The sequence below is a fragment of the Chryseobacterium cheonjiense genome (genome assembly GCF_012927265.1).
In the GTDB taxonomy this organism is placed as follows: Bacteria; Bacteroidota; Bacteroidia; order Flavobacteriales; family Weeksellaceae; genus Chryseobacterium; species Chryseobacterium cheonjiense.
Window position 1 is genome coordinate 57,672 of sequence record NZ_JABBGF010000001.1, and the last position, 230,686, is coordinate 288,357.

Consider the following 230,686-nt stretch of genomic DNA (forward strand, 5'->3'; position numbering starts at 1 on the left):
GGAGGCCCTGTAATTTCTAATAAAGGTTACATCGTTGGAATTGTAACTCAATATGCAAATTCAGCAGAATCTGTGTCCGCTGATAAAGCAGGTTTTAAAGATAATAATTCAATTCCCTTTTATAATGCGATTGCTTCAACGAGTATTATTCAGATTTTATCTGAACTTGATAACTCTTTTCCTATAATATTTGAAAATTATCAATAAAATGCCTAAGCTTATAAGTCTTGGAATAGCGGGAGGAAACTGCAAAGCTAAACTGTTGTTATTCACTCAAACTTTTGCAAAATGCTAGATTTGAGCTTTATTACCATAAATATAATAACACCTATAAAATGCATGTGTTGTTATAATTGATCTCAAAACAATAACTTTACTTTTTATTATATTTACTTTAATTAACTTTTCACTAATTTCTTTTGAAAAATAATCATGAAAATAACAACAGGTATTAATAATTTTGATATTATTTCCTCAGGAACAGTAATCGCGTTTGATGATGAAACTATAAATTTTGATTTTGCTGAAAATTTAAAATATAGACTCAAATTTGTCACAGATGTCGAAGATAAAAGCGACAGGATGGACTTTAAAATACTAGATGAAACCTGTATGTTAATATTATTAATAAATTTTGCAGAAACTCTTGGAGGAGGAAATGCTGAACCGTTACTCTTAGGACATCTTGATGGCCGAAATATATATTTGAACTTTTATGTCTCAATATATGGCAATGATAGGAAAGTTTTGAATTATACGTGGTACCGCAGAGAATCAACAGGCAATGAATAATGTTACTCTACCAAAAGATAAAGAACTTGCAAAGCAGGTGATTGAATCACAAAGTGAAGCTGCTGCTAAAGCAATTGATCAAGGCTGGCTAGGAAAGATTTGGGGGAACTCTTTGAATGCTCCAAATAATATTGCTGGCTTAACAGTAATATGTTTAATCTTAGTAGGTATAATTTATACAATTTCAACTTCTCAGGTCAAAAGCGAAGATTTAAATTTGTCCATAAAAGATTTTTGGGCTATCATAACGCCATTGATAACATTGTCGATAGGTTATTTATTTGGTGATAAACGCGCAAAAAAATAATTCAATTTATTTAGGAAAACTTGAATTTGGTATAAATTATTAGTACTTGTATCCACTTTTATTAAATTGTTTGTTGAATGTTTGGGTGCAATTACTATTACAAGATAATATAATCTCAAAAACGATTTGTAAGTGTTTAATCTTTAAAGCACGGAACTTAATTTTGTTGATTGCATAATTAAATTATGATGAAATGAAAAAATGTATTTGGTGTAGCCGAAATGATAATGATGTAAATTTTAATACCTTAGCACATACTTTTCCTCAATCATTAGGAGGCAAAAACATCTGCCTAAATGTATGCGACTCCTGCAACTTTGAGTTTGGGAAAAAACAAAGCTTTCAGCCATCTGTTGATTTGGCAGTCAAGGAGATCTTTAATCTTTCAAGATTTTTAATTTCAGATAGTAAAAATATTTCTTCTTACAAAAGGTTCAGCTCAGAATATTTTAAAGTGAATCTGCAACGAAGACAGATTAATATCAAAATGAAGTATAAACTTCAAAGCAAATTTCAAGAAAATTTTGCTAGGAGTTTCAAGCGAGGTATATATAAAATATTCTTAGAAGAAAGAGAAAGAATCTGTGGAGATTCTCATTCTGACGAATTTAATTTTATCAGGGAGTTTTCACGATATAATTTAAATGATGTGCCCTTATATTACTTAAGGCCTCGATATCCTATTTTACTTATTGATCAAGAGCAGTTGGATAATCCTAAACTTCACTTTACGGAGTCAGATTTGGAACTACATAGAAAATATAGATTGTATGAGTTTTATTATGGAGGATATAGCTACCTGCTTCATACCAATGCATTTATGCAGGATCTACATATCAATAAATATAATGCAGAAGTCGTGATGAAAAATAAAAATAGTATGATTTTATCAACTTTAGTACAAATTCATAGAATGGAAGATTTAGATTTTAGATATAATCTCTTTAATGATGGATTATAAACTGTATAAATATAAATCTCAAAATTAGATAGAATTTATATCTGAAATGATGCTTAATATTCTACATTAAAAACCATTTATTATTCTTGTTCGCGTCATGAGTTCTATTCCATCCCCTCAATCCCCACCACCTCACTTTCCATCACCTTCGTTCCGCTTTCATTATAAATCTGTTTCACGGTAACTTTTATGCGGTCATGTTGCGGAGTAGGGAAGTCCATCAGTTCGGAAATATTTTTAAAGCCGAAAGCTTTTGCCAGCAACGAAATGTGGCGGGTAGAATATTTATGACGCTGTGTATAGGATTCTACATTATTTACGAAACTTTTTGCTACACACATTTTTAGACTTAACTGCTCTGCGCTAAGTTTCTTGGTTGTACGGATTTTTCTTACATGATTTATAAATTCAAAATCAAATCCGGTAACATCCGGTAATGGCCTGCCCCAGAGACAGGCCGGCTCCGGTATGCTTAAGAAGAGAAAATTTTTTGTATACCTTTCAAAAGGTCAAGATCCTTTGTTTTGCTTTGCGATAAATAAGTTAAAGCGCATCTAATCTGCGTAATCCGCGCAATCCGCGGGATATTGATAAAAATAGGATGAATATTAGAAATCTAACGCTACGATCGCAAAGCAATGTTTTATTGCTTGTTAATTTACGATCGTTACGGCACTCTGTTCAGCGAATGATAGCAACGCATATTCAATTGTTATCTGCTAACTAATTTGATGAAGCGCATTATCTCATCTGTGTAATCTGTGTAATCAGCGGGATATTAAATAAAATAACTGATGAATATTAGAATGATAGCAACGCGTATTCAATTGTTAATCTCTTGAAGCACATGTATCATTTACTAAGTAAAACAGTTTATGCTGAGCCTGCCGAAGCAACTTTGCGAACTTAAAAGCAATGGCTATAAAAAAAATCTTAGCGACTCTTTGCGTTAAAAACTATGATGCTTAATAACGGATAATTAAAAATGATGAAAAAGAAAAAAACCGACTTCGAATCCCGGTTCTGGTCCGGCTCCCGGAAACATTCTGCAACAGGATTGCTGGAGGCATTTTTCCAGTTCAATAACCTGACCGAAGTAAAAGAAAGCCTCACCCTAATGGTACAGTGTTACAGAAGCAAACACGGATCAGGAAAGATCCTGCCGAAGTGTTCCATTTGTATTTGTCGTTGCGGTCGTTGGTTCGTGCCTTTTTTCTGATCTCGAAAAAAGCAAAGAAAGGGAAGTTCAAAGTTCCTCTGGAAAACCTTTCTCAAAACCTGACTTTCCTTTCAGCGGAAGAATGCCAAAATCCGGTGCAGATAATCCGGAGTGCTTTTGCCATCTGCAACTTGCAGGACTTCGATGCGTTTCTGTCGGCGATGGTGTATTTCTCGCTGGGAAGTTCAACGTGTGATGAGGAACAGAGGATCATTATTCCGTATCTCCACCTCATGAAAATGCTGGATGCCGCCTGGCTGATCGTGGAAAGGACTTCAAAATAAACTGTAGATTTTTAACTATAAAGTCACAAAAGCTTTTAACACATGAGTCACATTAGATAAAAGATGAGGCTTTGCGCATATTTTAGAACATAGAAGAAAAATCAAAGATTTTTAAACTTTTGTAACACATAAATATATATAATTCTCTGTGAAAATCTGTGCTAATCTGTATTATAAATTCTCCCACTGATCGCACGGATTTTCAGAGGATGCCGTGGCTTTGGGAGCCTCAGCCACCAGGCCGTTAAATTCATCATGCAAACAAAAAATCAAAGACTTTAAACTTTTGAAAGCTTTTCAGCATCAAGCATTTGACTTCTTTAAGCCACATACATATCTTTTGCCACTTTTGTGGCTTAAAAATTTCCCACGGATCGCACGGATTTCCACAGATAATGCGGTGGCTTCGGGAGCCTCAGCCACCAGACCGTTAAATTTCATTATGCAAATAAAAAAAATCAAAGATTTTTTTAAACTTATGTGTTCTGAAATACGTGAAAAGCTTTAACCTTTTATCTAATGTGACTCATGTGTTAAAATTCTTCTGTGACTTATGCGTTTGCATAATAAAATAAGCGGTCCGGTGGCTGAAGTTCCCATCTTAGGTGGCTGAGGTTCTCGAATTAGGTGGCTGAGGCTCTCGAAGCCATTCTTTTGTTTCAAGACGGAAGCACATCAAAAGATTTCCCGTAAATTTGTAAGACTTGAATTCTCAACTATGAATACCAAACAGGAAAAACTGGAAGCTTTCGGAAGATTATTGGATATTATGGACGATCTGCGGGAAAAATGTCCGTGGGATCAGAAGCAAACGCTGGAATCGCTTCGGCATCTGACGCTGGAGGAAACTTATGAACTTTCGGATGCGATTTTGCAGAATGATTTACAGGAAATCAAAAAAGAGCTGGGCGATGTATTGCTGCATCTGGTTTTTTATGCGAAGATCGGTTCGGAGAAAGAAAGTTTCGATATTGCAGATGTCATTAATTCTTTAAATGAAAAACTGATTTTCCGCCATCCGCATATTTATGGCGATACCGAAGTCAAAGATGAAGAAGAGGTAAAGCAGAACTGGGAAAAACTGAAGTTGAAAGAAGGTAACAAATCAATTCTGGGCGGGGTTCCGAAGAGTTTGCCGAGTATGGTAAAAGCATACAGAATTCAGGACAAAGTGAAAGGAATCGGCTTTGAATTTCACGATGCCGAAGATGCGTGGAAAAAAGTGGATGAAGAGATCCGCGAATTTCACGATGAAACAGACTTAGACAAAAAAGAGCAGGAGCTGGGCGATGTGTTTTTCTCCCTGATCAACTACGCAAGGATTGTAGGCATCAATCCGGATTCTGCATTGGAAAGAACCAATATAAAATTCATTTCAAGATTTCAGAAAATGGAAAACTTAGCTTCGGAAAAAAATCTCAAGCTTGCCGATCTGTCGCTGGAAGAAATGGATGTTCTTTGGGAAGAAGCAAAACAATTGCAGTAAGATGAAAGTACAGAATCCGGCACCTCACAGGTTTCAGTATTTATTGGAATTTAAACAAACCGAACGGAAATGGCATTTCCCTTTTCTCGCGGCGCTGTGCATCGGAAGCTGCCTTTTCATCGGTTATTTTTCCGGAAAGCCTAACTACGGCGCACTTTCCAGTTTGGGAGCGCTTACGATTTTATATTTTACTTCGGCTCCGATTACGCAGAGAATGATTCATCTCGCTGTCTGCGCTTTTGGAATTGTTTTTTCGTTTTCCGTGAGTTCATTTTTCGGATTTAATGCGTATGCAGGAGCCTTGTCACTGGGTTTAGTGTCTTTTTTAGCACATTTTATATCTTCCTACTATAAAATTCCGCCGCCGGGAAATTTTTTCTTCATCATGGTTGCGGCGATGGCCAGTACTTACACCTTTGATCTGGAAATGATTCCCACGAGAGTAGGGCTTGTGGCAATGGGAGCGATATTATCCTGTTCTTTGGCTTTTTTTTACTCGGTTTTTATTGAAAAAAGCAAAGTGGTAGCCGTACCGAGAAGAAGCTTCAATAAAAGAAGATATACCAAGTTTGTAGAAAGTACGATTATCGGTTTCTTTATGGCGCTGACGTTAATTATTGGGCATCTTTTACATTTTAACAATACTTACTGGATTTCCATTGCAGCGGTTGCGATCATTCAGGGCAGAAATTTTGAGCACGTAAGACAAAGAAATATGCACAGGATTTTAGGAACCTTTATCGGAATCGGATTTGCGTGGATTATTCTGTTATTTAACCCGGAAAAGATTGTGATGATCGTTATTATCACAGTATTACAGTTTATTATTGAACTGCTCATTGTAAGGAATTACGGTTTTGCAGTCATTTTTATCACGCCGTTAACGATTCTTCTGGCAGAAACAGCGAGCCCGGTTTATCATCCTGTTGAAGCGCTGATGCAGGCAAGGCTGATCGATACGGTCATTGGCAGCCTCATTGGTCTTGCGGCCGGATTTTTTCTGCATCATCAGCAGATTATTAATAACTTAGAGAAAAATATCAGGTTCTCTTATTTTCAGTTTAAAAAATTAAAAAAATAAATATGTTGCGCGTTCTTGTTTTATCAGCATTCCTTTTGCTCAGCTGCAATCCCAAAGCTCAGGATTCTCAGAAGTCCGCCAATGCGCTTACCGTTGAGTTTTCTTTGCCTAAAAAGCTTAAGGAAGTTTCCGGCATTACTTTATCGAAAGATAAAAAAACAATCTGGGCTATTGAAGACCAGGGCAATAAAAATGTGATTTACGGCCTCGACAGAAAGGGAAACCAGATTGCGGATGTTCTTGTAGAAAATGCCGAGAACCACGACTGGGAGGATATCACAACAGATGTTCAGGGAAATATTTACATCGGTGACTTTGGAAATAATGAAAACGACAGGCGCAATTTATCGATTTTAAAAGTTGACTTAAAAGAGGTTTCCCAAAAATCCACAAACGTTACCCAGACCACAACGTTTCATTATGAAGGACAGAAGGAATTTCCGCCAAAAAAATCCCACTGGCTCTATGACTGTGAAGCTTTCGTAGAAAAAGACGGCTACTTTTACCTCTTCACCAAAAACAGAAGCAAAGGTTTCGACGGGACTTTTCTTGTTTTTCAGATTCCTAATAAAGCCGGTGATTTTGAAGCGAAATTAATTGCAACACTAAAGCTGCAGGGAGGATACAGCGATGCGGCCATTACTTCAGCGGCTATTAACAGCAGAAACCAGGTTGTACTGCTTACTCATAAGAATGTTTATATGCTTTCATCTCTTTTTGATAAAAATTTTAAAACAGCGGTTATTCAAAAAACTCCGTTGAACCATAATTCCCAAAAAGAAGCTATTGTATATCTTGATGATAGAACTGTGCTCATTGCCGATGAAAAGGACGGAAAAGAAGGAGGGAATGTGTATAAGTTTAGCTTAAAATAAGATAATTTTGACGGCAACTGAAATTTCAGTAGTTATATTGTTTTTACTATAAAGACTTCGACAGGCTCAGTCTGATACAGCTACAAAATAACAGGTGGTATTAGGAATGTCATGCTGAGCTTGCCGAAGCATCTTTCTACTCAAAAACAGATCTTATTGTTCAAATTAAAATAAAATAAAAACCGCAGAAATTTCTGCGGTTTTTTATGTAAAATGTACAGCCGTTACATCTAAAAAGTCATTCCCACACCTCCTGAAATCCTTCCGCCATCGGTTCCGTAGAAGTAATTCAGTCTTGCGGAGAACATTTCAACAATGCTCAGCCAGAATCCTGCCCCTACAGACTGATGCCATTTTCTGGAATCTTCATGATCATTCCACACCCTTCCGATATCATAGCCGAGTAAAACTCCCATATTCGCAGGGACAATATTATTTTTCACCCTTCCGAAATCCCATCGGATCTCCGAGTTGTTGGTAAAATACGATTTTCCTGAAAACCGGTCGTTCCGGAATGCTCTCATTCCATTATTACCGCCAATAGCAGCAGCCTGATAGAATTCAAAATTGTTATTGTTAATCCACATTACATTGCTGGAATTGGCAAACACGAAATTCCCTCTGCTGTCTAATCTATGATCTACGGATAAAGTTCCTTTTAAAATTAAAAAATTTCTCTTCGTATCGTTAAGATTGGTTTTCCAGTCTGCATTTACTTTGAACTCCATTCCTAAGGTAGGGAAAGCCGTATTATCCAGGTTTTTATATCCGAACGTATAATTGGCGCCTGCAAACTGCTGGTTGTCAAAAACTTCAGGTCTTACATCAGGAGAAAGATCTACAAAGCGGTCTCCATTGCGCTGAACTTTGTTATTTTCAAAGGTCAGCTGAAACTGGTTGAAGATATTTGTCCAGCTTTTTTTAGAGATAGAAGGGGCAAAATTAATTTTGGAAATTCGGGTCCTGTTGAATTTCCGTTCTGTGTTTTCTTTATCATATTCACTTTCATTGGACAGTCCGAAAAAGTTTTCTGCAAATCGGGGGGTCGTAAAACCTGCATCAAGATTGAAATCCCAGCTTCCGATCGCTTTTTTAAAGATTCCTTTGTAGGCTGCATTGAAGCCACCTGTCGCTGTGTAAAAATTAACTTTCAGGCTGTGTTTCTGGGTATAAGGAGAACGGATAAAATTATTCACCGTATAATTGGCCAGAAAGCCCAGAATTACGCCGTCATCGGGGTTAAAGTCTGCATTGGGATAGCCGGCAAAGAAATTATATTTAGGATGTTTGTAATTGTAGGTATTGATGTCATAATCATCCGAAATATTTTTTGTTGCTCCGTGGGTGTTGTAGGTATTATTCTGCGATTTAAAATCGTAAATTTTCACCTTCTTGCCATCGGCAACATTATAAGTATCATTATTATATCCTCCGATCAGCCTGATATTCATCTTTGGCCTGCCGTCTCCTGAAACTTCATAAACATCATCGTCTTCCAATCCGTAGATCCATAGTTCTTTGGTTTTGGAATCGTCATAGGTTTTTTCAAAAACCAGTTCAGGATTTTCTTTCTTTTTATCTAATTTGTATTGTTTTACATTAACTGAATTTCCCGTTTTGGTAACGACAAATTTATCAGGATTCACCGTTCCTGCCAACGGAACTTTTTTCTGAAGCACATCGTAATATTGTGAAGCGTACGTTTCAAGCTTTATTTTTCTTGCTTTTAGTTTTCTCTGAATATCGGTAATGGTTTCGTCCTGTACTTCTTTTGGTAAATTTCTAAAAGCGTTATCAATATCCTCATCCGTAAGATGTTCCTGGATGTATTTTGCCTGCGCCATCCATTGTTCCTCAGTGGCCCCTTTCAGAAAAACGAGATCAAGAGGATAAGGTTCCATTGCCAGCCATTTTACGCTCTTAATGTCATCTTTAAATGTTTTCATATGGCGGATGGCCGGAATGTTCATGATAATTTTGAAAGCATTTCCGTCGTATTTACTGAAGGCCTGATCTCTATCCCTAGGAATCGGTTTATACACTACTTTATCACCTTCCTGATATTCGGCCCATTTCCATTGGTCGGAATGCCGGTCCCAATCGCCAATCAGCATATCAAAAAGTCTTGCTCTGATGTACAGTTCCTGGTCTACAGAATATTTGTAATTTTTATTAAAATTTTTCAGAACATCATCCGTCGAAACAATATCTTTTGCATTATCCAGTGATGCGAGGGTCTTAGGATCTGAAGAAAAACGTTCTTCAATCATGTACATTTCATCCCCGTAATTGATGTTATATTCTCCCAGTGCTTTTTGCTTCGGGATATAAAATAACCTTGGATTGCTGTGGTAAAGATTCACCTTATCGGCCATATTTCCTACGGCAAAAGGAGTAAAAGGATGGTTAGTTGTATAAAAATCCAGAAGAAATCTTTCAGGGAAAGTATTATTAAGCTCATTTCCAAAAGTACTTTTCTTAAACGCCATATTGTTAAGGAAGCGCACAGCACTTTTTTTAACCCCTCTCATGACAAACTCCTGCCCATCCCGGGATTTCAGTCTTAAGCTGTTCGATTGGTTTCCGCCACCTTCCCGGAAAGGAGTGTAGCCGCCATCCAATGTGGAAATATTAGCTGTAGGTGCTTCAATAGGCATCCCATAGTATTTTCTGTAATGATCTCCCCAGAGCCATCTGTAAAATTTCCTTTTCTGGGTCAGTTTTTCCGGGTATACGGTTGAGGTTACCGTTGAAGGAAAAGAATCAGGGTAGTTGTTTACAAAACTCGCCGGTTTTTCAGTCACCTGGATATGCGAGAGTTGTTCTAAAGAATTATTTTTTGTCGAGAAATATTCTACATCCGAGCTTTTATCTTTTCTGATATTTAATACGGCAAAACCACTTCCTCCGTAGGAAAAGTCGGTTTTTTCTCCGATAGTAGCCGGATCGACCTTAGAACCTGCACCGCTTACAATTTGTCTGATATTGCTGAACTCATGATACTGCAGATTATGATCGTGCCCGGAAACGAAGATGATATTTTCCTTTTCCTGAACAATACTTTTTATCCGGTTGGCAAGATCTGCATAATGCTGGTTGTTAAGGTCTTCCGGACTTGCTCCGGAGGAACTTCTTACCACATTGATAAGGCTTGAAACTACGGGAACCGGAATTTTACTTTTTAAAGGAAATAAATGAGATTTTGCAGAGCTGTATCCTGCGTGTGTTCCACTGCTGATGATGGGGTGATGTAGTGCAACTATGATCCGCTTATCCTGATTTTTATTAATTAAATCTTTAAATTCGGTGAAAAGGTCTTCTCTGGTCTTGATGTCACAGTTTTTATTGATTCCGGGATAGTTGTCCCAGTTCAGCAACGCCCATTCCGAATCGATTACAATTAATTTTATATCTTTCGTAAGGCTGATGTCATCGATAGGGCAGGAATTTTTGGGAAGAAATGCTTTTTTATCGTTTAAATAATTTTTCACGAAATCTTCCTGAGCTTTTAGCCCGTCAAGGCCGCTGTACCAGTCATGGTTTCCGGGAATAACGAGAGTTTTGCCTTTATAGTTTTTTACAATAGAAAGCTGGTCTTCGAGTTTTTGTTTGGCTAATGCGTAATCTTTATCAGACTCTTTCGGCATTCCGTGCGGGTAAATATTATCACCCAGGAAAATCAGCATTGAATTGCTTCCTGCAGCTTCAAGCCTGTCTTTCAGCAAATGTAAAGTATTCTGAGACTGAGGCTCATCGGCATTGCCTGCATCTCCTACAAGAAACAAGGTAAAGTCATTTTCGGATTTTACATCAGAATTATTGACTTCAGATAAGTTTTTACCCTTTTTTACGTTATATGTTGCGCAGGAGTAGAGCACTCCGGCAGACAATACGAACCTAAGAGCAAGAGAAGTGTTTTTTAGATGAGTTTTCAAGTATAAATTCATAAATTTACATTAACAAAATTTCGGTGATGGACATTTTAAAAAAAGCCAAAGATTATGTTGAGACCTTATTCAAAGATAAGCTATCTTCGGTATACTTTTATCATAATTTTATACATACAACATTTACGGTAAATAAAGCTGAGGAGATCCTGAAAAACACGCCTGTTTCTGAAAAAGATCAGGAAAAGGTATTGCTTGCACTTTGGTTTCATGATACTGGATACATAGAATGTGCCAAAGACCACGAAGAAAAGGGTGCAGAGATAGCAAAAAGTTTTCTTCAGAAAGAAAATTATCCTGAAAATGATATTAATGAGATTGTAAAGCTGATTTTAGCTACAAAGATTACCTATGATCCCCAGAATCTTCTGGAAGAAATTGTAAAGGACGCAGACTGCAGCCATTTTGCAAGCCACGATTACAATGATATTTCCGACGCCCTAAGAAAAGAGTGGGAGCTTACCAATGTAAGATGTTTCTCTAATGACGAATGGAATGCGGGCAATCTGGATATGCTGAAAAACCGGCATCAGTTTTATACCGATTATGCAAAAAGCGCCTGGCAGCCGCTAAAGGAAAAAAATATCAAAAAAATTGAAAAGAAATTAGAAAAAGAAGACGGTAAAAAAGACGGCTCAGAAAATAAAAAAGAAAAGGATAAGGATAAGGAAAAAGATCCTAAGCCGGACAGAAGTGTTGATACGCTTTTCAGGGTTACGCTGAGTAATCACACAAGACTGAGTGATATTGCCGACAGCAAGGCCAATATTCTGCTTTCTGTAAATGCCATTATTATTTCGGTTTGTCTTTCGGTATTGGTTCCAAAGCTGGATACCCCGAAAAATTCGCATCTTATTATTCCGAGTTTTATTTTGCTTTTGTCGGCGGTTCTTACCATTATATTTGCCATCTTGTCGACAAAGCCTAATGTCACAAAGACTAAATTCAGTCTTCAGGATGTGGCTGACAGAAAAGTAAACTTACTGTTCTTTGGTAATTTTAACAGAATGCTGTTTGATGATTATCAGAGTGCCATGAATGTTTTGATCAAAGACAGGGATTACATTTATGATTCTATGGTAAAGGATCTGTACTATCTCGGAAAAGTGCTGGACCGAAAATACAGGCTTTTGTCAATCACCTACAAGATTTTTATGGCAGGAATCATAATTTCCGTACTCTCTTTCGGATATGCTTTTTTAAGCCTTTAGAATATACATTTTTTAATGAAAAACTCATCCTGCTTTGGATGAGTTTTTATTTTAAGCCAAGGAAACTCTCAGAGCAAGAAGACCTGTAATTCCCTGGAGATCCTCAACACGTAGAAACTCAACATCGTTTTTAAGAATTTCTTTTTTCTGGAGTTTACCGATGTAATCAAGATATTCTCTCTGATTTTCCATACCAAAATACACGATCGTTATTTTTCCAGGACACGTTATCCTGTCTGAAGAATCTTTTACATGAGCTTTATCCAGACGTTTCTTTATGATTTCGTAATATGAGTTGTAGGCGCCGTCAACGTCAAACCTTTTTTCATCCATCCTGAAACGGATGTCCACTTTTTCATTATATACGAAAATGAGTGAGGCAATATCCAGGCAGATTGGAAGATCCTTCCTGAAATTCTGGAATTCACGTTCCATATTGCATATCGTCTTCAGCTGCCAATATCTAAGCTTATGCACAACCTTTGAGTGATAAGGAAGATCTGGGGCGATATTGCGGCCGATGTACAGATTATGTTCTATTCCATCAGATTTGAACCTTTCATAATAATGCGGGAAGATCTGCTGAGCCTGTGTCTGGGCTTCATCCAGAACATCTGCCAATTTCCTGTTCACTAAAGTTATTGAGTCATCCAGGCTTTTCCTGTTGGCATAAAAAAGATCTGTCTGTGTGAAAACCTGTGCAAAATAATCTTTAATTTTTGCTTTAACCTCACTGGAAGATTTTACTTCTAGCTTGGCCTGCAGGTACGGGTGTATCTCATCTCTCAGCAGTCGCTGGAATCGCTGTTCGCTGTCTGCTTTTATTTCGTTGTTGAGCTCATTTTCGAAAATATCCAGCGCCAGAAGATATTTTTCCGATTCCGAATTGGTTAATGTAAAAATTTCATGAAGACATTCAATCTGCTGGTTAAGATCTTCAAGCATCAGGTTAAAACGCTTTTCAGATGAAGACCGGATATCGGAAAATCCGAAAAGCGGTGTCAGGTTTTTAAATGAAATCTGTTTTAAAGTATATATTTTTTTTGCCAGTGACGCATTGAAATATTTCTCGGCTTCATTCCTGAATTTCCACACCACACTGTCATGAATAGTAGTGTATTCGCGTTGAATGATGGCTTCGATCTGATAATTTTTCTCAAAACTGAATCTGTTTAATGAAAACAGGATCATATCTGAAAAGAACTCCATTTTTTTAAGTTTTAACCCGTTGAAGCTATTGGCTACCGGTGATGTGAATTCCATAATCGCCAGCAGATCATTATCTTTCACAATAGGAATAACCATAAAGCTGTTGATGTTATTATCCCTTAAAATCCCGAAAGACGGCAGCGATTTTATTTCATGATCCAGGTTTTCGATGTTGGAGACCACGATCGGTTTAGAATTGTGGTTTAAATTGGTAAATGTTGTTTTCCTTGTCTCATCATCAAAAGTATTGATCCAGAAATCCAGAATATGATTGGTGAAAAGATTTTCATAGATGGGAAGCTTCTCCAGCCGCTGATCTTTTTTATTGAAAAGCATCAGTCCAAAATTCAGATCGGAAACATCAAAATAGGACTTGAAGATTTCGATGAGGTTTTCATCCGGAGCAAGGTTTTCCGGATCGATACTGATCATACTTGATTTCAGGTCGGACAATGCTACTTCAGAGGTGCAGTCAACCAGAGAGATAATGGTAAAACCCTTCAATACCCAGGATTCTGAAGGGAAGTATCTTTTCCACAGCTTAAAATCATCAAGGTTTTCAAGCAGTATATCCACGACCTCTTCAGAGGGAATCTTTGCATCTTCAGTAGGATATACTTCTGCAAAATCCGCGTTCACGGTAATTTTGTAATGTTTCATGATTCCCTGTCTGTTCGGGATGTCATAATAAAACGGAAGCGAACTTTTGATGTCTCTTTTGTAATAAGTCTGCAGAATAAGACAACAGCAAAATACATAAAATTCGTCGTCATCAATATTCCGGAGCTCTATTTCGAAATCTTTTCCTGCGTCTTTAAGAATATTTTTAAATCTTTCCGTATAGTTGAATGTGATATTGGAAAGCGGGATACTGGCAGCTTTTATTTCATTATTGGTAAGCCCTGTTGGAAACAGATCCGACAGCAGAAGCCTGATCAGTTCTTCGTGTTTTTCCAGCAGTGATACATCCTGAAAGCCGTCTCTCAGTTCCCGAAAGTTTGTGGTTTTATCGATTAATGATTTAGCATAGTTTACCCGGTATTCCAGACGGTCATTATAGCGGATATGCTCAAGCACATCCAAATACTTTTTGAAAGAAATGTAAACCTGAAATGGAGCGTCTTTTTTATAAAGATTTGCCATGAAGTAAAGTTATAAAAAAACCACAACTTTAAGGTTGTGGTTTTATATTTTATGAGGACTTTTTAGAGCCCGAACTGTCTTGCAAAAAGATCAGGGAAAACACCCAAAACAATGATTGAAGCGATCACAAATACAGCAACAATATTGTACGTTATAGTTACTTTCTCTGAAGATTTGAATGTGCTTTCTTTAAAGAAGAACATAGAGATGATTAACCTCAGATAGTAAGCAATAGAGAGTGCAGATCCTAAAACGGCAACCAGTACAAGGAAAACACCGTGATCAGAATTCATAGCCTGGGAAAACAATGCAAATTTACCCATGAAACCTGCTGTTAAAGGAATACCGGCCATAGAAAGCATTGAGATTGCAGCTGCCGTAGCCAATAAAGGCTCAGATTTTGCCAAGCCTCTGAAAGCACCGAAAGAAGTTTCTCTTTTTAGTTTTTCAACATAGATCAGGCACATGAAAACACCTACTGTTGATAATGCATACGCAAACAGATAGAATGCTAAATTATAAGTTGAAAGGCTTGTCATTCCGAAGAACACCAACCCGATATATCCTGCATGGGAAACTGATGAGTAAGCCAGCATTCTTTTTGCATTGGTTTGGGCAAGACCCATAACGTTTGCCAGGAGCAGGGTAATGATCAGGAATACCCCGAAAACATTGATCCACTGTTCCGTAACGCCGCCAAACCCGATCGTCATCAGTCTGAACAGTGCAAAAAATCCTGAGATTTTTACGACACTTGCCATGAAAGCCGTGATTAATGAAGGCGAACCGTAATATACATCGGGACTCCACATATGGAACGGAGCCAATGCCACTTTGAATGCCAATGCACAAAGAATCAATAAGACTCCTAAAATAAACATGCCGTCTTTTGGGTTTGAAACTCCGAAATCCTGAATTTTGTATAAGTCAAAACTTCCTGCGCTTCCATAAATAAAGGCAATCCCAAACAATAAGAAACCTGTTGCGAATGCACCCATCAGGAAATATTTAATGGAAGCTTCATTGGATCTTAAATCGGTTTTATTCGCTCCTGCCATTACGTATAAAGGTATGGAAAGGATCTCAACTCCTAAGAATAATGTTACCAGATTCTGGAATCCGAAAAGGATGATTCCGCCACACAATGCAAAAAGCATCAAAGCGTATAATTCAGACTGGTGGGTTCTGTGATTGCTGAATGCAAAACCTCCCAAAAAGAATAACAATAAGGTGGTTACGATGGATATTTTGGTAAATAATGCAGTATTCGCAGTATAGTCGTACATGTGTCTGTACTGCCCGAAGAATGCCGCTTCCGGCATAAAGCTTACCCATAATGCGATGATTAATCCCAAAATCCCAATGTATCTTGCGAATTTCCCCTGTTCAAAAACTCCTGAAAATAACGCAACAACTGCCGTTAGGAAAACAATAATTAAAACACTCATAATTTATATTCGAGATTTGAAGTTTAAAGTTAAGATCTGTTCTTTTGTCTTTATTCTTCGTCGATCTCCTAGTTTTTTAATTTTTAAATCTTTTAATTTTTAACTGGCCATCGCCGTGTAGATAAACTTCAATGAACTATTCACCAGCTCGATGATCGGTTGTGGGAAAATACCAAATACAATCACGAAAACTGCTAAACTTGCCAATACCGAAAATTCTACAGCAGAAAGATCTTTTGCTGTGCTCAGAACGGCCTCATCGCCGGGACCGAACATTGCTTTTCCGTAAAATCTCAATAAATATACTGCGGCAAGAATCACTGTAAGACCTGCAATTACTGCTGCCAACCCGTTAAAATCATATATCGATTTAAGGAGGATAAATTCCCCGATAAATCCATTGGTTAACGGAACTCCCATTGAACCTAATATAATGATCAGGAACAGCACGGCAAACTTAGGCGCTACTTTTGCAAGGCCTCCCATTTGTCTGATGTCTCTTGATTTGAATCTTTTGTATAAGATATCACAACAGTAGAACAAACCGGCCACGTTGATACCGTGGGCAAAAGTCTGTACCAGAGCACCTTCGGCACCTTCAATATTGAAAGTTCCTCTTAATGTAATGACTGCAGAAGCAAAGATACCTGCTACCATCAATCCTACGTGAGAAAAAGATGAGTATGCGATAATTCTCTTCATATCCGTCTGAATGATGGCAATCAATGCTCCGTGAACAATTCCTACAATGGCAAGAATAATAACGATCTGTCCGGAAATTCCGGCAATCGGAAGTGGTGTGATCGGTAATAAATAACGCATTACCCCATAGATCGCCATTTTAAGCATAATACCCGATAAAAGCATAGAGCCCTGAGTCGGTGAATAAGTATAGGTATCAGGCTGCCATGTGTGTAAAGGGAAAACCGGTAATTTCACTGCAAAAGCAAAGAAAATAAACCAGAATACCACGGTTTGCTGTGTTTCGTTTAATTGTGCATTATACAGATCTGTTAACGCAAAAGACGCAGACTGATTGTATACATAGATCAATCCTGCTAACATGAATAATGACCCAACGAATGTATATACGAAGAATTTTGTAGTAAACTCAAATCTTTTATTTTCCTGGCCCCAAAGTCCGGCAATAAACCAGATCGGAATCAAGGTTACTTCCCAGAAAATGTAGAACAATAATCCGTCCAGCGAAGTGAAAACTCCTACCAACCCGAACTGCATGAGCAGAATAAGACCGTAGAAAGAATTTCTGTAGCTTACATTTTCATTAAAAGAAGATAAAATAATGATTGGCGTTAAAATATTGGTCAGCAATAAAAGAAGCAGGCTCATCCCATCAATACCGAAGTGAAGAGAGCTTTTAATGAATTGTGACCAGGGATAATTGATTTCATGCTGCAGTACACTGTCTACAGTAGGGCCGTAATTAAAATCTGCCGCAATGTAAAAAGTGATGAGCATCTGTACCAATGCAATTCCCAATGCCAAATATTTGCTTGAATTGTTTTTCCATGCAAAAACTAATCCCGAACCTACGAGAGGTAATAGTAATAATGTTAATAACAACTCAGACATTATTATTGTAATAAAAAGTTAACAATTAATATAATTCCCACCGCTAAAGACATAACCAGAATGTAATTCTCTACATTTCCGTTCTGAATACGTTTCATGGCTTTTCCGCTGTCTTCAGCGCCATCACCTACAAAGTCTACAAAACGGTCAAGAATACCATTATCAAACATCTTTCCTCCGCGTCCTAATCCTTCAACAGTTTTTACAATTAATGCATTGTAAAGTTCGTCAATATATAATTTTCTGGCAGACAGTTTTTCCCATCCTGTGTACTGCTCTTCCGGAAGAGCCTGTTTTTTCTTGTTAACATAGGTATTTTTAACAATAAACCATACACAGAAGAACATTAAAACGGTAGCTCCCAAAAGCATCATTTCTGTACCAAAAGGAACGCCGGAAAGCGTTGCTTCCATTTGGTTAAAGCTTTCCTCAGTAAGCACTGGTTTCAGCCATTCCATTAATTTGGCATAATGGCCGTGACCGATGAAGTGAGGAAGATTGATAAGACCGCCTACAACCGAAAGAACAGCTAATACGATCAATGGTATGGTCATATTGGAAGGACTTTCATGAAGGTGATGTTTTTGTTCTTCAGTACCTCTGAACTCTCCGTGGAAAGTTAAATAGTACAATCTGAACATATAGGTTGCAGTAACTGCTGCCAAAATGAATAAAATCACCCAATAAACCGGGTTTTTAGCAAAAGCAGCTACTAAAATTTCGTCTTTGGAAATCATCCCTGATAATAAAGGGAATCCTGAAATAGCCAATGTTCCGATAAGGAAAGTAGCATGGGTAAGAGGAATGTATTTTTTCAGCCCTCCCATGAAACGCATGTCCTGTTCGTTGCTCATCGCGTGGATCACAGAACCTGCACCCAGGAACAGTAATGCTTTGAAGAAAGCGTGCGTCATTACATGGAACATCGCTGTTGTATAAGCTCCCAACCCTAAAGCAATGAACATGAATCCAAGCTGTGAAACGGTGGAGTAGGCCAGTACTTTTTTAATGTCGTTCTGACGCAATGCGTAGAATCCTGCTAACGCTGCCGTTAAGAACCCGATGAATAGAATTCCGTCCTGAACGCTTGGCGCTAGAGTAAATAAGAAGTTGGATCTTACTACGAGATAAATCCCCGCTGTTACCATCGTTGCCGCGTGAATTAGGGCAGAAACAGGAGTTGGCCCAGCCATCGCATCCGGTAACCAGGTGTATAACGGAACCTGAGCAGATTTACCAGTTGCACCGATAAATAAACTCGCCGTAATGAAAATGATTACACTTCCGTCCAATTCAAATTTTCCGGCGTTTTGTTTAATGGTAAGATAATCTACGGCATTCGTCTGGGATGCCAGCATGAAAATTCCGATCAGTAAAGCAAGGTCACCAATTCTGTTCATGATAAACGCTTTTCTTGCTGCTTTACCATATTCTTCATTGGTATACCAGAAGCCGATCAATAAATAGGAACACAATCCTACGCCTTCCCATCCGATAAATAAGATCAGATAGTTGCTTCCCATTACTAAAAGTAACATGGAGAAAATAAACAGGTTCAGATAAGTGAAAAACTTATAGAAACCTTTATCATGGCTCATATATCCGATAGAGTAGAGGTGAATTAAAGAACCGATACCTGTAATGATCATGATCATCATTAATGATAACTGATCAATCTGGAATCCGAAATTAATCTGAACACCGTTTACTCTAAACCATTCAAAAGCTTTTACAATTACAGGCTGGCTTTCGGAGTCGAAATTCATGAAAATACTTACTGCAATGCAGAAAGATGCAAAAACCATTGCTGTAGCCAGGCTACCCACAACAATTTTTGGCAGATTTTTTCCGAATAAACCGTTTATAAGAAAACCTAAAAGTGGTAAAAGTATTATTGCATACACTAAATTTTCCATTCTTATCCTCTTAATTTATTAAATATACTTACATCAACAGAACGGGTATTTCTATACAGCATAGCAATAATTGCCAGACCTACCGCTACTTCCGCAGCAGCAACCACCATAATGAAGAAAACTAAAAGTTGTCCGTCGCCGTTACCTTTGTATGCCGAAAATGCAGCCAATAAAAGGTTTACAGAATTCAGCATAAGCTCTACACAACCCAAAATAACAATAGCATTTTTTCTCAGCAATACTCCCAACACTCCCAAACAGAACAATACTGATGAAAGAATGATGAAATAATTCAGAGGGATGCTTTGTATAAATGTATTTACTTCTCCCATAATTTATAACTCTTTTTTACCGATTAATACCGCACCTACAATACCTGCCAAAATAAGGATGGATGCAAGCTCAAACGGTAAAACATATTCATTAAACAAAAGTCTTCCCAGATTTTTCGTAAGTCCGATGCTGCCATCTATATTTTCAACGGCAATCTGGTTCTGCTGAACTCCTCTGAATACGCCCAAAACGCCAATTAATAAAAGACCTGCCGTAAAAACTCCAACAAATTTTAAAGTATTGTTCTTCTTACTTTCGTCTTGTTTATTAAGGTTAAGCATCATAAGGATATAAAGGAATAATACCATGATCGCTCCGGCATAAACAATAATCTGGATAATCGCAAGGAACTGTGCATTCAGAAGAATGTACATGCCAGCAATAGAAAACATCGTAACAATTAATGACAAAATAGCATACAAAGGATTTCTTGCAAATACAAAATATACCGCACTTGCCACTGCTAAAAACGCCACCAAGAAAAATAAAAACTGATCCATTATTTTACCGCATTTTTTTGTTTCTCGGATTGTCTTTCAGTAATATCAATCCTTTCGTTTATTTTTTCCACCAATTTATCTTTTCCGTAAATGAAAGACCCTCTGTTGGTTTCCACATCTACCAGACGATCTGTAAGATAGATAGCAGATTTTGGGCAGGCTTCTTCACACATACCGCAGAAGATGCATCTCAGCATATTGATTTCATATACCGATGCATATTTTTCTTCTCTGTAAAGATGCTTTTCTTCTTTTGTTCTTTCAGCAGCTGTCATGGTAATAGCCTCTGCAGGACACGCTACTGCACAAAGTCCGCAAGCGGTACATCTTTCTCTGCCTTCCTCGTCTCTTTTCAAAACGTGCTGGCCTCTCCAGATATCTGCTCTCGGCTTTTGTACTTCCGGATACGAATATACTGCGGGTGCACCTTTCAGTACGGTTCTTACAGCATGCTTAAAAGTAATCCCCATTCCCGTAAAAATAGCAGGAAGGTAGATTTTTTCAGCAAGGGTCATTTCTTTGTTGGAAACAACTTTTGATCTGTTCGTAAGTTTCATTTAATTATAGATGTTAGATGTTAGACATTAGATTTAGACTAATCTTGTCTGTTATCTTAATTTTTAATATTCTATTCACACAAACCTTAGGTTTTTAAAACCTATAAGGTTTAGGTACGTTGTATTAATTTCCAAACGCTAAAATTACAGCTCCTGTAATTAATAAGTTTACCAATGCCATCGGTATCAAAGTTTTCCAACCCAAGTGCATTAACTGGTCATATCTGAATCTCGGAAGGGTCCATCTGATCCACATAAAGATCAAAATTCCGATGATTGTTTTAATTAAAAATGCTACAATACTCAAAATCCCGGCTGTGTTTTCACCCCAGTGTTGAGTTACCCATTCAATTCCCGGATAGTTGTACCCTCCGAAAAACAAAACAACCATAAAAGCATTGGAAATGAACATGTTTACATATTCACCAAACATATACAATCCTAATTTCATAGAAGAATATTCTGTAGAATATCCTGTTACCAACTCAGATTCGCACTCCGGTAAATCGAAAGGGTGTCTGTTGGTTTCCGCTAAAGCGGCTACTATGAAAACAAGAAAGGCGATCGGCTGGTAGAAAATATTCCAGTTCAGTCCGGAAACCCAGGGAATGAATCCCCATAATTTTCCATTGGTCTGGCTTTCTGTAATTTCTTTTAAATCTAAACTTCCCGTCATCATAATGATAGAAAGCAGTGCTAATCCCATTGCCAATTCGTAAGAGATCATCTGAGAAGAAGCACGGATGGCACCTAATAATGAATATTTGTTGTTGGAAGCCCAGCCTCCGATCATAATTCCGTAAACTCCGATGGAAGCCATCCCAATGATGAAAAGTACCCCAACATCGATATTAGCTACCTGAAGATCGTAAGAAGTACCGGCAATATTTAAACTTTTACCCCAAGGAATTACTGCTCCTGTGATTAATGATATAAACATTACTAAAGCCGGCCCCAGTACAAAAAGGAATTTTTCTGCATTAGCAGGAGTAAAATCTTCTTTAAAGAAAAATTTTCCTCCGTCGGCAAGAGGCTGCAGTAAACCGAATGGCCCAGCTCTGTTAGGTCCGATTCTGTCTTGCATAATAGAGGCTACTTTTCTTTCAGCCCAGGTAGAGTAGGCTGCAATCGTTAATGAAAGCAGGAAAAGTGCTAATACAAGTATCAATTTAAATGTAAGTAAATCCATTTTTTATTTTAAATGTTTGAAGATGGGAGCTGGAAGCTGGAAGTGTATCACTTTGTGCATCAACTCTTCATCACATTACCAATTTATTTTATTTTTAACGAAATTAAAATTAAACGTAGAAGTGAAAAATTTTACGGTTACAAACCTTCATCTTCCATCTTCAAGCATCAAACTTTTTTATTTTTCGTCTTTTTCACTGATTTCTTTAGCCAACGGATTGTCTAAAACTCTCAGCTCATCTTTAGGCTTTTCGTAGTGATTCAATGAAATTACAGAGTGTCTGTCGATGTGTCTAGGACCTTCGATATTCCAGTCACTCAAATTCTTTCTTTCGAAACGACAGGTATCGCAGATGAATTCTTCCACTTCACCCCACTGATCTTTTCTTGCGGTAACTCTTATAATTTCATCACCTTTCATCCAAACGGTAGCTTTTCCTGAACATTTCTCGCAGTTACAGGTAGCGTTCATTGGTTTTGTAAACCATACTCTGCTGGCAAAACGAGCTGTTCTGTCTGTTAATGCTCCTACCGGGCAAACGTCGATTACGTTTCCGATGAAGTCATTATCCAAAGCTTTATTTAAATACGTTGAAATTTCTGCATGATCTCCTCTGAAAAGGATTCCGTGTTCTCTTTGCCCCGTTAGCTGGTTTGCAGCCAATACACATCTTGCACAAAGGATGCAACGGTCCATATTCAGTTTAATATGTGGGCCAAGATCATCTGCATCATAGGTATTTCTTTCAAACTCAGTTCTTGTTTCGGGGTTTCCGTATTCGTAACCCAGATCCTGAAGGTGGCATTCTCCTGCCTGATCACAAACAGGGCAATCCAGCGGGTGATTTACCAGCAAGAACTCGGTAACTGCTTTTCTTCCTTCCTGAGCTTTTTCCGAAGTAAGATTTTTTACTTCCATACCATCCATTACATTGGTTCTGCAGCTTGCAACCAATTTTGGCATAGGACGGGGATCTGCTTCAGACCCTTTGGAAACTTCCACCAGGCAAGTTCTACATCTTCCTCCACTGGTTTCCAATTTGCTGTAATAGCACATTGCAGGAGGTACAGATTTTCCGCCGATTTGTCTGGCAGCTTCTAAAATAGAAGTTCCAGGCAGCACTTCGGTAGTCTGTCCGTCTATAGTTATTTTGAATTTTTTAACCTCTTCGCTCATATTCTCTGCTTTTCGCTTATGCCTTAGCAATTAAGCTATATTTAATTATACTTCTTTGTATTAAATGTATATCCTATTCCTGCCAGTACTTCTCCGAAAACAAAATCCTGACGGGCTTTATCCGGCTTGTTATTAAGTGTGGTTTTGATGTCCCACATATTGATGTATCCGGCCTTTGCTTCCGCTCTTATCATCCAGTTTTTCCAGAAAACAAGGTTGAGACTTGATCTGAGATCGGTGGCCATACCTGCTACATGAAACCGGTCGCTTCTTTCGTTACCAAAAAGCCTTACGTTACTTTTCGGAAACATTACACCAATTCCTGCTCCGTAAGACCATACCAAATCTATATTTTTTTTATGAATAAGATTTCTGTATTTCTCAAGTCCCAGGTTTTCATAATTAAGTCCGTCTGTATGTTCAAAAGTAAGGAACTTTTCATCGGCTAAATTTACCTGTCCGTTCTGTACCATTGCTGCATATGTAGGATCCGAAATATTTCCTGAAAATCCAACGGTCTGGTCCTGATTCATTACATATTTCATGTGATCAATCCCTAAAACCAAAGCCAGGTTATCTTTAATAAAATATCCAATCCTGAAATTATACTGTGTCACAGTAAACCAGCTTGGATCAAAATATACAATTCCAAATTTTGTGGGTCTGTCTTTTGCAGACACATTATTCAGCTGAAAATCATAACCGTTTCCTGTAAAATGGATGTCAGAATTGCTGAATGCGCCTCTGTTCCAACCGAAGAAAGCAAACATCTGACCTTTTCTGCTGAGAGGTAAAGGCTTCTCTTTCTTTTCGGATTTATAGGATGCAGTTTCCAACTTATACACTTTTTCTATAGTGTCATTTTTTACCTGACCAAAGGCAAAACCTGACATCATCACCCCAATAATTAATACCTTTTTCATTTTTTTAAGCGTTCTTCTCAACCGCAGGAATCGGGTCTGCGTAATGGGCTAATCCGTAATTTTGAGTTAAACACAATTCTGGATTTTTCACATGCCATTCAAATTCATCTCTGAAATGACGTATCGCTGCCGCTACCGGCCAAGCTGCCGCATCCCCCAATGGGCAGATTGTATTCCCTTCTATTTTTCTCTGAATGTCCCAAAGCAAATCGATGTCTTCCATCTTGCCCTGTCCATTTTCAATTTTCTTTAAAATTTTATACATCCATCCCGTACCCTCTCGGCATGGTGTACATTGCCCGCAGCTTTCGTGATTATAGAATCTCGCTAAGGTCATGGTATGTTCTACGATACACTGGTCTTCATCCAATACAATGAATCCTCCTGAACCCATCATGGTTCCGGTAGCAAAACCGCCGTCTGCCAATGATTCATAGTTCATGTATCTCGGTTCTCCGTTTACGGTTTTTAACAATAAATTAGCCGGAACAATTGGCACTGAACTTCCCCCAGGAATACATGCTTTCAGTTTCTTTCCGTCTTTGATCCCGCCGCAATATTCTTCTGAGTAAATGAATTCTTCAACTGTAATGGTCATATCGATTTCATAAACACCAGGCTTATTGATGTTTCCACATGCTGAAATCAATTTAGTACCGGTGGATCTTCCCACTCCTATTTTGGCATATTCGGCTCCTGTAATATCAATAATTGGAACAATTGCCGCAATAGATTCTACGTTGTTTACTACCGTAGGTCTTTCCCAAAGTCCTTTTACAGCAGGGAATGGAGGTTTTAATCTTGGGTTTCCTCTTTTCCCTTCGAGAGACTCAAGCAATGCGGTTTCTTCGCCGCAGATATATGCTCCTGCGCCTCTTTGAACGTAGATTTCAAGATCGAAACCTGTCCCAAGAATATTTTTACCTAAAAATCCTGCTGCTTTCGCTTCTTCAATCGCTTCTTCCAGGATATCGGGAATCCATGAGTATTCTCCACGAATGTAGATATAAGAAGTGTTTGAGCCTAAGCAGTATGATGAGATAAGCATTCCTTCTATCAATAAGTGAGGAAGGAATTCCATTAAATATCTGTCTTTAAAAGTTCCCGGTTCAGATTCATCGGCATTTACCACCAAGTGTCTCGGAACACCCTCCGGTTTTGCTAAAAAACTCCATTTCATACCGGTCGGGAATCCTGCACCACCACGTCCTCTCAGTCCGGAAGCTTTCACTTCTTCCAGGATTTCGTCCGGTGTCATTTTTAAGGCTTTTTCAGCTGCTCCGTATCCTCCTTGTCTGCGGTAGGTATCAAAGTAGCGGATTCCTTCTATATGTGCGTCTTTAAGTAAAAGTTTTTTACTCATTGTTATTTGCTTATTGCAATTGGCTTTTAGCTTCTTGCATTTAATTATTAAAATTTAAATTAATTTAAACCTAAGATTTAAATTTTTATTAGTCTAAAGCGATCTGTCCTTCTCTGCAAAGATCAAGGATTTCGTCTACTTTCTCTATTGTTAAATTTTCATGAAAGAATTTTCCAAGTTGCATCATAGGAGCATATCCACAAGCACCCAGGCATTCGGCTGGTTTTAGGGTAAACATTCCATCTTCAGTGGTCTGCCCGTCTTTGATGTTCAGTTTAGTTCTGATATGATTTAGGATTTTTTCACTTCCCGAAACCATGCAAGGTCCGGTTCTGCAAACTTCCAAAACATATTTACCTACCGGTTTCATATTGAACATTGTATAAAAAGTTGCCACTTCATATACTTCGATAGGTTTTATACTCAATAATTCCGCAACATAATCCATTACTGGAACGTCTAACCATCCTCCGAATTCTTTCTGTGCCAAATGCAGTACAGGAATAAGCGCAGATTTTTGTCTGCCTTCAGGATATCTTGCGATAATTTTATGTACCTGTGCTAAACTTTCCGGTTTAAAAGCTATTGTTTCGCTCATTTTTTATCTAAGATTAAAGAACATAGAAAAAAAGAGAATAGACTCTGATATCATGTTCTAAATTCAATTTATATATTGTGATGAAAGCCTTTTATCTTCCATCTATTTTCCTAAATTTTATTATGCGTCTAATTCTCCCGCAATAATATTCATGCTGCACATCGTTACAATCGCATCAGAAATTACAGAACCTGTAATCATTTCAGGATATGCCTGATAGTAGATGAAACATGGTCTTCTGAAGTGAAGTCTGTAAGGACTTCTTCCGCCATCACTTACCAAATAGAATCCTAACTCTCCGTTTCCGCCTTCTACAGCATGGTATACTTCACCTTTAGGCACATCCGTTTCTCCCATTACGATTTTGAAATGGTAGATCAGTGCTTCCATTTTTTGATAAACATCTGCTTTTTCAGGCAGATAGAAATCAGGAACCTCCGCATGGAACGGACCTTCAGGAAGATTTTCGTATGCTTGCTTGATGATTTTAATTGATTCCCAGATTTCCTGCTGACGAACCATGAATCGGTCGTAGGTGTCTCCGGAAGTTCCCACAGGAATAATGAAGTCGAAATCCTGGTAGGATGAATAAGGCTGCGCAACTCTTACGTCATAATCCACACCTGTTGCACGTAGGTTTGGACCTGTGAACCCATAGCTTAAAGCTCTCTCTGCAGAAATTCCGCCTGCTCCGATGGTTCTGTCCATGAAGATTCTGTTTCTCTCTAATAAAGTACAGAATTCTTTGAATCTTGGTGGGAATGTTTTAAGGAAATCTTTAATTAACTCATGGAATTTTGGAGTGAAGTCTCTTTCAAAGCCTCCGATTCTTCCCATATTGGTGGTCATCCTTGCGCCGCAGATTTGCTCATACATATCATAGATGCGCTCTCTTTCGATGAACATATAGGTAAGGCCGGTAATTGCTCCGGAGTCCATTCCCGTTACACCGTTACAGATCAGATGATCTCCGATTCTTGCAAGTTCCATTAAAATAACACGCATATAATCTACACGTTTCGGAACTTCAACACCGATCAGTTTCTCTACGGTCATGTGCCATCCCAAGTTGTTGATTGGGGCAGAACAGTAATTCATACGGTCAGTAAGGGTAGTGATCTGAGCATAATTCCTTCTTTCGGAAATTTTCTCAAATGCTCTGTGGATATATCCAACGGTTTGTTCTGCGTGAAGAATTCTTTCTCCGTCCATCGTTAAGATGTTCTGAAAAATCCCGTGTGTTGCAGGGTGCGTCGGTCCCAAATTGAGGGTATACAGTTGCCCGTCAATTTGCTCCTTACTTTCGTACTGGTTGAGTATATTGGATAATGAGTTATCTTTCATAATGATTGCTTTTAGCTATTTGCTTCTGGCTTATTGGCTAACTGCCATTGGCCATTCGCTTTTTATCTTCCGAACATTGCATCGTCCTTATCGGTTCTGGTACCATCTTCCAGACGATATTCTTTAAGCATAGGATGGTATCCGAGATCTTCCATATTCAGAATAGGTCTCAGATCCGGATGTCCTTTAAATTTAATTCCGAAGAAATCATAGGTTTCTCTTTCCATCCAGTTGGCTCCCGCATAAAGATCAACTAAGGAATCTACCTCAATATTTTCTCTGGACATGAAAACCTTAAGACGGAGTCTGAAATTCGTCATCATATTGTGGAGGTGATAAACCACTCCAATTTCCTTCTCAGGAAATTCCGGGTAATGGATTCCACAAACATCTGTAAGGAAGTTGATTTCTAATGATGAGTCTTTAAGGTAATGAACTATTTTCTTCAGGTCTTCTTTCTTTACCTCAATCGTCAGCATTCCATAAGGTTCTGAACTTGAAATTACAGATTCCGGAAATTCTCTTGTGATTGCTTCTAATACAAATTCGTTTGTCATTTCCGTTAGTTGCTTATATTGTAAGAATCTAATAGTTTTTGATATTCAGGCATATCTCTTCTTCTGATGCTTTCGCTTTCTGCAAGAGCCTGAACCTGCATTACGCCCTCAATAATCTGTTCCGGTCTCGGAGGGCATCCGGGAACATAAACATCTACAGGGATAATTTTGTCGATCCCCTGTAATACTGAATAGGTATCAAAGATACCGCCGCTGCATGCACATGCACCAACAGACACTACCCATTTCGGTTCTGCCATTTGGGTATAAACTTCTTTAAGCACGGGGCCTAATTTTTTTGATATCGTTCCGCAAACCATCAATAGATCTGCCTGTCTTGGTGAGAAAGAGTTTCTTTCCATACCAAATCTTGAAGCATCATAGGTTGGGTTGAGGGTAGCCATAAACTCGATGCCACAACAAGAGGTTGCAAAAGGCAGCGGCCACAGTGAAAACTTTCTGGCCATCCCGATTACACTGCTCAGTTTCGTTGCGAAAAACCCTTCTCCTTCAAATCCTTCCGGAGCAGGTGCATCTGTTCTTATTATTGGTTTGTTATCTGACATTTTTTTAGATTTAAGATTTTAATTTAGATTTCAATTTACTGTTAATGTTAGTATTAAAGTAAACTGAATTATCTAAAATCGTCATTTAAAATTTCTATTTCTTTTTATTTATCCCAATCTAATGCACCACGTTTCCAGACATAAAAAAATGCCATAAAGAAAATCGCTACGAACATAAGTACAGCTAAGAATCCTTCCATTCCGAATTCTCTGAAGTTTACTGCGTACGGATAAAAAAATACGATTTCAATATCGAATAATACAAACAGTACCGCTGTTAAAAAGTACTTGATTGAAAATGGTGTTCTTGCGTTTCCTTCTACCGGGACTCCACATTCCCAGCTTTGGTTTTTTACAGAATTTCCTTTTTTCTGTTTTGGACCTAAAAAATGTGCGCCAAGCAAAGAAATGGCTACGAAACCTATCGCAACACCTGCTTGTATAAGGATTGGAATATAACTTTCAGGTAAATTCATTTTTGCATTATTATCTCAATTTGCAAATTTAGCGAATAAACAAGAAAGCATGAAATTTATCGACTTAAAAGTGGAATTAAAATCCATTAAACCGGTAATTTAGAATCAATAAAAATTAGCTATTCATGATTGTTTATATTATGTAGATTTTCCCTTTTTTTGTAGGTAAGGTCAATAAATGTTTTACCGTGTTATTATCTGAGATTTTAAAGCATTTTAACAATTTAATATCATCTGTAAAATAATATTGCTAAACGGATGAAATATTAAATAGTAAGCAATATCAGATCTTCTACTTTTTCATCTTTTTAAGAAGCGAAAATGCCATAAACGCGATATAGGCAAAGATAATGCTTGCGAATAGTATATTCACAACGGTATTAGTGCGGTCATCAGGAATCTGAAGGAAAAGATTGTATATAATATATCCGGCAACTAAAACACCAAAAATAATAAGCTGTGGCTTCATAAGATGGAATTAATTTTATAATCTAACAATTATTATCCGTTGGTAATATTCAGGGCGTAGGTACGTCTTCTTTTATGGTTAACGGGATTATAATCCTGCCAAAGCAACTGGACACTTTTGTTTTCTTCCAACTCAGGATTGGTTTCCAGATACTTCACTCCCTTCTTTCTGAAAAGTTTCCAGATTTCCTTAAAAATGATAGATGTTACGCCTCTTCGCTGATAGTCGGGATGAATCCCTATCAAATAAAAATTTGCCCGGTCGTTCTTTTTTCCGGCCTGCAAAAAGTGCCACCAGCCGAAGGGTAAAAGTTTTCCTTTCGATTTCTGCAGTGCCTTTGAATAGGAGGGCATGGTAATGGCGAAGGCAACAAGCTGATTTGCGTCATCAGCAACGCACACAATATAATCCTTGTCGATTAATTTAAAATATTTCTCTTTGTAGGTTTTGCGCTGTTCTTCAGAAATAGGAGTGTAGGTAGATAAATGTTTGTACGTTTCGTCCAAAAGATCAAACATAGGGTCAACATATTCAGTAATCTCTTCTTTTGATCTGAAATTCAAAACCTTAAGTTTGTACTTTTGGGAGATTAGTTCGTTGAATTTGTGTATCTTATCAGGAAGTATTTCCGGGAACTGAAGCTCAAATTCTACCCATTCTTTTTCTTTCTGTAAGCCTAAAGCTTCAAGATGTTTCGGATAATATTCGTGGTTGTAGATTCCGATCATCGTAGCAAGCTTGTCAAAACCCATTGTCAGCATTCCGGCTTTATCAAGATTGGTGAATCCCATCGGGCCTTCTATCTTTTCTATGTTTTTTTCTTTGGCATAATCGATTACAGTATCTATCAATGCTTTTGAAACTTCACGGTCGTGAATAAAATCTATCCATCCGAAGCGTACTTTTCGGATTCCCAGTTCCTTTTCTTCTTTATGATTAATCATTACTGCAATTCTGCCTGCAATTTTATCATCCTTAAAAGCCAAAAACTGTTTCGCTTCGGAATACTGCAACGCAGGATTCTCGGCAGGGTTCCAGATGTTGATTTCATCATTGATAAATGAGGGGACGTAATATGGATTGTTTTTATACAAATCCATTGGAAATCTGACGAATTGCTTTAACTGATCCGTTGTTTTTACTTCAATTACTGAAACTTTAGACATAGTTTTAAAAGGCAAATTAATGAGCAAATATAACCAATTAAATGTTATACTTTGGCACAGTTTTTACATCATTTGGGGTGAAAATATATTGTAAAGTTACTAAAATGATAGGTTATTATATAATCATTGGGATTTCAATGCTTGTAAGCTGGTGGATATCATCGAAGCTAAAGTCGAAATTCGAATATTATTCTAAAGTGCATCTCCGAAACGGGCTTTCCGGTAAGGAGGTGGCAGAAAAAATGCTGAGAGACAACGGTATTAATGATGTTCAGGTAATATCGGTTCCGGGACAATTAACAGACCATTACAACCCGGAAAATAAAACAGTAAATCTTTCCGAAGCAGTGTATATGCAGAGAAATGCAGCGGCCGCGGCAGTAGCTGCACATGAATGCGGGCATGCCGTGCAACACAAAGTGGGCTATTCTATGCTTCAGCTGCGCTCAAAGCTGGTGCCTGTAGTGCAAATCAGCTCTAATCTTATGCAGTTTGTTCTTATTGCCGGGATTATGGTTATGGCTGCTACACAAAGTATTGAGAATCCTACGGGTAATCGTATGGTATTAGCGATAGGAGTAATTATGTTTGCTTTTACCACTCTTTTCGCGTTTGTAACTCTGCCGGTGGAATATGATGCAAGTGAAAGGGCTATGAAATGGCTGAAAGATACAGGTACTGTAACTGCTGAAGAATATGTAGGCGTAAAAGACAGTCTGAAATGGGCAGCCAGAACGTATGTAGTTACCGCGATAGGTTCACTGGCTCAGCTTTTATACTGGGCATCATTGCTTATGGGAGGCAGAAGGGACTAATTATTAATAAAATAAATAAATTATTGCACCTCAGAAATTTTTTCTGAGGTGTTTCTTATATGATAATGAGCTAGATTCACTTGAATTTAATATTTTTGGAAAAAACACATTGATGAAGAGAAAAGATATCAGTTATTTGATACGCGTAATTGCTTTGTTTTGGTTTTTAACTAAAATATGGAGTTATAAAACGTGGGTTACAGAAAGAGTTTATCCAGTAATTCCACCAATTGAAAAATTGGAAAATATTCCCAATTTTTTCCACCATTTTTTATTTAGTTTTTCTCTTTTATGTTTACTGACAGTCTTTTTTTTAAGAATACATCGCTGGTTGCTGATTGCCCTGTTTTTTTCTGAAGTGATAAGCTGCTTATTGGATACTGTAAGATGGCAGCCTTGGGAATATATGTATTTGTGTTTTTTACTTATGGTGATTATCAATTTCTATAAACCTGAAAATATTGTATTATTAAGTCATCTATTCCTGGTCTCGATTTATTTATTTAGTGGGTTGCATAAAATCAACCGTGATTTTCTTTCTGTGGTATGGTTGAATATGTTTTTGATAGATTTTCTAGGGTTGTCAATGGAATTTATTTTAAAATATAAACTATTTTTCATGGGACTGCTGATTCCGGTTATTGAAATCTCTTTAGCACTTTTACTTTTGCTTTCAAATTATAAAAAGACTATCAGTTATCTTTTAATTACGATGCATATAAGCATTTTGATTTTTATCGGTCCGTTTGGTTTACAGTATAATTCAGTTGTCTGGCCATGGAATTTAGCAATAATATTTATAATTCTTGTTATTTATTCTAAACCAATTGAATTTTCTTACAGAACCGTCACGCATAATTTTTATTGGCTGGTTCTTTGGTTCTTAATGCCCGTATTAAGCTTTTTTGACGGCTGGTACCAATACTTCTCTTTTAACTTATATTCAGGAAAGGGTGACCAGATGTATATCTGTTTTTCAGATACCGAAAAAGAATTTCAGCCTTATTTTGAGCACTCTGCTAATCATGTTTGCGGAACGGCATCAGTTGTCAATCTTCAAAACTGGGCATTGCAGGAAATAAAATCTGCACCAATTCCTGAAACTGAAATATATAATAAGATTGCAGTTTATTTAAAGCAAAAATATGGAAACGATAAAGTGAAAGTCATTCTTTATAATCCCAACAGAAAAGTCAAAAAAGAGCTTTAGTCTCAAAATTTATAATCTACAAATTGTATATTTTTAAGGGCTTCAGCGATCGCTTCGCGGTGCTTTAATTTAATTTTGGCGGTAATTGCAGCCTTTTCACGGGAATCAAAATTGACGATTTTTGCGTCGAATTTCGACAGTAAAGTGAAAATGATATTCTGTTGATTAAAATTAAATTGTATTTGAATATCAATTTCCAGTTCCTTTATAATAGTATTGGCTTCCTCTAAGGTCATTTTAGCAGATTCCTTATACGTTTTTACCAGTCCGGAAACCCCTAATTTTGTGCCACCGTAGTATCGTACAACAATAACAATGACATTGGTGATCTCGTTGGCCAAAAGCTGATTGTAAATGGGCAGCCCTGCACTTCCTGACGGCTCTCCGTCGTCATTGGCACGATAATTTTCTCCGCTGAGTCCCATTCTGTATGCATAACAATGATGCGTTGCTTTCGGATGCTCAGCCCGTATTTTTTCTAAGATATTTTTAAGTTCTTCCTCATTATTTATGGGGTAAGCAAATCCTATGAACTTGCTTCCTTTTTCTTTTAATAAAATGTTTTCTACGGGTTTTTCTATCGTTTTATATTCGAACAACATCACAGTCTGCATTAATGTACAAAAATACTAAAAAGAAAATGAGCCTCTTTAAAGGCTCAGATAATAAATATTTATTCAAAATTTATTCAGCGGATTAATCTATGGAACTCTTTAACATGCAAACACGGAACACCTGCCAAATTGGTTCATACACAACGGCCAGCCGCAGCCATCATCTACCCATGGAGCTTTTACGGCTCCGGCAACTTTTTTTAATTCTGCTCTTGTTAAAGGCTTGAATTTTTTTAAATTTTTCATAATAATTTGTTTTTGGTTTTCCTACTTTCTAAGCTTTTTAGATTTCGTTATTGGTAACTAAATTAATTAAATTATTAATATAATTCAAATTATTATGATATTTATTTGTTTTTATAGAATAAAACTGCGTTATCACGTAATTCTTCTGACCTTTCAGGGTCTTTTTCAAACTGCGGTGCCCGGGTTCCGTTTAGAAGTTTCAGATTCTTATTTTCAATAACAATAGCTTCATCCCAAAGATTTTCATTGATAAATTGCTGTAAAGTGAATCTTCCACCTTCTATAATGACCGACTGGATCTGCTCTTTATATAAAGCACTCATCAGTTCGTTCAGAAAATTTTCCTTTTTAATTTTAATAAAATGCAGATTTTCAGTTTTTTCCTCTTTAACAGTATTAAAGATTAGAGTTCTTGCTTCTTTATTATAGATGTTAAAATCCAGCGGAACTTTTAAATTAAAATCAATTAAAATCCTGATCGGATTTTCTCCTTCTACATTTCTTACGGTGAGGGCAGGATTGTCATTAAGTGCTGTTTGTGTACCGACAAGAATCGCGTGTTCATCTGCTCTTAATTGGTGAACAAACTGATTTACCAGAGAGTTTGAGATGGAAACGGGCTGAAAGTCCTTGTCCATAAAACCGTCACCCGATTGGGCCCATTTCAGGATAATGTAGGGTCTTTTCTTTTCATGATAGGTAAAAAATCTTTTATTTAAAGCATTACATTCTCCTTCAAGAATTCCTGAAACGACTTCTATTCCTGCATCCTGAATAATTTTTTTTCCTTTTCCGTTGACTTTGTCGTGAGAATCCATAGCGCCGATCACAACTTTTTTGAATCCTAGTTCTTTTATTTTCAGGGCACACGGCGGCGTTTTTCCGTAATGTGCACAGGGTTCCAATGATACATAAATGGTAGACTCCGGGATAAGCGAGCGGTCTTTAACAGAATTAATAGCATTTATTTCCGCATGGTTTTCTCCTGCTTTTTGGTGATAACCTTCACCGATAATGATATCGTTATGCACAATTACGCTTCCTACCAGCGGATTCGGGTAGGTTTTGCCGAGTGCTTTACCGGCAAGTTCGATACATCTTTTAATATAAAATTCGTCCTGCATGTTTAATGAAAAAAGCGAAGACAAATTACTTTGCTCCGCCTTTTTTAGATTTTAAGTTATATTATTCTCCGGCAATAATGCTGTGAAGATTTTGTTTCAACGTTTCCAAATGAGCTTTTTTCTCTTCAATAGAATCAAAAGTTTCCTTTAAAAGCGGGTTTTCTCTGGAAGGATTTTTGAAGAAAGCAAGGTTATTTTCCAGTTTCACAATTTCAGCTTCGAGATCAGAAATCTGGCTCTTCATCTTTCTTGCTTTATCAGTCAGCTGATTTTCAGATAGGCCTTCTTCTTTGAGTTCAAGTTCGTTGATTTTATTGAGTTTAAGTTTTTCTCTCAATGTTTTATTAAACTCGGTGTTGATTGAAATTTTATCTCTCGGAACTTTACCGATATTGTTCCAGGCGGTTTTTATGGCCTCAATTTTTTCAATGCTGCCTTCTTCATTGGTAACTGTTTTCAGTTCATCAAGAAGTACTTTCTTATTTTTATAATTTTCTTTCCAGTTATCGGTAGAAGCATTGCTTTTTTCCCTGTAGTTGTTGAAAAATGCGTTGCAGGCATCACGGAATTCGTCCCAGATTTTATTGGTCATGCTCTTAGGAACATGTCCTATTTTTTTCCAGTCTTCCTGAAGTTTTTTAAATAAAGGTACGGCAATGTCCCATTCTTCATTATTCTGATTATCTTTTGCTGTCTGAATAAGCTTTAGCTTTTCTTCAAGATTGGCCTGCTGAGAACCTTTTAATGATTTGTAATACGTATTTTTCGTAGTATTGAAGCCTCTTAATGTTGTTTTAAAATCATTCCAGTTCTGATTGGAAAGTTTTCTTGGAACGCTTCCGGTTTTCAGGAATTCCGATCTTAATTCTTCCACTCTTCTGATGGCGTTCTGCCAGTAATTGTGGTTCGGATTTTCAGATGGTTCTGAAAGTTTTTTGATTTCGGCGATAATCTGATTTTTCTTCTCAAGATTTTCGTTTTGCTCTGTTTCAATGGCTGCCGAAAGTTCTGATTTTCTTTCGTGAATTTTATTGGAAATTTCTTTGAATTCTTCCCATGTTTTTTCACGGAATTCTTCGGCTACCGGTTCCGCTTCTTCTTTCCAGAGTTTATGGAGGTACTGGAGCTCATTCAGTGCTTTTTGAATCACAGGCTCCTGTTCAAGCTGCTTTGCACGTTCTATAATGTGCTGTCTTTTTTCAAGATTATGGCTGTATTCCTGTTCAAGAAATTCTTTGTTGAGATCCAGCATCTGATAAAACTGATTCAGGTGATGGAAATAATTATTGTTAAGAATTTTAAACTCAGACTTTGCTACCTGTCCTGCCTTCGACCAGTCTTCTTTGATTTCTCTTATCGATTTGAAAAGATTGGTGCCGGGTTCAGAATTAGTATATAGATTTTTAAGCCTTTCAATAATATTCTGTCGGTGGTCCAGATTTTTCTTCTGCTCTTCTTCCTGACCTTTCTGGTAAGCATCATGTTTTTCCCTGAATATATTCACCAGAGCTGAAAATCTTGCCTGGGAAGGGTGCTCGTAGCTGAAGTTTTCGGGAGCGTTTCCGGCATCAGTATATTCGTGTTTTTTATCTTCCACCTCATCATGGATGTAATGACTTGCTTTTTCTTTAAGCTGATTGAATTTTTTGAAATCCTCACCGGCATTAGGAGCGTTGATGATCTTTTCCATTTCCTTCAACGTATCAGCCAGGGAGAGGTCTACCTCTTCATGTTCTTCATCCTGTTCATGTTCTTCAACTTCAAAGTTTTCATTCTTAGGGGTAACGTCTTCTGAATTTTCTTCCAAAGATTCCGGAGTAAAGTTTTTGTTTTCCTCGTTTTCAGAAAGGTTGTTTTCTGTAGTCATAGCAAATCGTTTATTGTGAGTGGCATTAAAATATATCCTCTAAATATAGAGCAAAAAAGCCAAATATAGTACTAATTTATGTTATTTTTTTTGAAAGTTCCAAATTTCCCAGGCTTTTTCTGCCTGCTGTTCAAGCATATAATATCCATTCACCGTTTTTGCTCCTTTTTCGGAGGCTTTAATAATGAATTGCGTGTAGCTTGGGTTGTAAATTAAATCAATAATCAGGTGTTCTTTTGTGATGCTGCCAAAGGGAAAATCCAGGCAGTCGTCTACATTTGGGAAGGTTCCCACCGGAGTACACTGGATAATGATTTTATGATCTTCAACCGTCTTTTCATCAAGATTATCATAATTAATTTCCGTTTTCCTGGAAACGGTAACGGATGGAATATTATTTTTATCCAGAACATATTTTACAGCTTTTGCCGCTCCGCCGTTTCCTAATATGATTGCCGATTCCTGATGAGGCTTTTTGTGAAGAAGTAATGTTTTTTCAAATCCGAAAGCATCTGTATTGTAACCTATTCTTTTTCCGTTTTCAATTACAACACAATTCACTGCCCCGATTTTTTTTGCTTCATCACTGAGATCATCCAGGTAATCAATGATCTTTTCCTTGTAGGGAATTGTTACATTGAAACCCAGCAGATCAGGATGGGTGAACAAGTCATTCACCTCGTCAATTTCCGTTAAATCAAAAATATTATAAGAATAGCCTTTCAGCATGAGTTTTTGAAATTTGTCTTCAAAGAATTTTTTAGAGAAAGAATAAGAAACGTTTCTCCCGATGAGGCCTAATTTTTTGCTGGAATCCATACTATAAAAATAAAAAAAAGACCGGAAAAAACCGGCCTTTTGAATAAATATTTTTATGAGTTATTCTACTATAAATTTTGTAGAGAAAGAATCTGTTTTAAGGATATAATTTCCTTTAGACAGACCTTTAAGATTGATTTTATTTGTTGTTTTGAAAGGATTTTCAATTGTTTCAATCAATTTTCCTGAAAAATCATAAATCTGAGCTTTTGTAATTTTATTCAGATTTTCTCCTTTTACAAATAATTCATTGTTTTTTACTGGATTTGGGTAAATCATAAAACCTGCTTTATTGCCTGAAGTTTCTGCTGTTCCCAATGTGCTGTAACATGTCCAGCTCAGGTCGTCAATTGCAATTCTGTTATCTGTTACAGGATTTACAATACTGATAACAATATTCCCGCTGATATTGATGTTATTAATCGTAACAGCTGCAGTAGAGGAAGATGTGTAAGGAATTGTGCCTACTACTGTACCGTTAATCAGAACATTTAAACTTCCCGCGCTACCCGAAAATTTCAATTGAGCTTTCACGGTTAAGCTTTCAATTCCACCGGAAATACTAGAGCTTGTAAGGTTTCCGTTTCTTATGGTGATTGCTTTATTTCCTGTTCCGTTAATATTTTGATCTGTTCTTGCATCCGTTGCAGTCCATGTAATATTATTGCTGGTCCAGGTTTGAGTTGTGTAGCTTGAAGCAGCAGCCGGAATATTTGAGAAATCCTCTGTTCCGCAACTTCCGCCTGGCTGTCCTCCTGCAAGAGTTGTTCCTGAAGCCGTGTTGCTTGCCGTAGAAGCATTTCCTGCTGCATCTTTTGCAATCACGTAGAAATTATATGTTGTTGAAGGATTTAATCCTGAAACGGTTGCTGTAGTACCGGTAACGGTTGTATAGAAAGCGCCATCTTTGTAAATGTCATACGCAACAACTCCAATATTATCGGTAGAAGCAGTCCAGCTTAAAGAAATAGTATTTGAAGTAGGATTGCTGGTTGCTAAATTAGTAGGAGCCGTTGGCGCCTGAGTATCAACCGTAGGAGTTCCCCAGATCTGATTTACATATTCCGGATGATCAATATATGGATTCCTGTTTCCCTGATATACATATGAGGCATTGTTTCTTGCAATTTCAGTTGCAGAAACAGGATCTGCTGCATGCCATGCTAATAACTGGTTCAGTTCCCAGGTCTGTAATCCCGGAAAAGCTGAGCCTCCTAACATATTTCCTGTTCCGAAACCTGAAAGCTGAGATTCATATCTAGTTACGAAATATAAGACCATTCTTGCGATATCTCCCTTAAAAGCATCAACAGGTTCAAAAACCGTCCCCGAATATCCGGGAGAAACAGACGCTCCCAGTTTGGATCCGTTTTGAGATGTAAAAGAAGCCGATCCTACTTTTCCGAAAGGAAAGTTTGATCTCATTCCGTTTACTTTTCCATCTGTCGGTCTGATGAAATGAATATCTGAAACCATCGGAGCGTTGCTGTTGAATAAACTTTGAGGAACGATATGCTCCCTGTTGTAACAGTCACCTTCGCTGTTATAATTTCCACATTGCACTCCGGGATAGCTGTACGAGTAAGGATCTGTTCCGTTAGGATTCTCGGAATACATATCTAAAACAGTATTATCGTTTTCCAATCCCGGAATTCCTGCGATATTATCGCGATCCGTTGTTGCATAACCACTATACAGGGCACTATAACCATTGTCTACATGACCGTTGGTAATAATTTGTTTTAGTTTGGTTTTTAAAGCAGCTCCGGAGAGACTTGCCGTTCCGTCATAGTAACCGGTTGGGATCTGAGCAAATGCACTGATGAATGCAAAACTCATTAATAAAGAGAATAAAGTACGTTTCATTTTTAAAAATTGGGGCGTAAAGGTACGAAAAAATGATAGGTTACGATATTAATTTTTAGTAATATACTCCTTGCTTATTTTCGAAAATGCCCATGAAATACCGAAACCGAAGATCGCCGCGGTAAGTGCTACGATAAGATAATTTTTGCCTACTATTTTTACGGGGAAAGGCAGTGTTTCGTTGGCTTTGAAAAATTCGGTGTACTGCTGGAAATAGCATAATGCGGTTCCGAGTATAAGTCCGGAAATAATTCCCAGTACAACAATGAGTATTCCTGTATAGAAATAGATCTGACGCAGATGGCTCAAAGGAAATCCCAATGATACCAAAGATTTCGCCTGCTGCTTTTTATCAAGCTGTAAAATAATGATAGCTCCCGCAAGGTTAAAGGTAGTAATGAAAATAACCAATGCGAAAATCAAATAGATGAAGAGTTTTTCCGTGTTGATCATTTTCCAGAAAGCGGCGTTTTCTTCTTCTTTGGTTTTGATTTCAATATTTTTGCCCAAAGCAGAAAGAAGCTGTTGTTTTACGGAATTGGTATTGTCTGAATTTTTTAACGTAATAACAATTTGATAAGCAGAGTGTTTTGGTAGATCCAATAATTCTTCTGTGAGCTCAATCGGTGAAATAATATAGTTGTCCAGCTGATCTTTTCCGGGGAATACCCCTGTTACCAGGATATCTTTTTTATTGTATATATCCTCTTCTTTGTTAATGATTCCGGTGCCCGGTTTAGGCATAAACAATGTGGCATAATCGGAATTAGAAGATACAGGGATGGAAAGCCTGTTGTCCAGTGAATTTTCCATCAAAACTTCATTGGAATATTTAAAACCCGGGTAAGCTCCGTAGAAAATGTCTTTATCAATAGGATTTACTTTTGTATAAGCAGAATCCACCCCTCTCAGATAGGCAATATCACCTTTTCCGTTGTAGCTGATATAAACTTTTTCCTCAATTACTCTTGAAAAGTGGTTTATTTCTTTATTGTTTTTAAGAACGGAATTTATCTTATCAAAATCTTTCAGTGTTTTCCCCGAAGTACTTTTAATAGTAAGATCTGCGTGGAGATTGGAAATGAGTTCCTGATTGAGGTCTTCAAGTCCTGAAAATACTGAAATAATCACGAACATTGCAGTAACGGCAACCGTCATAGCCCCGACTGCAAGCCACGTAATGAACGTAACAGCCGTACTCCCTTTTTTTGCTAAAAGGTACCGGGATGCTATATAAAATGCAATGTTCTTCAAGGGTTACAGAATAGGATTATCGCCTTCGCCTCTTAATTCTCTGTCTAATTTTTCAACATCATCAAGGGTAGTATCCAAATAAAAGTTAAGATTAGGAATCACACGAACCTGTTTTGCCATTTTCTGGCCGATAAAGTTTCTGTATTGCGCTTTGCTTTCTTCAATCTCCTTCATTACCGCAGAACGGAATTCCTGAGGGAAGATACTGAGATAAATTTTAGCAATCCCCAGATCTGCCGTTACTTTTACATCAGATACCGATACCAAAATACCCTGTCCGCTTTCTGCAGCCTGCTTGCGGAAAAGCTCTGCGAAGTCTTCCTGTATAATCTGTGCTACTTTTCGTTGTCTGTTACTTTCCATAAGTTGTGCAAATTTAGTACTTTTGTTTGAATTGATACTTTGAAAATTTGAACGTTTATCAAATTTACGACATAATTATATAATTTATGAAATTAGAACATATCGGTATTGCCGTAAAATCTTTGGGAGTTTCTGACGAACTTTTTGCCAAACTCTTGGGAAAGGAATCTTATAAAAAAGAATCTGTGGAAAGGGAAGGAGTGGTTACTTCATTTTATGCAGCAGGTGAAAGTAAAATCGAACTTTTGGAAGCGAGTAAGGAAGAAAGCCCGATTTCAAAATTTATTGATAAAAAGGGAGAAGGTATTCACCATCTGGCTTTTGGAGTTGATAATATTCTGCAAGAAGTTGAAAGATTAAAAAAAGAAGGATTTGAATTTATTTCTGAAGAACCAAAGGAAGGTGCTGATAATAAATTAATTGTATTTCTTCATCCTAAATGCACTAATGGAGTCTTGGTAGAACTTTGTCAAGAAAAGCAATAAAAAATTTTGTAGTGCCGGAAATTTTGTTATTTTTGCAGTCACAAAATCAACCAATTTTGCGGTCCTATAGCTCAGTTGGTTAGAGCACCTGACTCATAATCAGGTGGTCCCTGGTTCGAGCCCAGGTGGGACCACTTTTTAAATCAAGCACTTACAATCTGTAGGTGCTTTTGTTTTGTAATGGGTCAAGGTACAGGTCAAGTTTAAAGGTAAACACAAGTAAACTTAACAATCTTTATTTAACTACGGAAATAATGCCCGTTACTTTCAAAATAATCAAACATTATGCTTCTGGCGGTTGCTTCCCAATCAATCACAACCCAATTTGGAATACTAAACGTATCATCTTCATATAAGTATTGTACAAAATCTTCATCACCCGAAAATTCACCGTAATAAAAATTGTTTACATATTCGTATAGGCTTTGGAAGTCCATTTTCCCGAGATTATCTAAACACGCTTCGTAAACCTCTACATCATGCCCTGAATCATTAATTTGTTCCAGAACATCGTATATATCTTTTGATATATGGCACTCACTCAATAGTCCTAGTTTTTCCAGAATCGGACATTCATAGTCCTGAAACATAAATTCGGGGTCGGCTTCATCAGAATGAAGTTCATACATCGCTGTAAGTAATTCGTCGTAATCGGAATAGTCCGAAAGGTTTAACCATTTACCGTAAAGGCTTCCGTTGTTATACTTGGCATACGTGCCACAATAGATACTAGCAGTATCAAGACAATTTTGTAAATTTGTCATGTTGATAAGTTTTAAGTTGCATTTAAAATTTATTGATTCGCCTAGCAGTACGCCAATACTTCTAGGCATTTTTTTTGTAAAAAGTCGCTCACAAAAGCGTTATAAATATACAACAAAAAGCCGATAAATACAAGTGTTTACAGCAGTTTTTAACCAAAATATCAACGTCTGTTAAAAACTTTTTAACCAGTCGGAGCGCAGGAAAAGTAAAACAAGTCTGAGAAAAACAGAATCCTATCATAGGGGGTATGCCGAAAAAAACTCTCTAACGGGGCACGAAATCCGTATAGTAGGTACACAGCCGATACCTATACAAAAATTTTGAAACTCGGCATAGATATACTTTATAACATATTGCTAATTTTTTCCATGTGATTTTAAATTGTATTTTAGCAAAAAACATTTAATCATGAGTTCTGATATTATTGAAAGTCCCATTTCCAATATAACAAATCTAAAAAACAGAGTAAATAAGTTGTATGTACCTAAAACAAAATCTCTGTTACCCTTATTTGAGGTTATCAGTAATAGTATTCACGCTATTCTTGAAAAAAGAATTTTAGATAAAACTTTTGAAGGAGAAATAAATATTAATCTAATAAGAACGGGTTCTCCAGATGCATTAAAGCAATTAGATGATTTAGATAAATATCCTATAAAATCATTTGAAATTATTGACAATGGTATTGGATTTAATAATGAAAATCTAAACTCATTTAAAGAATTTGATTCCGAAAAAAAAGCAAAAATTGGAGGAAAAGGAATAGGCAGATTAGTTTGTTTGAAATTATTTTCAAAATTAATATTTGATAGTATTTATATAGAAAACAATAAATTCTATGAAAGAAGTTTTGAATATAAAAAAAATTCAAAAGAAGGGTTTGATAAATATTCAGAAAAAGAAGTTTTCGGAAATTTAAAAACAGGCACAAAGGTAATCCTAAATGATTTTGAAGAAGAATATCAATTAAAAGCACCTAGAGATATTTTTGATATCTCCAGACAGATTATTACACATTTCCAATTAAATTTTATTGAAAAAATAGCGCCTAAAATAACCGTTACAAACCAAAATGGAAATGAAATTATTCTGAATAACCTCTTCTCTCGTGAATTTGAATCTGAAATTCTAGATGATACCTTTTATATAGGGGAATCAGAGTTTAAAGTATACATCACCAAATCATATAATGCACTTAGCCACAAAATTCTTTACTGTGCTCACGAACGAGCTGTCAAAGATGAAGGTTTGTCAAAATATATTGAAGATTTAAGATTTGCTATTGAAGATAATACAGACAAAAACAAAAGCTACCATTTTCAAGTATTTGTTTTAGGTGATTTTTTAAATCAACATGTCAACGAGGAAAGAACTAATTTTCATTTTTCTGATGATGATATTGATGATGATGATGAAATAACTCTTGCAAAAATAAGAAGACACACAATAGAAAAAATAGAATCTCTTTTAGAGGATTTTTTAAGCAGAACTAGAAAAGAAAAAATCGAACAATATCTACCAATTATTCAAAAGGAATTTCCAAATTATAGCAGTGTTATTGAATACAACAGAGAAAAGGTTGAAAAAATTCCTCAAGGATTAACACCACATGAATTAGATGTAAAGTTGTATGAAATCGAAAGTGAATGGAAAGTAGATGTTAAAAAGGAAGGCAAAAAACTTTTAGAAGATAAAAAAGACATAACTAAGCTAGAAGATTATAACTTTTTATATGAAAAATTTTGGTCAGAATTTAATGAAATTGGCAAAACTGACTTGGCAAGGTATGTAGTTCATAGAAGGTCTGTTATTGATTTACTTGACAGATTAATTGAATGGGATGAGAATCAAGATTTTTACAATGAAGATATTATCCATAGTTTATTTTTCCCTATTAAGGAGGATAAAAAAAGTGTGATTCATGACAAACAAAATTTGTGGTTACTAGATGAAAGACTAACCTTTAATAACTTATTGGCATCCGATAAAACATTTAAACAAGTACAGGAATTAAATTCAAATTCTGGAGATAGAATTGATTTAATCATAAAACAAGAAGAAGTGTTTGATAAAGCAACATTATTTTCAGAGGATAAGAATCCTCAAGAATGTTTTACTATTATTGAATTTAAAAAACCTTATCGAAATGATTATCAACATGGTGATGTTAAAAAAGACCCAGTGAAACAGGTTAGAAAATACATGAAAGAAATTGTTGAAGGACAAGTCAAAAAAAATGGTCGAAAAATAGAAGCGGGTAAAACAACACCATTTTATTGTTATATTATAGCTGATATTACAAATACATTGGAATCAATTTTAATTGAGGAAACTTTTACTAAAATGCCAGACGGGATGGGATATTTCAGATTTTATAGCGAAGAAATATTACCATATAAAGCCTATATTGAAGTTTTACCTTTCAAAAAAATAATTAAAAATGCGAGGGAGAGAAATAAAATACTATTTGATAAGCTAAATATTCCGAGCTCCTAAAAATTTAGCAATTTAGCATTAAAAAGTTTCTCATTTCCCTGAGAGACTTTTTTCATTTTGGGGCAAATAGGTAGATAATATATTGACAAAAATGTATTTGTTTCAAATCTGATTTTTCAACACCCCACCAAAACCATAAAGATTACTTACCTAAGACACAATAGACTTGTAAGAATTTACAAAATGAATCAAACTTTGTAGTTTACAGCAAATGTATAATAACTTATAAAACCATTGCAGATACCCTCTTTTTCTCAGTTTTTCACATTACAGATATGATATAATTTCCATTAGTACGTTTTTAATCAAAAAAAGCATAAAAACATTTCATTCGTTATTATTGAAAATCAAACCATTATGCACATTAATTCATAAAGATTAAAACAAGTGGCGCAATATCTATTGTTATTATTGACGCAATGCGTAAACTAGAAAGTTATAAGCAATTTTACCAAAAAGCTGTCCAAAAAATAGCGAATAAATTTCCGTAAATTTGGTTAAAACTAATTAAAGAAATGGAATATGACTTCTCAAAATTAAATGACAGAGAATTTGAAAGTTTAGCGGCATCTGTAATTGAAAAAACATATAACTTAAAAGTTGAGATATTTAAGTCTGGAAGAGATGGAGGCGTTGATGGTAGATTCTGGATTGGAGATAAGAAAGAAGGAATCATACAATGCAAACATTATTTTTCAACTTCTTATTCTCAATTAATTTCAAAATTAAAAAACGAAGAATTAGCTAAAGTAAAAAAGCTAAATCCTAATAAATATATATTTATTACCTCAAAAACACTTTCTAGAATAAATAAAAAAGAAATTCTAAATGTTTTTAAACCATACATTCAAAATGAAAGTGATATTTGGGGACAAGAAGATTTGAATTCATTCCTATCTAAAAGAGAAAATCAGGACGTTGTTGAAAGAAATTATAAACTTTGGATTACTAGTACAAGTGTTTTAGATATTCTAATTAACAACGCAATAAAAGGCAGAAGTCAATTCACAATACGAGAAATTGAAGAGAAATCTTATAGATATGTTGTCACTGAAAATCATAATAAAGCATTTAAAATCTTAGAAGAAAATAATGTTATAATTCTGACTGGTGAACCAGGTATCGGTAAAACTACTCTTGCGGATAATTTGGCAATTCTATATACAGCAAAAGGTTATGAGTTCTGTGATATAGAAGAAAACATTACCGAAGCAGAAAGTTTGTATCGAGAAAATGAACAAAAAAAAATTCTTTTTTACTGTGACGATTTCTTAGGAAGTAATATTTATGACGCTATTAACAATAAAAAAGATTCTCATATTGTCAAATTTATTAATAGAATTAGAAAAGATAATAGTAAAAAATTTATTCTTACATCACGAACAAATATTTTGAATAAAGCTTATAGTTTAAGTCATATTTTTCAAAATTTAAAAATAAGAGATAACGAATTTCTTCTTACAATTGAAAATTTAACTAATATAGATAAAGCTAAAGTTTTATATAATCATATTTATCATTCAAAATTGCCAAAACAATTCATTGACGTAATTTATAAAGATAAAGGATACAAAGATATAATTAAGCACAGGAATTTTAACCCAAGAATTATTGAATTTATAACCGATTCTTCTGTTATTGGTAATATTAAATCAGAAAACTATTGGACATACATTCTTCAAAGTTTAAATAAGCCAGAAGTTATCTGGGAAGGATATTTTCAAAATCAAACTGATGATTTTGTAAGAACTCTTACATTTTTAACCGTTTTTAATAACGGTAAAATATCTGAAGAATATTTGAGAGATTCTTATAATACATATCTAAGAATACACCCTTTAAATTTCGGAGACAATTCTGATAAAAGTTTTGAATCGGTAAGAAAACTAGCTACAAAATCATTATTAAATAGAAATCAAATTGGAAACGAAAAGTATGAATATGTTTTATTTAATCCTTCTATTGCAGATTTTGTTTTAGGTGCGTACTCAAATGAAATTGATTTAATTTGTAATATTTTTAAATCATTAAATTCACAAGTATCAATCGATTATTTACATACTTTATTGAGGAATAACAAAATTAACAAAGTTTATACAAGTAGAATACTCGAAAATCTTTTTGATTTCTTTTATGAAAGTAAACTTAATGATGAAGATTGGGATTTTTTAATTGCCCTAAGTTCTATTGACATTTTTAATGATGCAATCAATAAAAGATTAGAAACCTTTTTAAATATTATAATAACTGCGGATAGACCCAGTGGTGAGAGATTATGGGAATTATTATTCATTTTAACAGAATTTGAGCCCAAAATTAAATTTCAAAATTTCGAATTTCTTTATGGTTTTATTGATGATGTATCTGATGAAGATACATTAAAAAGGTTATTAGATTTTGTTGATGAAAATGATATTGATGATGAAAGTATCCTTATGCAAATTAATATTTTACTTGATAAATACTTGCTAAGTATTGTTAATGATAATGATTTGGATATCGATTATTCCAAACACATAACAAATTCTTACAACTATTATGATGGTTATTATGAGCCAGATGTTGACATAAATGGTATCGAAGATGAAATAAGACAAAACCTTGATTCGTTTTTAGATGGCTTTAATGAAAATATACTTGATAAAATTTCTTTTTCCACATCAGACATATTATCAAATATTGATATAGATTCAAAAGTAAATAGATTTTTAGAAAATTATGAGCCAGATTATGACCGTGATAGTCACGGTGGTTTTTATTTTGGAGGTTCAAGTGAAGATGATATCGATGCAATATTTGAACGTTAATTACTTAAAAAACTGCCTACAACATTGGCTTAGCAAAATGCAGGTTAAGTGCAAAATTGAACTTCTCGCCTTTTTAGCCGCCAAAAGCTGTTTGCTTTTGTTTTTTTATTAAATTTACCAAAAAGCTCACAGCTTTGGTTACGTTTGGGTCTGAATTGAACTTTCGCTCAATTCAATCCTGTACTTCGCCAAGCTGCGGCTCCTGAGCTGTCATTTATGGATACTCCGAAAGTTACAGAAAGTTATTTCAAAGAGCGTGAGGGCGTTCTAAAGGTTGCCTTAGAGTTGAACTCTAATGGGTATGTATTTCGTGAAACTTCAAATGGTGATATCGGAATTGACGGACAAATAGAACATGTAAACGAACAAGGAGAAGCAACAGGGAAAATAGTTGCAGCGCAAATAAAATCAGGAAATTCTTACCTAATAGACAAGGGAGACTATTTTGTATTTTATCCACACGAAAAACATAAAAACTATTGGTCAATTTTTCCACTTCCAGTAATATTATTGGTATATTATCCAAATGACGGTAAAATATATTTTACAGATGCTCGATATCAACTTAACATTCCAGAGCGAAATCAAACGTATATAACATTAGATAAGAGTTCCTTCCTAAACAATCTGACAGCGAAAAATATTTTTGAAACAATTGGAGATTTAAATGTTCCTTATTATCCCATTGAACAAGTATTTTCCAAAATGGCAAAAAACATATGTCCAAACCCTACCTTTCATATTAGTTATCTAGATTTATTTACACAAGGGCTGACAAACTTATGCAGACATGTTTATTTCAGTATGGATTTAGCCTTGAAAATTGCAGAATACTATAATGAAACAGAATATGGACTGGGATTAGGTTATAGTGAATATGAATTTTTACATGGGTATGCAAAGTTTTTGATGAACCAAAACCTTGCATCTATTGACTATTCGGACTATCTTATTGACTGGAAAGAAAGACAATTACAGCCAACATTTATTGCTCCATTAACAGTTAGGGGACGTGAACTTTTAGAATTTATTAAGATTACAGAAAGCAAGTTTAAGTCAGAATTACCACCAACAACTCTGGTAAGAGAGAGGTATATTAAAATGCAATTTCAAACTCAAGATGATTACATGAGATTAGACCTAGGAAAAAAATTACGAGAAATAATAATAAAAACGAATAGCTAACATAGTATCGCCAAACCGTTAGCCGTAATTGTAAAACCCAACTTTCTTATTAAATGATAATAGATGAATTAAAAGAACTCCTAGATGAATTTCTAAATAGATGGACAATTGAAAATATTGAGAATTTAACACTTCAACAATATGTTGGTTTACACAACAAAGATACATTTTGTCAATGGGTCGAAACTAAAACTAGAAAGCTTGGGAGTATTAAAGGAATGACATCTATTAAGTTTGGAATCTATGAAAGAAAAGACCCAAATAAAAAACCAAAAAATTACGAAAATGATGATAAATATTCGTGGTTAAAAGGTTATGGAGAAAATAGAGAATTAGCTTTTACAAAAATAAAGACTGATATTATCAGTATCATTAAATTATCAGAATTAGGAAAGTTTTCAGAAATTGATGAAATAATTTTGCCCGATTTATTTAAATGGAAAGTTGCATTTTTATATTCTAATGAAAGATTAATACCTATCTACAAAAGAGATGTTCATTTCAAAATCGCACATCATTATGGTTTATCAGTTAATAAAAAAACTAGAATTTCGGAAATACAAAATTTAATGATGCTCAATAAACCTGCTCACTTAGATGTTTATGCATTTATGTGGCAACTCTTTGAAAAATTCGGCAAAGAGGATGAAAAAAATGAAATATTTGATATAGAAAGTACTGGTAAGAAATCTAGAAGAAAAAGAAGAGCCACAAAATCAAGGAATTCAACTACTCAGTTAAGAACTGTTACACGTTCATATGTTGCTGAACAAAAGCATAATAAAATCCAAGAAGCATTAGTAGAAATCCTTTCTGACAAATATGGAGAAGAAAATGTAATACTTGAAGAAAATTTTGTTGATATCAAATTAATTCAACCCGAATTCACTAATTTTTATGAGGTGAAATCTTCGTCTTACGCTTCTGAATGTATAAAAGAAGCTCTAGGTCAAATTTTACTTTATTCATTTTATGATAGTGATATCCGTAAGAAAAATCATATAGTAGTAGGACAATATCCACCAACCGAAAATGATAAAAAATACATTGAATTTATAAAGCAAAACCTAAAATTAGACTTTGAATATATAAATGTAGAAATTCAATAAATAAAACAACTACGCTAACAAGGATTTAGCGCAATGGCGGGTTAAAGCAAAAAATTGAAGTTTCGGCATTCTATTGCGCAAAAGCCAATTATATTGACTTTTTCTTAAATTTATTCAATAAATTGTCTTTTACTTTACTGTGTTGCTAGATTGAAACTTTCGCTGCAATTTCCAACACTTACTTTAAGCCCAGAAATATTAAGCTTTCAAAGCTAACAAAGCAAATCTTGTTCACCCCTTTGACCAGCTCAGGATAAACTCCAGCTTCGTTAGCTTTTTTGCTATTATAGGTTTATTATAGAAATATTTTAAAGATAGAAGAGGCTTTGATAAGAGTCTCTTTTTTTGTGGGTGATGATGCACGAACCGTTACATTTTCACTAAAAAACAAACTGTCATATAATTACAAAAATTCATATCTTCGTACCTCAAATTTTATCGAAAACGAAAAAGCGTTAATAATTATTCTGCCAATAGGAATCTGGTAAATTCAAAATAAGGAGTAGAATGATAAGTTGAACGCTCACGTCCATATATTACGGGACGTGGGTTTCGCTTATTTATTCCTTATGGCTTACCAGAGCCTCTATTGGTAAATAAGAGTTACGAGCCTGCGTCCTTTTTCTATTATACAACCCAAACAAAACCACACTTTAGGCTCGAGTGATACAAAATCACTATGAAAAAATTATTATTATCAGGAGCAATGGTACTTTTGAGCACCTTGTGTTTTTCCCAAAACTATTATTTCTCACACAGAAAGGAAAGTATAAAATATACAGATAGCTATGGACAAACGCAATACAAACTTATTGCAGATGAAACCTCTAATTACAAGTTTTATTTTGAAGTATCTTCCGATGGAAGAGCCACTCAACTTTTCACAGTTTATGATAATGGACAGGAAGCATATTGGGCGGCTGAAATAAAAAAATCAGGATATAAAGAAATTGGAGGTACAATTTTCAAACAATCACTTTACTATAACACCAACTCCAAACAGAACATTTACGTATTTGTTTCTCAGGATTACAAGAAAATTATTGTTATGGATAACGATGGATTAGCTGAATATTATTAAGATGGAAAAGAAAACAATTCAGGTTGACCGCAACATACCTAAATCAATATTAATAGGCTTTATATTGGCATTTGTGAGTGTTTTTGCAGTAGAGCATTTTAGTACATTTTCATATATCCCCAATTTGAATATCCCTAGTACAGATAGTAACGGAAAGATTGTTTTGAGCGGAACATACGACACCCGAACAACTCCCGTAGGTGCATTGTACCAAACTACACCTTTCGGAACAAAGATAGACTTACCTACAAACGGAATGATGTGTAGTGAGCTACTGTATGATTCTGAGTTTAAAAGTTATTCCAACAAAGGCGTGTTGTACGCAAAATCTGTATTTAATGATTACAAATATCTCCTGCTATTTTGGGTAGCATACACACTAATCGTCTTGTTTTTCAAGAGATACCGTCTAAAGGTTTTGATTCTGATTCTGCCAATGTTAGGTATTAGTTGTGACAAAACTAAACTAGAACCAATTACAACCCCTAAAACAGCCATAGATGCCACAAAAACAGCCTTAAATAACCCAAGCATAGCAATACCTCAAAACCCACCTGAAACAGCCGTAAAACACTCATTTGTAGTCTTCAAGGTAAAAGACAAATACTTCGGGAAAGAATCTGTAATTATAACAGGAATATTTAACACCCCTTACACTATTAGTACGGATGAGGAATACATGATTTTAGACGATACACAGGCAAAATGCAACGCCTATCTGTTTGACAAAAACATTCTTGAAAGATACATGATGAGATTTGACAGCTATGCAGAAGCAAGTCAGGAAAAAGAACGAATCTCTAAAATCCGTAACACCACCGTATCTAATAATCAAACATCTACTCCAAAAACCTTGACCACAGAAGAAAAGGAGCAGATTATCAGAGAATGGAAAAGCATTACACCCGAAGAACACGAACAAGCCCGACAGCTACAAATGGAGCATGAAATGTGGGTTGAGGAACAGAAAAGAAATAACCAAAACTATAATTAATCTCAAAAATAAATCAATTATGAAAAAAAACGCAAAAAGTATGCTTTTTACAGCATTATCGCTAACAACTCTATTAGTAGCCGTAAATTGCTCGAGCAACAATGATGATGATAACAACACACAGCAAACAAACCCTGCAACAACTCAATATTTTCACCCTCCCATGTGGATTCAGGGAACGTGGGGCGTAACAAATGGAACAACCTCAAACAAGCTATACAAGTTTACAACAGATGATTTTATACTACTCGTAACAGGTGTAAGCGAACAGAGCATGACGGAAACAATCAAATCAAGTCCTAACGGTGGAAGTGTTGACGAAACCGTTAACAGTAATACGCAGTATAACTTTACTGTTAAATATAACATCACAACCACAACACAAAGTTTTGAGTTCAGAAAAGTTTCAGCAACTCAGATTCAGTGGAAAGATAACAGTAACGGAACTTGGTTTGACTTGGTGAAAATGTAGAATAAACAAAGCCTTGACATTATGGTGTTGGGGCTTACTTTTTATTCATGCAAACAGACATGAACAGAAGGGTTATATGGAAATCTGCTACATAGTACCAATACATCCTACAAATTTATCTAAACTATTATCTTACTTATTCTACTCTCAAACCACATCAAAACTCACTATCAGGAAAATTCGGAAAAAAAAAAAAAAAAAGGATTACGTAAAGATGTGAGATTTTGTAGAATTATATTTTTAAGCAAAAAAATTAAAAATACCGTAAAAACACCTATGCTATTTTAATTATTTTAAATTATAATTGACAAAAAAAAATAACCAATAATGTGGAAAACATAATCTTATATCTATTTTAAGTATAGTGTAAATACGCAAAGATTTAACTTTTTAATTTTCAGCTATGAAAACCAAAAGATGAGATTGAAAAATGTAAATAAATTTTATAAAAAATTAATAATATCATGGAAAACTTTAAAATTGGAAATTGGCTAATCACAGACAAAGGCATTAGCTGGAATAAAGAAAACGAACTTGAATATTTAATTGCAAAGGAAGATTTGGCAGAATCTGGACCGCAAGACAGGAGTAACATATATGATTGGTTGGTACATATGCCTACTAAGAGTTGGATAAATAAAGAAGATGTTTACGCATTAAATACAGCATTTATATATGCTATGGAGCTATATGGATTTGATTTCAATACTAATTCATTTATTGAAACCATAAAAGAGCAACAAGTAGAAATGAGATTAAAATAACACATACAATGAAAGAAATTAGACTAAAAGACAAAGAAGACAATAACCACTACTACTTATTAGAAAGTAGAGAACTTCAAGACCATGAAATTGGTGAACTCTTAAAGAAATTTCTTGATAAAGACGAAGTTGTTCGAGTCATAGAGTATGGAGGTATTAAAGCTTCTGCAAATCAAATTTTAATTATGAAGACTGACGAAAACAACAAGTTTATTAATGTCTTCAACATCCAAGATGAATCCGATATTATTTACTTAGAAAATTAATTATGGCTATAACTATAAACTCAATAAACATTTTACAAACATACCTAAGAGGAGTACTTGGTAGAGCCAATCATCATGCAGGAAATGTCGAAGGCGTTTCACTTGCATTATTAGGAGCAATTATGTGGAGAGCTGACGGTCAAATACTTGTAAAACAATATGCAGGACAACCTGCAAATATAATTTGGTTTTTTATTGGCACTAAAAAATATGTCCTGACCTACAATCATGCTATACAGAAAATTGAACTGAAAGAAAAAACACATAAAGGGAACATCTTAGCATCTTTTGACAATTCTTCGTCATACCACAATATCATAACTATTTTTGAAAATCTTTAAATATGAGCAAAATTATTATTACAAATATTCAAAAGACTGAATTTGAACCATATCAAGTTTTGAATTGTAGCGCTGATTTTTCAGTTATTGAAAAAAATCCAGATAAGTTTCAAATTTTCACCAATACAGACAATGGCTTGGTAACTATTGAACTAAACAAAGAAGACTTAAAGCAACTCTTAAATAAAATACAGGAAACATTGCGGTAATTTTATTATTCAATCTTAATTATTATCTTGGTATCTCTAAAGAGAAAAATTGGTAATGATGAAAGATTTACAGATTAGCTATCTAAGTAATCTTAGAAATTCAAATTCAACTGTTACAACTTTACATGATATTTTTCAAGAAATTAAAAGTGATAAAGCTAAGTTATTCACTCTTGAATTGAATGATTTATATAAATCTGGAAGTGAGCTATATTCAATTAAGAAAAAGAATCTTCCTGTGGTTACCTTTTGTGCTTTGTTTAAAGAGAATAATAGGAAGAAAGAGGGAATTATTAAATATAACAATATATTAGTAATTGATATTGATAAACTAGACACTCAAACGATTGAATCAATAAAACATATCTTGGATAATGATAATTTTATAATTGCTAATTGGGTCTCCCCATCGGGAGCGGGATTAAAGGGGATTATTAAATTAAAATTTAATGATGTTCAATTAACTAATGAAAATATAGACTTTCACCATAAAAGAGCATTCAAAAAAGTTTCTGCTTATTTTCTAGAAAAATACAATGTTGAACTTGACAAAAGTGGTAATGATTATACAAGGTTATGCTTTATTTCATGGGATGAGAATATTACCCTAAAAAACTCATTTTTTGAATTTGAAATTAACAACAATGAATATCTAGAATTAACAAGTAAATCAACACTTAAAACAAAAGTAAGTGTTAATAAAGATGTCATTGGAAAGAGTAAATTTATTTTACATAATGATATTGGAAAAAACTCTCAATCCAAAAAAAGAGAAATATTAAAAGTCATCAACTTTCTTAAAAAAGGAAAAAAGTCTATAACTCATTCTTATGATGAATGGTTAAGAGTAGCATTTGCAATATCAAATACATTTACATTTGATTTAGGAAAAAAATACTTTATTGAATTGAGTAAGCTAGATGAATTAAAGTTTAATGAGTCGGAATGTTTAACATTATTAGAGGATTGTTACCATAATTCGAAAGGAACTATTAACTTTAACACAATAATTCATTTCGCAAAAGAAAAAGGTTACAAATAATAGCTAATAGAGAGTACCTAGACAGCGGCTAAATTTTATTTAGTAGGTTGTTAGTGTTGACACTGTAATCAATATTGGAATTAAGTGGCAGGAACTTCAAAGACAATGTTCAGTATTTATCTTTTTAATTCAGGGACTCTCTATAGCTTATAAAAACTATAATCGTGTTACAAAGTTATTTTTCTGAAGAAAAAATATTAACTCTTATTTGTAAAATCAGAGCTAGAATTGCCAGACACCGAAGTAAAAAACATTTGGTTCACCTTCTATCATCAGATGAAAGAACAAACTATCATGTAAATCATAAAAAAAATCAAGAAAAGATAGATGAAGATTTACAATTATTAAATTCTATTTTACCACCTCGTAGAAAATGGAAAACTCTAAAAAAGCAGAGACGTTATATTAATCATCAAAAGATAGATAATATAAAGAATAATGCTGAATCTTTATACGAAACCATACGTTACTATAAAAAAAAATGCCCTAACGAATTATTTATAATAAACTTAAATAATTTTATAAAAGATATTCAAGATTCAATTTTGAATCCTAATTATAGTTTTACAGTTCCAAAAATAATTCCTCTATCAAAAAAAAATCAATCAAAATGCCGACCAATTGCGCTTTACAACTTAAAAGATAGAATCATCATCAGTCTGACAAATAAATATTTATCAGAATATTTTGACACACATTTTTTCTCAGAGTCACACGCATTCCGACCAAAAAGATTATATAATGGTAAAAAAACAGTTACATCTCACCATCATGCAATTGACTCTATATTTAAATATAAATCAGATTATGAAGGCAAAAAATTATATGTTAGTGAATGTGATATTAGTAAATTCTATGACTCAGTAAACCATACTGTTGTAAAGAAATGTTTTAAAAAATTAATTTCACAAAATCCTCTAAATATTGATTCAAATGCTGAAAGAATATTTTATAAATACCTAGAATCATATTCTTTTGTACATAATGTTAAAATTTTTAATCATAAAAAGTATTCTGAATATTGGAAACAGCATAAAATTGAAAATGGTTATTTTGGTTGGATTGATAAAGAGCTAAAAGAACTAAAATATTATAAAAATATTCATAATAATCGAATTGGTGTACCGCAAGGAGGTGCTATATCAGGACTTATTGCAAATATGGTTTTACATTTCGCAGATATTGAATTGTTGAAAAATAATGATAAGAAATTACATTATGTAAGATTTTGTGATGATATGGTAATTATTCATCCCAATAAGAAAAAATGTGAAAATTATTATCAAATTTATACTGAAAATCTAAAGAAACTAAAACTTGTTCCTCACTCACCTACAAAATTTAATTTTCATAATAAGGAAATTTTTAAAATTTTTTGGTCAGAAGAAACAAAATCCAAAAGTCCTTACAGATGGTCAAACTCATACTTAAATTCAACAAAGTGGATTGGATTTGTGGGATATGAAGTTTCTTTTAATAATGAGATTAGAGTTAGAAAACGGTCATTAAAAAAAGAAAAACTAAAACAACAAAACCTCATAGATTTGACATTACGAAGTGTTAAGCGAGGTCAAAGAAAATCTAAAGATACCATAATGGAATCAGTATGTAATAGATTGATAGGAATGTCCGTTGGAAGGGTTAACATGAGAAACTACTATCACATTGAAAATGATTTTTGTTGGGCGAAAGGATTTAATCGATTATCAAAAAATAATCATATCGCTAGACAACTAAAAAATTTAGACAGATGTAGATATAAACAAATTGCTAGATTAAAACGAGAACTTTCAAGCACAAACAATAAAAAAGAAGTTTTTATACCTAAATTCTTATTTAGTTGTATTCCTAAGATTTCAATTTTTGATTCCGAAGAAATTCGTAAAGAATTAGTATCACTCAAAATATTGACTTCTAGATTTAAGTTAACAGTTTCAAAATACGATGAAATTTGCGAAGATAGTTTTAAATTAAAACTTAGCAATAAATATATTGTAAATGAACGACTTATATTAAAAACTCTAATATCCTTTAAGGACAAAGAAAGAAATATAAATTACTATGGAAAACCTTTTAGCTATTACTTTCATCTATTAGAGAAATGATTATAACAATTCTATTTTCAATAAATTATATAATTATATAAATAAAATACGACACGTTTTGTCGTATTACTTTTATATGTTTGTCAAAAGAGTATCTGTGGATAAGATTTGAAAGAGATTAGTATTACAATTTAAACCCTAAGTCATGAAGAACAATTATAATAGTGAATTTTGGAAAGAATTCCGTGATAGCATTATTGAATCTGACGGTTATAAATGTTCAATATGTGGAAAAGAATCAAGTAAAACAATTCTTCAAGTTCACCATACAAAATATATAAAAGGCAGAAATCTATGGGAATACGCATCTGAAGACTGCGTAACATTATGCAAAAGTTGTCATGCAATGGAGCATGGGAAAATAAAACCTAATTATGGATGGGAATATATCGGTGACGAAGATTTAGGAGATTTAATTGGAGAATGCGACAATTGTGGGAGTAATATTAGATATGTTTTTCATATTTATCATGAAAAATGGGGAGCCTTAGAAGTTGGAACACTTTGCTGTGATAATTTAACTGATAGCCAAGAAGCATCTAATCTAATGGAATCAGTGAGAAGGTTTGAAAGTCGAAAAAAGAATTTTATTAATTCTATAAAATGGAAGAGCTCAGAACATTTTCATTCTATTAAGAAAAATTTATTTGAAATAAAAATTGATGAAATTGACGATTATTTTTGCCTTACAATTCATAACCAAAAAAGTAAAAAAAGGTATTCTTCATTAGAACTTGCAAAATCCTCAGCTTTTGAAGCAATTGAAAATGGCAAATTCATTGAATATTGCTTAAAGAAAAATATTTCTTTACCTGCTAAATTTAAAATTAATAATAAGCAAAAGGATAAATAATTATTATAAATGGCAATTTCAAAGGATTCACAGAAAAGAAGAAGCGATATAGAAAGATTGACTTTACACGATAGTAGGTGTAAAGCCAATTCAATCATTTTGATTTTAAGCCACTTTTAGGCACTCATCAGTATTACACCATAATTCTGATTTAAAACTCGGTAAAACGCCCTGAGAATAGCTTAAAAACAACTCCTGCACCATAGATTCCAGAACGGGAAACCAACTTTGAGTAGTACAGAAAGAATCATGTATAGTCCAAAGTGGCATATCAGGATTTGTTTCTGCAATTTGTTTTGTAATGGTATCAATTACACAATCAGATTCAACCTGTTGCAAAAGTTTGGGGAACAGTTTAAATGAATCTTTTTCATCGGAAGTCGTTTTAAAAACTTCGATACATTCGCACAACAAAGGAAAATGCTGTTTAAATATCAGATATTCTTTTGACGGTTTTTTGAGCGGAGTGTAAAGAATCTGTAATGTGAGTTTTTTCATCAAATCTCGTTTAGTCGGGAACTCTTTTACTTCTGCTTTACCAGTGTCTGAATTGTAAAATTTCTTTCTAAATACACCGTCATAATCAGGATGAATATCTGTAAAAAATGGCATTAAAAATTCATAAAATTTACCTGTCAATACTGCTTTTTTCAACGGAGCAAATTCCTCTTGAAATACCTTACTAGACGTGATTTGTTGTAATTTATGCTGGATAGTACCTATATTAACTATTCCAAACACTCTACTCATTATCTCTAAAATCTTACTATTACTCAAACTTTCCAATACCAAAACCATAAAATAGGGTTGTGAGTTCTTAATATCCAGACTTTGGATTTTTTCACCATAATACGTCAAATATGGGCGGAATTTAGACGGCATATTGGTTAGATTCGTATGCAGTCTGTTATCCGAATCAGGTTTGCGAGAAATACGGTAACATTGCTCTCTAAACATTAATGCAGTGTACCAATAGCTATATGCTTTAGCCATTATAGGATTTAATCTGTTGTAGCTCAAACTGTATTTATTGTAGCAGAACTCAGATGACAAATCATCATTCAGACGGTCAAAATCAAGGAACAGCCCATCATCAAACCATTTGGAAAGATGCGGACAGTCATTGCTGATGTCTTCTTTCAAAAGATTTTTAACCAGAAATTTATCCGTCATTTCAAATATTGAAAAATCCAAGCATTCAACACCCTCAAGATTGATATTTTCATAGTTGTATCGGTAGCGTTTACAGGTACGACCTTTTGAGTGACCTTTACCCTGCAAAAGACCAATCTTTAAAAAATACTCAAAATACTTACTGTAATTGGAATCTTTCTTTTTCAATCGTTGGGAATCCATAGGTATGTACCCCCAAAGATATGTTTTGTCTTTTTGATACGCAGGAATACTGATAACTAAACTCAGGAAGTATAGGGCATTATTCATTTTGAACCCTTTGAACGGTTGTTCTACCTGAACTTTTTCCTGAAGATAATTAACTATGATTGTAGGTAACACTACTTTCCATTTATAATCCTCATGATAAAAGGCTGATGCATTGATTTTACGGTTTGATTTTTTGCTTTTATATTGTTGCATATTTGTTTGTTTTTTTCTTTGTTTCATATTGTTTCTTGTATTAAAAAAAGGCACAGCAATAGCTCTCCATAGTTCCTTTACTACGGCTACACCTTGAATTGTTAAAATTTTTGAAGATTTAAAAAGATTTGCAGACAGGCTTTTTACGCGCGATTAAAACCATGTCTGTGAAGCAATTGTTTATATTGCTAGTAAAGGATTTTAGGCTACTTTTTTACCTTTTTTTGAGAAATAATCATCTACTTGATTCTGAAAGTCATTGAAATTATTTCTTTTGTGTTTTGTCATCCATTCCAGCAGTTCCAATCTTTTAAAGTAAAGTTTACCATTGCCAGAAGATGAATAAATGGGTAAATCTGTTCCGACACTGCTGAGCTTATGAAGATAGCTTACTTTATATCCTGTGAGTACCGCAGCTTCATTTACATCTAATACTTCTTTGTTTAAAATCGTTGACATTCGGACTGTTTCTTTCAGTTCCTTTAATTCGCTCAAAATGCTCATTAGCATTTCTTTAAATTCTGTTAAAATTTTTACCATTGTTTTTCTTTTTTATTATCCAGCTTCGTTGCTGAATCCGTTTACAAAAGTATGGCAGGAAATGCGGAAAGGTCGAGGAATACAGTATTCCGCAAAAAACAAAAACTCCCTGTATAAAGGAGTTTCAAGAGTTTTGTATTAAGTTTATGTGGAATTACTGCGGAATATTTTGCAGATTTCCGACAATTTCATTAATAGCATTGATTTTTGTTGACTTTCTATTGCCTGTTTTCACATCACTAATTATCTTACTTATGCCGTTTGGGGTTTTGGTTTTTGGGTTCTGTGAATCACCATTAGTCTGAAACTCGAATCTTTCTGCCCAGAAAGAATTAAAAAACATACTGTCCTGATAATCTTCTTTGAAGAAATCCCGTAATGAATTAATCAAAAGACCTATGTCAGACTGATTTTTACCGATTAATCTTATCCTAGTTTCGGGAACAGTATCTACATAAAAATGCTGTAAAAACACTTCTTTGGTGCAGGATTCATCAATAAATTTTTTTGACCAAAGATTTTCATGCAGTCGCCCGATAAAATCAAAATTTAACCCAAAAACAGTTTGCTCTATTGGACTTTCCGACCTTTCAGTAGTAGGTCTTATTGTTCTAGTTGTAGTCGTGACTTGAGATTGTGGTGGAACTTCTGCCGTATCATCGCTTTTTGTCCTGCTGATAATGCGTTCTATTAATGATAATTCTTCCAAAATAACATGAAAATATTCATAACTGTTGTTATGTTGTTGTTTTTCCATACCTAATTTATGAGCCGTTATTCTGTTTTTGTAGTGATTTATCTGCAAAGCTCTGTTCGTAAAAGGTCGGTCGTAATATTTTAAGATTTCTTCTGTATAGTGTATTCTTAGATATTTTTGAAAATGCTTTAAGAGTTCCTGCTTATCATTTGCTCTTACAGGAGGCAGATTTTTATTGATAAATCTGGTCAAATCATCGTCAGATTTGATTTTTAGTAATGTGTTTAATTTTTGGTAGCGAATGTCTGTATTTTGTGCAGGGTCAAGTCCAAGTTTTTCTGCTAATATTGTTGTAAGGCTTTTTTGTTCCATTTTGTCTATACTTTGGTTATGCTAATTTACTGAAAGCATCATCAATAATATCATCCTCAAAATCTTTCAAATATGAGTTTGTGACAGCAACAGAAGAATGTCCCATTACTTGACTAATCACATCCGAAGAAACATTATTGAATTTTAAATGTGTGGCAAAGGAATGACGGCTTACATAGCTGGTTATATCTTCGTCAATTCCTGTTTGCTCTGCTATGAATTTCAGCCCAGAATTAAATATTCTTAAACATCTTCTGTATCTCCCGTGTAACTGCTTATCAACAAGTCCATTTTTTAGGATAACAGGAAAGATATATTTTGTTGCTTCTGGTCTTACATAGCTTCTGTAATATTCCAAAATTTCTAATGCTTCTGCCCGTAAAGGAACATTAAAATCTCGACCTGTTTTGCTTCGGGTGTAATGCAGGCGGTCGCCTTTTATGCTATTCCATTCTAAAAATGCCATGTCTTTAAAATTCATTCCTCCAACATAGTAAGAAAACAGAAACATTTTGTAAGTGTCTGTATATTTGGGGAACTTTCCACAATCAAAACTTTTGAACATTGCAAACTGCTCTGTACTCAATGCGATTTTGCGAGATTGCATTTTTAATCTTTTCTGGATACTATAACTTTTGAATGGGTAATCTTCTTTTTTTGCATATCCTGACCGTATGGCAAGGTTAAATAATGTCCTTAAATCAGTCATTCTAATTCTTATAGTTGCGTTATTGCACGTTTTTGCTAAGAAATTTTCGTATTTTACTAAATATTCAAAATCAATATCTTTAAATCTAAGGTCTTCGTTTTTATCAAATCTGAACAATGCTTGCATAGATTCTTTAATTGCTTTAGCATATCCAAATCTGGTTAATTCATCTAATGAATCAACTCTCTGCTGAAAAAAATCTTTCACAGAAGTAGATTTTATCTTGTTACCTGCTGATTGTGTTAAGAATTTTGTAACAATATCATTTAAATTGTAATCAAGCTCTTCGGATTCCAGTTCTATTATTGCTTCATTAAGACGGGTATCTAGTTTTTTCAGAGTTTCGTTAATTTCACGTGCTTTGCCATGAGACGATTTCACTTTTTTATTTTTGGCATCCCATTGATTCTCCTGTACGGAAAATGGTGTAGTCAAAATTTTAGATTTATTGCCTAGATATACTTTAAAAACAATTGGAAGACTTCCGTCTGCTTTAGGTTTATTTCGTAGCATTAGTTGTGTTGTTGCCATAGGTCAAGTTATAGGTCAAGGTTGAAAGTCAAAAATAGTAAAAATAAGTCAAAATTCAAAATGAATTATTGCTATAAGTGATTGAAAAACAGTATTATTGTAAATAAAAGTAAGCTAAAGTAAATACCGTGACCCCTTACTCATAATCAGGTGGTCCCTGGTTCGAGCCCAGGTGGGACCACTTTTTAAATCAAGCACTTACAGAAATGTAGGTGTTTTTTTTGTGCTTTATTTTTTAATCGTGATGGGTAATATTGGTTGCCATTATCACAGATTTCATATCTTGTAAATCACATACCTCACCAATAAAATGGAAACTTACAGAACTTTTTGGCGGAAATATAACTGAACCCATTACATGCTCCTTCTAAATTTCTAATGTAGATAATGCAAGTATTAATGATAGCACTGTTGCGGTTTTTTCAGAAGAATCAGAAGGATGATAAAATTATCTTTCAATCCTGTCGGATCATGTGATATTCTTAATAAATGAAACATTTTTCGGGTCGGAAATAATTATTTTTCTTCACGCTCACTTTGTAATGAAAAAAATCTTATTTTTGGAAAAACAAAAACACATACCATGAAAATTATACAAAATCTTATCGTAATTCTATCGTTTCCCGATACACAGAATCTTATCTGTTATTATTTTAAAAGTGATCCGAAATCTTAACTGTTTCCGGCACTATGTCTTTGGTTGTCACTGAATAATTATAAACTCTTTTAATTACGTCACGTTTTGACGTTATCGTATATTTTCTTTGTCAGTGAACAATCACAAAGCTGAAAGTATAGCAACGAAAATTTCAAATTAATATTAAAATAAAATATCAGATATGCTTCCCATTAAAAAGTAAGGTGGATATCTTCGCCGGAAACCACCTAAAAAAATAAGGCTGAAATCTGAAGTAACTTTGCTAAAAAGAGACTTCAGTTAATTATATAAAACATAAATAAATCACACAAATGACTACTAATAACAATACGTCACAAACACTATTCAGATTCGCAACGATGCGTAATGCTGAATTATCAGATCCCAAAAATAAAGAAAGAAGATTCATTTTCAGAGACTATAAAGCGCAAAAAGGTGTCTTTGATGAAAAATTATACTCATCTACTACCCTTAAAAAACTTTGCGAAAACCCTTCCACATTACCTTTAACAATCGAAACAGAACATTCTTTAAAAGAAGGGGATACTGCATTTTACGAACTGGCAGTCTGGATTGCCAGGAATAAAGCATCAGCCACAAAAGCAGAATTTGACGTTAAAATAAATGACTATAAAAACCTTCAGCACCAGTCTATTATCATAGATTCTAAAATTTGGGACAATCTGGTATATCAGGTAGTTACTCAGGAAGATTTTTATGCGAAGGAAACCTTAATGCATTTTTTGCATCTAAATCATATTTTGTTGCATTATGATGGTAATAGCGATGAGCAGTATGAAGATGTTATCAGGGCTAAAGTTGTGCTTCCGAAGGAGCTTTTCAAACCGGTAAATAACTTTTCCGGAAACAATGCCGTATCTAGAATGAGCGAAAAAGAAAATAGCCAGATCCTGTATAACGACAAAAATATGAAGTTTGCAGAAGCCCAAATCTTATTAACTAAAAATCAGGAATTAGCCACAAAACTGCAAGCCCAGGAAAACAGTTACAAAAAGCAATATCAGGAAGCGTATAGAGCTGCTACAGAAGCTTACGAACGGGAAGTAAAGCCTATCCGCGCAGAATATGAGAGAAGTGTAGACGAAGCAGCCAATAGAAAAGCAGTTGTTGAAAGCAGAATCAAATACATTACTGATTTAACCATCACTAATCCTGATACTCTTGAAAGAGATCAAAAGCTAAAAGATGAACTGGACAGATTATATGAAGAACTTCTGGAAATTCGCCCTATTTCCCTGGAACTGCCGGATTTTAATTTTATTTACGAGTCTGAAATTCAGGAAGAAAAACTCAGACAATCATTAACAGCCGAAGAACAGAATACATTAGACAGAATTTTGGAAGAAGCTTTCACATCGTTAAGAGCTGTTTCAACCTTTGCTGAAATCAACCAGGCTATTGTTCAGAATAATGCTTCTTTGCAGCAGACAGTTTTACAAAATACGGTTTTGAATAACCAGACTTTTACCACTATTGGAGGTGTGGTGGTACCTGTAATTAATAATACAGCAAATACCACTGGGCTTATAGGGTATAGTGTAAAAACAAATAACGTATCCAGCTCAGCGTGGTACATTATACTTACCCTGGAAAATTTTGCTTCCAATATAGTTTCTGCAAATTATAAAGCAAATGTTAACGGAACAGAAATTACTTCTAATACAGTAGTTTCATCTTTTGGCGGAACAAGTCTTTTATTTTATAACGGAACTGTCATTCCTGATTCCCAGACGCTACATATCAATGAGTTCAATTTAGAGGGAACCGTTGTATTGGCCGACGGTAAAACGTACATCATGAGTGTTACTTTGGTAAGAGACCCTTCAGATATTAACAGGTTTCTTAAACAAGGCGTTTTTAAAGGAAGCAGTGTATTCAGGCCTGCACAGGTAGATATTGAAAACGGAGGACAGAATACCGAATACAGTGACGATATCTTTATCCCTTCAGGTTTCGGAATGAAAAATATTGGGATTACAGATTACAAGAAAGTAGAGCAGTCCACGTATTGCTATGTTGAAGGAGATGTGGCGCATATAGAAAACATCATGGCAAGGGAATATAAAGAAAGGGCTACCCGAAGATTAAAACGCAGTGAATCTCAGGTTACCACTTCTTCCGAAACGGAAAAAGAAAAGCTGACCGATACAACGTCTACCGAAAGGCACGAAATGCAGAGCGAAATTGCAAAAATCCTTCAGGAATCTAAAGATTTTGCCGCACAGGCAGGATTTAATGCTTCATGGGGATTTGGTGATAATAAATACAGCTTAAATGCAGGAGCGAATTATGCAACTCACAATTCCAAAGAAGAAAGCAACCGGCAGGCTGTTACGGAAGCTAAGGATATTACGGCGAGAGCTTTGGATAGAATCGTGACCAAAGTAAAAGAAGAGCGTATCGACAAAATTATTGAAGAGTTTGAAGAAAACAATAAACACGGCTTTGATAATACCAAGGGGAGCAGTCATGTCGTTGGCGTTTACCGTTGGGTAGATAAAGTAGTTAAAAACCAGATCTACAATTATGGAAAAAGAATGATGTTTGAATTCATGATTCCGGAACCTGCCAAACTGCACAATCTTGGGATGAAGGTTTCCAACAATTCAGAAAACCAATTGGTAAAACCGATTGACCCTAGAGAGTCTTCAATACAAAAAATAGACAACTTTTCTTCCCTGCAAGATGAAACAAAATTGAAATACTGGATTAGCAAATATAATGTTGAAATTGATGATTTCCCGGTAGAGAGCAAATCTATAGGGTGGCAATATGGATTTAGTGATGAAACGGATGGCGCTATGTCAAACAATAAAGATTTTTCTTTAGATATTCCGGAAGGGTATTATACAAAATCCTGGAATTTCGGACAGACAGGGCGTCAATATACTGGTTCAAACTGGGGAATTTCCGTTGGTAATGATATTCATATAGGTGGAAGTAACTATCAGACTTGGTATATGCAGAGAGCTTTAAACAAATTTGTTGAAAAGCTGCCTGTTTCGGTTTATTTTGACAGGTACTGGGCGGGTACGGTAGCTATTGAAGTACAGCTTACCATTCTTCCGGAATATAAAAACTCATGGTTCCAAAAAGTATTCAACAAAATCATTGAAGCCTACGAAACAGAACTTGCCAAATACGAACAGGCACTCACTGAAATAAAAGCGATGGGTGTTCAGATCAAAGGTTCCAATCCGGGCTTTTATCGAAAAATTGAAAATACGATTTTGAGAAGAAATTGTATTTCGTACATGCTCAACCAGAGTACGGGGGCAGACCTTACTTTCGGTAAGAAAAGATACTATACGAATGACGGGGCATTGGAAGAAACTTTTACCAACACCGATATTTTGGTAGATGGAAAATTAGACCGGTATGCGGCATTCATTAAATTCATGGAGCAGGCTTTTGAGTGGGAAATTATGAGCTATTATTTCTATCCGTACTATTGGGGAGAAAGAAAATCGTGGGCAGACCTGTATCAGTTTGATGATAACGATCCTGTATTCAGATCCTTTATGCAGTCGGGAATGGCGAGGGTAATCGTTACCGTTCGCCCGGGATTTGAAGAAGCAGTAAGGCATTTCTTAGCTACCGGACAGATCTGGAATGGCGGTGAGGTTCCGGTAATTGATGATCCGTTGTTCTTATCGATTGTAGATGAGATGCGTTCACCAAAAGCAACCAAAGAAGGCGAACCGTGGAGAGAAAAAATTCCGACTTCCCTTACGATCCTTCAGGCAGATTCTATCGGTTTGAGAGTAGAAAAAGCATTGCCGTGCAACTGTGAACCCGGAGTAAAATTCGATGACAACTTGGGCGAAATGTGCGGAAGCAATTTTGAACTGAATACCAATCAGATTGGCCAGTCTAATGATAAGTGGATGGAAATTAGTTTTAGTGGGTTGGATACTAATCTTCGTTTCATTGGACTTATGGATGAACAGCAATGCTTTCCCAGAGTTTATGAATGCTTAGGCAATATCATTACCATTGACAGAGATGCGTCATGGAAACCAAATGATTCCGTAATTAAAATACATAAAGTATTAGCGGATGAGGTTTCCTCCATTGAGGGAGTAGAAGCTTATGTGTTGGGAGATGATGGGATTACTTTCAAGATCAATGTAAGTAAGATCAAAAGCTTTACATTCACAAAGCCAGGAGGAGATGATTTTGTAGGAGGACACGATTTATTGAAGTTCTCTGTTGATCTGGAAAATTCGACCTTAAAGATTGCTTCTCCGGAATACAATAAATACGGTTATGAAAGAATCCTGGATAAAGATGGACAAATCATTCCACAAGCCGAGTATCTTGATAAAGTTCCTCTAAGTAAATTTCTGGTATAATCTGATCATTTAAAAAATAGAACAATGAGTCAGGTAAAAACCGGGGCTATCTGGCAGCACGAAAAAGTGCTGCCTTATATCCTCACAAGTCTTAAAGACAAGATTGCGGAGATTACTCCTGTTGAAAAGATTTTCCTTTTCGGGAGCAGGGGCAGATTGCCTTTTGAAAGCTGGAACGAGCTGCAAGGAAAAGACTGGGATGTTTTGGTACAGGCAGGCTGCAAGCTCAAGAATGCCCACGTTTTGGTGGAACGGGGTTACCATCTTGATCTATTGGTTATGAGCAGGGAACAAACCGAAAAATTCATCGGGAATATGAAAACCAAACAGCTTTTTCCAGTAAATGAATTGGAATTTTTAATCGCTAAACACACAAATGATGGAAAATTTTGACGACGAGTTCGGAGATTTATCCGGATACAAAATACTTTCTTTTGAAGAAGTAACCCAGGGATTTGATGGAAATAAAAATCCGTTGAAGGGAATTGTAAATAAATCTTTTGAGGAAATATCAGCTTTTAAAGAAAGTCCTTTTGGACAGTTTTGGGAAAAAAAGAATTCCTGTTTATGCAGAATTGACTTATGGTCCAGGACTCGCTTTAGGTCAGGATCCATTCAGGATTTTTGATTTATCCAAAAAGCTGAAAAATTCCCAAGCAAGATTATACGCATCATTACAATCTGAAAACTGGGATGATATCCATTTTAAAGTATTTGCAAATCCGGATGGTGAGGCCATATTAAAACAATATGCAGATTCGCAATACCAACCCACAGAAAATGAGGTGCTGTTCTTTATAGAAACCGATGACGGAAAATTTGATTTCGGGAAAATTGTAAGGGTTAAGCTTGGGAAAAAAGCCATTGAAAAAATGCGTTTTCAGTTTCCTTATCTTGGAGAAACCGATGAAGAAGAACTCGCCGAAGAATTCCTTAAAAGGCCGTTTCAAATAAAAAACAATGCAAATTATAATTTTATTCAGGCAGGTAAAGAAGCAAAATTGGCCACAGATGAATTAAAAGACCTTTTGATAAAAGCCATAAAGTATGACTTTGAACAGAGAAAATTTGATGATATGTCCTGGTTTATGCTGTTTCTGCAGGGTGAAGACTATATTGGCCTCAATACTCCTAAAAATCTTATGAAGATTTCCTATTGGATCCGGAGTAAAAAATACGAAGATGAAAAATACTGGAATGCCGAAATAGATAAAGGTTTTACGCCGGCATTTTTACCGGATATTACCGTGCCTCAAAATAGGACTAACATAAAGGAAGCCATTAAAAATTCTTTTAGGGAAAAGATTGAAAATATCACCCGGTATGATAAAGAAGATGTTATTGTAGAAAAGGTGTACAAAGAAATTCTAAATACCATTTTATTATATTTGTTTGATGCGTTTTCTTCTGTTTTGGATGAAGGTTTCAAGAGGTTCGATGATATACTTCCGGAGGGAGAACTGCTTAGCGAGATATACAATCTCAATGCTTTTCTGGTAGGTATTTGGAATGGCTGTCTGGAGTTTGTTGCTGGTATCGTAGATTTAATAGCCCTGGTTATGCTAATTGCAAAGAACGGGATAGGTTATACCCTTACCGATACTTTGGGAGAAGCACTGGAAAATCTGCTGAATGATTTGGTTTTTAATTGTGAAGATTTTGTTCGAAAGCTTTGGAAAAAATTCGTTACAGCAATTGCAGAATTTCCGGACTGGTTTATGAAATACGGAACCAATTCCTATTACTGGTATAAAAACCTGGGAGAGCTGGTGCCGGATATTCTTACTATTTTGATACCGGCATTAAAGGCTGGAAGAGCGGCAAAAGTGGCTGAATCAGGAAAAATAGCTACTACAGTAGCCAAGGAAGCCACGGAAGAAGTGTCCGAAAAAGTAATGAAAGAATCTGCAGAAGAACTTTCTGAAAAGCTGGAACAGAAAACCGCCCAACAACAAGCCAAAGAAGCCTTTGATAATGCAGAAAAAGAACTGGAAGATAGGATACCGGAGATTAAAGCAAATAAAAAGCGAATAAAGCAGCATGAAGATTTCATGAAAAAATGGAAGGACAAATCAATAAAAGCTCTTACCACAACTGAAATTGCCAATGCTTTAAAAGGATTTACTGAACAAGGTAATAAAATTGCTAAGATGATTGAGGAAGAAAAAATATTTATCCATATTTTAGAAGACGACGATTTTATTAAAATGTGCATGAATGATTATGGAGATACTTTAAAACAAGCCAGAAATACACATGCTTTTGCGGATGGAACAGATATGTATTTCAGGGCTTCCCGAAAACCAGAAGTTTTTTTAAGCGAACTGATTCACGAAGGAACCCATGCTAAAGAAATGCATGAAATTATAGAATTGATTAAAAAAGGAAAAACTGAAACAGAAATCAGAAAAATCATGGGAAATAATTGGTCTTCTGAAAAAAGGGCTTTCTTTCATGAAAGATCATGGCAAGAAGCTACAGGAATGAAAAAAGATTTTCAAACCATAGAAGAAATGTTGGAGAATATTTTTATAAGTTATGATGAATACTAAATTTTATAGAAAATGAAAACAATAATAAAGACTTTATTAATAGAATTAACATTAAATGGTAAAAAACCCTTTAAGTATGAAATATTGGCAAAAGCCGACGAAAAATTAGGCATAAATGATTCAGCAGCTCTTACAAACTTACTCATGCAATGGCATAAAAAAATAAAAAGAGGATTTCCTTTTGGGAAATATCAGAATGATTATCTTGATCTTTCGGAGTTTGAAGTGTTAATTACAAAATACGAAATTTTATTTGAAAACTGTCCACATCTTTCAGAATTATATGAACTTAAAGAAGATAGAATTTATTTTAATGATACTTTAACTCCTGACGAAAAGCAGGAAATACTAGATTATGTAGATGAAAACTATAAAATCTTAAGACATAGTTACGGTAGAAAGCCATAACAATATGAGCTGTTTTCAAAACTAATGAAGCGGACTTTTTCATTAACGTGATTAAAATCTTTCTAATTTTAGAATTAATGTTTATGTGTTCTAATTCTATTTTATTAGTTGTAATTGATGTTTGTAATTATTTAATGATGTTCTGCAGAAGAACTTTCTGAAAAGCTGGAACAGAAAACCGAGCAAAAGGAAGCCAAAGAAGCCTTTGATAATGCAGAAAAAGAACTGGAAGACAGGATACCGGAGACTAAAGAGATTGATGAGGTAAGGATTGAAAATAACACAAAACCAAGTAAAGTTAGGAGTGCTTCTACTAAACCTAAAGGAACTGTTACCAAGATACCGCAGGTTTCGGATGATGTAACTATGATTTCTTTGGAATTAGAAAATGAAGCAGCAGAAATTTTAGCAAAAAAACGTAATAGTAAAAGCGATTTTTATAATGGCTTAGATTAATTTATAATGGCAGCTTCTTCAAGTTGCCGTTATTTTAACCTAAGTAATTTCATAGAAATCTGCAAAGGAACTTTCTGAAAATCTAGAACAGAAAACTACAAGGAACAAACCGAAAAATTCATCGGAAATATGAAAACCAAACAACTTTTTCCCGTAAATGAATTGGAATTTTTAATCGCTAAACACAAGTGATGGAAAAATTTTGATGACGAGTTCGGAGATTTATCAGGATGCAAAATACTTTCTTTTAAGGAAGTAACTCAGGGATTTGAAGGAAACAAAAACCTTTGCATGGAAATTCAAAAGCCAAACCCAATCTTACTTAAAAAACGGATTATACGCCTTCTCAAACCCAATACTCGTTGGATTTCCATGGCCGGATAAAACCTTGGTTTCCGGGTCGAGGATAAAAAGTTTGGTTCTGATTCCTTCAATCAGCTGCTCGTAATCCCCTTTAAAAAGATCGGTTCGGCCGATGCTTCCTTCAAAAAGAACGTCTCCGGAAATCATGAATTTTTGCGCCTCGTTATGGTAGACCACACTTCCCGGAGAATGGCCCGGAACATGGTAAATTTTTAATCTTTCACCATCCAGCTCCAGCTCCTCATTTTCACTGACATATCGAATATCGGCGTGAATATGCTCAAGCTCCATCCCAAAACGCATTCCGCTGATTTGGAACATATCAAGCACTTCTTTATCATCCTTATGCATAAAAACAGGTACTTTAAAAGTATCGGAAGCCCATTGAAGTCCTAAGATATGATCAATATGAGCATGCGTTAAAAGGATTTTTTCAATGTTCAATTCATTTTCCCTGATGAAATTTTCTATGGATTTGGTTTCCGAATCACTCATATTTCCCGGATCGATCAGCCATGCATTTTTATGTTCATTATAAACAATATAAGTATTCTCACTGGCAAAATTGAATACGAAACCCTGTATCTGGAGCATATGATATTATTTTTTAAAAAAACAAATGTAGGCACAAAAATTTGGGTTTAAAATAATATAATCTAAATATTTCAAATTAAAATGTCATTAAAAGCCTTCTTGTCACTTCAAAAATCTCCTATTTTTCTTTATCTTCGTCATAATGAAAACTTTGCAAATAATTTTACTTACCCTGAGCGGATTTGTTTTTGGACAGAATATCCAGAGCATTCAGCTGTTTAATCCCCAGACCAATGATGAAACACCGGTTATTTACTTTAACCAGCAGTTGGTTTTAAGCTTTGATGACCTCTCCAACGCCAGCGAAATTTACAGATATACCATCAAACATTATAACAGAAACTGGGAAGACGATAATCTCTTCTTTACCGAATATGCAACAGGCACTTTAAATGCTTTGTTGGATGGTTTTCAGTATTCTTTTAATACCCTTCAATCGTACACGCATTACAAACTGAAATTTCCGAATGATAAAATGCAGCTTAAAATTTCAGGAAATTATGAAATCATCGTTTATAAAAACTCTGCTGACAAACCTTTGTTCAAACGCAGGTTTTACCTTGTGGAAGATGCTGCAACATTAGCGCTGGGGGTTTCAAGATTTGCTGATGCAAGAAATCCCGATGCCAACCAAAGAGTAGAGGTGAAGGCGGTTTCCAAAGGCGGTGATCTCTCTTCCAACGTAAACTCAATGACGCTCAATGTCATGCAGAATAACAATCCCAATGTTACGGTAAATAATTTAAGACCAAGCGCGACACTCGGAAATCAATTGTTGTTTCAGCAGCTGTCTCTGGTCTTTCCCGGAAATAATGAATTTTATTATTTCGATAATAAAAACATGAATATGGCAGCAGATATGGTACGTGCCACAGAAGTAAAAGACGGAGTGAATAATACTTACCTTCATCCTGTCTGGGCTTTTCCGCTGAATTACCAATATCAGCCTGATGTAAATGGTGCATGGTACTACAGGAGAAATGATCTGGGAAGAGAAAGGGATGCGGAAAGAGAAGCAGACTATTCCTGGGTGTATTTTTCACTGGAGTCGGGTCCTGTGGATAAAGAAATTTATATATTGGGCGGTTTCAATGACTTCAAACCCAGTAAAGAAAACCAGATGCAATACGATGCTGAAAACAAAAAATATGTTGCCAGGATATATCTAAAACAAGGTTTCTACAACTATATTCTCGCTACAAAAAATCCTGGCGGCTCCATTAATTTTGGCGAGGTTAACGGTAACTTCTGGCAGACGGAAAACTTATATCAGGCATTTTTGTATTATGCACCGTTCGGAAGAAATTATGATGGTTTGATAGGCTATGGTGAATTCAGAACCCCGGTAAGATAATATTTTATCTAAATTTAATTTAAATATTAAAGCAGCCTAAAACGAAACCCTAAGGTTTTGATTTTTAGTTTATAATAAAAACAAAAAACCTCACCGACAAATCGGCAAGGCTTAAATATAATAATAGTCTGGAAATCAGTTTAATTTTTAAATATAGCTGTTATAAAAAGCGTTTCCTCATTTTCAAAAACATAATGAATATTCGCCGGGAAATTTTCCATAGCGTACACATTGATTCCTGAAGGTTTCCCGGGATGCTCTGCTATACCGTTGATAGAGGTTTTGAGACTTTCCAGAAAATCGATTCCTTTTTGTTTGTTTTCTGCGCCAAAAACCCGCATCAAAAGCCTTATGTCATTTTTTGCAATAGAAGAAAGGAGAACTTTCATTATGCACAATACTTTTTCAGCTCCGAAATATTTTCATAAAAATCCAGTTTGGTAGAAGGGTTTTCATTATGAAACCGGATCCTATATAAAATTTCATCCATATAGAATGGTGAAATCGAAGAAGTATTTCTTTCTTCAAAGCTTTCCATCATTTTTGCAAAAGCTTCTAAAGCATCAGGACCAAAGTTTTCAATCTTTCTTTTTAAAATTTCTGCAGTTGGGCTCATCATTTTTTAATTTTAAGGGTGATGATATTGTTTGATGGGGTAAAGGTAATAAAAATATATAAAATTTGTAATATAAATAATAAATATTAGGGGGTATGTTTTAAAAATTCATGTTTTTTAAAATTTAATGTGTAAAAATTGAGGGGGTAAAATGGATTTTATTATAAAAAAAAGAGCCTCCGATTTCGAAGGCTTATTGCTAAATTAAACTAAATAAAATTCATTGAGTTTTTCCTCACATAATGTTTTTACGACTTCAATCCATCGGTCTTCGTCATTCAAACAGGGAATGTAGTGGAAGTTTTCGCCACCGGCATCGGTAAACTGGTGCTTTCCTTCAACCGAAATTTCTTCCAGTGTTTCCAGGCAGTCAGATACAAAGGCAGGACAAACCACTGCAAGATTTTTAATTCCTCTCTTAGGAATGGTTTCAAACGTTTCATCCGTATAAGGCTCAATCCATTTGTCTTTCCCAAGCCTGGACTGGAAAGAGACAATGACCTTTTCCTTCGGCAGATTTAGTTTTTCAATGACAGTTTCTGTTGTTTTAAAACACTGGTGGCGATAGCAGAACTGATGACTGGGATTATTCTCCCTGCTACAGCAGTCGTTGAGGTTGCAGGTTTTGGTAGGATCTGTTTTAAAAATATGTCTCTCCGGAACGCCGTGATAAGAAAACTGCAGCGCGTCGAAATTTTCGGGAAGCTTTTCACGGATGCTTTCTGCAAGGCAGTTGATGTAAATTTCACGATTGTAAAACGGTTGGATATAATTGATTTTCACCTCCGGAAACTTCTGCTTTCTTACTTCTTCAGCTTTTTCGATCACTGTTTCCGTTGTGCTCATGGCATATTGCGGATACAGCGGAAAAAGAACAATTTCAGTAACACCTTTTTCAACAAGGCTTCGGATTCCAGTTTCTATGCTTGGCTCGGCATACCTCATCCCGATTTCCACGGGCACATCTACCAGTTTCTGTAATTTCTTCCGGATTTTTTCAGTAATAACGATCAAAGGAGAGCCTTCATCCGTCCAGACGGTTTTATACGCTTCGGCAGACTTCGGAGGGCGTGTTTTCAGGATAATTCCCTGCACAAGAAGTGCACGGAAAATCCATCTGTAATCAATTACCCTTTCGTCCATCAGGAACTCGTCAAGATATTCCTTTACATCCTTTACATCTGTAGATCTTGGCGAACCGAGATTTACCAATAAAATTCCTTTTTTTGAGTTGGAAGATTCTTTCTGCAAGATTTTTTAATTTTAGTTTACTATTCTTCTTCTTCGGATTCTTAGTTTGGTTTTTAAATTATCCGTTAACAGCTTCAACACGTTCCACGAGATCAGGAACAAATTGTTTTAAAATATTCTCAATTCCGTTTTTTAAAGTAGCGGTAGAGCTCGGACAGCCGGAACACGCTCCCTGCAGAAGCATTCTTGCTGTTTTATTTTCCTGGTCGTATTCCATTAAAGATATTTTTCCGCCATCGTTTTCTACGGCCGGGGCAACATATTCATTAAGGATGTCGGAGATTTTCTGTTCATCTGCGGTGTAATCTCTGTTAATGATCTTTTCTACAGGATTTTCGTGTTTCTGCGCTTCAATGTTGGAAATTTCTCCTCCATTCTGAAGATATTCTGCAATCAGAGCACGAACGGTCATCATAACCTGGTGCCACTCTACAGAATTATCTCTTGTTACCGCCACAAAATTATCAGAAATAAAAACTTCTTTGGCAAAATCAAATTCCTTAAAAATAGCCTGTGCCAAAGGAACTCCTTCTGCTGCATCCCTTGATTTTACTTCTACGAAACCTTCCATCAGCAATTTGTTGGCGACAAACTTCATCACATTAGGATTCGGAGTCATTTCAGCATAAATCTGGTAAAGCTCTTTTTTCTTCTGAAGATATATTCTCGGGTTGGCCAGAAGTTCATCCTCAATAACGTTTTTCAGGCTTTCCGCTACATGTTCCCATTCAATAGTATCCTGTTTTGCAACTGCCACAAAATTAGCCGTAATAAAAATTCTTTCCACGAACGGATAGTTGAAAAGCTCCTGCGCCAAAGGAATTTCCGAAATGTCCGAATCCCTGTCCAGTTCCAGCGAACCGGGAATCAGGTTGTAATCCGCAACAAATTTCATCACTTTTGGGTTTTCAGTCGGCTCTATAAGTATAGTATGCATTTTTTCTTTAAATTTGAGATACAAAAATACGCAATTAGAAATTAGAAGTTAGGGGTTGGAAGTTAGATTTTTGCTATCGGCATGATTTAAAAATTATGAATGACAATCCAATTCCGTCACTATTACAAAATTCAATTAAATATGGCACTTATTAAAGAACTTTTAGGAAAAGCACCGCAGATAGGAGAAAATACTTTTTTGGCAGAAACGGCTACCATTATCGGTGATGTAACAATGGGACGGGATTGCAGCATTTGGTATAATGCAGTGATCAGGGGAGATGTTCATTATATAAAGATGGGGAATAAAGTGAATGTTCAGGACAATGCAATGCTGCACTGCACCTATCAGAAGTATCCTTTAAATATCGGTAATAATGTTTCCATCGGGCACAATGCGATCGTTCATGGCTGCACCATTAAAGACAACGTATTAATCGGAATGGGCGCTATTGTAATGGATGACTGCCTCGTTGAAGAAAATTCTATTGTAGGAGCAGGTTCTGTAGTTACACAGGGAACGCACATTAAATCCGGAGAAGTATGGGGAGGAGTTCCGGCCAGAAAGATCAAAGATATCAATTCTCAGCTGCTCGAAGGAGAAGTAAACCGGATTGCCGATAATTACGTAAAATATTCTTCCTGGTATAAAGAAAACGTAAAACACGTGGAAGATAGCAGTTTATAATTGGTCAATTGACTAACATAAATTAACTTTTCAGAATTGATAATTACAAAAAACCGTTCAGGTTATGAACGGTTTTTTTATTGATATGCTGTATTCTTAAGAATTTACCAGTTCGGCTTTTCCGTTGACGCATTTAATAGATGTTGGCGGCATGATCATCATACAGTCGGAAACCACTCCGTATTTCTGGTTAAATGCTTTCACCTTTTCGGTATAATCATTAATTTTTGGTAAGATAGATGTTTCCATTTTTTTAGGATAAGCAATGTAGAGTTGAGGTCCGCCGCAACCTTTTGCACCCATCGGAGCAAATGTCCACTCTGTAGCATCACTACATTTTTCTTTTGAAATTTCAGATTCTATGGAAGCTTTTAATTTATCCAGCTGCGCCTGATCATATTTTTGGCTGTTTTCATCGGCAGGTCTTTCCGAAATATCTTTCGGTAAAGTTGCATCCGTATTTTTTACTGAAGAACAGGAGGCCATAAAAAGAGCCATACATAAGGCTAATACAGGGATTTTCATAAGTTGTTTTTCTCTCGTTATGCAGAAGAATTTCCAAAAGTTATGCCAAGGTAAGGATTTAAATTTCATTTTCCGTAATTTTGACAGCGATGAACAATCATTTTTTTGACTTAATAGAACATACCAACCGGAGTGTATTTTTAACGGGAAAAGCAGGAACAGGAAAGACCACTTTTCTCAATGATTTTGTAAAGCGTACCCGCAAAAAACACATTGTTGTAGCACCCACCGGAATTGCTGCGATCAATGCAGGCGGCGTTACCATTCACTCTATGTTTGGACTTCCCCTGAGGACTTTCCTTCCTACCACCGAACGGATAGATACCAGTATGGCAAACAATATTGCCGACCTGATGCCGCATTTCAAATATCGGAAAGATAAGCTGAAGCTTTTACGAGAAGTAGAAATTATCATTATCGATGAGGTTTCCATGCTTCGTGCCGATGTTCTTGATATGATGGATTTTTCACTGCGTTTTATCCGTAGAAACAATCAGCGTTTCGGAGGAGTTCAGATGCTGTTCATCGGAGATTTGTATCAGCTTCCGCCGGTGGTAAGAGATGAACATATTTTAAAGATGTATTACCATTCTCCGTTCTTCTTCGACAGCCACGCCATTAAAGAGATTCCTCTAATTACGATAGAACTGACGAAAGTGTACCGACAATCTGATGAAAACTTCCTTGCCATACTGAATGCGATCCGTGACGGTGATGTGGCGAATATTGATTTTGAACATTTAAATGAAAGGTACGATCCTGATTTTGATATGGGTGATGAGCCTTATGTTTATCTCTGTTCGCACAATAAGATGGCAGACGATATCAATCAGGAAAAGCTGGATGAATTAAAGGTAAGTCCAAAAACATATGAAGCGAAACTTTTTGGGGAGTTTAAGGAAAACCAATTCCCTAATGAACAGTTTCTTGATCTTAAAATAGGCGCTCAGATTATGTTTATCCGCAATGATATTTCAGGTGAGAAGAAATATTTTAATGGGAAACTGGGCGAAATTTCCGCGCTTGAAGAGAATGAAATCAAAGTGATTCTTGACGGCAGCGAAAGGGAAATTACCGTAAAAAGAGAAGTCTGGGAGCAAAAAAAATATTTCCTTGATACCGATAAAAATATCAAAGAAGAAGTATTGGGCAGTTTCGAGCAGTTTCCGATAAAGCTCGCATGGGCGGTTACGATCCATAAAAGCCAAGGTCTTACATTCGACAGGGTAATTATTGATGCCGGAAAAAGCTTTACGGCAGGGCAGGTTTACGTAGCGCTTTCGCGTTGCCGTACGCTGGAAGGAATTGTTTTAAAGTCAAAAATTACTCCGGAAGTTATTTTTAAAGATAACAGAATTCTTACTTTTCACAGTGATACGGTAGCTAACGACAAGGTAGAAGTTATCCTGAATAACGAAAAGTACGATTACAGCATTAAAAAAGTGCTTAGAACTGTAGATTCTCAATGGTTGCTGAAAGAAGTGGAAGATTGGAATAAACTGTCTCTTGCTACGAAAAGCATAGAACATGTAAAGACCAATCAGCTGTATGTGCAGCTGAAACAGGATATTGTAAATCTGGGTAAAATATTTGAAAAACTGGATCGGGTAATCTCCCAGAAAGTTAACAATTTTATTGAGCAGAAAGAAGAATGGTCTGAAATTGAGAAGAAAACGAAAGGAGCCGTTAATTTCTTTTTTACGGAGATCAGGGATAAGGTTTTCAGTCCGCTGAAAGATTTTTATGCGGAAATTAAAGGAGTTAAAGGACTCAAGCAATATAACGAAGAATTCAGGAACTGGCTGGAAGATATTGAAGAATACCTGAATAGTTTAAAGGAGGCTCATTTACTGGAAACCAAGCTTCTGGATGATATCAATAATAAGGAAGTCAGCATGAAAGTTGCCAAAGTCCCGTCTCAGGTTCTTACTTTCCAGTTGTTTGAACAGGGGAAAACGATTGGTGAAATTGCGCTTGAGCGGGGTTTAGTAAAAGAAACCGTAATCGGGCATCTTGCAAAATTTGCCGAACAGGGTCTGCTGGATATTTCAAGGGTGGTAACTTCTGATAAAATCAAAGCTTTTGAAGATGTTTTCTATAAGGATCCAAAAGAAACACTTACCGAATGGAAAAATGTTTTGCCAAGTCATTTTGAATTCAACGAAATCCGAATTTTGATTAATCATTATACTTATCTGAAAGAAAAGGGTAGAATATAAGGTTTTAGAAATATTTTTGTATTTTTATCAGTAAATACTGATTATTATGAAATATTTATTTACTTTTTTTCTTTTATTATTTCTTAATTCTGACAAAAAAGAGAATTTAAATTATAATCTTTTAATTGGATCATGGTATCAGCATTCTTTTGCAGGCACTACTTCCACTGGTGTTTTTACCTTTGCAAAGGACAGCACAGCTACTCTGGAAATGCGGGATGGTAAAACCCAAAATATGATTGGCGGAATGCAGGGGCCTTACAAGATCGAAAAATCTAAGAAGATTCTCAAAATAACAATGGTAGGAAAGCAAAAAACCTTTGAGATTCATGAGCTTACTGATGATGTACTTGTTTTACAGAACCAGGAAAAAGGAAAATCTAAACAGACTTATAAGCGGTATAAGGATGAAAAATAAGCAGGATTTATCTTAAACATATATTAAGGCCGGTAAATTGTTATTACCAGCTTTTTTTATTATTTATTCAACAAATCTCTATTCACATGATAGCCTACAATTTTTATAATACCATCTTTGTCTTTCTCCAGCGTGAATGTTTCCTCTGTTTTTTCCGTACCCCTTTTCACGTCATAGGCGAAAAGATACTCACTTTTAGGGTTGCTTCCCTTTACAACCAATGTTTCCCAATGAGCAAGATTATATTCCTGAACGGGGCCGATCTGACCGGTAACATTTAAAAGTTCTGCAAGTTTTTCTTTATCGGTTACCTCAAAGAACTTTTCACCGAACAATTTGTAGATGTCATCCTGATTTCCACCATACCGGAGCTCCCAATAAAATTTTTGCGTAATTTTTTCACCGTCTTCCTTGTCCGATTCACGATCTTTATAAAATTGATTGAAATTGCAGCTTATCAGAATAAGCAATGTTGCAAGTAGAAAAAGTAATTTTGATTTCATGCCTTAAGAAATTATAAAGGAGTAAATTTTTTAATTTTAGTTTGGACTTTTGCTGTCCAAGATTAATTTTCTCTGATTATTATCATAGAAGCTCGCCATACGACTTGTGTCCCGGAATTCTGTCTCTTTATTTTCCAGTGTACTGAATCTTTCTTTATCAGTCTTTTCAAATTCCACCATGACGAAGTGATTTTCATCCAGAATAGTAAAGTCGATTAGCTTAAGATATTCATCAACGGAATTTTTATCAAGCATAATCTTTCCGCCACCGCACCAATGGCGGTCCTGTCCGTTTTTCTTAACACCTGAAACCCAATATTCTTCTCCGGTTTCTATATCAAAATGATTTGCGGATATACCAGGGTTTAAGCTTTTTGAGTGCTTTATTGTGAAAGTAAACAGTCTGTCCGGATTTAGAAAATTCTACGAAACCAATCCAGGCCGGACCGTGATGTCCGTAGGATTTGTTTTCGATATACATTATTTTTGATTTCATGGTTCTATAAATCTATCACAATATTACTAATTCTTCAGGTTTTGAAATATTAATTTTGGTAACTACATACCACATTACACAAAGATACGGATTAAATAAAAATCCTTCTCGTTAGAAAAGGATTACCACAAAATATTAGATGAAATTTGAAAGTTATTTCGAAGCAAAACTATGGGTATATTTTTGTGGTATTTATGACTGAAGTCAGCAAAACTTCCAAAAAATAAATCCCGCCGTAACTTAACACAAAAATAAAGCTATGGCAGAATTAAAAAAGATCGTTTGAGGAATTAAAATCACGCGTATTTACTTTGATTTCTGACGGACGCAAAGAAATGGATTCTATGCTAGTTTTTAAGCGAAACATCGAAATACGCACACTCAAATTGGTTGCAGACCGGACAATAAACTTAAATTTTACAAAACTGTTTTCAGGTAATCTACTGCAGAGACAGGAACAATCATTGACAAAATTAGAAATATAAGTTAATTTAATTTAATATTGCATTAGTGAAACAATTAGACTTAACTTATAACCAAAATCATTAATTATCAAGGAGGTTAAGTTTTGGTATAACAAATTAGATTGATAATCTATTAATAATTCATTTTATTGTGTATTTTAGATGCCATTAATCATGGCAAGAAATAATAATAATAGACTTAGAATAAACTGGCTTCCTTTTTTCCAGTGGATCAACTCTAGTACTGCGAAAGTAACACTTATAACTACGCTTATTGGAGCTGGTTATACAGCAGGCTATTTTTCGTGCCAGTTCATAAAAGATAGGGAACTTCTTCAAAAGGAAAAAGAATATAATGACCTTCATAGTCAACAAAATATTATAAAAAATGAATTTGATAGAGAGAGGTCTGATAATCATTTAGAAAATAATCAGCTTAAAATGCAATTGTATAACTTAAGGGATAGCATTAGGAAAAATGGAAAAAAATAAAAAAAATAAGAGTTTTGGATACTATCTTAAAAATATTGAAAAGCAAAGCGATTCACTTATGTCTTTTCCTGAAAATAATGTATCCAAGTCTGGTTTACAATTAAAAGAGGATGTAATACAGTTAAGAAGTGCTTTGAGTGGTATAAGAATATCTATTATAACTTTAGTTATAATTAGCATTGTATTAGCAATAGTAACATTTATATCTATTGATAGTTATTTGCATCTTAAAAATAGTATTGATGTAAACTTAGAAGCAACAAAAGACAGCTTACTGAATTTTGATAGCAAAAGTAGTACATTGAACTATAGCACTAAAAATGGGAAACTATTAACATATAAAGATTTAAGAGACGAGAATGATATACTTACGGATTCATTATCAACTGTTAAATTCTTATTAGATTATGCCGTTGAATCGTATGATATAAAATTTGAAATTAAAAAAAAAGAAAAAAACACAACTTATAAAATATCATCTGGCGTTTTAGATCAGTGTTATGATAATTTAGAACAAAACAATGTTCAGCATCGTAAGCAAATTAAAAGCATTGTAAACGAAATCGAAAATGACACAAAAAGATCATCAGAAAAAGTTGATTCAATTTTAAAGAAAAAGTAGAATAATTAAAATGTGTATTTTAATATTAGATAATCTCCATTGGTCACGTTGGAATAATCATTAATAGACTTTTATAAATGGCCAACTCTCATAGCTATTAAAGACAAAGTCAAAGATGACAAAAAGCAAAAAATTATTAATGAGATGACGATAATTCGCTTTATTTTTAATCTTTCATTAACAGCTAATATTTTGTAAATTTGATCATTATTTTGACCCTCTGAAAAGTTTTTTTTATCTCTCCCGTGCACTATAGATATATAGTTTCCCCATGTGTATAAATTTTCTCCAAAATTTGCATAAATCTCATTATCCTTGTCCCTAACACTTCTATTAGTAGAAATTATTTCCAACATATTTTTTAGCATAACCTTTTCGGAGTTTAGCACATTAAGAAATTCAACATCCTCTTTTTTGTTTTTATCTAATATCAAGGCTTTTGCTAATGAATGATCAGATGAGTTCGATATTAACGATTGCTGTAATATTTTTTTATAAAAAAAATTGAATCCTTCGGCAAAGTATTTCGACAATAAATACCCACTATAGGAGTGATTTTATCCAGTCTACTTGCTATATTTTGCATTAACTTCTTTGAGTTATCATTATGGTATAAATATTCATCAAGTGATTGTATATAGGAATTGCTTTCCACAAGTAATTTATTAGATTGATTCCAAACTTCATCTCGCTCCTTAGGAATTGATTCAAATAAATAAACCGAAAGTGATATACCACCGCTTATCAAGAATACGATAATACTTCGGCTTATCTCCTTACTTATTTTAGAGTTGTAAAAATTTAAAAAGGAATTCATTAGCTTTAGTTTCCGTCAAAAATACAAAAAATCACAATCCATTGGCACGCAGATTAAATTTTACAGTCAATAAAATCGATTTAAATTTTATTTCATCGGGACAGCCTTCAGATTTTTGTTAAAAACTATTTTAATGCGTCAAGTTCTGTCGCGATGGGTGTTTTGCTTTACAGGATAATTTTTTCTAGCCATAAATTATACATTGTTAGTTTCCACTAATATAAGAAAAAACTTTTCCCATATTGAGAAAAGTTTGTAAATTTGATTGATTCTTATTATTTAGAATCTCACCAACCTTAGCCCGCTTTTATTAGTGGGCTATTTTATTGATATTTATGCTTAATTAAAAAGTATTTTTCATATTGTTCAATTAGAAATTGTCTCAGGGTTAAATGTGTGAATGAACTTTTATGAAGTCTCAATAAATCAATACGAGATACACCTGAAACGTCTTGAACCATAGTAAACAAAACGTCATCAGTTGCAGTTGCTAATACATCTTTTCTGACGTCTACTAAAGCTTTATAAATATTTAGTTCTTTAAATGTTTGTCCCTGGACAGTGCTATTTAATTCTGAAAAGGCTTTTTCGACCGTATATTTTAGTTTTGTACCTGTTAATTGGTTTCTGTCTAGTTCCTGTAATAAATTAAGAATATTGTATCCGTAAACTTTTAATTTTTCTAATTCATTTTGTAATGTAGGTTTCTGAATATCATCGATATCTTTAAAATAGTCAGCAATTTTTTCAAGTTCAGTAAAATATCTGTCAGCATGTGATTTGATAGCATCTGCAACCTCTCGCTTATAAGAATCCGCTCTAAGTCGATTTAAAGTTGTTTCATAAATATACCGTTGACTATCATCAATTTTTACAGTAATAGTATTAGATTGAGAACTATATAGTCCACTTAAAAAGAAAACAATAGGAAAAATTAGTTTTTTCATTAGTTAAAAAGTTTTGTCTTCACTCAGTTCCAAAATGAAAGGTTATTAATGCAGAAAGCGTGGAACTATACTTTTTGTTGAAAGAGGTTCTGACAAAACCCAACACTACAAACAAGTATAGCCCACGCCATAGGCATGAGCATTCCACTGTTTATTCTGTAGTGTTTCAATGAATTGTCAGATTCCTTTCAACAGAATAAAAGCAAACGCTTTATTTTTTTCGATAAATATTAACGCAAAATTAATAGTTTATACAGTTAAATACCAAAACTTTATGCAAGTATTTTGTAATTTTGTACCGCTATGATAAACTCAAATATAAAATCAGTATTAGAACTTTTGAATACTTTTTCAACGGAACAAATATGCATCGAATATTTAGAGCAAATGCGTTGGAATGGTATTGTAGAAAGCCCTTTTGATCCTACATCTATTGTATACAAATGCAAAGACAATAAGTATAGATGTAAGAATACTGGAAAGTACTTTAATGTTAAAACCGGATCAATGTTTGAAAACACCAAAGTTAGCCTTCGTAAATGGTTTTTGGCTATCTGGCTTGTCACTTCACATAAGAAAGGTATCAGTTCAATTCAGCTTTCCAAGGATATTGATGTGACACAGAAGACAGCCTGGTTTATGCTGCAGCGAATAAGAGCTTGTTTTGTAGTTGAAAATAATAATGAGCTGGAAGGAATTGTAGAGTGTGACGAAACGTTTATCGGTGGCAAAAATAAGAACAGACACAAAGATAAAAAAGTAAAGAACTCCCAGGGTCGAAGCTTTAAAGATAAAACGCCTGTGATGGGAATGCTACAAAGAGATGGAAAGATAAATGCTTTTGTAGTTTCCGATACTAAACGAAACAGCATTCAGCCTTTAATTTGTAGATATGTAAACCCAGAAACTACAACTCTTATAAGTGACGAATGGCTGGGTTATAATGGACTAGAAAAGTATTATGACCACAGAATTATAGATCACTCTAAAAAAGAATACGTAAGTTTGCAAGACTCTTCTATCCACACGAATAACATCGAAGGAAGTTGGAAAATCCTAAAGAATGCTGTAAGTGGAATGTACAATCATGTTTCCCGGAAACACTTACAGAAATACGTTGACGAGTTTGTTTATAGATATAATCTAAGAAAGACGCCTGATAGTGATAAATTCAAACATTTACTTTTACATAGTAATGTTAGAACCAAATACAAAGAATTGGCTGCAGAATCGTATATTTGAATAATGGAATTACAACAACTTAAAGATAGAAACGTGAAAAGCGTTAATCTAAACGGAATTGAATACTTTGATGTTAAGGATATCAAAGATAATCATCCTGATCTAAAAGTTGATATCAAGAAAATTATACTGATTAGAAAGAATGTTTACATAACCGCAGAAAACATTCAAGAAATTACAGATTTTGATAAAGTATTTAAAGGCCTATTTAAAGCTTAAAAAAAACTATCTACTGAATAGACATCATAAATCTGTATTAAATGATGTTTGGAATGATTTTTTATGTAGATTTGCATCATAAAAACGTTGAAATGCACACTCTAAGCGCTAATGATTTTAATAATTCTTTTGATATCGATGTACCGAAAGTCGATAGTAAAGGATTTTTAGTAGAATTATTTTATAATTCTGCATTAGGTAAATTTTACGTTTTAAAAAGAGTTGAACGTTATAATAAAACTATGTCTAATACATTATCTATGGTTATTGACGGATATAGGAATGGCCATAAGATTATTTTAGATCCTGTTGATTTTTTGCCAAAATTAAAGTCAATTATTCATCAGCATATTGAGCTTATGGATGATTTAATAGAATCAGAGTATTATAGTCCTAAAAGATCAAAAAAATTAAAGACTCTATTTTCTTCTAATCTAAAAAAAATGGTTAGACTTGAATCCATACTAATAAAACAGAGAGATAAAGGAAAGCCGAAATTAGATGATTCAGATTTAATAAATCTAGTTATTAATAACAATTCTATAGAATTGAAAAATATGATGCAAAAAAAATGAGCTTCAAAAGGGGTCAAATAATTTATCATAATTTTATTCTTCCTGACAAATCTGAATCAGATTTACATCCTGTTATAATTTTATCGAATGAATCAGTCACAGATATTTGCGAAATGTACGTTGGACTGATGATAACTTCTTCAGATAGATACGCTGAAGACCTTTTTACTTTTGAGCTAGAAGAAAAAATGATATTAAATAACAAGTTGAATAAAGAAAATCGTTTCGTACGATTACAACTTATTGCATATTTTTCTTGTAAAACAGCCCAATCAGACGTGAAGGGTACAGTAAAGGATATATACATGGATCTTATACTAGACACTCAACGTGAACGTGTTTTTAATGAAGAAATTTAAAAAGCTAGAATATCTAAAAATAAAAATCCCGTTAAATTTTTAACGGGATTTTATTTGCTGTAAACTTGTATGTAGTTACCTTAATTTTTATGAAAATGCAAGCCTTTTGCGCAGGCTTTAGTAAAAAAGAAAAACCACTTTTTACTATATTTCAAAAGTGGTTGTAATATTTAAATAAAAACCCTACCTTTCATTCTTGATTTCACTGAAAGTAATTATTTCCATTTTATCTATATCTGTAATATAGGCATCAATGGAAAAGCATTTTATTTTTTGCTCATCCTCATACATATACCAGGTGGTTTTACTGCCATATGGATTAAAAGTAATAATCCCTTCCCATTTTTCCCATTCGCTAAATGATTTATGATGTTTTAGATTTCCATTTATAATCCTATCTACAAGTTTTAGTAATGTAGTATTTTCCCTAGTTTCAAAAGTGAAAATTAATTTATAAGCATTACTGTTTTCTGATATATACGTTTTTTGATATTGCTTGTTAGGGTCAGGCTGATAATCGTCTATTCTTTTTAAGTGTCCTCTAACTCCATCTTGTACAGCATTTGTTAGCAATTTTTCCATTTTTTCATTCTCAGATTTGACATATTCTTTTATGGAAGAAAACCCAATATGTATATCTTCTGATATTCTAAATGATATTAAATTTCCTGATTTTGCATAAACTAGGCCAATATTAGCTAGAATCAATTTATTGCCTTTTGTATTGGAGACCAAAACTTTTACTGGGACAAACATTTCTTGATTTGGATTATTTTTATCAATTGAGATTCCGTTTTCTTCGATTAAAATTTCTTTAATAAAAGAATGCTTCCAATCAATCTTAACTTTTTTATCGTCAACCATAAATGTTCTTTTACAATTAAGAAAATTTCTTATGATATTATCACCATACATTGCATTGTTGTATTTATAGTCTGAACTATCAGACATTCTCTTATAGCGCAATGTATCGCCATTTTTAAGATATTCATCCAGTAATTGTCTATAACTTTGATGTTTTTTATAAAATGAGATTAAATTGTCTTCTTTTAAATAATTGGTAATCTCCTTTATATCTTTTTCTACAGTTTGTTTGTTTTGAGAAAAGAATTTAATATTCCCGACAAAAGTGAGAATTAAAAAAAGCATATATTTCATAGTTTGTGTTATTATAGAATTATAGTGATTCACTTTCTACTATATTTCAAAAGTGGTTTTATAAGAAAAGTTAAGTTATTCTTCTATCGGAAAAACTTGTCTTACAAATTTTAAGAGTTCTTCAATGGTTTTAAATTCTTTTTCTACAGGAATTTGACCTACTGTATAATCAATATTAATTTTATTATTTTTGAGAAAAATCCAAAAAATAGGACCTAATGATTCTGTTACAGAAGAAAAAATTTTTTCTTCGTTTCCAACTGTTCTTATAAAAGATTTATATCCTAAATCTAATAATTGTTCATTTATTTCTTTTAACATATTTATTATTTTTTTATTTGAAACCTATAATTACTTCCTTGAGCCCAAGCTTGAGAAAAACTATCTAAATCCATAATTGCTTCCACACCATTTCCTTGGCCAATTGAAGATATTGGCAAAGGGTCTCGAATATAAACTTTATTATCAATTATCTTATCTACTATAATTGCGTGTGGCTTACCATTAAATGGTCTTACAATTGCTATCCAACTTCCTTTTTCAGAAACTAACTTTGCCATATTTGCGTCTGATATATTAGGGTCATAAATCCAACCACCTATTATTTCTTTATCCTTAAATACCTTTTTCAATCCATCTAAAATTCCATCAGGAAAAGTTCCCATTTCTTCAGTAGTTCTTGCAAACTCTCTGATAACTTTTTCAGGCAGTTCTATTCCGTGGTCTTTAGCCAATTGCCTTATACAAGCTGCTGCGCAAGACATACTATGTTCTTGAGCAAGCATATTTCTGGAAAGAACTTCAAGGTATTTTAATACCCCGCCTGTTCCTGTGCCTAACTTAGGCTTTAAAGCCTTTCTCCAGAAATGAGTTACTTCTTCCCAATCTCCAATAAATATATTTTTGCCTTTCCATTTCAGGAGATAATCTTTTGCCCGGCCAATAATTTCAATACCTATCCCTTGTAAGCCTCTTATTACAGAAATCGGTATTTTATAGATGCTCAAAGGCTTCTGACCTTTTATAATAACTTCCTCTATATCCTGTGCTTCCTCCGCCAGATCTTCCGCCTTTGCTCCATTTTTAGCGCCTTGCAGCAGCTCCTCAATAAATTTAATAAACCCTTTGAAACCTTTTGCGCAGGCTTTGGAGAATCTTAACATCAGTTTACCAAGCCCCAGCAGCAAATCAGTAAGCCCAAATGTTGCCGCTGAAAATGCTTCTCTGGTTATAACCTGAAGCAGGCTGGATGCTTTCTGTACATAAGTAGCCCCTTTTACCACATTGCCTTCCCCCGCGGTAAAGATAAGAAGTAGAATGTTGATAATGAACTCAAAGACTATAAGCCCTGTATAAAATGCTACTGTATAGCGAGAAGTGTTATCCCAGTATTCTTTCAATTGGTCAAAAATGCTCTCAAAGTCAGATTGGGATATATTCACACTGGATCGAAACAGTTTTTTAACCCCTTCTAAAAACACAGGTACATTTTCATATACCCAATCCAATACATCTTCTGCTTTTTCCAAAAGGTTTCTTCTTTCCAAATACTGCTGGTAAGAAAATGCAGTGGTAGGCTGTAAAAGAAATTCCAGAATATACAAAATACATTGTACCAAACTCACCAATCCATTGAGTATCCCACAGTTAAAAGCATTCGGGATTTTTAGGAATTCAATCCCTTTCTGTGCCAAATCAGAAACGATTTCATTAATTTCTGATAGAAAGGTTTTAATGGTATTGATAATTCCTGTAATCCTGGTTACCAGTTTTTTGAAGGAATCAGGCAGATGGTCAATAGCAGCATCCTTAACCTTGTCTGCAGATTGTTTTACCAATTCCCAAACCTGGCTGAAAGCTGTTTCTACGCCCTTTACAAAAGGATTGCTGCCCAGATCTTCAAAAATTGCGCAGCCTTGTTCATATTTACAGGAACTGCAGCCCCTGCAAAAAGAGGAATAAGGGGAGAGTAATCCTTAGAATCCGGGTCGTAATTTTTTTCATCCGGTTTTAAGTCTTCCAGTTGCGCGGCACACCATCCGATATGCATTCATAATATTTCCTGCATCATCAACTTCAATCAAATATCAAATCCCACTGTTGATTCCACTGAAATTGATTGAATTTATGATTGGGATTTCTTGGTAGCTGTCCCTTTCCTTTAGTTACCGTATTTTCATATACATATTCTATTTCCCTGGTATTCTTTTAGTATCTCGATTTTAGGGAACATAGAAGATTCTGCATTGTTATAAAATAACCGCCTAATATCGTAGGCGGTTAGAATCTAACTGTTTTCTTCAACAAATTTTTTAAAGTCTTGCAGAAACTTAATAAACTCATCGTGTTCTAAATCCAAGTCTTGTTTTTTAGATTTTTCACCTGCCCTTTGTTTCATAAGGTCTACAAAGAAAACCCCATATTTATTGCTTCGGAAGAAAACATCTTCGTTTTGCCAGTCAAAAGATTCATCGGGTTCTTTGTTTTTACTTTGCTCTACACCATCAATTAAATTTTGAATTTTTTGTGGACTCCAACCCGAATCTCCGAACCTAAACAAAACATTATATTTTTCTTCTTCAGGCATTATTCCAAAAGTAACTATATCTTCTATTACTTCAATGTAAAATTTATATTTCATTTCTTCTATTTTTAAATAATTGGATAAGCATTCATGATTTTACCCGTATTGTCAACTTCTATTCTAATTTTAAATCCTACTGAAGTTGAACCCTCGTACTTATCAAATAAGTCAGTAGGTGCTTTTATTTTTTTATTTAACCCTTTAGCTACCGTATTTTCATATACATATGCTATTTCCTCCTGTATTCTTTTGACATCCCAATTTTTAGGGAACATAGAAGATTCGGCATTTTTCACTAAATAGCCATCTTTGTATTTTATGCTGATTTTAGCCTTAAAAGGAACATCATCGGCCAATTGTGTCATAGAATAAATTCCTTCAGGGTCTAATATTTTCTCTACGTCTATTGATCCGTTTAAGATTCCCGACCCTCTGTGTCCACCTTGTGAAACCAAAAACTCATCAAGATATTTAAAACCAGAGGGCTGTATACGCTCAAGTAAGTTTGTGTTAAACTCTCCTTCAAGATGATTGAAAAAACCTTTGTCAAATTTATTGAGCCATCTTCTATAAGCCAATTTACGCAAACCCTCCAAATCATTTATTAATTCATAGAATTTTTTCTTCAAATAATGAACAAAATTTCCACTTTTTATTGCTTCCACCAATTCCAAAAACTCCTTTTCCAGCCATTTATAAAGATCTTTTGCAGAATTAGCAACTTTCTTCCCTAAACCTTTTCCAAAATTAATAACTTTGGCTCCCAGCTGCTCTGCTTTGGCTGTCAATCGACTGATTTTTGCAGATGCTTCGGCAACTAATGAGCTTCCGCCTGTGAAGTAAGCAATTAAAGCATCCAGAATCAATTCGAGGGCAACCCCTCCTATAGAGTAAGCCCAGAAATATTCATTCAAGTCTTTTATTTGAATAAATTTCTTTTTCAGCATATCCGAAAACTCAGAAATTTCTTTCCAAATCTTCCCGTCACTAAAAAGATTTTTAACACTCTCAAAAAATTCTTTAGAGTTTTTTGCAAATAAATCTACAAAATCCTCAATAAATTCGAGTTCTTCCTGATGCTTTGCCAATTCCAAAGGACTGCTTTTTTCTATTTCGAAAATTGGAAATTTTTCAACTACCATAGCCAAAAGCATAATGATAGTTTGTACCAGTGAAATAAACCCATTGATTAAGCCACACAAGAAAGCATTAATTTTAGCGATCTCGTTATTGAGTTCTGCTTTTATAAAATTTTCAATTCCTGAAACCACATTCAGCAAATCATTAAAACAGCTTTCAGCTTGTTGTATATAATTTTGATACTTTCAGGCATATTATCCTCTATGATGTTCTTTACCAAATAAGTAACAGCAAAAAGAACATCATCCGAAATAGTAGGGGTAGCCTTTACAATATTGAAAACAGCAGCAGTAGAAATTTCATCAAATGAAGTGACAAAATATTTAAGATTTTTCAAACCATCTGCCACAATATGTGGAAACTCAGACATATTCTTATATTGATTGTTGGGGAATGGAACAGGGATAATAGGTTTGTATTTAACTTTTTAGCGCCCTGCAAGAGTTCTTCAATAAATTTGATAAATCCTTTAAATCCTTTTGCGCAAGCTTTAGTAAAAAGAAAACCACTTTCTGATATATTTCGAAAGTGGTTTTGGCAGCTATTAAGGTCTTTTGCTTTTTACAAAGTATTTGTCTTTTTCTGCATCGTAACTTAAAGTTATAGAACCGTTGCGAAATAAAAGTTCTTTGGGTAGCTTTGTATCCGCATTAATTATTAGGTTTGCCCCAACATTTCTTCCATAATCTTCTTTACCATACATAAATCCTATTAGCCATATATTAAGATTAGGGTATATTTTACCCTGATCATAAACAACTTTTATTTCATCTTTTGCATCATATTCAAAACGAATATCTTGCATGACTTTAATGCCTATTTCTAAAGCTTGCTCTTTTGTTAAGTTCATAACTTATTTACTTTATTAATTTTTCTAATTCTTCAACTATTTTATAATCTGCACCTTGTCTTCCGCATTCTGTTTTATAATACTTGTATGAGTCAATAATTTCTTCTTGCGTCCAACGATTTTTTTGTTTCCAAACTCTCTCCCATACAAGTTCCTCCAATTTCCAGTTTGGGGTATTATGATATTCGTCAAAACCTAACTTTTTGAAATCGTCTATATGCCAAACTTCATGTTGTACAGTAAGTTCTGTGGCATCGTAGCGTAAAAACATTTTTGGTGGTATCTCATGGGTTCTACAACTAGCCAATATATCTTTGGGATAAGTCGTCCAGGCTTTACCTGTCAGGGTGGCTTTATCCTTTTATATTATACTGTATATTTCCTTGTTCTGTAATTGATCTGTTTTAAAATAAAAGAGACTGTTTTTTACACAGCCTCTTAAGGTTACTTTAAAATTTTATATGTTGTATAATCCTTAATGGTTTTTAGCTCATAAATTTCTTGTTTATCAGCATCTATAATCCTAATATCATCTAAAGGAACATTTTGACAATGGATAAAATTAATAAATTTCCAACTATTAAATTTGCCTTTAACAATGATGTCAAATCCTTTTTCTACTTCTATTGAGCTGTACCATTCCCAATCTCTAAGTCTTTGATAATCATCAATACTTGAATTAACACTATACAAAAATTCATCATAACTCCTGTCATCACTGTCCAGTTGTTTTAGCTTATTTACAATTCCTTGTGGTAAAAGTTTTTCCCATTTAGGGTCTTCATCACTTAAATTCTTGTTTTTTAAGATTGTTAAAACTGCATTCTTGAAGTTATCTAATACTTCTTTTGAGTGGGTAACATTTCTCACCCTAACAATCTGATAGCCTTTTAAAGGTTTTTCTCCTTTTGTGTTATATTGTATGTTTCCTGATTCTGTCATCACTTTATTTTTTAATAATTACTGCTTTTTTGTTAAATATTTTTTCAAAATCTTCTAATTTCATAGAATAAGAAGCTCCTTGATTCATAGGTAATGGATCACGTAAAAATACTTTACCATCTTCCACTTTTTCAAATACTACTGCATGTCCTTTAAACTCTGGAGTACCAATACTTACAATTGCCTTGTCTCCATCTTCTAGTTTCTCTAATAATTTAGAAAATTTAATATCTTCCTCAAAGACTGCTACTACATCATCTATATAATTATTATATAGTGCATCTGGAATATCTTTAATTCTTGCTCCATCTCTAGTGGTGTCCAAAGCATTTGCAAGATAATCTTCACTTTTTATAATGTTCTTATCTTCTAACACCATTCTCAAAGAAGTAGCAACGCAAGTATGGTCTGTAGATTGCCCAAAGACTTTGGTTGTACTAGCAACCCTTTCAATCTTAATACCTGCATTTTCTGCAAAAGATTTGGTAATATCTCCTCCTCCTTTTTGGAATTTCTTTCCCCTTACAATTACCTCCTCTATATCCTGCGCTTCCTCCGCCAAATCCTCCGCCTTTGCACCATTTTTAGCGCCCTGCAGTAGCTCTTCAATAAATTTAATAAACCCTTTGAAACCTTTTGCGCAGGCTTTGGAGAATCTTAACATCAGTTTACCAAGCCCCAGCAGCAAATCAGTAAGCCCAAATGTTGCTGCTGAAAAAGCTTCTCTGGTTATAACCCGAAGCAGGCTGGATGCTTTCTGTACATAAGTAGCTCCTTTTACCACATTGCCTTCCCCCGCGGTAAAGATAAGAAGTAGAATGTTGATAATGAACTCAAAGACTATAAGCCCTGTATAAAATGCTACTGTATAGCGAGAAGTGTTATCCCAGTATTCTTTCAATTGGTCAAAAATACCCTCAAAGTCAGATTGGGATATATTCACACTGGATCGAAACAGTTTTTTAACCCCTTCTAAAAACACTGGCACATTTTCATATACCCAATCCAATACATCTTCTGCTTTTTCCAAAAGGTTTCTTCTTTCCAAATACTGCTGGTAAGAAAATGTAGTGGTAGGCTGTAAAAGAAATTCCAGAATATACAGAATGCATTGTACCAAACTCACCAATCCATTGATGATCCCACAGTTAAAAGCATTCAGGATTTCTAAAAACTCAATCCCTTTCTGTGCCAGATCAGAAACGATTTCATTAATTTCTGATAGAAAGGTTTTAATGGTATTGATAATTCCTGTAATCCTGGTTACCAGTTTTTTGAAGGATTCAGGCAGATGGTCAATAGCAGCATCCTTAACCTGCCTGCAGATTGCTTTACCAATTCCCAAACCTGGCTGAAAGCTGTTTCTACCCCCTGTACAAAAGGATTGCTGCCCAAATCTTCAAAAAATTGTGCAGCCTTGTTCATATTTACAGGAACTGCAGCACCTGCAAAAAGAGGAATAAGGGGAGAATAATCTTTAGACGCGGGATCGTAATTTTTTTCATCCGGTTTAAAGTCTTCCAGTTGCACAGCACACATCATTAAAAGGGGATTGGTTTTAAAGTCAACCCCCTTTTGAAATATTATTTTTTGTACCGATAAATACCATCAGTATTTTTAATAATTTCAGTTTTAATAAGATTAAAATTATGATAGTATACAGGTTCTCCCGTTTCGTCAGAAAGGATTAGAAAATCTGTATTGTCAAAAAGGGATTTTACTGAAATAACCCAAACATCAATAATTTTCTCATTTGGAAATAATAATTATTTTGTTCATGGAAATTGACGTTGATGATGTTATCTTCTCCAAAAACCCCATCTGTTAAATCTTTTACAATTTTGATAGCTTTTTCTAATATTTGTTTTTCTATATGTTTCATTTTTACTCTTCAATAGTAACTTTACATTAGTGCTACTAACAATGGTTTTTTCATCATTTAATAAAGAATAGGTAATTTTAGATTGACCGAGTGAATGAACTAACAAAAGAGGTAATTTTTTATCATCATCAATATATAGCAAAGCACCTCTGCTTTTACCAAAATCTTCTTCTCCCCATAAAAAAGAAATCTGCCAAATGTTTTGATTTTTGTTATAACCAAAAAAAGAATCTTCATTTAATTCTACACACTTTATTTGATTCTCGTCATCATAACCGAATCCGGAATTATTTAGAATTTTTTTAGATAATTCAATTATTTCTTTTGCCGTATGTTTCATTCTATTTGCTCCCCTGTTTCACTTCTGTTATTATTTCTCCATTATCATTAACTTTATAATATATGAAACTATTAAAACTATGTTGTAAATAAATAGGATGCCCATTATCATCATTAATTACAAGTCCTGCTAATTGATTTTTGCCCCAATCTTCTTCTCCAAAAAATATAGATACATTCCAAGAGTTAATTTTTTTACCATCCAAATATAAATCTTCATTTTCACGAATAATCATTTTTTCTTTAGTGTCATAGATAAAGTTAGTTTTTTCTAAAATATCTTTTGCAATTTGCTCTATTTGTTTTTCTGTATGTTTCATTTCTAATTTATTTTAACATTCCTAATTTTTTTAATTTCACCAATTCTTCCATTTCGTCAATAATTAACTTCGGTTGCCCCATTGGTATTCTAATTCTATCATTTACATATTCATAAGAATCAACTAATTCTCTTTTAGTCCATTTATCTTTTGTTTTCCAGATAGCATCCCAAACTATTGTTTCATCTTCCCACAAGGGTAGTTTGGCATACTCTTCAGGTGACAATCTTTTCCAGGTTTTCATATGAACCATTTCATGAAAAACGGTTAACTCTGAAACTTCTGAACGCAAAAACATAGTTTTAAGTCTTGGATTGAAAGAACCTACTACACCTCTTGCATTCCAGTCTTTAAGCTTTTGCTTCATTCCAAAGTCCTTATCTACGATTTTCAAATCTACATCATAAAGTTCCTTTAATAATTTTCGAAGTTTTTTAATCTCTTTTATAGTTAACAACCTGCCCCCATCGAATCCAAAATCATCATTAATTTTTCTGAAAAGTTCCTCAATATCCTCAACTACTTCATCATGAACCCTATTACCACTTCCAAATATAGTATCAATTTTCTTTCTAACCCATTCCGCAACTTTACCGCTTTTTATTGCTTCCAGCATTTCAAGGAACTCCTTTTCCAACCATTTATAAAGATCTTTTGCAGAATTGGCAACTTTCTTCCCTAAACCTTTTCCAAAATTAATAGCTTTGGGTCCCAGCTGTTCTGCTTTGGCTGTTAATCGACTGATTTTTGCAGATGCTTCGGCAACTAATGAGCTTCCGCCTGTGAAGTAAGCAATTAAAGCATCCAGAATCAATTCGAGGGCAACCCCTCCTATAAAGTAAGCCCAGAAATATTCATTCAAGTCTTTTATTTGAATAAATTTCTTTTTCAGCATATCAGAAAACTCAGAAATTTCTTTCCAAATCTTCCCATCACTAAAGAGATTTTTAACACCCTCAAAAAATTCTTTAGAGTTTTTAGCAAATAAATCTACAAAATCTTCGATAAATTCGAGTTCCTCCTGATGCTTTGCCAATTGCAAAGGACTGCTTTTTTCTATTTCAAAAATTGGAAATTTTTCAACTACCATTGCCAAAAGCATAATGATAGTCTGTACCAGTGAAATAAGCCCATTGATTAAACCGCACAAGAAAGCATTAATTTTAGCGATCTCGCTATTGAGTTCTGCTTTTATAAAATTTTCAATTCCTGAAACCACATTCAGCAAATCATTAAAAACAGCTTTCAGCTTGTTGTATATAATTTTGATACTTTCAGGCATATTATCCTCTATAATGTTCTTTACCAAATAAGTAACAGCAAAAAGCACATCATCCGAAATAGTAGGGGTAGCCTTTACAATATTGAAAACAGCAGCAGTAGAAATTTCATCAAATGAAGTAACAAAATCTTTAAGTTTTTTCAAACCATCTGCCACAATATGTGGAGACTCAGACATATTCTTATATTGATTGTTGGGGAATGGAACAGGAATGATAGGTTTGTATTTAACTTCCTGTTGTGGAAAACCACTCGCCCCTATTTTATTTTGGTAGTTGCTATACATAGGCAACACATAATATTTTGTAAAGTCGTAGTTTTCCTCTGTGAACTTCCATTTTTCAGTAGCTTCTATGCCTCCTTTCAACCAATCTGCAAATAGGTTATTCAATGAAGATACTTTTGTAAAGGCATCATTGATTTTGCTTTTGTCTAAGATTTCCAAATATATAGCCCCCTTGAAAAGGGTAGCATCAATGCCATAATCTTCTGCAATCACTTTAATAAGACTACTGAAATCGGTTACGCTTCTGTCTAAAGTGTTTCCGTCGTAATTGATTGTTTTTCCTTTGCTGTAATAATGTTTTATCAACTGCTCTCTTGCATAATCTCCCATTTTCACTCTACATGCAGTTCCAAAAAAATTACTGGTATCTTTAGAAACCATTTCGTAATAAATGGTAAAATAATCAGGCTCAATAGTGTCTTTTTCGTATTTGTCAAAAACTTCGGTTCCACTTTCGCAAAAAACAGCCTGATGATGAACCATAGTATATTTTTCTGATGGTGGATAGTTTACCTTCTTTTCCGGTGGTACTACAAAAGTTTCATAAAACATACTATTTTGCCCTAAAGGACTGTCAAATTCCCTACTCAATACATAGGCTAATCTTCGTTCCATATTTTGTGTTTTTAATGATTATTAATTTGGTTTACATATTTCTAAAAGCAAAGCTAGATCCTGCCTGCGTCAAAACCTGGCGTGTTATTTTTATTTCGATGATTAATCCTTACCATCATGAAACAACATTCTATTGTTATTTGTCATAAAAATCGTTAGAAAATTGATCCTAAAAGAATCAGACAGCCAATAAACTGTCTGATTTTGTTTTCCTTAAAATTTTGATGGAAATAGCGGAAATTTTAACCGGGTTTGCCAAAATATTAGCCAAAAGACTTAAAATTTTGGACAATGAACCTAAACATAAAGTAAGAAAACTTAAACAGAAGGTAAAAAGACTTAAACACATCTTCAATTCACCTTAACGTTTAGGTTTTGGGTTCTGGCTATGCTATTTTGCATTATTTTCGGCTTCGGTACTGTTACTTTTGGCTGTTCTTGGGAAAAACTGTTTCAGGTCTGCTACTTTTTCTGCAAAACCAACCACCTCTCTTCCTTTTTTGTATTGGGAGTATGCATAATCGTCTAATGCATCATTATAGTTATCGTAATCGTGTAAAATCTTGGTACTTTCCATTTGATATACCAGGCTGGCTAATTTCTCTTTTCTCGTTTCTAAGAAAATTCTGGCCTGATAATCATTTTCAAACTCATCCCAATTCACATCATCGGCACTCAGCTGGGGCTGGTTCATTTTATAATCTCTTACCTTGTTTACGAAAAGCTTGTTCTGTTCGTTTATGGTTCCGTAAAGTTTTCTTTGGTCTGCATTGAGAGCAGCCAGTTTTCCTTGGAATAAAGCTTCTAATTCTGCAATTTTAGCATCAATTTGTGTTTTTAAATCATTGGTAAACTGTGTCTGAATAATGTTTTTCATAATTGTTAAATGTTTATTCAAATGTAATAAAAATGAATTAATTCTTAATAAAAGTATTTTAGTTATGTAAATTATATATTTTTAGTATATTTTTATTGTAAATTAATTATTAATTAAATTTTTTACAATCTAGTGCATGAGTAGATAGAATATTATTACTTATTTGCTATGAGTTTTGTAATATATTTCATTGATCTAAAGTTTTCGAACAGATTATACGCCTGGATAAATAAGTGGAAAATAAATTTTTCCAATAGTTTTTCCCTGAATTCACCGATCAGTCTTATCAATTACAAAAAGTAACTAATGCAAAATATTAGCTTTAAATTTGCTGAGGTTTTAAGAACCTAAAATTTGAAATTATGCAAAACTTCGAAATATCCGTGCTGGATCTTGCTCCCGTGAAAAAGGACAAGACCATTCACGATACCTTTCAGGATAGTCTTTCATTAGCCAATCATGCCGAAAGTTTAGATTATAAAAGATTCTGGCTTGCAGAACACCACAATATGGAAAGCATTGCCAGTTCGGCAACCTCTGTGTTGATCGGCTTTATTGCCAACGGAACCAAAAAAATCAGGGTAGGATCAGGAGGAATCATGCTTCCGAATCACAGCTCTCTCGTTATCGCCGAACAATTCGGAACCCTTGAATCGCTTTTCCCGGGGAGGATCGATCTCGGATTGGGTAGGGCGCCCGGAACGGATGGTCTTACCGCTCAGGCATTAGGAAGAAATCCGGCCATTATCAATCAGCAGTTTCCAAGACAGATCCTGGAGCTGCAGAAATATTTCTCTAAAGAAAATTCTGAAGCGTTGGTACGGGCAATTCCGGGAGAAGGGCTTGATATTCCTCTTTATATTTTGGGATCGAGTACAGATAGTGCTTTTTTAGCTGCTGAACTTGGTCTTCCGTATGCATTTGCAGGGCATTTTGCTCCGGAACAGATGGAAATGGCTTTCAATATTTACAGACAAAATTTTGAACCTTCAAAATACTGCACCGAACCTTATATTATTGCTTGTATCAATGGGGTAGCTGCAGAGACTTCAGAAGAAGCTCACAAAATGTCCACGACCTTGTTTCAGGCTTTTATCAATATCATCCGTAATGACAGAAAGCCTTTTGCGCCGCCGGTTGATGAGATGGATGATATATGGTCGCCCATGGAAAAATCAATGGTTTTACAAAAGCTGCGTTATACTTTCATTGGAGATCAGGCTGAAATTGAAGAACAGATTAAAAGTTTTCAGGAGAAATTTAATGTCAATGAACTGATGATAAATTCTCATATTTATGATCATCAGAAAAGACTTAATTCCTATACTATTTTCAGAAAAGCAAAAGACGCTGTTCTTAATGGATAACAAACCCTTATCATAATTGGGAGATGCTTATTTTTGAGTATCTTTGCAAAAACTTAAAGTAAAAATGTCTGATATTAAATTAAATACTATTCCTGAGGCTATCGAAGACCTTAAAAATGGTAAAATAATCATAGTAGTAGATGATGAAGACAGAGAGAATGAAGGAGATTTTCTTTGTGCCGCAGAACTGACGACACCGGAAATTATCAATTTTATGGCACTCCACGGAAGAGGATTGATCTGTATGCCGCTTCCTGAAAAAAGATGCGATGAACTGGGATTGGAAGTAATGGTAAGCCGAAGCAGTGATCCAAAGGAAACAGCCTTTACCGTATCGGTAGACCTTCTTGGAAACGGAACTTCTACAGGTATTTCTGCAGCCGACAGAGCTAAAACCATTCTTGCTTTAATGGATGAAAAATCCAAGCCGACCGATTTTATGCGTCCGGGACATATCTTCCCGCTTCGTGCAAAAAAAGGAGGTGTATTGAAGAGAGCAGGACATACAGAAGCTGCCATTGATCTTACCTGTCTGGCAGGATTGAAAGAAGGAGGGGTGATCTGTGAAATCATGAACGAAGACGGTTCAATGTCCCGTTTGCCCGAGCTTTATGCTTTTGCACAGAAGCACGATATGAAGATTGTTTCGATTGAAGACCTGATTCATTACCAGCTTAAAAAAGGAAATCTTATCGAAAGAATTGAAGAAAGAAAGGTGAAAACGGCTTACGGAGACTATGATTTCTTTGCTTTCAGGGAAACTTCAAATGATCAGATTCATTTTGCTTTAACAAAAGGTGCTTGGACGGTTGATGAGCCTGTTTTGGTAAGAGTGCAGTCTTCCGATTCTTATTTTGATGTTCTGACAAGATTAAATAACGGTGAAAAGCCTTTGTTGGAAAAAGTAACCAGTATGGTGAACGAAGCAGGGAAGGGTGCTATTATTTTTATCAATAATGTTTCTAATTCCGAAAATACGTTAAGAAAGCTTCAGCAGTTCCTGAATTATCAGGACGGACAGGTTCAACACCCAACGTTAGCGTACAATTATAGAGATTACGGTATCGGAACACAGATCCTTAAAAATCTTGGAATCAATAAATTTAAAGTAATCACCCAAAATCCTAACATTAAGCCTCAGGTTGGAGGTTATGATGTTGAGGTAACGGAGATGGTACAGCTGTAGTCAATGGTCAATTGTGAATTGGCTTCGTTTTAAGTGATTGATATCAGTTAATATAAAAACCTTCAGGATTTCAAAAATCTTGAAGGTTTCTTTTTAATAAAATTATTTTTAAATAATCCTTATACCCTCAAAGCTTCTGAATCCGTTCAGAAAGTCTTTGATATTCATTCTTTTCTTTCCTTCCAGCTGCAGTTCTAAAGGGAAATATATTCCGTCAGCAGTATAGATCTTAAATTCATTCTTAGAAATATCTATAGTTCCGGCAGGCTTATCATGATTAGCAACCTCGAATTTACCTCCGAAAATTTTCAGTCCTTTTTCTTCGTTTCCGATTTGTAATGTAGTGAAAGCAGCAGGATAAGGAGACATTCCCAAAACAAACTGATGAACCTCTTTAGATTTTTTTGTCCAGTCTATTTTAGTATCTTCTTTAAAGATTTTATAAGCATTTTTAGGATGCTCAACATGAGGTTGAGGTCTTTCGGTAATGGTATTTTCAGCAAGCCCGTCAAGAGTTTTTACTACGAGTTTTGCGCCCATTTCCATCAACCGGTCATGAAGACTTCCCGCATTTTCATCAGGCAGAATCGGTAATTCTTCCTGAAGCAGTATATTTCCTTCGTCAATTTTCTCATTAATAAAAAAAGTTGTGGCTCCTGTTTTTTTTTCACCGTTGATTACGGCATAATTAATGGGAGCGGCTCCTCTGTAATCCGGAAGCAGGGAAGCGTGAAGGTTAAAAGTTCCCATTTTGGGCATTTCAAAAAGCACTTTTGGCATCATCCTGAATGCAACTACTACAAAAACATCGGCATCCAGTTTTCTCAATTCATTCAGAAATTCCGGATTTCTTAATTTTTCAGGCTGAAAAACAGGAATATTATTTTCTGCCGCAAAAATTTTTACAGGCGACTGGTTCACTTTTTGACCACGTCCGCTTGCCTTATCTGCAACCGTTACAACACCTACAACTTTATGATGAGAATTATGTATGGCTTCCAAAGAAGTCTTTGCAAACTCCGGAGTGCCTAAAAAAACAACTTTCAATGATTTCATGATGCAAAGATAAGCGGTTTATCAATAAAAATCAGGTATAACCTTAAGCCATTGCTCAGGCTAAAGCATACGTTCTGAAATTCAACATTTTTACTTTTCCTGAATCCAGCAGATAGATAAGATTCTCCAGGATATTTTCTTTAGGATGATAATTCAGCTGGATCGAAATTTCTTCTATGGTTGACGGCTTTTTAGTAAGTGCCTGCAAAATTTCTCCGGAAATATTCTTCCCGAAAATAGATTGCCTGTTAGTTTCACAAACAGAGCACTGTCCGCAGTTTTTAGATTTCTTTTCACCGAAATACATGAGAATCAGTTTCATTTTACAGTACCGGCTATCCTCAATATAAAATTTCATTTCTTCCCATTTCTGGATTTTATTTTTCTGAATATGTTCAAAAAGCTTCCAGTATTGTGAAGTATTAAGTCTTTCGTCTCTTGGTTTTAAAAATTTGATACTGGATAGGGCTCCGTCTACATATTCTACGTATCCTTTCTGCTGTAGCTCTTTCAGTCTTTCTTTAATTAAATGAACACTTACGCCGATCTTATTGCTTACCTGCTGCTCGCTGAACATTACCTTATGGGTAGTAATTCCTGATATGGTACGAAGCATCAGCTCAATAAAATAAGCATCTTTGTGCGGAAGCTGGTCGATTTCATCCGCCTGCATCAGAAGCTGAAGGGAAGAAAGGCTTTTATGGTCATTGAAATAAATAATTTCCTGGTTGTGAAGAAAGTTCAGGACATTTTTAATTTTTGCTGAAGAAAGTTTTGTGAAATTCTGAATTCCATTTAAATTGAGCTGAAAGACCTTTTCAGGCATTTCAAATTCTGCCACCTGAAAAATAGAGTAGAGGTAAGTGATGATTTTTAAGAACTCAGTTTTACCCGGAGTCTGGTTTTTTAAAATATCATCAAAATTAGAAAGTTCCTGTTTGTCCCAAAGTAAAAAAGCAAAGCTTTCCTGGCCATCTCTTCCGGCTCTCCCGATTTCCTGGTAATAATTTTCAATGGAAGGAGCAGGGGAATAATGAATCACAAAACGGACATTGTCTTTATCGATTCCCATTCCAAAGGCATTTGTGGAGATTAAAACTTGGCTGTCACTGTTATTCCAGATGGTCTGCTTGGCATTTTTTTCTTTTGTGGTAAGCCCGGCATGGAAAAAATCGACATTGTTTAATTGATTTTTTCGTAAGAATGCACTGAGGAGCTCTGCTTCTCTTCTCGTTCTTACATAAATGATTCCCGACTGTTTAGTGAATTTCAGGATATCATAGATTTTTTGAAATTTATCAGAAACTTCTTCTGTGAAAATTCTGATATTGTCCCTTTTAAAACTTCTCTGAAAAACCTGAGGATCTTTAAGATCGAGCTTTGCTTTGATTTCATCCAGAACCTTTGGTGTAGCCGTTGCCGTTAATGCCAGACACGGAATTTCAGGATTATTTCTTCTGAATTCTTTAATGTTCTGATAGCTCGGCCTGAAATCCTGTCCCCATTCTGAAATGCAGTGTGCTTCATCCACTGCAATAAAGGACATCTGGATTTCTTCAATATTTTGAAGAAACTGTTTATTGGTCAACCTTTCCGGAGAGATGTAAAGCAGTTTGGTTAATCCTTCTTTGCAACGGTCATAGATTCCTTCAGCATCATATTCGTCTAATTCCGAAGACAGATACTCTGCTTCAATTCCTCTTGATTTCAGCTGGCCAACCTGATCTTTCATTAACGCCAGAAGTGGGGAAATTACAAGGCATGTTCCTTCTTTTAATAAAGCAGGAAGCTGATAACAAAGAGATTTTCCTGCTCCTGTGGGCAAAAGGACGAGCGTGTCTTTTTCATTAATAACAGAATCAATAATAGCTTCCTGAGAGTCCCGGAAGTTATCATAACCCCAAAAATATTTTAAGGTTTTGAATTTTAATTCTTGAAAATCTTGTTGGGAAATCATGGGATAAAAATACTGAAACTTAACTGACAAAAAAAGCCACGCATTGCGTGACTTTATTATTATTTATAAAATTACTCTATTATTTAGCTTCAAAATAAACTCTTCTGTTGGCTCTGTTTTTCCATTCAGGGCATTTTGTAGCGGGGTCACATTCAGGATACTTAAGGTCTTTTTTGCCTCTTCCTATTGCATTTAATTTATCAGACTGCACACCGTTTTTAATTAAATAATTTTTAACACTGTTCGCTCTTCTTTCTGATAATTTTTGGTTATAGGCTTCAGAAGCTCTTGTATCTGTAGCTCCAACTACCGTATAAGTTCCGTTGGAAGAGTTGATATAATTAACCGCATTGTTCAGGATAGGCGTATTGGAAGGTAAAATTCTGTCTGAATTAAGATCAAATTCAATTCCTTCTAATTTGGTTTCATCCTCAATTACAGTTCCTCTTGTTGTAGGATCCGGAGTTGTAGGACAGCCTTGGTTTTCAACAGGTCCGGGAACTGTTATACATTTATCATTAAGATCTATTACACCGTCCAGATCGGTATCAAGTGCAACACCGGCACCATCTACTCTTGCTCCTGAAGGAGTATCAAGCTGTCTGTCCCAATCATCGCAAACACCGTCGTTATCAAGATCTCCTTTTTTACAAACTTCAATATCCTGGTTTTTACTTGCCAGAACATCCAATTTATAGTACATTTCCTGAAGCGGGTCATGCCACATCAGGTGAGATTCGTGTTTTCCCAGTTTTAAAGAAACCCCTAAAGTTGCATTAAAGAAGTTGTCGGATACTTGTTCCTCTCTCTGATTAATAGTGCTGTATTTGTCGCCTCCGCCATCAAATTCATCATCGCCGGTAATCGCGTACATTACTCTTCCTTCAATATCGATTCTTCTGTTTACCTTAAACTTAAGACCAGCTCCGGCCTGTGCAAACATGGAACCCAGCTTAAATGGTTTGATTTCAGTGACCATTCTTTCTCCTGTTTCATCCTTCTGATAAGCACGGTATGCCAGAGTTCCTAAACCTGCATATCCATGCAACGCCCATCTGTACGGAGAATGATTATCCACTCTTCTGAAAAGATTGGAAAGATTGACATCTCCCAGCAATGAAATGGCATCATACTGCGTTCTGGCACCAACCTGCTGATATACTGAGGCATTTGCAGGTGCATCCTTTTTGGTATTGAACCATCCCTGTCTTGTTTCGCCTCTGTCATATTGTAAGTTAATCCCAAAAGCATGGGTGATCGCTTTGTCGATACTTACGTATGCAGAATAGCCAAATACGTTTTTACCGTTACCGTTTTTTATGGATGTTAAGTCAGCAGATTGAACTAATGGTACGCCGGCACCGAATGAAATTGCCCAATCATTGAATCTTTTTACTTTATTTGTAAACGGAGAAATATTTGCAGAACCTGAAGAGAATGTATTTGGATATTCTCCGGCTGATGTGACTGCTATTGAGTCTTGTGCAAAGCCTGTTGCGGGAACAGCTAATGCTAATGCAACAATTGCTAAACTTAATTTCATATGTATTTTTTTTAGTATTTTTAATAATAGTTATTTATTTGTAGGGCAACCCTGATTTTCAACAGGTCCCGGAACCGTTACACATTTGTCGTATAAATCTATAGTTCCGTCCATATCGATATCTAAAGCTACACCGGCGCCATCTACCCGTGCTCCGGAAGGTGTATCAAGCTGTCTGTCCCAGTCGTCACAAACTCCATCACCGTCTGCATCGCCTTTTTCGCATACAACCAGTTCCGGACTTTTGTTTTCAAGCACATAAGCTCTATAATAAGCTTCCTGTAGAGGATCGTGCCAAGTAAGATGAGTCATGTGTTTTCCTAATTTGAAAGAAAGACCAAGATTCACAGTCCATGCATTATCGGATCTTCTTTTATTAATCATGTTATACTTAGAGACAGCAGAGCTGGGATCATAGTCTGCCGGACCCGCATAGCCACCGCCATCAAACTCGTCGTCTCCACTGATAATGTACATTGTTCTTGCTTCGACATCAATAAGTTTGGAAACATTATATTTAACTCCTACTCCCAGTTGGTAATAAATGGAATTTATATCCAGCTTCTGATTAATAAATAAGGGAATCCTTGCGGGAACGGTGCTCCATCTGAACTCATTATTATCATGCAGTGAGGTATTGTAGTTCATGACACCTATACCGGCATATCCATGCAAGGCCCATCTGTAGGGAGAATGATTGTCAACTCTTCTTAAAAGATTGGAAAAATTAACATCACCCATTAAAGCAATCTGATTATATTTCGTTTTTGCCTCCCCAACTCCCGCAGCTATACCTGCAGCTCCTTCCAGCTGAGCCTTCTGCGTTGTTTCACCTCTCTGGTAAATAAGACTTATTCCGAAAACATGGGTAATCTGTTTGTCTAAGCTTACATACGAATTATATCCCCAGTTAATCTTTTGATCTGTAATCGACTTAAGGTCTGAGTGAACCATAAATGCAGCACCTCCACCTATCGATACAGACCAGTCATTGAATCGTCTGGACGCATTGTTGAAAGGTTGGACATTGGCAGAACCTGAAGAAAATGTATTGGGATACATATCATTAGAGGTGACAGCAATACTGTCCTGCGCATACATTGCAACAGGCATTGCAGCCAATAACAATAAACTTAATTTCATACAATATGTTTTTTATGTTTTTTTAGATAAAATCTTTTAATAATATTCTTGAAAATTCTCTTTCAGAAAGATGTTTTTGATGAGGGATTTTTAGTCTTTCTGATATAAATTTTATTCCATTGAACGTAACGATATCAATATCAATAACTCTGTCGGTATGTTCTCCGGTTACAGTAGTATCGTCTGTTCTTCCCATTTCTACTTCAATACGTTTAATAAGAGTAAGAAGCTGAAATGGTGAAAGATGTGTGAATATTATTGATGCAATATTACAAAAAATATTGGAACTGGCAAATTCCACAGGTTCCGATGTTAAAAAATCACTTACTTCCCGTATTTCATTTCCTGCCTGTTCTATCTTATCCAGAGCGGTCTGCAGATTTTTTTTTTGGTCTCCGAGATTACTTCCAAGTAACAAAACGACTTTATGTTGCGACATATTGAAAAATGATTGTTTATGAAAAGCTTTTTTAAAAATGTACTGGCAAATATAGTGGCTATTGTCATATTATGTGTCGTGTTTTTCTTCTTTTTCATCATAATGCTGGTCTTCAGCGCTATGGGAAATGAAAAGTCTGTAGTTGTAAAAAAGAATTCCGTACTTACAATTAATCTGAAAACCAATATTATTGACAGTCCCACTGAAGAGCAGAGAGGATTGTTTAATATCAGCGAGCAGAATAAAAATGTTTTGATTTATGATGCGATTGAAGCCATTAGCAAAGCTAAAACCGATGATAATATCAGAGGAATCAGTATCGAAGCTGATGATCTTAATGCCGGAGTTACCCAGATTGATGACCTTAGAAATGCCATCGCAGATTTTAAGAAAAGCGGAAAATTTGTATATGCGTATGGAAATGCTGTTTCTCAGGCTTCGTATTACTTAGGATCCGTCGCCGATCAATATTATCTGAATCCGTCCGGAATGATCGAGCTGAAAGGTCTTGCTACGGAAGTAACCTTCTTTAAAGATTTTGCTGATAAATACGGTATCGGTATTGAAGTAATACGCCACGGAAAATTCAAATCTGCGGTTGAGCCCTTTCTGAGAAACGATATTTCTCCTGAAAACAAAGAACAGCTCAGTACTCTTCTGAATGATATCTGGAAAAATACATCTTCCAAAATGGCGGCCTCCAGAAAAATTGATACGGCTGCTTTCAGAACGGTGGTCGATAGCCTGTACGGAATGATTCCTGAATTAGGACTAAAATATAAACTGGCAGATAAACTGATCCAAAAAACCGAATATGATCAGCTGATTAAATCCAAATTAAGCTTAAAGGATGATGAAAAATTAAATAAGATTTCTTTAGGAAAATATATTGCTTCCTATTCTGATGACGAAAACTCAGGCGATAAAGTTGCCGTTTTGTATGCTTCAGGGTCAATTTATGGAGGTGACGAATACAATGATATTCACTCTGAAAAATATATTAAGTATATTAGAGATCTTCAGGATAACGACAATGTAAAAGCGGTTGTATTCAGAATTAACTCTCCGGGAGGAAGTGCAAATGCGTCCGATGAGATTCTTTTCGAGCTTCAGCAGTTAAAAAAGAAAAAACCTTTAATCGTTTCTTTCGGAGATTACGCTGCTTCCGGAGGATATTATATTGCAATGGCGGCAGATAAGATCTACTCTGAACCCAATACACTTACAGGATCAATAGGAGTTTTCGGGGTTATTCCTTATTTCAAGGATATTGCCAATAAAAACGGGATCCGTGCAGATATTGTTTCTACAAATGCCAATTCGCAGTATTATTCTTCATTAAATGGGGTTACACCTTACGGAGTAAGCCTTATTACAAGAAGCGTCGAAAGTACATACAAAAGATTCGTACACTTCGTAACACAGAACAGAAAACAGACTTTTGAGCAGATCGATAATATCGGCGGAGGAAGAGTGTGGAGCGGAACAAGAGCCAAACAGATAGGTCTTGTAGATGAACTGGGAACTTTAAATGATGCTGTAAAATTTGCCGCACAAAAAGCGGGATTAAAATCATACGGAGTGGCTTCATATCCGAAAAGCATGACTCCATTCGAGCAGATATTTAAAGATCTGAATCAGGATGAGATTTCTGAAAGAGTGATAAAAAATAAAATCGGGAAATCAAATTACGAAATCCTTCAGCAGGTTGTTGAAAAGAGAAAACTGCAGTCTGAAATAAAAATGGAGATGCCTTACCAGATTAAAATTAACTAAATTATATTGTACAAAGAAACGGCGGATTTGAATTTCAAATCCGCCGTTTTAATTTTTATTGGCTTTAAAAATTAGCTTCTTCGTGTAAGCATTCCGTAGATCCACAGAACAACCAAAGCTCCCCCGATGGCTAAGATCCAGCTTCTGAAATTCCAGAAAGAATCTACATCTCCCCAATGAAGTACATATACTCCGATTGCTCCTCCGATGAAAGCGCCGATGATCCCCAGAATCATCGTGATAAGCATTCCGCCTCCCTGTTTTCCGGGCATTATTGCTTTAGCGAGTGCTCCGGCCAGTAGTCCGAAAATAATCCATGTTAAAAATCCCATAGTTGCATTTTTTAATGTTAATATTTATAGTTGGTTTATTGCTGTTTTGGGAAAACATGATTTTTACATCATCTCTTCTTGAAAAATGAATCTACAAACTCTGTACCATTAAACAACTGCAGGTCCTGCATCTTTTCGCCGACACCGATATACTTTACCGGAATCTGGAACTGATCAGAGATCCCGATTACGACACCGCCTTTTGCGGTCCCGTCAAGCTTTGTTACTGCTAATGCGTTGACTTCAGTGGCAGCCGTAAACTGTTTGGCCTGTTCGAAGGCATTCTGACCGGTAGAACCGTCGAGAACCAGTAAAACCTCATGTGGTGCATCCGGAATTACTTTTTGCATCACCCTCTTGATCTTAGAGAGCTCATTCATCAGGTTGATTTTATTATGAAGTCTTCCTGCTGTATCAATAATTACGACATCTGCTTGCTGGGCAACCGCACTCTGTACCGTATCAAAGGCTACGGAAGCCGGATCTGATCCCATTTCCTGCTTTACGATAGGAACGCCCACTCTCTGGCTCCAGATAACCAGCTGATCTACCGCAGCAGCTCGAAACGTATCTGCCGCTCCTAATACGACTTTTTTACCTTCTGAAGTAAATTGGTGCGCCAGTTTTCCGATAGTCGTTGTTTTTCCTACGCCGTTTACACCCACTACCATAATAACGTACGGCTTTTTGGAAGTATCTATATTTCCTGTTCCGGCATGAGGGTTTTCCAGGAGTAAGCCTGAAATTTCTTCACGAAGAATTTTATCCAATTCATTTACGCTTACATATTTGTCTCTTGCAACGCGCTCTTCAATTCTTTCTATGATTTTGATGGTGGTAGAGGCACCGACATCGGAGGCAATAAGTATTTCCTCAAGGTCATCAAGAACCTCATCGTCTACTTTGCTCTTGCCGACTACGGCTTTTGTCATTTTTTCGAAAAAACCCTGGCTGGATTTTTCCAATCCTTTATCTAAGGTTTCTTTCTCTTCTTTTTTAAAAATTTTTTTAAACCAACTCATCTTTATGAATTACGGAATTTAATTAATGATGGAAGTTGGGTAATGGAAGCTTGAGGTACCAATCTTAGTTCAATTTAATGATTAAAATTTTTGGCTCCCAGCTTCTGACTTCCAGCTAGATTAAAGCAAAGATAACAAAAAAACTACCCAAAAGCTGAGTAGTTTTTTATATTGTAAATAAAGTGTAGATTATTTTTTCAAATAACCGTCTACTTCGTCTGCATTCATTACTTTTTCTTCGAAAACGTAAGCTCCTGACTTGGAAGACTTAACCATTTTCACCACTTTGGTCATTTTTTTAGACTGACCGCTTTGTAGGGTTGCTACTACTTTCTTTGCCATGGTAAATTATATTTTAATAATTACTTGATTTCTTTATGAACCGTTACTTTCTTAAGAACAGGGTTGTATTTTTTCAACTCTAATCTTTCAGTTGTGTTCTTTTTATTCTTTGTAGAAATGTATCTCGACATTCCTGGCATACCACTTTCTTTATGCTCTGTACATTCAAGGATTACTTGAACTCTGTTTCCTTTTTTTGCCATGATTCAATTACTTTTTAATCAATCCGTTTCTAGTTGCTCTTTCTAGAGCTTCCTCGATTCCAATCTTGTTAATCACTCTCAATCCATGAGCTGATACTTTCAGTGTTACGTGCTTATCTTGCTCCGGAAGGTAAAACTTCTTCTCCAATAAGTTAATTTCAAAACGACGCTTCGTTTTGTTATTAGCGTGAGAAACGTTGTTACCAACCATTGCACGCTTTCCTGTTATTTGGCAAATTCTTGACATATCTCGATGTTCTTATTTGTACTATAATATTTGAGAGTGCAAAATAACGAAGAATTTTTTAGATAGACAAATCTTTTAGAAAATTATTTGTAATAACTTACTGATATTTACTTCAAACAATTTCCGTTTTGCCTGCTTATACTCCCTTATTTTTTTTAGTTTTCGCCTGAAACCGTTTTATTAAGAAATAAAACAACAAAAACCCCAGCGCAAAAATTGAAAATCTTGAAAGCAGATCACCGGCTCTTGTATAAAAAGTCATTTGATCATACAGATTTATTTTTGCAAATAAGGCTGTTTTGTCTCCGTAAAAAGTATCTTCAACGATCTCTCCTTTGGCATCAATATGAGCCGAAATTCCGCTGTTCGCAGCTCTTGCAATTTCTCTTCTTGTTTCAATGGCTCTTAATTTAGCATAAGACAAAAGCTGCTTATGTCCTTCCGAAACGCCCCACCAGGAATCATTGGTCATAATTCCCAAAAAATTTGCTCCTTTTTTTACGTAATCGCCGGTAAATTCCCCATAAATGCTTTCATAACAGATAATGGGAGCAATTTTGCCTTTGTTGAAAGGATTGGCAAAAGCCACTCTTTCTTTATCAGTTCCTAGAGAAGCAACAGTTCCTCCCAGATTAAGCATAGCATCGCCTAAAAGAGGCTTTAGATAGCTCATATAGGGGAAAATTTCAACACCTGGTACTAGCTTGCCTTTATGGTATACTTCAATATTTTTGTTTGGAATAACCTGAACGGCAGAATTAAAGCTTTCAACCCAAAGTCCGGGATTAAGCTGGTAGGCTTCTTTCGGAAGATTTTCTCCGGAAGTATAAAATTTATGTGAAGAAATTCCTGTAGCAAATACGGAGCCGGGATGTTTAGACAAAAATGTTTTAAGATTGTTCAGAATAACGCTTTTTTCAAAACCTCGCTCAGAAATAGAACCTCTGCCCGGAAGAGCAGTTTCAGGAGCGATATAATAGTCTATTTTTCCTGTTGAATTTTTTTCTGCCAGATCAAGAAGGTCATTTTCAATAACCAGACTGTCTTGGGAATATTTTTCAGCATACGGATCAAGGTCGGGCTGAAGCATCAGCACGTTGACGCTGCCGATTGGTTTTTCATTGAAGTTATTGTACTGCATAACCGAAATGATCATCGGAATGATAATCAAAACAGCAACGATTGAGGTGTTTTTGATCAGGTCTTTTCTTTTTCTTCCAGCCTGCCAGATTCTTACGGTGTAAAAAATCAAAACATTTATTAATAAAATCCAGAAGCTTCCTCCTGTAGCGCCCAATGTGTCATACCATTGAATCAGCTTAGGATACTCTGAAAATACATTGCCCAGATTCAGCCATGGCCAGGTAAATTCCCAACCCAAGTGAAATTTCTCAAAACTCATCCATATTGCTACTAAAAAAGCAAGTCCCCAATAGGTTCCCTGTGCATTTTTATACCAATGATAGCATTGAAATACCAAAGAGTAAAGAAGAGAATTAACAAGTACAGGAAATAAAACAGCCAATAGCGAGTGGCTTCCATCCGGATTTTTTGCGCCATACAGCCAGCCCGTTGTTACTACATTCCAGATAACAAAACACGCATAGGACAATCCGAAAACTACCCAGCTTTTTCTTTTATAATCTGAAAATTTGGAGACCCCGTGTTCCATCATCAGAAGAGGAACCAAAGCAAAAAATATAAAAAACGGAACTCCGTAAGTAGGCCAGGAAATGGATAATAGCATCGCTGAAATGAGCGTAAGTAAAACGTATTTCATTCAATTTATTTAATATACAAATTTAATGTTTTTGAAATGAATAACTTTGTATACGATGTTAAAGAAATCTTATAAAACCAGGTCGTAATCTTAACGTGACCTCAACTTCAAATTTAATGGCAGGATTTAGCCATTCAGTTCCTTAGCACGTTTTTCCGCATTCAGAATACCTGTTTTGAGGATTTCCTTTAAATTATTCTCGTTAAAAGTTTTTAATGCAGCTTCTGTTGTGCCGCCTTTTGAGGCAACATCCTGAATCAGTGCTTCCAGATTTTTATCAGAATTATTAATCAGGTGATAGGCTCCGAGCATGGTTTGGGTTACAAAAAGTTTTGACAGGTTTTCATCAATTCCCATTTCAGTCCCTGCTTTAATCATGGCATCTATAATGTAATAAAAATATGCCGGTCCGCTTCCGGAAAGTGCGGTTACCCCATCAAGCAATTCTTCATTTTCCAGATACACCGATCTTCCCGTCGAATTGAGTAATCTTTCAATATTAATTAACTGACTGAATGAAATTCCTTGAGCAGAGGTATAACCGGTAATTCCCATTCCGAGCAGAGTAGGAGAATTGGGCATGGCTCTTACCACCAGAGGATGATCAAGTAATTGTTGAATTCTTTCGATTTTAATTCCTGCCATGATCGATAAAACCATCTGGGTTTCCCTAAGTTTAAATTTGATATTTTCGGCAACATGCTTGAAATCCTGAGGCTTTACAGCAATGATGATTAAATCGGCATTCAATTCTGTGACTTCATCAAAAGTCGAAATCTTAGATTTTGGAAAGTCTTCCGATATTTTTGAGAATTTAGATTGATTTCTTGTGATTAAATGAAGGTTTTCCGGTTTTATCAGTTCGTATTTCAGGAATGATTTTGAAAAGGAGAGGCCCATGTTTCCGGCCCCGAGAATAGCAATTTTCATATTGTGTGTTTGTTTTATGAATTAAAAAATTGTCTAAACTTTTTATTTAACCGCAAAAGAAACAAAGATTTGAATGATATCTTTAAGGCTCACTTTAAAAATCTTTGATTTTTATTCTTTTAAAGCTTTATTGTTTAACGAACAACTATAAGATAACTTTTGTGTCTTTTGCGGTTAAATTTAATTAGCTTAGATGAACTTGTATTTACCTTTGTCAATTAAGATCTTTGACAAGTTTTTATTTTATCTTAAATAATATTGACTTCCCTTTCCAGTTCAATCCCGAATTTTTCCTTCACAGAATTAATGATTTCCGTTGAAAAATCAAAGATTTCCTGTCCGGTTGCCTGTCCTGTAGCATTAATGATGACAAGAGCCTGTAGTTGGTGTGAGGCTACATTTCCTATCTGTTTTCCTTTCCATCCGCATTGCTCGATCAGCCATCCTGCAGGAACTTTTACAAAATCTCCGTTTGCATAGCCCGGGATTTGTGGGAAGCTTTCCTTTAACCGTTCAAATTGCGGTAAAGGAATCGTGGGGTTTTTAAAGAAGCTTCCGGCATTGCCGATTTCTTTTGGATTCGGGAGTTTACTTTGCCTGATATTGATTACCGCTTGGGAAACATCCTGAATGGTAGGGTTTTCAATTCCTAAGTGTTGCAGTTCAGACTGTATGGCTCCGTATTCTGTTTTAATATGATGGTTTTTTCGGGTCAGTTTAAAAGTAACGTCCAGGATTACATATTTTCCTTTTCCTTCCTGCTTAAAAACAGAATCTCTGTACCCAAATCTGCATTGTTCCAGATTGAAAGTCTCAAGCTGCATTTTTTCAAGGTTAAGAACCGTACAGCTTACGAAAGTATCTTTGATTTCCGTGCCGTAAGCACCGATATTCTGCATGGGAGAAGTCCCAACATTTCCGGGAATCAGGGAGAGATTTTCCAGTCCGCCGTAATTTTTTTTCAGGCAAAACATCACGAATTCGTGCCAGTTTTCACCTGCCTTTGCGGTTACCAATACTTCATTATCGCTGATAAATTCTTCTTGAATTCCTTCTAAGCCTAGCTTAATAGCTAATCCTTCAAAATCTGTTGTCAGAAGAATATTGCTTCCTCCGCCTAAAAATAATAAGGGTAAAGTACTGGTTTTTGAATAGTTTAGTGCATCGATCAGCTCTTCTTTGGAATGTACTTCCATAAAGTATCTTGCTCTAGCGTCAACACCAAACGTATTATGTGACTTGAGTGAAAAATTTTCCTGCATTTCAACCATTTAACAAATCCATTAATATTGTTAAAAAAAGATCAGCAATAAAAGCTTGGAAGATTTCAAATCCAGGTTTTTATTGCTGATAACTATATTTTTTTGAGATTAAAGACTGAATTCAAGTTTATATTGATCAAGTGCATCTTTTAAAATAGCCGCACTTCTTTTCAGATCTTCTTCTTTTAAAACGTATGCAATTCTTACCTGCTTTTTACCGAGTTCAGGATTGCTGTAAAATCCTCCGGCAGGCGCTACCATAATCGTTTCATTCTGGTTCGAATATTTTTCAAGCAGCCATTGTGCAAATTTTTCGGTATCGTCTACAGGAAGCTCTGCAACACAATAGAAAGCACCTTTCGGTTTCGGGCAGATTACTCCGGGGATCGCATTTAAAGCATCAACCAGTACATTTCTTCTGTGGGTATATTCTTCTTTTACCGCTCTTATATACGCTCCGTCATTCTGGTGTGCTGCTGTTGCTGCAATTTGTCCTAGTAAAACCGGGCTTAGCCTTGCCTGTGCAAAAAGCATTGCGGCATCGTGGATTTTTTTAGAACGGGTGATCATACATCCGATTCTTACACCACACATAGAGTAACGTTTTGATTCGGAATCGATAATGATGCAGTTTTCTGCCAGCTCAGGAAAAGCGAGCATAGAAACCTGCTGCTTTCCATCATATACATATTCTCTGTACACCTCATCTGAAATAACAACAATATCATATTTAAGGGCAATTTCCGCGAGTTTTTGAAGCTCTTCACGGGTGTAAAGATATCCTGTCGGATTTCCAGGATTGCAGATAACGATCGCTCTTGTTTTTGCTGTAATTTTTTTCTCAAATTCTTCAATCGGAGGAAGAGCAAATCCGGTGTCTATGGTAGAAGGAACGGCAACAACATTTACATTGAACGTGCTTGTGAAACCATTGTAATTGGCATAATAAGGCTCCGGGATAATTACCTCGTCACCATCGTCACATAATGTTGAGATGGCAAAATTTAAAGCTTCCGAACCTCCGTTGGTTACAATGAAATTATCTGTCGTAAGATCATTAAATCCTAACGAATGATAATAGTCTGTTAAAGCTTTTCTGTATTCTAAATTACCTTCTGAAAGAGCGTATTCCAAAACTTTGAGATCGATATTCTTCAAAGCATTCAGTGCTGTTTCCGGAGTTTCGATATCGGGCTGTCCGATGTTCAGGTGATAGACTTTTATTCCTTTCTGCTTTGCTTTAAGGGCAAAAGGAACCAGTTTTCTTACCGGCGAAGGCGGCATGTGCAGTGCTCTGTTTGAAATATTCGGCATTATTGAAAAATTTGTATGGCAAAAATAAGATTTAATTTCGCAATATTACAATAAAGCTTATAAAGAAAGAGTTTTATATGTTTTTACGTTAACGGTTTCTTTGAATAAATAATTCTACCTTTAATAATGTTTCTTATGATCGCCTGAAATTAATAGTAATTATAGATAGTATATGCAAAAAAATAGCGCTCTTCTAAGAACGCTATATTTTATAAAGATTTAATAGCAACTATTTTATAATCAATTTTTTTGTATCCTTATTTAAACGCACATAGTAAATTCCTGAATTTAAATCTGATACTTGTATCTTTAGGTTGTCAGCAGTGATAAATACTATTTTTATAACTCTACCGGCTTCATCCAGTATTTCAACTTTTTGATTTTTATCAACTAATTCAGATTTCGAAATCACAAAAAAATCGGTTGTTGGATTCGGATATATAGCGAATGATTTTTTTTCCGATATTTCTTTTGTATTTAAATTAGATTGGTTGATAAATCTCGCTAATGATGCTGTATCAGGTGAATTGTGATAACCTGCAAGTAGTACTTTTCCATCTGGTTGTATAGATACAGAATTGCCATAATTATAAGATGTACCAAAATTTACCAAAACTTTTCCATCATAACTAAAGTTTGTATTCAAAGTACCGTTGGCGTTGAAGTTGAGGAGATAAAAGTAAGAAATACCTCCGGTATCAGTCCTGCCTACTGCATAAATTTTTCCTGTACTATCAATGTCCAAATCTGCAATTTCATAATCTGAGCTAGAACTGTCAAGATCTACGATTACTTTACCGTTATTCCCAAATGTTGTATCCAATGTCCCGTTTAATGAAACTTTGTAAAGTGCTGCGTCACCATTATTTCCAGAATATTGACCTCCTATGAGAATTGAATTGTCAGGAAGAAAATAGCAGGTTCCAAAATAAAAATTACTGTCTGTTGTGAATGTCTTTTTTCCTCCTGTTCCGAAAGTAGAATCCAGTGAACCATCTGGCTGTAGTATACACCATGCGCCATCATCATAATTTGTTGTGCCGCCGATAAGGATTCTGGAATCATTTAAAATTTTTATCTTGTGTGCTTCATCATTATTATTAGAAGTGTAAGTAAAGCCTATTAAGACCTTTCCATCATTGCTGAAATCGGAGTCCAGCGATCCGTCGATATTAAGTCTGGCAACAGCAAAATCTGTTGATGGGTAGTTGTAATAGATTCCTGCTACAACAATTTTTCCATCTGGCTGTAAGGCTATGTCTCTTATTTCATTCGAAACAGAACTATAAGAACCCATTGAAAAAATACTTTTTCCCTGGTTTCCAAAGGTAGTATCTACGGTTCCGTTTGCGTTTAATCTAAGTACCCCAAAATGGTAATTGTCTCCGATATTATTCTGTGCAACGGCGCCTCCTATTATAATTTTTCCATCTGGCTGCAACTCAACAGTTCTTGCAAAGTTATTATAACCTAAGCCGCTCATGTCTAAACTGAAAAATCCATTTGATCCAAAGCTGGTATCGATCCCTCCATTAGAATTAAATCTTATTGCATAAAACTTATTATTGTTGGAACCTGTACTACATGCCCCAACTGCAACTATTTTTCCGTCGATCTGTGTCGCGGTATCATAAATTTTTTGTGAAGTAAAATAATTAGAGGTCGTTTTTCCCCCAGTACCAAAACTAGAATCAAGAGTTCCCGGAGTTTGACTTTGAAAGTATCCATAAAATACCAATAGGATACTTAGGAAAGTAATTTTTTTAATCATTTGTATTAATTTTTAGCTGGCAAATATAACAAAAAGAATTAAATAGGAGAATTTATTGTTTAATTCTTATTAATTGTTCGTTTTTGGTGGTATATGTTTAATGAATTTATTTATAAGGATATTTTATAATAAATAGAATTAGTTAATTAATTCTGTCATAAACTGAAGATTTAAGTAATCATTTAATTGATATAATTATGAATTGTTGTGAGATGCAGAGTTGTTTTTATTGGATGGCATTTCTTCAGTTTTATAATTTTTCGTTATTTTGAAAAATTATAAAGACTAAAAAATGCAGATAGAATCAGTTTCATTAGATGATTATCTTTCGAAAATTCCTGAAGAAAGACAGGAGGTTTTCAGGAAGCTATTTGACACCATTAACGACAATCTGCCGGAAGGTTTTTCGCAGGGCAGCAGTTACGGCATGATCGGGTGGGGTGTCCCATTGACAATATATCCGGCGGGATACCACTGTGCACCGGGAACGCCTTTACCTTTTATAAGTATTGCTTCCCAGAAGAATTTTATTGCATTTTACCATATGGGAATGTATGCGAAACCGGATCTGCTGGATTGGTTTGTGAATGAATTTCCTAAATATTCCAAAAGAAAACTGGATATGGGAAAATCTTGTGTACGTTTCAAAAAAATGGATGATATTCCTTTTGAATTATTGGCTGAAATAAGTAAAAAAATGACCGTTCAGGACTGGATCGATTGTTATGAAGCAAATTTTAAAAAGTAATTTTCTCTTTGCATTTTTTGCATTTGTGCTCATTCTCAGCTGCAGAAGTCATAAGATTTCAGGTTTGCAAAACGGCGATTTACTTTTTGTCACTGCGAAAAACAGCGGGCTTTCGGGGGCAATCAATAATGTTACCCAGAAAGAAAAAAATGCCTCTTTTGATCATATCGGAATTCTGGAAAAAACTGATGGAAATTTGTATGTTTTGCATGCGGCCCCCAAAGGTGGCTCTCAAAAACAGCCATTAAAAGATTTCCTGAAAGATCAGGGCGAGGACGGACAGAAAGTTGTTGTTTACCGTTTGAAACCTCAATATCATGACGCGATACCTCCAGCTATTGAAAAAGCTAATGCAATGCTGGGAAAGCCTTACAATTTCAATTATATTTTAGATGATGGCTCATATTACTGTTCAGATTATATTGAAAGAGCTTTCAGGGGAAATCACATCTTTAAGCTGGAGCCGATGACTTTTGTTGACCCGGCAACAGGAAAAACCAATGCCTTTTGGGAAAGCTTTTATGCAAAGAGAAATCTTAAGGTTCCGGAAGGGGAACCCGGCTGCAATCCCAATGGTCTGGCTGCATCAGAAAAGCTTGAAAGAATAAAGGAGGTGAAATAAAGCTTAACATAGACGATTAACGGATTCGGAAGGATCCGTTTTTTTGGCTGAAGATTAAAAATTTAAATAAATTAAAAAATAATATCCTACTAATTTGGTAGACTAATATTTTTTTATATTTTTGTCGAAGCTTAACAATAGAAAATGAGTCGTTAAACCAATAGTTTCTGTTATGATAACACCTAATCCAAGCCAGCAGGTTTTAAACGGTAAAATAAATCTGCCTAAAAAAGAATTGATCCTTGAAATTGAACTGAATGGTAAAATGAAGTTCGAACAGCTGATGAATACTATCTACAGTCAGTTCGGGATCTGTCACAGGGTGTTGTCTGCTAATGTTGAATATGTAAACGGCAGAAGCTTCGGGTCAGTTCAGCTGTACATCAGCGTAAATTCGGAAGATTATGATGAGTTGGAAGTGTATCTTCAAAAAAATAAACTTCTGAGTACGACTGTAGAATATGTATGCAGGAAATACTTATAAGAAAGGTTCATATATAGTTTTTAATTACAAAAGAAGCGCCCGGAAAAACCGGACGCTTTTTATATGATTGCAAAAATCGGATTCTGCATTAAATTCTCTCGATATCTGCACCGATTGCTTTTAATCTTCCATCGATATTTTCATATCCTCTGTCGATCTGCTCAATATTGTGAATGATTGATTTTCCTTCTGCTGAAAGAGCAGCAATCAAAAGTGCATTTCCAGCCCTGATATCAGGAGAAACCATCGTGGTTCCTCTTAACGGAGTTTCCTGATTCAGTCCGATTACCGTTGCACGGTGCGGATCGCAAAGAATGATCTGGGCGCCCATATCAATTAGCTTATCAACGAAGAATAATCTTGATTCAAACATTTTCTGATGAACCAGAAGACTTCCTTTGGCCTGTGTTGCCACAACAAGAATAATGGAAAGAAGGTCCGGCGTGAATCCCGGCCATGGTGCATCGGAAATCGTAAGGATAGAACCGTCAATAAATTTCTGAATTTTATAATTTTCCTGAGCCGGAATAAAAATATCATCATCGCTTTGCTCAAGCTGGATGCCAAGCTTTCTGAAGATATTTGGAATAACACCTAGCTGGTTCCAGTTTACGTTTTTGATGGTAATTTCGGATTTGGTCATGGCAGCAAGACCGATCCATGATCCGATCTCTACCATATCCGGAAGCATGGTGTGCTCAGTTCCGCGAAGATGTTCAACTCCTTCGATGGTTAATAAATTTGAACCGATTCCTGAGATATTTGCTCCCATTCTGTTCAGCATTTTACAAAGCTGCTGCAGATAAGGCTCGCAGGCGGCATTGTAAATTCTTGTTTTTCCTTTTGCTAAAGCTGCAGCCATTACGATATTGGCAGTACCCGTTACCGAAGCTTCTTCCAATAGAATAAATTTGCCTCTCAGTTCTTTAGCTTTCAGCGAATAGAAAAACTCTTCTTCATCGTAATTAAATTCAGCCCCGAGTTCTACCAATCCCTGGAAGTGGGTGTCCAGTCTTCTTCTTCCGATCTTGTCACCTCCCGGAGTGGGCATATACGCTTCACCGTATCTTGCCAGCATAGGACCCATCAGCATGATGGAACCTCTTAATTTCGCCCCATCTTTCTTGAATTCATTTGATTTGATATAATCAAAATTTACTTTATCTGCTTTGAAAGTATAAGCGCCGTGTCCGTTCTTGGTAACCTTCACGCCGAAGTCTCCCAGAATTTCAATTAATCGATTAACGTCGTGGATATCGGGAATATTTTTAATTCTTACTTCCTCATCAGTTAATAAGACGGCACAAAGAATTTGTAGAGCTTCATTTTTTGCTCCTTGTGGAGTAATTTCACCTTGCAGTCTTTTTCCTCCTCTTATCTGAAATGTTCCACTCATGTCTACTTTCTGTTTTTATGATTGTTGTTGCTATTGTTATGTCTTCTTTTATTATTGGGCTGGTTTCTGTTGTTAGACTGGTTTCTGTTGTTATTGTTACGGTTATTGTTATTGCTGGTGTAATAGATTTTGCTTTTTTCAAGACTATCTATTCCCGTAAGATCCAGCCGGTTTTCAGAAAGTTCTTTCAGGTGGCGGAAGATAACGTCATCCGTTACATGTTCCTTATTATATACGTTATAAGATTTCTTCATATTGTTGGCAATAACCTCGATCAGGGCCTCTTTTTCGTCTCCCTGCTCCAGTTCTATTGCTTTTTCAATTAATTGAAGAATACTTTTCCCGTAGAATTTGAAATCACCCTGAAGTTTTGGGTATTCCATCCTTTTTGGCGGTTCAGCCAGCTGTTCTCTCGTAGGGAAAGGGTATGGTGAATCTACGTCAAGATCATAATCGGCAAGAATAAATAGGTGATCCCAAAGTTTATGCTTATAATTTTCTTCGTCGCGAAGCTGAGGGTTTCTCTGACCCATAAAATCAATGATGCCCATCGCCATTTCGCTTCTTTCCTCCTTTGAAGAAAGCTCTTTGCAACGTTCAACCAACTGTTGTATGATTCTGCCGTATTCCGGCAAATGAAGCTTGTTTTTTTGGGTGTTGTATTCCATAATATGCAAATATATGGATTAATAGAAAATGTGTACGAAAATCTTTAAAGTTTATGATTTTTTAATGATGTTTCAAATAAGACTCGAGTAAAGATTTCATGTTAAAAATAAAAATATTTCACAATCATTTGATATTATTTTAATAAAAGTGTAATTTAGTTAATACTTTAATAATCAAAAAAATAAGATATGAAAAAAACACACTTTCTATTTGTATTCCTGGCTTTTGGATGCGTTCAGTCCTGCCGGGAAAATGATGCGATCGCTGAGGAAACTTCGGCTAAGGAAGAAGTTCACAACAAAACCATACAGGTAACCCGTCATGACGGACGGCCTTTCAGTACCGGGGAATCTCCGTATGCAAAATTTGTCGCAGGTCCCGGTGGAAGTGTTCTCATGCAGGGATTTTATTGGGATGTACCGGACGGAGGAAACTGGTGGAATACCGTGAAAGGAAAACTTACCGATTGGTCGAATGCCGGAATCGGAGCAGTCTGGCTGCCTCCTGCATCCAAAGCACAGAACGGAGCTTATTCTATGGGTTATGATCCGACTGATTATTATGATTTCGGAAATTATAATCAAAACGGAAGCATTGAGACGCGTTTCGGATCACGGGCAGAACTTGAAGCACTGATCACGAAAGCCCACGCAGAAAATATGCAGGTATATGCAGATATTGTCATCAATCATAACAGCGGCGGCCAGTCGGAGTACAATCCTTATGTAGGTTCAAATACCTGGACCAATTTTTCAGGTGTTGCTTCAGGAAAATTTCCAAGAAGCTACAATGATTTTTATAAAAATGCTTACGGGAATAACGATGAAGGTGCTTTCGGAGGTTTCCCAGACTTATGCCACGCCAATCCTTACGTTCAGGACTGGCTTTGGGGAAGGGACGATTCTGTCGGAAAATACTATAAAAACGTCATGAAATTTGATGGCTGGAGATTCGATTATGTAAAAGGTTTCGGGCCATGGGTGGTAAATACCTGGAATTCCAATGTCGGCGGTTTTTCCGTTGGGGAACTTTGGGACTCCAATGTTAATACGCTGGAATGGTGGGCCAATAATGCCAATAGCTCGGTATTTGATTTTGCAGCCTATTACAAAATGGATGATGCATTCGATAATGGGAATTTAAATGTATTGAATGACGATATGATGTGGAAAAGAAATCCTTTTAAGGCAGTAACATTTGTTGCCAATCATGACACGGATATTATCTACAATAAAATGCTGGCGTATGCTTATATTTTAACCCATGAAGGATATCCTACGATTTTTTACAGAGATTATGAAGAATGGCTGAACAAAGAAAGGTTAAATAATCTTATCTGGATTCACAATAATAAAGCAACGGGAACAACTTCCATCCTTTACACTGATAATGATGAGTACATTTCCCGAAGAAACGGATACAACGGAAATCCGGGACTGGTGGTGTATATCAACAACTCTTCAGGCTGGCAGGAACGATGGATCCAGACCAATTGGGCGAGTCAGCAGATTAAGGATTTCACAGGGAGTTCAACGTGGTATCCTACAACCCAATCGGATAAATGGGTAAAAATCCAGTGTGCACCAAACTCATATTCCGTTTGGTCACTGAATCAGTAAACACTAAAAAAAATACTGTTTCTCCTGAAACAGTATTTTTTAAATTGGATATTTTTATCGTTTTTTTAAACCTGAATAAACTTGGCCCGCTGATGCGGAGTCGGTAAGTAACATTTTTGGTTGGCTAGTTTCATCCTATTTTTGGATACTGTATCATAAAGCTTATCACTTAAAAATGACGGAACAATTTTGCCTAATACAGAGAGTTTGTAAATACCGCCCAGTAAATTGGCAATTTTTAGAACCGCTTTGGATTTTTCCAGATAATACTGGCCGGGCCGCCAAAGATACATGGTGTTAAAAACTTTTGTATTCAGTCCTCTTTCGGATAGAAATTTCTGGCCAAAATCAGATTGCAGGGAAGCAAACATGAACTGGTCTTTTTTGTCTCTTTCAAGGATCCATTGTACCCAGAAATTGCAAACGCCGCAGTCGCCGTCAAAAAATACAATGTACTTATTTTCCCAGTTATCTTCCATGATGTTAAATTTAATAAAGCATTTTCCTTTCTGTTTCTGTTTTTTCTCTTTTAAAGTAATCTGTCAGAATCTTTCTCTGTTCATCGCTCAGCTTTGCATTTTGATGCCCCAAAAAATAAGAGTCAAGAGGCATTTCTTTTTTTTCAATCATTTCTATACATTCCTGCAATTTATGTGCCTGATTCTTTTGCTGATACATCGCAAATGTGGAAAAATTAAGTTCTTTCCTTCCTTCATCAATGTGATTTTTCATAACCCATGAAGCCGGGGCAATATTAGAATACCAGGGATACTGCGTTTCATTCGAATGGCAATCGTAGCAGGAGACCTTTATTAAATTGGCAATTTCAGGCGGGGTGTTTTTTATTTTTAAAAAATCCATGCCCGGTGTAGGTGCAGGATTCGTTTTGTCGATAGGAAAGAACTGAATGATAATAAATGCTACCAGAATAACAGTTAAAACTTTTTTCATTTTTCAATGTTTAATTAAGCATAAATGTACTATAAAATTTTGATTTATAAACGTACATCGGATATGCTTTAAATCACTAAAATACTTTTTAATATCAACAGAGATTATTTATTGTGAAAATTTATAAGTGTTTTATGAAATTGATATACAAGTTATTCTTAAATTTAACTGCAGCAGAAACACATTCAGATCACTAATTATTGTTTTTAACTATTATAAAGATATTTTTAATAGATTTTGTTTATTAAAAAACTTATGTAAGTTTGTCCCTAATAATTTAATCAATCAACATAAAATAACGACAATGGAAAAAGACTTGAATGACATCAGTAAATGCCCGTTTCACAACGGATCCATGAAAAAAGAAAATGTTGCCGGTGGCGGTACCAAAAATTCAGATTGGTGGCCTGATCAGCTGAAAGTAGATATTCTCCGGCAACATTCATCATTATCCAATCCTATGGATAAAGATTTTAACTATGCAGAAGAATTCAAAAGCCTGGATCTTGAAGCGGTAAAAAAAGATCTTCATCATTTAATGACCGATTCTCAGGACTGGTGGCCCGCTGATTTCGGACATTACGGACCTCTCTTTATCCGTATGGCGTGGCATAGTGCAGGAACATACCGTGTTGGAGACGGACGAGGAGGTGCCGGTGCGGGACAGCAGCGTTTTGCACCCCTAAACAGCTGGCCGGATAATGTGAATTTGGATAAAGCGAGAAGACTTCTATGGCCGATCAAACAAAAATATGGAAAGAAAATATCCTGGGCAGATCTTATGATCCTTACAGGAAATGTAGCCCTGGAATCTATGGGCTTTAAAACATTCGGATTTGCGGGAGGCCGTGAAGATGTATGGGAGCCGGATATGGATGTTTACTGGGGATCTGAAAAAACATGGCTCGGAGGTGATCTTCGCTATTCGCACGGGTCAGACGGTGTTGTAGAAGGTCGTGGAGTATTGCCTACAGACGATGACGCAGACGGAGATATCCATACGCGAGATCTTGAAAAACCTTTGGCAGCCGTGCAGATGGGGCTTATTTATGTAAATCCTGAAGGTCCGGACGGAAATCCTGATCCAATAGCAGCGGCAAAAGATATCCGTGATACCTTTGGAAGAATGGCTATGAATGATGAAGAAACGGTAGCGCTTATCGCCGGAGGCCATACTTTCGGAAAAACACACGGTGCAGGACCTGCAGATCATGTTGGAAAAGAACCGGAAGCGGAAAGTATTGAAGCACAGGGATTCGGATGGAACAGTACTTACAATTCCGGTAAAGGAAGAGATGCAATCTCCAGCGGCCTTGAAGTTACCTGGACGGAAACGCCTACTCAATGGAGCAATAACTTTTTCAAAAATCTTTTTGAAAACGAATGGGAACTCACCAAAAGTCCTGCCGGTGCTCATCAGTGGGTTGCAAAAAACGGCAGCGAAACCATTCCGGATGCTTTTGATCCCGATAAAAAGCACAGGCCAACAATGCTTACAACAGATCTTTCCCTAAGATTGGATCCGCAATACGAAAAAATTTCAAGAAAATTTTACGAAAACCCTGATGCTTTTGCTGATGCATTCGCAAGAGCATGGTTTAAGCTTACTCATAGAGATATGGGCCCAAAAGCCCGCTATCTCGGACCTGATGTTCCTTCTGAAGAGCTCATCTGGCAGGACCCTCTTCCTGAAGCAGATCATGTATTAATTCACAATTCTGATATTGAAGCGTTAAAATCAAAAATTCTTGATTCAGGCTTAAGTATTTCGGAACTGGTATCAACAGCATGGGCTTCTGCTTCCACTTTCAGAGGAAGTGATAAAAGAGGAGGAGCCAATGGAGCGAGAATCCGTCTTGCGCCTCAGAAGGACTGGGAAGTGAATAATCCAGCTCAGCTGCAGAAAGTTTTAAGTACTTTGGAAAATATTCAGAAAGAATTTAATGAAAATCAGACAGGGGGCAAAAAAGTTTCGCTGGCAGACCTAATTGTTCTTGCAGGAAGTGCAGCGGTTGAAAAAGCAGCAAAAGATGCAGGCCATACGATCATCGTTCCTTTTTCACCCGGTAGAACAGACGCTTCACAGGAACAGACCGACGTAGATTCTATGCAATATCTGGAACCGCTGGCAGACGGATTTAGAAATTATCTGAAGAAAAAGTTTTCAGTTTCTACAGAATCTTTATTAATTGACAAAGCACAGCTGCTAACGCTTACCGCTCCTGAACTTACTGTACTGATAGGAGGAATGCGCGCGCTGAATACCAATTTTGACGGTTCAAAAAATGGAATTTTCACCCAAAGACCGGGAATTCTTACCAATGATTTTTTTATTAACCTGCTGGATATGAATACGCAATGGAAATCGGTTTCCCAGGATAATGAACTTTATGAAGGAATAAACCGCAAAACCGGAGAAAAAAAATGGACCGCCACCCGTGCGGATCTGGTTTTCGGATCTAATTCTGAATTAAGAGCCATTGCTGAGGTATACGCAAGTTCAGATGCTCATGAAAAATTTGTTAATGATTTTGTTGCTGCATGGGTAAAAGTAATGAATCTGGATCGCTTTGATTTGGTTTAATTTAAGTTAATCATAAAATTGATAAAAAGACAGTTAAGAAATGAACTGTCTTTTTTTATTGATTACAAATTATTTTAGTTTTCCAACAGCTTTTTTCCGGCTTGATAAATCAGTTTTTAAATTGGAAATTGACTTAATAAAAAAAGCCTTGTAATTTAAATAATTAACAAGGCTTCCGTAGACCCACAGGGATTCGAACCCCAGATGACTGAACCAAAATCAGTAGTGTTACCGCTACACCATGGGTCTGTATTTCTATGTCGCGAAATTATATAAATTATTTTAAAAATAAAAATGAAATAGCGAATATTTGCGGATAACAATCGTTTTTTTGCTGATATTCAAAGAATTATTTTTCTTAAATTTCATATGTTTAATATGCTGTAAATCGAATTTAAATTAAAACTGTATCTTTGCAAAAAAATTGGGCTCCAAAAGTTGGAGAAACCCATTAATAACTTGTCCTGAGCTTTGTCGAAGGATTATTAAACATTTTTTATGTCGAATATTGTCGCAATCGTTGGGCGTCCCAACGTAGGAAAATCTACATTATTTAACCGTTTATTAGAAAGAAGGGAGGCTATTGTAGATTCTACTGCAGGAGTTACCAGAGACCGCCATTACGGAAAATCCGATTGGAATGGAGTAGATTTCACCGTAATTGATACCGGTGGTTATGATGTAGGAACGGATGATATTTTTGAAGAAGAAATCCGTAAACAGGTTCAGCTGGCTGTAGATGAGGCAACGTCCATTATTTTTATGATGAATGTGGAAGAAGGCCTTACCGATACAGACTACGAAATTTACAGGCTTTTAAGAAGATCCAATAAACCAATTTATATTGTCATCAACAAAGTAGATTCTTCGAAAGAAGAACTTCCTGCAACGGAATTTTATCAGTTGGGAATCGATAAATATTATACTTTATCTTCTGCAACAGGATCAGGAACGGGTGATCTTCTGGATGATATTGTAAGAGATTTCCCGACTACAGAATATAAAGACCCTTTTGAAGGGCTGCCGAAAATTACTATCGCAGGACGTCCGAATGTGGGAAAATCCACCCTTACAAATGCACTGCTGGATGTAGAAAGAAATATCGTAACAGATATTGCAGGAACTACAAGAGACAGCATCCAGACACTTTATAATAAATTCGGACATGAGTTTGTGCTTGTAGACACTGCCGGAATGCGTAAAAAATCTAAAGTAAGTGAAGACCTGGAATTTTATTCCGTGATGCGTTCCATCCGTTCTATTGAATTTTCGGATGTCGTAATCATTATGGTAGATGCTACGCAGGGATGGGAATCTCAGGACATGAATATCTTCAGCCTTGCCCAGAAAAACAGAAAAGGAATTGTAATTTTGGTGAATAAATGGGATCTTATTGAAGACAAGCAGACCAATACCATGCGTGATTTCGAAAGACAGATCAAAGATAAGATCGGACAGTTCCAGGACATCCCGATTTTGTTTATTTCGGCATTAACCAAGCAGAGAATCTTAAAAGCAGTTGAAGTTGCTATGGAAGTATACGAAGACCGTAAGAAAAAGATTAAAACTTCAAAATTAAACGAAGTGATGCTCCCTATTTTTGAAGGAACGCCACCACCTGCGAATAAAGGGAAATATATCAAAATCAAATACTGCGTACAGCTTCCGACCCCGTCGCCACAGTTTGTTTTCTTCTGCAACCTTCCGCAGTACGTTAAAGAACCATACAAAAGATTTACTGAAAATCAGCTGAGAAAAGAGTTCGGATTTACCGGAGTCCCAATTGAAGTGTATTTCAGACAAAAATAATGAACATCCCTTTCAGGAAAACCTGGAAGGGATTTTATTCTATATAATTTCATATTTTAGATAAAAAGTTTCACAACAATGAATACAGTTGTACTATCAGAACAGTTTTCTTTGGTTAATTCATGGATTAACGAACTCAGGAATGTTGATATTCAGCATGACAGGATGAGGTTCCGCAGAAATATGGAGCGGATCGGCGAAATAGCCGCTTTTGAAATCAGTAAAAGTCTCGAGCAAAAGGAGATCGAAATTCAGACGCCGTTAGATAAGATCAGAGTCAGAGAAATTGCTGTTCAGCCGGTTATTACGACCATATTAAGAGCCGGTGTTCCTTTGTTTCAGGGGATTCTGAATTATTTCGACAAAGCCGACTGCGGATTCGTGGCAGCATACAGAAAACATGATGCTAATGATTATTTCTCGATCAAGCAGGATTATTTAACGTGTCCCGATATCGAGGGTAGGCCTTTAATTGTCGGTGATCCAATGCTGGCTACAGGGGCTTCTTTAATTGAAGCGATCAAAGATTTACTCACCCACGGCAAGCCAAGCCAGCTTCATATTGTAGCTGCAATTGCTTCAAAACAAGGTGTTGAAACCATAGAAAAAGCTTATCCCGAAGCCAAAATATGGGTTGGAGCCATCGATGAGCAGCTCACTTCCAAGGGGTATATCACACCAGGTTTGGGAGATGCCGGAGATTTAAGCTATGGAGAAAAACTACAACGCTAATTTATATTCGTAAATATTACAGATTAGATATGTGAAACTTTTCTGTTTTTAAAAAGTTCAAACTTAATATTTAAAATAGGGTGGCATCAGCAATGTCACCCTTAAATATTTGTGCCTGACTGATCAGAATATTTGGGCTCAAACCTATTATTAATTCTTAGTTTGATAAAAAATATTAAAAAAAATAAATATCACAGAAGGAATACAAAAAATAAGTCGTCTAAAAGATAGAAAGCATTAAGAAGAAATTTCATCTTAAAATTTATGCAACAAAACTTGATAGATAACCAAATAAAAACGTATTCCAAATGATGAAAAAAATTTTAACATCACTTATTGTTCCCTCAATTTTTTTAGCGGCTGTTTTTTATTCTTGTTCCGGCGACGACGTGTATGAAGAAGCACCTCTTTCTAAAGACGAATATCCCAATATTACGGCTGCTTTCGGGGCTAATATTAATTTGAGCAGTCTTGAAAATTATGCCAATCAAATCAAGCCGGCTTATATTACCAAAGATAATACCGCAGGAAACCCGATAACGGACAAAGGTGCTACTCTGGGAAGAATTTTGTTTTATGATAAAAATCTTTCTAAGGATAATACCATTTCCTGCTCAAGCTGTCACAAACAGGAGCTGGCTTTCGGAGATAATGCTGTGGCAAGTATCGGTGTTAACGGAACTACAGGAAGGCATTCTATGAGACTTGTAAACGCCAGATTCAGCAATGAAACAAAATTTTTCTGGGACGAAAGAGCATCAACCTTAGAAGCACAAACTGTTTTCCCGATTCAGGATCATGTAGAAATGGGTTTCAGCGGAACCAATGGTGACGGCAGCCTGCAGGACCTGATTGCCAAGCTTCAGAATATAAAATATTATCAGGAAATGTTTACGTTTGTGTATGGAGATGCGGTGGTAACCCAAACCAGAATTCAGAATGCTCTGGCACAGTTTATAAGAAGCATTCAGTCTTTTGATTCTAAATATGATGCAGGAAGAGCGTCGAGTGCCAACGACCAGCAGCCGTTTGCCAATTTTACTGCGCAGGAAAATCAGGGTAAAAATTTATTTCTGGCTCCTCCCGTATTCGATGGTTCAGGAAACCGTACAGGGGGCGGATTAGGGTGTGCCGCATGTCATGCAGCTCCGGAATTTGATATTAATCCTACCTCAAGAAATAACGGGATTATAGGGAAAATAAGCGGAACAGGTATTGATATTACCAATACAAGGGCGCCGAGTTTAAGAAACGTTACCAATAGCAGCGGACTGGAGAACGGCAGATTTATGCATACCGGAGGTTTTACAACCCTGCAGCAGGTAATCGGTCATTACGCAACCATAAGCATTGCTGCCGGAAATACCAATCTTGATCCGCGCCTCACCCCGAATGGTGTAGGACAAAAGCTTAACGTGACAGCTCAGGAAACAGATGCGGTGATTGCATTTTTGAAAACCCTATCCGGAAGCGATGTGTATACCAATAAAAAATGGAGCAATCCTTTTAAATAATCTTGAATCTTAATTGTAAAGCTGTCGTTTGGCAGCTTTTTTTGTTAATATAAGCCTTAAATTACTATGATATCTTCCAGAAATCTTTCATTAGATCCAGTAATAGTCTGACTCTGACTTTATCCATCGGATGCTTTGTGCCAGGGAGTACGGCAAGTCTTCCGTCCGGAAGGCTTCTGCAGGCATCAATACTTTCTTCCAGGGTCACCATGTTATCCTGATCTCCTACCATAATCTGAATGGGGATGTTTATTGCTGAAAGGTTACCTTTCAATGGAGGATTTTTTCCTAAGGAAACCATAAGATCAGCAACGGAATGCATCAGTTTTTTCCATTTTTTTCCGTGTTGTGCTTCCATAAGAGTGGCATATTTTGGTACTTTTTGAGCAATGACTTCAGGATCAAGCATTTTACTTTCCTTTAATGCCTTTTCTTCCGTCCAGTCGAATTTTGTTCCCAAAGTCATCACAGAATTGATTCTTTGTGGATACTCCAAAGCATGGCAGAGTGCTATATAACCGCCCATGCTGTGGCCGAAAACATCAACATCATACAGGTTATTTGCTTCGATAAAATCCTGCAATTCACGCGTGTATTTTTCAATGCTGATGCCGTCTTCAGGGAGTTCGGAGTTTCCATGCCCTGAAAATAAAGGGGTATGAACGGTAAAATATTTTGAAAGCTCCTCTATGAAAGGATCAAAGGTCTGGCTGTGACCTAATGCGCCATGGAGTAAAATAAGATTTGACATGGTAATGTTTTCCCGGAAAATTACTAAAATTTATTACATCTCATATGTGAAAGAAATAGCTTTATTTAAAATTCTTACACTTTCAAGCCCTTATACTCTGAACTTTACACTTTAAAGTTACGCATCCATAGCCATTACCAGTACATTTATCTTATTATTTCCGGCTTTAAGAATTTCCCATGCAATGGAAGCAACCGTATTCCCGGTAGTGAACACGTCATCAATAAGCAGAATATTCTTTCCGGTAATTGTCTGGGTAATGGAAAAAGTATTTTCCGTTTCCAGACGGCGTTGTCTGTTCTTCAACGCTTGGGCTTTTGAATAATGATTTCTCCGGATCAGATTATGGTCGAACGGAATGTTGTAGAATTCAGAAATTTTTTCGGTAAATAAGTGCAGCTGGTTATAGCCTCTTTCTTTCAGTTTTTTAGGATGCAGCGGTACCGGGACCAATAAATCAGGCTTCTGGTTCCCGAAATCAAGACGTTCAGATGTCCACTGTGCCAGAATTTCCCCTGCTATTTCCCTGCTTTTGTATTTTAGTTCATGGATAATTTTTCTGCTGAGATTTTCTTTTCCGAATTGCATTAAGGCAAAAGTATTCTCAACAGGAAAAAGGAGTCTGCATTTTTCTTTTATAAAATTATCATCAGAATAGCCGGAATGTATAAAATCAATCTGGCTGAAACAAAGCTCACAGATCAGAAGATCAGCCGAAATAATACTGTTACAGCCCAGGCAGCGGTTCGGAAACAGAATATCCAGAATCATTTGTGCGTATTTTTTTGCTAATATACTAACTTGTACATTATTCCGTAGTGTAATTTCAAGTGCAAACATTGAATAATACGGGATTTAACCAGATTCTTTAATTTTATGTCTTATTTTTGAATAAATATTGAAGGAGATGAGCTTGATTTATGAGAAACAGATCGTGGTAACAGAAGAACATATCGACCGAAACAATCACGTCAATAATGTCCAGTACGTCAAATGGGTGGAAGAAATTGCGGGGGAACATTGGGATTTCGTGAAACATAAAACCAACAATCCTGATGATATCTGGATGCTTCTGGATCATCACATTCAATACAAAAAGCAGGTCTATCTGGGAGAAATTCTCACGATAAAAACCTATCCGAAAACTCCTGAAGGAATCCGTCAGCCGAGAAAAGTAGAATTCTACTGCAATGATCAGCTGGTAGTAGATTCCTTAACGCTCTGGGTTTTCATTGATAAGGAAACGGAAAGGATTATCAGGCTGGAAAGTGACTGGCTGGATATTTTATAATTTTTCGCTAAGAATCGTAAGAACCAAGTCCGATTTTTCTTTATCAATGGTCCCTGTGATCTCCGATACGGTTCCGTTTTTATCAATAATAAAAGTAAGAGGATTTCTTATTAATGAAAAGTAGGACTGTAATTCTTTCATTGAATCCGTAATATGTAGAAAATTGAATTCATGTGTTAATAAAAACTGTTGAAGCTTCTCTTTTGGGTCGTGAGTTATTGCTATAAAATTTACTTTATCACCTAAATTTTTCTTAATTTGATTGAGGTACGGAAGCTCTTCAATACATGGCGCACAGTTTGTTGACCAAAAATTGATAAGCGTAACTTTTCCGGTGAGTTCCTGAGCGCTGAAATTTTCACCTTCGCCATTTTTAAAATTTTCAATAGGAAAATGTTGTCCGATCTTTTTTTCCAGAAGAGGGTGAGCCTGGAAATGGTTTTGCTGTGCGTTTAAAGACACGCAAAAGAGAAGAAAAAAAGATAAAAAATATTTGAGTAGTTTGGTCATCTAACGGGTATTAATTTCTTTATCAACGTGCTAAAGATTTTGTTTATTGTGATGTATGGCAAATATCATTTATCTACATACATGCATTCAAATCTGTAGTCACAATTTATCCAACCCAAACTCAAAGCAAATTCCTTATCTTTGCACCATGATACGTATTACAAAAATTTTTACATTCGAAACAGCCCACGTGCTGTACAATTATGATGGAAAATGTAAAAATATGCATGGGCATTCCTACAAGCTGTTTGTGACGGTAAAAGGAAAGCCCGTAAATGATTTGGAAAACCCGAAAAACGGAATGGTGGTGGATTTTGGAGACATAAAAAGTATCGTAAAATCTGAAATTGTAGATGTCTGGGATCATGCGGTGCTGATCAACGGACTTTCCCCGCATAAAGAACTGGGGGAAGATCTTGAAGGAAAAGGACATAAAGTAATTTACTGTACGTTCCAGCCAACATGTGAAAACATGTTGTATGCGATTGCCGCAAAAATAAAATCTAAGCTTCCGGAAGGGATTTCTCTGGCTTATCTTAAGCTTCACGAAACAGAAAATTCTTACGGAGAATGGTTTGCGGAAGATAATCAGTAATGTAGATCAATAAATATTCAGAAGTGTTAAAGACAACCATTAATCTAGAACCTGGAAAAAAAGTATATTTTGCTTCCGATCAGCATTTCGGTGCACCGGATCCAAAGTCTAGCAAAGTGCGTGAAGAACACTTTATCCGCTGGATGGATGAAATCAAGCATGATGCGCAGGTCTTGTTTTTAATGGGTGATCTTTTTGATTTCTGGCACGAATGGAAGCACGTGATCCCGAAAGGATACGTACGGGTGTTGGGTAAAATTGCCGAACTCAAAGACCGGGGAATTCATATTTATTTCTTTGTAGGAAACCATGACCTTTGGATGAAAGATTATCTTGAAGAAGAAATAGGATGTACCGTTTTTTATACAAAACAGTATTTTGAAATGGGGGGTAAGCAGTTTCTGCTTGCTCACGGTGATGGCCTCGGACCAGGTGATAAAGGATACAAGAGAATGAAAAAGGTCTTTACCAATCCTGTTGCACAGTGGTTCTTCAAATGGCTGCATCCGGATATTGCCATGAAAATTGCGCTGTATATGTCGCAGAAAAATAAAATGATTTCCGGTGATGAAGACAAAGAATTTTTGGGAGAGGATAAAGAATTTCTGATTATTTATTCTAAAGAAAAGCTTAAAACACAAAAAATAGATTATTTTATCTATGGCCACCGTCATCTTCCTATGATTCTGGAATTGGAGGGGAAAGCAAAATATATCAATCTGGGAGACTGGATCTCTTACTTTACCTACGGAGTGTTTGAACACGAGTTTCATCTGAAAACATTTGAAATGAAAACAAAAAGAATTACCCCATAAAGAGGTAATTCTTCGAGCAAAACGAATTTTACTCTTGTTTTTAATCCATATTCCGGTTTTGTAATTGCAATAACCCGACCAAAATTTAAATTTTATATTAAAAAAATATTAAAAAGCTCAATGGTTTCATTAATTGCTTTATAATGAGACTGTAAGAGAAAATATCTTTCGCAGTGGACACAATATTTGACATACAAACCGGAAAAGACTTTCTGTTGGCATCTCTCAGAACTTTTCGTTATCAATATCAGAATGTTGAAATTTACAGACGTTTTGTAGATTATCTTAATATTAATCCTGATGAGGTGGATGAACTGGTCAAAATCCCGTTCCTTCCAATCGAGATGTTTAAGAATCATCAGATTATAGATAAAAATGTGAAGGCAGATCTGTTCTTTCAAAGCTCGGGAACCACGCAGATGAATCTTTCAAAGCATTTTATTGCGGACGAAGATCTCTATAAACAAAGCATCTATAAAAGCTTTTCAGAATTTATAGGAAAGCCGGAAGATTTTATTTTCCTTGGATTGCTGCCAAGCTATCTGGAGCGACAAAATTCTTCGTTAATCTATATGGTTGATTACTTAATGAAAAAATCAGGAAAACCTGAAAACGGGTATTTTCTTTACAATCATGAAGATCTCTTTGCTCTTTTAAATAAACTGGAAGACAAAAAAGTTATTCTCTTTGGAGTTTCCTTTGCCTTGCTGGATTTTATCGACTATTGCCATTCTGAACGTAGTGACGAATCTTTGAACTTTATGGAGGATTTAATAGTGATCGAGACCGGCGGTATGAAAGGAAGAAAAGAAGAAATGACCAAAGATGAACTTCTGAAAATTTTACAGGAAGGTTTTAAAACGGAAAAAATTTATTCCGAATATTCCATGACGGAACTCCTTTCACAGGCATATTCTTTAGGAAATAATGAATACCAATGTCCAAGCTGGATGAAAATCATGATCCGGAATGCAGAAGATCCTTTTAACTACGAAAAAGAAGGAAGAACCGGCGCTATCAACATTATTGATCTTGCCAACGTTCATTCCTGTGCATTTATTGCTACCCAGGATTTAGGAGAAATTGTCGGAGATAAATTTCAGGTTTTGGGCAGAATTGACCACTCTGATGTTCGGGGTTGCAGTTTACTCGTAAGTTAGGTTTAAGAGTTGTAAAATATAAAAGATGGGTGTGTGAATGTTTTTAAATATAGCTGCTTATCGTGCCTGATCTCGAATGGTTGTTAAAATAAAAACTATTGGAGTCCTGAAAGGACGACCTAGATAAGAATAGGATGTAAATCCTATCAATTAATGATTTGTAAGAATAGGAAGCAAGATACGATCCTGTCAAATTAAAAAAAATGTTAAAAATAGAAGAATTGGTTCATGCATTTATTTATTCTCAATGTGATTTTGAGAAGGAAATTGTGCTGACCAATCATTTTCAGGCAGATTGGGAAGCTGATATTCTAATTGTGGACTCGGAAGGATTCAGTCACGAAATAGAAATCAAGCTCTCAAAAAGTGATTTTAAAAATGATTTTAAAAAATCCTATACCAATTCCAATACCGGCGAAAAGTTTCTGAAGCATGATAAAATTTCCTGCGGCGATTATGTCTGCAATGCCTTCAGCTTTCTGCTTCCGATGGGAATGGTAGATCATACGCTTATTCCGGAACATTGCGGCATCATTGAGTTTTATCATAATGTAGATTCCTGGAATACGGAATTTTATACCATCAGAAAACCTAGGAAGGTTCATGAAGATGCTTACTGGAAGCTAAATGATAAAGATCTTTTTATCCGGAAAATGGCGCTTAACCTGCTTCAGAGAAAGTTAGAGATCAAAGGGAAACACGAAGAACTGATCTTTAAAAATCCTTTTGATATTAAAAAATTAAAGTAAGACCAAAAAATCCTGTTGTTCAACAGGATTTTTTTTTGTTTATACCGATTCTGAAATTTCGTGTTCTTTTTGAAGCAAGAACTTATATATAAGTCCGCCGGAAATTCCGCCTAAAATCGGAGCGGCCCAGAACAGCCAGAGCTGCGAAAGTGCATTGCCCTGTACAAAAATTGCCTGAGAGAGCGATCGCGCCGGATTCACGGAAGTGTTAGTAATAGGAATTGAGATCAAATGGATTAAGGTAAGAGCAAGCCCGATGGCAATTCCTGCAAACTTTCCGTTGGAATGCCTGTCGGTTGTTCCCATAATAATGATCAGGAAAAAAGCAGTCAGTAAAAATTCGGTCAGGAAGGCGGCGCCCATAGAGTAGCTTTTCTCAAAATAAACGGGAGCATCGTAAAAATTGGTAGCAAAAGCACCCGGTGCGGAAAAATCGATACTTCCGGAACCGTGTAAAATAATGTATAAAGCTCCGGCCGCTGCAATAGCTCCCAGGCACTGGGCTATGATATATGGAACAAGTTCCCGGACAGGAAACCTTCCTCCCGCCATTAATCCGAAACTTACGGCAGGATTGAAATGTCCGCCGGAAATAGGCCCTACAGCATAAGCCATAGTAAGAACAGTGAGTCCGAAAGCTAGGGATACACCTATCAGTAATATACCCATTTGTCCGTTGGCAGAAGGTGCAATCTGGGAGGCAAACAATGCGCTGCCACAGCCTCCGAATACAAGCCAGAAGGTGCCGAAAAATTCGGCAAAAAGTTTTTTCATCATATTTATATTTTTTTAAATGTAATCAAATTTATAATTTATATATCGAAATAAAAAGTAAATTTAAATATCATTAATTTAATTAAATTTTATTTTATTTATCAAATTATCATTTTTTATGATTTTTGTTGTGTTTTCTGTAATGAAGTATTATTATGGTATTTGACTGATAATAGATAATTCATTATTTTTAATTGGAAATTAAAACATTCTTTAATGAAAAAGTTTTTATGCGTGGTATTTGCTTTCGTTATTCAGGGGACTTATCATTCCCAGGAAGCTAAAAAAATATTACCCTGCTATGATCTTACAGAAGTTTTAAAAGTAGAGCCTACATTGCTTTACAAACCTCACCTTGATGCCTCTAAAAGTTTTGGGGTCAAAATTTTGAAAGATTCAAAGGCTGTTCAGAAATACATCAACAACGGAAAATTCCACAAGGTCAGCAAATCCGGAAAAGGATATCGTGTACAAAAACTCGACTACAGCAGAGCATGGATGGTTTCCAAAGGAAAACTGATGCTGGAAAGAATTGGGGCACGGTTCAGCAAAGAAACAAAAGGAAATACATTTACCGTTTCATCCATTACCCGTACCCTCGAAGATCAGTGCAGGTTAAGAAGAGTTAATACCAATGCATCACTGGGGATTAGCTCACATAATTACGGCAATTCTTTCGATATATCCTATGTGCGTTTTGATGGGGTTTTAAGGAACAATTCAAGACTGGAAGCTGCTCTGGAAAAAGTGTTGAAATATTATTATGATGCAGGCCGCATTTACTATATTAAAGAAAGACAGCAAAGTTGCTTTCACATTACGGTTAAGAATTATTAAATAGTTTTCAAATCTATGTGATATACTTGCACAGATAATTTAGTTTCTATAATTTTATGGCACTTTAAAAAAACCGTGAAATATGAATATATTCAACAGAGATCAATTTGATGTCGCCATTGCAGAGTGGACCAACTGCTGTGCAGATTATGCTAAAATCCAGAGCCTTATCCCAACAAATTACGTTTTTACCTTTAACTCGGAACAGGTTAGCTGGTTGAAAAGCCAAAATAAGTACAATGAATTTTGTGCAGAAATAGGAGTTTTTAAAGGTCAGTTGGTGGCTATTTTATGTCCCATGGATGCAAATGGACAAAGGCTTGTTGTAGATCAATTTCCTTACAGCGTCCTCGGTGAACTTGACGGCGATCTGAGACTGGTAGAAACCGAGCAGTATAAAGTAATTAAAAATGCTGTTCTATCTAAAGACTTGCAGCGAATTGATTATGATTCAGATACCTATTTCCCTGTTTCCAACAAACCTATGCTGGACCAGGATGTAGCACTTGAAGCAATAGAATCCTGGAGAAATGACGGGATGACATGGTTCTACAGAGAATGTTCAGAGTTTAAAGGAAGCAGGATTTTCAAAAAGTTTTTTGTGCCTTCTGAAGATCTTATTTCTTCCAAACCGGGACTTTACAAAATAATATGCTCATTCGGACTTAAGTTTTCGGAAGTGTATCAGAGAGTTTTGCCTACGCTTATTTTTATCTCTTTTTATCAGGATCTGCAGAATTCGGGAAGCATCGATACCATTTCAAATACGTACGACTGGTCTCAGCCTTGCCCACCCCTGTGTCCGTTAAATTATAATATCTAACTTATTGTGGATACATACAAAGTAATACTTTATCTTAATAATAGTTTACTTTTTATTTGTGCTGTTATAGGACTTATCCGGTACAAATTTTTTAAAAATTCAGAAAAATGGTATGTCTATTATATCATTTTTCTTTTTTTGATAGAAACTGTTGTTAAACTCTGTCTTTATGTTTTTAACCTGAAAGACGTGAATTTTGTCTTTCCTTTTTACGTTGCCGGAGAACTTCTGCTGCTGGGAATTTTATATATAAGAAAGCTTCATATGTCGGTTTACTGGTATATTCCTGTAGCCCTGCTTGCGGCTTTATTCTTTATAGATTCCCAAATGCTTACCAACGATGTGAAAAAAGTGATATCCAATATAGTGGTAATCTGCTTTGCCGGATATGCACTGCTTACTGTCATTAAAAGCAGTAAAATCAACGACAGATTTATACTGGCAGACAGCTTTATCTTCGTATACTATGCACTGTCGGTTTTTTTATTTTTCCTTCTCAGGCAGCTTTCGGATCTGGGAAAAGAAGAGGCCAATATGATATGGAGTATCAATAATATACTCAGCAGTTTTTTATATGTATCAATTATTTATACCTTTTTAAAATTAAAGAAATAACTCTTAATATTAGCTTTTTTATTACGTTAATTGTCGTTTTGATAATTATCATGTCTTTTATTTTGCTTGCGTACAGAAGCTTTATTAAAAGAATAATTGAAGAAAAAAATGTACAGCATGAAGCGGAGGTCCTGCACCAGAAAAACCTGGTGCTGGAAAATATAAAAGCCCAGGAAGCAGAAAGAAAAAGAATTGCGGTAATGATTCACGATGATATTGGAAACAGGCTTAATATTTTATCATTATGGCTGAATAACCTTGATACCAAAGGAGATGAGCTTATAAAAAAAAATATTACTACCCAGATGTCTTCTCTTATAGATTCTTCACGAAGTATTTCACATTCATTGTATCCTGTAAATCTTGAAACCGTAGGACTGGTGTTATACATTGAAGAGCTCATTGCCAACTTATCGGGAAGAATAAATATTTCACTGAGTGTAAGCCCTAAATTTCAGAAAAAAGATATTTTTATAGAAGTTCAGCTTTACAGAATCATTCAGGAGTTTACCACCAATGTTCTCAAACATTCGGAAGCATCAAGAGTCTGGATCTATATTAAAGACAATCGTAATAATCTGGGGGTAGTAATCTCAGATAACGGAGAAAGTTTTGAATATGAAGAGGTGAAAAAAGGGATGGGGATCAAAAATATAGAATCCAGAATAAAATCCATGAACGCGGCACACAAATGGAAAAACGTCTTAGGTAAAGGAAGCCGGCTAATCATTAAAATTCCATACACTAATGAATTCCCAAATCAAAGTAGCACTAATTGATGACGAACAGCTCATCCTCGAAGGGGTGAAAATGCTCCTCTCCTCCGAACAGAATATTTCAGTAGGATTTACTTCCAACAACGGTCCGGATTTTCTCAAAGTTTTAGAGAATACTTCAGAAGAAGACTTTCCGGATATCGCGTTGGTAGATGTTCAGATGCAGCCCATGAACGGCTTTGAGCTTGTTGAGGTTCTTAAAGAAAAATATCCGGACCTCAAGATCATCATCCTATCCTCCCATTACAAAACAACCATTCTGGGATATATGGTGAAGCTGGGTGTTTCTGCTTTTTTACCCAAAAACTCCAACAGGGAAGCCTTTATGGAAGCCATCACTATGGTTTATAAAAACGGAATTTTCTTTACACCAGAAGATCATCAGATGATCTTTTCCTACATGAACAGCCCTACCAAAAAACGAACACTCTTCGAAATGGACGATGAATTGTCCGACCGGGAAAAAGATGTGGTAAGGCTTATCTGTCAGGAATGCACCAACAATGAAATTGCCGAAAAGCTGTTCATCAGTCCAAGAACCGTAGAAAGCCACAGGCAGAGAATCGTGGAAAAAATAGGCGCCAAAAATACAGTAGGTATTGTTATTTATGCTATCATTAATAATATCCATCCGTTAGAAAGAATCTGATTCCGTAGAAATACGGAATTTTTTATTTGGTGCTTTTTACTCTAAAATCCCGCCTTTTTTCATCGTTACTTTGAAGAATTCGTTCACTTTATCAATTTTGATAAGGTTTAAAACTAAAACCACAAGGTGTCAATGAAAAGCAGCATAATCTCCGTCGGAGTTTTTTTTGACGGAACAGGAAATAACGGGATAAACGCAACTTCTCCCGAAAAGCCCCCAAAAAACAACGAAAGTTATTACGGAAATATTACCAATATTTATAAATTATTTCAACAGTTTAACGGTGAGGAGAAAATATATATAGAAGGCATTGGAACCGTTACTCAAAAGGAAGACAGCGATTTTGCCATGGCTACCTGCAAAAATCCTGCAGGCGAAGAAGGATATTCTTCTGATGACAAACTACAGAAAGCATTTTCTTTTATCAGGCAGATCATGTCTGATTGTACAAGTCGATATGAACTATATATTTACGGATTCAGCAGAGGAGCAATGCTGGCCAGAAATTTTTGCTACGAACTGCTGAAAGAAAATACTGATTTTCAGGGAAATGTCACTGTAAAATTTCTTGGTGTTTTTGATACGGTAGAATCTGCGCCCTTCCACGATTACAACGTGATGGTGCATCCCGCAACGGAAAAAGCACTTCATATTTGTGCCGCAAACGAATGCCGCTTTTTCTTTCCCTTAACAGGTCTTTTTGAAGATTCTGGTTTAATGGAAGATAAAATAGCAGATACAGGGAATACCGTCTGGAAAAAAATTTTTGTTCCCGGAGCTCATGCAGACGTAGGAGGCGGATATCTGGAAGGTTCCCAGTCAGTATATATATCCCCGAATTTCCTTCAGGAGGGTGAGGTTGAAGCCTACATCCGTAATATCAGGACAACAGCCGATGCAGAAGGAAATAAAATATGGGATCATATACTGGAAAATTATGAAATAAACCGCGGAAAAGCATTTTTTCAGGCTTATCTTGCCAGAAATCTTGTGTACAATGAACTTTCTAAAGTTTACGGGAAACTTATGCTCGAAGAATCAAATGCTGAAAAACCGATTTTTAATACGGAATTTGATGATTCCAACTTTTTAATTGATGCCGGAAAACATCCCTATCTCATCCAGCTTTCAAATGCACTAAAGCAGTATGCAGAAAAGCTTTCCCCGGAATTAAAGCCTGTTTATCATTATAAAGAACTGACAGGTTATAGTCATATCTCCGCCAATTTTGGATTGTATCATCCGGCAATTTCAAGAAATTCAGCAGACGGCGGACTTACGGAATTTATCAACAACGGGCTGAACGTACCGGGAAATTCTGACGATCAGTTTACTGCCAACACTTCAAAACTACAGGTGGAAATACATCATATCGAAGATTCTGTCGTGGATTACGCATACGGAACCAATATCCCAAATAACGACAATTGGAACCGAACCATATTGATTAAGGAAAATTTATACAATAAATGTTAGTACTTTTTCAGTTTTAAATTTAGGTGTGGAGCTGTCCTGGTAAGACAGCTCTTTTTTTATTCCTGTTCCCCAAAAAAGCTTTTTAAGATTCACATTCATAAGAAGTTATTTTTCTTACAGCCAGTTCTTTTATTTTCCGTATTTTTGCACCCGAAAATTCATTATTCACTATTAATCATTATTAGCATGCTTTCGGTTCAAGGTTTAGGATTACATCATTCAGGAACATATTTGTTTCAAAACGTGAATTTCACGATTAAAAAGGATGATAAAATTGGTTTGGTTGGTAAAAATGGGGCGGGGAAATCCACTTTATTAAAAATGCTTTCCGGAGAAATTAATTTCTATGAAGGAAACGTAGTTCCGGAAGGAAATATCACTATCGGATTTTTAAAGCAGGATCTTGATTTCGTAAAAGGAAGAACGGTTTGGGCAGAAACCATGCAGGCTTTCGAACAGATCAATGCATGGAAAAATGAGCTTGAAGAAGTGAATCATCAGATGGCGACAAGAACCGACTATGAAAGTGATTCTTACACCGATCTGATCAACAAAATGACAGAACTAAACGATCTTTTGATGAACCACGACGCTTACAATCTCGAAGGCGACATGGAAAAGGTGCTTTTCGGGCTTGGATTCAAAGCGGATGATTTTCAGAAGATTACCGATGAATTTTCAGGAGGCTGGAGAATGAGAATCGAGCTTGCGAAGCTACTTCTTCAGAAAAACGACATTATGCTTCTCGATGAGCCTACCAACCACCTCGATATGGAATCCATCATGTGGCTGGAAAACTTTTTAAAAGATTATCCCGGAGCAATTGTTCTGGTAAGTCACGATAAGCAGTTCATGACTGCGGTTTGTAACCGTACTTTCGATATCAACAACAAAAAAGTTGACGACTATAAAGCCAATTATTCCAAATATCTTGTGATGCGCGAAGACCGCCGTGAAAAGCTGATTCAGGCTAAAAAGAATCAGGATGCGGAAATCAAGCAAATGGAAGATAACATCAATAAGTTCCGTGCAAGTGCTACCAAAGCATCCTTCGCACAGTCGCTTATCAAAAAGTTAGATAAAATCGAGCGAATTGAAGTGGATAATGAAGATGTCTCTAAATTCAACATTCGTTTCGTACAATCCGTAGTTCCCGGAAAAGTAATTTTTGAAGCTCAAAAACTCGGCAAAGCCTATGGAGAGAAACAGATTTTTGATGATGTGGATTTTATTGTCCAAAGGGGAGATAGAATTGCGCTTCTTGGACAGAACGGACAGGGAAAAACAACATTAGCAAAAATTCTTGCAGGCGATATCAAAGATTATTCAGGAACCTGGAATCTGGGGCATAACGTAAATATTGGTTATTTCGCTCAGAACCAGGAGGAGGTTTTAACCCCGAATAAAACGGTTCAGGAAGAAGCAGAAGATGCTGCAACTGAAGAAACCAGACCAAGAGTCCGTGATTTGTTAGGATCTTTCCTTTTCCAGGGAGAGGCGGTGAATAAAAAAACGAAAGTACTTTCCGGAGGGGAAAGAAACCGTTTGGCGCTTTGTAAATTGTTGTTGCGTCCTTTCAATACGCTGATCATGGACGAACCTACAAACCACTTGGATATCCAGTCTAAGGAAATTATCAAACTGGCGCTTCAGAAGTTTGAAGGGACTTTGATCGTAATTTCGCACGACAGGGAATTTTTACAGGGACTTTGTGATAAAATTTACGAGTTCCGTGACGGTAAAATGAAAGAATTCTTAGGGGATATCAATGAATATCTGGAATTCCGACAGAAAGAATCCATCAGGGAAATTTCTGCTGAAAAGGCGAAACTGCACAATGAACTGCCGAAAGTTGAGGAAAAAAAGACCGAAGAAAAGCAGGTTTCTAATGAATCATCCGTAATTGTAAGCAAAGAGCAGAAGAATATTCAGAATAAACTGAAGAAAGTAGAAGAGAAAATTACTGAACTTGAAACAAAAGTTGAGGAATTTGAAGCTTCGTTTACCAAAGAGAATCCTTCTGAAGAAACGTTGGAAAATTATAACAAGACAAAAGAAGAGCTCGATCTTGCGCTGCAGGAGTGGGAATATCTGGGTTCACAGTTGAACTGATTCTAAAGGTTGTGCTAGGAAAAACCTTATAGGTTTCTAAAACCTATAAGGTTTGAATAACAGTTTGTAACAAAATTTCAATTCGTCCTACTTATCCATCAAAATATTTTAAGAAAACTTTAATCTGAGTTTTTAAATTATTTTTATAATTTTGACACATGATTTTTAAAGAAAGCAGAAATCTGAAGAATTTTATTTCCAAGCTATTATTTGGGATTTATTTTCTTGCGCTGTTTTCTCAAAATTTCCACAGTCACAGTTCTGAAGAAGTTTTCAAAAACTTCAGCTTTAAAAAATCAGAAAATACCATTACCAAAAATATAGCAAAGGAAAAAGCAGCAGACTGTCTCGCCTGTCACTTCTTAGCTACGGGACATACTTTAGTTCCTGAAGAATTTGGTTTTTCTTTTGAGAATTATACGCATGAAGTAAAGCAGATTATTGCAATTCAGGAGAAAATATGGTCTCAGACCAAATTTACGTTTCAGCTTCGCGGTCCGCCCGCAATTTCATAATTCATAGATTCTTTTCGTATTTTTTGAACTTAAATTTTAGAATTTAAAATATTTCCTGATGAAAATATATCATTAAGAGGTAATTAAATTGTTAGTAATAGTAAGTTTAATGCATTGATTAATAGTTAACTCTGTTGATTTAAATTTAATGCATTTTCAAAAAATCCAATCAACAAACTTTTTCGAAAAAAGTACTTGAAAAGTACATAATCAATCTATTTAACAATGAAATTGATATATAGCTTAATGCTGATCTTTTGCGGGTTTGCATTGACCAACGCACAGCAGACTTACGCGGTAGAAGGAACTGTTCAGGATTTTCACGACAAAACGGCACTGGAAAATACAGTAGTGAAAATTGGAGAGTTCTCTGCTAGAACCGATAAAAACGGTAAGTTTTCTTTCAGTAAAATCCCTGCGGGAAAATACATACTCATTGCTAAGCATCCTGATTGTAATGATTATACTGAAAATGTAGGAGTTACACAGGATTTACATTTGACGATTACCCTGGAACACCATATTCAGGATATCGAAACCGTAACTATTCACGGAAGCCATAAAAGCAATGGATCTCTGGTCGTTAAAACGCTTGATAAATCGGAAATTGAGAGGAATTCCTCAGAGAATTTAGGGAATTTACTGTCAAAAATCTCAGGTGTAAGTGCTTTGAAGACGGGGAATAATATTTCAAAACCCATTATTCACGGGCTTTACGGAAGCAGGGTCTCCATTTTAAACAATGGGGTAAAACTTGCCGAACAAGAATGGGGAGTAGAGCACGCACCAAACGTTGATATTAATAATTTTCAGCATATCGACGTGATCAAAGGTGCTTCTGCCTTAAAATACGGAAGTGATGCCGTTGGCGGAGTCGTGGTAATGGAACCTGAAGTTTTTCCTAAAAAGGATACCATTAAAGGATCATTAGGTCTCACGGGAATTTCAAACGGCCGCGGAATGGCCCTGGAAGCCGATGTTGCTAAAATCTGGAAAAACGGATGGGCGGTAAAAATCGGCGGAAGCATCAAAAAGCTGGGCGATCAGAATGCTCCGGATTATAATCTTATGAATACGGGAATGGATTTTTCTTCATTCAATTTTACCGTTCAGCATAATACATATGAAAAAGGAATTTCATTCGATTATTATCTTACCAACCAGAATATAGGAATTTACAGAGGTTCTCACGTTGGAAACAATGAAGATTTCTATAATGCCACAACATCAAAGATTCCTGTATATACAGGTAATTTCAGTTACGATATTGATAATCCGAGGCAGGTAATTGAGCATCATATTGCCAAAGTTTCTGCTTTCAGAAGATTTGAAAATATCGGGAAAGTTTCCGCAACTTACAGTTATCAGTATAATCACCGACAGGAATATGACATCAGAAGAGGGGAGCTGAAAGATACGCCTTCCCTGGATCTGGAACTGATGACCCATCAGTTCAATCTTAATGATTTGCTGGAAAGAGGAAAATTTTCTCTGGAAACAGGGATTGATGCAAGTTTTCAGAACAATTATTCGGATCCGGCCACAAAAGCGCGGCGCCTGATTCCGAATTATGATAAATATGCTGCGGGAGTGTATTCCATTTTTAAATATAAAATTTCCGGTAACTTTAATGTAGAGGCGGGCGCAAGATATGATTTTACACGATACGATGTCACGAAATGGTATGATAAAAGCGACTGGGAAAAAAGATACGCAGATGCTTATCCGGAGTTTTATGTGAAAACAGATCAAAACAGGATTTTAACACGTCCTCAGCTGAATTACAACAATGTTTCTTTCAATGCAGGACTGGAATATCGTCCGAATTCAGACATTGATCTGAAATTCAATTACGCAAAAGTAGGAAGAACGCCGAATATTGCCGAACTGTTTTCAGACGGACTGCATCACTCGGCTTCAGTAATCGAAATTGGAGATATGGGGCTAAAGAATGAACAGGGACATCAGTTTAATCTGACCGTTGATTCAAGGTTCAATGTGCTGAAAGGATTGAATGTTTCTGTGAATCCTTACCTGTTTGTCACTAAAAATTTCATTAATGAAGTCCCAACAGGAGTGCAGAATACCATCAGAGGGGTGTTTCCGGTATGGTCTTATCAGCAGATTGATGCCAAAATGTATGGCGTGGATCTGGATGTGAACTTTAAACTTACCGACCAGCTTACCTATGTAGGAAGAGGAAGCTATGTTTACGGGGAGGACGATACCCACAATGTCCCTTTGATCTTAATGATGCCTCCGAATTTTTCCAATGCTCTGCAATTCACCAAAGAAAGCTGGAATCATTTCTATTTTACCGTAGAAAATCATACATTTTTAAAACAAAACAGATTCCCGGTGTACAATGCAACCATTCCTATCTATGTCGATGGAGAAGAGGTTGATAAAACGGTGGATCTGAGCACACCGCCCAACGGTTATTCTTTATGGAATATCCAGACCGGCATTAATATCAGCAAAAATCTTTCTGCAGGACTTATCGTGAATAATCTCTTTAATGTTTCGTACAGAGATTATCTGAACAGGATGAGATTTTTCTCCGATGAGGCAGGAAGAAACTTTATTGTCAACTTTAGATACAGGTTCTAAAGATTCAAAACAATCAAACAAATCAACAATTTAAAATTTAGAAAAATGAAATTATTCAATACTAAAAATATCATCAAATTATTAGCTGTTTTATTTATTGCTATTACCATTGTTTCTTGTCAGAGAGACGGATCGGCGGCAGAAGATGACCTTCCGCAGGAGGATCTTACCAATATTATTTTGAAAGTAAGAGACATATCGCCGGGAAGTACAGCTTCTGCAATAGCATATAATTACAGTATGGGAGCCGGAGGAGCTCCGTCTATAAAACTGGAGGATGGGAAAACCTATGAAGTGACTGCAGAATTTAAAAATGGAAATGAAGATGCGACTCAGGAAATCAAAGATGCGAAAGACGAACACTTTTTAATTTTCAATTTCCCAAATTCAGATATCGCTTTGACACGTATTGATGATGCTTCTTCTACAAGAGCAGACGGAAAGCGTGTAGGGCTGAAAACCCAATGGGTTGTTAATAAGGCTGTTAAAAATCCTTCCGCTACAAGCCAGCTGATCTTTACATTATACCATGAGCCTGCAAGCGTAACGGAAGATGCTCAGGCGAACGGAAACGGAGTGATTTTTGGAACGCAGGTTGGCGGTGAGACCGATGCCCAGGCAAACTATACTATTACGAATTAAAATAATCTTTTAATATCCTTAATCTTGTTATCAGAACCATCGGAATTTTCCGGTGGTTCTGTATTTAAGATAAATTTCAATAATATAAATTAAACCTGTTCTGAAATTTTAAAGTTTACTGAACATCCATCTTCCGAGCTCTCGCGGGCAGAAATTTATATTTAACATTATTTAGCTTTTATGTTCATTTTAAATGAGTGATTTTCATAAAATTTTCCTATTTTTGCAACCTAAAATTTTAATCAATAATGAAGGTTACCGCACAAAACCATGATGATGTAAGTGCATTGCTTACAGTGACATTGGAAAAATCTGACTATAAAGAAAGAGTTGAAAAGCAATTAATTAATTATGCTAAAAATGCGCAAGTTCCTGGTTTCAGAAAAGGAAAAGTGCCTTTAAGTATGGTTAGAAGACAATACGAAGCCGGTATTGCATTTGAAGAAATCAACAAACAGGTTTCTGATGCTTTGAACAACTACGTAAACGAAAACAAATTAAGATTAGTGGGTCAGCCTGTTCCTCAGCCTGTAAACGAATTCGATTACAATGCTGATCAGTTGGAAGTGGCTTTTGAAGTAGGTTTCGAGCCTGAATTTACCATAGACCTTTCTAAGTACGAAGCGCCTCACTATAAAGTGGAAGCTTCTGAAAAAGAAATCAACAAGAGCATTGAAAACATGCAGAAGCGTTTCGCTGAGCAGGTTCCTCAAGATAAAATTACCAAAGATTCTTACATCGCTTTAGAAATTTCTCAGGTTGTGGAAGAAGATGCGGAAGGTGAGCACCACCACCATCCTAAAAATGCAACCATTACTGCTGAAAACAAAGAAGCTTTCAAATTGGTAAAAGGTCTGAAAATGGATGGGTCTGTAAAAGTTTCTAAAGAAACCCTTGCAGAAAACGAAGATTTGGCTAAAGAATTAGGATTCTCTAAAGAAGAAGTTGAGCACTTGCACCACAATGAAGTGGAAGTGAAAGTAAAAGATTTCTATTCTTTGAATCTTGCTGAACTTAACCAGGAGCTTTTCGACAAAGTATATGGTGAGGGCACTATTAAATCTGAAGAAGAATTAAAAGAAAAAGTAAAATCTGAGTTGGATGAGTACTTCCAGCAAAATGCAGACGTTCACTTTGTAAATAAAGTATTGGAGCAGGTTTCTGAAAAAGAAGAAGTAAAACTTCCTGAAGAATTCCTTATCAAATGGTTAATTTTCTCTAATCAGAACATCCAGTCTGAAGAACAGGCTAAGCAAATTTTGGAATCTGAGAAAAACCAGTTAAAATACCAGATCATTGAAGGTAAATTAATGACGGATAACGAAATCCAGTTAGATTACGCTGATGTTTTGGCTCAGGCAGAGCAATTGGTAAGAAACCAGTTGGCTATCTACGGAATCCACCACTTAGGAGACGAAGAAATCCAGAAATATGCTGTTGAAATGCTGAAAGATCAGGAACAGGTAAGACAGATCTCTTCTGAAGTTGCTATGACAAAACTAAAAGATATCATTCTTGAAAAAGCAACTAAAAAAGAAACAGCAATCTCTCACGATGAGTTTTTAGAAGAGCTTAAAAAATAATTTATTTTATTATAAATATGTTAAAACCACCAATTTTGGTGGTTTTTTTTATGATAATATCATCAGAAACTATCATTCAATATTCATATATTTACATTCTAAAATTTATATATGAAAAAGATCATCATTCCGTTTTTTTGCGCCGTGCTTTATGCTGTCCCGGTAGCTGCACAGACGTCAACCGCTCCCGCCAAAACGGAAGCTGTAAAATCTAAATTAACACCTAAAGAAGTTGTGGATAATTACCTGAAAGCTTTAGGAGGAAAAGATAAACTCGAAGGTATCAAAACAACACTTATCGAAAACACCCTTACCGTTCAGGGAATGGATATTATGATGACCACCAAGAAAATGGGCAACAAATTCAAGTCCGAGCAATCTGTAATGGGACAGAAAATGGTTCAGTTTTTCGATGGTGAAAAAGGATATTTTGAACAGGGAGGACAGAAAATGGATATTCCGGCTGATAAAATCAGTGAATTAAAGAAAAGCAAAGTTATTGATGCATTGGCTTACGATCCCGCAACCTTCTCAACGGTTACTGTTGAAAAAATTGATGGTAAAGATTATAATGTATTAACTTCAGAAAAAGGTAAATTTTACTTTGATGCTTCTACAGGTTTGTTATACAAGTCTTCCGCAGCAGAAGGAACGGCTGTTGTGAAAAGCTATATGACAGTGGAAGGTTTGAAATTCCCACAGGAAATTGAAGCAGAAGGCAACGGACAGAAAGTAGTAATTAAGACTACAAAAATCACACTTAATTCCGGAGTTTCGGATGCAGATTTTAAGTGATTTTTTTATTTTACATATTAAACCGGGTCTATCCCGGTTTTTTTATTGAATTCATATGTAATGAAAATTCAATAAAAATTTCTTTAACTTTTTCGTGCGAATTATTTTTTGGTTAAATACCACATATTTGATAAGTCTTCCGTCGATAGGGAATTACTACTTACAAAAGGAAGATGGCTGGGAAATTCCAAAAAAGAAGAATCAAAAACTGAAACGGTGTCAGTAAAAACCGGAACAGCAAAATAATATTCAATCCTTATTTTAAATAAATCCCGTCCGGTGAACGTACCGGACGGGGGGTTATATTCATTCAAATTAAATTTAAGTTAATCAAGTTTTATTTAATGGGCTTAATTATTTATTTGAGATTAAATAATTAAAAATTACCTAAAAAACTCTTAAACCCTAACACTCTTAAACTTCCATCACGAGCCATACTCCTTCTTCCACTCCTCAGCAGCTCCGCTCAATACTTCATAAAAATCTTCGCCATATTTTCTGATGAGAGGTGTTTTCAGGAATTTATACACAGGAACTTGAAGCTCTCTTCCTAAAGTACATGCATCGCTGCAGACGCTCCATTCATGATAATTTAAGGCCGTAAAAGAAGAATATTCCGTGATACGAATCGGGTATAAGTGGCAGGAAATAGGTTTTTGCCAGTCTACAGCACCATCTTCATAAGCTTTTTCAATACCACATTTGGTAATGCCTTTTTCATCAAACGTTACATAAGCACATTCACGGTCTTCCACCATTGGAGTTACATACATGCCATCCATAGGATCTGTGGTCCACGTTCCCTGCTCTTCAAGAGCTTTTATACCTTCCGGGGTAAGATAAGGTTTTATTTTATCAAAGATATTATCTAAAATTTCCAGCTCATCTTTATCTAACGGAGCTCCTACATCTCCTTCTACACAACACGCACCTTTACATTTTGTAAGGTTGCAAACAAACTCTTCGGAGAAAATCTCCTCGGAAATCAATTTATCGTCAATCTGAATCATAATCTTTTAAAATAAATCAAAATAAGTTCCGGCTTTAAAACCGATTAAACTGAATATAATTAACCATAGGCTTACCTCCTGCATCCAGTATTTCGGAAGAAATCTCAGCATCCTGCTGATAATAATGGTGGATGGAAAGGCAAGCAGCAACAGGTATTCATAGGCTTTATTCATGTACAGAATAATGGTGATCAGCTGGGCAACGGAGAACACCAGTAAAAAAGTATATTTGTACCTGCTGACAGGGCTTTTCTTATTGTAATTCCTGAAATGATCATACACTGCATAAATCAGCATCAGTACAATGGGGATTAATGGCAGCAACCCTTCATAGTCCGTTACCAGCTTCATTTTTCCGAAGGGGAAGTAATCTGTATTCCAGGAAGTGTAATCTATGAAAAACATTACTGAAAAATAGCTCAGAACAATCAGTATAATTCCCAGCAGAAACCTGAAGATATTCAGGCCGATTCTTTCCGAAGTGGCAATAACGTGAATCATCACAAAAACTGCCATGGGCCAGGTTGCGGGAAGAAAAATAAAGTTCAGTGCTACTATGGAACCTACCAGGACGTAAGACTTCTTTCTGATGTCTTCATTGGTGCTGGTAAGAAGCAACAGCAGGAAAGAATTCGTAAGCAACGCTACCGCAAGTCCTATGTCAAGTTTTCCGGGATATAAACCAAAAATAAAAAATGTATATAAAAATAAAGGCAGATGGGTCTGATAATTCAGAGCAATGCTGTGAAAACAAAAATATCCCAAGGCAATGCCCAAAAAAGTAATTATGGCAACAATAGCTTCATAGGTGTTGAAATTCAGGAAATTAAAAGTTATTACAATTAAAAGAAGAAACCCAATATAAACCGGGATTGAAAAAATATTGCTTTCTTTTGAAAGTAATTTAAACATTTTTTATAAATTTGTACAAAGTTAATTTAAAAAAGGAAAATAATGACGTCTTTCTTTCTATTCTTAAGCAAAGTTTTCAAATGGTCGTTTGGTTTTTTTGACACATTCGGAAACGTATTAAACTGGGTTTTATTTATTGTTTGCTGCGCATTGTTTACCTACTGGTGCTATGTTTTGGTGTCTACTCTTGGTAACAATAAAGACAAAGACTACTATTCTCCAACGGAAGGTAAGTTTCCTTACTACGATCCGAACATCTATAAAAAAGAAGGTTAATTAATTGGTTATATAGTAAAAAGCCGATCAAATTCTGTTTGATCGGCTTTTTTATGACTAACGATTAAAATTTATGATTTATTCATGAATAGGCAATACCAATACAGGGATTTTTGAATCTTTGGTGATACCTTTCGTTAAGCTTCCTACAAAGACATCGTACATTCCGCTTCTTCCGTGTGATCCCATGACGATGAAGTCTGCATTTTTATCCTGAGCATGTTCAAGGATAATATCTTTGGCGATCCCCTGCTTCAGGATATGTTCACAATCTACATCATGGGCGAGAATTCGCTGCTGGATTTTATTAAGCTGCACCAGTTCTTCTCTAATCTCATTTTCCTCAACTTCCGGGAAATACTGAAATCCCATGTCACCAATCGCAAAACCAATGTCTGACGGTGCTACGTGGATGAGAAAAATTTTGCCGTTGATCTGCTTTGCAAATTTCACGGCGCCTTCTACAAGCTGCTCTGTTTTGTCCCCAAAATCTACGGGTAATACAATATTTACCATAACCTTTATTTTGTCTACTAAAGTTAAGAAAAATATGGCAAATGTGGTGTTAATTTATTTACAATATTCGGATGTCAAGCACTTTTTGATCTTCCAGATACGCTTCAAGAATGTCGTGTTCATCGATCTTTCCTACACCCTTCGGAGTTCCTGTAAAGATAAGGTCGCCCACTCTCAAAGTGAAGTACTGAGAAACGAACGCAATAATATCATCAATCGTGAACATCATATCTTTCGTATTTCCGTCCTGAACCTTTTCTTTGTTCTTTAATAATGAAAAATTCAAAGCACTTAGATTGAAGTCTTCCTTCTTAAAGAAACTTCCTACCACTGCAGAGCCGTCAAACCCTTTGGCAAGCTCCCAAGGTAAGCCCTTGGACTTCAGTTCGCTCTGGAGGTCTCTGGCGGTAAAATCTATTCCCAGGCCTATTTCTTCATAATGTTTGTAGGCCGACTCTTTCTGGATATATTTTCCCCCTTTTGAAATTTTTACCACGACTTCCAGCTCATAATGAACATCATCCGAAAACTCCGGAATGTAAAAATCATTTCCTTTCAGAACTGCCGTGTCAGGTTTCATAAAGATGACCGGTCTTTCCGGGATTTCATTTCCCAGTTCCTTTGCGTGTTCGCTGTAATTTCTTCCTATACAGATTATTTTCATAACTTTTTTATTTTGTCATTGCGAGAAGCTAATGCGACGAAGCAATTTCATCTCACATTATTTAATCAATTTTATTTTCAACGATAAACTTCCATCTCCCATCTTCCAACTTCCTTTCTTTTTTAAGAGCTTTTTCCCGCTTTCCACTGTATCTTTTTTGTTCCCCAACTGTCAGGCTGAGCCTGTCTAAGCCTCCGCAAACAAAAAAGGATGCCGTTGCAATCGGGGCTAGGAGAAGTGAATGTTTCAATTTCCGTGGGGAAGTTATGAACGGTAACCTTCATGAAATTCATTGTGAGACAAACTCAGCATGTTCACTTTTATCAACTACCCCGTCAAAAATTCGAAGAATTTTTGCCACCCCTCCAAAGGAGGGGAATGGTAACTCTTTGTTGTGATATAATCTTGTTTCAGTAACAACTAAGTCCACTGCTCATTTGCTGGGTATTATAGTTTATGCTGAGCCTGCGGAAGTACCCTTTCGAACGAAAAATATCCACAATAAATCAAAAATCCTTTACAGCTTTGCGTTAAAATATTAAAGCTATATTATATTTTCTCTATGATATGCTAATGCGTAAACTCGTTTCCGCAATAATAACACACAAACTTATGGCTCGTTAAAATCGAAATTCCAAAGAAGCTTGTCGCGCTGTCGTCCCGGTAAATATGGTTGGAGCCGCATTTCGGACAAACAAAATCAAATTCAGGATCTGAAATCGTATGCTCTACTTCCAGAGAAAACTGCTCATTTTCTTTATACTCTTCCAAAGCCTGCTGTGCTTTTTCAAGATCTTCCTCAAAAACCTGCAGCTGAATGCCGCCCACAGCCTGCGCCAAAAGCCAGTCCGACTGGATCAGCTGCTCATTCGCAATAAAGCTGTTGATACCGCTTTCCGCCAGGATCTGCTTATCTCTGTTGGCCTGAAGTGCCGTTTCGTAGAATTTGAATTTTACCAGTTCGCTCATTTTAAAATCTGCTTGATAACTGAATTTATTTTATTGTTTTTTCAACATTAACTGAGTCCGGATGCGGGATTTTCACTATCGTTTTTTGCTTTGGAAATTAGTGCATCAAACTTATCCAATTCTACATTTAATCTCGTAATAATACTTGTGATAGCTGGAGAGGAAGATGGTAAAATTTCCGGCATATTTTCTATTGCCGAAATAAATCTTCGGTATTTCGCTGTTACAGGTTTACGCAGTCTGTAGAAAGGGTTTATATCTGCCAATTCCTTTGCAGCATCACCACGATCTTTATAGAAAGCCTGAAAACTCTCATTGCTATTTTTTAAATATACAATTTTGGAAGATAAATCAAGTATTGTAATTTCGTTTGTTTTTGCATTCAGCGCAGAAATAAGGTTAGTAAGAACAGCCGTTTCTCCATTAAGGTTGAATTTTGGAATTTTGCTTCCTCCAAAATTTTCTATAATGGTAAGTAATGAATTCGCAGCATTGGCTTTAGAGGGTTCTTCATCATTATATGTCTCGCTTTCCAAAAATGATCTTAGTCTTATAAATGCTCTGTCTCGTTTTTTGTCCAATGCAACTACTTGCTGTGTTTCTTCGGTAAGACTTTCTTTTTTAAATGAGAGCTTCATCTGTGGTATGTCTGCTTTTAGGGCAGCCGAAATTGTAGACAATAGAGGTTCGGTATCAGAAATAGCAATTACATTTTCTATTAGTTGATAAAAATCTTTGTTGTTCAGTTTTTCGAGATAAATTTTTTTTACTTTTTCCATGTTTTTATAATTATAGTTGTTTTAAAATATCGATTGTTCTTTAATATTTTATTGATGTTAGCATTGTCTTGAAACATGTGACAAATTTACAAGAGACTCAATCCGGTTGTAATATATCTACTGTAACATTAATGTAACCATCAGATTACCAGAATGCATGTAACGAATAATTGATGAAAGCTCCGTTTTGTTGGCGTGAAAAATGAAACAATTTGTTGAATTGTTCTTTCTGTCCCGCTGAGGTATCCAGTTTTTAATTGAGAGATTCAGCCTTAAAAACAGCATTTTATCTATTCTATAAGTTTTTGCTGTTACTCAAAATATATTTTCATCACCTATTTTTTTGCTAAAATAATAAATATCAACCAATGTGTGAAAAAATTATAGCGAAAGGATACAACATATTTTAAAAATTATTTGCAAATTTGGCGCACACAAATATTGCTAATATTCAGAATAAAATTTGTCCTTATAACATAAATTTTAAACTCAAATTATCAAACATGAGAAAAAGTATTTCTACTGCTGTACTCTTCCTTTTCTTTGGAAGCAGCTTGTACGCACAAAGCGTAATTTTTGAATATGATGAAGCAGGCAACCAGGTATTCCGGGGAATATGTGACGGCTGCAAAAATTCTAATTCAGATTTATTTTCTAAAACACAACCGCAGGCATCTCAGATCAAAACTATTGCTCAAAAAGTCGCGAATAGTGTACGTGCAGCTCCTGTCCCTGTAAAAACAGATTTAACTGTATTATGGGATAAGGAGGTGAATGACTATATCACGAAAATAGAACTTCTGCCTTACAACAGCTTTAAGATTTTGAGTTTTGTAAATGTGAAGACCTTACACGGTACCTCCTGTATTTTCCAGATGGAGAGTTATCCGTACGGGGTGTATTATCTCAAATTCTATCTATCGGATGGTAGTGTTTATACCAGAACAGTAACAAAAAATTAGAAGCACATTATGAAAAAAATTATTATATTCCTTACTGTCCTGTTAGTGTTTTACAATCTATATGGGCAGAACAGTTTCCATGACACACAAGGGAAAATAGAAGTAAATGCCGGAGGGCAGCTGCAATATACGCTTCCTATTACTCTTCCTCCGGGTGTGAAAAGTGTCTCGCCTAATATCAGTCTTATGTATTTAAGTAATTCCAGCAATGGTATTGCTGGATATGGATGGACAGTGTCAGGCATTACCTCTATCACCAGAACAGGAAAAAGCATTGAAAGGGATGATGACATTAAAACAATTCAGCTGGATTATTCGGATTCTTACAGCTTTAACGGGCAGAGGCTCATTCTTGCGCCCAATAGCCCTGCTGCTTACGGACAAGATGGTGCTACCTATGTAACAGAAAAATTTTCTAATATAAAAATAAAGTCTTTAGGAGCATATCCTGTTAATGGGCAATTGGCCGGACCCGCAGAATTTGAAGTGACATTTGAAGATGGTTCGCAGGCGTGGTACGGAGTTTATAAAGCCGGTACCAGAAATAATGTTACAGTAACATCGCCTTCAGAATACAATATTGTAAAATGGAGGGATGCACAGGGGAATTATATCTCATACAATTATGAATATACAGCTCATTCGGGAGGGTTTAATTTTCCCGGGACACTTAGAATATCCTCTATCTTTTGGGGAGGAAATGAGCTCCTTAATAAACCGCACTATAACTCGGTCGAATTTACTTATACGGAAAGAAATTTAAAAGAACAGGCCTATATTCAGGGATTAAGATTTATACAAGATAAAATTTTATCAGGTATTATCGTAAATACGAACGGCTCACAATTTAGAAAGTATCTGGTTGAATATACAAGTAATGGTACCAATTACCAGTTTCTGAATAAGATTACCGAATATAATGCGAATAATGAAGCTGCAAATCCTGTGACCTTTACATATCCTGATAGAACAGGAACCAGTATTGCCGGAGCAAATTTTGGCTCTTCAACATTAGAAGACGTAAAACTGACGGGTGACTTTAACGGAGATTCATACATAGATTTCATAATGTCTAATGGTACGGTAAAACTAGGTGCATTTAACGATAATTATACTGAGGTTTCTACCAATAAGGTTTTTAACACGGAGGCAAAAGTAGTAACCACAATGCTTGATGAAGAAGGACAAATCTACAATGGAAACGGAATTGTTCAATATGAATCCGGGAAAGTTGTAGGGTATATTTTCAGAGCAAATAATTTTGTCAAAGTATTTGAAAAACTGGTATATGCTGATTCTAGCTGTATAAATCAGGGTAATAACAGTTGCAGTATACAAATGGCTTCATTCAACGAAGGGGATATTAATGGAGATGGTATTTCGGATGTATTTGTAACGATTAATAAAAGGGTAGGGGAATGGGTTGAGATGCCTTGCAATGGCACAACACCTGTAATTGGAGTAGGAATAGATGACGGAGGGCCATGTTACGGATTTCAACAATATACCCAATTAGTGGGAAATTTTATAGTTGATTTGAAAAATGCTAACAATCCATTGTATTCCTATACTCTTGATTCAGGAATTAACGACAGTCAATATACCGATCAGAAATATTTGGATGCAGACGGTGATGGAAAAGTTGATATAATTAATATTTCAAATACTTCTTATACAGTATTTGAATTTGCAAAAATATCGGCTACCGAATACCTTAAAAGAATAAAATTCACAGGCAATTTAGCTGAAACCAAAGGAACGGGCTTTCCGGTACTTTTTGGTGATTTTAATGGTGATTCAAAACTGGATTTTACACTACCCCTTACTGAAGGAAAAACGGGAAAAGATGACTGGAGATTTTACATAGGAACGGGAACAGGATATAACAGCTTCCGAAGAAATGATTTCTTAGTATATAAAAATGTTTCCACTACAAATAACGGATACTGGTTACAATTCAGTAAAACATTTTATTCGATATCAGACCTTAATTCTGATGGAAAATCAGATATAGTACAGGTGTATTCGTATTCAAATTCATCAGGAAGCAGTTACAGGTCAATTGGTGTTACCGTCAATTCAATTACTTCTAATGGCACCAATATGGCAGATGGCAGCATTAATTTCGATTTTGAAAACATCTATTCTTTTCCTTCGACGGGAACTTACACCTTAATTCAGCCTTATGATGACCTCTCCATATATCAGCCTATTACCAATACAATAAGATCAAATAATAATTATTACAATGTTTTCCTGTTTAGAAAAGATGTTTTGCTTAAAATCAAAGCACCTACTCCCATCGCAGAATTGGCCCGCATAAAATCGATTTCTCAAGCTGGGCTTACTACTTCTGTTACTTATGCAGAGCTAAATCCGGATACAAATTCTAATTATTATAAAAAGGAAAAGAAAGAATACTATCCTTTCTTTTCTATGCAGCGGGCTGACCAGTCTTATGCTGTAGTTCAGTTACAGCAGACGGGCAGAAAACAGGATTTCCGATACAGGGGTATGACCGGGCATTTGCAGGGAAGAGGAATGTTAGGGTTTAACCGGTCGGCACGCTCTTCATGGTATGCAGATGGTTTTGAGAATACCAAAATATGGTCTGGTGTAGAAACAGATCCACAAAATGAAAGCGTTCCCGTAAAAGAATGGTCGATAAGAACCAATGATGAAAGCAAAATATTCCCGGCAGATATTTCAGAAAATAACACTCAGCTTCTCTCTTATAAAGGAACAATTTATCAAACGGATAAGCTTTTAAACGGGCAGTTGGTAACTACAGTTCCGGATACTGATAAGCCAAAAGTTGTAACGGCTATTGTTCCTACAATCACAAAGACAAAAGATTTTATAACCAATACTCTTGCAGTAAGCACTATTTCTTATGGCAGTTATTATCTTCCGTCACAAACAGTATCCAATATCAACAACGGGTATGCCATCAATACGACGACTTATGAATATCTCCATAATCTGGCAGGAGTTGGAAGCAATTATTTTACCGGGCGGCCGCTCTCCAAAACAGAGCAGGTTACAGCGTACGGAGACACTCAATCTGTCAAAGAAGAGTACACCTATGATAATAATCTGCTGAAAACAGTTAAGAAATGGAATAAGAATAATACAGGCTATACCTTAGACACCTATTCATATGACGGTTTTGGAAACATCACTCAGAAAATAAGCACCAATTCTGTAGATGGCCAAAGCATTACTGAAAAATCGCAGTACGAAGACAAAGGGCGTTTTGTTAACAAAAAAACGGATAATCTGGGGCTGGAAACATCGTTTACGTACAACAATTGGGGGCAGACCCTTACCCAGAAAGATCCTTTTGGGAATATGCTTACGAATGCATATGATAACTGGGGTAAGCTAATTTCCTCTACGAGTACGCTCGGGGGTACAACTTCCCATACTTACGAAAGGCTTTCCGGTAATGCAGGTACGAAAGTATCAGAGTTTTTGCCGGACGGGGATATGAAGATCGTATATACCAATACGCTGGGACAGAACTATAAAACAACCACTAAAGCATTTGTACAGGGGAAATATATTTCCGCAGAAATACAATATGATATATTGGGAAGAAAACTGAAAGAATCCGAACCCTATTTTGAAGGGCAGTCTGCATCTCAATGGAATACTATTGCTTATGACGATACGGTGTACCCTGCCAAAGTAACGGCGACTTCTTTTAACGGTAAAAAGATACAAACCACTATCTCGGGCTATACCACAACTGTAAAAGAGCTGAACGGTTATAACAGAACCACCAGCAAAACAACCGATGCTTTAGGAAACGTAATAAGCGCTACAGACAAAGGTGGAACCATTGTATTTTCTTACAATGCAGCAGGGCAGCAGATAAAAGCAAAATATGGTGATAATACAGTAGTTACAGGGTACGATGATTGGGGAAGGAAAATGAGCTTTTATGATCCTGCTAACGGTCTGTACAACTATGAATATACGGGCCTCGGAGCCATTAAAAAAGAGATCAGCCCGAAAGGATATAAAGAATACACTTACGCATCCAACGGATTACCTGTGCACGTAAAAGAAATTTCTAACGATGGTGTTTCTACTCAAAAAAATTATGAATTTGAGTACAATCCTTACGGGCAGATCGCAAAAAAATATGGCGAAGCCAATGGCAGATATTTTGCGCAGAACTTTACTTATGCTACAGACGGAAGGCTTACGGCGCATACAGAACAGTTTGAGGGGAAAACATTCTTTAAAGATGATATACAGTATGATGCACTGGGCAGGGTTTCGCAGTTTCATCAAGGCCTGCAATCTCAGGGTGGTACAACTCAAGTAACCGTACAGAATAACTACAGCAGCTGGAACGGAGACCTGGAAAACCTATCCGATGCCAACAGCGGAAAAACCCTTTACCAATTGCAGGAAACCAATGCCAAAGGGCAGGTGCTGAATGCATCACTGGGAAATACCCAGATCAGCAATCAGTATGACAGCTTTGGTTTCTTGTCCCAGGTGTCTCATGTTTCAGGAGGTGCGGATTTGATGACACTGGATTATAGCTTTAATGCCATAAAGAATGAGCTGAACCATCGTTACCACAAGAATTTCGACATCGACGAAGTTTTCCAATATGATGACAACAACAGGCTGGTTAACTGGACAAATCCTAAAACAGGGCAATTGTCTTTTAACGAATATGATGAGACAGGAAGAATAAGATACAACGACCAGCTGGGAGAAATAGGGTTCAGTATTGGCGGAAATCCGTACCGGGTTACGCAAATGAAGCTGAATGCAGAAGGAATACAGAATTATGACCTCAACGGGCAGAGCAGAGTGCTTCAGAAAGTTACCTACAACGAAAACAACGATCCGGTAAAAATAGACGGTACCCGTGGCGACTATGCTTTCGAATACGGATTGTCTGAAAGCAGGCAGATCATGTACTACGGAGGAAACTTTGAGAAAGAGCAGGAAGCCAGATACGCCAAGTATTACAATGAGGGTGGCGATGCCGAGATTATTATTGACCAGAAGAGTGGAAAAGAAAAGCATATCCTGTACATCGGCGGCTCGCCGTATGAAAGCAGCATTATCTATGTTAAAGATTTTAACGACGACAAGGGCTACAAATTCCTACACAAAGATTACCTGGGAAGTATTCTTGCCATAAGCGATGAAGAAGGCAATGCCGAAGAACGCAGGCACTTTGATGCATGGGGAATCTTTACCCATCTGCAAATAAAAGAAGGAGGCATACTAAAAGGTCAGGCATTAGAAGAGTTTTTGACAAACAAAGCCATGCTGATAGACCGTGGCTATACTTCCCACGAGCATCTGCACGAGGTAGAGCTTATCCACATGAACGGAAGGCTGTATGATCCGCTGCTAAGAAGATTCCTGAATGCAGACGAAAATATACAGGATCCTGCCAATACCCAAAACTACAACAAGTACGGTTATGTAATGAATAACCCCTTGATGTATAATGACCCGACTGGGGAAATATGGGCAGCAGGTTTCTTTTTATCGTACGTAGTTCCTGTAATTTATGGTGCCATTGTAGGCGCGGTAATATCTGCCGGAATTTATACGATAAAATCTTTGATAACCAATAACTGGACTTGGGGAGGCTTTGGTAAAAGTTTGCTGGTAGGGGCCGTTACAGGAGCTATTTCTGGCGGATTTTCTTCTACCTTTGCCGCTACGGGATTTAATGGTGCCGTGGTCATGGGAAGTGTACAGGGTGCAATAGGTGGAACTGTAGATGCCTTGGTAAGTGGTAAGAGTTTTGCTAAAGGTTTTTATACAGGAGGATTAGTTGGAGCGGCAATGGGCGCTGTAAGTTATACAATAAACTATTTTGCAAGTGGAAGTTATAAGACGAAATATTTTTCCCGAGAAAGTGTAGGCAGTAGCTCTGATTTTGCCTATGACCCATCGGTAAGTAATGAGAGTATGCAAAACAACATAAATACTATGAGATCTGATAATTTTAGAGGAAATCTGGATGATAAAGCGTTTTATGGAGTAGGAGAAGATCGTATTGGAAACGGAGATTTGGAAGGATACCTAAATCCTGGTAATGGGCAGCAATATGGTTATACTACTCCTAAAGATTTCTTAACAGGAAAATCTGATATTGTTTATTCACCAATTGCAGCACAAAATAAGCCACTTCTTGCTCTTACAATGGTACATGAAACAGGTCATGCTTACGGGAACAAATTAGGATTGATTGATTCTTCGATAGATAGAGTCAAATATAACATAACTTTTGGTAGTTTAGATACAACCCAACATTTTGCAATAAGTCAATTAGAACATGTGTATGCTAAGTATAATTTAATAAATACTAGCAGTTATCCAAAATTATTTATTGATTATATAGAGGTAACAAATATTCAGTATTATAGTCTGCCAATTAATTTGAGAAGTTTAGTAGATAATACTTATAATAAATTATTACCAGTTTTTCAAAGATTTATGTACTACAAAAAATAAATATTATGAAAAAAATAATTTTATTTAATTTTTTATTTTCCTATATGGTTTTCGCTCAACAATATGAAGATTTTTATTATGAAAGAATTGTAAAGTTAGATGGTTTTATAGTGAAAATAGAATCTTATGATAGTAAAACGGGAGTTTATAATAGAACCAAATGTTACTTAAATGATTCTTCTAAAGAAGAGATTATAATCCCCATAACTAAAAAGGAAAAAAATGATATATGGAAGCTAAAAAAGGAATTTGGTAAATTTGTTTATGGTGAATGTACAACCAACAAAAATGTAACGCTTATATCAAATTTTTATTTTGAAAATGAAAAACTTCCTCCAAAATGTATAGAAACAAATCAGCAAAAAGAACAATTTATCAAACTTAGTATGGGTTTAAGACTGTTATTAGAATCTAAACCAGAATATAAAAAAGCATTTTACTGGGAATTTATCAAAAAGTAATTCATTTTATCAGAAAGACGTAATATATTACACAACTATGAAAAAAACAATTTTAGTAAGTCTTGTGGCAATGTCTCAATTAGCATTTTCACAAGTAAGTTTATCCAAAAATAAGCTTGTAAAAGACGGGCAGGCCTATAAGGCTTCTCAGTACAAAGAAGTGTTTCAAAATGAGCAGGCTTTGATATATTATAAAAAGTACAGAACCAATAGTACCGTATCGCAGATTTTCGGGGCAATAGGAGGTGGCTGTATGGGATATGGGCTGATAAAAGTGTTAGACGGCGGCGAAAAGCTGGTGAGTGTAGACCAGTATGGCGTAGCCCGTACAGAAAAAACCAAAAACGAAGGCTGGAGCATGGTCGGTATAGGAGCGGGTTTGGTAGCCATAGCAATACCTTTCGCTATTTCTTCAAAGAAGAACCTGAACAAAGCCATAGATACAGAAAATGGTAAAGGAACGGCTTTCCGGCCTTACTTTAAGCTGGAAAATGCAGGTGCAGGTATGGCACTTAGCTATAATTTCTAGGCATCATTTTATAAAAACCGACTCCGCTACAATATATTAGCGGAGTCTTTATTTGTTGAAATTATTTTTTCAAAAGCTGTTCTATCATCTTATTTTGCACCTCTGCAAATCTCATCCTTTAAAATCTGCTTGATAACTGAATTTTTGTAAATACCTTTTTCGTGTATAAAGGAAATTCAGCGTTCTGAAGCCAGCCGAAGTATCCGAGATCCTTCTGAAAAATAACTTTTACACACTGTCCTTTGTACTTCCCGAAGTTGAAAACTTCTTCCAGCTTCTCGTTGTATCCAATGAATCCCGCCAGATCCGCATGTTTATTGTGGAAGGAGAACTCGCTCAGTGGCCCGATTTCATTCGGGATATCATCGTACTTTCCGACCTGTGCGTCCAGCACCTCAAAAGTCGCCATTACATCAGCTTCCGCAGAGTGGGCATTTTCCAATGTTTTCCCACAATAGAACTGGTAAGCGGCGCTCAGGTTTCTCGGTTCTTTTTTATGGAAAATCGTCTGTGCATCAACCAGTCTGAACTTGCTTAAATCAAAATCAATACCCACTCTCAATAGTTCTTCAGCAAGCAGCGGAACATCAAAACGGTTGGAGTTAAAGCCTCCCAAATCACTTCCGGAAAGCATTTCCATAATTTTCGGAGCAATTTCCTTAAAAGTAGGGGCATCTTTTACATCCTCGTCGTAGATCCCATGAATTTCGCTGCATTCTTTTGGAATTGCCATTTCCGGGTTTACCCTCCATGTTTTGCTTTCCCTTGATGAATCAGGATTTACCTTTAAAATACAGATCTCAACGATCCTGTCTCTTCCGATGTTGGTTCCTGTGGTTTCTAAATCAAAAATGCAAAGCGGTTTATGTAATTTTAAATTCATTTTAATTGCTTTTAGCTAATGGCAAGGGCTACCTGCTTCTCGCCTGTGTTTATTTTAAAAATTGAGAATATGAGTTTGAAAACGGGAACTCCCATCTTCAATCATTTTATTTTAATTGTTTCTGAAAAATAATGGAGATAAAAATATAATAAATAATCACCACCGGAATTCCGACCGTTTTAAATATGGCCAAAATAGCAACTGCACCTATCAGCAATGCTAATTTGGGATAATTATCCTGCAGCTTCATTGATTTGAATTTCATGGCGATCATTTTGATCGGTGAAATCAGAAGCCATGATGAAAGTACTGTTAAGATAAGCATTAAAATACTGTTATTTACTATATTAACAAATATTTCTTCATGTCTGAAAGCGTAATATAATCCAAAAATAAGTATTGTATTGCTGGGTGTATTTAATCCTTTAAAGTAGTATTTCTGCTCTTCATCAAGATTGAAAATAGCCAGTCTCAGGCAGGAAAAAAGCGTAATCAGAAAACCTATATAAGAAATTGCAAAAGGCAAATGAAATCCTGAAATCTCACTTCCGAAAGGCTCCAGCATTTTAAACATAGCCAATCCCGGAACTACCCCGAAACTTACCATATCTGCCAGAGAATCCAGCTGTACTCCAAGATTGGAGTTTGATTTCAGGGCTCTGGCTACAAAACCATCGAAAAAATCTAAAATCAACGAAATAATAATACAGACCGCTGTTGTCTGATAATCTCCTGATATAAGATGCACTGCGCCTACACAGCCCGAAAACAGGTTTCCCAATGTGATGGCGTTGGCCAGATTGTTTTTAATGAAATTCATAACACAAAATTAAAACAATTAATTAATTTACCAATGTAACAGTTTGTACAATGTAACAATATTATACTCTTTCATTGTGTCATAGGTATATCGGTATATTGTCACATCAATTTTTGATGTAAATTTGCGGCATGAAATTTTTTAAAGAATTTAGAAAACAGGAAGTTCTGGTGCTTTTGTACAGGATCTTTTTAGCCTATTTTTTCTATCAGATTGCGCGTTTTTTATTCTGGTATTTCAACCGGGATTTAATAAGAATTGATTCTCTGGCCGATTACTTTAGTCTTTCCTTCCATGGGATTGCCTTCGACACCACCGCAATTTTATACGTCAATGCACTTTTTATCCTGCTAAGTATTGTTCCTGTGGTCATCAATACAAAAAAAGGATACCAAAGGGTTCTTTTCTGGCTGTACTTCATCACCAACGGAATAGCTTACGCTATGAACTTCGGTGATATGGTGTATTTCAGGTTTTCCCAGATGAGGCTTACTTCTGCCGCTCTGCAGGTGGCACAGCATGAAAACAATATTTTCAAAGTTTTTACATCCTCAATCGTTCAGAATCCATTCGTAATTATTTGGTTTGTTCTTTTGATGGCACTGTGGATTTTTCTCTATAAAAAAATAAAAGTTCAGGAAAATAAGCCTGATCGATTGGTTCCGTATTTCGTGTGGTCGGTTATAACACTTTGCTTAACTGCTGTTTTGGCTGTCGGCGGAATACGCGGAGATTTCAAGCACAGTACGAGACCGATCAACCTGGTGGATGCCAACCGCTTTGTTAAGCTGCCTTCCCAGGGAAACATGGTGCTGAACAGCACATTCTCGTTTTTCAGGACTTTGAATACGAACAATTTTAAAGAAGTCCATTTTGTAGATGAAAAGTTTATAGAAGATAATATTCATCCATATAAAATATATGAAAGAAATGTATCGGAAAAACCCAATATTGTTATTTTTATTGTAGAATCTTTCGGAAGAGAATATTCCGGAGCCTTCAATAAGGATAAGAATATTAAAGATTATGTTTCCTATACGCCGTTTATTGACAGTCTCGCAGGGCAGAGTCTTATTTTCCCGAATACTTTTGCCAATGGGCGGCAGTCCATTCACGGGATGAGTTCTGTACTTGCCGGAATTCCGAGTCTTACTGATGCCTTTACCAGTTCGCCATACTCCAACCAGAAAATACAGTCAATTGTTTCCGTCTGTAATGAGATGGGCTACGATACCTCTTTCTATCACGGGGCTCCGAATGGCTCCATGGGGTTTTTAGGCTTTGGAAATATTCTTGGCTTTAAACATTATTTCGGTAAAACGGAATATAATAATGACAATGATTTCGATGGGATGTGGGCAATCTGGGATGAGCCGTTTTTGCAATATTTTGCTAAAAATACAGGGAAAAAGCAACCATTCATGGCGACCGTTTTCACAGCCTCTTCGCACCATCCGTTCAAGATCCCCGAAAAATATAACGGAAAATTCAGGAAAGGAAAAAATCAGATGCACGAACCTATCCAATATACCGATTATGCTATAAAGGAGTATTTCGAAACAGCCAAAAAGCAGCCTTGGTTTAACAATACCATTTTTGTCTTCACGGGAGATCATACCAATGAGGTATATTATCCTGAATATGAGAAAATTATGAATCGATTTGCAGTTCCTTTGATTTTCTATTCTCCCAATCCTGAATATCATCTTAAAGGAGTAAATTCTGAATTCGCCCAGCAGATCGATATCTATCCTACATTAGCTGATCTGATAGGGTATAATAAGAAGATCAGGAGTTGGGGAAGAAGTCTGGTAAGCGGTAAACAGGAATTGCCGATCATTGCCAATTCGGATGGGTCTGTGGAGCAGTTCATTATCGGAAATTATATTTACCGTTTTGACGGCAAAGAAGTAGTGGGCGTTTTTGATAAAACAGATCTCGGACTGGAAAAAAATCTTATGGATCAGTTGAAAAATAAGCCTGAAATACAGAAAGGGATACTGACTGCCAAAGCATGGTATCAGGATTATATGAACAGGGTGATCAACAGAAAATTACATTAACACTGAAAATTTTTGGAATTATATTTTAACTAATCGAATGAAAGCATATCTATAATAATGTATGTTCGGGATAATAAAACCTTTTGCTATATGAAAATTAATTTCTATTTTTAGCAATATATAGACAACGAAATAATATATTTAAAATTAAAACTATAAAAATATGAGAAAATTATTATTAACATTTATTCTTTCTTTCATTGGCGTTTTATCGTTCGCCCAGATCGAAGGAAAATGGAAAACGATAGATGACGAAACAAAACAGGCAAAATCTATTGTGGAAATCTATAAAAAAGGTGACCAGTATTACGGGAAAGTTTCCCAGCTTTTAATAAAACCTGCCAACCCGAATTGTGTAGACTGTAAAGACGACAGAAAAAACAAGCCTATTCTTGGGATGGAAATCATCAGAGGACTGAAAAAAGATGGTGATGAATTCACTGGAGGTACAATTACTGATCCAAAAACAGGAAAAACCTATAAATGCACCATTAAAAGAGAAGGCGATAATCTTAATGTAAGAGGTTATCTCGGATTTTCTCTTCTTGGAAGAACACAAACCTGGCATAAGGTTAATTAATTTAGCACGAATAAAAAATAATACACGGCATTTCAGAAATGAAATGCCGTTTTTGTTATCTAATAATAAAAAAACACTATTTTTGTACTCTAAATTTTTCAAATAAATATGGCAGAATATACTTTTCGTGAGGTAATTGCACAGGCAATGAGCGAGGAAATGCGTAAAGACGAATCCATCTTTTTAATGGGGGAGGAAGTAGCAGAATACAACGGTGCATATAAAGCTTCAAAAGGAATGCTTGATGAATTTGGTCCAAAGAGAGTAATCGATACACCTATTGCGGAGCTGGGTTTTACAGGAATTGCTGTAGGAGCTGCGATGAATGGTAACAGACCAATTGTAGAGTATATGACATTCAATTTTTCATTGGTTGGTATTGATCAGATTATCAATAATGCGGCAAAAATCCGCCAGATGAGTGGTGGGCAATGGAATTGTCCTATTGTTTTCCGCGGTCCTACTGCTTCCGCAGGTCAATTGGGAGCCACTCACTCTCAGGCTTTCGAAAACTGGTTTGCCAATATTCCTGGGCTAAAAGTAGTGGTTCCATCAAACCCATATGATGCAAAAGGATTATTGAAAACAGCAATTCAGGATAACGACCCAGTTATTTTCATGGAATCTGAACAGATGTATGGCGATAAAATGGAAATTCCTGAAGAAGAATATTACTTACCGATCGGAAAGGCTGATATCAAAAGAGAAGGATCAGATGTAACATTGGTTTCTTTCGGTAAAATCATGAAACTTGCCATTCAGGCTGCTGAAGATTTGTCTAAAGAAGGAATTTCCGTGGAAGTGATTGATCTTAGAACAGTTCGTCCTTTGGATTATGATACGGTTTTAGCTTCCGTTAAAAAGACAAACAGACTTGTTGTTCTGGAAGAAGCATGGCCTTTTGGTTCTGTGGCTTCAGAAATTACTTATATGGTACAGCAGAAAGCGTTTGATTATCTTGACGCTCCGATTAAGAGAATTACCACTCCGGATGCTCCTGCACCTTACTCCGCTGCCTTGTTTGCTGAATGGTTCCCGAAACTTGAAAAAGTGAAAGAAGAAATCAAAAAAGCGATGTACGTTAAATAATTAACATAATTATAGAGAAAAACTTCCGAAAGGAAGTTTTTTCATTTATTATATTCATGAAGAAAAATTCTTGGGGTTGTAAATTTGATTTAAATTTGCGCTCTTAAAATAAATTAGCTGATATGGCAGAAGTTGCAGAAGGCGGTCATCACTTTGACATTAAGAAGCTTTCTTTCATTGGAGTTTTGGTTTCTCTGGGTATTGTTTTCGGAGATATCGGTACTTCTCCGCTTTACGTAATGAAAGCGATCGTCAACGCAAGAGAAAGCGGAAGCACGATGCCTTTTAACGAATATATTGAAGGTGCTCTTTCCTGTATTATATGGACGCTTACCCTTCAGACAACCATCAAATATGTTATTATTGCACTTCGGGCAGATAACAAAGGAGAAGGTGGGATTCTTGCCTTATTCTCATTGGTGAAAAACCTTAAAAAAGGCTGGCTTTATCTTATTGCTATTGTAGGAGCGGCAGCACTTATTGCTGATGGGGTTATTACTCCTTCTCTTACCGTAATGTCGGCCATTGAAGGTCTTGAAATTTACAATCCGCACACACCGGTAGTTCCTATTACCATTGGAATTTTAATTATTATCTTTTTTGTCCAGCAGTTTGGAACCAGCTTTATCGGGAAATTTTTCGGACCTGTAATGGTCATCTGGTTTCTGGTTTTAGGTGGATTAGGGGTGTCTCACTTAAGCGAAAATATGGAAATCCTGAGATCATTTAACCCATATTATGCTTATAAATTGATTGCTAACTCTCCCAGTGCCATTGTTATTTTAGGAGCTGTTTTTCTTTGTACCACGGGAGCAGAAGCACTGTATTCAGACCTGGGACACTGTGGCGCCAAAAATATCAGGGTAAGCTGGGGATTTGTAAAAGTTATGCTGATTCTAAACTATCTCGGTCAGGGAGCATGGCTTTTAACAAACTATAATAAGCCCGGTTTTTCTGTTGTTAATCCTTTCTTCGGAATTATGGAAGAATGGATGGTAATTCCCGGAGTTATTCTGGCAACTGCAGCGGCAATTATTGCGAGTCAGGCTTTGATTACCGGTTCATTTACCATCTTCTCCGAAGCGATGTCACTGAACTTATGGCCCAATCAGAAAATTGATTATCCTTCAGGGGTTAAAGGGCAGATGTATATCCCAAGAATCAACTGGGGGCTTCTTCTGTTCTGTATCATTGTAGTCCTTCACTTTAAAGAATCCGGAAAAATGGAGGCGGCTTACGGATTATCAATTACCGTAACCATGCTCATGACGACCGTTTTGCTTGTTTTCTGGCTGTTAAAACACAGGGTGAACAAATTATTCATACTGGTTTTCGCATTGGTATATATGGCAATCGAACTCGGATTTTTCAGTGCCAATATCATTAAATTCTTTGATGGAGGCTGGATTACCGTAATTCTGGCAGGATTTATCGGAGTATGTATGTATGCCTGGTATAACGGAAGATCGATCAAAACAAAATTTATTAAGTTTATCAAGCTGGAAAATTATATTCCGATCATTAAAGATATGAAGCTTGACGAAACGATACCAAAATATGCTACTAACCTGGCGTATCTCAGCAGGGCTAAAAGAAATGACGAAATAGAATCGAAAATTATTTATTCCATCATCAAGAAACAGCCTAAAAGAGCTGATCATTATTTCATCCTAAGCATTACCAATCAGGAAGATCCGTATACTTTCAAATATGCTGTCGACGAGGTGCTTCCGGGAACAATTTATAAGATCAATTTTATGCTCGGATTTAAAATTGACAGAAGAATCAATGATTACTTTGATATGGTGCTGAGAGATCTTATGGCAGATGGAACTATCCCGTCACGAAGCAGCCATCCTTCACTCAGAGCTCATAATATTCCTCCGGATCTGAAGTATGTGATAATAGATAATACCTATATCAATGATATTCTTCTTACCGTAAAAGAGAAAATTATCCTTAATATTTATAATTTCGTTAAGTACATCGGAAGCGATGATTTCAAGGCTTGGGGAATCACTTCACACAATGTGGTGGTAGAGTCTGCACCGATGACGGAAGACTGTGTAAGTAAGTCGAGAATCGAGCAATGCGGTTTTATCCGTCACAATAGTTAAATTCTTTAACACTCCGGTACAATATTTATTTAAATAAAAATCAATAAATTTGTATATAATTTTTTTGATGGATACAATACAAAAAGAAAAAAATATTGCACTGATTAAAGATGTTTTAAGAAACTATTTGCTTGAAAAAGGTTTCCGAAACACACCTGAACGATATACAATATTAGAAGAAATTTACAGTATGGATCATCACTTTAACGTTGATGATCTGTACCTTTTAATGCTGCAGAAAAAATATCATGTTTCCAAAGCAACCATTTACAATACTATTGAGATTTTTCTGGATGCGGGGCTGATTCGCAAGCATCAGTTCGGAGAGAAAACACTGACCTCTTCTTCTTATGAAAAATCTTATTTCGACAAACAGCATGATCATCTTGTGATCTACAAAAAAGATTCTGATAAGGAAATTGAGGAAATTATAGAATTTTGCGACCCGAGAATCCAGGGAATTAAAGAAGCTATTGAAGAGGCATTTGGAGTAAAGATTGATTCTCATTCGCTGTATTTTTATGGTACAAAGAATGACTAACCGATCATTGAGGCTTATTATCGGCCTGTTTCTTACTATTTCTTCGTTTATTTTTGCACAGGACAACAGTCAGAAACCTTTGCAGAAGGGTCCTTATTTTACGCCCAAAACTGTTCCGCAGAAAAATGCGCCGCCTCCGGAAAAGGTGAAGCATATTCACTCCGACGAATTACGAAAGGATGAAAAATACGACGGGAACAATTACTTTACGGGAAATGTTCAGTTTGAGCATCAGGGATCATTGCTGAATGCAGATCTTGTAATTGTATATGAAGGACAGAATTTTGTAAAAGCAGTTGGCAATGTAAAGCTTCAGAATGCAGACGGTTCCGTAATTACCGGAGATGAAATGGAATACGACGGCAATACCCAGCGAGGGATTGCAAGGAAAAATGTAGTACTTACAGATCCTAAAGGAACGGTGATCAAAACCGAGACGATGTATTACGACCGGGTTTCCAACCAGGCATATTACAATACAGGCGGAACAATCAATGATGGTAAAAGTACCACCTATTCCAAAACAGCAACCTATTTTCTGGCGACAAGAACGATTGATCTTTCCGGAAGAGTGAAAATTGAAGATGCGCAATATGTTCTGGAAGGCGATAATGTTGTGCAGAATCAGAACACCAATATTGTAGACATCAACGGTCCTACTACCATTATTAATAAAAAGAATCCTAAAAACCGTATCGTTACGGATAAAGGCAATTACAATACCAATACAAAAGAAGCTTTTCTATACAAGAACTCCAGGGTATATTACAATGACAAAATTCTCACAGGAGATGAAATGTATTATAACCAGCTTACAGGCTTCGGAAAGGCAACGGGAAATGTTACTATCGATGATCCGAATGAAAGAAGATGGATAAAAGGAGGATACGGAGAAATTTTTGAAAAGAAAGATTCTGCGATGATGACGAAAAACCCTTATGCCGTAAAAGCGCTGGAAAAAGATTCTATGTATTTTGCTGCTGAGAAAATCATATCCTTTCAAAAACCGGATTCTGCAAATATTACAGTCAAAAAAAGCTTTCTAAGAGCATTTAGAAAAGGAAGATTCTACAAATCCAATGCACAGGGAAGGGCAGATTCCATTGCTTTTAATGAAACAGACGGTGTGCTGCACATGTACAGAGATCCGATTTTATGGAGTAACGGAAAACAGGTAACCGGTGATAAGGTAGAAGCATATTTTAATACCGAAAAAGAAAACATCGATTCTCTAAAGGTAATTGGTAATGCATTTGCCATCAGTAAAGTAGATTCCCTGAATATGAAAGACGAATTCAATCAGGTAAAAGGAAGGCTGATGACGGTTTATTACGGCGAAGATAACAATATCAAAGAAGCCAAGGTGATCGGCAATGCGCAGGCAATTACATTTTCAGATGACGTGAACGCAGAAACCAAGAAAAAGGAAAGAATAGGAATATCGCTCAGTACATGCGGAATTATTGATGCTATTTTTGAAGAAAAAGCACTGTTTGTTGTGGAATGTAATATTGGTGCAAATTCGGATACCTATCCCATGAGTATGATTGAGCCCTCCAAGCGTAAATTTCCGGATTTCAACTGGAATACCAAAGACCGCATATTAAAATGGCAGGATATTCTGGTGGATACTCCGAATTATCCCGAAATAAAATACGAAACAGATACTTCTCTGTACGACTCTGCGCAGAAAGTTATTGAAAACGAAAAAGCCAAAGAAGAAGCCAAAAAGCCGAAAAGAGTCAGAAGATAAATAGCAAAAAAACTATAATTCATATCCCTACTCACCATTTTTGTTGTAAAATGGTGAGTTATTTTTTTAAAAAACCTTTAATTATAGCCTTTAAAAACATTCTTTTCAAAGAAAAATCAAATTTTTTTGTTATAATTTTTCCTTTTTTAGTGAATGTGAAATCCTTATCAGAATTGAGCTTTAATGATGTAATCATTTCATTAATTGTTGAATTGATTTATAATTTTAAAATAAAGTTAATTTTTTTTGAACAAAATGTATTTTAATTTGTTTTTTTGCATATATTTATCTCCATAATTGTTAATCTATATTAATATTTTGTGATTTGGTGGTTTCGCTTACAGCATTTTTGCTGTAAGCGTTTTTTTTATTTATAAGTATAAATTTCTGTGTTTAATGAATGTTTTTTAGCTTTGCTGAAATTTTTCAATATAATGGAGATGCAACAAGATTTTTTTATCTATCAGGCGCAGACCACAAAATTTGCAGCGGGATTTGAAGTGGAAAGAGCAGAAGGAAGCTATATTTTTGGAACAGACGGAAAGAAATACCTTGATTTTGTAGCCGGCGTTTCCGCAAATACCCTGGGACATTCACACCCGAAAATTGTAAACGCGATTAAAGAGCAGGCCGAGAAATATCTTCATGTAATGGTGTACGGTGAATATGCACAGGAGAAACCTGTAGCTTTATGTAAGCTGCTGGCAGAATCTACGCCCGATCCACTCGAAATTACTTATCTCGTAAACAGCGGTGCAGAAGCTATAGACGGAAGCCTTAAATTGGCAAAACGATATACCGGAAGAGAGGAAATAGTATCATTTAAAAATTCATACCACGGGAATACTCACGGAGCATTGAGCGTGTCAGGAAACGAAACACACAAAAGAGAATTTCGTCCGCTGTTACCTATGGTGAGTTTTATTGAGTTCAATAATGAAAATGATCTCGATAAAATAACGGAAAAAACTGCCTGTGTCATTATGGAGACAATCCAGGGAGCGGCAGGGTTCTTAGTTCCTGACAGGGATTACTTAATCAACTTAAAAAAAAGATGTGAAGAAGTAGGTGCTTTACTGATTCTTGATGAAATACAACCGGGATTCGGAAGAACCGGAAAACTCTTCTCATTTGAACATTTCGGAATTGTACCTGATATTCTCGTTATGGGAAAAGGAATGGGCGGCGGTGTTCCCGTAGGCGCTTTTATGAGTTCAATAAAAATCATGGATACTCTGACGTATTCTCCGAAGTTGGGGCACATTACGACTTTTGGGGGAAATCCGCTCATTGCTGCTTCAAGTTACGCTACTTTGAAAGAAGTCCTGGAAAGCGGACTGATGGATGAAGTTGCTGAAAAAGAAAAATTGTACCGCGAACTTCTGGTTCATCCTAAAATTAAAAATATCAATGGAAAAGGACTCATGCTGGCTGTCAATCTTGGTGCTCCCGAATATACCTTAGAAGTCGCTAAAAAATGTATGGAAAAAGGACTTATTGTTTTCTGGCAATTATACAGAAACGAATATCTCAGAATATCACCTCCTCTCACCATCTCAAAAGAAGAAATTACTGAAGGGTGTCAGATAATTCTCGAGGTTTTAAATGAAAATTAAAAATACTTTGGAAAGGTGTCGAAAAATTCGATGCCTTTCTCTTATATGAAGCTTTCTGGAAGTGAAGGGAATATTGCAGATAAGAACTTCTGAAACATTTCATTTTAACAAGCTTTTTAAAGGTAAAAATCAATTATATAATTATTTAAAAATTCTGATAAATATCATGAAGATTGTCTAAAAAAGTAAATACATTTTTGTGTAATAAAAAAATTAATTTATATATTGCGGGACGATTAAAACAAAGATTATATGGCGAAACATAAAGTCCATTACGAATTCCCAATGCATTGCTTATCAGAGATTTTATACGAATATCTGGCGACTGCGGAAGGGTTGTCTGAATGGTTTGCGGATGAGGTGACAGAGAAAGGTGATGACTTCTTTTTTAGCTGGGGAGGAGGACCTGCCGAAAAGGCAACTTTAATTAGGTATAAGCCAGAAGGTTTCGTGCGTTTCAGATGGGAAGAAGATGAAGGAACAAAACATTTCTTTGAAATGACAATTACAATCGATGATATTACAGAAGATCTTGCCCTCAATATTACAGACTTCTGCGAAGAAGGAGATGAAGAAGAAAATGCAATGTATTGGGAAAATCTTATCGAAAACCTTAGAATAAAATTGGGTGCCGCTTAAACGTAAGCTGTATTACAGATAAAACTGATGAACGATTTATCGTTCATTATTTTTTTATAACAAATCAGAATAAATTGGAAAATCAATATTTTACATCAGGCGAATTAAACGTTAAGAACAGAGCATTTCTTGCGGGAGATGCAGTGAAGGTTTCGTTCTTTGTAAGAGACGGAAAACTTATCATGGACGAAGAATGCTATTTCTTTTTAATGGCCTCCATGAGAAAAATGAGAATGAATATTCCGCTTTCCTATACCCTGGAGTTTTTCCAGTCCCTTTTCAGTAAAGATGTCATTGAAGGAAAAGGAATGAAAAATGGCATTATCAGTTTTCAGGTGTTCAGAAATATGGACGGAACTACCTTGTCAAAGTCTTCAGTTTCCTATTATTATGAAATCCTGCAGATGGATGATTTGCTGTCGGTTCATGAAAGACCGCTGGAATTGGATATGATTAAGGAAATCAATGTAAACAACAACCTTCTCTGCAATATTCATGTTCACAGTCCGGAAAATATTTATGGTGAAATTTATGCACAGGAAAACGATTTGGATGATGTCATCTTTTTAAATCCGGCAAAAAGAATTGCAAGGGCTGGAACCGGCAACCTTCTATTTCTGGAAGGTGATGTCATTAAAGTTCCAAAACAGACTGAAGGAGCTTATATTTCGCCTTTAATGGAGAATTTTGTTACCTTTTTACATAAAAATAATCTTGCAGATATTCAGGAGCATGAAATTATTGCTTTTGAATCTCAGAAAGCTGAAGAAATCTTACTGATCTCGGATGAGAGAGGAATATTTTCAGTAGGAAAGATAAGAAATAAAACTTTCGGGAACAACCGTTTTTTGGAATTAACAGAGGCCTGGAGAAAAAGTTTTTAAAATTGGCAAACCCGGTAAACAACAAAAGTTCCAATGTCCTTTACCGGGTTTTTATTCCGAATAATCAGAAAATTGTATTGTTAATGATATTTGGAAATATCAATTTTTTTTGAGCTAAAAATGGTAGAGAAAATACTGATAGCAGGTAATTTGATTTCTCTCATATCGGTTAAGTTTTTGGTAAGACAAATAACGGAAATTATTTGTTTAAAACAGATTTAAGGTATCTTAAAGTTTGTTAAAGTCTAAGGGCTTAAGTATTTACATATTTTAGTTGAGAGAAATATCCTCCGGAGAATTTGCCCAAAGCAGATATTCACCGCCCAGATTCTGCATGATGGATTTCCACAGTGTCTGGTCATTCGGTAAGGTGTAATCAAGATTGTAAACATCTACCACAGTCCAGACTTTGCGCTGAATTTCATCATCAAGCTGCATGGAGGTCCATCCCGAATATCCTGAAAATATTTTTACGTCATTGATGGTTAGTTCACTGCTCAGAACGGCGCTTATTATATTTTCTATATCTTCCGTTAAATAAAAGTCCGGAGTAATTTCCACAAAAGTTTCCGTTACCTTCTTTCCTTTAACGATGAAGAAAACCTTGTCATTTTCTACAGGTCCGCCGTCATATACTTCAATCTTAAACTCGAACATATCTTTAAACTTATCACTCATCTGGCTGTTTTTCTTGTTAAGAATTAAGCCAAATGCGCCCTGTTCGTTATGTTCTATAACCAATACTACCGATCGGGAAAAAATATCACCGGAAATATCTGGTGTGGAAATTAATATTTTACCTTTGTAGGAGTAATTCATACTCAAATTTAATAAAAAATATTTATGGAAAACCTGCACGACAAAAGAAAAGTGTACGAGAGATCCCAACTTATTGAAAGTGAGATAAAACAAAATCCCATTGAGCAGTTTCGGGATTGGTTTATCGAAGCTTCAGATAATCCCGGAATCTCAGAAGCTAATGCAATGGCGGTTTCTACGGTAGAAGAAGACGGATGCCCGCGTACAAGAATGGTTTTGCTTAAAGCATATACCTATGAAGGTTTTATTTTCTATACCAATTACAACAGCAGGAAAGGAAAAGCAATTGAGAAAACACATAAAGCCTGTCTTCATTTTTTTTGGCCTGCTTTGGAGAGACAGATTATCATAAAAGCACATCTTGAACGTATTGCTGAAAATTTGAGTGACGGCTATTTTCATTCACGGCCAAAAGGCAGCCAGCTGGGAGCAGTGGTGTCGCCGCAAAGCCAGGAAATTCCTGACAGGAGTTTTCTTGAACAGAAGCTTAAAGAGCTGGAAAAGCAGTATGAAAATACCGAAGTTCCACGTCCGGAAAATTGGGGCGGATACATCGGAAAACCTTATGAAATAGAATTCTGGCAGGGTAGGCCAAACCGTCTGCACGACAGGATTATATACACTTTGGAAGATTTGGATTGGAAAATTTCAAGATTAGCACCGTAGGTTCTTATAATTCCGGATTTTAATTTTTCTTACAGACCCTGAAATATCCGGTTAAATTCTTATACAATTATAGGTACATAAGTTAACAGCGCAATAATTGATGGGCGAAGCTCCAAAACTTCGACTGAGGCTATCTAAACTGTGGCTGAGCTCCCGAAAGGTGGCTGAGGCTCCCGAAGCCACCACCAAAAAAAACCTCATCGTTGGATGAGGTTTTAATTTTACTAATCTGAATGATTATTTTTTCTTAGCTCCGGAAACTGCGTTTGAAAGATCAGCTCCAGCCTTGAATTTAGCAACTTTTTTAGCCGCAATTTTGATAGGCTTTTTAGTAGCAGGGTTGATACCTTGTCTTGCAGCTCTCTCAGCAACTGAGAATGTACCGAATCCTACTAAAGAAACTTTACCGTCTTTTTTCTTTAGAGTAGTCATTACGTTATTGATGAATGATTCTAAGGCAGCTTTGGCTGCAACTTTAGTGATACCTGCATCTTTTGCGATTGCGTCGATTAATTCAGACTTGTTCATAATTTTTTTAATATTAAAGTTAGTTCGTTATAATAGCAAATATAATACTATTTTCTATATGTGCAATTTTTTTATAAAAAAATAAGTAATTTTTTCGTTTTTAACTTAATTTGGTTAAAATATGATAATTTACTTTTTTACGTAAAATGTACGATACACGTTACTAAAATCATGCCAATTGCTTATGTACATTGACTTTATGAAAAGTATGCTATTATTTTGTGTATTTATTAAATCCTAAATTTCGTATAAAGTAATAATACTTTTATCATATATTTACTGATTCTTTAATTAAAAACTGTAAAAATTGTATTTTAACCAATTAAAACGCTGTCGCTCTGATAGTTTTAAAATCAATCTAAAAAGCTGTTTTATTGATTTTTATTAATAAATTTGCACTATGTTAATAGAAGTTTTTAAGTCTAAGATTCACAGGGTGAGAGTTACGGCTTCTGACCTTAATTATATCGGCAGTATTACAATAGATGAAGACCTTATTGAGGCGGCAGGTCTTGTTGTAGGAGAAAGAGTATATATCGTAAATGTAAACAACGGTGAACGATTTGATACCTACGTGATCAAAGGTAAAAGGAAATCCGGGGAAGTTTGTCTCAATGGCCCGGCTGCCAGAAAAGTACAGAGAGACGATATCATCATTATCATCGCTTATGCGCAGATGACTCCTGAAGAAGCTAAAGATTTTCAGCCAAAAATTGTTTTCCCGGACGAAAAAACAAATCTTTTGACGTAATCTATGGAGAAAAAAACGAAGAACCCTTTAAAATCAATTCTTACAATAGTAATCTCGCTTGCTTTTGCAGGCTTTTTTTTATGGTTTGCCTTAAAGGGATTAGATTTTAAAGTCATACAGAAATCATTATCAAAAGCAAATTACTGGTGGGTCGCTTTTGCAGCCTGTTTCGGAATTGCGGCATACTGGTTCAGGGCAATACGCTGGAACATGATGCTGGAACCAATGGGACACCGTATATCAAACTCCAATTCCCTGTGGTCGATCTCTTTCGGATATTTGATGAATCTTACCATCCCGAGAAGTGGCGAAGTGGCAAGGGCAACGGCTCTTTACGGTGTTGAAAAAGTGCCCGTGGATCAGTCTTTCGGGACAATTATTCTGGAAAGGGTGGTGGATCTCGTGTGTATGATTATATTTTTGTGTTTAACAGCTATATTTAAATTCAATACGATTTTATCATTTTATCAATTTGTAATGGAGAAGAAGGACGAAAAAGAAAAATTTGTTCCTAACTTTTTTGAAAGGCAGATGATGAAACTTGGAATAAATGATTTTGATTCTTTTTATTTCTATCTTAAATTAGGTTTAGTTGTATTGATTGTAATTGGTTTGGTTCTTATTTATAAATTTAAAAAAGAAAAACTGATTAATTTTGGAAAAGGAATTCTTCAAGGTTTAACATCCGTATTCAAACTAAAACAAAAGGGAAAATTTATCCTTTATACAATAGGTATCTGGGTGTCCTATTATTTTGCAGCCTACCTGGTTTGCTTTGCATTACCGGAAACTTCAGATTTTACCTTTGATGATGGATTCCTGATTCTCGTAGTCGGTACTTTCGGAATGATTATACCCGCAAGCGGCGGAATCGGAGCCTTTAATCTGGCAATGAAGTATGGTTTCATGGCCTTATTTATCTCAATGGGAAAAAGCGGTGAAGTCGGAGGTGAAGTCGGGTTAACCTATTCTTTCATTTCATTGCCGCTGCAGATTGCCATTATGCTGGTAATGGGATTAATTTCTATTCCTATGCTGGCGAAGGCAAGAAATGAGACGGTTGCAGAAAAAGAGTTCGCAGAATAAATAGTTTAAATAAATATAAAATCCGGTCATAATGATCGGATTTTTTATGTCTGAATAAAGGCATTTTTTATAAACTGCAATATACCTATTTTTTTGTCTTAAAATATTTTGGAAAATTCCTAAAACAGCCATAACTTCGATAACCAATACAATAAAACCCCTCGTACTATTATGGCAATTAATTTACAGAAAGGACAAAGAATTGATCTTGGATTCACAAAAATGACCATCGGTCTGGGATGGGATCCGAATGAAGGAATGGGATATGATTTTGACCTTGATGCTTCCGCAATCATGATTGATGCGGAACGAAAACTGGTAAGTGAAGAATATTTTGTTTTTTATAATAATCTAAACTCTCCCGACGGTGCCCTTACGCATACAGGAGACGACCCGAGTGGTAAAAACAGCGATGGTGACGATGATGAGTCGATTATTATTGATCTTGAAAAAGTTGACGAAAGAGTTCAGCAAATTCTTTTTGTGGTCACCATTGAAGATTATGAGCGGAGAAAACAGAATTTCGGGCAGGTAAGAAATTCATACATCAGGATTATTGATAACCTCACCCACCAGGAAATTGCCAAATACGAACTCGATGAAGATTTTTCCATAGAAACGGGAATAGAATTCGGAAGATTGTACAAACGTGGCGGCAACTGGAAATTTGAAGCTTCCGGAATTGGGTACAGAGCAGATTTAGGCTTTTTCCTGGAAAAATACTATAAAGGACAAATTATCAAATAAACGTAAAAAAGAGGCTTCCGGTAAGAAGTCTCTTTTAGATTATAATAATAGAACCTTTATAAAACTTGGTGCAGTCATACAGGTCAGAAAAGTATTGATACATTTCCGGGTGCAGAACCAAGCCGTATCTTTTCTCATGGTAACCCTTTTCTGCCAAAGTGTACAGCACTTTGTGATCTTGTTTTAAGAACTTAAAAAGATACTTTTCTTCGCTGTCTGCCATACCGGTGAAGAAAATACCGTAGATCACAAAATGGCTAAAACCTTCGGAGTTTATAATAAAAGAAAATTTGTTTTGCAGATAACCCTCATAATCCGAAAGCATTTTAGAAAAGGTTTCAATACACACCGGATCTGAGATATCATAAAAAATATCAATTCCGTGAATAAAAAGCTGGGCTTTCAGCTCTTCGGGGTCCGAACCGTAGCGCTCATCGAACCAGTTGAAAATACATATGAATTCTTCCCTTGAGAGATTTTCAACGTTATCGAGTGTTTTCTTTTTAATGATTTCAAGACTTGCCTTTTTATCATCCTCCAGAAAGGTAAGGATACTGTTCTCTTCGCCGCAGAGTTTATTGTAAAGGTTGATCTTTGCGCTTACAGGATTGGTTTTAATGAAATAGAGTTTGTCTTTCATAATGCTATGTAATCCCTTGTTTATTGGTGTTTCGATACTAAGGTAGTGAAAAAATACAATGATTGCATCACTCATTTAATGTTTACGAAAGTTTCCGTGTACCAAATCTATTTTGAATGTAAATAAAAAACCATTAAGCTGATTAACTTAATGGTTTTTAAAATCTTGTTATCCAAACGCTCTCTTCAGTAAGCTTTCCACTTTCGGTTCGCTTCCCCTGAAACTTTTATAGAGTTCCATTGGGTCTTTGGTGCCGCCGGAAGAAAGAAGCACTTTATATTTGGCAGCAACTTCAGGATTGAAAATTCCGTTTTCCTTAAAATACTGGAAGGCATCTGCATCCAGAACTTCCGCCCATTTGTAAGAGTAATATCCCGCAGAATATCCGCCCTGGAAAATATGAGAAAAGCTCGGACTCATCGCTGTTTCAGGATTCACGGGATATAATTGTGTAGCCTTCGTATATTCATCTTCAAATTCTTTCACACTCTTACTCTCCAGTTCTCCAACCTTTGTATGGTAATTCATATCCAGCAATCCGAAACCGATTTGTCTTAAGGTCTGGTAGCCTTCCATAAAGTTTTTCGACAGAGCGATTTTTTCAATTTTTTCATCCGGTAAAACTTCTCCTGTCTTATAATGTTTTGCAAAGGTTTTTAAGAATTCCGGCTCGTAGCAGAAGTTTTCTAAGAACTGCGAAGGAAGCTCTACGAAATCCCATTTTACAGAAGTTCCGGAAAGAGTAGGATATTGCGTATTGGCGAGCATTCCGTGAAGCGCGTGTCCAAATTCATGGAACAAGGTTGTCACTTCCTGAAATGTCAGCAGGCTCGGTGTTTCCTTCGTTGGTTTGCTGAAGTTGCAGACAATGGAAATATGCGGACGGGAATTTTCACCGTTTCTTTGATACTGGTTTTTATAGCTCGTCATCCATGCGCCGGCTCTTTTGCCTTTTCTCGGAAAGTAATCTACGTAAAGCAGGGCTTTAAATGCCTTTGGCTTCTGGCTATTGGCTTCTTGCTGATTGTCATTATGAGCTTGTTGAAGAATTTCGGAAACCTCATAAATTTTCACGTCTTCATGGTATTTCGGGATATCATTTCTTTCTTCAAAAGTCAATCCGAAAAGTTTTTCAGCCAATCCAAAAACGGCATCCTGAACCTGGTTTAAAGGGAAATAAGGTTTTAATTCCTCATCATTAAGGTCAAATTTTGCTTTACGAAGCTTTTCTGCATAATAAGCATGGTCGTAAGCCTGTATTTCTTCAATACCGTCAGCTTTTGCCAATGATTTTAATTCTTCAATCTCTTTGTCGGCATACGGTTTTGCTTTGGTTAAAAGTTCGTTCAGGAAGTCAATAACTTTTGCAGGAGATTTTGCCATTCGTTCTTCCAGAACATAATCTGCATAATTTTTATAGCCTAATAATTCGGCCTTTTGCTGTTTTAATGTGAGAAGCTCTTTAATTAGATATTGATTGTCAAACTCACCGCCGTCGAAAGATTTTTTACCGTTGGCCAATGCAATTTCCTTTCTTAATTCGCGGTTTTCCGCATACGTCATGAAGGGAATATAGCTTGGGTACTGTAAGGTAATCACCCACCCTTCAAGATTTCTCTCTTTGGCTTCTTCTGCATATTGTTCCAGAATGGCTTCCGGAATTCCGGCAAGATCTTCTTTATGGATGATATGTTTAAAATAGCTGTTGGTTGAAGCCAGCACATTCTGCCCGAATTTAAGTGACTTTAAAGAAAGATCCATGCTGATTTTCTTTAATTTTTCCTTGTCTTCCTCATTCAGCAGAGCGCCGCTTCTTACAAAACCTTTATATGTTTCATTTAAAAGCATCTGCTGTTCCTCATTCAGGTTATATTTTTCCTTTTCATCATACACTTTTTTAATTTTATTAAATAGTGCTTCATTCTGGGAAATTTTTGAAGAATATTCCGTTAAAATAGGGGATACTTTCTGTGCAATCTGCTGCAGCTCATCGCTTGTTTCCGCCGAGTTAAGATTGAAAAATATATTAGACGCCACATCAAGCTGCTCACCGGAATACGCCAATGCTTCTATAACGTTTTCAAAAGTAGGATCTTCAGGATTGGTAACGATAGCCTCGATTTCTTCTTCCGATTTTTTTATCAATTCCCTGAATGCAGGAAGGTAATCTTCATTGTTGATTTTATTAAATGGTGCTGAGTGATATGGTGTGTTAAACTTTTCTGTTAAAATATTCATATTCTAATTTTTAATTCTTGTAAATTTAATGATTCTGCTGAACCGACAGCGAAAATGCTCAAAAATGATGCCTGAGAAAGAAGGTGTGACAAAATTGAACGGTATCAAATAATCTTGTCATATGCGAAGAGGTGATGATGAAGAATTAATTACTTTTGACAGCAAAATAAAACGCGATTCATGTTGAAAAAATAATTTTAAATACCTTAAACTATGAAAACAATTTTAAAAATTCTGGGTGTCATTCTTCTTCTTATTGTTGTATATGCAGTGATTGCCATGCTGGCTTTCGGCAACAAATATCATTACGAAAAATCGATGGTTATCAAGGCTCCGAAAGAAAAAGTATGGCAGCAGATCAGCTCTATGAAAACCTTTAACCGGTGGAATCCCTGGATGAAGCTTGATCCGAATATGAAGCTTGCTTATTCCGGAAATGAAGGTGAGATTGGTGATAAATACTGTTGGGACAGTAAGAATGATGATGCAGGGGCAGGATGTCAGGAAATCAAAGAGCTGGTGCCGAACCAAAAACAGAAAACAGAGATGATTTTTAAAAGACCATTTGACGGGCAGGCTACTTCCGAAATTGTCTTGTCACCAGAAGGAAATGATACAAAAGTAACCTGGACGATGGATACGGAACAGGAGACCTGGATGAAAATAATGCGGCCAATGATGGATTATCAGATGGGAAAATCCTATGAAGAAGGTCTTACCAACCTCAAAAACTTAGTTGAAAAATAAAAAACCAAAGCCTTGCACTTCTGCAGGGCTTTTTTTCTTGCTATTTTTCCCGGCCAATCTGATTAATAGAGTTATGATCTTCTTTATATTTCGGATTGGGTCCGTACCTGTTATCTCTTCTATCCCCATCAGCAAATATCATAACAAAAAAATAAAAAGGAATGAATTGGAACCAGCCACTGTTCCCAACATCATGACATCTTTTTACACCTTGGGTTATTCTGAAAACGGTTCCTGCAAACCAGGTGGTGATAACGATAATATAAAAAAAGATAAGATTGGTAAGTGCCGCTAAAAACACACTTCCAAATAATGCTGCGGCATATATGAGGCAGGATAATACAAATTCAGTTCTTCTGATTCTTCCGCGTATGGAAAAAATATCTTTAAACATCATCTTAGTTTTTAAAAATTAAAAGACAAAAGTAAAAATTATTTAAAAAATATTATCTTTATATAAAGATTCGATGTATGGAGAAGACAGTATTTGAGAAAAATAACATAAGAGATTATGTAAAAACCGTGATTGCTGAAAAGATTGAAAAGCTGAAGAATTTTATTGAATTCACTCAGGAGGCAAGCCGGGATATAAAAAAAACTCCGAAATATGACAGCATGCGTGAGGAAATGCAGGAAGAAATTTACCAGATGCAGCGTCAGTTGGGAGCGTTGAATGATTTGAAAAGAAACATGGCCAAAGTACTGAATAACTCCACAGAAAGAGTGCAGCTGGGTTCTTTGGTGATTACGAATAAAGCCAGGTTCTATATTTCAGTATCACTGGGAGAATTCTTTTTTGAAGGCGACAGATTCTACGCCATCTCTTCCGAAAGCCCGATGGCTAAAAAAATGATGGGAATGAAATCAGGAGATGAATTTACCCTGAATAAAATTCATCAGAAAATTGTTGAAGTACTTTAGTAGGAATGGTGAAGTAAGTCAAAGGTTGTCATTCCGAGCAGGTATGCATAAGAGTCTTTAGTAGTTCTGGAGTATCCTCTATTGGTCGGAATGGAATCCTTAAAATAAATTTGAAATAAACGTATATCACTAAAACTATCAACCGCCAACTTTTTCCTAATTTTGTGTTATGAATAAAGCAGAAGGTTTAAAAGAAATCATAGCACAAAGAAGAAGCATTTTCCCAAAAGACTATACCGATACGGAGATTTCCCAGGAAATCCTTGACGAAATTTTGCATTCGGCAACATTGGCTCCCAACCATAAACGTACAAAACCATGGCGATTTAAGGTGTTCAGAGGAGAAGAAAAAGCAAAGCTTGCCTTAGAAATGCAGGCAATCTATAAAGCAACACAGCCGGAACAACTTTTTTTAGAAAAGAAATACAACGATATTGGTTTTAAGATCAATAAAGCAGATTCGGTTGTTTCTATTGTGGTCAATTTCAGCGGAATGGTCCCGGAATGGGAGGAAATTGCAGCAGTTTCAATGGCCGTTCAGAACATGTATCTTACCTGTACGGCAAATCAGATCGGATGTTACTGGAGCTCTCCGAAATTGGTAGATCACTTGAAAAATTCTTTGAGCATCGAAGAAAACCAGAAGTGTTTAGGCTTATTTTATTTGGGGTAACCTTCAATAATAGCCCTGATCGAGCGGTCTGTCTGAGCTCTTTTTAGGTTTCGGCGGCGGCTTTGCCGCCGCCGAAACCTAAAAAAGCGAGTAGCGAGAGCAGGTTCCCGGCTCCTGAAAATTGCCTGAATTGATAAAACTTTTTACACAGCTCTTTTTACTTCAAACTTTTTTGTTATCTTTGCACTCTTAAAATATTTAACTGGGACGAGTTCCCTTAAAATTCAAACATTATGTCAGTAAAAATCAGATTACAAAGACACGGTAAAAAAGGAAAACCTTTTTTCCACATCGTGGTTGCAGATTCCAGAGCTAGAAGAGATGGTAAATTCATCGAGAAGTTAGGAACATACAACCCAATTACTAACCCTGCAACAATCGATTTAAATGTTGATTCTGCTGTAAAGTGGTTAAACAACGGTGCTCAGCCAACTGATACGGCAAGAGCTATTCTTTCTTACAAAGGTGCCCTTTACAAAAAACACTTACAAGGTGGTGTTGCTAAAGGAGCTTTTGATGAGGCTGAAGCTGAAAAAAGATTCAACGCTTGGGTAGAAGCAAAAGACGCTAAAGTACAAGGTAAAGTTGAAGGATTATCTAAAGCACAGGCTGATGCCAAAAAAGCTGCTTTGGACGCAGAAGCTAAAGTAAACGAAGCAAGAATTGCTGCTGCTGCACAAGCTAATGCCGATGCTAAAGCTGCTGAAGAAGCTGCTAATGCACCTGCTGAAGAAACTACAGAAGGAGAAGCTGCTGCTGAATCTACAGAAGAAAACACTGAAGCGTAAAAAAAGCCCCGTATGCGTAAAGAAGATTGCTATTTATTAGGAAAAATCACACGCAGACACGGACTTGCGGGAAATGTTATCCTTAAACTGGATACCGACCAACCCGAGCTTTACAATAAATTGGAATCAATATTTGTTGAAATCAACGGATTATTGGTTCCTTTTTTTATTGAAAGAACAGCATGGAGCAAATCTGATGCATTGAATATTTCTTTCAAAAATTCTTCGGAAGCGCTGGTAGACCAGTCGTTAGGCAAGAATGTCTATTTGCCACTTTCAACCCTGCCAAAGCTTTCCGGTAAACAGTTTTACTATCATGAGATCATCGGGTACAATGTCCTTGATGAAAATGATAACGACTGCGGCGTGATACGATCTGTAAATGATCAGACCGCGCAAACCTATTTTATTACCAATCTTGACGGAAAAGAAGTGGTAATTCCTATCATCAAAGACTGGATTCTTGAAGTGAACAGAGATGAAAGATTCATCAAAATGCACCTTCCTGAAGGCCTTATCGATGTTTTTCTGGTTCCTTCCAAAAAAGATGAATAATCTTAAAAATTCAGCTTTAAACATTCACTTATCCACAAGTTCCTTATCAAATTACTTTTGCTCAAATACTGCGGGCAATAAATAATCCTGTATTATTTTTTCAACCTGCGAATGGGCGTAAGGCTGCCCATAGGCACTTGCTGTAATAACAATCACTAATGGCTGGTCTTTAAAAACCAGAATATAGTTTCCGCCATTTCCTGCACAATAGTATGCTTCGTATAATTTGTCTTTTGATTGGTAGCTTTTATTCCAGAATAGATACCCATAATATTCGTTCTCCCTACCGTATATTTGTTTTTGTTTTGTAAAAGTTCTGTCGACCCATTTTTTGGAAAGAATCTGTTTTTCATTCCAAATCCCGTTATTTTTATAAAGCTGGCCATACTTTGCGAAATCCAATGCATTCATTTTAATTCCACCTGCTGTGTTTGGAATATTTTGTGGGGTATATTGCCATTCATAATGATTGATTCCAAGAGGTTTAAACAACTTTTCGTCGGCATAATTCTTTAAACCATTGGGAATTGATTGATCAAGAATGTCTCCTAAAACAACCACTCCGGCAGTGAAATAGTGCCATTGATGATTAAGTTTTTCCTGAAAAGGCAAATTCAGCGCAAACTTTACCCAATCTGAAGTGGGGTACATATTCTCTTCGTTTCCGGGACTGTTACCGTCTTCATCGTTTCCATCCAATCCGGAACTCATTGTCAAAAGGTCTTTAATGGTAACCTGCTCTTTGGCTGTACTGAAATTTTCATATTGATGAAGCGGATAAAAAGTTTTAAGCGGTTGCAATTCATTTTTGATATAACCGTCGGAAATTGCTTGCCCCATCAATGTTGAAGCAAATGATTTCCCGACAGAGCGGGGGTCGTGAAGCGTTTCTCTAGTTTCGTCATTGAAATATTCCTCAATTAATATTCCTCCGTTTTTTATAACAACAATACTGTTTATCTTTTTAAATATTCCTTCATTTATAGACCCTTTCAGTAATTTTATTTTTTCTGTATCGTATTTTTCTTTAGATACAAAAAATCCATTGTAAGGAACTATTTTATTTAAAGTAATCGTTGAAATGTCAATTTTTGGATTTCTTATTACGTTTAGCTTCAGACTTCCGGTAGCAATTATTTCGCCTGTATTTATAGTGTCAATTTTTATGTAAGGTCGGATTTCCATTTTCAGAGTATGACTGCCATCCGAAAGCGCTTGATCTCCGCCATTATGAATAAATCGATTCCAAAAAGATTCGCTCCAGGAACCCTGACCATTCAAATTATCTATAAAAGGTCGGTTTAACGAAGTAGCCTTATCCTGGATTTCTGGTTGTGGAGCTCCCGGCATTAGATTGCTTTTATAAATTTCTTTTCCGTCCACAAACAATGTAAACTGATAATTTCCGCTTTTGAATAAAGAATCTACTGGAATTTCAGGTGCCAGAAAATGCTTGTAATTAGTCAGAGAATTGTCAAAATAAGTAACAAAAAAAAGATTGCTCTTGTTGGTAAGTGTATAAGAATCCAAAAAGTCTTTCTGCTGTAAAATATCATTTCCGATTTTCTTATCAGTAAAAAATATTTTCCCGATGTTTTTTTTCTGTAATTCTGTTTTTATACCTTCCGTTTCGACCATATTTAATTTTTGTCCGAAAGAAAAAAATTGAAACATTATCGCTAGCAATAAAGTCAGATAGGATTTATATGGTTTTGAGAATGTAGACATGAGTATCTTTTTTTATCTGACAAAATTAGACTTTCACTTTTGTAGAAAATAGAATGAAATTAACATAGCTATTTCTTCAGAATATTTCTATACTTTAAAGGGGTGATACCTATATTTTCTTTAAAACACCGGATGAAATGGCTTTGGTCGGAAAAACCGCATTCCAGCGCAACTTCCGATAAAGACTCAAAGTCATTCATAATTTTTAAAGAATTTTCCACTTTTAGTTTCCTGAGATATTCTCCCAAAGTGCAGTGAAAATATTTCGGAAAATCCCTGCTCAAATGGATTGGGTGAATGTTTACTATTTTTGCAAGGTCTGATAAATTCAGTTTTTCAGTAAAAGTTTCATGAAGAAGCTCATCGATTTGCTTTACCCAGACAGGATTTTTTCCTGTATTGTTTTTTGAGCCGGTTATTTTGTGGAAAATATTGAGCAGGAGTTGATCTACTGATGCCTCAAAAGAAGGGTCAATACTTTTTGTTTCATTGGAAATACGGTACATCAATAGCTTTACTGCCGGATTTTTAATATTAAAGCTTCCTTCCGATTTATCTTTTAATAGCTGATTTCTATTAAACCAATCTTCCGAAATTTCAATATGGAAACCTCTTGTAAAAACATCAGGTTTTGTATTGTAGTGCGAGTCCTGCCAGTGATGGTAGAGCAAGGTTCCGGCTTCGCATTCGTACACTTCTTTTTTATTACCTTCAGTCATATTTCCCTGCAGTAAAAATGTGAAATAAGGATTTTCGTGATAATGCCAGTCTACAAATGAATGCGTATATTCAGTATCTGTAATTGTTAATCCCCCGAAACGCAAAGTTTCGGTAGTTTGTCCAAAGAACTCACCATTACGAAGATTTTTCATAGCGCAATTTTTTGTTTTAAATCTTCAATCTGCACATATATTTTATTGAAAAACTTCTTCCGGTCACGATTACCGGAAGTATTGAGCGACTTTGAGTTTTTAATCTGATGTTCAAAGTAATTCTGCGTTTCTTTGCAGGTCTTTTCGTCATTAATCAATAAATACCCGAACATATTGGTGGGAATGGCAAAAAGAGACTGTTGCGGATGATGGAAAAATATATCATTGGAGAGATGCATCAGTTCATTTTCATACAAATGGAATTTTGGGTTGTTCTCAGTTTTCTTTTCAATATATTCTATTAATTCCTTCAGTTCCTGAAGGATAATTCCTGCTTCATTTTTTTTCAAAAGACCCGTTTCGTGATAATATACAATTTGCTGTAAAACACTGGCGGCAGTCATGTCATTCCACAATTCAACCACGTTCTGTTCTTCATATATTTTTCTTAATTCTTTGGTATTCAATTCAAAATTAGGAGGAGAAAATTCTAAGAAAGGGATAAAGACCTGTTGGGCATTAAGAAGATTCATCCAGACATAAACCTTAAAACGGGAAAGCAGCGTATCTGAAAGGGTGTAAAAGAAAGGGATGTCTTTCGCGGAGTAATAGATGGTCATTTCATTACTGAGCGGCAGATTTTCAAAAACGGTAAGGTTATTCCTGAAAAAAGATTCCAGATCTTCGGTTTTAGATACTGCTGATGTTTTTCTCACAACAATCTGATGGTCGGAAATCTGAAACTGATCCAAAGAAATCTGGAAATATTTCGCCAGTTCCAGAGCTTCTTCAAAACTGAATTTTGCTTTCAGGGAACTTCTTCGGTGCGCGGCATCGTAGCTGATATGGAGAATATTGGCAATTTCGTCATTCAACGAGTTATCACCGATTTTTCTCCGGATTTCTTTAAGCAAACGTTCCTGATGCATATTTTGCGATTTTCACAAATTTAGAAATTTATTTTAATTTTTTTCCGCATTTATCCCATTACTTTTCACCAATATTTTTGAAGTATAATTTTAAAAATCAATAAACTATTATGAAAACACTGCCTTATATTTTAATCTCTTTACGGTTTATTCTTGCGCCTGTCATTCTTTCCTTATCTTATTTTATTGGTGAAAAATCCAGATTTTTAATTTTAATATTGATGTACTTTGGATTATTAACGGATATTTTCGATGGAATAATTGCCCGGAAAACAGGAGTTTCTTCTGAAAAATTAAGGAGACTGGACAGTCAGACCGATATGGTTTTCTGGCTTTCTTTGGGATTCGCAGCATACTTTTTAAATCCTGATTTAATAAAAGATGAATGGATTGGCGTCGTTATAATTCTGGGAATGGAGGCTTTATGTTATATCGTAAGCTGGGTGAAATTCGGAAAAGAAACCTGTACCCATGCCTTTCTGTCAAAAATGTGGGGATTGAGTCTGCTCGTGGCATTTACTTATCTCATTGGCTTTCAACAAGCGGGATGGTCATTTTATTTATCTGTCATTTTAGGATTTATCGCACATATCGACGTAATTATGATCATTCTGATTCTTCCGAAATGGCAATATGATGTTCCGAGTTCTTACCACGCATGGAAAATCAGAAAAGGAAAAAAGAGGAGAAAGTCGGTATTGTTCAATTGATAATCATCCCAACATATTTTTACCTTAAATAATTGATAAATGATTTAATTAAAACGGAGCAATCTTTATATTGCTCTGTTTTTTGTAACTTTGCACTCATTAATTTTTACACAAAAATTTTAATCAACAAATGAAAAAGCAGACAATTAAGGAAATCCTGGAGGATTACAAGAAAGTATTACATCATGACATTACGGTTTACGGCTGGGTAAGAACATTCCGTGCCAATCGTTTCATCGCGCTTAATGATGGTTCTACGATTAATAATTTGCAGATTGTTGTTGATTTCGAAAATTTCGACGAAGAAATTATTTCTAAAATCAGTACGGCAGCTTCCCTTAAAATTGTTGGTGAAGTGGTAGAAAGCCAGGGTGCAGGACAGGCCGTAGAAATCCTCGCGAAGAAAATTACCATTTTAGGAGATAATTTTACGGAGGAGAGAGACAAAACCATCCTTCAGCCTAAAAAACACTCGCTGGAAACATTAAGAGAGCAGGCTCACTTAAGATTCAGAACCAATTTATTCGGAGCGGTCTTCAGAGTGCGTCACGCCGTAAGTTTTGCCATCCATTCATTCTTCAACCAGAATCGGTTCTTTTATATCAATACACCTGTAATTACCGGTGCAGATGCGGAAGGAGCGGGAGAGATGTTTGGAGTTACCAACTTTGATTTAAACAATATCCCGAGAGATGAACAGGGAGACATTGATTTTGCACAGGATTTCTTCGGAAAAAAGACCAACCTAACGGTTTCCGGACAGCTTGAAGGGGAAACGGCAGCAATGGGATTGGGAAGAATTTATACATTCGGTCCTACGTTCCGTGCAGAAAATTCAAATACGACAAGACACCTGGCAGAATTCTGGATGATTGAACCGGAAGTCGCTTTCAACAACTTGGAAGATAATATTGACCTTGCGGAAGATTTCCTGAAATATGTGATACAGTATGTTTTGGATAACTGTAAAGACGATCTTGAATTCCTGGACAAACGTTTTGAAGAAGAGCAAAAATCAAAGCCGGAAAAAGAAAGAGCGAAAGAAGGTCTTATCGAAAAACTTGAAAATGTAGTTTCCAAACGTTTCAAGAGAGTTTCTTATACGGAAGCGATTGAGATTTTATTAAACTCTAAAGAAAATAAAAAAGGCAAATTTGTATATCCTGTTGAAAAATGGGGAACTGATCTTCAATCGGAGCACGAAAGATATTTGGTTGAAAAACACTTCGAAAGTCCCGTAGTTCTGTTTGATTATCCGAAAGAGATCAAAGCATTCTACATGAAGCTTAATGAAGACGGGAAAACCGTTGCGGCAATGGATGTTCTTTTCCCGGGAATCGGTGAAATCATCGGAGGTTCTGAAAGAGAAGCACGCTTGGATGTATTAAAGCAGAAAATGGCAGAAATGCATGTGGATGAGCATGAACTTTGGTGGTATTTAGACACCAGAAAATTCGGTTCTGTTCCGCACGCCGGTTTTGGATTAGGATTAGAAAGGCTGGTTCTTTTCGTAACGGGAATGACGAATATCAGAGACGTAATCCCTTTCCCTAGAACACCGAAAAACGCAGAATTCTAAAAACATTCTTAAATACTGAAATCCTTCTGTTTAAAACGGAAGGATTTTTTTATTGACATTACTAAAATTTTGGAAATGAGCACGATTGTAAAATGTCTTAATTAATAAAAATTTTCTCTTTATTACAAAGTTAATAAAAATTCAGTTGAAATTCTCGCTTTTTGGGGCAACAGGAGAAACCCTGATAAATTGGAAATATAAATAATAAAAAGCCCTGACAAACATTGGTCAGGGCTTTTCTGTTTATTTTAAATAGCTTATTATACTGTAACTACTGCAAAAATCGTGCTAAAATTTATTTTTGTCAGAATATTTTACTAAATTCGTGCAATATGTTATGTTAAAACACCATCTAGTAATATGCTTAAACAACACTTACAACTCAAATTAGGACAAAAGTTGGCGCCTCAGCAGATTCAGTTGATGAAGCTGATCCAGCTTCACACTCTGGAATTTGAAGAGGAACTTGAAAGAGAATTGGAAGAAAATCCTGCATTGGAAATTGTAAAAGAAGAATCTAAAGAGGATGATTTCTCGTCTCTGGAAGACTCTTATGAAAGTGAGGGTACGGAAAGCATTGAAACGGATTTTGATGTAGACCAATATCTTTATGACGACGAGCCAAACTATAAAACAGCATCCAGCAATTATTCCCCTGACGACGAAGAATTTGATAATGAAAGCCTTTTAACCGAAGGGCAGTCTCTTTACGATTATCTTCTGGAGCAGATCCATCTTGTGAACATAAGCGAAGAGGATGAAAAAATTGCAGAATATCTCATCGGAAACTTAGATACAGATGGCTACCTCAGAAGGGAAATAAAATCAATTGTTGATGACCTCGCGTTTTCACAGGGTATTTATACCACTAAGGAAAGAGTAGATGATATCCTTGAGAATTATATCCAAAAGCTCGATCCGCCAGGTGTAGGAGCGAGAGGACTTCAGGAATGTCTTCTTTTGCAGATCGAAAAGAAAGTAAGTTCTGATAAAGCGGTTTCTCTGGCTGCCAATATTTTGAGGTATCAGTTTGATGCGCTTACCAACAAACATTATAACAAGATTATTCAGAAATATGATATTGAGGAGGAAGATCTGAGAGATGCGCTGGATGAGATTTCAAAACTATCTCCAAAAGTAGGAGGAAATTTTGATACTCAGACCATTACCATCAATCAGGAGATTATTCCGGATTTTGTAATACAGGTAAAAGACGGACAGGTACTTCCGATGCTGAACAGTAAAAATGCTCCTACGTTAAGGGTTTCTGAGGAATATAAAGATATTTTAACAACGTATTCTCACGATAAAAATTCGTCTGAACATAAGCAGGCTGCATTATTTATCAAACAAAAGCTTGACGCTGCCAAATGGTATATTGATGCTATTAATCAACGTCAGAATACCTTATTGCAGACAATTACTGCAATTGTAAAATTTCAGAAAGACTATTTTATCACGGGAGATGAAAAATCGTTAAAACCGATGATTCTGAAAGATATTGCCGATATTACAGGATTTGATATTTCTACCATTTCAAGAGTCGTAAAGAGCAAATATGCCGATACTCCCAACGGAATTATCTATCTCAAAGACCTTTTTTCAGACAGTCTTACCAATGATGACGGGGAGGAAGTTTCCACAAAAGAAATTAAGACCCATCTTCAGGAGGTGATCAGCAAAGAGAATAAAAGGAAGCCACTAACCGACGATGCGCTGGTAATGATCCTGAAAGAACAGGGGTACAATATTGCCAGAAGAACAATCGCCAAATACCGCGAACAGCTCAATATTCCGGTTGCAAGATTAAGAAAAGAACTTTAAAATAAAAAGCACTTCAACATGAAGTGCTTTTTTATGATATTTAGTTTATTAGAAATATTAAATTTCCTGAGAATCAATTTCTCTGAGCTGCTTAAGATTTTTATCAAGCTTACTCATGATTATTCCATAAACCAGCCTGTAGTAAAGCCAGATCAGCAATACTGAAAATGCAGTGGTCACAATGACCCCGACTACAAATATGGTCATCTCAGAACTTTTAGGCTCTACATTCTGGGCGTTTAAAGAGTAAAATATAAAGATGGTAAAGATTGAGGTAAACGCTACCAACAGGAGAATACTGATCAAAATAAAGGCATTGACGGTTTTCTTGAATGTAATAATTCTAGTTATCAATCCTTTAAGATTTTCCTCAATTCTTATTTTACGGTAATTCTGATAAAATTTAAATACAAAATATGCTGTTACAATAATGCTCAACACCTTCAGTATCCAGTAAATGTTATCGAAGCTGCTTTCAATCTGAGGTGTTTTCTGTGCGCCCAGCTTTTCCAGGATGTTGAGAAACCCATTGTCTTCTTCACTCTGAAAGAAATAAAAGATCCCCATTACAGAGAATAACAAAAATTCCGCTACGCTGATCCAGAAAATATATTTCACATAATTTCGTGATTTTCTGTTGAGCATCTTAAGGATTTCATTGTCGTCGTATTTCTTCTGAACAGGTTGTTCCTGCCACGTCTTCTTAAAGCTGTCTAAATCAAATTCAGGCATATTTTTCCATCTTTTCTTTAAGGGTTTTCTTTAATCTGTTCATTTTCACACGCGCATTAACTTCGGTGATCCCGAGGTTTTCTGCAATATCCTTGTAAGGCAAATCATCCAGATACATCATTACAATCGCTCTTTCCACATTGGGAAGCGTTTTTATTACAGTGTACAAAAGTGATACCTGCTGTTGCTTTTCATCATCATCTTCAATAAAATCGGCATGATTGATGTCCAGTTCATTGGTGGGTAAACTTTTGGCTTTTTTCCTGAAGAGGGTAATGGCCGTGTTAAGGGCCACGCGATACATCCATGTAGAAATTTTAGAATTTCCTTTAAATGAGTCATAACTTCTCCATAATTGTAACACAATTTCCTGAAAAAGATCTTCCTCATCCTCCAAAGAATTGGTATATAAACGCGAAACTTTGATAATCAAACCCTGATTATCCTTGATAAGCTGCGCAAATTCTTTTTCCTTTGAGGCCAATGTGGATGTGTAATTTTTGTAGCACGAAGATAAAGAAAATATCAATTTAAGCATGTAATAATTTAACAATCTAGCAATTATTAAAGTCGGCGTGAATTTCCATTGTTGTGTTGGTGCATTGCTGAATTGTAACATTTAATCGTATCTTTGCAGCCACGAGAAAGTCGGCTTGTTGATTTCCCGTTTTCGGGAGGTAGGAAAGTCCGGACACCGTAGAGCAGCAAAGCGGATAACATCCGTCACCCGTGAGGGTAGGACAAGTGCAACAGAAAGGATGTACAGTTCGGCTGTAGTGAAATCAGGTAAACTCTTTGTGGTGCAATGATAAGTATATCGGTTCTTTTCAGTAATGAAAATAGGAGTTGCTCGCTCTGAAAGCCGAGGGGTAATCAGCTAAAGTCCTGCAGCAATGCAAGACGCAGATAAATAACAGGCACTTCTTCGGAAGAACAAAATCCGGCTTACAGATTTTCTCGTGGTTTTTATAGTTTGTAGCAAAGCTGGAAATTTAAACGTAAATATGTTGAACATCATATTCAGGCTTTTATCTTTCCGAATTATTCACTTTCAAGTTGCTTTTTCGCCTTCTCCAATTCTGCGCGGTCTTCATCAGATAATGTAGGATATTGCAGGTTCATTTTTTCCAGAGTGTCAATAATAATCTGTATGGCTGCAACTCTTGCGAACCATTTGTCATCTGCCGGAATTACATACCAGGGAGCATAATCCTTTGAAGTTTCATTAATGGCTTCCTCATAACATGCCATATATTTGCTGAATAACGCTCGTTCAGGAAGATCGGCCGCCGAAAACTTCCAGTTTTTTTCCTGTTCGTTAATTCTGTCTAAAAGCCTTTTCTTCTGCTCATCTTTAGAGACATGTAAGAATATTTTTACGATTGTAGTTCCGTTATCAGTAAGATGTTTCTCGAAATTTCTGATGCTTTCATACCGGTTTTTCCAAAACTTATCATCAAAATCCTTTACAGATTTCCATGTTTTTTCGTTCAGGTTATATTCAGGATGTACCTTACATACCAGTACGCTTTCGTAATGAGAGCGGTTAAAAATTCCGATCATACCTTTTGGAGGAAGTGCGATATAATGCCTCCATAAGAAATCATGAGCATATTCTTTCGGGTTCGGCGTTTTAAAACTGGTAACATTGCATCCCTGGGGGTTTACCCCGCCGAAGACATGTTCTATAAGGCTGTCTTTTCCTGCTGCATCCATGGCCTGCAAAACAACCAGAATAGATTGACTGCCGTCAGAATACAGTTTTTCCTGCAGCTCACGAAGCTTTATCTTTTCAAGGATAAGCAATTGCTCGCCCTCTTCTTTGGTAAGTTTCCCCTTAAATTGGGTAAGAGCTTTTTTAATCGAAAATTTTCCCTTTACTAAAAAATCATCTGAGAAATTGGTGTCCATATTTTATTTAGTTATTAAAAGATAAAAGATAAAAGATAAAAGATAAAAGATAAAAGATAAAAGATAAAAGATAAAAGATTACATTAAACATTAAACATTAAACATTAAACATTAAACATTAACTCATCTAAATTTCAGCCAAACCTTACCTAAATATAATAAAAAAACCGCCTCCCTGAGACGGTTTTTTTATTTTTTGAGTAGAGATTACTTTGCAGCAGCTGCTTTTTTAGCAAGTTTTGCAGCTTTTTTCTCTTCCTTAGCTTTAGCCTTCAATTCAGCAGGAGTTAAAGGTTTTGGATCCGGAGCGTTTGGATCTACGTTTCCTTTGATGTAGATTACGCTTCTGCTGTTTGCAGGATCATTGGAAAATACTTCGATCATTTTGTTGAAACCACCGTTGATGGCAGTGTTGTATCCAACTTTGATTTTAGCAGATTTCCCGGGCATAATAGGATCTTGGCTGAATTCAGGGGTTGTACATCCACAAGATGCCTTTACGTTTGACAGGATAAGAGGCTTATCACCGGTGTTGGTTACTGTAAAAAATCTTATGCCGTCTGAACTTGGCTTGATTGTACCGTAATCAAAAGTTGTTTTATCAAACGTGATCGTTTGTGCAGATGCAAGAGCGAAAGTTCCGAACAATGCAATTCCTGCGATTAATTTTTTCATATTCTTGAATATTAAATATGTTGTTAGATAAATTTTGAGAAACAAAGTTAAAAATTATTTTAATTCATACTTAAAATTTTTTTTCTTTAGACTATTTTTGCAAATTGTAAATTAAAGTAATAGAATTTATGCAGATTTCAGAAAAGTACAATCCACAGGAAACAGAACAAAAGTGGTACAATTACTGGTTGGAAAACAAATACTTCCATTCAGAACCAAATAAAAAGCCGCCTTACACTGTTGTGATCCCTCCGCCGAATGTGACGGGGATTTTGCACATGGGGCACATGCTGAACAATACCATTCAGGATGTTCTGGTCCGCCGTGCAAGAATGCAGGGTTTCAACGCCTGCTGGGTTCCGGGAACAGATCACGCTTCCATTGCTACGGAAGCCAAAGTTGTTGCTAAACTGAAATCCGAAGGAGTCAATAAATCTGATATTACAAGAGAAGAATTCCTAAAACACGCCTGGGAATGGACCGACAAATATGGGGGAACTATCCTTGAACAGCTCAAAAAGCTTGGATGTTCATGCGATTGGGAAAGAACCCGTTTTACGATGGAACCCAAACTTTCTCAACAGGTTATTAAATCATTTGTTGATTTATACAACAAAGGGCTGATCTATCGTGGATACAGAATGGTAAACTGGGATCCGGAAGCGAAAACTAATATTTCCGACGAAGAAGTAATTTTTAAAGAGCAAAACGGAAAGTTATATTTCCTGAAATATAAAATTGAATCTCCGGCGGGTTCAGATACCGAAGAATATTTGTCAGTAGCTACCACGCGTCCTGAAACTATTTTCGGGGATACAGCGGTTTGTATCAATCCTAATGATGAGAGATATGCTCATTTAAAAGGCAAAAAAGTTATTGTACCGATCGTAAACAGGGTAATTCCCATCATTGAGGACGAATATGTTGATATCGAATTCGGAACAGGCGCTTTGAAAATTACGCCGGCACACGATATCAATGACTACGAAATCGGGCAGAAGCACAACCTGCAAATGATAGATGCTTTGGATGATGACGGAAATCTGAATGAGTACGGGTTACATTATGCCGGGAAAAACAGATTCGAGGTAAGAAAGCAGATTGCCAAAGAACTGGAAGAAAAAGATCTTTTACTGAAAGCAGAAGATTATGTAAATAAAGTGGGAACTTCGGAAAGAACAGGTGCGGTTATCGAACCTAAAGTTTCCGTTCAATGGTTCCTTAAAATGTCTGAAATTGCAAAACCTGCGCTGGATGTTGTAATGGATGATGAGGTTAAATTTTATCCTGAAAAGTTTAAGAATACCTACAAACATTGGATGGAAAACATCCGTGACTGGAATATTTCCCGTCAGCTTTGGTGGGGACAGCAGATCCCTGCGTTCTATTATGGAGACGGAGAAAATGATTTCGTCGTTGCGGAAGATAAATATCAAGCTCTTGTAATATTAGAAGAACAAAAAGGAATTATAGCTGATATTGAGGATTTAAGACAAGACGAAGATGCTTTAGACACTTGGTTCTCATCATGGTTGTGGCCGATGTCGGTTTTCGACGGATTAATTGATCCTGAAAATAAAGATATTAATTACTATTATCCTACTTCAGATTTGGTAACAGGTCCTGATATTATTTTCTTCTGGGTAGCCAGAATGATTATGGCCGGACTGGAATACAGAAAAGAAGTTCCGTTCAAAAATGTTTATTTCACAGGAATTGTAAGAGATAAGCAGAGACGAAAGATGTCTAAGTCTTTAGGAAATTCACCCGATCCGCTGGAACTGATGGACAAATATGGAGCAGACGGAGTTCGTGTAGGAATTTTATTAAGTTCAGCAGCAGGAAACGACCTCCTTTTTGATGAAGATTTAATGCTTCAGGGAAGAAACTTCATGACTAAAATCTGGAATGCCTTCCGTCTGATCAATATGTGGAATCATGAAGACAAGCCGGCTAACTCAACAGAAACACAGACCATCGAATGGTTTGAAAATAAAATGCATAAAACCATTGCTGAAATTGATGACCAGTTTGAAAAGTTCAGAATTTCTGATGCTTTACATTTGATTTATAAACTGATCTGGGACGATTTCTGCGGCTGGTACCTTGAAGCCATCAAACCTAATTACGGAGAAGGAATTTCGAAAGAAGTGTATACTCAGACTATTTATTTCTTTGAAGAATTAATGAAATTACTCCATCCTTTCATGCCTTTCTTGACGGAAGAATTATGGCAGACGATTTCTGAAAGAGATGCTGATCACGCTTTGGTTATTGCCCAGCAGAAAAAAGCAGGAGCATTTAATGAAGAGATTATTAATAATTTTGAAACAGCGGCAGAACTGATTTCGGGAGTAAGAAATTACCGCCAGACAAAAGGAATTTCGCCAAGAGAAGCTGTCGAAATTTATACCAATGCTTCAGCGTTTGCAAACGAATCTGTTATTAAGAAATTAGCGAATGTTTCAGAAATTCATTTCGGAACGAAGACCGATAAGCCAAGCTTTACCTTCCTGGTGGGTGCAACAGAAGTATCCATTCCTTTAAGTGAAAACTTAGATTTAGGAGAAGAAAAAGCGAAAACAGAAGAAGAACTGAAATACTTAAAAGGGTTCCTGATTTCTGTAGACAAAAAGCTCTCCAACGAGAAGTTTGTTGCCAATGCCAAACCGGAAATCGTTGAGGTTGAGCGCAAAAAACAAAAAGATGCTCTCGATAAGATTGCAATTTTAGAAGAAAAGCTGAAAAGTTTATAATAAAAGGTTTAGGTTAAGGTTGAGTCTCAAGCTTAGCCTGAACCTTAATCTTAGCCTAAATATAACATGACACACATAGAAAACATACAAAAACTATTTTCTAAAAACTTCGTGGAAAGTCCTTTGCTGGAAAGTTTCGAAGTAGGAAAGATATACCTTTCAAGCGGTCATCTTGTTGCCTGTGATCCTTTGATTACAAATGACATGAAACCCTTTACAACGGTATTTCCAAAGGGAGATTTTTCCGTTTTGCTGCATAAGGAAAGAGAAAGCAATTGCGTAGCATATGCCGAAATCATTTTCAGCCAGGAAGCTATCATCGATTGGGATCTCGCTACCACAGAAGGTCAGGATATCAGCGATCTGGCCGAAGGTGAAGTTTTCGGATATCCGGTAGAAAGCGGTATGGGCTGTTTTATGGATACTGATACCCAAAATAATCTTAATGCACTGGAGCAAAGACTATATCACAGCAAAGGTGCAGACTTTATGGGCATCTACGAAGAATTTTTCCATGAATATTTCTTTGATGAAAAAGGAGCAATTGACCAGTTTGCATTTTTAAAACCCTCAGAAGATCATCCTGGAACTATTTTTGCCTTTGAAACAGGATACGGGGAGGGATTTTATGCAAGCTATATTGCTTACGATAAAAACCAGGTGCCTGTAAAAATCGTAACTGAGTTTATTGAAATTAGTTAGATCTAGTATAAATCTGACATAACCAACACAAATATTAAACGTATTAAAGGCAATGAATTTTTCATCAGAACAACCCAAAATCATCGTTATAGGAAGTTCATCCATAGATCTTGTCCTGGAAACGGAAAAAGTTCCCGGCCGTAATGAGACAGTTATTGCCAGCCAATCCGAAAGCTTTTTTGGCGGAAAAGGAGCTAACCAGGCTGTAGGAGCGGCAAGGCTTGGTGCAAGTGTGCATTTTGTGGGTTGTGTTGGTCAGGATCCGTTGGGACAACAGATCATGAGAAATATGATCAGTGAAAATGTGAATGTTGACTTCGTTTTTGAGACGGATCATGAATCCAGCGGAACGGCTTATGTTACCACTTCACACGGAAATTCAGCCATCGTTGTTGTACCCGCTGCCAATAATTATTTAAGCACGAAACATGTAGAATCCGCGGACCGCTATTTTCAGACTGCAGATTTAATTCTTCTTCAGCTTGAAGTTTCTATGGATGTTGTAGAATTTTCGGTGGATAAGGCTAAAAAATATGGTAAAAAAGTAGGGCTTTATGCATCTCCTGCACAAAAACTATCAGAAAAAATCGTTGAAAATCTTGATTTTATCATAGTTAAAAGCAACGAACTGCATATTCTTTTCGGGGAAGATCAAAGAGAAGAAATTCTAAAAAAATATTTCAATAAAGTTTTTGTAAGAGATGATATCAACTCTACCGTTTATTTTGACGGAACAGAGATGAAATACTGCAGGAATGAGAAAGACAGTACCATTTACAAAATGGGAATGGGCGACGCCTTTACCGTAGGATTTTCTATTGCATTATGCCACAACAATGATATCGAAGATTGCGTAAAGTTCGGAAATGAAGTTTCTTCAAGGGTTTCTGCGAAAAAAGGTTCCCAAACCGGACTTCCCAGATTGTCAGATTTCGTTTCATAAACTATTTGTCACATATCAAAAGGTGCGAAACTGCACACATATCCAAACTAAAATTTCCACTTTTATAGTGGATTTTTCTTTATCTATGGAGAAGTTAATAATAACAACAGAAGATCAGGCTGCTATTACAGCTCATTTGTTTTTACCGGAGCATGATAATCACAAACTATTGCTTATCAATTCTGCAACAGGAGTAAAACAGCAGGTCTACTTTTCTTTTGCCCGATATTTTGCGGAAAATGGTTTCACTGTAATTACGTATGATTATCGCGGGATAGGGCTTTCAAAACCCCGAAATATGAAAAACTTCAGAGCGTCCATGAGAATCTGGGGATCTGAGGATTTCAAAGCAATCACAGATTATATTAAGCTAAATTTTAAAGACTATAAAAAATTTGGTCTGGGACATTCTGTGGGAGCTTTAATTTTAGGAATGAATAAAGATTCTCATATATTCGAGGAATTTGTTTTTGTAGGAACCCAAAATGCTTTTGTCGGAAACTTAAAACTCAGGACAAAGATAGAAGCCTATCTGGGATTCGGAATTGTGCAGCCGTTAACCACAACATTATTAGGATATTTTCCCGCGCAATGGTTTGGACTGGGAGAAAGTCTTCCAAAAAATTGCGCATATGACTGGAGAACCTTAATTTTAAACAGGAAATCAACGAATGGTTTATTGGATAAAACCGATGATTATTCTAAATCGTTAACACAAAAAGTATTTGTCATCAGGGCTGAAGATGATGTGTGGCTGACTGAAAAAGGTGTGAAAAGTTTACTGAATGATACTTATCCTAATCTCAAACCGACTTACAGGCTAGTCAAAACCTCAGAATCTGAAAAAGGGGAAATAGGGCACGTTAACTTTTTTAGAAGCTACAACAAAAAGCTCTGGAATATTATTTTAAATGAATTGATATAAATGAAGAATCTGATCGAAAACACCGTAGAATTTGTAAAAGAAAAACTGAAAGGCGCCGAAGCCGGGCATGATTGGTATCATATTGAAAGAGTATGGAAGCTTTCAAAAAAAATTGCCGAAACGGAAAATTGTAACATGGAAGTAGTAGAATTGGCAGCACTTCTTCATGATATAGCCGATCCCAAGTTTCATAATGGTGACGAAACGCTGGCGCTGAAAGTTTCACGCGGATTTCTGGAAAATCAACACACTTCAGAAGATATCATTGAGAAAGTTTTATTCATTATTAAAAATATCTCATTTAAAAATATGGCAGAAGCGCCTGAAAATCTTCCTATTGAGCTTAAAATCGTACAGGATGCAGACAGAATTGATGCGATCGGGGCTATTGGTATTGCCAGAACGTTCAATTTCGGAGGTTTTAAAAATAATCTGATGTACGATCCGGAAATTGAGCCTAAGCTCAACATGTCGAAAGAAGAATATAAAAAATCTGACGGAACCACCATCAATCATTTCTACGAAAAGCTATTACTGCTGAAGGATCTTATGAATACCCCAAAAGGAAAAGCAATTGCAGCTGAAAGACATGATTTTATGCTGCAGTTTCTTGATCAGTTTTATAAAGAGTGGAACGTCAGCTGATATTTCTTCAGAAAGCTCTTTAAAATAAGTATCTTTGCAATATGGTATTCATTGTTCTGGCGATTTTCTGGGCTTTGGTGATTTCTCTTTTTTTATCTAAAATTAAAAGAGGAAAAGGAGCCGAATGGGCAAAACTGTTCCGTATTGTTACCATCGTTTTTTCGGTTTCTATTTTTACCTATTGGTTTATAAAAAAAAGTGTGATAGGAATCGTAGAAGACTCTGTGGCGCTTCAGGTAATCAACAAGCTTCCGCAACCCTTGGATTTTTACGTGGTCACACTCAATGATTCTGAAGTAAGTAAGGTGATTGATACAAAACATATCGGAACAATCCGGCCTGAATATTATCGTATCGAATATTTAAAAATGGATAAGTCTGATGAATACTGGATCGTTGGATATCTTGGAAAGAAAAACCTGGTTTACTTTTCACAACATTCGCTTCCTAATAAAAATATTGATCAGATTATTGAAGTCCGTAATTATATCAATCAGAGTGTAAAGCTTTCGGATCTGGCAAAAAAACAGGTGGAAGACTATAATTATGAAAATATAAAAGTAGGAATCTGGATTACACTGGATTTTCTTCTTTTATTCCTCAATATAATGTTACTGATCAGAAATAGGAAATAATAATTAGTCCCGGCTTGCGAAGCAAGCCGGGACTAATGTATGTTATAAGAATTTATCGAATATTAAGGATAATCTAAAATCATCATTATTCTTTCCTTAAATTCTTCCGGACAGTTCTTAATAATTTTATCTTTATTATGTTTACTGATCTGTTTTGGCTCTATCCATTCTGTGACATCGGAGCTTAAGCTATTATTGTCATAAACCCTTTTAATCTTGTCGTCTTCATAGAAGATGTATTCATCTCCCAGCCAGTTTGTTGAAATACTTATTTTACAAATTTCATTTTCCATATTGGTTTTTTTTTAATTGTCATCTTTTCTAATTTAACAATTATTCCAATACGAAAAATACTTTGAATGTAATTTTTTTTGTAGGGAAAACCGGTGAATTATTTTTCTTAAAACTGTGAATTTCAATGAACTTTATTACACTATATAGTGAATAAAATTAAAATTTATCAATTTTTAAAATAACGTTCCTGTGCTTTCTGTTGCCATTTTAGGGATGTGAAACTCCGTTTTCCACTCTTCATTCATTTTTTTGATGAAATATGCTGAGAGAAGAGGTGACGCTTTTTCAATATTCTGGTGTACAAAGAAGTAAAGATTCTGCAGGCCTTCATCTTTCCATTTGGCAAGGCGCTCCAGCCAGTCATCCAGACGTTCGTAATCACTTTCGGCATTAGCTCCGACGTAGCGGATAAATGCTGTAGGTGTTGTAAGCCGCATATGAAGCATATCTCTTCTTCCTGCAGTGTCTACAATGATATTGGTGATATTGTGTTCTTCGAAAAGCGCACAGGTCGTATCCAGGATTTCTTCATTGGTAAACCACTCTGTATTTCTTAACTCAATCGCTAACGGAACTTCTTTTGGCCAGTCTTTGACAAATTTTTCCAGTCTGTCGTAATCTTTGGGCTTAAAATTATCATGGAGCTGAAGAAATACCATTCCTAACTTTTCATCAAACTGCATTACGGAAGTGGCAAATTGGGTAACAGGCTCTGTTACGTCAATTAATCTTCTGAAGTGAGAAACAGAATTCGTTATTTTAGGAAAGAACTTAAAATCTTCCGGTGTTTTCTCTTTCCACGTCTGTACCTGGTCCGGAGTAGGCATACCATAGAAGGTCGCATTCAGCTCGATGGAATTAAACTGGGTAGCATAATAGGTCAGTTCATCTTTCGTTCCCTTCGGGTAAAATCCTTTCAGGTCGGTTTTATTCCATTTGGCACACCCGATCGAAATATTCTTTAAACCTTTCTTATTCTGGCTTAAAATCTTTTTGGTTGCAGGATGATCTTTTGGTAACGTAAAATCTATTTTCGAGGGATCTTCTACTTGTCCGAATTTCATATCTGAATTTTTTAGTGATTAACTCTTCTAACAAATATAAAATAAAAAAGCACGCCGGAAAAGCGTGCTGAAGTGAATATGTAATGTTTATTATTTGAGAGTCTTATGCTTCACAAGCTGTACAGGTAACAAAATTTACCATCATTTCTTTAGAAACAGAAGAACTTCTTTGATAATAAAGAGTTTTTACACCTTTTTTCCAGGCTTCAATGTATAAATAGTTAACATCTTTCACCGGCATGGTAGAAGGAATCTGAAGATTCAGGGATTGAGCCTGATCAATATATTGCTGTCTTTGCGCTGCCTGAGAAATAATTTCCATCGGAGAAATTTCTTTAAATGTTTTAAATACTGCTTTCTCTTCGTCAGTTAATTCTTTCAGGTGCTGTACAGAACCATGATTTAACATAATTGTTCTCCATGTTTCTTCATTGTCCAGTCCTTTTTCAGCCAATAATTTTGCCAGGTATTTGTTCTTACGCATAAAGTTTCCTTTTGCAAGGCCTGCTTTAAAATAGTTGGAAGCAAAAGGTTCAATTCCCGGAGAAGTCTGCCCCAGAATTGCAGAACTTGAAGTGGTAGGAGCAATAGCCATAGTGGTCGTATTTCTCAGCCCGTATCCTTTAAGAAGTTCCGGTTCCCCGTAAATATTGGCAAGTTCTCTTGAAGCCAGCTCCGCCTGTTCCTTAATTCTTCGGAAAGCTCTAGCATTAAACTGTGTTGCTTCAAAACTTTCAAAAGGAATCATATTTTTCTGAAGGTAAGAATGATATCCTAAAACACCTAAGCCCAACGCTCTGTGTCTCATGGCGAAATTTCTTGCTCCCTGGAGATAATAGTTACCTTCCGTTTTATCAATAAACTCAGATAAAACAGCATCTAAGAAATAGATCGCCAATTTTACCGCGTCGGTATCTTTCCATTCGTCATACAGTTCAAGGTTCATCGAAGACAAACAGCAGATGAATGATTCTTCCATGGTGGAAGGAAGCATGATTTCCGAACAAAGATTACTGGCGTTTACCGTTAATCCTAAATCTTTGTATACTTGCGGTTTATTTCTATTCACATTGTCGGTAAAGAAAATGTAAGGAAGCCCTTTTTGCTGACGGCTTTCCAGCACTCTTGCCCATACTTTACGCTTTTCCATATCACCGTCGATCATATCCTGCATCCAGTAATCCGGCACACAGATTCCTGTAAACAGGTTTTGAATAGGACTTCCGATATCTTTAATGGATAAGAATTCTTCAATATCCCCGTGATCGACATCAAGATAAGCTGCAAAAGCGCCTCTTCTTACACCGCCCTGAGATACAACGTCCATTGCCGTATCAAAAAGCTTCATAAAAGAAACGGCTCCTGAAGATTTTCCGTTATCGGTTACTGCAGTTCCTCTGTTACGAAGCTCCCCGAAATATCCTGAAGTTCCGCCCCCGATTTTGGTCTGCATGATGACTTCACCCATTTTGTGGGTAATTCCTTCAATGCTGTCCGGAATGTGAACGTTGAAGCAGGAAATAGGAAGGCCTCTCTGGGTTCCCATATTAGCCCAAACCGGAGAAGAAAAGCTGATCCATCCTTTGGTGATCATTTCCTTGAATGCGGGTTGAAGTTCAGGTTTGTACAGTCTTTTGGCCGCTGCAGTAGTAATTCTGTCGATAGCACCTTCTACTGTTTCCCCTTTCAGCAAATAGCCTCTGTTAAGCATTTGCTCAGACTCTTCATTGAGCCACCATATATTTGTATTCTGTTCTTCCATAGTTGTTTATATTTTCGAAATTCCTGAACGGTTTTAAGGTTCAGGAATTTGTTGCTTTATTAAGAATAAGTTTTTAAAAAACTGTAAATATGCTTCGACAGGCTTAGCATGATACCGCTAATACTATCTGTTTCGACGTTCGCTTCGCTCGCTCCTTAAATGATCAAACCAATTTAGAAAAGATCATTCGCCGTAATACTCTTATCGTGCTTTGTATAATCTACCGGTCTTTTCGCAAAGAAATCATCCATTGAATTGGCAAAAACTTCCTCTTCGAACCACACCATCGGACGGTATTGTTCAGGAGAGACATTGTATCTTGTAGTCATGTTGATTTTCTTTAAGCTGTCGTCAACACGGTATTTCATGAAGTTCAGCAAATCTTCCTTTGAGAATACAGTCAGTTCGCCCAATTCGAAGATCCAGTCAAGAATTTCTCCTTCCAGCTCAACAGATTGGTCAACTAAAGTGTAAATATCTTCAATATCAGAATCAGTAAGAAGATCAGGCTGTTCTTCACGGATCTTGTTGATCAGATAGATTCCGGCATTGGCGTGAATCTGCTCATCTACGGAAGTCCATGCAATGATGTTGGAAACATTCTTCATATATCCTTTAAATCGGGTAAAAGAAAGGATAATAGCAAACTGAGAGAAAAGCGAAACGTTTTCGATAAGGATGCTGAACAGTAAAAGTGAGGAAACATATTCTTTAGGCGTTGCAGAATTGGCATGCTTCAGAACATTTGATAAAAAGTCAATTCTCTTTTTTACGGCAGGAATTTCAACAACATTCATAAATTCGTCATTGTAGCCCAACACTTCCAACAGACGGGAGTAGGCTTCGGAATGACGGAATTCACATTCTGCAAAAGTAGCTCCCAGACCGTTGAATTCAGGTTTCGGAAGATGATTGTATAGATTTCCCCAGAATGTTTTTACGGATACTTCAATCTGTGCAATCGCCAAAAGGGCATTTTTTACAGCGTGTTTCTCATTGGGTTCCAGCTGTGAATGAAAATCCTGAACATCAGCGGTAAAATCCACCTCCGAGTGCACCCAAAATGATTTGTTGATCGCTTCCACGAATTGAAGAACCTCAGGGTATTCAAATGGTTTGTAGCTTACTCTTTTATCAAAAATTCCCATATTTTAGAATGTCTTAAAAAATTAATTATTAGATTGATGTGGATAAAGTTCAAAAAATATTCAACATTTTGATTTGCTGACACTTACGTTTAAAAGTTATTAACTGACGAAGTGTTTATTTTTTGGTGATGTACAAGTACAAAGTTAGAAAACAAGAACTGTATTTAAAAGGGCGAAACACTAAATGATTGAGTTTTAACCGTAAAAGTTTTCCACATTTACATGAAAACCGCTTAGACACTGGCTTTCAAAGGCATGTCCCACAAAAATGTTTGTTATAAGTGAATTATTATTAAACAATTATCTGCAAATAGCTATAAATAAAGGCATAATACATTAAACAATAATTTAATTGAAGAATTTTTCTTTCTGCGTAACAAATTAAAATTTATATCTACTTATTGGATAAATATATCCCGTTTAAATGTTAGTAATTCAGGATTTACATAAGTCATACGATACCGGAAAAAGTAAGCTTCACGTTCTTAAAGGAATCAATCTTACCATTTCCGAAGGTGAGTTTGTTTCCATTATGGGAAGCTCCGGATCCGGAAAATCTACTTTGCTCAATATTATCGGTATCCTTGATGAGAAGGATTCCGGGATCTATGAGCTTGATGGCGTTCCGATAGAGCATCTGTCTGAAGTGAAGGCTGCAGAATACAGAAGTAAATTTTTGGGATTTATATTCCAGTCGTTCAACCTGATCGGGTATAAGACTGCTCTGGATAATGTTGCCCTTCCTTTATATTATCAGAATGTCCCGAGAAGAGAACGCGAACGCAAAGCTATGGAGTATCTGGAAAAAGTGGGACTTGCTCAGTGGGCAAATCATTTACCTAATGAACTTTCCGGAGGACAGAAACAGAGGGTTGCCATCGCAAGGGCATTAATCACTGATCCCAAAGTTGTGCTTGCCGATGAGCCGACAGGAGCTTTGGATTCTAAAACCACGCACGATATCATGAAACTGCTTCAGGATATTAATAATGAAGGGAAAACAATCATTGTTGTTACACACGAACCGGACGTAGCTGCCCAAACCAAACGGAATGTCATTCTGAAAGACGGAATTATTGAAAGTGATGAGTTTATTAAGCAGCTGGTTTTATAGGCTGGAAGATAGGAGATGGAAGCTTGGGGATGGAAAATGAAAATTTTAATAATTAAATAAATCAGCGGAAAGAGTGGAGACTTTATCATCATACTTCCCGTTTCAAATCTAAAGAAATATGTTCGACCTAGATCGCTGGCAGGAAATATTCAGTTCTATTCGCAGTAATGTATTGCGGACGGTACTTTCCGGCTTTACTGTGGCTTTGGGATTATTCATTTTCATTGTTCTGTTCGGAATAGGAACAGGATTGCAGAATGCATTTACACAAGGATTTGCCAGGGATGCCCAGAATCTTATTTCCATTGTAACCGGAAAAACAACCATTGCCTATAACGGCCTACAGTCTGACAGGCAGGTTACCATGAATAATGCTGACTACGATTTCCTTGTTAATATCGATAAAGAAAAAGTTGGAAGCTCAACACCGAGATATACCTCAAATTTACTCGTGAAATATGGCAAAGAGAGCGGAAACTATCAGATTAATGGTGCAAAACCTGAAGAGCAGGTTATTGAAAACCGAAAAATACTTGAAGGCAGATATCTTATGCCAACCGATTTGGAAAGAAAGCAGAATGTAGCCGTGATTGGAAGAATGGTGCAGCGTGACCTCATAAAAAACGGAAGCCCTGTCGGAAAAGAATTAAATATCAACGGAACCATGTTTAAAGTGATTGGTGTATTTTCAGACGACGGCGGCGACTGGGACGAAAGGCATATCACCGTGCCGATCACCACTTTGCAGCAAATGAAAAAGGGTTCGGATACGGTCAGCATCAATTATATTGCTTATAATGATAAATTAACGCCGCAGGAAGCCATAAAATACGGTGACGAATTAAAGGAAAGACTGAAATCCAGAAAAAATGTGGCGCCCGATGATGAAAACGGAGTAAGAGTCTGGAACAATGCCCAGAATATGAACGATACATTCGCTTTCATGGCAGTACTTACAGGTATTGTTGGTTTTATCGGGTTGGGAACTTTGGCCGCCGGAATTATCGGAATCAGTAACATCATGGTTTATATCGTAAAAGAAAGAACCAAAGAAATCGGCGTACGAAAAGCGATTGGAGCAAAACCGAGGAGTATTGTTGCCCTTATTGTTCAGGAGAGTGTAGTAATTACAGTAATTTCCGGTTTGATAGGTGTTGGCCTTGGTGTGCTGGCCCTGTATTTAATAGGGAATAACCTGGAAGAATATTTCATTAAAGATCCGAGTGTGGGATGGGGGCATATTTTTGCTGCGTTCGTCGCTCTTGTCTTATCCGGGTTGATTGCGGGATTTGTTCCTGCCTACAGGGCATCTAAAATCAAACCTATTGAAGCATTAAGAACGGAATAGACAACGTGAATGATGAATTTTTTGATTTAGCAAAAATTAAATTCATAGTAAATCACTTTTATTAAAAAACGGACAGTCAAAAAATGAATATACTATTTAAAAAAGATACCTGGCAGGAGATTTATTATTCACTCAGGAATAATAAACTTCGGACATTTCTTACCATGATTGGTGTAGGCTGGGGTATGTTTTTGTATGTAAGTCTGCTTGGTGCAGCCAAAGGAATGGAAAACGGTTTCGATAAGCTTTTTTCCGGATTTGCTACCAATTCAATTTTTCTTTGGGCGCAAAATACCTCAATTCCTTATGAAGGTTTTCCTAAAGGAAGGCAGATGCATCTTCACCTTTCCGATATCGATATGCTGAAAAGAAAAGTGGCCGAAATTGATTATATCTCGCCGCAGAATTCACGAGGAAGTTTTACGGGAACTCCGGGAGAATCGATGTCAAGAAATGGCAAAAGCGGGACTTATGCATTAACGGGAGATTATCCGGTCGGTAATAAAATTTCAGAAAAAAAACTGATTTTCGGAAGATATATCAACGATGCCGATGTCTCAGGAAATAAAAATGTAGCCGTAATCGGTGAAGAGATTTATAAAAACTTTTTCGACTCTAAAAAGAATGAAAACCCACTTGGGAAATCTATTAACATTAAAGGAATTTTCTTTAACGTCATTGGTGTATTCAGAATAAAGAAAAACGGAGGTTTTGAAAATGATCAGACTGTTTTTATTCCGCTTTCCACCTATACTAAAATGTATAATGCAGGGGATCAGATTGATATGTTTGCTATTGTTAGTAAACCTGATGCCAACGTGAATTCCGTTGAAGAAACCGTAAAGCTCGAATTAAAAGCTAAAAATAAAGTTTCTCCTGAAGATACGAATGCTTTCGGAAGTTTTAACCTCGGGAAAGAATTTAAAAAACTGACAGGCTTTCTTACGGGAATGCAGCTTCTCACCATTATCGTGGGAACATTAACGATTTTGGCAGGGGTAATTGCCATTTCCAATATCCTTTTAATTACCGTAAAAGAAAGAACAAAGGAAATAGGAATCCGAAGAGCTTTAGGCGCTAAGCCTTCTGAAGTGAGAAACCAGATTCTTCTGGAAAGTGTGGTAATTACGCTGTCTTCGGGACTTCTTGGCTTTATGTTCGGGATTTTCGTTTTGATGCTTTTGGACACCTTAACTCAGGGACAGGATTCATTTCCGTTTTATAATCCTACGGTAAATTACGGGAATGTTTTTGCAGCGATGGGTGTTATGGTGGTTTTGGGGCTTATCATCGGGATGATTCCGGCACAGAGAGCTGTAAAGATACGGCCTATTGAAGCATTAAGAACAGAATAGGACTTTTAATCATTTAATATTTAAATAAAAATAAACTATACATATGAAAAAGAAATTCACCTGGAAAAAAGCCATTTATATTATTCTCGGGCTTTTATTTGCAGTGGCACTCTTCTCAGGAATCAGATATTTTGTAAAATCCAATTCTAAAGAGAGCGAAGCTTTTCTTACCCGTAAGCCTACTGTTCAGAATATGGAGGACAAGGTAATGGCGACAGGAAAAATTATTCCCAAGGAAGAAATTGAAATCAAACCAAATATAGCAGGGATTATTGATAAAATTTTGGTGGACGAAGGCGATAAAGTGGAAGCCGGACAGCTGATTGCGACCGTAAGAATTGTCCCGAATATTGCAGAGGTAAACAATGCACAACAAAATGTGAGTAACCAGCAGCTTCAGATCAACAATGCCAGAATGAATGTTGAAAATATGCGCAAACAGTTTGAAATGCAGGAAAGACTGTACAAACAGGGCGTTGCTTCCAAACAGGAATTTCTGAATGCCCAACAGCAGCTGTACACAACACAACAGGCACTGAAAAATGCCCAACAGCAGCTCGTAACGGCACAGAAAGCGTTGCTGATTGCAAAAACAGGTGCAACTCCGGAGCTTCAGGGACTTGCTACAACGCAGATTCGTTCAAAAGCGGCAGGAACAGTTCTTGAGGTACCCGTAAAAGTAGGAAGCCAGGTGATTGAAGCTAACTCTTTCAACGCCGGAACTACCATTTGCTCCATTGCTGATCTTAATTCATTGATCTTCCAGGGGGAAATTGATGAAGCACAGGCAGGAAAACTAAAACAGGGAATGGATATGAACATCGTCATCGGTGCTCTTCAGAATAAAACTTTCCCTGGAAGACTTACTATGATTGCTCCAAAAGGGAAAGACAATAACGGAACTATTAAATTCCCTGTTGAGGGTGATGTATTCAACCCAAATAATGAATACATCCGGGCAGGATTTTCTGCCAACGGTGAAATCGTTCTTACATCAAAGAAAAATGCATTGTTACTTGATGAATCTTTGATCCAATACGAAAAGAAAAACGGTAAAGATGTGCCTTTCGTTGAGGTGAAACAAAAAGATGGTAAATTCAAAAAAGCATATGTGAAACTGGGCGCAAGCGACGGAATCAATGTCGAAATTCTTTCCGGAATCGATAAAAACGCAGATGTGAAAGTCTGGAACCCTTCTGATAAAGACAAGGAAGAATTAAAAGAAAAATCAAAGAAATAGTAAACTAACACTATACATTTAGATGTAATCCTGAGGAAATTATTTTCTCAGGATTTTTTTGAGATAATCACGACCTGTCGGTATATTTGTGTTAATGATGTAACAAATAAAGGTTCGAAAATGTCTTAATTTTAACAATAAAGACCATGAAAAAAAGCGGAATTATACTGATCGTATTTGTAATACTTAAATTTATCCTTCAATATTCATTAATCAATCCGGAATATGAACTCCACCGGGACGAATATCTGCATCTGGATCAGGGAAATCACCTGGCCTGGGGATTTTTGTCGGTTCCTCCTGTGAGCTCATGGCAGGCTTTTATAATTAATGCTTTAGGAAATTCTGTATTTTGGGTTAAGTTTTTTCCGGCTCTTTTCGGTGCATTAACGATCGTTGCCGTCTGGAAAACGGTGGAAGAACTGAAAGGTGGTCTTTATGCCTGTATTTTAGCCGCTTCGGGAGTTTTGCTTTCGGTGTTGCTGAGGCTTAATATGCTTTTCCAGCCGAATTCGCTTGAGGTGCTGCTGTGGACTATGTTTTATTTTTGTGTCATTAAATATATAAATTCTGACAGGGTGAAATGGCTGTACGCAGGAGCCATATTTCTGGGCATCGGTTTTTTAAACAAATACAACATTGTGTTTTCGCTGTTGGGTCTTATTCCTGCTATATTATTGAGTGTTCACAGAAAAATATTCCTGCAAAAACATTTTTACTTTGCGGCACTGCTGGCATTGCTGATCATTTTACCCAATATGGTTTGGCAGTTTCAAAATGATTTTCCGGTCATTCATCATATGAAAGAACTTTCCGAGAGGCAGCTTGTCAATGTCAGCCGTCTGGATTTTATAAAATCTCAATTCCTGTTCTTTTTAGGATCGATCTTAGTGATTATGGCCGGATTTTATGCTTTGCTGTTTTACAGGCCTTTTGAAAAGTTCAAGTTTTTCTTCTGGTCCTATATTTTTACAATTGCCTTATTTTTATTGTTAAAAGCTAAAGACTATTATGCCATCGGTGTTTATCCTGTTTATATTTCGTTCGGAGCTATTTTTCTTGCAGATCGTTTTGAAAGATTAAAACAAGGTGCTGTTTTAAGAATAGCCTTTGTATCGATTGTAATTGTCGCTTTTATTCCCTTGTACCGTATCGCTTTTCCTAATAAAAGTCCGGAGTATATCGTCTCTCATCAGGAGCCGTATAAAAAATTAGGACTGCTTCGGTGGGAAGATGGCAAAGATCATCCGCTTCCGCAGGATTTTGCAGATATGCTGGGCTGGAAAGAACTTGCCGAAAAAACTGACCGTGAATATGAAAAACTTTCAAAAACCGGGAAGACACTGGTGCTTTGTGATAATTACGGTCAGGCAGGAGCAATTAATTTTTATTCTGAAAAAGGAATAAAGGCGGTTTCTTTTAATGCCGATTATATCAACTGGTTTGACTTGGGCAAGCCATATCACAATTTAATCCGGATAAAAGAATTTTCGGATAATGAACTGGAAAAAACGAGCCCTTTCTTTAAGACCGGGAAAATTTCAGATTCTATTACGAATCCTTTTGCAAGAGAAAAAGGTACTTTAATTTTCAGCTTTCAGGGTGCAAAAATTAATATCAATAAAAGAATTCAGAATGAAGTAGATGCGGTAAAAGCTGATTACTAACAACTTGTATCCATTATTATAATTATTATGTTTAAAAGAATAATTATTAATGCAATTAAGTTGCGTTAATAATTATTTTTTATCTTTGTTAAATAATGAACGGTTCATTACTTGTATGTATAAACAGCAAATAATTATTTATGGAAAACAACTTTGATGTCATCATAATAGGAGGAAGTTATGCGGGATTATCTGCAGCGATGTCTCTGGGAAGATCTTTAAGAAAAGTACTTGTGATCGATGGTGGGAAACCCTGCAACAGACAGACTCCTTATTCACACAACTTTATCACCCAGGATGGTAAAACTCCAAATGAGATTTCAGAAATAGCAAAAGAACAGGTTCTGAAATATGAAACAGTAATCTTTTTCGACGGTTTGGTTACAAAAACTTCCCGAAATTCAAGCGGTTTTGAAGTTGAGACCGATAACAGCAAAAAATTCTCAGCTAAAAAAATAATTCTGGCTTCCGGAGTGAAAGACCAGATACCGGATATCAAAGGATTTGCAGAATGCTGGGGAATTTCCGTAATCCATTGTCCGTATTGTCACGGTTATGAAGTGAAAGGCAAAACAACAGGGCTTCTTTCTAACGGTGATCTGGCCTTTGAATTTTCTAAACTGGTTTTTAACCTTACAAAAGATCTTACCTTATTTACTAACGGACAGTCTACATTAAATGAAGAACAGACAGAGAAATTCAACCAAAATAAAATTGAAATCACTGAATCTGAAATAAAAGAAATCTTTCATGAAAATGGTCATATTCAGAAAGTGATATTTAAAGACGGACGTGAAAAAGAACTGGAAGCTTTATATGTGAAAATACCTTTTGAGCAGAATGTTAATCCTGAAGATCTTCAGCTTGAGCTTACCGAGCATGGTTTTATTAAAATAGATCATTTTCACAAAACCAGCGCAGACGGTGTATTTGCGTGCGGAGACAATACAACTCTGATGAGGTCTGTTGCCAATGCAGTCGCACAGGGAAATTTCACAGGAGCGATTGTCAACAAAGAACTGTCGGAAGAAAGCTTTTAAATTTGTATATAAAATTCCTTTCAATATTTTGTGAGGAATTTTTATTACCACCGGTATTAAATTTAAGCCTGAATTTAAAAATGCTGTAAAATCTCATTAGTAGCAAATATTCAGGATGTATTGTTAATCTTAAGTCCAAAAATCATATTTACGGATACTGAAATCTCGGCAGAAATTTCGTACTTTTGGGGTGAAAAATTTCAAAAACTAAAAGTAAAATGGATATTATTTTCGACCTGATTGAAAAAGAAAGACAAAGACAAACTCATGGAATTGAGATGATTGCATCAGAGAACTTTGTTTCTGATAATGTAATGAAAGCCATGGGAAGCGTGCTTACCAACAAATATGCTGAAGGATATCCCGGAAAAAGATATTACGGAGGATGTGAAGTAGTAGATGAGGTTGAAACATTGGCGATTGAGAGAGCAAAACAGCTTTTCGGAGTGGATTATGTAAACGTTCAGCCACATTCAGGTTCTCAGGCGAATGCTGCCATTTATCTTGCAGTTTTGAAGCCGGGTGACAAAATTATGGGGATGGATCTTTCTATGGGAGGACACCTTACACATGGTTCAGCGGTTAATTTTTCAGGAATTCAGTATGATGTCGTTTCTTACGGCGTACAGCAGGAAACAGGTCTCATCGATTATGATCAGATGAGAGAGGTGGCTTTAAGAGAAAAGCCGAAAATGCTTATCGCAGGTTTCTCTGCTTATTCAAGAGATCTGGATTATGCAAAATTCAGAGAAGTGGCAGATGAGATAGGAGCTACTCTTTGGGCAGATATTGCACATCCAGCCGGTTTAGTGGCAAAAGGATTGCTGAATTCACCGTTTGAGCATTGTCATGTGGTAACTACAACAACGCATAAAACATTAAGAGGTCCGAGAGGAGGGATGATTATGATGGGGAAAGATTTCGAAAATACATACGGCCACAAAACTCCGAAAGGCGAAACTAAAATGATGAGCCAGGTTCTGGACGGTGCTGTTTTCCCTGGTATTCAGGGAGGTCCGCTGGAGCATGTGATTGCAGGAAAAGCGGTTGCTTTCGGGGAAGCTTTGGATACGCAATTTGAAACGTATGCAAAACAGGTTAAATCTAATGCACAGGCTCTTGCAAAAGCAATGATTGACAGAGGTTTTAATATCGTAAGCGGAGGAACGGATAACCATCTGATGCTGGTTGACCTCAGAAACAAAGGCGTAAACGGTAAAGAAACTGAAAAAGCGCTTGTTCTTGCTGATATTACGTGCAACAAAAACATGGTTCCTTTTGATGATAAATCACCTTTTACAACTTCCGGGATCAGACTGGGAACTGCAGCCATTACAACAAGAGGTTTAAAAGAAAATGATATGGACACAATTGCGGAACTAATTTCTGAAGTGGTAGACAATATTAAAAATGAAGAAGTGCTTACATCCGTAAGAAAAAAAGTAAATGAATTAATGGAGGGCAAAGCTCTATTTAACTATTAATTAATATCAAAACTCAACGATAAAGAATGGGCATCTGCTCATTCTTTTTTATGCAATATGGAAAAGAAGTCGTTCACCTTCGAAGAGATAAAACAGAAGCTGGTAAACTATTGTGTATACCAGGACCGCTGTCATTATGAGGTTGAACAAAAAATGAAAGAATTTCTTCTTATTGATGAAGCGAAAGAGGAAATCATGCTTTATCTCCTTCAGGAAAACTACTTAAATGAAGAAAGATTTACCCGCAGCTACATCAGAGGAAAATTTTATATTAAACACTGGGGTAAAACAAAGATCAAAATTCATCTTAAGCAGAAGCAGGTGCCGGAAAAATTAATTAATGTATGTTTTGATGAAATTGATGAAAATGATTATAAGAAAACCATCCGTAAGATCTATGAAGATTATTATTCAAAACAAAAAGGGCTTAAAGAATACCAGCGAAAATCGAAAACAATAAAATATTTAATGAGCCGCGGATTTGAATATGAGAAAATAAATGATATTTTTGAATAAGTAAAAACACATAATAAGATTTAAATAAAAATGATGATTAATAATTTGACCTAAAAAAATTGTATTGATTCGCAATACATTTCATGAATTGGTGAAACGATTACATAAATTGTCGGAATGTGGTATGTTTTTTGCCTCAATTGTTTCCTCAAATTACGGAATATCTCTTACTCGATGATTTTCGGATACAATATTATTTCTGAATTAAATTTAATTTTTAAATACTGATAATAGATGAAATTTTATTTTAAATTTGCATCAATACTTTCGAATATGAAGGTTCGTTTATACTTTTTTATACACATGAATATTATTAAAGACAATGTACAACTCTTTTAGGAAGAAAATGTTCGGAGGGGATAATGTTGTCAATCTCTCGGATGTAAGATATCTGCCAAGGTGGATAATTCTTGTAATAGATATTATCATACTGGTGATATCACTGTTTTTATCTACCTATATCATAGAAAAAATTACACAGTCAGAATTTATCTATCATAAGGATAAGATTGTGGTATTTGCAGGAATTATATTTTCAAATGTCATTTTTATGTACGTTTTTAAAACGTATGCAGGTATTATAAGGCATTCAACATTTATAGATCTTTTCAAGCTGCTCATCTCGTGTTTTTGCACACTGTTTCTAGTGGGAGCAGCAAATGTTATTTGCGGATGGGTTACAGATAAAGGATTTATTCTTAATCCTTTTCTGATACTGTACTTTATTATTTCCTTTATGGGGCTTTTCCTGTTCAGGTTGTATGTTAAAGAGTTTTTTCATATTGTCAGAGAGTACAGAAGAAGCACATTGAAAAAAAGAATTCTTGTACTGGGAATTGATGAGCAGTCCATAGCCATTGCACGTGCTATTCTGGACAACCCGAGCCTTCCTTATCACGTTGTAGGATTTCTTACACAACGTACAGATTCCAGAAGAGCATATCTGTTGGGAAAACCTATCTTATCTAAAGAAAAAATAGAAGAAAATGCAAAAGAAGAGCTCCTGATCGACGGTGTGATTATTATAAAGGAAATGATGTCCAAAGATGAAATGAATTCTTGGGTGAACTTATTTCTTGAAAAAGATCTGAATATATTCAAAGCACCATCGGTGCAGAAACTAAGGGATAGTGATTTTGCGGGTTCGATCCGTAATCTTCAGATAGAAGATCTTCTTAACAGAAAACCTATCAAGATTGAAAATGAAGAAATCAAAAGAAGACATTTCAATAAAAACATACTGGTAACCGGAGGAGCAGGTTCAATTGGAAGTGAAATTGTAAGGCAGGTTGCACAGTTCAATCCTTCACTCATTGTTGTCCTGGATCAGGCTGAAACACCTTTGTATGATATCGAGCTGGAAATGAAAGAGAAGTTCCCTCATATCAGATTCAAATTTGTACTTGCCGATGTTTCGAATAAACACAGAATAGAACCCTTGTTCCAGACCTATAATTTCTCCATGGTGTATCATGCTGCGGCATATAAGCACGTACCTCTTGTTGAAGAGAATCCTCACGAAGGAATATTGGTAAATGTACTTGGATCAAAAATTATCGCAACACTGTCCAGTAAATATCATGTGAACAGATTTGTGATGATTTCTACGGATAAAGCAGTGAATCCAACCAATGTAATGGGTGCATCAAAGAGGGCAGCAGAGCTGTTTGTGCAGTCATTGCAGAATGTAGAAGGAAACACTACTAAATTTATTACGACACGATTTGGAAATGTGTTGGGATCAAATGGATCAGTAATTCCGCATTTTAAAAGGCAAATTGAAGCTGGCGGACCTGTAACCATTACCCATCCAGATATTGTAAGATATTTTATGACGATTCCAGAAGCCTGCGAACTGGTTTTACAGGCAGGAACCATGGGGCAGGGAGGAGAAATCTTTGTTTTTGATATGGGTGAACCGGTGAAGATATTAGATCTTGCAAGAAGAATGATCAAGCTTTCCGGGTTTGAGCCGAATATTGATATTAAAATCATTTATACAGGATTAAGACCTGGTGAGAAGCTTTATGAAGAACTCTTGAGTGACGACGCCAAAACATTACCTACGCATAATGAAAAAATCATGATTTCCAAAGATCCCACAATAGAGTTTTTAGAAATAGAAACGCTCGTAAATTCTATTACTAAAGCTTCTTTGAGAAGGGATAAAGTGGAAGTGGTAAAGCTTCTGAAGATCATTGTTCCGGAATTCAGAAGTAATAATTCAATATATGAAGTATTGGATAAATAGAATAATTTAAATGTATATATTTGTACAATTTTAAAAAAACGATGAAAGGTAAAATATTGGTTATACTATCAGCATTTATAATAGTTTCCTGTAAAACTAATCCTAATGCTAAAAATGATCTTAATTATTTGCAGAATATTGAAAAAGTCGCCATTGAATCTTCTGCCAAAAACTCTGCTAATACTATTCAGAAAGGAGATCAGCTTGTTATTCTTATTACTGCAAAGGATATGGATGTTGTAAAGCCCTTCAACCAAAATTACTCTTCATCAGAAATTGTACAAACCAATTCATTTGCAGGAGGAAACACGCCTAATCAAGGGGTGACTACAATTTCGGGACCTACGTATATTGTGGATGCCAACGGTAATATTGATTTTCCGATTCTAGGTATTATGAATACAGAAGGAAAAACATTAGCAGAACTGAAAGAGCAGTTGAAAGAGAAAATGCAGAAATATGTTATTAATCCTACCATAAACATCAGATTAGCTAATTTTAAAGTAACCGTTTTAGGAGAAGTAAACAGACAAGGAGATTATGTCATTTCAAACGGACAGGGAACTATTCTTAATGCCCTAGGAATGGCAGGTGACCTTACGATGTATGGCAAAAGAGATAATATTCTTATTGTAAGAACCGAAAACGGTCAGGTTACTCATGGTAAAATTAATTTACAGGATGCTAATCTTATTGATTCTCCATTTTACTATCTGAAACAGGGGGATGCTATTATCGTAGCTTCCAGCAATGCAAAAGATATACAGGCAAAACAAAACCCCAATACCGGACTTTATTTAACTGCAATTTCAATAGGTGTTACAGCCATTGCCGTAGTAGTAAGCTTATTTAAGAAATAAATTGATGAATAACCAAAACACTCCAGGAAATTTACAAGTAAATGAATCAAATAGTATTGATATCAATGAGATTATAAGACCTTATTTGAGAAAATGGCCGTGGTTTATAGTAAGTGCATTCACTGCATTTGTGATAGGCTATATTGCTTTGAAATTCATGGTTCCTATTTATAATGTACAGTCTACCGTATTGATTAAAGATGCAAAAAATTCCTCCTCTCCTGTAAATAATGAGCTTGGATTATTACCGGATTTAACAAGTTTTGGTGGTTTAAAGACAAACAGTATTGCTAATGAGATAGAAATTCTAAAGTCAAAAAAAATGATGCGGGAGGTTGTTATTAATAAAAATCTCCAGACAAATGTTATAGCAAAAGGAAAAATAACCGCTGTAGAATTATATAAGGATACATCGCCGATACAAGTAAAAATTATTTCCGAAAAACAGAATAATGCGCCTGTTAATATAATAAACCTTAAAATTGAAGGAGAAAAACTTATTCTATTTTCAGATGAATTAAAAAAAGAAATTATTACAACCTATGGAAAAACAATAGGCCTTCCTTTTGCAAATATTATTATTATTAAAAATCCTCAGTTCAACCCATTATCGGTAAAAGGGATTGATACAAAAAATCTGGAACTTCAGATTTCATCATTAGAAAATGCTGTTAATAGTTTACAGGCTGCCTTGAATGTTTCGCTTCTCTCTAAAGATGCCACTGTTTTAAATATGGAGTTTAAATACCCCCAGATTTCGAAAGCAGAGGATATACTGAATAATCTCGTTACAGTTTACAATAACGACGCCATATTGGATAAAAATATTGAATCAGAGAAAACTCTTGACTTTATTGAGGATAGAATAAAAAAGCTTTCGGGAGAGTTGGGGGAAGTTGAAAATCAGAAGGAAAATTTTAAATCAAAAAATAATCTTACAGATCTTGAAACTGAAGCAAAAATAAATCTTGAAAGTTCTGCTACTGCAAGAGCGAAACAACTGGAAATTGATGCTCAGCTTGAACTTACCAATTCATTGATCGGATTTGTTTCTAATCAAGGACAATATCAGGTATTGCCAGCAAATGTAGGGCTGGATAACCCTGAAGCAGTATCAGGAATCTCTTCTTATAATCAATTAGTAATACATAGAAACCGGTTGCTGGAATCCGGAACACCAGATAACCCTGTTATAGTGGATGTTACCAAACAAATTCAATCCATGAGAAATTCAATTATGCAAAGTCTTCAAAGAAATAAGACAGGATTGGAGCTTGCAAGAAATGAATACATTGGAGAACAAAATAAGGTTGCCGGAAAAATTTCAAAAATTCCTTCTATAGAGAAGATGTTCAGGAGTATTGAAAGGCAGCAGCAGATAAAGGAAAACTTATATCTTCTTTTATTACAGAAAAGAGAAGAAACGGCTATCGCACAATCAATTACCGCTCCAAAGGCAAGAGTTATTGATAAAGCATATGCATCTGATATACCTATTGCACCAAAAAGAAATATTGTACTGCTCACTTCCTTATTTATAGGTTTAGTGATTCCATTTATTATTATATATTTAAGAGAATTACTCAATAACAAAATTGAAACAAAACATGATTTGGAAAGTCTGGTACATGCACCTGTTATTGCAGAATTACCAAGCCTCGAAAGTGAGGATTCTGAAATTGTAAAAGTAAATGATGTTACTCCTATGGCAGAAGCATTCAGAATTCTTATTACTAATATGAATTTTATGCTTCCTAAAGATAATAAAGGGAAAACTATTTTTGTTACTTCTACTGTAAAGGGCGAAGGAAAAACATTTACTTCTGTAAATCTAGCTTTAACTTTAGCTAATCCTAAGAAAAAAGCAATCATTATAGGGTCAGATATTAGGAATCCGCAATTGCAAAGATATAATCCTGCCAGAAAAGGTCTTGTAGGACTTACAGAATATCTTTATTCCGATGATACAAAATTGGATGACATCGTTCACGTTTCTTCATTTAATCCTCATCTTGATGTTATATATTCAGGAATGATACCGCCGAATCCTGCAGAATTACTTTCCAATGGCCGTTACGAAGCACTACTTGAAGCCTTAAAAGAAAAATATAATTATATTATTTTGGATACTGCACCACTGCTCCTTGTTACAGATACATTCCTTATTGCAGAGTTGGCTGATATGACGATTTATGTTTCAAGATCCAAATACACAGAAAAGTCTTTATTGAAATTCGCTAATACAAATATTGATCAGAATAAGATCAAAAATGTAGGTTTTGTTCTGAATGATGTAAACAGGGAAAACTTAGGATATAATAATAAATATGGCTATGGATATAACAATATCCATGAAAAAACATGGATAGAAAAAATTAAAGATAAATTTACACAAAGATGATACCATATAAAATAGCTGTTATAGGACAGGGATACGTTGGCTTGCCTTTATCTCTGGAGTTTGCGGGTCATTATCCTGTATTGGGATTTGATATTAACCCTATAAGAGTTCATCAGCTTAATCAAGGTAGTGATATTACTCTTGAAGCAGATAGAACAAAGCTTAACGATAGCTTGAAAAAATACAATGAAACAAATGGAATAATAGGATATAGGGCAACTAATGAATTGTCTGATATTGCTTCATCAAATATTTATATTGTAACTGTTCCCACACCAATTGACAAGTATAATGCTCCGGATCTTAATCCCTTAATTTCCGCTTCAAAAATGTTGGGAAGCATTATTAAAAAAGACGACATTGTTATTTATGAATCTACAGTTTTTCCTGGTTGTACCGAAGAAGAATGTGTTCCTGTACTTGAAAAATATTCAGGATTACAATACAATAAAGATTTTTTTGTAGGATATTCTCCGGAAAGAATAAACCCGGGAGATAAAATAAATACGCTTACGAATGTTAAAAAGGTTACATCAGGGTCTACGGAAAAAACAGCAGAACAAGTAGATAGTCTTTACAGAAAAATCATTACAGCAGGTACACATAAAGCACCAAGCCTCAAAGTAGCAGAAGCTTCTAAAGCAATAGAAAATGCGCAAAGGGATGTGAATATATCTTTTGTAAACGAATTGGCATTAATTTTCGATAGAATAGGGATTGATACCCATGATGTCTTAGAAGCAGCAGGTACAAAATATAATTTTCTGAAATATAAACCCGGATTAGTAGGCGGACACTGTATTTCCGTTGATCCATACTATCTTGCCCATAAAGCAGAACAGCTGGGTTATCATCCGGATGTGATACTGTCTGGCCGGCGTGTAAATGATTCTATTGCCAAATTTATTGCTTCTAAAGTGGTAAAACTTCTTATTGCAAAAGGAGGTATTATCAAAGATTCAGAAGCTCTTATTTTAGGGGTAACCTTTAAGGAGAATTGCCCTGATATAAGAAATACCAAAGTAATAGATATTTATACAGAGCTTAAAGAATATGGGATAAATGTAGATATCTATGATCCTTGGGCTGATAAAGATGAGATAATACACGAATATGGAGTAACAATATTAGATGCCTTGATTGAAGGAAAGAAGTATGATTCCATTATCGTTGCTGTTTCCCATAATGAATTTATACAGCTGGATCTTGAACAGCTGAAAAAAAATAATGCCGTAGTTTTTGATACTAAAGCTTGTTTTGACCGAAACTTAGTAGACGCAAGATTATAAAAAAAGCATGAACTACGATGTCATTATTATTGGTGCGGGTTTAGTAGGATTAGCCACAGCATATCAGGCAAAAACTAAAAATCCAGATTCTAAAATTTTAATTTTAGAAAAGGAAAATAATGTAGCCATGCATCAGTCTGGACACAACAGTGGTGTAATTCATAGTGGGATCTATTACAAGCCGGGAAGTTTAAAAGCAAAAAACTGTATCGAAGGTTATAACACTGTTATTAATTTTGCTAAAGAATACGGAATTAAGTATGATCTTTGCGGAAAGATTATTGTAGCGACTTCACAGGAAGAATTACCACTTTTGGATAATATTTATAAAAGAGGAGTTGAAAATGGTCTTCAGAATCTAAAATATCTTTCAAGAGATGAATTTCGTGAAATTGAGCCTCATTGTGAGGGGATAAAGGCCATAAAAGTTCCACAGACAGGAATTATAGATTATCCCGGAATCGCAAATAAGATTAAAGAACTTTTTGAAGAATTAGGAGGTGAAATCAGTTTTAATAATGAGGTTAAAAATATCATTGATACAAATTCTGAAATTATTGTTACAACCAGCACTTCCGAATTCAAAACAAAAAAGCTGATCTCCTGTGCAGGATTATATTCTGATAAGGTTACTAAAATGACCAACAATAAGAATGATGTCATTATTATTCCTTTTCGTGGTGAATATTATAAGCTTAAAGATGAGAAAAAATATTTGGTTAAACATTTGATTTATCCTGTTCCGGATCCAAACTTTCCTTTTTTGGGAGTTCATTTTACAAGGATGACCGATGGAAATATCGAATGTGGACCTAACGCTGTTCTCGCCTTTAGAAAAGAAGGCTATCATTTTTTTGATTTTGATTTTAATGAAACCAAGCAGACTCTTTTATGGCCGGGTTTTAGAAAAATTGTAGCTAAATATGGCAAAACAGGGCTGGGAGAAATGCATCGCTCTTTATCAAAATCTGCTTTTACCAAAGCGTTGCAGAAATTGATTCCCGAGATTCGGGAAAGTGATCTTATTCCCGGAGGAGCAGGAGTCCGTGCACAGGCATGCGACAGAGACGGAAATTTGATTGATGATTTTGATATTGTAAAAAATAACAATATAATTCATGTAAGAAATGCACCTTCACCGGCTGCAACATCCTGCCTCTCCATCGGAAAAAAAATCAGCGAATTAATAGAAAACTAATACTTAAAACACTCAGATAAAAACAAATTGTATGAAAATTCAGATGGTTGACTTAAAAAGTCAATATGAAAAAATAAAAGATGAAGTAAATGCCGGAATTCAGGAATGTATTGATACTACTGCGTTTATTAATGGACCTGCGGTAAAAGAATTCCAACAGGAATTTGAAAAATATCTTAATGTGAGACATGTGATTCCGTGTGCAAATGGGACGGATGCCTTACAAATCGCAATGATGGCATTGGATTTAAAACCGGGAGATGAGGTAATCTGTCCTGCTTTTACCTACGTAGCTACTGCTGAAGTAATCGGACTTTTAGGACTAAAACCTATCATGGTGGACGTTGATGAAGATACATTCAATATTGCTATTGAAGGGTTGGAAGATTATATTACTCCGAAAACGAAAGCCATTGTTCCCGTTCACTTATATGGTCAAAGTGCGGACATGGAGAAAGTGATGCAATTTGCTGAAAAACACAATCTATATGTTATAGAAGATAATGCTCAAGCTATCGGCTCAGATTATACATTTTCAGACGGAACTTCAAATAAAACGGGAACAATAGGTCATATCGGCTGTACCTCCTTTTTTCCATCCAAAAATCTGGGATGCTACGGAGACGGTGGAGCATTAATGACGAATGATGATGATCTGGCTTTAAAAATCAGAATGATTGCGAATCACGGACAGCAGAAAAAATACTATCATAAAGTGTTGGGTTGTAACTCCCGACTTGATACGATTCAGGCAGCTGTATTAAATGTAAAATTAAAACATCTCGATCATTACTCAGCTTCTAGAAATCAAATGGCTGGATATTATGATGAAAACCTTAAAGAAATACCTGAAATCCAGGTTCCTGAAAGGGCAAAAAATGCTACTCATGTTTTCCATCAATACACGCTAAAAGTGAAAAATGGGAAAAGAGATGAACTGCAGCAATATCTTGCAGGGAAAGATATTCCAAGCATGATCTATTATCCTCTTCCATTATACAGTCAAGAGGCTTTTAAACAATATGTTGAAGAGGGCTTTAGCCTGCCGGTTACAGAAAAGCTTTGTTCAGAAGTAATTTCTCTCCCTATTCATACAGAATTTAATCAGCAAGTTTCAGATTATATAATTTCTGAGATTAAAAACTTTTTTAAATAATTAATCATGGATTATTCTAAGGCAATACTTATAAGGGAATTTGAAAAGCTCCTTTTGGATCAATTTTCAAAAGGAACTCTTAATGGTACAGTTCATACATGTGTCGGCCAGGAAACTATTGCAGTAGCGATTTCTGAGAACTTTAAAAAAGGTGACAGGGTATTTTCCAATCACAGGGGACATGGTCATTTCATTTCTGTTGGTGGTGATGTAAAGCTTTTGCTTGCTGAAATGTTAGGGAAAAAGTGTGGTATTTCATCAGGGATCGGGGGAAGCCAGCATCTTTACAATGATAATTTTATAAGTAATGGAATCCAAGGAGGCTTAGCGCCTGTTGCTGTTGGATATGCTTATATCAATAAACTAAAAAAGAATGACAATATTTCTATAGTTTTCCTTGGTGATGGCACTATGGGAGAAGGGATTGTATATGAAGCTCTTAATCTTGCTGCTATATATGCTTCACCGACGCTGTTTGTAATGGAAAATAACGGATATGCACAGTCAACTCCTTTTAAAATGATTAAGAAAGGAGAAATAAAGAATAGGGTTGAAGGCTTTGGTGTAACATATATAAAAACTTCAATATGGGCCTCTGATTTTGAAAAAGCAGTACTGGAA

Annotated in this window: 223 protein-coding genes, 2 tRNA genes and 1 other RNA gene (2 of these 226 only partly in view); 117 read left to right on the plus strand and 109 right to left on the minus strand. The window is 35.9% G+C overall.

The window, feature by feature from the left end:
* From HHL20_RS00285 to HHL20_RS00300, 4 genes are all read left to right on the plus strand, one after another.
* Positions 1 to 207, plus strand: the 3' end of a protein-coding gene (locus tag HHL20_RS00285) for a S1 family peptidase (protein ID WP_169229224.1). The gene continues 816 nt to the left of window position 1, outside the view; 207 of the gene's 1,023 nt are visible here — the last part of the coding sequence; the start codon falls outside the window, past its left edge; it ends in the stop codon at positions 205 to 207.
* Between the two features lie 225 nt (positions 208 to 432).
* Positions 433 to 792 carry a DUF6864 domain-containing function gene (locus HHL20_RS00290; RefSeq protein WP_169229225.1) on the plus strand — a complete coding sequence of 120 codons (360 nt, stop codon included), beginning with the start codon at positions 433 to 435 and terminating at the stop codon, positions 790 to 792.
* Entirely contained in the window at positions 785 to 1,099 is a 315-nt protein-coding gene (locus HHL20_RS00295; RefSeq protein ID WP_169229226.1) for a hypothetical protein, read from the plus strand. The genes HHL20_RS00290 and HHL20_RS00295 overlap by 8 nt, the downstream gene beginning before the upstream one ends.
* A 193-nt stretch (positions 1,100 to 1,292) precedes the next feature.
* Positions 1,293 to 2,060, plus strand: a complete 768-nt coding sequence (locus tag HHL20_RS00300) for an HNH endonuclease (RefSeq protein WP_169229227.1) — start codon at positions 1,293 to 1,295, stop codon at positions 2,058 to 2,060.
* Between the two features lie 104 nt (positions 2,061 to 2,164).
* On the opposite strand, the gene HHL20_RS00305 is transcribed toward HHL20_RS00300, so the two are convergent.
* A complete protein-coding gene (locus HHL20_RS00305; RefSeq protein ID WP_169229228.1) occupies positions 2,165 to 2,401 on the minus strand; it encodes a hypothetical protein in 237 nt (78 codons plus the stop codon).
* Between the two features lie 784 nt (positions 2,402 to 3,185).
* Here HHL20_RS00305 and HHL20_RS00310 point away from each other — a divergent pair.
* The 4 genes from HHL20_RS00310 (at position 3,186) to HHL20_RS00325 (ending at position 7,005) form a co-directional block, all read left to right on the plus strand.
* On the plus strand, positions 3,186 to 3,563 hold the full coding sequence (locus tag HHL20_RS00310) for a hypothetical protein (RefSeq protein WP_169229229.1): 378 nt from the start codon (positions 3,186 to 3,188) through the stop codon (positions 3,561 to 3,563).
* 718 nt (positions 3,564 to 4,281) lie between these two features.
* Positions 4,282 to 5,049 (plus strand): nucleoside triphosphate pyrophosphohydrolase, encoded by a 768-nt coding sequence (mazG, locus tag HHL20_RS00315; RefSeq protein ID WP_169229230.1) that lies wholly within the window; start codon positions 4,282 to 4,284, stop codon positions 5,047 to 5,049.
* A gap of 1 nt (position 5,050) precedes the next feature.
* Complete coding sequence (locus HHL20_RS00320; protein ID WP_169229231.1) at positions 5,051 to 6,130, plus strand: FUSC family protein; 1,080 nt, start codon at positions 5,051 to 5,053, stop codon at positions 6,128 to 6,130.
* Between the two features lie 2 nt (positions 6,131 to 6,132).
* Positions 6,133 to 7,005, plus strand: coding sequence for a hypothetical protein (locus HHL20_RS00325; RefSeq protein ID WP_169229232.1), 873 nt, complete (start codon positions 6,133 to 6,135; stop codon positions 7,003 to 7,005).
* A 230-nt stretch (positions 7,006 to 7,235) separates the two neighbouring features.
* On the opposite strand, the gene HHL20_RS00330 is transcribed toward HHL20_RS00325, so the two are convergent.
* Positions 7,236 to 10,940 (minus strand): metallophosphoesterase, encoded by a 3,705-nt coding sequence (locus HHL20_RS00330; RefSeq protein WP_317165903.1) that lies wholly within the window; start codon positions 10,938 to 10,940, stop codon positions 7,236 to 7,238.
* Between the two features lie 38 nt (positions 10,941 to 10,978).
* Between HHL20_RS00330 and HHL20_RS00335 the strand changes: the two genes are divergently transcribed.
* Positions 10,979 to 12,163 (plus strand): Pycsar system effector family protein, encoded by a 1,185-nt coding sequence (locus tag HHL20_RS00335; protein WP_169229234.1) that lies wholly within the window; start codon positions 10,979 to 10,981, stop codon positions 12,161 to 12,163.
* Positions 12,164 to 12,214: 51 nt separating this feature from the next.
* Here the strand turns inward: HHL20_RS00335 and HHL20_RS00340 are convergent, their stop codons facing one another.
* The 18 genes from HHL20_RS00340 to HHL20_RS00425 form a co-directional block, all read right to left on the minus strand.
* Entirely contained in the window at positions 12,215 to 14,515 is a 2,301-nt protein-coding gene (locus HHL20_RS00340; RefSeq protein WP_169229235.1) for a GAF domain-containing protein, read from the minus strand.
* Between the two features lie 62 nt (positions 14,516 to 14,577).
* Complete coding sequence (locus tag HHL20_RS00345; RefSeq protein WP_169229236.1) at positions 14,578 to 15,963, minus strand: NADH-quinone oxidoreductase subunit N; 1,386 nt, start codon at positions 15,961 to 15,963, stop codon at positions 14,578 to 14,580.
* A 99-nt stretch (positions 15,964 to 16,062) separates the two neighbouring features.
* Positions 16,063 to 17,556, minus strand: a complete 1,494-nt coding sequence (locus tag HHL20_RS00350) for a complex I subunit 4 family protein (protein WP_169229237.1) — start codon at positions 17,554 to 17,556, stop codon at positions 16,063 to 16,065.
* Positions 17,557 to 17,558: 2 nt separating this feature from the next.
* The gene (gene nuoL / locus HHL20_RS00355; RefSeq protein WP_169229238.1) at positions 17,559 to 19,472 is read right to left on the minus strand and encodes an NADH-quinone oxidoreductase subunit L; all 1,914 of its coding nucleotides are present in this window, start codon (positions 19,470 to 19,472) and stop codon (positions 17,559 to 17,561) included.
* A 2-nt stretch (positions 19,473 to 19,474) separates the two neighbouring features.
* Positions 19,475 to 19,804: an NADH-quinone oxidoreductase subunit NuoK gene (gene nuoK, locus HHL20_RS00360; RefSeq protein ID WP_027380123.1), complete on the minus strand. Its 330-nt coding sequence runs from the start codon at positions 19,802 to 19,804 to the stop codon at positions 19,475 to 19,477.
* Positions 19,805 to 19,807: 3 nt separating this feature from the next.
* A complete protein-coding gene (locus HHL20_RS00365) occupies positions 19,808 to 20,305 on the minus strand; it encodes an NADH-quinone oxidoreductase subunit J family protein (RefSeq protein WP_169229239.1) in 498 nt (165 codons plus the stop codon).
* Positions 20,305 to 20,862: a NuoI/complex I 23 kDa subunit family protein gene (locus tag HHL20_RS00370; RefSeq protein WP_029298761.1), complete on the minus strand. Its 558-nt coding sequence runs from the start codon at positions 20,860 to 20,862 to the stop codon at positions 20,305 to 20,307. Before HHL20_RS00370 ends, HHL20_RS00365 begins: the two co-directional genes overlap by 1 nt.
* 124 nt (positions 20,863 to 20,986) lie before the next feature.
* Positions 20,987 to 22,051 carry an NADH-quinone oxidoreductase subunit NuoH gene (nuoH, locus tag HHL20_RS00375; RefSeq protein WP_169229240.1) on the minus strand — a complete coding sequence of 355 codons (1,065 nt, stop codon included), beginning with the start codon at positions 22,049 to 22,051 and terminating at the stop codon, positions 20,987 to 20,989.
* 177 nt (positions 22,052 to 22,228) lie between these two features.
* Positions 22,229 to 23,227: a 2Fe-2S iron-sulfur cluster-binding protein gene (locus HHL20_RS00380; protein WP_169229241.1), complete on the minus strand. Its 999-nt coding sequence runs from the start codon at positions 23,225 to 23,227 to the stop codon at positions 22,229 to 22,231.
* A gap of 41 nt (positions 23,228 to 23,268) precedes the next feature.
* A complete protein-coding gene (locus HHL20_RS00385; protein ID WP_169229242.1) occupies positions 23,269 to 24,150 on the minus strand; it encodes a hypothetical protein in 882 nt (293 codons plus the stop codon).
* A gap of 4 nt (positions 24,151 to 24,154) precedes the next feature.
* Entirely contained in the window at positions 24,155 to 25,513 is a 1,359-nt protein-coding gene (nuoF, locus tag HHL20_RS00390) for an NADH-quinone oxidoreductase subunit NuoF (RefSeq protein ID WP_169229243.1), read from the minus strand.
* An 88-nt stretch (positions 25,514 to 25,601) separates the two neighbouring features.
* Complete coding sequence (locus tag HHL20_RS00395) at positions 25,602 to 26,111, minus strand: NADH-quinone oxidoreductase subunit NuoE family protein (RefSeq protein ID WP_169229244.1); 510 nt, start codon at positions 26,109 to 26,111, stop codon at positions 25,602 to 25,604.
* 120 nt (positions 26,112 to 26,231) lie between these two features.
* On the minus strand, positions 26,232 to 27,455 hold the full coding sequence (gene nuoD / locus HHL20_RS00400; RefSeq protein ID WP_169229245.1) for an NADH dehydrogenase (quinone) subunit D: 1,224 nt from the start codon (positions 27,453 to 27,455) through the stop codon (positions 26,232 to 26,234).
* Positions 27,456 to 27,517: 62 nt separating this feature from the next.
* Positions 27,518 to 28,012, minus strand: coding sequence for an NADH-quinone oxidoreductase subunit C (locus HHL20_RS00405; protein WP_169229246.1), 495 nt, complete (start codon positions 28,010 to 28,012; stop codon positions 27,518 to 27,520).
* Positions 28,013 to 28,017: 5 nt separating this feature from the next.
* The gene (locus tag HHL20_RS00410; protein WP_066441001.1) at positions 28,018 to 28,578 is read right to left on the minus strand and encodes an NADH-quinone oxidoreductase subunit B; all 561 of its coding nucleotides are present in this window, start codon (positions 28,576 to 28,578) and stop codon (positions 28,018 to 28,020) included.
* 104 nt (positions 28,579 to 28,682) lie between these two features.
* On the minus strand, positions 28,683 to 29,054 hold the full coding sequence (locus tag HHL20_RS00415; RefSeq protein ID WP_029298774.1) for an NADH-quinone oxidoreductase subunit A: 372 nt from the start codon (positions 29,052 to 29,054) through the stop codon (positions 28,683 to 28,685).
* A gap of 292 nt (positions 29,055 to 29,346) precedes the next feature.
* Positions 29,347 to 29,523: a hypothetical protein gene (locus HHL20_RS00420; RefSeq protein WP_169229247.1), complete on the minus strand. Its 177-nt coding sequence runs from the start codon at positions 29,521 to 29,523 to the stop codon at positions 29,347 to 29,349.
* Positions 29,524 to 29,555: 32 nt separating this feature from the next.
* Positions 29,556 to 30,689 carry a GNAT family N-acetyltransferase gene (locus tag HHL20_RS00425; protein ID WP_169229248.1) on the minus strand — a complete coding sequence of 378 codons (1,134 nt, stop codon included), beginning with the start codon at positions 30,687 to 30,689 and terminating at the stop codon, positions 29,556 to 29,558.
* 104 nt (positions 30,690 to 30,793) lie between these two features.
* Between HHL20_RS00425 and HHL20_RS00430 the strand changes: the two genes are divergently transcribed.
* Together HHL20_RS00430 and HHL20_RS00435 are read left to right on the plus strand one after the other, a co-directional pair.
* Positions 30,794 to 31,504, plus strand: a complete 711-nt coding sequence (locus tag HHL20_RS00430; protein ID WP_185194778.1) for a zinc metallopeptidase — start codon at positions 30,794 to 30,796, stop codon at positions 31,502 to 31,504.
* A gap of 112 nt (positions 31,505 to 31,616) precedes the next feature.
* Complete coding sequence (locus HHL20_RS00435) at positions 31,617 to 32,714, plus strand: hypothetical protein (RefSeq protein ID WP_169229249.1); 1,098 nt, start codon at positions 31,617 to 31,619, stop codon at positions 32,712 to 32,714.
* A gap of 2 nt (positions 32,715 to 32,716) precedes the next feature.
* Here the strand turns inward: HHL20_RS00435 and HHL20_RS00440 are convergent, their stop codons facing one another.
* From HHL20_RS00440 to HHL20_RS00475, 8 genes are all read right to left on the minus strand, one after another.
* Positions 32,717 to 33,316 (minus strand): IMPACT family protein, encoded by a 600-nt coding sequence (locus tag HHL20_RS00440; RefSeq protein WP_169229250.1) that lies wholly within the window; start codon positions 33,314 to 33,316, stop codon positions 32,717 to 32,719.
* 111 nt (positions 33,317 to 33,427) lie between these two features.
* Positions 33,428 to 33,574 carry a hypothetical protein gene (locus tag HHL20_RS00445; protein WP_169229251.1) on the minus strand — a complete coding sequence of 49 codons (147 nt, stop codon included), beginning with the start codon at positions 33,572 to 33,574 and terminating at the stop codon, positions 33,428 to 33,430.
* Positions 33,575 to 33,675: 101 nt separating this feature from the next.
* On the minus strand, positions 33,676 to 34,698 hold the full coding sequence (gene ribD, locus HHL20_RS00450; RefSeq protein ID WP_169229252.1) for a bifunctional diaminohydroxyphosphoribosylaminopyrimidine deaminase/5-amino-6-(5-phosphoribosylamino)uracil reductase RibD: 1,023 nt from the start codon (positions 34,696 to 34,698) through the stop codon (positions 33,676 to 33,678).
* A gap of 61 nt (positions 34,699 to 34,759) precedes the next feature.
* Complete coding sequence (locus HHL20_RS00455; RefSeq protein WP_169229253.1) at positions 34,760 to 36,565, minus strand: DUF349 domain-containing protein; 1,806 nt, start codon at positions 36,563 to 36,565, stop codon at positions 34,760 to 34,762.
* Positions 36,566 to 36,646: 81 nt separating this feature from the next.
* Positions 36,647 to 37,384 (minus strand): shikimate dehydrogenase family protein, encoded by a 738-nt coding sequence (locus HHL20_RS00460; RefSeq protein ID WP_169229254.1) that lies wholly within the window; start codon positions 37,382 to 37,384, stop codon positions 36,647 to 36,649.
* Between the two features lie 60 nt (positions 37,385 to 37,444).
* The gene (locus tag HHL20_RS00465; RefSeq protein WP_169229255.1) at positions 37,445 to 39,250 is read right to left on the minus strand and encodes an endonuclease; all 1,806 of its coding nucleotides are present in this window, start codon (positions 39,248 to 39,250) and stop codon (positions 37,445 to 37,447) included.
* Between the two features lie 48 nt (positions 39,251 to 39,298).
* Positions 39,299 to 40,504 (minus strand): ABC transporter permease, encoded by a 1,206-nt coding sequence (locus tag HHL20_RS00470; RefSeq protein ID WP_169229256.1) that lies wholly within the window; start codon positions 40,502 to 40,504, stop codon positions 39,299 to 39,301.
* Positions 40,505 to 40,507: 3 nt separating this feature from the next.
* Positions 40,508 to 40,867 carry a ribosome-binding factor A gene (locus tag HHL20_RS00475; protein ID WP_169229257.1) on the minus strand — a complete coding sequence of 120 codons (360 nt, stop codon included), beginning with the start codon at positions 40,865 to 40,867 and terminating at the stop codon, positions 40,508 to 40,510.
* A gap of 86 nt (positions 40,868 to 40,953) precedes the next feature.
* Between HHL20_RS00475 and mce the strand changes: the two genes are divergently transcribed.
* Together mce and HHL20_RS00485 are read left to right on the plus strand one after the other, a co-directional pair.
* Entirely contained in the window at positions 40,954 to 41,352 is a 399-nt protein-coding gene (mce, locus tag HHL20_RS00480) for a methylmalonyl-CoA epimerase (RefSeq protein ID WP_169229258.1), read from the plus strand.
* Between the two features lie 60 nt (positions 41,353 to 41,412).
* Positions 41,413 to 41,486 (plus strand) — tRNA-Ile (locus HHL20_RS00485).
* Between the two features lie 105 nt (positions 41,487 to 41,591).
* Here the strand turns inward: HHL20_RS00485 and HHL20_RS00490 are convergent.
* Positions 41,592 to 42,116, minus strand: a complete 525-nt coding sequence (locus HHL20_RS00490; protein WP_169229259.1) for an antirestriction protein ArdA — start codon at positions 42,114 to 42,116, stop codon at positions 41,592 to 41,594.
* A 409-nt stretch (positions 42,117 to 42,525) separates the two neighbouring features.
* Between HHL20_RS00490 and HHL20_RS00495 the strand changes: the two genes are divergently transcribed.
* The 14 genes from HHL20_RS00495 to HHL20_RS00560 all read left to right on the plus strand — a co-directional run bounded on the left by HHL20_RS00495 (position 42,526) and on the right by HHL20_RS00560 (position 57,841).
* Complete coding sequence (locus HHL20_RS00495) at positions 42,526 to 44,613, plus strand: ATP-binding protein (RefSeq protein ID WP_169229260.1); 2,088 nt, start codon at positions 42,526 to 42,528, stop codon at positions 44,611 to 44,613.
* Between the two features lie 515 nt (positions 44,614 to 45,128).
* Positions 45,129 to 47,420: an nSTAND3 domain-containing NTPase gene (locus tag HHL20_RS00500; RefSeq protein ID WP_169229261.1), complete on the plus strand. Its 2,292-nt coding sequence runs from the start codon at positions 45,129 to 45,131 to the stop codon at positions 47,418 to 47,420.
* Between the two features lie 216 nt (positions 47,421 to 47,636).
* Entirely contained in the window at positions 47,637 to 48,605 is a 969-nt protein-coding gene (locus tag HHL20_RS00505; protein WP_169229262.1) for a DUF4365 domain-containing protein, read from the plus strand.
* 53 nt (positions 48,606 to 48,658) lie between these two features.
* Positions 48,659 to 49,714: a hypothetical protein gene (locus HHL20_RS00510; RefSeq protein ID WP_169229263.1), complete on the plus strand. Its 1,056-nt coding sequence runs from the start codon at positions 48,659 to 48,661 to the stop codon at positions 49,712 to 49,714.
* A 679-nt stretch (positions 49,715 to 50,393) separates the two neighbouring features.
* Positions 50,394 to 50,795 (plus strand): hypothetical protein, encoded by a 402-nt coding sequence (locus tag HHL20_RS00515; protein ID WP_169229264.1) that lies wholly within the window; start codon positions 50,394 to 50,396, stop codon positions 50,793 to 50,795.
* A gap of 124 nt (positions 50,796 to 50,919) precedes the next feature.
* Positions 50,920 to 51,789 (plus strand): hypothetical protein, encoded by an 870-nt coding sequence (locus HHL20_RS19445; RefSeq protein WP_185194779.1) that lies wholly within the window; start codon positions 50,920 to 50,922, stop codon positions 51,787 to 51,789.
* A gap of 19 nt (positions 51,790 to 51,808) precedes the next feature.
* Complete coding sequence (locus tag HHL20_RS00525; RefSeq protein ID WP_169229265.1) at positions 51,809 to 52,261, plus strand: hypothetical protein; 453 nt, start codon at positions 51,809 to 51,811, stop codon at positions 52,259 to 52,261.
* Between the two features lie 464 nt (positions 52,262 to 52,725).
* Complete coding sequence (locus tag HHL20_RS00530; RefSeq protein ID WP_169229266.1) at positions 52,726 to 53,025, plus strand: hypothetical protein; 300 nt, start codon at positions 52,726 to 52,728, stop codon at positions 53,023 to 53,025.
* A gap of 8 nt (positions 53,026 to 53,033) precedes the next feature.
* On the plus strand, positions 53,034 to 53,291 hold the full coding sequence (locus tag HHL20_RS00535; RefSeq protein WP_169229267.1) for a hypothetical protein: 258 nt from the start codon (positions 53,034 to 53,036) through the stop codon (positions 53,289 to 53,291).
* Positions 53,292 to 53,293: 2 nt separating this feature from the next.
* Positions 53,294 to 53,632: a hypothetical protein gene (locus HHL20_RS00540; RefSeq protein WP_169229268.1), complete on the plus strand. Its 339-nt coding sequence runs from the start codon at positions 53,294 to 53,296 to the stop codon at positions 53,630 to 53,632.
* Between the two features lie 2 nt (positions 53,633 to 53,634).
* Positions 53,635 to 53,841: a hypothetical protein gene (locus HHL20_RS00545; RefSeq protein WP_169229269.1), complete on the plus strand. Its 207-nt coding sequence runs from the start codon at positions 53,635 to 53,637 to the stop codon at positions 53,839 to 53,841.
* Positions 53,842 to 53,899: 58 nt separating this feature from the next.
* Positions 53,900 to 54,883 (plus strand): BT4734/BF3469 family protein, encoded by a 984-nt coding sequence (locus tag HHL20_RS00550; protein ID WP_169229270.1) that lies wholly within the window; start codon positions 53,900 to 53,902, stop codon positions 54,881 to 54,883.
* A 164-nt stretch (positions 54,884 to 55,047) separates the two neighbouring features.
* The gene (locus HHL20_RS00555) at positions 55,048 to 56,988 is read left to right on the plus strand and encodes a reverse transcriptase/maturase family protein (protein WP_169229271.1); all 1,941 of its coding nucleotides are present in this window, start codon (positions 55,048 to 55,050) and stop codon (positions 56,986 to 56,988) included.
* 145 nt (positions 56,989 to 57,133) lie between these two features.
* Positions 57,134 to 57,841 carry an HNH endonuclease gene (locus tag HHL20_RS00560; protein WP_169229272.1) on the plus strand — a complete coding sequence of 236 codons (708 nt, stop codon included), beginning with the start codon at positions 57,134 to 57,136 and terminating at the stop codon, positions 57,839 to 57,841.
* A gap of 105 nt (positions 57,842 to 57,946) precedes the next feature.
* On the opposite strand, the gene HHL20_RS00565 is transcribed toward HHL20_RS00560, so the two are convergent.
* The 4 genes from HHL20_RS00565 to HHL20_RS00580 all read right to left on the minus strand — a co-directional run bounded on the left by HHL20_RS00565 (position 57,947) and on the right by HHL20_RS00580 (position 62,286).
* The gene (locus HHL20_RS00565; protein WP_169229273.1) at positions 57,947 to 59,464 is read right to left on the minus strand and encodes a hypothetical protein; all 1,518 of its coding nucleotides are present in this window, start codon (positions 59,462 to 59,464) and stop codon (positions 57,947 to 57,949) included.
* A 174-nt stretch (positions 59,465 to 59,638) separates the two neighbouring features.
* The gene (locus tag HHL20_RS00570; RefSeq protein ID WP_169229274.1) at positions 59,639 to 59,977 is read right to left on the minus strand and encodes a hypothetical protein; all 339 of its coding nucleotides are present in this window, start codon (positions 59,975 to 59,977) and stop codon (positions 59,639 to 59,641) included.
* Between the two features lie 154 nt (positions 59,978 to 60,131).
* Positions 60,132 to 61,046, minus strand: a complete 915-nt coding sequence (locus tag HHL20_RS00575; protein ID WP_169229275.1) for a hypothetical protein — start codon at positions 61,044 to 61,046, stop codon at positions 60,132 to 60,134.
* Between the two features lie 16 nt (positions 61,047 to 61,062).
* Positions 61,063 to 62,286: a site-specific integrase gene (locus HHL20_RS00580; protein WP_169229276.1), complete on the minus strand. Its 1,224-nt coding sequence runs from the start codon at positions 62,284 to 62,286 to the stop codon at positions 61,063 to 61,065.
* A 969-nt stretch (positions 62,287 to 63,255) separates the two neighbouring features.
* Between HHL20_RS00580 and HHL20_RS00585 the strand changes: the two genes are divergently transcribed.
* The 4 genes from HHL20_RS00585 (at position 63,256) to HHL20_RS00600 (ending at position 70,280) form a co-directional block, all read left to right on the plus strand.
* On the plus strand, positions 63,256 to 67,320 hold the full coding sequence (locus tag HHL20_RS00585; protein ID WP_169229277.1) for a putative HlyD family type I secretion protein: 4,065 nt from the start codon (positions 63,256 to 63,258) through the stop codon (positions 67,318 to 67,320).
* A gap of 24 nt (positions 67,321 to 67,344) precedes the next feature.
* Positions 67,345 to 67,713, plus strand: coding sequence for a nucleotidyltransferase family protein (locus HHL20_RS00590; RefSeq protein ID WP_169229278.1), 369 nt, complete (start codon positions 67,345 to 67,347; stop codon positions 67,711 to 67,713).
* Positions 67,714 to 67,820: 107 nt separating this feature from the next.
* Positions 67,821 to 69,872, plus strand: coding sequence for a hypothetical protein (locus tag HHL20_RS00595; RefSeq protein WP_169229279.1), 2,052 nt, complete (start codon positions 67,821 to 67,823; stop codon positions 69,870 to 69,872).
* Positions 69,873 to 69,884: 12 nt separating this feature from the next.
* The gene (locus tag HHL20_RS00600) at positions 69,885 to 70,280 is read left to right on the plus strand and encodes a hypothetical protein (RefSeq protein WP_169229280.1); all 396 of its coding nucleotides are present in this window, start codon (positions 69,885 to 69,887) and stop codon (positions 70,278 to 70,280) included.
* 774 nt (positions 70,281 to 71,054) lie between these two features.
* Here HHL20_RS00600 and HHL20_RS00605 read toward each other — a convergent pair.
* Positions 71,055 to 71,693 (minus strand): MBL fold metallo-hydrolase, encoded by a 639-nt coding sequence (locus HHL20_RS00605; RefSeq protein ID WP_169229281.1) that lies wholly within the window; start codon positions 71,691 to 71,693, stop codon positions 71,055 to 71,057.
* 142 nt (positions 71,694 to 71,835) lie between these two features.
* On the opposite strand from HHL20_RS00605, the gene HHL20_RS00610 reads away from it, so the two are divergent.
* Positions 71,836 to 73,047: a type IX secretion system plug protein gene (locus HHL20_RS00610; protein ID WP_169229282.1), complete on the plus strand. Its 1,212-nt coding sequence runs from the start codon at positions 71,836 to 71,838 to the stop codon at positions 73,045 to 73,047.
* 140 nt (positions 73,048 to 73,187) lie between these two features.
* Here the strand turns inward: HHL20_RS00610 and HHL20_RS00615 are convergent, their stop codons facing one another.
* From HHL20_RS00615 to HHL20_RS00630, 4 genes are all read right to left on the minus strand, one after another.
* The gene (locus tag HHL20_RS00615) at positions 73,188 to 73,436 is read right to left on the minus strand and encodes a hypothetical protein (protein WP_169229283.1); all 249 of its coding nucleotides are present in this window, start codon (positions 73,434 to 73,436) and stop codon (positions 73,188 to 73,190) included.
* On the minus strand, positions 73,436 to 73,666 hold the full coding sequence (locus HHL20_RS00620) for a hypothetical protein (protein WP_169229284.1): 231 nt from the start codon (positions 73,664 to 73,666) through the stop codon (positions 73,436 to 73,438). Before HHL20_RS00620 ends, HHL20_RS00615 begins: the two co-directional genes overlap by 1 nt.
* 201 nt (positions 73,667 to 73,867) lie before the next feature.
* Positions 73,868 to 74,914 carry a ferrochelatase gene (gene hemH / locus HHL20_RS00625; RefSeq protein ID WP_194306217.1) on the minus strand — a complete coding sequence of 349 codons (1,047 nt, stop codon included), beginning with the start codon at positions 74,912 to 74,914 and terminating at the stop codon, positions 73,868 to 73,870.
* A 58-nt stretch (positions 74,915 to 74,972) separates the two neighbouring features.
* The gene (locus HHL20_RS00630; RefSeq protein WP_169229285.1) at positions 74,973 to 75,851 is read right to left on the minus strand and encodes a NifU family protein; all 879 of its coding nucleotides are present in this window, start codon (positions 75,849 to 75,851) and stop codon (positions 74,973 to 74,975) included.
* Between the two features lie 141 nt (positions 75,852 to 75,992).
* Between HHL20_RS00630 and HHL20_RS00635 the strand changes: the two genes are divergently transcribed.
* Entirely contained in the window at positions 75,993 to 76,538 is a 546-nt protein-coding gene (locus HHL20_RS00635; protein ID WP_169229286.1) for a gamma carbonic anhydrase family protein, read from the plus strand.
* A 96-nt stretch (positions 76,539 to 76,634) separates the two neighbouring features.
* Here HHL20_RS00635 and HHL20_RS00640 read toward each other — a convergent pair whose 3' ends face one another.
* Complete coding sequence (locus tag HHL20_RS00640) at positions 76,635 to 77,063, minus strand: hypothetical protein (RefSeq protein ID WP_169229287.1); 429 nt, start codon at positions 77,061 to 77,063, stop codon at positions 76,635 to 76,637.
* A gap of 89 nt (positions 77,064 to 77,152) precedes the next feature.
* Here HHL20_RS00640 and HHL20_RS00645 point away from each other — a divergent pair, with 89 nt between their 5' ends.
* Together HHL20_RS00645 and HHL20_RS00650 are read left to right on the plus strand one after the other, a co-directional pair.
* Positions 77,153 to 79,282: a helix-turn-helix domain-containing protein gene (locus HHL20_RS00645; protein ID WP_169229288.1), complete on the plus strand. Its 2,130-nt coding sequence runs from the start codon at positions 77,153 to 77,155 to the stop codon at positions 79,280 to 79,282.
* A gap of 46 nt (positions 79,283 to 79,328) precedes the next feature.
* The gene (locus HHL20_RS00650) at positions 79,329 to 79,700 is read left to right on the plus strand and encodes a hypothetical protein (protein ID WP_169229289.1); all 372 of its coding nucleotides are present in this window, start codon (positions 79,329 to 79,331) and stop codon (positions 79,698 to 79,700) included.
* A gap of 59 nt (positions 79,701 to 79,759) precedes the next feature.
* On the opposite strand, the gene HHL20_RS00655 is transcribed toward HHL20_RS00650, so the two are convergent.
* The 3 genes from HHL20_RS00655 to HHL20_RS19455 form a co-directional block, all read right to left on the minus strand.
* Positions 79,760 to 80,203, minus strand: a complete 444-nt coding sequence (locus tag HHL20_RS00655; RefSeq protein WP_169229290.1) for a hypothetical protein — start codon at positions 80,201 to 80,203, stop codon at positions 79,760 to 79,762.
* A gap of 36 nt (positions 80,204 to 80,239) precedes the next feature.
* A complete protein-coding gene (locus tag HHL20_RS19450; protein ID WP_185194780.1) occupies positions 80,240 to 80,458 on the minus strand; it encodes a hypothetical protein in 219 nt (72 codons plus the stop codon).
* Positions 80,459 to 80,540: 82 nt separating this feature from the next.
* Positions 80,541 to 80,699 carry a hypothetical protein gene (locus tag HHL20_RS19455; RefSeq protein ID WP_185194781.1) on the minus strand — a complete coding sequence of 53 codons (159 nt, stop codon included), beginning with the start codon at positions 80,697 to 80,699 and terminating at the stop codon, positions 80,541 to 80,543.
* A 638-nt stretch (positions 80,700 to 81,337) separates the two neighbouring features.
* Between HHL20_RS19455 and HHL20_RS00665 the strand changes: the two genes are divergently transcribed.
* Together HHL20_RS00665 and HHL20_RS00670 are read left to right on the plus strand one after the other, a co-directional pair.
* Positions 81,338 to 81,655, plus strand: a complete 318-nt coding sequence (locus tag HHL20_RS00665) for a hypothetical protein (protein ID WP_169229291.1) — start codon at positions 81,338 to 81,340, stop codon at positions 81,653 to 81,655.
* Positions 81,642 to 82,277 carry a hypothetical protein gene (locus tag HHL20_RS00670; RefSeq protein ID WP_169229292.1) on the plus strand — a complete coding sequence of 212 codons (636 nt, stop codon included), beginning with the start codon at positions 81,642 to 81,644 and terminating at the stop codon, positions 82,275 to 82,277. Before HHL20_RS00665 ends, HHL20_RS00670 begins: the two co-directional genes overlap by 14 nt.
* 71 nt (positions 82,278 to 82,348) lie before the next feature.
* Here HHL20_RS00670 and HHL20_RS00675 read toward each other — a convergent pair whose 3' ends face one another.
* Both HHL20_RS00675 and HHL20_RS00680 read right to left on the minus strand, forming a co-directional pair.
* A complete protein-coding gene (locus HHL20_RS00675) occupies positions 82,349 to 82,810 on the minus strand; it encodes a hypothetical protein (protein ID WP_169229293.1) in 462 nt (153 codons plus the stop codon).
* A gap of 607 nt (positions 82,811 to 83,417) precedes the next feature.
* Positions 83,418 to 84,041 carry a hypothetical protein gene (locus HHL20_RS00680; RefSeq protein WP_169229294.1) on the minus strand — a complete coding sequence of 208 codons (624 nt, stop codon included), beginning with the start codon at positions 84,039 to 84,041 and terminating at the stop codon, positions 83,418 to 83,420.
* A 303-nt stretch (positions 84,042 to 84,344) separates the two neighbouring features.
* On the opposite strand from HHL20_RS00680, the gene HHL20_RS00685 reads away from it, so the two are divergent.
* From HHL20_RS00685 to HHL20_RS00700, 4 genes are read left to right on the plus strand one after another with little or no spacing between them, the layout of a single operon-like run.
* Positions 84,345 to 85,283, plus strand: a complete 939-nt coding sequence (locus HHL20_RS00685; RefSeq protein ID WP_169229295.1) for an IS1595 family transposase — start codon at positions 84,345 to 84,347, stop codon at positions 85,281 to 85,283.
* 3 nt (positions 85,284 to 85,286) lie between these two features.
* The gene (locus HHL20_RS00690) at positions 85,287 to 85,502 is read left to right on the plus strand and encodes a hypothetical protein (RefSeq protein ID WP_169229296.1); all 216 of its coding nucleotides are present in this window, start codon (positions 85,287 to 85,289) and stop codon (positions 85,500 to 85,502) included.
* A gap of 41 nt (positions 85,503 to 85,543) precedes the next feature.
* Positions 85,544 to 86,077 carry a hypothetical protein gene (locus HHL20_RS00695; RefSeq protein ID WP_169229297.1) on the plus strand — a complete coding sequence of 178 codons (534 nt, stop codon included), beginning with the start codon at positions 85,544 to 85,546 and terminating at the stop codon, positions 86,075 to 86,077.
* The gene (locus tag HHL20_RS00700) at positions 86,074 to 86,436 is read left to right on the plus strand and encodes a type II toxin-antitoxin system PemK/MazF family toxin (protein WP_169229298.1); all 363 of its coding nucleotides are present in this window, start codon (positions 86,074 to 86,076) and stop codon (positions 86,434 to 86,436) included. The genes HHL20_RS00695 and HHL20_RS00700 overlap by 4 nt, the downstream gene beginning before the upstream one ends.
* Positions 86,437 to 86,619: 183 nt before the next feature.
* Here HHL20_RS00700 and HHL20_RS00705 read toward each other — a convergent pair whose 3' ends face one another.
* The 16 genes from HHL20_RS00705 to HHL20_RS00780 all read right to left on the minus strand — a co-directional run bounded on the left by HHL20_RS00705 (position 86,620) and on the right by HHL20_RS00780 (position 98,710).
* The gene (locus HHL20_RS00705) at positions 86,620 to 87,594 is read right to left on the minus strand and encodes a hypothetical protein (protein WP_169229299.1); all 975 of its coding nucleotides are present in this window, start codon (positions 87,592 to 87,594) and stop codon (positions 86,620 to 86,622) included.
* A 75-nt stretch (positions 87,595 to 87,669) separates the two neighbouring features.
* The gene (locus HHL20_RS00710) at positions 87,670 to 87,915 is read right to left on the minus strand and encodes a hypothetical protein (protein WP_169229300.1); all 246 of its coding nucleotides are present in this window, start codon (positions 87,913 to 87,915) and stop codon (positions 87,670 to 87,672) included.
* Between the two features lie 5 nt (positions 87,916 to 87,920).
* Positions 87,921 to 89,432: a cysteine peptidase family C39 domain-containing protein gene (locus HHL20_RS00715; protein WP_169229301.1), complete on the minus strand. Its 1,512-nt coding sequence runs from the start codon at positions 89,430 to 89,432 to the stop codon at positions 87,921 to 87,923.
* A gap of 35 nt (positions 89,433 to 89,467) precedes the next feature.
* On the minus strand, positions 89,468 to 89,644 hold the full coding sequence (locus HHL20_RS00720; RefSeq protein WP_169229302.1) for a hypothetical protein: 177 nt from the start codon (positions 89,642 to 89,644) through the stop codon (positions 89,468 to 89,470).
* A gap of 237 nt (positions 89,645 to 89,881) precedes the next feature.
* Entirely contained in the window at positions 89,882 to 90,235 is a 354-nt protein-coding gene (locus HHL20_RS00725; RefSeq protein ID WP_169229303.1) for a hypothetical protein, read from the minus strand.
* Between the two features lie 11 nt (positions 90,236 to 90,246).
* Positions 90,247 to 91,449, minus strand: coding sequence for an EndoU domain-containing protein (locus HHL20_RS00730; protein ID WP_169229304.1), 1,203 nt, complete (start codon positions 91,447 to 91,449; stop codon positions 90,247 to 90,249).
* 2 nt (positions 91,450 to 91,451) lie between these two features.
* Positions 91,452 to 91,688, minus strand: coding sequence for a hypothetical protein (locus tag HHL20_RS00735; protein WP_169229305.1), 237 nt, complete (start codon positions 91,686 to 91,688; stop codon positions 91,452 to 91,454).
* A gap of 174 nt (positions 91,689 to 91,862) precedes the next feature.
* The gene (locus tag HHL20_RS00740; protein WP_169229306.1) at positions 91,863 to 92,168 is read right to left on the minus strand and encodes a hypothetical protein; all 306 of its coding nucleotides are present in this window, start codon (positions 92,166 to 92,168) and stop codon (positions 91,863 to 91,865) included.
* A 7-nt stretch (positions 92,169 to 92,175) separates the two neighbouring features.
* Positions 92,176 to 92,439: a zincin-like metallopeptidase toxin domain-containing protein gene (locus HHL20_RS00745; RefSeq protein WP_169229307.1), complete on the minus strand. Its 264-nt coding sequence runs from the start codon at positions 92,437 to 92,439 to the stop codon at positions 92,176 to 92,178.
* Between the two features lie 173 nt (positions 92,440 to 92,612).
* Complete coding sequence (locus HHL20_RS00750; protein WP_169229308.1) at positions 92,613 to 93,110, minus strand: hypothetical protein; 498 nt, start codon at positions 93,108 to 93,110, stop codon at positions 92,613 to 92,615.
* A 4-nt stretch (positions 93,111 to 93,114) separates the two neighbouring features.
* A complete protein-coding gene (locus tag HHL20_RS00755) occupies positions 93,115 to 94,455 on the minus strand; it encodes a cysteine peptidase family C39 domain-containing protein (RefSeq protein ID WP_169229309.1) in 1,341 nt (446 codons plus the stop codon).
* Positions 94,374 to 94,652, minus strand: coding sequence for a hypothetical protein (locus tag HHL20_RS00760; RefSeq protein WP_169229310.1), 279 nt, complete (start codon positions 94,650 to 94,652; stop codon positions 94,374 to 94,376). The genes HHL20_RS00755 and HHL20_RS00760 overlap by 82 nt, the downstream gene beginning before the upstream one ends.
* A 257-nt stretch (positions 94,653 to 94,909) precedes the next feature.
* Complete coding sequence (locus HHL20_RS00765; RefSeq protein WP_169229311.1) at positions 94,910 to 95,332, minus strand: hypothetical protein; 423 nt, start codon at positions 95,330 to 95,332, stop codon at positions 94,910 to 94,912.
* A 1-nt stretch (position 95,333) separates the two neighbouring features.
* On the minus strand, positions 95,334 to 95,651 hold the full coding sequence (locus HHL20_RS00770) for a hypothetical protein (protein ID WP_089998141.1): 318 nt from the start codon (positions 95,649 to 95,651) through the stop codon (positions 95,334 to 95,336).
* Positions 95,652 to 95,658: 7 nt separating this feature from the next.
* Positions 95,659 to 97,833 (minus strand): zincin-like metallopeptidase toxin domain-containing protein, encoded by a 2,175-nt coding sequence (locus tag HHL20_RS00775; RefSeq protein ID WP_169229312.1) that lies wholly within the window; start codon positions 97,831 to 97,833, stop codon positions 95,659 to 95,661.
* Positions 97,834 to 98,224: 391 nt separating this feature from the next.
* Complete coding sequence (locus HHL20_RS00780; protein ID WP_169229313.1) at positions 98,225 to 98,710, minus strand: hypothetical protein; 486 nt, start codon at positions 98,708 to 98,710, stop codon at positions 98,225 to 98,227.
* Positions 98,711 to 99,072: 362 nt separating this feature from the next.
* On the opposite strand from HHL20_RS00780, the gene HHL20_RS00785 reads away from it, so the two are divergent.
* Together HHL20_RS00785 and ribB are read left to right on the plus strand one after the other, a co-directional pair.
* Positions 99,073 to 100,077, plus strand: a complete 1,005-nt coding sequence (locus HHL20_RS00785; protein WP_169229314.1) for an LLM class flavin-dependent oxidoreductase — start codon at positions 99,073 to 99,075, stop codon at positions 100,075 to 100,077.
* A 64-nt stretch (positions 100,078 to 100,141) separates the two neighbouring features.
* On the plus strand, positions 100,142 to 101,263 hold the full coding sequence (ribB, locus tag HHL20_RS00790; RefSeq protein ID WP_169229315.1) for a 3,4-dihydroxy-2-butanone-4-phosphate synthase: 1,122 nt from the start codon (positions 100,142 to 100,144) through the stop codon (positions 101,261 to 101,263).
* A 108-nt stretch (positions 101,264 to 101,371) separates the two neighbouring features.
* Here ribB and fmt read toward each other — a convergent pair whose 3' ends face one another.
* The 5 genes from fmt to folK form a co-directional block, all read right to left on the minus strand.
* Positions 101,372 to 102,319 (minus strand): methionyl-tRNA formyltransferase, encoded by a 948-nt coding sequence (gene fmt / locus HHL20_RS00795; RefSeq protein WP_169229316.1) that lies wholly within the window; start codon positions 102,317 to 102,319, stop codon positions 101,372 to 101,374.
* A gap of 55 nt (positions 102,320 to 102,374) precedes the next feature.
* On the minus strand, positions 102,375 to 104,276 hold the full coding sequence (locus HHL20_RS00800) for a RecQ family ATP-dependent DNA helicase (RefSeq protein ID WP_169229317.1): 1,902 nt from the start codon (positions 104,274 to 104,276) through the stop codon (positions 102,375 to 102,377).
* Between the two features lie 79 nt (positions 104,277 to 104,355).
* Positions 104,356 to 105,819, minus strand: coding sequence for an OmpA family protein (locus HHL20_RS00805; protein WP_169229318.1), 1,464 nt, complete (start codon positions 105,817 to 105,819; stop codon positions 104,356 to 104,358).
* A gap of 30 nt (positions 105,820 to 105,849) precedes the next feature.
* The gene (locus tag HHL20_RS00810; RefSeq protein WP_169229319.1) at positions 105,850 to 106,962 is read right to left on the minus strand and encodes an outer membrane beta-barrel protein; all 1,113 of its coding nucleotides are present in this window, start codon (positions 106,960 to 106,962) and stop codon (positions 105,850 to 105,852) included.
* 22 nt (positions 106,963 to 106,984) lie between these two features.
* Complete coding sequence (folK, locus tag HHL20_RS00815) at positions 106,985 to 107,401, minus strand: 2-amino-4-hydroxy-6-hydroxymethyldihydropteridine diphosphokinase (protein WP_169229320.1); 417 nt, start codon at positions 107,399 to 107,401, stop codon at positions 106,985 to 106,987.
* An 18-nt stretch (positions 107,402 to 107,419) separates the two neighbouring features.
* Here folK and sppA point away from each other — a divergent pair, with 18 nt between their 5' ends.
* On the plus strand, positions 107,420 to 109,177 hold the full coding sequence (sppA, locus tag HHL20_RS00820; RefSeq protein WP_169229321.1) for a signal peptide peptidase SppA: 1,758 nt from the start codon (positions 107,420 to 107,422) through the stop codon (positions 109,175 to 109,177).
* A gap of 71 nt (positions 109,178 to 109,248) precedes the next feature.
* Here the strand turns inward: sppA and HHL20_RS00825 are convergent, their stop codons facing one another.
* The 10 genes from HHL20_RS00825 to HHL20_RS00870 all read right to left on the minus strand — a co-directional run bounded on the left by HHL20_RS00825 (position 109,249) and on the right by HHL20_RS00870 (position 118,380).
* Positions 109,249 to 109,509, minus strand: coding sequence for a GlsB/YeaQ/YmgE family stress response membrane protein (locus HHL20_RS00825; protein WP_169229322.1), 261 nt, complete (start codon positions 109,507 to 109,509; stop codon positions 109,249 to 109,251).
* Between the two features lie 68 nt (positions 109,510 to 109,577).
* On the minus strand, positions 109,578 to 110,531 hold the full coding sequence (ftsY, locus tag HHL20_RS00830; RefSeq protein WP_169229323.1) for a signal recognition particle-docking protein FtsY: 954 nt from the start codon (positions 110,529 to 110,531) through the stop codon (positions 109,578 to 109,580).
* Positions 110,532 to 110,720: 189 nt separating this feature from the next.
* Complete coding sequence (locus HHL20_RS00835; RefSeq protein ID WP_002976755.1) at positions 110,721 to 110,873, minus strand: DUF4295 domain-containing protein; 153 nt, start codon at positions 110,871 to 110,873, stop codon at positions 110,721 to 110,723.
* 20 nt (positions 110,874 to 110,893) lie between these two features.
* On the minus strand, positions 110,894 to 111,076 hold the full coding sequence (gene rpmG / locus HHL20_RS00840) for a 50S ribosomal protein L33 (RefSeq protein WP_027379950.1): 183 nt from the start codon (positions 111,074 to 111,076) through the stop codon (positions 110,894 to 110,896).
* Positions 111,077 to 111,083: 7 nt separating this feature from the next.
* On the minus strand, positions 111,084 to 111,323 hold the full coding sequence (rpmB, locus tag HHL20_RS00845) for a 50S ribosomal protein L28 (protein ID WP_029294538.1): 240 nt from the start codon (positions 111,321 to 111,323) through the stop codon (positions 111,084 to 111,086).
* 136 nt (positions 111,324 to 111,459) lie between these two features.
* A complete protein-coding gene (gene lnt / locus HHL20_RS00850; RefSeq protein ID WP_169229324.1) occupies positions 111,460 to 113,103 on the minus strand; it encodes an apolipoprotein N-acyltransferase in 1,644 nt (547 codons plus the stop codon).
* Positions 113,104 to 113,229: 126 nt separating this feature from the next.
* Positions 113,230 to 114,033, minus strand: coding sequence for a pyrroline-5-carboxylate reductase (gene proC, locus HHL20_RS00855; RefSeq protein ID WP_169229325.1), 804 nt, complete (start codon positions 114,031 to 114,033; stop codon positions 113,230 to 113,232).
* Positions 114,034 to 114,281: 248 nt separating this feature from the next.
* On the minus strand, positions 114,282 to 115,295 hold the full coding sequence (gene murB / locus HHL20_RS00860; protein WP_185194782.1) for a UDP-N-acetylmuramate dehydrogenase: 1,014 nt from the start codon (positions 115,293 to 115,295) through the stop codon (positions 114,282 to 114,284).
* Between the two features lie 108 nt (positions 115,296 to 115,403).
* Positions 115,404 to 116,609, minus strand: a complete 1,206-nt coding sequence (locus HHL20_RS00865) for a pyridoxal phosphate-dependent aminotransferase (RefSeq protein WP_169229327.1) — start codon at positions 116,607 to 116,609, stop codon at positions 115,404 to 115,406.
* Between the two features lie 229 nt (positions 116,610 to 116,838).
* Positions 116,839 to 118,380 carry a T9SS type A sorting domain-containing protein gene (locus HHL20_RS00870; protein ID WP_169229328.1) on the minus strand — a complete coding sequence of 514 codons (1,542 nt, stop codon included), beginning with the start codon at positions 118,378 to 118,380 and terminating at the stop codon, positions 116,839 to 116,841.
* A gap of 292 nt (positions 118,381 to 118,672) precedes the next feature.
* Here HHL20_RS00870 and HHL20_RS00875 point away from each other — a divergent pair, with 292 nt between their 5' ends.
* The 3 genes from HHL20_RS00875 to HHL20_RS00885 all read left to right on the plus strand — a co-directional run bounded on the left by HHL20_RS00875 (position 118,673) and on the right by HHL20_RS00885 (position 120,234).
* Complete coding sequence (locus HHL20_RS00875; RefSeq protein ID WP_169229329.1) at positions 118,673 to 119,128, plus strand: DUF1801 domain-containing protein; 456 nt, start codon at positions 118,673 to 118,675, stop codon at positions 119,126 to 119,128.
* Entirely contained in the window at positions 119,106 to 119,750 is a 645-nt protein-coding gene (locus tag HHL20_RS00880; RefSeq protein ID WP_169229330.1) for a YiiX/YebB-like N1pC/P60 family cysteine hydrolase, read from the plus strand. The genes HHL20_RS00875 and HHL20_RS00880 overlap by 23 nt, the downstream gene beginning before the upstream one ends.
* 172 nt (positions 119,751 to 119,922) lie before the next feature.
* On the plus strand, positions 119,923 to 120,234 hold the full coding sequence (locus tag HHL20_RS00885; protein WP_169229331.1) for an NIL domain-containing protein: 312 nt from the start codon (positions 119,923 to 119,925) through the stop codon (positions 120,232 to 120,234).
* 88 nt (positions 120,235 to 120,322) lie between these two features.
* Here HHL20_RS00885 and murA read toward each other — a convergent pair whose 3' ends face one another.
* Complete coding sequence (murA, locus tag HHL20_RS00890; RefSeq protein ID WP_169229332.1) at positions 120,323 to 121,630, minus strand: UDP-N-acetylglucosamine 1-carboxyvinyltransferase; 1,308 nt, start codon at positions 121,628 to 121,630, stop codon at positions 120,323 to 120,325.
* Between the two features lie 2 nt (positions 121,631 to 121,632).
* The gene (locus tag HHL20_RS00895; RefSeq protein WP_169229333.1) at positions 121,633 to 122,298 is read right to left on the minus strand and encodes a DUF4290 domain-containing protein; all 666 of its coding nucleotides are present in this window, start codon (positions 122,296 to 122,298) and stop codon (positions 121,633 to 121,635) included.
* A 189-nt stretch (positions 122,299 to 122,487) separates the two neighbouring features.
* Here HHL20_RS00895 and HHL20_RS00900 point away from each other — a divergent pair, with 189 nt between their 5' ends.
* Positions 122,488 to 123,918, plus strand: a complete 1,431-nt coding sequence (locus HHL20_RS00900) for an alpha-amylase (protein WP_169229334.1) — start codon at positions 122,488 to 122,490, stop codon at positions 123,916 to 123,918.
* Positions 123,919 to 123,983: 65 nt separating this feature from the next.
* On the opposite strand, the gene HHL20_RS00905 is transcribed toward HHL20_RS00900, so the two are convergent.
* Together HHL20_RS00905 and HHL20_RS00910 are read right to left on the minus strand one after the other, a co-directional pair.
* Positions 123,984 to 124,397: a thiol-disulfide oxidoreductase DCC family protein gene (locus HHL20_RS00905; RefSeq protein WP_169229335.1), complete on the minus strand. Its 414-nt coding sequence runs from the start codon at positions 124,395 to 124,397 to the stop codon at positions 123,984 to 123,986.
* Positions 124,398 to 124,407: 10 nt separating this feature from the next.
* The gene (locus HHL20_RS00910) at positions 124,408 to 124,869 is read right to left on the minus strand and encodes a heme-binding domain-containing protein (RefSeq protein WP_169229336.1); all 462 of its coding nucleotides are present in this window, start codon (positions 124,867 to 124,869) and stop codon (positions 124,408 to 124,410) included.
* A gap of 304 nt (positions 124,870 to 125,173) precedes the next feature.
* Between HHL20_RS00910 and katG the strand changes: the two genes are divergently transcribed.
* Positions 125,174 to 127,453 (plus strand): catalase/peroxidase HPI, encoded by a 2,280-nt coding sequence (katG, locus tag HHL20_RS00915; RefSeq protein ID WP_169229337.1) that lies wholly within the window; start codon positions 125,174 to 125,176, stop codon positions 127,451 to 127,453.
* Positions 127,454 to 127,631: 178 nt separating this feature from the next.
* On the opposite strand, the gene HHL20_RS00920 is transcribed toward katG, so the two are convergent.
* Positions 127,632 to 127,702 (minus strand) — tRNA-Gln (locus HHL20_RS00920).
* A 249-nt stretch (positions 127,703 to 127,951) separates the two neighbouring features.
* Here HHL20_RS00920 and der point away from each other — a divergent pair.
* The 3 genes from der to HHL20_RS00935 all read left to right on the plus strand — a co-directional run bounded on the left by der (position 127,952) and on the right by HHL20_RS00935 (position 131,508).
* Positions 127,952 to 129,262 (plus strand): ribosome biogenesis GTPase Der, encoded by a 1,311-nt coding sequence (gene der, locus HHL20_RS00925; protein WP_169229338.1) that lies wholly within the window; start codon positions 127,952 to 127,954, stop codon positions 129,260 to 129,262.
* A 78-nt stretch (positions 129,263 to 129,340) separates the two neighbouring features.
* Positions 129,341 to 129,994 carry a uracil phosphoribosyltransferase gene (gene upp / locus HHL20_RS00930; protein ID WP_169229339.1) on the plus strand — a complete coding sequence of 218 codons (654 nt, stop codon included), beginning with the start codon at positions 129,341 to 129,343 and terminating at the stop codon, positions 129,992 to 129,994.
* A gap of 308 nt (positions 129,995 to 130,302) precedes the next feature.
* The gene (locus HHL20_RS00935) at positions 130,303 to 131,508 is read left to right on the plus strand and encodes a cytochrome-c peroxidase (RefSeq protein WP_228463067.1); all 1,206 of its coding nucleotides are present in this window, start codon (positions 130,303 to 130,305) and stop codon (positions 131,506 to 131,508) included.
* Positions 131,509 to 131,572: 64 nt separating this feature from the next.
* Here the strand turns inward: HHL20_RS00935 and HHL20_RS00940 are convergent, their stop codons facing one another.
* Complete coding sequence (locus HHL20_RS00940) at positions 131,573 to 132,259, minus strand: alpha/beta fold hydrolase (protein ID WP_169229340.1); 687 nt, start codon at positions 132,257 to 132,259, stop codon at positions 131,573 to 131,575.
* 117 nt (positions 132,260 to 132,376) lie between these two features.
* Positions 132,377 to 133,030, minus strand: coding sequence for a ComF family protein (locus HHL20_RS00945; RefSeq protein ID WP_169229341.1), 654 nt, complete (start codon positions 133,028 to 133,030; stop codon positions 132,377 to 132,379).
* A gap of 136 nt (positions 133,031 to 133,166) precedes the next feature.
* Here HHL20_RS00945 and HHL20_RS00950 point away from each other — a divergent pair, with 136 nt between their 5' ends.
* On the plus strand, positions 133,167 to 133,550 hold the full coding sequence (locus tag HHL20_RS00950) for an acyl-CoA thioesterase (RefSeq protein ID WP_169229342.1): 384 nt from the start codon (positions 133,167 to 133,169) through the stop codon (positions 133,548 to 133,550).
* Here the strand turns inward: HHL20_RS00950 and HHL20_RS00955 are convergent.
* Positions 133,545 to 134,060 (minus strand): TlpA family protein disulfide reductase, encoded by a 516-nt coding sequence (locus tag HHL20_RS00955; protein WP_169229343.1) that lies wholly within the window; start codon positions 134,058 to 134,060, stop codon positions 133,545 to 133,547. The genes HHL20_RS00950 and HHL20_RS00955 overlap by 6 nt on opposite strands.
* A 148-nt stretch (positions 134,061 to 134,208) precedes the next feature.
* Between HHL20_RS00955 and HHL20_RS00960 the strand changes: the two genes are divergently transcribed.
* The 4 genes from HHL20_RS00960 to HHL20_RS00975 all read left to right on the plus strand — a co-directional run bounded on the left by HHL20_RS00960 (position 134,209) and on the right by HHL20_RS00975 (position 137,379).
* Entirely contained in the window at positions 134,209 to 134,655 is a 447-nt protein-coding gene (locus HHL20_RS00960) for a 6-pyruvoyl trahydropterin synthase family protein (protein ID WP_029294574.1), read from the plus strand.
* Positions 134,656 to 134,678: 23 nt separating this feature from the next.
* Positions 134,679 to 135,470 (plus strand): UDP-2,3-diacylglucosamine diphosphatase, encoded by a 792-nt coding sequence (locus HHL20_RS00965; protein WP_169229344.1) that lies wholly within the window; start codon positions 134,679 to 134,681, stop codon positions 135,468 to 135,470.
* A 173-nt stretch (positions 135,471 to 135,643) separates the two neighbouring features.
* Complete coding sequence (locus tag HHL20_RS00970) at positions 135,644 to 136,630, plus strand: LuxE/PaaK family acyltransferase (protein ID WP_169229345.1); 987 nt, start codon at positions 135,644 to 135,646, stop codon at positions 136,628 to 136,630.
* A 203-nt stretch (positions 136,631 to 136,833) separates the two neighbouring features.
* The gene (locus tag HHL20_RS00975) at positions 136,834 to 137,379 is read left to right on the plus strand and encodes a hypothetical protein (protein ID WP_169229346.1); all 546 of its coding nucleotides are present in this window, start codon (positions 136,834 to 136,836) and stop codon (positions 137,377 to 137,379) included.
* Positions 137,380 to 137,418: 39 nt separating this feature from the next.
* Here HHL20_RS00975 and aqpZ read toward each other — a convergent pair whose 3' ends face one another.
* Positions 137,419 to 138,153: an aquaporin Z gene (gene aqpZ / locus HHL20_RS00980; RefSeq protein ID WP_169231080.1), complete on the minus strand. Its 735-nt coding sequence runs from the start codon at positions 138,151 to 138,153 to the stop codon at positions 137,419 to 137,421.
* A gap of 216 nt (positions 138,154 to 138,369) precedes the next feature.
* On the opposite strand from aqpZ, the gene HHL20_RS00985 reads away from it, so the two are divergent.
* From HHL20_RS00985 to HHL20_RS01040, 12 genes are all read left to right on the plus strand, one after another.
* Positions 138,370 to 138,990 carry a DUF5715 family protein gene (locus HHL20_RS00985; RefSeq protein ID WP_169229347.1) on the plus strand — a complete coding sequence of 207 codons (621 nt, stop codon included), beginning with the start codon at positions 138,370 to 138,372 and terminating at the stop codon, positions 138,988 to 138,990.
* Between the two features lie 82 nt (positions 138,991 to 139,072).
* Positions 139,073 to 139,813 carry a hypothetical protein gene (locus tag HHL20_RS00990; RefSeq protein ID WP_169229348.1) on the plus strand — a complete coding sequence of 247 codons (741 nt, stop codon included), beginning with the start codon at positions 139,073 to 139,075 and terminating at the stop codon, positions 139,811 to 139,813.
* Positions 139,814 to 140,002: 189 nt separating this feature from the next.
* Positions 140,003 to 140,428: a hypothetical protein gene (locus HHL20_RS00995; protein WP_169229349.1), complete on the plus strand. Its 426-nt coding sequence runs from the start codon at positions 140,003 to 140,005 to the stop codon at positions 140,426 to 140,428.
* Positions 140,429 to 140,478: 50 nt separating this feature from the next.
* Positions 140,479 to 141,207, plus strand: a complete 729-nt coding sequence (locus tag HHL20_RS01000) for a sensor histidine kinase (protein ID WP_194306218.1) — start codon at positions 140,479 to 140,481, stop codon at positions 141,205 to 141,207.
* Complete coding sequence (locus tag HHL20_RS01005; RefSeq protein ID WP_169229350.1) at positions 141,176 to 141,853, plus strand: response regulator transcription factor; 678 nt, start codon at positions 141,176 to 141,178, stop codon at positions 141,851 to 141,853. The genes HHL20_RS01000 and HHL20_RS01005 overlap by 32 nt, the downstream gene beginning before the upstream one ends.
* 132 nt (positions 141,854 to 141,985) lie before the next feature.
* Entirely contained in the window at positions 141,986 to 143,329 is a 1,344-nt protein-coding gene (locus HHL20_RS01010) for a T6SS phospholipase effector Tle1-like catalytic domain-containing protein (RefSeq protein WP_169229351.1), read from the plus strand.
* A gap of 186 nt (positions 143,330 to 143,515) precedes the next feature.
* On the plus strand, positions 143,516 to 145,441 hold the full coding sequence (gene abc-f, locus HHL20_RS01015; protein ID WP_169229352.1) for a ribosomal protection-like ABC-F family protein: 1,926 nt from the start codon (positions 143,516 to 143,518) through the stop codon (positions 145,439 to 145,441).
* Between the two features lie 158 nt (positions 145,442 to 145,599).
* Positions 145,600 to 145,956 carry a hypothetical protein gene (locus HHL20_RS01020; protein ID WP_169229353.1) on the plus strand — a complete coding sequence of 119 codons (357 nt, stop codon included), beginning with the start codon at positions 145,600 to 145,602 and terminating at the stop codon, positions 145,954 to 145,956.
* Between the two features lie 225 nt (positions 145,957 to 146,181).
* Complete coding sequence (locus tag HHL20_RS01025; RefSeq protein WP_169229354.1) at positions 146,182 to 148,566, plus strand: TonB-dependent receptor; 2,385 nt, start codon at positions 146,182 to 146,184, stop codon at positions 148,564 to 148,566.
* Between the two features lie 45 nt (positions 148,567 to 148,611).
* On the plus strand, positions 148,612 to 149,208 hold the full coding sequence (locus HHL20_RS01030; protein ID WP_169229355.1) for a hypothetical protein: 597 nt from the start codon (positions 148,612 to 148,614) through the stop codon (positions 149,206 to 149,208).
* Positions 149,209 to 149,456: 248 nt separating this feature from the next.
* Positions 149,457 to 150,791 carry a trigger factor gene (locus HHL20_RS01035; protein ID WP_169229356.1) on the plus strand — a complete coding sequence of 445 codons (1,335 nt, stop codon included), beginning with the start codon at positions 149,457 to 149,459 and terminating at the stop codon, positions 150,789 to 150,791.
* A gap of 111 nt (positions 150,792 to 150,902) precedes the next feature.
* Entirely contained in the window at positions 150,903 to 151,586 is a 684-nt protein-coding gene (locus HHL20_RS01040; protein ID WP_169229357.1) for a hypothetical protein, read from the plus strand.
* 425 nt (positions 151,587 to 152,011) lie between these two features.
* Here HHL20_RS01040 and HHL20_RS01045 read toward each other — a convergent pair whose 3' ends face one another.
* Both HHL20_RS01045 and HHL20_RS01050 read right to left on the minus strand, forming a co-directional pair.
* On the minus strand, positions 152,012 to 152,596 hold the full coding sequence (locus HHL20_RS01045) for a DUF3109 family protein (RefSeq protein ID WP_169229358.1): 585 nt from the start codon (positions 152,594 to 152,596) through the stop codon (positions 152,012 to 152,014).
* Positions 152,597 to 152,602: 6 nt separating this feature from the next.
* The gene (locus tag HHL20_RS01050; protein WP_169229359.1) at positions 152,603 to 153,508 is read right to left on the minus strand and encodes a DUF6427 family protein; all 906 of its coding nucleotides are present in this window, start codon (positions 153,506 to 153,508) and stop codon (positions 152,603 to 152,605) included.
* Between the two features lie 42 nt (positions 153,509 to 153,550).
* Between HHL20_RS01050 and HHL20_RS01055 the strand changes: the two genes are divergently transcribed.
* Complete coding sequence (locus tag HHL20_RS01055) at positions 153,551 to 153,784, plus strand: DUF6341 family protein (RefSeq protein ID WP_169229360.1); 234 nt, start codon at positions 153,551 to 153,553, stop codon at positions 153,782 to 153,784.
* Positions 153,785 to 153,862: 78 nt separating this feature from the next.
* Here the strand turns inward: HHL20_RS01055 and HHL20_RS01060 are convergent, their stop codons facing one another.
* The 5 genes from HHL20_RS01060 to HHL20_RS01080 form a co-directional block, all read right to left on the minus strand.
* Entirely contained in the window at positions 153,863 to 154,300 is a 438-nt protein-coding gene (locus HHL20_RS01060) for a universal stress protein (protein WP_169229361.1), read from the minus strand.
* Positions 154,301 to 154,358: 58 nt separating this feature from the next.
* The gene (locus HHL20_RS01065; RefSeq protein ID WP_169229362.1) at positions 154,359 to 154,964 is read right to left on the minus strand and encodes a fumarylacetoacetate hydrolase family protein; all 606 of its coding nucleotides are present in this window, start codon (positions 154,962 to 154,964) and stop codon (positions 154,359 to 154,361) included.
* 61 nt (positions 154,965 to 155,025) lie between these two features.
* Positions 155,026 to 155,214, minus strand: coding sequence for a hypothetical protein (locus tag HHL20_RS01070; protein WP_169229363.1), 189 nt, complete (start codon positions 155,212 to 155,214; stop codon positions 155,026 to 155,028).
* Positions 155,215 to 155,534: 320 nt separating this feature from the next.
* On the minus strand, positions 155,535 to 155,933 hold the full coding sequence (locus tag HHL20_RS01075; protein WP_169229364.1) for a putative signal transducing protein: 399 nt from the start codon (positions 155,931 to 155,933) through the stop codon (positions 155,535 to 155,537).
* Positions 155,934 to 155,980: 47 nt separating this feature from the next.
* On the minus strand, positions 155,981 to 156,712 hold the full coding sequence (locus HHL20_RS01080; protein WP_169229365.1) for a DUF6261 family protein: 732 nt from the start codon (positions 156,710 to 156,712) through the stop codon (positions 155,981 to 155,983).
* A gap of 503 nt (positions 156,713 to 157,215) precedes the next feature.
* Here HHL20_RS01080 and HHL20_RS01085 point away from each other — a divergent pair.
* Genes HHL20_RS01085 through HHL20_RS01100 form a run of 4 tightly spaced genes read left to right on the plus strand, consistent with a single transcriptional unit; the run spans position 157,216 to position 165,168 of the window.
* Positions 157,216 to 157,674, plus strand: coding sequence for a hypothetical protein (locus HHL20_RS01085; protein WP_169229366.1), 459 nt, complete (start codon positions 157,216 to 157,218; stop codon positions 157,672 to 157,674).
* Between the two features lie 9 nt (positions 157,675 to 157,683).
* Positions 157,684 to 164,178, plus strand: coding sequence for an RHS repeat-associated core domain-containing protein (locus tag HHL20_RS01090; protein ID WP_169229367.1), 6,495 nt, complete (start codon positions 157,684 to 157,686; stop codon positions 164,176 to 164,178).
* 5 nt (positions 164,179 to 164,183) lie between these two features.
* Positions 164,184 to 164,639, plus strand: coding sequence for a hypothetical protein (locus tag HHL20_RS01095; protein WP_169229368.1), 456 nt, complete (start codon positions 164,184 to 164,186; stop codon positions 164,637 to 164,639).
* 37 nt (positions 164,640 to 164,676) lie between these two features.
* On the plus strand, positions 164,677 to 165,168 hold the full coding sequence (locus HHL20_RS01100; RefSeq protein ID WP_169229369.1) for a hypothetical protein: 492 nt from the start codon (positions 164,677 to 164,679) through the stop codon (positions 165,166 to 165,168).
* A gap of 118 nt (positions 165,169 to 165,286) precedes the next feature.
* Here the strand turns inward: HHL20_RS01100 and HHL20_RS01105 are convergent, their stop codons facing one another.
* Together HHL20_RS01105 and HHL20_RS01110 are read right to left on the minus strand one after the other, a co-directional pair.
* A complete protein-coding gene (locus HHL20_RS01105) occupies positions 165,287 to 166,051 on the minus strand; it encodes a 3'-5' exonuclease (RefSeq protein WP_169229370.1) in 765 nt (254 codons plus the stop codon).
* A 106-nt stretch (positions 166,052 to 166,157) separates the two neighbouring features.
* Entirely contained in the window at positions 166,158 to 166,871 is a 714-nt protein-coding gene (locus HHL20_RS01110; RefSeq protein WP_169229371.1) for a CDP-alcohol phosphatidyltransferase family protein, read from the minus strand.
* A gap of 131 nt (positions 166,872 to 167,002) precedes the next feature.
* Between HHL20_RS01110 and HHL20_RS01115 the strand changes: the two genes are divergently transcribed.
* The 9 genes from HHL20_RS01115 to HHL20_RS01155 all read left to right on the plus strand — a co-directional run bounded on the left by HHL20_RS01115 (position 167,003) and on the right by HHL20_RS01155 (position 178,153).
* On the plus strand, positions 167,003 to 168,934 hold the full coding sequence (locus HHL20_RS01115) for an LTA synthase family protein (RefSeq protein WP_169229372.1): 1,932 nt from the start codon (positions 167,003 to 167,005) through the stop codon (positions 168,932 to 168,934).
* Positions 168,935 to 169,097: 163 nt separating this feature from the next.
* The gene (locus HHL20_RS01120) at positions 169,098 to 169,514 is read left to right on the plus strand and encodes a DUF2147 domain-containing protein (protein WP_169229373.1); all 417 of its coding nucleotides are present in this window, start codon (positions 169,098 to 169,100) and stop codon (positions 169,512 to 169,514) included.
* 108 nt (positions 169,515 to 169,622) lie between these two features.
* On the plus strand, positions 169,623 to 170,603 hold the full coding sequence (locus tag HHL20_RS01125; protein ID WP_169229374.1) for a pyruvate dehydrogenase complex E1 component subunit beta: 981 nt from the start codon (positions 169,623 to 169,625) through the stop codon (positions 170,601 to 170,603).
* Between the two features lie 122 nt (positions 170,604 to 170,725).
* A complete protein-coding gene (locus HHL20_RS01130; protein WP_169229375.1) occupies positions 170,726 to 172,720 on the plus strand; it encodes a KUP/HAK/KT family potassium transporter in 1,995 nt (664 codons plus the stop codon).
* 67 nt (positions 172,721 to 172,787) lie between these two features.
* On the plus strand, positions 172,788 to 173,261 hold the full coding sequence (locus HHL20_RS01135; protein WP_029294631.1) for a Fur family transcriptional regulator: 474 nt from the start codon (positions 172,788 to 172,790) through the stop codon (positions 173,259 to 173,261).
* Positions 173,254 to 175,014, plus strand: coding sequence for an OstA-like protein (locus HHL20_RS01140; RefSeq protein ID WP_169229376.1), 1,761 nt, complete (start codon positions 173,254 to 173,256; stop codon positions 175,012 to 175,014). Before HHL20_RS01135 ends, HHL20_RS01140 begins: the two co-directional genes overlap by 8 nt.
* Before the next feature lie 440 nt (positions 175,015 to 175,454).
* Positions 175,455 to 176,630 carry an aspartate aminotransferase family protein gene (locus tag HHL20_RS01145; RefSeq protein ID WP_169229377.1) on the plus strand — a complete coding sequence of 392 codons (1,176 nt, stop codon included), beginning with the start codon at positions 175,455 to 175,457 and terminating at the stop codon, positions 176,628 to 176,630.
* Positions 176,631 to 176,882: 252 nt separating this feature from the next.
* Positions 176,883 to 177,269: an START-like domain-containing protein gene (locus HHL20_RS01150; RefSeq protein ID WP_169229378.1), complete on the plus strand. Its 387-nt coding sequence runs from the start codon at positions 176,883 to 176,885 to the stop codon at positions 177,267 to 177,269.
* Positions 177,270 to 177,343: 74 nt separating this feature from the next.
* Complete coding sequence (locus tag HHL20_RS01155; RefSeq protein WP_169229379.1) at positions 177,344 to 178,153, plus strand: aminotransferase class IV; 810 nt, start codon at positions 177,344 to 177,346, stop codon at positions 178,151 to 178,153.
* A 270-nt stretch (positions 178,154 to 178,423) separates the two neighbouring features.
* On the opposite strand, the gene HHL20_RS01160 is transcribed toward HHL20_RS01155, so the two are convergent.
* Complete coding sequence (locus tag HHL20_RS01160; protein WP_169229380.1) at positions 178,424 to 178,972, minus strand: YqgE/AlgH family protein; 549 nt, start codon at positions 178,970 to 178,972, stop codon at positions 178,424 to 178,426.
* 24 nt (positions 178,973 to 178,996) lie between these two features.
* On the opposite strand from HHL20_RS01160, the gene pdxH reads away from it, so the two are divergent.
* Entirely contained in the window at positions 178,997 to 179,638 is a 642-nt protein-coding gene (gene pdxH / locus HHL20_RS01165) for a pyridoxamine 5'-phosphate oxidase (RefSeq protein ID WP_169229381.1), read from the plus strand.
* A 237-nt stretch (positions 179,639 to 179,875) separates the two neighbouring features.
* Here the strand turns inward: pdxH and HHL20_RS01170 are convergent, their stop codons facing one another.
* Positions 179,876 to 180,166, minus strand: coding sequence for an HU family DNA-binding protein (locus HHL20_RS01170; protein WP_029294646.1), 291 nt, complete (start codon positions 180,164 to 180,166; stop codon positions 179,876 to 179,878).
* A 400-nt stretch (positions 180,167 to 180,566) separates the two neighbouring features.
* Here HHL20_RS01170 and panD point away from each other — a divergent pair, with 400 nt between their 5' ends.
* The 3 genes from panD to HHL20_RS01185 all read left to right on the plus strand — a co-directional run bounded on the left by panD (position 180,567) and on the right by HHL20_RS01185 (position 182,750).
* A complete protein-coding gene (panD, locus tag HHL20_RS01175) occupies positions 180,567 to 180,917 on the plus strand; it encodes an aspartate 1-decarboxylase (protein WP_029294648.1) in 351 nt (116 codons plus the stop codon).
* Between the two features lie 3 nt (positions 180,918 to 180,920).
* Positions 180,921 to 182,003 (plus strand): lysylphosphatidylglycerol synthase transmembrane domain-containing protein, encoded by a 1,083-nt coding sequence (locus HHL20_RS01180; RefSeq protein WP_169229382.1) that lies wholly within the window; start codon positions 180,921 to 180,923, stop codon positions 182,001 to 182,003.
* Between the two features lie 171 nt (positions 182,004 to 182,174).
* The gene (locus tag HHL20_RS01185) at positions 182,175 to 182,750 is read left to right on the plus strand and encodes a TerD family protein (RefSeq protein ID WP_169229383.1); all 576 of its coding nucleotides are present in this window, start codon (positions 182,175 to 182,177) and stop codon (positions 182,748 to 182,750) included.
* 34 nt (positions 182,751 to 182,784) lie between these two features.
* Here HHL20_RS01185 and HHL20_RS01190 read toward each other — a convergent pair whose 3' ends face one another.
* Both HHL20_RS01190 and HHL20_RS01195 read right to left on the minus strand, forming a co-directional pair.
* Entirely contained in the window at positions 182,785 to 183,390 is a 606-nt protein-coding gene (locus HHL20_RS01190; RefSeq protein ID WP_169229384.1) for a hypothetical protein, read from the minus strand.
* 168 nt (positions 183,391 to 183,558) lie between these two features.
* Positions 183,559 to 185,628, minus strand: coding sequence for a M3 family metallopeptidase (locus HHL20_RS01195; protein ID WP_169229385.1), 2,070 nt, complete (start codon positions 185,626 to 185,628; stop codon positions 183,559 to 183,561).
* Positions 185,629 to 185,841: 213 nt separating this feature from the next.
* On the opposite strand from HHL20_RS01195, the gene HHL20_RS01200 reads away from it, so the two are divergent.
* Entirely contained in the window at positions 185,842 to 186,375 is a 534-nt protein-coding gene (locus tag HHL20_RS01200) for an SRPBCC family protein (RefSeq protein ID WP_228463068.1), read from the plus strand.
* 40 nt (positions 186,376 to 186,415) lie between these two features.
* Here the strand turns inward: HHL20_RS01200 and HHL20_RS01205 are convergent, their stop codons facing one another.
* Positions 186,416 to 186,772, minus strand: coding sequence for a DUF805 domain-containing protein (locus HHL20_RS01205; RefSeq protein WP_228463069.1), 357 nt, complete (start codon positions 186,770 to 186,772; stop codon positions 186,416 to 186,418).
* Between the two features lie 74 nt (positions 186,773 to 186,846).
* On the opposite strand from HHL20_RS01205, the gene HHL20_RS01210 reads away from it, so the two are divergent.
* The 4 genes from HHL20_RS01210 to rimM all read left to right on the plus strand — a co-directional run bounded on the left by HHL20_RS01210 (position 186,847) and on the right by rimM (position 189,312).
* Positions 186,847 to 187,296 (plus strand): GreA/GreB family elongation factor, encoded by a 450-nt coding sequence (locus tag HHL20_RS01210; RefSeq protein ID WP_169229387.1) that lies wholly within the window; start codon positions 186,847 to 186,849, stop codon positions 187,294 to 187,296.
* Between the two features lie 169 nt (positions 187,297 to 187,465).
* On the plus strand, positions 187,466 to 187,969 hold the full coding sequence (locus tag HHL20_RS01215; protein ID WP_169229388.1) for a nitroreductase family protein: 504 nt from the start codon (positions 187,466 to 187,468) through the stop codon (positions 187,967 to 187,969).
* A 233-nt stretch (positions 187,970 to 188,202) separates the two neighbouring features.
* Positions 188,203 to 188,757: a 30S ribosomal protein S16 gene (locus tag HHL20_RS01220; RefSeq protein ID WP_169229389.1), complete on the plus strand. Its 555-nt coding sequence runs from the start codon at positions 188,203 to 188,205 to the stop codon at positions 188,755 to 188,757.
* A gap of 12 nt (positions 188,758 to 188,769) precedes the next feature.
* Positions 188,770 to 189,312, plus strand: coding sequence for a ribosome maturation factor RimM (rimM, locus tag HHL20_RS01225; protein ID WP_169229390.1), 543 nt, complete (start codon positions 188,770 to 188,772; stop codon positions 189,310 to 189,312).
* Positions 189,313 to 189,363: 51 nt separating this feature from the next.
* Here the strand turns inward: rimM and HHL20_RS01230 are convergent, their stop codons facing one another.
* The 3 genes from HHL20_RS01230 to HHL20_RS01240 form a co-directional block, all read right to left on the minus strand.
* Positions 189,364 to 191,040: a serine hydrolase domain-containing protein gene (locus HHL20_RS01230; RefSeq protein WP_228463070.1), complete on the minus strand. Its 1,677-nt coding sequence runs from the start codon at positions 191,038 to 191,040 to the stop codon at positions 189,364 to 189,366.
* A gap of 68 nt (positions 191,041 to 191,108) precedes the next feature.
* Positions 191,109 to 191,912, minus strand: a complete 804-nt coding sequence (locus HHL20_RS01235; protein WP_169229391.1) for a helix-turn-helix domain-containing protein — start codon at positions 191,910 to 191,912, stop codon at positions 191,109 to 191,111.
* On the minus strand, positions 191,909 to 192,841 hold the full coding sequence (locus HHL20_RS01240) for an XRE family transcriptional regulator (protein ID WP_169229392.1): 933 nt from the start codon (positions 192,839 to 192,841) through the stop codon (positions 191,909 to 191,911). The genes HHL20_RS01235 and HHL20_RS01240 overlap by 4 nt, the downstream gene beginning before the upstream one ends.
* A 110-nt stretch (positions 192,842 to 192,951) precedes the next feature.
* Between HHL20_RS01240 and HHL20_RS01245 the strand changes: the two genes are divergently transcribed.
* The 3 genes from HHL20_RS01245 (at position 192,952) to rpoN (ending at position 196,954) form a co-directional block, all read left to right on the plus strand.
* On the plus strand, positions 192,952 to 193,551 hold the full coding sequence (locus HHL20_RS01245; protein WP_169229393.1) for a CDP-alcohol phosphatidyltransferase family protein: 600 nt from the start codon (positions 192,952 to 192,954) through the stop codon (positions 193,549 to 193,551).
* A 130-nt stretch (positions 193,552 to 193,681) separates the two neighbouring features.
* Positions 193,682 to 195,130, plus strand: coding sequence for an asparagine--tRNA ligase (gene asnS / locus HHL20_RS01250; RefSeq protein ID WP_169229394.1), 1,449 nt, complete (start codon positions 193,682 to 193,684; stop codon positions 195,128 to 195,130).
* A 360-nt stretch (positions 195,131 to 195,490) separates the two neighbouring features.
* On the plus strand, positions 195,491 to 196,954 hold the full coding sequence (gene rpoN / locus HHL20_RS01255) for an RNA polymerase factor sigma-54 (protein ID WP_169229395.1): 1,464 nt from the start codon (positions 195,491 to 195,493) through the stop codon (positions 196,952 to 196,954).
* Positions 196,955 to 197,011: 57 nt separating this feature from the next.
* On the opposite strand, the gene HHL20_RS01260 is transcribed toward rpoN, so the two are convergent.
* Positions 197,012 to 197,686, minus strand: a complete 675-nt coding sequence (locus HHL20_RS01260; RefSeq protein ID WP_169229396.1) for a beta-carotene 15,15'-monooxygenase — start codon at positions 197,684 to 197,686, stop codon at positions 197,012 to 197,014.
* Positions 197,679 to 198,170: an RNA polymerase sigma factor gene (locus tag HHL20_RS01265; RefSeq protein ID WP_029294680.1), complete on the minus strand. Its 492-nt coding sequence runs from the start codon at positions 198,168 to 198,170 to the stop codon at positions 197,679 to 197,681. The genes HHL20_RS01260 and HHL20_RS01265 overlap by 8 nt, the downstream gene beginning before the upstream one ends.
* Positions 198,171 to 198,326: 156 nt before the next feature.
* Between HHL20_RS01265 and rnpB the strand changes: the two genes are divergently transcribed.
* Positions 198,327 to 198,650: RNase P RNA component class A (gene rnpB / locus HHL20_RS01270), an RNA gene on the plus strand.
* A 77-nt stretch (positions 198,651 to 198,727) separates the two neighbouring features.
* Here the strand turns inward: rnpB and HHL20_RS01275 are convergent.
* Together HHL20_RS01275 and HHL20_RS01280 are read right to left on the minus strand one after the other, a co-directional pair.
* The gene (locus tag HHL20_RS01275; RefSeq protein WP_169229397.1) at positions 198,728 to 199,597 is read right to left on the minus strand and encodes a polyphosphate kinase 2 family protein; all 870 of its coding nucleotides are present in this window, start codon (positions 199,595 to 199,597) and stop codon (positions 198,728 to 198,730) included.
* Positions 199,598 to 199,804: 207 nt separating this feature from the next.
* Positions 199,805 to 200,272, minus strand: coding sequence for a DUF1573 domain-containing protein (locus HHL20_RS01280; protein ID WP_169229398.1), 468 nt, complete (start codon positions 200,270 to 200,272; stop codon positions 199,805 to 199,807).
* Positions 200,273 to 200,400: 128 nt separating this feature from the next.
* Between HHL20_RS01280 and HHL20_RS01285 the strand changes: the two genes are divergently transcribed.
* The 6 genes from HHL20_RS01285 to HHL20_RS01310 all read left to right on the plus strand — a co-directional run bounded on the left by HHL20_RS01285 (position 200,401) and on the right by HHL20_RS01310 (position 206,878).
* Positions 200,401 to 203,028, plus strand: coding sequence for a valine--tRNA ligase (locus HHL20_RS01285; protein ID WP_169229399.1), 2,628 nt, complete (start codon positions 200,401 to 200,403; stop codon positions 203,026 to 203,028).
* 66 nt (positions 203,029 to 203,094) lie between these two features.
* Positions 203,095 to 203,730, plus strand: a complete 636-nt coding sequence (locus tag HHL20_RS01290; protein ID WP_169229400.1) for a DUF4241 domain-containing protein — start codon at positions 203,095 to 203,097, stop codon at positions 203,728 to 203,730.
* A gap of 52 nt (positions 203,731 to 203,782) precedes the next feature.
* The gene (locus HHL20_RS01295) at positions 203,783 to 204,673 is read left to right on the plus strand and encodes a ribokinase (protein ID WP_169229401.1); all 891 of its coding nucleotides are present in this window, start codon (positions 203,783 to 203,785) and stop codon (positions 204,671 to 204,673) included.
* An 85-nt stretch (positions 204,674 to 204,758) separates the two neighbouring features.
* On the plus strand, positions 204,759 to 205,598 hold the full coding sequence (locus HHL20_RS01300) for an alpha/beta hydrolase family protein (RefSeq protein WP_169229402.1): 840 nt from the start codon (positions 204,759 to 204,761) through the stop codon (positions 205,596 to 205,598).
* Positions 205,599 to 206,243 (plus strand): HD domain-containing protein, encoded by a 645-nt coding sequence (locus tag HHL20_RS01305; protein ID WP_169229403.1) that lies wholly within the window; start codon positions 205,599 to 205,601, stop codon positions 206,241 to 206,243.
* A gap of 41 nt (positions 206,244 to 206,284) precedes the next feature.
* Positions 206,285 to 206,878 carry a hypothetical protein gene (locus HHL20_RS01310; protein WP_185194783.1) on the plus strand — a complete coding sequence of 198 codons (594 nt, stop codon included), beginning with the start codon at positions 206,285 to 206,287 and terminating at the stop codon, positions 206,876 to 206,878.
* Positions 206,879 to 206,940: 62 nt separating this feature from the next.
* Here the strand turns inward: HHL20_RS01310 and HHL20_RS01315 are convergent, their stop codons facing one another.
* From HHL20_RS01315 to HHL20_RS01330, 4 genes are all read right to left on the minus strand, one after another.
* Positions 206,941 to 207,171 carry a hypothetical protein gene (locus tag HHL20_RS01315; RefSeq protein ID WP_169229404.1) on the minus strand — a complete coding sequence of 77 codons (231 nt, stop codon included), beginning with the start codon at positions 207,169 to 207,171 and terminating at the stop codon, positions 206,941 to 206,943.
* 174 nt (positions 207,172 to 207,345) lie between these two features.
* Entirely contained in the window at positions 207,346 to 208,236 is an 891-nt protein-coding gene (locus HHL20_RS01320) for a DUF72 domain-containing protein (RefSeq protein ID WP_169229405.1), read from the minus strand.
* 103 nt (positions 208,237 to 208,339) lie between these two features.
* Complete coding sequence (locus HHL20_RS01325) at positions 208,340 to 209,998, minus strand: ribonucleoside-diphosphate reductase subunit alpha (RefSeq protein WP_169229406.1); 1,659 nt, start codon at positions 209,996 to 209,998, stop codon at positions 208,340 to 208,342.
* 173 nt (positions 209,999 to 210,171) lie between these two features.
* Positions 210,172 to 211,146 (minus strand): ribonucleotide-diphosphate reductase subunit beta, encoded by a 975-nt coding sequence (locus HHL20_RS01330; protein WP_169229407.1) that lies wholly within the window; start codon positions 211,144 to 211,146, stop codon positions 210,172 to 210,174.
* Between the two features lie 424 nt (positions 211,147 to 211,570).
* On the opposite strand from HHL20_RS01330, the gene HHL20_RS01335 reads away from it, so the two are divergent.
* From HHL20_RS01335 to HHL20_RS01405, 15 genes are all read left to right on the plus strand, one after another.
* The gene (locus HHL20_RS01335) at positions 211,571 to 212,260 is read left to right on the plus strand and encodes an ABC transporter ATP-binding protein (RefSeq protein ID WP_169229408.1); all 690 of its coding nucleotides are present in this window, start codon (positions 211,571 to 211,573) and stop codon (positions 212,258 to 212,260) included.
* A gap of 118 nt (positions 212,261 to 212,378) precedes the next feature.
* Positions 212,379 to 213,608 (plus strand): ABC transporter permease, encoded by a 1,230-nt coding sequence (locus HHL20_RS01340; RefSeq protein ID WP_169229409.1) that lies wholly within the window; start codon positions 212,379 to 212,381, stop codon positions 213,606 to 213,608.
* An 83-nt stretch (positions 213,609 to 213,691) separates the two neighbouring features.
* Entirely contained in the window at positions 213,692 to 214,963 is a 1,272-nt protein-coding gene (locus tag HHL20_RS01345) for an ABC transporter permease (RefSeq protein WP_169229410.1), read from the plus strand.
* A 43-nt stretch (positions 214,964 to 215,006) separates the two neighbouring features.
* On the plus strand, positions 215,007 to 216,203 hold the full coding sequence (locus HHL20_RS01350) for an efflux RND transporter periplasmic adaptor subunit (protein WP_185194784.1): 1,197 nt from the start codon (positions 215,007 to 215,009) through the stop codon (positions 216,201 to 216,203).
* 146 nt (positions 216,204 to 216,349) lie between these two features.
* Positions 216,350 to 217,870: a glycosyltransferase family 39 protein gene (locus HHL20_RS01355; protein ID WP_169229411.1), complete on the plus strand. Its 1,521-nt coding sequence runs from the start codon at positions 216,350 to 216,352 to the stop codon at positions 217,868 to 217,870.
* 140 nt (positions 217,871 to 218,010) lie between these two features.
* Positions 218,011 to 218,910, plus strand: coding sequence for an NAD(P)/FAD-dependent oxidoreductase (locus HHL20_RS01360; protein ID WP_169229412.1), 900 nt, complete (start codon positions 218,011 to 218,013; stop codon positions 218,908 to 218,910).
* 218 nt (positions 218,911 to 219,128) lie between these two features.
* A complete protein-coding gene (gene glyA, locus HHL20_RS01365; RefSeq protein ID WP_169229413.1) occupies positions 219,129 to 220,394 on the plus strand; it encodes a serine hydroxymethyltransferase in 1,266 nt (421 codons plus the stop codon).
* A 57-nt stretch (positions 220,395 to 220,451) separates the two neighbouring features.
* Complete coding sequence (locus HHL20_RS01370; protein WP_185194785.1) at positions 220,452 to 220,910, plus strand: regulatory protein RecX; 459 nt, start codon at positions 220,452 to 220,454, stop codon at positions 220,908 to 220,910.
* 322 nt (positions 220,911 to 221,232) lie between these two features.
* A complete protein-coding gene (locus HHL20_RS01375) occupies positions 221,233 to 223,161 on the plus strand; it encodes a nucleoside-diphosphate sugar epimerase/dehydratase (RefSeq protein WP_169229414.1) in 1,929 nt (642 codons plus the stop codon).
* Between the two features lie 41 nt (positions 223,162 to 223,202).
* On the plus strand, positions 223,203 to 224,021 hold the full coding sequence (locus HHL20_RS01380) for a polysaccharide biosynthesis/export family protein (RefSeq protein WP_169229415.1): 819 nt from the start codon (positions 223,203 to 223,205) through the stop codon (positions 224,019 to 224,021).
* A gap of 4 nt (positions 224,022 to 224,025) precedes the next feature.
* Positions 224,026 to 226,422: a GumC family protein gene (locus HHL20_RS01385; RefSeq protein ID WP_169229416.1), complete on the plus strand. Its 2,397-nt coding sequence runs from the start codon at positions 224,026 to 224,028 to the stop codon at positions 226,420 to 226,422.
* On the plus strand, positions 226,419 to 227,711 hold the full coding sequence (locus HHL20_RS01390) for a nucleotide sugar dehydrogenase (protein WP_169229417.1): 1,293 nt from the start codon (positions 226,419 to 226,421) through the stop codon (positions 227,709 to 227,711). The genes HHL20_RS01385 and HHL20_RS01390 overlap by 4 nt, the downstream gene beginning before the upstream one ends.
* A 7-nt stretch (positions 227,712 to 227,718) precedes the next feature.
* Positions 227,719 to 228,909 carry an L-2-hydroxyglutarate oxidase gene (gene lhgO / locus HHL20_RS01395; RefSeq protein WP_169229418.1) on the plus strand — a complete coding sequence of 397 codons (1,191 nt, stop codon included), beginning with the start codon at positions 227,719 to 227,721 and terminating at the stop codon, positions 228,907 to 228,909.
* Between the two features lie 31 nt (positions 228,910 to 228,940).
* Positions 228,941 to 230,065: a DegT/DnrJ/EryC1/StrS family aminotransferase gene (locus tag HHL20_RS01400; RefSeq protein ID WP_169229419.1), complete on the plus strand. Its 1,125-nt coding sequence runs from the start codon at positions 228,941 to 228,943 to the stop codon at positions 230,063 to 230,065.
* A gap of 6 nt (positions 230,066 to 230,071) precedes the next feature.
* Positions 230,072 to 230,686: the 5' portion of an alpha-ketoacid dehydrogenase subunit alpha/beta gene (locus tag HHL20_RS01405; RefSeq protein ID WP_169229420.1), read on the plus strand. Its footprint extends 1,317 nt past the window's final position; 615 of the gene's 1,932 nt are visible here — the first part of the coding sequence; the start codon lies at positions 230,072 to 230,074; its stop codon lies beyond the right edge, outside the window.

What these genes read in the sequence shown, in the direction of transcription:
- HHL20_RS01115 (WP_169229372.1), top strand. Translation starts at nt 167,003, where the DNA reads ATGAAATTTTTTAAAGAATTTAGAAAACAGGAAGTTCTGGTGCTTTTG.
- HHL20_RS01120 (WP_169229373.1), top strand. Translation starts at nt 169,098, where the DNA reads ATGAGAAAATTATTATTAACATTTATTCTTTCTTTCATTGGCGTTTTA.
- HHL20_RS00935 (WP_228463067.1), top strand. Translation starts at nt 130,303, where the DNA reads ATGATGAAAAAAATTTTAACATCACTTATTGTTCCCTCAATTTTTTTA.
- HHL20_RS01005 (WP_169229350.1), top strand. Translation starts at nt 141,176, where the DNA reads ATGAATTCCCAAATCAAAGTAGCACTAATTGATGACGAACAGCTCATC.
- HHL20_RS00805 (WP_169229318.1), bottom strand. Translation starts at nt 105,819, where the DNA reads ATGAAATTAAGTTTAGCAATTGTTGCATTAGCATTAGCTGTTCCCGCA.
- HHL20_RS01065 (WP_169229362.1), bottom strand. Translation starts at nt 154,964, where the DNA reads ATGAAAATAATCTGTATAGGAAGAAATTACAGCGAACACGCAAAGGAA.
- HHL20_RS00510 (WP_169229263.1), top strand. Translation starts at nt 48,659, where the DNA reads ATGATAATAGATGAATTAAAAGAACTCCTAGATGAATTTCTAAATAGA.
- HHL20_RS01295 (WP_169229401.1), top strand. Translation starts at nt 203,783, where the DNA reads ATGAATTTTTCATCAGAACAACCCAAAATCATCGTTATAGGAAGTTCA.
- HHL20_RS01020 (WP_169229353.1), top strand. Translation starts at nt 145,600, where the DNA reads ATGATTTTTAAAGAAAGCAGAAATCTGAAGAATTTTATTTCCAAGCTA.
- HHL20_RS00910 (WP_169229336.1), bottom strand. Translation starts at nt 124,869, where the DNA reads ATGAAAAAAGTTTTAACTGTTATTCTGGTAGCATTTATTATCATTCAG.
- HHL20_RS00565 (WP_169229273.1), bottom strand. Translation starts at nt 59,464, where the DNA reads ATGAAACAAAGAAAAAAACAAACAAATATGCAACAATATAAAAGCAAA.
- HHL20_RS01280 (WP_169229398.1), bottom strand. Translation starts at nt 200,272, where the DNA reads ATGAAAAAATTAATCGCAGGAATTGCATTGTTCGGAACTTTCGCTCTT.
- HHL20_RS00340 (WP_169229235.1), bottom strand. Translation starts at nt 14,515, where the DNA reads ATGGCAAATCTTTATAAAAAAGACGCTCCATTTCAGGTTTACATTTCT.
- HHL20_RS00505 (WP_169229262.1), top strand. Translation starts at nt 47,637, where the DNA reads ATGGATACTCCGAAAGTTACAGAAAGTTATTTCAAAGAGCGTGAGGGC.
- HHL20_RS01150 (WP_169229378.1), top strand. Translation starts at nt 176,883, where the DNA reads ATGGCGAAACATAAAGTCCATTACGAATTCCCAATGCATTGCTTATCA.
- HHL20_RS01075 (WP_169229364.1), bottom strand. Translation starts at nt 155,933, where the DNA reads ATGAGCGAACTGGTAAAATTCAAATTCTACGAAACGGCACTTCAGGCC.
- HHL20_RS00725 (WP_169229303.1), bottom strand. Translation starts at nt 90,235, where the DNA reads ATGAAATATAAATTTTACATTGAAGTAATAGAAGATATAGTTACTTTT.
- HHL20_RS00940 (WP_169229340.1), bottom strand. Translation starts at nt 132,259, where the DNA reads ATGTCAAATCTTATTTTACTCCATGGCGCATTAGGTCACAGCCAGACC.
- HHL20_RS00650 (WP_169229289.1), top strand. Translation starts at nt 79,329, where the DNA reads ATGAAATATTTATTTACTTTTTTTCTTTTATTATTTCTTAATTCTGAC.
- HHL20_RS00870 (WP_169229328.1), bottom strand. Translation starts at nt 118,380, where the DNA reads ATGATTAAAAAAATTACTTTCCTAAGTATCCTATTGGTATTTTATGGA.
- mazG (WP_169229230.1), top strand. Translation starts at nt 4,282, where the DNA reads ATGAATACCAAACAGGAAAAACTGGAAGCTTTCGGAAGATTATTGGAT.
- HHL20_RS01220 (WP_169229389.1), top strand. Translation starts at nt 188,203, where the DNA reads ATGTCAGTAAAAATCAGATTACAAAGACACGGTAAAAAAGGAAAACCT.
- HHL20_RS00430 (WP_185194778.1), top strand. Translation starts at nt 30,794, where the DNA reads ATGATAGGTTATTATATAATCATTGGGATTTCAATGCTTGTAAGCTGG.
- HHL20_RS01385 (WP_169229416.1), top strand. Translation starts at nt 224,026, where the DNA reads ATGAATAACCAAAACACTCCAGGAAATTTACAAGTAAATGAATCAAAT.
- HHL20_RS01235 (WP_169229391.1), bottom strand. Translation starts at nt 191,912, where the DNA reads ATGAAAAATCTTCGTAATGGTGAGTTCTTTGGACAAACTACCGAAACT.
- sppA (WP_169229321.1), top strand. Translation starts at nt 107,420, where the DNA reads ATGAAAAGCTTTTTTAAAAATGTACTGGCAAATATAGTGGCTATTGTC.
- fmt (WP_169229316.1), bottom strand. Translation starts at nt 102,319, where the DNA reads ATGAAATCATTGAAAGTTGTTTTTTTAGGCACTCCGGAGTTTGCAAAG.
- HHL20_RS01285 (WP_169229399.1), top strand. Translation starts at nt 200,401, where the DNA reads ATGCAGATTTCAGAAAAGTACAATCCACAGGAAACAGAACAAAAGTGG.
- glyA (WP_169229413.1), top strand. Translation starts at nt 219,129, where the DNA reads ATGGATATTATTTTCGACCTGATTGAAAAAGAAAGACAAAGACAAACT.
- lnt (WP_169229324.1), bottom strand. Translation starts at nt 113,103, where the DNA reads ATGAAATACGTTTTACTTACGCTCATTTCAGCGATGCTATTATCCATT.
- HHL20_RS01330 (WP_169229407.1), bottom strand. Translation starts at nt 211,146, where the DNA reads ATGGGAATTTTTGATAAAAGAGTAAGCTACAAACCATTTGAATACCCT.
- HHL20_RS01080 (WP_169229365.1), bottom strand. Translation starts at nt 156,712, where the DNA reads ATGGAAAAAGTAAAAAAAATTTATCTCGAAAAACTGAACAACAAAGAT.
- HHL20_RS00290 (WP_169229225.1), top strand. Translation starts at nt 433, where the DNA reads ATGAAAATAACAACAGGTATTAATAATTTTGATATTATTTCCTCAGGA.
- HHL20_RS00705 (WP_169229299.1), bottom strand. Translation starts at nt 87,594, where the DNA reads ATGAAATATATGCTTTTTTTAATTCTCACTTTTGTCGGGAATATTAAA.
- ribB (WP_169229315.1), top strand. Translation starts at nt 100,142, where the DNA reads ATGTCTGATATTAAATTAAATACTATTCCTGAGGCTATCGAAGACCTT.
- HHL20_RS00475 (WP_169229257.1), bottom strand. Translation starts at nt 40,867, where the DNA reads ATGGAAAGTAACAGACAACGAAAAGTAGCACAGATTATACAGGAAGAC.
- HHL20_RS00745 (WP_169229307.1), bottom strand. Translation starts at nt 92,439, where the DNA reads ATGTTTTTACGCTACGATGCCACAGAACTTACTGTACAACATGAAGTT.
- HHL20_RS00900 (WP_169229334.1), top strand. Translation starts at nt 122,488, where the DNA reads ATGAAAAAAACACACTTTCTATTTGTATTCCTGGCTTTTGGATGCGTT.
- HHL20_RS00460 (WP_169229254.1), bottom strand. Translation starts at nt 37,384, where the DNA reads ATGGATTCCAGCAAAAAATTAGGCCTCATCGGGAGAAACGTTTCTTAT.
- HHL20_RS01135 (WP_029294631.1), top strand. Translation starts at nt 172,788, where the DNA reads ATGGATACAATACAAAAAGAAAAAAATATTGCACTGATTAAAGATGTT.
- HHL20_RS00810 (WP_169229319.1), bottom strand. Translation starts at nt 106,962, where the DNA reads ATGAAATTAAGTTTATTGTTATTGGCTGCAATGCCTGTTGCAATGTAT.
- HHL20_RS00610 (WP_169229282.1), top strand. Translation starts at nt 71,836, where the DNA reads ATGAAAACTTTGCAAATAATTTTACTTACCCTGAGCGGATTTGTTTTT.
- HHL20_RS00645 (WP_169229288.1), top strand. Translation starts at nt 77,153, where the DNA reads ATGAACAATCATTTTTTTGACTTAATAGAACATACCAACCGGAGTGTA.
- HHL20_RS00670 (WP_169229292.1), top strand. Translation starts at nt 81,642, where the DNA reads ATGGAAAAAAATAAAAAAAATAAGAGTTTTGGATACTATCTTAAAAAT.
- HHL20_RS00585 (WP_169229277.1), top strand. Translation starts at nt 63,256, where the DNA reads ATGACTACTAATAACAATACGTCACAAACACTATTCAGATTCGCAACG.
- rpoN (WP_169229395.1), top strand. Translation starts at nt 195,491, where the DNA reads ATGCTTAAACAACACTTACAACTCAAATTAGGACAAAAGTTGGCGCCT.
- der (WP_169229338.1), top strand. Translation starts at nt 127,952, where the DNA reads ATGTCGAATATTGTCGCAATCGTTGGGCGTCCCAACGTAGGAAAATCT.
- HHL20_RS01355 (WP_169229411.1), top strand. Translation starts at nt 216,350, where the DNA reads ATGAAAAAAAGCGGAATTATACTGATCGTATTTGTAATACTTAAATTT.
- proC (WP_169229325.1), bottom strand. Translation starts at nt 114,033, where the DNA reads ATGAAAATTGCTATTCTCGGGGCCGGAAACATGGGCCTCTCCTTTTCA.
- HHL20_RS01140 (WP_169229376.1), top strand. Translation starts at nt 173,254, where the DNA reads ATGACTAACCGATCATTGAGGCTTATTATCGGCCTGTTTCTTACTATT.
- HHL20_RS01100 (WP_169229369.1), top strand. Translation starts at nt 164,677, where the DNA reads ATGAAAAAAACAATTTTAGTAAGTCTTGTGGCAATGTCTCAATTAGCA.
- HHL20_RS00420 (WP_169229247.1), bottom strand. Translation starts at nt 29,523, where the DNA reads ATGAAGCCACAGCTTATTATTTTTGGTGTTTTAGTTGCCGGATATATT.
- HHL20_RS01105 (WP_169229370.1), bottom strand. Translation starts at nt 166,051, where the DNA reads ATGAATTTAAAATTACATAAACCGCTTTGCATTTTTGATTTAGAAACC.
- HHL20_RS01110 (WP_169229371.1), bottom strand. Translation starts at nt 166,871, where the DNA reads ATGAATTTCATTAAAAACAATCTGGCCAACGCCATCACATTGGGAAAC.
- HHL20_RS00905 (WP_169229335.1), bottom strand. Translation starts at nt 124,397, where the DNA reads ATGGAAGATAACTGGGAAAATAAGTACATTGTATTTTTTGACGGCGAC.
- HHL20_RS00300 (WP_169229227.1), top strand. Translation starts at nt 1,293, where the DNA reads ATGAAAAAATGTATTTGGTGTAGCCGAAATGATAATGATGTAAATTTT.
- HHL20_RS00325 (WP_169229232.1), top strand. Translation starts at nt 6,133, where the DNA reads ATGTTGCGCGTTCTTGTTTTATCAGCATTCCTTTTGCTCAGCTGCAAT.
- HHL20_RS00525 (WP_169229265.1), top strand. Translation starts at nt 51,809, where the DNA reads ATGAAAAAAAACGCAAAAAGTATGCTTTTTACAGCATTATCGCTAACA.
- HHL20_RS00545 (WP_169229269.1), top strand. Translation starts at nt 53,635, where the DNA reads ATGAGCAAAATTATTATTACAAATATTCAAAAGACTGAATTTGAACCA.
- HHL20_RS00780 (WP_169229313.1), bottom strand. Translation starts at nt 98,710, where the DNA reads ATGAAAAACATTATTCAGACACAGTTTACCAATGATTTAAAAACACAA.
- ribD (WP_169229252.1), bottom strand. Translation starts at nt 34,698, where the DNA reads ATGCAGGACGAATTTTATATTAAAAGATGTATCGAACTTGCCGGTAAA.
- HHL20_RS01260 (WP_169229396.1), bottom strand. Translation starts at nt 197,686, where the DNA reads ATGCCTGAATTTGATTTAGACAGCTTTAAGAAGACGTGGCAGGAACAA.
- HHL20_RS00770 (WP_089998141.1), bottom strand. Translation starts at nt 95,651, where the DNA reads ATGAAACATACAGAAAAACAAATAGAGCAAATTGCAAAAGATATTTTA.
- HHL20_RS01320 (WP_169229405.1), bottom strand. Translation starts at nt 208,236, where the DNA reads ATGAAATTCGGACAAGTAGAAGATCCCTCGAAAATAGATTTTACGTTA.
- upp (WP_169229339.1), top strand. Translation starts at nt 129,341, where the DNA reads ATGAATACAGTTGTACTATCAGAACAGTTTTCTTTGGTTAATTCATGG.
- HHL20_RS00405 (WP_169229246.1), bottom strand. Translation starts at nt 28,012, where the DNA reads ATGACAAACGAATTTGTATTAGAAGCAATCACAAGAGAATTTCCGGAA.
- HHL20_RS01060 (WP_169229361.1), bottom strand. Translation starts at nt 154,300, where the DNA reads ATGGTAAATATTGTATTACCCGTAGATTTTGGGGACAAAACAGAGCAG.
- HHL20_RS01185 (WP_169229383.1), top strand. Translation starts at nt 182,175, where the DNA reads ATGGCAATTAATTTACAGAAAGGACAAAGAATTGATCTTGGATTCACA.
- HHL20_RS01315 (WP_169229404.1), bottom strand. Translation starts at nt 207,171, where the DNA reads ATGGAAAATGAAATTTGTAAAATAAGTATTTCAACAAACTGGCTGGGA.
- HHL20_RS00635 (WP_169229286.1), top strand. Translation starts at nt 75,993, where the DNA reads ATGGCACTTATTAAAGAACTTTTAGGAAAAGCACCGCAGATAGGAGAA.
- HHL20_RS01050 (WP_169229359.1), bottom strand. Translation starts at nt 153,508, where the DNA reads ATGTTTAAATTACTTTCAAAAGAAAGCAATATTTTTTCAATCCCGGTT.
- HHL20_RS00600 (WP_169229280.1), top strand. Translation starts at nt 69,885, where the DNA reads ATGAAAACAATAATAAAGACTTTATTAATAGAATTAACATTAAATGGT.
- rpmB (WP_029294538.1), bottom strand. Translation starts at nt 111,323, where the DNA reads ATGTCAAGAATTTGCCAAATAACAGGAAAGCGTGCAATGGTTGGTAAC.
- HHL20_RS00620 (WP_169229284.1), bottom strand. Translation starts at nt 73,666, where the DNA reads ATGATGAGCCCAACTGCAGAAATTTTAAAAAGAAAGATTGAAAACTTT.
- HHL20_RS00435 (WP_169229249.1), top strand. Translation starts at nt 31,617, where the DNA reads ATGAAGAGAAAAGATATCAGTTATTTGATACGCGTAATTGCTTTGTTT.
- HHL20_RS01390 (WP_169229417.1), top strand. Translation starts at nt 226,419, where the DNA reads ATGATACCATATAAAATAGCTGTTATAGGACAGGGATACGTTGGCTTG.
- panD (WP_029294648.1), top strand. Translation starts at nt 180,567, where the DNA reads ATGTTAATAGAAGTTTTTAAGTCTAAGATTCACAGGGTGAGAGTTACG.
- HHL20_RS01210 (WP_169229387.1), top strand. Translation starts at nt 186,847, where the DNA reads ATGGAGAAGACAGTATTTGAGAAAAATAACATAAGAGATTATGTAAAA.
- HHL20_RS01375 (WP_169229414.1), top strand. Translation starts at nt 221,233, where the DNA reads ATGTACAACTCTTTTAGGAAGAAAATGTTCGGAGGGGATAATGTTGTC.
- HHL20_RS01045 (WP_169229358.1), bottom strand. Translation starts at nt 152,596, where the DNA reads ATGATTCAGATTGACGATAAATTGATTTCCGAGGAGATTTTCTCCGAA.
- HHL20_RS00490 (WP_169229259.1), bottom strand. Translation starts at nt 42,116, where the DNA reads ATGACAAATTTACAAAATTGTCTTGATACTGCTAGTATCTATTGTGGC.
- HHL20_RS00760 (WP_169229310.1), bottom strand. Translation starts at nt 94,652, where the DNA reads ATGATGTGTGCTGTGCAACTGGAAGACTTTAAACCGGATGAAAAAAAT.
- nuoF (WP_169229243.1), bottom strand. Translation starts at nt 25,513, where the DNA reads ATGAGTAAAAAACTTTTACTTAAAGACGCACATATAGAAGGAATCCGC.
- HHL20_RS00335 (WP_169229234.1), top strand. Translation starts at nt 10,979, where the DNA reads ATGGACATTTTAAAAAAAGCCAAAGATTATGTTGAGACCTTATTCAAA.
- mce (WP_169229258.1), top strand. Translation starts at nt 40,954, where the DNA reads ATGAAATTAGAACATATCGGTATTGCCGTAAAATCTTTGGGAGTTTCT.
- HHL20_RS00800 (WP_169229317.1), bottom strand. Translation starts at nt 104,276, where the DNA reads ATGATTTCCCAACAAGATTTTCAAGAATTAAAATTCAAAACCTTAAAA.
- HHL20_RS00540 (WP_169229268.1), top strand. Translation starts at nt 53,294, where the DNA reads ATGGCTATAACTATAAACTCAATAAACATTTTACAAACATACCTAAGA.
- folK (WP_169229320.1), bottom strand. Translation starts at nt 107,401, where the DNA reads ATGTCGCAACATAAAGTCGTTTTGTTACTTGGAAGTAATCTCGGAGAC.
- HHL20_RS01130 (WP_169229375.1), top strand. Translation starts at nt 170,726, where the DNA reads ATGGCAGAAGTTGCAGAAGGCGGTCATCACTTTGACATTAAGAAGCTT.
- HHL20_RS01035 (WP_169229356.1), top strand. Translation starts at nt 149,457, where the DNA reads ATGAAGGTTACCGCACAAAACCATGATGATGTAAGTGCATTGCTTACA.
- HHL20_RS00560 (WP_169229272.1), top strand. Translation starts at nt 57,134, where the DNA reads ATGAAGAACAATTATAATAGTGAATTTTGGAAAGAATTCCGTGATAGC.
- HHL20_RS01200 (WP_228463068.1), top strand. Translation starts at nt 185,842, where the DNA reads ATGAAAACAATTTTAAAAATTCTGGGTGTCATTCTTCTTCTTATTGTT.
- aqpZ (WP_169231080.1), bottom strand. Translation starts at nt 138,153, where the DNA reads ATGAAAAAACTTTTTGCCGAATTTTTCGGCACCTTCTGGCTTGTATTC.
- HHL20_RS01350 (WP_185194784.1), top strand. Translation starts at nt 215,007, where the DNA reads ATGAAAAAGAAATTCACCTGGAAAAAAGCCATTTATATTATTCTCGGG.
- HHL20_RS01090 (WP_169229367.1), top strand. Translation starts at nt 157,684, where the DNA reads ATGAAAAAAATTATTATATTCCTTACTGTCCTGTTAGTGTTTTACAAT.
- abc-f (WP_169229352.1), top strand. Translation starts at nt 143,516, where the DNA reads ATGCTTTCGGTTCAAGGTTTAGGATTACATCATTCAGGAACATATTTG.
- HHL20_RS00380 (WP_169229241.1), bottom strand. Translation starts at nt 23,227, where the DNA reads ATGAGCGAAGAGGTTAAAAAATTCAAAATAACTATAGACGGACAGACT.
- HHL20_RS01215 (WP_169229388.1), top strand. Translation starts at nt 187,466, where the DNA reads ATGAATAAAGCAGAAGGTTTAAAAGAAATCATAGCACAAAGAAGAAGC.
- HHL20_RS01380 (WP_169229415.1), top strand. Translation starts at nt 223,203, where the DNA reads ATGAAAGGTAAAATATTGGTTATACTATCAGCATTTATAATAGTTTCC.
- HHL20_RS01340 (WP_169229409.1), top strand. Translation starts at nt 212,379, where the DNA reads ATGTTCGACCTAGATCGCTGGCAGGAAATATTCAGTTCTATTCGCAGT.
- HHL20_RS01000 (WP_194306218.1), top strand. Translation starts at nt 140,479, where the DNA reads ATGTCTTTTATTTTGCTTGCGTACAGAAGCTTTATTAAAAGAATAATT.
- HHL20_RS00960 (WP_029294574.1), top strand. Translation starts at nt 134,209, where the DNA reads ATGATACGTATTACAAAAATTTTTACATTCGAAACAGCCCACGTGCTG.
- HHL20_RS00500 (WP_169229261.1), top strand. Translation starts at nt 45,129, where the DNA reads ATGGAATATGACTTCTCAAAATTAAATGACAGAGAATTTGAAAGTTTA.
- HHL20_RS00395 (WP_169229244.1), bottom strand. Translation starts at nt 26,111, where the DNA reads ATGAGCGAAACAATAGCTTTTAAACCGGAAAGTTTAGCACAGGTACAT.
- HHL20_RS01180 (WP_169229382.1), top strand. Translation starts at nt 180,921, where the DNA reads ATGGAGAAAAAAACGAAGAACCCTTTAAAATCAATTCTTACAATAGTA.
- HHL20_RS00750 (WP_169229308.1), bottom strand. Translation starts at nt 93,110, where the DNA reads ATGACAGAATCAGGAAACATACAATATAACACAAAAGGAGAAAAACCT.
- HHL20_RS00700 (WP_169229298.1), top strand. Translation starts at nt 86,074, where the DNA reads ATGAGCTTCAAAAGGGGTCAAATAATTTATCATAATTTTATTCTTCCT.
- HHL20_RS00975 (WP_169229346.1), top strand. Translation starts at nt 136,834, where the DNA reads ATGTTAAAAATAGAAGAATTGGTTCATGCATTTATTTATTCTCAATGT.
- HHL20_RS01095 (WP_169229368.1), top strand. Translation starts at nt 164,184, where the DNA reads ATGAAAAAAATAATTTTATTTAATTTTTTATTTTCCTATATGGTTTTC.
- HHL20_RS01370 (WP_185194785.1), top strand. Translation starts at nt 220,452, where the DNA reads ATGGAAAAGAAGTCGTTCACCTTCGAAGAGATAAAACAGAAGCTGGTA.
- HHL20_RS01360 (WP_169229412.1), top strand. Translation starts at nt 218,011, where the DNA reads ATGGAAAACAACTTTGATGTCATCATAATAGGAGGAAGTTATGCGGGA.
- HHL20_RS01305 (WP_169229403.1), top strand. Translation starts at nt 205,599, where the DNA reads ATGAAGAATCTGATCGAAAACACCGTAGAATTTGTAAAAGAAAAACTG.
- HHL20_RS19450 (WP_185194780.1), bottom strand. Translation starts at nt 80,458, where the DNA reads ATGCTTGATAAAAATTCCGTTGATGAATATCTTAAGCTAATCGACTTT.
- HHL20_RS01245 (WP_169229393.1), top strand. Translation starts at nt 192,952, where the DNA reads ATGAAAACACTGCCTTATATTTTAATCTCTTTACGGTTTATTCTTGCG.
- HHL20_RS00710 (WP_169229300.1), bottom strand. Translation starts at nt 87,915, where the DNA reads ATGTTAAAAGAAATAAATGAACAATTATTAGATTTAGGATATAAATCT.
- HHL20_RS00465 (WP_169229255.1), bottom strand. Translation starts at nt 39,250, where the DNA reads ATGAAACGTACTTTATTCTCTTTATTAATGAGTTTTGCATTCATCAGT.
- HHL20_RS00945 (WP_169229341.1), bottom strand. Translation starts at nt 133,030, where the DNA reads ATGATTCTGGATATTCTGTTTCCGAACCGCTGCCTGGGCTGTAACAGT.
- HHL20_RS00640 (WP_169229287.1), bottom strand. Translation starts at nt 77,063, where the DNA reads ATGAAAATCCCTGTATTAGCCTTATGTATGGCTCTTTTTATGGCCTCC.
- HHL20_RS01055 (WP_169229360.1), top strand. Translation starts at nt 153,551, where the DNA reads ATGACGTCTTTCTTTCTATTCTTAAGCAAAGTTTTCAAATGGTCGTTT.
- HHL20_RS00865 (WP_169229327.1), bottom strand. Translation starts at nt 116,609, where the DNA reads ATGCCGAATATTTCAAACAGAGCACTGCACATGCCGCCTTCGCCGGTA.
- HHL20_RS01085 (WP_169229366.1), top strand. Translation starts at nt 157,216, where the DNA reads ATGAGAAAAAGTATTTCTACTGCTGTACTCTTCCTTTTCTTTGGAAGC.
- HHL20_RS01335 (WP_169229408.1), top strand. Translation starts at nt 211,571, where the DNA reads ATGTTAGTAATTCAGGATTTACATAAGTCATACGATACCGGAAAAAGT.
- HHL20_RS01400 (WP_169229419.1), top strand. Translation starts at nt 228,941, where the DNA reads ATGAAAATTCAGATGGTTGACTTAAAAAGTCAATATGAAAAAATAAAA.
- asnS (WP_169229394.1), top strand. Translation starts at nt 193,682, where the DNA reads ATGAAAAAGCAGACAATTAAGGAAATCCTGGAGGATTACAAGAAAGTA.
- HHL20_RS01040 (WP_169229357.1), top strand. Translation starts at nt 150,903, where the DNA reads ATGAAAAAGATCATCATTCCGTTTTTTTGCGCCGTGCTTTATGCTGTC.
- HHL20_RS00345 (WP_169229236.1), bottom strand. Translation starts at nt 15,963, where the DNA reads ATGAGTGTTTTAATTATTGTTTTCCTAACGGCAGTTGTTGCGTTATTT.
- HHL20_RS00605 (WP_169229281.1), bottom strand. Translation starts at nt 71,693, where the DNA reads ATGCTCCAGATACAGGGTTTCGTATTCAATTTTGCCAGTGAGAATACT.
- HHL20_RS00825 (WP_169229322.1), bottom strand. Translation starts at nt 109,509, where the DNA reads ATGGGATTTTTAACATGGATTATTTTCGGACTACTGGCCGGAGCACTC.
- HHL20_RS00835 (WP_002976755.1), bottom strand. Translation starts at nt 110,873, where the DNA reads ATGGCAAAGAAAGTAGTAGCAACCCTACAAAGCGGTCAGTCTAAAAAA.
- HHL20_RS01230 (WP_228463070.1), bottom strand. Translation starts at nt 191,040, where the DNA reads ATGTCTACATTCTCAAAACCATATAAATCCTATCTGACTTTATTGCTA.
- HHL20_RS00955 (WP_169229343.1), bottom strand. Translation starts at nt 134,060, where the DNA reads ATGACCAAACTACTCAAATATTTTTTATCTTTTTTTCTTCTCTTTTGC.
- katG (WP_169229337.1), top strand. Translation starts at nt 125,174, where the DNA reads ATGGAAAAAGACTTGAATGACATCAGTAAATGCCCGTTTCACAACGGA.
- HHL20_RS00655 (WP_169229290.1), bottom strand. Translation starts at nt 80,203, where the DNA reads ATGAAATCAAAATTACTTTTTCTACTTGCAACATTGCTTATTCTGATA.
- HHL20_RS00740 (WP_169229306.1), bottom strand. Translation starts at nt 92,168, where the DNA reads ATGAACTTAACAAAAGAGCAAGCTTTAGAAATAGGCATTAAAGTCATG.
- HHL20_RS00575 (WP_169229275.1), bottom strand. Translation starts at nt 61,046, where the DNA reads ATGGAACAAAAAAGCCTTACAACAATATTAGCAGAAAAACTTGGACTT.
- HHL20_RS01310 (WP_185194783.1), top strand. Translation starts at nt 206,285, where the DNA reads ATGGTATTCATTGTTCTGGCGATTTTCTGGGCTTTGGTGATTTCTCTT.
- HHL20_RS01170 (WP_029294646.1), bottom strand. Translation starts at nt 180,166, where the DNA reads ATGAACAAGTCTGAATTAATCGACGCAATCGCAAAAGATGCAGGTATC.
- HHL20_RS01010 (WP_169229351.1), top strand. Translation starts at nt 141,986, where the DNA reads ATGAAAAGCAGCATAATCTCCGTCGGAGTTTTTTTTGACGGAACAGGA.
- HHL20_RS00885 (WP_169229331.1), top strand. Translation starts at nt 119,923, where the DNA reads ATGATAACACCTAATCCAAGCCAGCAGGTTTTAAACGGTAAAATAAAT.
- nuoH (WP_169229240.1), bottom strand. Translation starts at nt 22,051, where the DNA reads ATGGATTTACTTACATTTAAATTGATACTTGTATTAGCACTTTTCCTG.
- HHL20_RS01345 (WP_169229410.1), top strand. Translation starts at nt 213,692, where the DNA reads ATGAATATACTATTTAAAAAAGATACCTGGCAGGAGATTTATTATTCA.
- HHL20_RS01030 (WP_169229355.1), top strand. Translation starts at nt 148,612, where the DNA reads ATGAAATTATTCAATACTAAAAATATCATCAAATTATTAGCTGTTTTA.
- murA (WP_169229332.1), bottom strand. Translation starts at nt 121,630, where the DNA reads ATGAGTGGAACATTTCAGATAAGAGGAGGAAAAAGACTGCAAGGTGAA.
- HHL20_RS00370 (WP_029298761.1), bottom strand. Translation starts at nt 20,862, where the DNA reads ATGAAACTTACGAACAGATCAAAAGTTGTTTCCAACAAAGAAATGACC.
- HHL20_RS00695 (WP_169229297.1), top strand. Translation starts at nt 85,544, where the DNA reads ATGATGTTTGGAATGATTTTTTATGTAGATTTGCATCATAAAAACGTT.
- HHL20_RS00440 (WP_169229250.1), bottom strand. Translation starts at nt 33,316, where the DNA reads ATGTTGTTCGAATATAAAACGATAGAAAAACCCGTAGAAAACATTTTA.
- HHL20_RS01190 (WP_169229384.1), bottom strand. Translation starts at nt 183,390, where the DNA reads ATGAAAGACAAACTCTATTTCATTAAAACCAATCCTGTAAGCGCAAAG.
- nuoD (WP_169229245.1), bottom strand. Translation starts at nt 27,455, where the DNA reads ATGAAAGATAACTCATTATCCAATATACTCAACCAGTACGAAAGTAAG.
- HHL20_RS01160 (WP_169229380.1), bottom strand. Translation starts at nt 178,972, where the DNA reads ATGAATTACTCCTACAAAGGTAAAATATTAATTTCCACACCAGATATT.
- HHL20_RS00385 (WP_169229242.1), bottom strand. Translation starts at nt 24,150, where the DNA reads ATGAAAAAGGTATTAATTATTGGGGTGATGATGTCAGGTTTTGCCTTT.
- HHL20_RS00735 (WP_169229305.1), bottom strand. Translation starts at nt 91,688, where the DNA reads ATGTCTGAGTTTCCACATATTGTGGCAGATGGTTTGAAAAATCTTAAA.
- murB (WP_185194782.1), bottom strand. Translation starts at nt 115,295, where the DNA reads ATGCAGGAAAATTTTTCACTCAAGTCACATAATACGTTTGGTGTTGAC.
- HHL20_RS00665 (WP_169229291.1), top strand. Translation starts at nt 81,338, where the DNA reads ATGGCAAGAAATAATAATAATAGACTTAGAATAAACTGGCTTCCTTTT.
- HHL20_RS00680 (WP_169229294.1), bottom strand. Translation starts at nt 84,041, where the DNA reads ATGAAAAAACTAATTTTTCCTATTGTTTTCTTTTTAAGTGGACTATAT.
- HHL20_RS00685 (WP_169229295.1), top strand. Translation starts at nt 84,345, where the DNA reads ATGATAAACTCAAATATAAAATCAGTATTAGAACTTTTGAATACTTTT.
- HHL20_RS00630 (WP_169229285.1), bottom strand. Translation starts at nt 75,851, where the DNA reads ATGCATACTATACTTATAGAGCCGACTGAAAACCCAAAAGTGATGAAA.
- HHL20_RS00985 (WP_169229347.1), top strand. Translation starts at nt 138,370, where the DNA reads ATGAAAAAGTTTTTATGCGTGGTATTTGCTTTCGTTATTCAGGGGACT.
- HHL20_RS00720 (WP_169229302.1), bottom strand. Translation starts at nt 89,644, where the DNA reads ATGCATATCGGATGGTGTGCCGCGCAACTGGAAGACTTAAAACCGGAT.
- HHL20_RS01240 (WP_169229392.1), bottom strand. Translation starts at nt 192,841, where the DNA reads ATGCATCAGGAACGTTTGCTTAAAGAAATCCGGAGAAAAATCGGTGAT.
- HHL20_RS00365 (WP_169229239.1), bottom strand. Translation starts at nt 20,305, where the DNA reads ATGGATCAGTTTTTATTTTTCTTGGTGGCGTTTTTAGCAGTGGCAAGT.
- HHL20_RS01275 (WP_169229397.1), bottom strand. Translation starts at nt 199,597, where the DNA reads ATGGACACCAATTTCTCAGATGATTTTTTAGTAAAGGGAAAATTTTCG.
- HHL20_RS01195 (WP_169229385.1), bottom strand. Translation starts at nt 185,628, where the DNA reads ATGAATATTTTAACAGAAAAGTTTAACACACCATATCACTCAGCACCA.
- HHL20_RS00950 (WP_169229342.1), top strand. Translation starts at nt 133,167, where the DNA reads ATGAGCTTGATTTATGAGAAACAGATCGTGGTAACAGAAGAACATATC.
- HHL20_RS00615 (WP_169229283.1), bottom strand. Translation starts at nt 73,436, where the DNA reads ATGAAAGTTCTCCTTTCTTCTATTGCAAAAAATGACATAAGGCTTTTG.
- HHL20_RS00425 (WP_169229248.1), bottom strand. Translation starts at nt 30,689, where the DNA reads ATGTCTAAAGTTTCAGTAATTGAAGTAAAAACAACGGATCAGTTAAAG.
- nuoL (WP_169229238.1), bottom strand. Translation starts at nt 19,472, where the DNA reads ATGGAAAATTTAGTGTATGCAATAATACTTTTACCACTTTTAGGTTTT.
- HHL20_RS00895 (WP_169229333.1), bottom strand. Translation starts at nt 122,298, where the DNA reads ATGGAATACAACACCCAAAAAAACAAGCTTCATTTGCCGGAATACGGC.
- HHL20_RS00690 (WP_169229296.1), top strand. Translation starts at nt 85,287, where the DNA reads ATGGAATTACAACAACTTAAAGATAGAAACGTGAAAAGCGTTAATCTA.
- HHL20_RS00570 (WP_169229274.1), bottom strand. Translation starts at nt 59,977, where the DNA reads ATGGTAAAAATTTTAACAGAATTTAAAGAAATGCTAATGAGCATTTTG.
- HHL20_RS01325 (WP_169229406.1), bottom strand. Translation starts at nt 209,998, where the DNA reads ATGGAAGAACAGAATACAAATATATGGTGGCTCAATGAAGAGTCTGAG.
- rpmG (WP_027379950.1), bottom strand. Translation starts at nt 111,076, where the DNA reads ATGGCAAAAAAAGGAAACAGAGTTCAAGTAATCCTTGAATGTACAGAG.
- lhgO (WP_169229418.1), top strand. Translation starts at nt 227,719, where the DNA reads ATGAACTACGATGTCATTATTATTGGTGCGGGTTTAGTAGGATTAGCC.
- HHL20_RS00550 (WP_169229270.1), top strand. Translation starts at nt 53,900, where the DNA reads ATGAAAGATTTACAGATTAGCTATCTAAGTAATCTTAGAAATTCAAAT.
- HHL20_RS00875 (WP_169229329.1), top strand. Translation starts at nt 118,673, where the DNA reads ATGCAGATAGAATCAGTTTCATTAGATGATTATCTTTCGAAAATTCCT.
- HHL20_RS19455 (WP_185194781.1), bottom strand. Translation starts at nt 80,699, where the DNA reads ATGAAATCAAAAATAATGTATATCGAAAACAAATCCTACGGACATCAC.
- HHL20_RS00320 (WP_169229231.1), top strand. Translation starts at nt 5,051, where the DNA reads ATGAAAGTACAGAATCCGGCACCTCACAGGTTTCAGTATTTATTGGAA.
- HHL20_RS00515 (WP_169229264.1), top strand. Translation starts at nt 50,394, where the DNA reads ATGAAAAAATTATTATTATCAGGAGCAATGGTACTTTTGAGCACCTTG.
- HHL20_RS00410 (WP_066441001.1), bottom strand. Translation starts at nt 28,578, where the DNA reads ATGTCAGATAACAAACCAATAATAAGAACAGATGCACCTGCTCCGGAA.
- HHL20_RS00990 (WP_169229348.1), top strand. Translation starts at nt 139,073, where the DNA reads ATGAATATATTCAACAGAGATCAATTTGATGTCGCCATTGCAGAGTGG.
- HHL20_RS00535 (WP_169229267.1), top strand. Translation starts at nt 53,034, where the DNA reads ATGAAAGAAATTAGACTAAAAGACAAAGAAGACAATAACCACTACTAC.
- HHL20_RS00880 (WP_169229330.1), top strand. Translation starts at nt 119,106, where the DNA reads ATGAAGCAAATTTTAAAAAGTAATTTTCTCTTTGCATTTTTTGCATTT.
- ftsY (WP_169229323.1), bottom strand. Translation starts at nt 110,531, where the DNA reads ATGAGTTGGTTTAAAAAAATTTTTAAAAAAGAAGAGAAAGAAACCTTA.
- HHL20_RS00785 (WP_169229314.1), top strand. Translation starts at nt 99,073, where the DNA reads ATGCAAAACTTCGAAATATCCGTGCTGGATCTTGCTCCCGTGAAAAAG.
- HHL20_RS00455 (WP_169229253.1), bottom strand. Translation starts at nt 36,565, where the DNA reads ATGACTACAGAAAACAACCTTTCTGAAAACGAGGAAAACAAAAACTTT.
- HHL20_RS01205 (WP_228463069.1), bottom strand. Translation starts at nt 186,772, where the DNA reads ATGATGTTTAAAGATATTTTTTCCATACGCGGAAGAATCAGAAGAACT.
- HHL20_RS01290 (WP_169229400.1), top strand. Translation starts at nt 203,095, where the DNA reads ATGACACACATAGAAAACATACAAAAACTATTTTCTAAAAACTTCGTG.
- HHL20_RS00445 (WP_169229251.1), bottom strand. Translation starts at nt 33,574, where the DNA reads ATGAAAAATTTAAAAAAATTCAAGCCTTTAACAAGAGCAGAATTAAAA.
- rimM (WP_169229390.1), top strand. Translation starts at nt 188,770, where the DNA reads ATGCGTAAAGAAGATTGCTATTTATTAGGAAAAATCACACGCAGACAC.
- HHL20_RS01125 (WP_169229374.1), top strand. Translation starts at nt 169,623, where the DNA reads ATGGCAGAATATACTTTTCGTGAGGTAATTGCACAGGCAATGAGCGAG.
- HHL20_RS00590 (WP_169229278.1), top strand. Translation starts at nt 67,345, where the DNA reads ATGAGTCAGGTAAAAACCGGGGCTATCTGGCAGCACGAAAAAGTGCTG.
- HHL20_RS00305 (WP_169229228.1), bottom strand. Translation starts at nt 2,401, where the DNA reads ATGTGTGTAGCAAAAAGTTTCGTAAATAATGTAGAATCCTATACACAG.
- nuoK (WP_027380123.1), bottom strand. Translation starts at nt 19,804, where the DNA reads ATGGGAGAAGTAAATACATTTATACAAAGCATCCCTCTGAATTATTTC.
- HHL20_RS00765 (WP_169229311.1), bottom strand. Translation starts at nt 95,332, where the DNA reads ATGAAACATACGGCAAAAGAAATAATTGAATTATCTAAAAAAATTCTA.
- HHL20_RS00530 (WP_169229266.1), top strand. Translation starts at nt 52,726, where the DNA reads ATGGAAAACTTTAAAATTGGAAATTGGCTAATCACAGACAAAGGCATT.
- HHL20_RS01025 (WP_169229354.1), top strand. Translation starts at nt 146,182, where the DNA reads ATGAAATTGATATATAGCTTAATGCTGATCTTTTGCGGGTTTGCATTG.
- HHL20_RS00580 (WP_169229276.1), bottom strand. Translation starts at nt 62,286, where the DNA reads ATGGCAACAACACAACTAATGCTACGAAATAAACCTAAAGCAGACGGA.
- HHL20_RS01300 (WP_169229402.1), top strand. Translation starts at nt 204,759, where the DNA reads ATGGAGAAGTTAATAATAACAACAGAAGATCAGGCTGCTATTACAGCT.
- HHL20_RS00295 (WP_169229226.1), top strand. Translation starts at nt 785, where the DNA reads ATGAATAATGTTACTCTACCAAAAGATAAAGAACTTGCAAAGCAGGTG.
- HHL20_RS00495 (WP_169229260.1), top strand. Translation starts at nt 42,526, where the DNA reads ATGAGTTCTGATATTATTGAAAGTCCCATTTCCAATATAACAAATCTA.
- pdxH (WP_169229381.1), top strand. Translation starts at nt 178,997, where the DNA reads ATGGAAAACCTGCACGACAAAAGAAAAGTGTACGAGAGATCCCAACTT.
- HHL20_RS01145 (WP_169229377.1), top strand. Translation starts at nt 175,455, where the DNA reads ATGCAACAAGATTTTTTTATCTATCAGGCGCAGACCACAAAATTTGCA.
- HHL20_RS00775 (WP_169229312.1), bottom strand. Translation starts at nt 97,833, where the DNA reads ATGGAACGAAGATTAGCCTATGTATTGAGTAGGGAATTTGACAGTCCT.
- HHL20_RS00415 (WP_029298774.1), bottom strand. Translation starts at nt 29,054, where the DNA reads ATGAATTTACCTGAAAGTTATATTCCAATCCTTATACAAGCAGGTGTT.
- HHL20_RS00350 (WP_169229237.1), bottom strand. Translation starts at nt 17,556, where the DNA reads ATGTCTGAGTTGTTATTAACATTATTACTATTACCTCTCGTAGGTTCG.